Raw genomic sequence first — 162,452 nt, 5'->3', positions numbered from 1 at the left:
ATACTCGGGGCTGGGTACTCAGGCAGATGGCTGATTTGTGCAGCGTTTCCCTAAGAGAAAAGGTAGTAACTGCCAGCATGCTGGATGCGAGGATATCCAGGATACGATCCACCGCATCAGCCCCAACAGTCACCGGCAGCGGGCCCGGCAACAGCTGCTGAACCACAATGGCCAACAGCGCTGCCGCCACCGCCAGGACCGCATAAAGGGACGCGCGCACCCACAGGGTTCGCGTCAACTGCGCCAGCAGCCACTGCCATTTTGAAATCATACGCACCTGCATCCTCTGACTCCGCATTGAGCAGACAGCTTAGCGGAACCGACAGCGAACCATGACGCCACCGCGCGGAAACCCTATAATTGCGCGCTTATCCATTACGCACCGCAGGAACCCTGTCCGATGACCCACGCCACCGGCACGCTGTACATCATCTCCGCCCCCTCCGGCGCAGGCAAAACCAGCCTGGTCAAGGCACTGATCGAACAGACTCCCAACCTGCACGTCTCGGTTTCGCACACCACCCGCCCCATGCGCCCGGGCGAAGCTGATGGGGTGAACTACCACTTCACCGACCGTGACAACTTCCTCAAACTGGTGGAAGCCGGCGACTTCCTTGAGCACGCTGAAGTGTTCGGCAACCTCTACGGCACCTCGCAGACAGCGGTAGAGCAAGCACTGGCACGCGGGCACGACATCATTCTGGAAATTGACTGGCAGGGCGCCGAGCAGGTTCGCCGCAAGCTGCCGCAGGCGCATTCGATCTTCATCCTGCCGCCGTCACTCGAAGCACTGCGCTACCGTCTTGACTCCCGTGGTCAGGATGACGACGACGTGATTGATCGCCGTATGGCCGAAGCCGTTGCCGAGATGAGCCATTACGTCGAGTTCGACAGCCTGGTCATCAACGACACCTTTGAGCACGCCCTCGACGACCTCAAGGCCATCGTGCGCAGCTACCGTCTGCAGACCACCGCGCAGACCGCGCGTCACGCCTCTCTGCTACAAGCGCTCTTGTCAGACTGAAGCCTCAGCCAGTAAACTGTCAGGTCCTGCGCCCGGCCCCGTGCCGTGCGCGTCGATTTGTTCACTTGTTACCTTTCCGGAGTACCCCATGGCTCGCGTCACCGTTGAAGACTGCCTGGAAAATGTAGATAACCGTTTTGAACTGGTCATGCTGGCCTCCAAGCGCGCCCGTCAGCTGGCCACCGGCGGCAAAGACCCCAAGGTAGCCTGGGAAAACGACAAACCTACCGTCGTTGCACTGCGTGAAGTTGCCGAAGGTCTGATTACCAACGAAATCATGGCCGAAGAAGCCCTGCAGGATCAGCAGGAGCCGCTGTACTCGCTGGAAACTACCGAACTGGCCGAGTAAACGGATTGCGCAGGCCGGGCATTCCTGAGGTCATCACCCGTCAGCACGGGTGCGGGAGAGCTGCATGTCTGCGATAGAAGTTTTTGCCGACAACCTTGGCAATTACCTTGAGCCGGATCAGGTCAACCTGGTCCGGCGCGCCTATTTCTACGCCGAGCAAGCCCACGACGGTCAAACCCGTCGCAGCGGCGAGCCCTACGTTACTCATCCCCTTGCTGTAGCCAATATCCTCGCCGACATGCACATGGACCATCAGAGCTTGATGGCGGCCATGCTGCACGACGTGATCGAAGACACCGGCATCCCCAAGGATGCACTGGTCGAGCAGTTTGGCGACACCGTTGCCGAGCTGGTAGACGGGGTCAGCAAGCTGACCCAGATGACCTTCGAGAGCAAAGCCGAAGCGCAGGCCGAGAACTTCCAGAAGATGGCACTGGCCATGGCTCGGGATATCCGAGTGATTCTGGTCAAGCTCGCCGACCGCCTGCACAACATGCGCACACTCGGTGCGCTGGCTCCGGAAAAGCGCCGCCGCATCGCCAAGGAAACCCTCGAGATCTATGCGCCGATCGCCAACCGCCTGGGCATGCACAGCCTGAGCACCGAGTTCGAGGATCTGGGCTTCAAAGCCATGTATCCGATGCGCTCAACCCTGATCGACCGCGCGGTACGCAACGCACGGGGTAATCGCAAGGAACTGCTCAACCGGATTCTCGAGTCGCTGCAGGCCTGCCTGGAGCGCGAGGGCCTGCAGGGCAAGGTGATGGGCCGCGAAAAGCACCTGTACGGCATCTACCAGAAGATGCGCGGCAAGAAGAAGTCGTTCAATGAAATCATGGACGTCTACGCCTTCCGCATCATCGTCGACAAACCGGACACCTGCTATCGCGTGCTCGGGGCGGTACACAGCCTCTACAAGCCGTTCCCCGGCCGCTTCAAAGACTACATCGCGATCCCCAAGGCCAACGGCTATCAATCCCTGCACACCACGCTGTTCGGCATGCACGGGGTACCGATCGAAATTCAGATCCGTACCGACGAGATGGAAGAGCTGGCCAACAACGGCATCGCGGCGCACTGGGTCTACAAATCGAAAGACGAGGTGATCAACGGCAACCACGCCCGCACCCGTCAGTGGCTGAAAAGCGTATTGGAGCTGCAGCAGAACGCCGGCAACTCGCTGGAGTTCATCGAGAACGTCAAGATCGACCTGTTCCCGGACGAGGTCTATATCTTCACCCCCAAGGGCCGCATCATGGAGCTGCCCAAGGGCTCGACCCCGGTCGACTTCGCCTACGCGGTGCATACCGACATCGGCAACAGCTGCATCGCCTGTCGCGTCAACCGACGCCTGGCACCGCTGTCCGAGCCGCTGGAAAGCGGCGAAACCGTCGAAATCATTACCGCACCGGGCGCCCGCCCGAATCCCGCCTGGTTGAGCTTCGTGATTACCGGCAAGGCCCGCAGCAACATCCGTCACTTCCTCAAGCACCAGCGCCATTCCGAGTCGATTGCGCTTGGCGAGCGCCTGCTCGACAAGGTGCTGGCAAGCTTTGGCACCCAGCTCAGCGACATTCCGGAAGCCCGCATTCAGGCGGTACTGACCGACTGCGACATGGAGTTGATGGAAGACCTGCTGGCGGATATCGGCCTCGGTAACCGTATGGCCTACGTGGTCGCGCGCCGCCTGCTCAACAATGAAGGTGGCAACGAGGAAGAACCGCAGAAGCTCAACACCCAAGACGCCGACAGCAGCGAGAAGCCACTGGCGATCCGCGGCACCGAGGGCCTGGTGGTCAGCTTCGCCCGGTGCTGCAACCCGATTCCGGGCGACCCGATCGTCGGCTATCTGTCATCTGGCAAGGGTATGGTCATCCACCAGGAAAACTGCCGCAACCTGGCCGATAGCCGCCACAACAGCGAAAAGACTCTGCACCTGACCTGGGATAAGGACGTCAGCGGCGAGTTTACCGTCGAGCTGCGCGTCGAACTGGAACACCAGCGCGGCATCATTGCCCAGCTCGCGACCGGCATCACCGTGGCCGACGCCAGCATCGACAAAATCAGCGTCGATGAGCGCGATGGCCGCGTCAGCGTCGTCCAACTGGTGGTTCGCGTACGCGACCGTCTGCACCTGTCCCAACTGATCAAGCGTATCCGCAACCTCAAAGGCGTGATGCGCATCACCCGTCTCAAGAACTGAACTCCGTCGGAGAACACATGAACAAGCAAGTCATCACCAGCGAGCACGCTCCTTCCGCGATTGGTCCGTACTCCCAGGCCATCAAGGTCGGCAACACTGTCTACCTGTCCGGCCAGATCCCGCTGGACCCAGCCACCATGGAAGTCGTTGAAGGCTTCGAAGCACAGGTCTGCCGTGTATTCGACAACCTCAGCGCGGTTGCCGAAGCCGCTGGCGGCAAACTGCAGGACATCGTCAAACTGAACATCTTCCTGACCGACCTGGGCAACTTCGCCAAGGTCAACGAGATCATGGAGCGCTATTTCGAGAAGCCCTACCCGGCCCGCGCCGCCATCGGTGTTGCGGCACTGCCCAAGGGCGTGCCGGTCGAGATGGACGGCATCATGGTCGTCGGCTGATCAACTCGATCACCATCAAAAAAGCCCGAGCAATCGGGCTTTTTTGTGCCTGTCAGCTCTCTTTCGCCTCAGCAAGCAACGCGGTATAGCCTTCCCGGTAGCTTGGATATTGCGGCTCCCAACCACTCTCGCGCGCCAGTTCGTTACTGCAGCGCTTGCTGCCAACCCGAGTACTGGTTGGGCCATCGGCATTCGCCTCGGCCCCTAGCTGCTCTCGCAGCCAGTCGACCACCTCGTGCAACGCGGCCGGTTCGTCGTCCACCCCGAGATAACAGGGCGCCAGCAACTCGCGCGCCTCCGCCTGCAGCAGCAGATGCTCTAGCAGGCCCACGGCGTCATCGCGATGAATACGATTGGTGTACTGTGGCGGCTCCGCCGGCACCATCATGCCCGCCCGCGCCTGCTCAATCAGCCGATTGCGGCCCGGCCCGTAGATACCCGCCAAGCGCACCACTGACGCAGGCACACCGCTGCGCAGGGCAACATCTTCAGCAGCCAGCAGCACTTTGCCGGTCGCGCTGTCGGCTTCGGCTCGGCTGTTCTCGCTGACCCACTCGCCATCCTGCTGGGCGTATACACCGGTACTGGAGACCTGCAGCAGATGGCGCAGGCCACGCTTACCCTGCCCCAGCCAACCAAGCACATGCTCCAGCCCCTGCACATACAAGCGCTGATAGAGCTCGGCATCGCGCTTGCCTGCTGCTGGACAGAACACCAGATAATCGATCTGCTCCGGCCAGTCCGCAGGGCGCTCGGCAGTACACAGATCCGCAGCAATCGGCAGCACGCCACCCGGCAGCCTCGCGACATCCCGGCGCAGACCATAGACCTGCCAACCACGCATGACCAAGCGACTGGCCAGCGCCGATCCCACATCCCCACATCCAGCAATCACAACCCGCGGCATCGGTTTCTCCCGTCGCGTTTCATAAAGCGTCACTGTACCAGTTGCCAGCCTGCTGCCGCAGGCCCAGCACAGGCGCTTCGATTGTTTTACTCTATCAATCAACCGGCTATGCTAGAGCCTGTCGTTCAACCTTCGTCCCCGTTGCCAGACAGATTGCCAGCCAATGACCCTGACCGAACTCCGCTATATCGTCACCCTTGCCCAGGAACAGCACTTCGGCCACGCCGCCGAACGCTGCCACGTGTCCCAGCCGACCCTCAGCGTCGGCGTTAAAAAGCTGGAAGAAGAGCTGGGCGTGATGATCTTTGAGCGCAGCAAGAGCGCCGTGCGCGTCACCCCGATTGGCGAGCGCATCGTTGCCCAGGCGCAAAAGGTGCTGGAAGAGGCCCTCGCTATCCGCGAACTGGCTACCGCCGGCAAGAACCAGCTGGCCGCGCCGCTCAAGGTTGGCGCTATCTACACCATCGGGCCGTACCTGTTCCCGCATCTGGTCCCCCAGCTGCACAAGGTGGCGCCGGAGATGCCGCTGTATATCGAGGAAAACTTCACCCACGTGCTGCGCGACAAGCTGCGCAACGGCGAGCTCGATGCAATCATCATCGCGCTGCCATTCCAGGAACCGGACGTGCTGACCAAACCGCTCTACGACGAGCCATTCAGTCTGCTGATGCCGGCCAGCCACGCCTGGGCCAAACGCGACAGCGTGACCCTCGATGAGCTGGACGACAACAAACTGCTGCTGCTCGGCGAAGGTCACTGCTTCCGCGATCAGGTGCTCGAGGCCTGTCCGACCCTGCGCAAGGGCGAAGAACAGCACAAGCACACCACGGTCGAATCCAGCTCGCTGGAAACCATCCGCCACATGGTCGCCTCCGGCATCGGCATGACCGTGCTGCCGATGTCGGCCGCAGATGATCGCTACTACAGCTCCGAACTGCTGGTCACCAAGCCGTTTAAGGCGCCAGCACCGTATCGCACCGTTGCGGTTGCCTGGCGTGCCAGCTTCCCGCGTCCGAAGGCTATCGAGCTGCTCAGCGACTCGATTCGCCTGTGCTCGGTTGGCCAGCCATCACGCTGATTCAGGGCGGAAAAAAGGGTGGGTGAACAGACATCGCTGACGGTCCTCAAGGGAATCGGTCCGGCGCTCGCGGACAAGCTGGACCGGCTCGGCCTGTCATCGGTGCAGGACCTGCTGTTTCACCTGCCGATGCGCTATCAGGACCGCACCCGCGTCACCCCGATCGGCGCCCTGCGGCCCGGACTGGACGCGGTCATCGAGGGCACGGTGCTCGGCGCCGAGGTGGTCATGGGACGGCGCCGCAGCCTGCTCTGCCGCATTCAGGACGGCAGCGGTACCCTGAGCCTGCGCTTCTACTACTTTTCTGCCGCGCTCAAGGCCAACCTCAGCCGCGGCAGCCACTGGCGCTGCTACGGTGAAGTACGCCCCGGCGCCTCGGGGTTGGAGATCTATCATCCCGAGCTGCACAATCTCGACGGCGCCGAGGCGCTGCCCGTCAGCGAGACTCTGACGCCAATCTACCCCGCCACCGAGGGGCTATCACAACAACGCCTGCGCAGCCTCAGCGACGCGGCCCTGGCCTGGTTGGCCAAGGGCAATCACCTGACCGAATGGCTGCCGCCGGAGCTGGCCGAGGCGTATCAGTTGCCTCCGCTGCGCGAAGCGGTACAGCTGCTGCACCGCCCGCCGCCAGATATTGACCTCGAAGCCCTGCAGGACGGCCGTCACTGGGCCCAGCACCGGCTCGCGTTCGAGGAGTTGATGGCCCATCAACTGGCGATGTTGCGACTGCGCGCGCAGATGCGTGCACACCGGGCGCCGCCAATGCGCGCCGCCGGCGAGCTGGCGGATCGTTTTGTCGCCCAGCTCGGCTTCCCGCTGACCGGTGCCCAGCGCCGGGTGGCTGACGAGATACTGCTGGATCTGGCCCAGCCGCGGCCGATGCTGCGCCTGGTGCAGGGAGATGTCGGCGCTGGCAAGACCGCGGTCGCCGCGCTGGCAGCGCTGCAGGCCATCGAGGCGGGCTGGCAGGTGGCGCTGATGGCGCCGACTGAAATTCTGGCCGAGCAGCACTTCAACAACTTCCAGCGCTGGTTTGCCGCACTCGGCCTGTCGGTTGCCTGGGTCGCCGGCAAGCTGAAGGGCAAGGCACGCAGCAATCAGCTGCAGATGATCGCCAGCGGTGAAGCGGTAATGGTTGTTGGCACCCACGCGTTGTTTCAGGACGACGTGCAGTTCCGCAATCTGGGCCTGGCAATTATCGACGAGCAGCATCGCTTTGGCGTCCAGCAGCGCCTCGCCCTGCGCGACAAAGGCGCTGCCGGCGGCGTCTCTCCGCATCAGCTGATCATGACCGCCACGCCGATCCCGCGCACCCTGGCGATGAGCGCCTACGCCGATCTGGATACCTCGATCCTTGACGAGCTGCCGCCGGGACGCACCCCGGTCAACACCGTGCTGATATCCGACAGCCGCCGTGTCGAGGTCATCGAACGCGTCCGCGCCGGCTGCGCCGAAGGGCGTCAGGCTTACTGGGTCTGCACCCTGATCGAAGAATCCGAACAGCTGCAGGCGCAAGCTGCCGAGGCAACCTGGGAGTCGCTCTGCGAGGCCCTGCCGGAACTCTCAATCGGGCTGATCCACGGCCGCATGAAGCCTGCCGAGAAGGCCGAGATCATGGCCGCCTTCAAGGAAGGCGACCTGCACCTGCTGGTCGCCACCACCGTGATCGAGGTTGGCGTTGATGTCCCCAATGCCAGCCTGATGATCATCGAGAACCCCGAACGCTTGGGCCTCGCCCAGCTGCACCAGTTGCGCGGCCGGGTCGGCCGTGGCAGCGCCGCCAGCCACTGCGTGCTGCTTTACCATGCGCCGCTGTCGGCACTTGGCCGTGAACGCCTAGGCATCATGCGTGAAAGTACCGATGGTTTTGTGATTGCCGAAAAAGACCTGGCCCTGCGCGGCCCCGGCGAGGTGCTGGGCACCCGGCAAACAGGTCTGGTGCAGTTCCGCGTTGCCGATCTGGTGCGCGACGCTGACCTGCTGCCAGCGGTTCAGCAGGCCGCCCAGCAACTGGCCAGCAGCCACCCCGAACACGTCCAGCCGCTGCTGGATCGCTGGATAGCCGACGGCCAGCATTTTGCGCAGGTCTGACTGCAGCTATGCTCCAGTGATCCCAACCGCTAGAATCAAGCGGAAACCCGCATTATCGGGGCACCCGCCCGCCTTAACGAGCAAGGAACAGACAATGAGCAACCCGGCCGCTTCCGAGCAATTTGGCGCCAGCCTCCCCGACCTGATTGAAAAGCTCCTGCAGCAGCAGGGCATCGCTTACCAACTGCGCCCGGCCAATGGCGCCTGGCCAGCCTCGCAGCAGATTCAGGCCAGTCTGCTCTGCGACAACGTCGGCACCGTGCTGACGCTGATCCCGAAGGATCACCTGCTCGACCTCAAAACCCTCGGCTCGCTGCTTGGTCGCCAACTGGAACCGGTGCGCAACCGTGAACTGCAGCGCATTCTCAGCAAGCACCAGCTCAACCAGCTGCCAGGCTTGCCAATCCTGTTCAACTCCCCCTGTGTGTGTGAGCGCAGCCTGCTTGAGCACGCCGAACTGGTGCTCGACAGCGGTCTGACCGGCTGGTGTCTGGTACTCAACCAGGCCGACGCTCGCACGCTGATGGCCAAGGTCAGTCTGGCCCAGTTTTCCGTCCCGCTGAGCCGTCTGGAAAAGCCATCTGCTAGCGCCGAACAGGACGACCAGGACCTCAGCGACGCGGTACAAAACTTCACCGCCCTGCGCATGAAACAGCGGCTGGAAGAGACCATCGAAATTCCACCGCTGCCAGAAACAGCGCAGAAGGTAATGAAGCTACGGGTCAACCCGGATGCCGATATAGACGATCTGGCCGATGTGGTCGAAACCGATCCGAGTCTGGCAGCGCAGGTGGTCAGCTGGGCCGCGTCGCCCTATTACGCCGCGCCGGGCAAGATTCGCTCGGTGGAAGACGCCATTGGCCGTGTGCTCGGCTTTGATCTGGTGATCAACCTGGCGGTTGGCCTGGCGCTGGGCAAGACCTTCAAACTGCCGAACGACGCGCCGGACCGCGCCACCCCTTACTGGGAACAGGCCATCTACACCGCCGCCGTGATCGAAGGTCTGGCCAAGGCCATGCCCCGTGAACGCCGGCCGGAGATGGGCCTGAACTACCTCGGCGGCCTGCTGCACAACTTCGGCTATCTGGTACTGGCGTACATCTTCCCGCCCTACTTCAAGTTGATCTGCCGGCATATCGAAGCCAACCCGCACGTGCAGCCGCACCAGATCGAACAGCATCTGATCGGCGTTACCCGCGACCAGATCGGCAGCTGGCTGATGCGCTACTGGGACATGCCCGACGAGGTGTGCACCGCGCTGCGTCAGCAACACAACGCCTATTACCAGGGCCCGGACCACGTCTACGCTAACCTGATCTACCTGGCGCTGGCGCTGCTCAGCGAGCACGGCATCAGCAGCGGCCCGCAGCTGGTCATTCCGGATGCACTGCTGGAGCGCCTGGGGCTGGAGCGGGAAGCCGCGAACAAGGTGGTGCACAAAGTACTGGATGCGCGGGATGCGCTGCGCTCACTGGTGAGCAAATATCAGGGAACGGCGCGAGACTGAAGAAGAGGGAGTCAGTGGCAGGGGCCCGAACGAGCCCCTGTCGCGGAAATCAGGCTTAGTTAACCGCGTCGCGCAGGCTCTTGCCCGGCTTGAAGGAGACGGTGTTGCTGGCCTTGATTTTGACCGGAGCGCCGGTCTGGGGATTTTTGCCGGTACGTGCGCCACGATGACGCTGCAGGAATGTGCCGAAACCGACGAGTGTCACGGAGTCCTTGTTGCTCAGCGCCTGGGTAATTTCGTCCAGTACGGCGTTGAGTACTCGATTTGCCTGATCCTTGCTCAGGTCTGCCTTTTCGGCAATCGCCGCTGCGAGATCTGGTTTGCGCATATAAAGCCTCATTGTCTGTTGTTTTTGTTGTTACCGCCGATTCCTCGCGGCGGGCCTGCCAGACACCTCTGAGCACGCTCGAAGCGCTCTGCCAAGGCCCGCTCAGCATGGCACGACTGAAACGGTTTCGCCAGTCGTCCCAGACCTCAAGCCGGGCAAAATCACGGATTTTCCCGACAAAAGGCCAAACTGTCCCATATTGTCGGCCGGATCACCCCAGCCAGGCGGGCAGCTCACGGGTCAACTGCAGCTTTTCCGCCACCGCCGCGCCTGTCAGCGCATAGCCATGCAGTTGGCCAGAGCCGTCAACAAAGACCGCTCGCACGTCACTGCCTTCACCGCTGCACTGCCAGCTGCCTTCCGCGCTGCTGAGTGGTGGCGTGACCACCAGCGGGCAGGCGGGCGTCTTGACCATGATCGGCATCGCCGGGTAGCTCAGTTCGGTTGGCGTGCCACTGAGGGTTTTGGCCAGCGCCCGAGCCGCCGTCATCAACGGCATCACGTACATCAGATTGAGCCCTGCCACCTCCGCGCAGTCGCCCAGTGCGTAGATATGCGGATCACTGCTGCGCAGCTGCCGATCCACTTGCACACCCCGGCCCACTGCCAAACCTGCAGCCTCCGCCAGCGCCGCCCGCGGTGCCAGACCAATCGCAGACAGTCCCTGGTCGGCAACCAGCTCGGTGCCGGAATCCAGCCGCACGCGTAAACCGTCCGCCTCGAGCGCTATGCTTTCAATTGCGCACCCCAGATAAAAGCGCACGCCCAGCTCTTCCAGTTTACTCTGCACTGCAGCCGCCGCCGCCTCCGGCAGCAGCTGCGGCATCAACCAGGGGTCGGACGCCACCACAGTGACCTCAAAGCCACCAAGGCGCAGGTCATTGGCAAACTCGCAGCCGATCAGGCCGGCACCCACAATCACGACCTTATTACGCCCTTTCAGTGCCGCCCGAAACCGGCCGTAGTCGCCCAGGTCGTTGATCGACAGCAAGCGCTCACCAAGTGCCTCGCGCCACGGCAGGGATCGCACCTCAGCGCCGGTGGCAAGCACCAGATCGCTGTAGGGCTGACTGCGACCCTCTACCGTCAGCGTGCGGCTGGCCGGATCAATAGCTGAGACCTGAACACCGGTCAGCACCTTGGCGTTGAGCTGCTCGGCCATCGTTGCCGCGTCCTGCATCGCCAGCTCGTCGGCGTCCTTACCCTTGGCAAAACCGGTCGACAACAGTGGTTTGGAATAGAAACGGCCGTCATCGGCGCTGATCATCAGCAACGGGCGCTCGGTATCGAGCTTGCGAAACTCCTTGGCCAGGTTATAACCAGCCAGACCTGTGCCAATGATGACCAGGGGTGCATTGTCAGCCACGTGGATTCTCCTGCAGAGGCGTAATTCAGGGCGGGGGGATCAGCCGATTTCGATCATCTCGAAATCTTCCTTGCCAACGCCGCAGTCCGGGCACATCCAGTCGGCGGGCACATCTTCCCAGCGGGTGCCGGGTGCAATACCTTCGTCGGGCCAGCCTTCGGCCTCGTCATAGATGAAACCACAGACAATACACTGCCACTTCTTCATACTTGCTTCTCACGGGGTTCGAAATTTGCTGTCTCGCGACACTACCGCAATTGTTCAGCAACTCCAAGGCCAGCTCCCCTGCGCCCGCCGCAGAGGGGTTTCGTGATACCCTTGGCACCCCTTTCCACGCTGCCTGCACCCCAGTAAATGCCTGATATGCTGCCTGACTGGTACCCCACCGATCGCCACCCTGCTCCCCCGGCCGAGCCACTGTTCGGCTGGCTTTGCCACGAAGGCTCGCTGACTCAGCGTCTCACCGACGCGGGCAATCAGGACTTTCGTGTCGAACTACTGCTGCAGGCTCCGCAGCCAGCCCGTGACGATGAAGCTGCGGCATTGGGTTTGCCGCCGGGGGCCACGGTCTGGGCCAGAGAGGTACTACTGCACACTGACGGGGCAGCTCGGGTCTACGCCCGCTCGGTTGCTCCGACCAGCGCGCTGGGTAACGCTGCGGTCGCACTCGATAGCCTCGGGACGACCAGTCTCGGTCACCTGCTGTTCCGCAACCCGCAGATCAGCCGCGGGCCAATCGAGATCAGCCGCTATCCCGCCGTCTGGCTGCCGGATGCGTGGCGCAGCGAGGGACTCTGGGCACGCCGTTCGCACTTCTCGGATGGCGAGTTGCAGCTGCTGGTGTGTGAAGTATTCTTGCAGGGCTGGCCGGTCGCCGGCACCTGAGTATCTGCCTTCTGACTGGAGAACCGCCTTGCTCGGTCTGCTGATCAAACCCATCGCTCGCCTCAACCCCAAGGTCAACGACTACATCCAGCTGATGCGCCTGGACCGACCGATCGGTACCTACCTGCTGCTGTGGCCAACGCTGTGGGCACTGTGGCTGGCAGCCGAAGGTGTGCCGGATATCGGCACCCTGATCATCTTCGTGTTGGGGGTGATTCTGATGCGCGCAGCTGGCTGCGTGATCAATGACTACGCCGACCGCAACTTCGACGGTCACGTACAACGCACCCGAGAGCGGCCGCTCGCGACCGGCCGCATCAGCGCGCGGCAGGCACTGCTGACCTTCGCCATTCTGGTCGCCCTGAGCGGGCTGCTGGTGTTGTTCACCAACGCGCTGACCATCCAGCTGGCGTTTGTCGGCGTTGCGCTGGCGGCCATCTACCCGTTCTGCAAACGCTTCACCTTTTATCCGCAGGTCATTCTTGGCGCGGCCTTTTCCTGGGCCATCCCGATGGCCTTTGCCGCTCAGGCCGAGGCACTGCCGATGCCCTTGTGGCTGGTATTTCTGGCCAACCTGCTGTGGACCGTGGCCTACGACACCGAGTACGCGATGTGCGACCGTGAAGACGACCTGCGCATCGGTATCAAGTCAACCGCCATCCTGTTCGGTGAGGCAGACAAGCTGATTATCGGCCTGCTGCAGGGGCTTACTCTGGTGTGTCTGCTGCTGGTCGGTCTACGCTTTGATCTGGGGCTGTACTACTACCTCGGCCTGCTGGGGATGACGCTGGGCTTTGCCTGGCAGCACTGGCTGATTCGTGACCGTGACCGCAACGCCTGCCTGAACGCCTTTTTGGCCAACCACTGGGCGGGCATGCTGGTCTTCATCGGGATCGCACTGAACTACTGGCTGGCTTGATCCAGAGCGGTTGCCTTGACATCAGCCTGGCGTGACAACGTCACACAACTGCAATAAAAGTGTTATCTAATCGACAGCATGACTCACAGCTGCAACGAGACGGTAAACCATGTCTGGCAAAAGTATTCTGATCGTCGATGATGAAGCCCCGATCCGCGAAATGATCGCGGTGGCACTGGAAATGGCTGGCTACAACTGCCTGGAAGCAGAGAACACGCAGCAGGCGCACGCCTGTATCGTCGACAGCAAGCCCGACCTGATCCTGCTCGACTGGATGCTCCCCGGCACCACCGGCATCGAACTGGCCCGTCGCCTCAAGCGCGACGAGCTGACCGCAGACGTGCCGATCATCATGCTCACCGCCAAGGGTGAAGAGGACAACAAGATTCAGGGACTGGAAGTCGGTGCAGATGATTACATCACCAAGCCGTTTTCGCCGCGCGAACTGGTAGCCCGCCTGAAAGCCGTCCTGCGCCGCGCCGGCCCGGTCGACAGCGAAGCGCCTATCGAGGTCGCCGGTTTGATGCTCGACCCGGTCAGTCACCGGGTCACCATCGACAATGCCGCGGCCGAAATGGGCCCGACCGAGTACCGCCTACTGCAGTTTTTCATGACCCACCAGGAGCGGGCCTATACCCGCGGCCAACTGCTGGATCAGGTCTGGGGTGGCAACGTCTACGTCGAAGAGCGTACTGTGGACGTGCACATCCGCCGTCTGCGCAAGGCGCTTGGCGAGAAATACGAACACCTGGTTCAGACCGTGCGCGGCACCGGCTACCGGTTCTCTACCAAAGCCTGATAGGCTCCGCGCGCTACCCGCTTTACCCTGAAACAGGACGCCGTCGTTTTGAAGAGGATCTTCAGTGGCCAAAAATAGCTTCAGCCGAGTCCTCGGCCATGTCCTGCTGCTGGTGCTGTTCTGCCTGCTGCTCGGCTGGATTCTGGAGCAAACAGCCTGGGTACTGGTCATCGGGCTTGGCTGCTATCTGGCCTGGACGCTGCGCCAGATGTCGCGCTTCTACGACTGGCTGAGCACCCACCCGAACGAACCGCCACCGGAAGCGCGCGGGGTCTGGGGCGAAATCTTCGACAGCATCTATCATCTGCAACGCCGCGACAGCAAAATGCGTTCGCGCCTGCAGGCCGTCATCGACCGCATCCAGAGCTCCACGTCCGCCCTGCGTGATGCGGTCATCATGATCGACAGCGAAGGCCATCTCGAGTGGTGGAACCACGCCGCCGAGCGCCTGCTCGGCCTGCGTACCCCGGACGACAGCGGTCAGCACGTCGCCAACCTGATTCGCGATCCGCGCTTCATCGAGTACTTCGAGCGTGGCGATTTTCGCGACCCGCTGGAAATCCCGGCGCCGATCGATCTCAACGTCCAGTTGCAGTACGCCATTACCCGCTACGGTCCGGGCGACCGTCTGATGGTCGTCCGCGACGTCACCCGCCTGCATAACCTTGAGCAGATGCGTAAAGACTTCGTCGCCAACGTTTCCCACGAGCTGCGAACCCCCCTCACGGTGGTGGTCGGCTATCTGGAAACACTGCTCGACATGGAAGACGAGATCACCCCGCGCTGGAAACGCCCGCTACAGCAGATGCAGCAGCAGGCCAGTCGCATGCAAGCGCTGCTGCATGACCTGCTGCTGCTCGCCCGACTGGAAACCTCGGACAACCCGGGCGAAGAAGAACTGGTCGATACCGGCCCGCTGCTGGAGCAGATCCGCAAGGATGCCGAGGCGCTGTCAAGCGAACGCGGTCACCGCATCAGTCTGGAAGTGCAAGGCAATACCCGCATGCACGGTATCGAGGGAGAGCTGCGCAGTGCATTCTCGAATCTGGCTTTCAATGCGGTGAAGTACACCCCGGATCAGGGCGAGATCACGCTGCGCTGGTGGAGTGATGAGAAAGGGCAGCATCTGAGCGTCACCGACACCGGTGTCGGCATTGCGCCGCAGCACATCAACCGGCTAACCGAACGTTTCTACCGGGTCGACACCAGCCGCAACAGCACTACTGGTGGCACCGGCCTGGGTCTGGCCATCGTCAAGCACGTCCTGCTGCGCCATCAGGGGAGGCTGGAAATCACCAGCGTGCCCGAGCGTGGCAGCACCTTCAGCTGCCACTTTCCACCAAGCCGCGGCGCCTAGGCGCCCGGCGAATAGTGTGATTGCGCCGTGCCGGAAGCGATCAGGCGCGACAGGTAATCGAGCTTCTCCGGGTCCTGATCAACAAACTTGATCGTCACCTTGATCCACTCGCAGTCCACTTTCGCTTCCAGTGCCGCGACCGCGTGTACATAACCGTTTATCCGCGCGACCGAACGGTCAGAGTCCTGCTCCAGATCCAGCACCACGGTCTCGAAGACCTGCGGCAGGCGCTCACCGCGACGCACTACAACCAGGGCATCACGCAGGCTCAGGGTCTTGATCACACAGGCAAACTGCTCACCGGCCAGCCGCAACTGCCCCTGCCCTCGCACTGACTGTGCCGCCGCCGGTGCTGCGGCGGGTGCCGGAGCGGCTTTCTCCGCAGGGCGAGAAGCGCTGAGCAAGGGTGAACTGACCGGCGCCGCTGCCGGACGCGCGGGCGCTTCCGGGCGACCGGCGGTCAGGTTGGCAACGGATCCGGCAGCTGTTCCGGTGCTCGGTCGCGGCGATTCCCCGACCTGGAACTGGGCCAGCTTGCCGGCGCGATGCAGCGCCTTTTTGACCTTGGTAATCAGTTGCTCGTTACTGAATGGCTTGCCGACGTAGTCGCTGACGCCGGCTTGAATAGCCTCTACGACATTGGCCTTGTCGCCGCGACTGGTCACCATGACGAACGGGACACCCGCGCCTTCGGGCTGCGCACGGAACCACTGCAACAGCTCAAGCCCGCTCATCTCGGGCATTTCCCAGTCACACAGAATGAGGTCGAAGCGCGCCCGCCCCAGCATCTGCTGCGCCTTGCGACCGTTGGTCGCCTCCTCGATCTGCAGGCCCGGGAAATAGCTGCGCAGTGCTTTCTTGACCAGGTCGCGAATGAATGGTGCGTCATCCACCACCAGGACCGATACTTTCGACATAGTGAGATTTCCTGAAGTACTGGCTCTAGCTTAACGCAGACTGGCAAAAAAGCCGCACTTCGTATCGAGCAAAAGGCCACTATCGCCCTCGTCGGCAGCAACGGCTGCGCCGCGGTTTGCCTTCAGGCGGCCAGCAGATACAAAAAAGCCGGGCAGGTGCCCGGCTTTCTCAACCTAGATCGATCACAGCTCGCCGCGCAACGCCTTGAGGAAGATCGCCTGGTATTGCTCGGCGTTGTACCGCTGCGGGTTGGTAGTACCGGCAACGTCCTTGGCCGACATGACGCCGACTGTCTCTGCCTGCGCGTCGTCGATGTTGATCTCGGCCAGGGTATGCGGGATACCCAGCTCAGAGCGCAGCTCCAGCACCCAGTCGAGCATGCCGCCGAAGTCCTGCTTGGGCAGATCAAGGTAGCGAGCCGCACGCGCCATTTCCGCTTCGATTGCCGGACGGTTGGCCTGCAGCATGTAGGGCATGACGATCGCGTTCAGCAGACCGTGGTGAGCGTCGTACAGCGCACCCAGACTATGGGACACCGCGTGAATGCCACCGAGGCCACGCTGGAATGCAACCGCACCCATGCTCGAGGCTACCTGCATCTGCAGACGGGCCTGAATGTCATCGCCCTGAGCGGTTGCGCGTGGCAGGAAGTCCTTGACCAGACGCATACCTTCCAGCGCGATACCTTCGGCCATCGGGTGATAGACCGGCGCGCAGAAGGCTTCGAGGTTGTGTGCCAGCGCATCCATACCGGTAGCGGCGGTCAGCTTGGGCGGCAGACCAACGGTCAGCTCAGGATCAAGCAGGACGATGCCCGGGACCATTTTCTGGTGGAAGATCACCCGCTTTACGTGGCTCTCGTCGTCGGTGATAACCACCGCCTGACCCACTTCAGAGCCGGTGCCGGCGGTCGTCGGCACGGCAACCACAGGCAGCATCTTGCTCGCATCAACCGAGCCGGGGCCGGCTTCCCACAGAGTGCAGTCCTGATGGGCAACCAGTGCGATGGCCTTGGCAGCATCAATCGCGGAGCCGCCACCGAAGGCAATGACGCCGTCATGATTGCCGGCCTTGAGTGCGGCTACACCGTCGGCGACGTTGCCACCGGTGGGGTTGCCCTTGATGGCACTGAACAGGCCCGCTTGCAGGCCGGCATCGCGACACAGCTGCAGCGCCGCCTCAACCATCGGCAGTGCAGCCAGGCCGGGGTCCGTCACCAACAGCGGAGAGGTCATGCCCAACTGGCGGCAGGCTTTCGGCAGCTCGCTGATGCGTCCTGCGCCCACGCGCACCGCGGTGGGGTAATGCCAGTTCATGCTGTAAGACTTGATCTCCATGGTATCTCCGAATATCTCTGGTTTTTATGGGTGCGGGCGTCAGCCACGGGCCCGCCTTTTTTATGTCAATCTTCGGGAGCGGGCGGACGCAAGATACAAAATGCAATTATGTCCCGCAACATACTCAAATGTGCGACTTTCGTCCATGTCTTCCGCGACAAATAGGCACTTGTCAAAGCCACCGTCAGCGTCCATTTTTAGAAGAGCACAACGAGATTCAAACTACACAAGCAGGACCACCTGCAACCCACAGCCCGTGAGGAACACCTGATGAAACGCCTGATGATCACTGCCCTAGGCGCTGCTGCTCTGCTCGGCTCCGGCTCCCTGTTCGCCACCGATGGCGAGACCCTGTACAAATCCAAGGCCTGCGTCGCCTGTCACCAGATCGACACCAAGGTAGTCGGCCCGTCCTACAAGGACGTCGCCGCCAAGTATGCCGGGCAGGAAGGTGCGGTGGAAACCGTCGCCGGCCACATCAAGAACGGCATCTCCGGTTTGTGGGGGCCGATTCCAATGCCCGCCAACCAGGTGACCGACGAGGAAGCCCGTATTCTGGCCGAATGGGTTCTTAGCCAGTAATAACAAAACTCCAACAAAAAACCCGCCAATCGGCGGGTTTTTTGTGGCGTTTCAGCACCGACTCAGTCGTCTGCGCCTTCGCCTTTTACCTCTGCTTCCATGCGCTTGAGACCGATATGACGCACATCGGTACCCTTGACCAGGTAAATGACGTGCTCGGCAATGTTACGCGCGTGGTCGCCTACCCGCTCGAGCGAGCGCAGTACCCAGAGGATGTTCAGCACCCGACCGATAGAGCGCGGGTCTTCCATCATGAAGGTCACCATCTCGCGCATCGCGGTCTTATATTCCTGATCAACCGCCTTGTCCTCGCGAGCAACGGCAAAGGCCTGGTCGGTGTCCATCCGGGCAAACGCGTCCAGCGCTTCCTGCACCATGCGACGAACATGGTGGCCGATATGGCGGCACTCGACATAGCCACGCGGCGCCTGACCTTCCTCAACCAGATCCAGCGCACGCTTGGCGATCTTCGACGATTCGTCACCGATGCGCTCAAGATCGACGATGATCTTGCTGATGCTCACGACCAGACGCAGGTCGCTGGCCGCCGGCTGACGGCGGGCCAGAATGCGCAGGCAATCCTGGTCGATATCCAGCTCCATCTGATTGATGGCATCGTCCTTGTCGCGCACCTGTTGCGCCAGCTTGGCATCACCTTCGACCAGAGCAACGATCGCGTCGTTGATCTGCTTCTCGACCAGACCACCCATCTCCAGCAGGTGGGTACGGATTTCCTCGAGTTCGTCGTTGAACTGCTGGGAAATATGCTGTGTAAACGCTTCTTTATCTGACGGCATGGTGCATGTCTCCCTCGGTTAGCCGTACCGACCGGTGATGTAGTCTTCCGTCTGTTTCTTCGACGGATTGGTGAACAGCGTGTTGGTGTCACCAAACTCGATCAGCTCGCCCATGTACATGAAAGCAGTGTAGTCAGAGACCCGCGCTGCCTGCTGCATGTTGTGGGTAACGATGACGATGGTGAACTTGGACTTCAGCTCGTTGATCAGCTCTTCGATCTTCAGGGTCGAGATCGGGTCCAGCGCCGAGGCCGGTTCGTCGAGCAGCAGCACTTCCGGCTCGACCGCGATGGTGCGAGCGATACACAAGCGCTGCTGCTGACCACCGGACATGCCCAGTGCCGACTCGTTCAGACGATCCTTGACCTCATCCCACAGCGCCGCGCCCTTGAGGGCCCACTCCACCACTTCATCCAGCGTGCGCTTGTTGTTCACGCCCTGAATACGCAGACCGTAGGCGACGTTTTCGTAGATCGACTTGGGGAACGGGTTTGGCTTCTGGAACACCATGCCGACGCGACGACGCAGCTCGGTGACGTTGACGTCCTTGCCGTAGATGTTCTTGCCGTCGAGCAGGATTTCACCGTCCACGCGGCAACTATCGACCAGATCGTTCATCCGGTTGAAGCAGCGCAGCAGGGTTGACTTGCCGCAGCCACTCGGGCCGATGAACGCGGTTACCCGGTTACGCGGAATCTTCATGCTGACGTTATGCAGGGCCTGCTTGGTGTCATAGAACAGGGAGAGGCCCGGTACTTCCAGGGCGATGGACTCATTGTCCATGTTCAGCTCCTGCTGGGAGCGGCCCAGCGCGCTCATATCCATAGCATGGGTCTTGGTAGTGTTAGACATAGTCTTGCGTCCGCCTAGAAAGAGTGATCAGTTTTCCAGCGCCTTGTACTTTTCGCGCAGGTGGTTGCGAATGGAGACCGCAGCGAAGTTGAGCGCGGCAATGACGCCCACCAGCAACAGCGCAGTGGCATATACCAGCGGTCGCGCTGCTTCGACGTTGGGGCTCTGGAAGCCGACGTCATAAATGTGGAAGCCCAGGTGCATGAACTTCTGGTCCAGGTGCAGGTACGGGTAGTTGGCATTCAGCGGCAGGGTCGGCGCCAGCTTCACCACACCAACCAGCATCAGCGGTGCTACCTCACCGGCGGCGCGGGCCACGGCGAGGATCAGGCCGGTCATCATGGCCGGGCTGGACATAGGCAGAATCACCTTCCACAGGGTTTCCGACTTGGTTGCGCCCAGCGCCAGCGAGCCTTCACGCAGTGAGCGCGGAATCCGGGTCAGACCTTCCTCGGTGGCAACAATCACCACCGGCACGGTCAGCAACGCCAGGGTCAGCGAAGCCCACAGCAGACCACCGGTACCCAGGGTCGGCGCCGGCAGCGCTTCCGGGAAGAACAGCTGATCGATGTTGCCACCGAGCAGGTAGATGAAGAAGCCGAGGCCAAATACGCCGTATACGATCGAGGGCACACCCGCGAGGTTGTTCACCGCGATACGGATGATACGCGTCACCGCGCCCTGCTTGGCGTATTCGCGCAGGTAGACCGCGGCCAGCACACCAAACGGGGTAACGATGATCGACATCAGCAGCACCATCATCACGGTACCGAAGATCGCCGGGAACACCCCGCCTTCTGTGTTAGCCTCTCGCGGCTCGTCGCTGACGAACTCCCACAGTTTGCTGAAGTAGTGGCCAATCTTGGCGCCAACGCCCATGGCGTTAGGCTGGAATACGCGCACAACCTTGCCCAGGTTGATGTCGATCTCGCGACCATCCATCGCCCGGACGCGAACGCTGTCGCGGTTGAACTCCTTGTAGAGCCCGACCAGCTGGCCTTCCAGCTCGGCGTACAGGTCGTTCTGTACCTTGCGCTCAGCCTCGAGCTGCGCCTTGCGCTCCTCGGTCAGGGCGTTATCCAGCTCGAAACGGCGCTCGCGCAGACGAATGCGCTCCAGCTCGGCGTTGATCTTGCCGATGGCGCCGGTTTCCAGCGTGTGGATTTCATCGTAAATGCCCAGCGCGCGGTCAACGGCCGGCTGCAGCGCGGTCCAAGCCTGTTCGCCCTCGGCGACCACCTGACCTTCCTGCTTGACCTGCAGCAGATAGCCGTAGAAGTTGCCCCATTCACGACGCTCGATGACGACGATATCTTCCGGTGTACGCTCGTTTTCCAGCCAATCGGCGACGATCCAGCGGAAATCCGCACCGTACAGATCACGGTTGCCGACTTTCAGCAGCTCGCGATCCATGAACTCGGATTTTTCCGGATCAACCGGCAGACCAGCGCCATGCAGGCGCTCGGTTGGCACCTGCTCGCGGGTGGTGACCTCACCGACCAGGGTAATGGTCGGCTGCCCCGGAATGGTGTATTCCGCTTCGATGACATCCGCGGGCCAGAAGTGGCTCAGGCCACGCACCGCAATCAGCATCAGCAGACCCAGGGTCATGATCACCGCGATGGCGACCGCGCCTGCATTCATCCAGACCCAGGGGCTGCCCGATTTGAACCAGGTTGTGAAGTTGCCTTGTTTCACTGTCTAGAGTCCTGTGGTCAGAGAGAGGCGTATTTCTTGCGCAGGCGCTGACGAATCAGCTCCGCCGCCGTGTTCATCAGGAAGGTAAAGCTGAGCAGCACCAGGGCTGCCAGGAACAGCACCCGGTAATGGGTACTGCCGACTTCCGATTCCGGCATTTCGACCGCGATATTGGCCGACAGCGTGCGCATGCCTTCAAAAATGTTCCAGTCCATGATCGGCGTGTTGCCGGTGGCCATCAGGACGATCATGGTTTCACCCACCGCACGGCCCATACCGATCATCACCGCCGAGAAGATACCCGGGCTGGCGGTCAGAATGACCACACGGCTGAGGGTCTGCCACGGGGTGGCACCCAACGCCAGCGAGCCTTGGGTCAGGTGGCGAGGCACGCTGAATACGGCGTCTTCGGCAATCGAGAAGATCGTCGGGATCACCGCAAAGCCCATGGCCAGCCCGACCACCAGCGAGTTGCGCTGGTCGAAGTTGATGCCCATGTCGCGGGTCAGGAACACGCGCATGTCGCCGCCGAAGAACCAGGCTTCAACGTACACGCTCATGGCGAAACAGCCCCAGCCCAGCAGCATCACTACCGGAATCAGCAAGACCGCTTCCCAGCCCTCGGGCACCAGCAGTCGGATGCGCGCCGGCAGGCGGCTCCAGCCGTAGGCAAAGGCGATAAACACGATCGGGGTGAGAATCAGCAGCGAGACAATGCCCGGCAGATTGTCCTCCAGCAGCGGTGCCAGCCAGAGACCGGCGAGGAAGCCGAGAATCACCGTCGGCAGCGCCTCCATCAGCTCGATGATCGGCTTCACCTTGCGGCGCAGGCCCGGTGCCATGAAGTAAGCAGTGTAGACCGCCGCCGCAATGGCCAGCGGGGTGGCCAGCAGCATCGCGTAGAAGGCGGCTTTCAGGGTACCGAAGGTCAGCGGTGCGAGGCTCAGCTTGGGTTCGAATTCAGAGGTAGCCGAGGTCGACTGCCAAACGTAGTCCGGCTCAGGGTAGCTTTCGTACCAGACCTTGCCCCACAGCGAGGTCCAGGAAATCTCCGGGTGCTCGTTGTGCACGTCCCAGTAGCTCAGCTCGCCGTTGCCGTGCTCGACCAGCAGGTGATCCGCGCGCGGCCCGATCGCGAAGGCCTGCACTTGGTCGTCACCCAGCGGCTCGACCAGCAGATTGTTGTGCGCCGTGGAGTTGTAAATGCCCAACTGACCGGCTGCGTCGACCGCGAGGAATACCTTGCGACGCTCCTCCGGCTGAATCAGGGCAATGGACTCGCCCAGCTGCTGATCAAAATCACGCACCTCGGTCAGCAGCGGATGGCCGTTGCCGCGGACCATAAACCACTGTTTCAGGTCTCCGCTGCTATCGCCAACAATCAGCGAGATGCCACCCAGCATCAGGTTGACCGACGTCACCGACTTGCCGAGACCATCAACGACCTTGTAACGGCCGTTCAGCTCACCCTTCTGGCGCAGTGCCAAGACATCAATGTGTTGCTCACCGTTGACCACATACATCCACTGGCGCAGCGGATCGATCAGCAGCTTCTTGACCTCACCGGCGGCGGGGCTCAACGCCAGCTTCGACTCGCTGCGGGTTTCTTCACCGGTGATCATGTTGCGCTTGACGCTGACACTGAGTGCAACCAGTTCACGGCCAATGCTGCCAGCCAGGGTCAGACCGCTGCTGTCGCCACTCATGGCCACCTGGTCCAACGGGCGGCCCTGCTCATCAAGGGTGATGGGGTCCTGACCGTAAGGGAACACCAGGCTCGGGGTGATCAGGCGCACATCATTCGGGTAAGTCACCTTGTAGTTATGCTGAGCAATCAGCACCTGGCCATTGCTCAGGCCCACGACAAAGCGACGGGAATTGGGGGTTTCGACGCTGAAGCTGGTGATCTTCGCATCGGCCGGAACCGGCAACTGTTGCTGCAGCACCGACTTGCCATCAAGGGTGTTGAAAAAGCTCACCTGACCACTTTGGGCCACGCGAATCCCTACTTCGCCCTGCTCTTCCATCGCCAGCAGCAAGGGTGGATCGTCGGCTTGCACCCAGCTTGTGCTGTAACGCTCGCGCTCCTCGATCTCGGCACCGCCGAACAGCGGCAATACCTCGAACAGCAAATAGAGGAAGATCAGCAGAACAGCGACAATGACGCCAAGACCACCGACCGCAACGTACCAGCGGGTAAAGTGGTCCTTGAAATGACGCATGGCCCGATGGCGCTGCATCGCTGGGGTATCGAAGTCGACGCGGGACGTCTTGGATGGGGATTGCGTAGTCATGGCGCACACCCTACAGGGATAATGTGACGAATTGATTACAGCCTGATGACGGCAAAAAGGGGCGTGTCATCGACACACCCCTTCAGACTCAGGCTTCCTTGCCCGACAGTTACGAACTTAGAAGCCCAGTTCCTGGTGGATGTTATCCACGGCACGCTTGGGCATCGGCACATAACCGTCTTTGAAGACCACTTCCTGGCCCTGCTTGGACAGCATCATCTTGACGAACTCACGCTCCAGCGGAGCCAGCTCGCCATTCGGCGCCTTGTTCACGTAGACATAGAGGAAGCGCGACAGCGGGTAGGTACCGGCGATGGCGTTTTCTTCGTTGGCTTCGATGAACGGCTGACCGGCTTCAGCAGCCAGCGGCACAGCGCGAACGCTGGAGGTCTTGTAACCCAGACCGGAGTAACCCACCGCGTTCAGCGACTGGCTGACCGACTGAACAACAGAGGCAGAACCCGGCTGCTCGTTGACGCCGCTGCGGAAGTCGCCTTTGCACAGGGCGTTTTCCTTGAAGTAACCGTAGGTACCGGATACCGAGTTACGACCATACAGCTGAATGTCGCGATCAGCCCAGGCGCCGGTCAGACCCAGCTTGCCCCAAGTGTTCAGGTCTTCGCCACCGCACAGACGGGTAGCAGAGAAGATGCCGTCAACCTGAGCCATGGTCAGGCCTTCGATCGGGTTGTCTTTATGAGCGAAGACAGCCAGGGCATCGATAGCAACCGGAACAGCGGTCGGCTTGTAGCCATAACGCTCTTCGAAAGCCTGGATTTCGCTGTCTTTCATCATGCGGCTCATCGGAGCCAGGTTGGAGGTACCCTCGGTCAGAGCCGGCGGCGCAGTAGAAGAACCGGCAGCCTGGATCTGAATGTTGACGTTGGGGTACATGCGCTTAAACTCTTCGGCCCACAGCGTCATCATGTTGGCCAGAGTGTCAGAGCCGACGCTGGACAGGTTGCCGGATACACCGCCAACACGCTGGTAGTCTTCCAGAGTCTGGTCAACGGCGGCAAAGCTGGAGCTGGCGGCAACGCCGGCGGCAGCGAAGGTCACGGCAGCGAACAAGCGCTTGAGTTTCATGTCATTCTCCTGTTGAGGTAGTGTTTGCAACACGCGACTCAGTATCAGAGCGGGTTGTGACAACTCTATTCACGAATTATGACAATTGCGTGAACCCCCACAGGACAGAGTAGACCGTCGGCGCAATGCCGGCAGACAACGATTGAGAGCCCGCCCCCAATCCCTTACCATAGGCGGCTTGCCGCGCGGTCGGCGTTCTGCCAACGGCCCGGTACAACAAATACAAATAGACCATTACCGAGTCTACCAATGCACGAATTAGATACCGATCCCGTGCCACAGGGCGAATTGGCCCTGAAGATTACGGCGCTACCGCGGGACTGCAACAGCTTTGGCGACATCTACGGTGGCTGGCTGGTTGCCCAAATGGACACCGCCGGTACCAGCATCGCCGCCCGCATCGCTCGCGGCCGTGTTGCCACCGTTGCGATCGACCGCATGGGCTTCATGGTTCCAGTACCGGTTGGCGCGCAACTCGCGTTCCACGGCGAAGTGCTGGATATCGGCCGTAGCTCGATCAAGATTCTGGTCGAAGTCTGGAGCGAAGATCTGGCCCACGATGAGAGCCGCAAGGTGACCGAAGCCACCTTCGTCTTCGTCGCCATCGACGACCGCGGCCGTACCCGGGTCATCCCGTCCTGATCCAGACGGTTACCCGGCGGCCCTGACGGACTGCTGCCACATGTTTCAACGCCTCACTACCGCAGGCCTGCTGCTGGCCTGCGCCATCGACCGTGCCACCAGCTTGCTCGGCCGTGCAGTCTCCTGGCTGACGCTGCTGATGGTGCTGCTGACCTGCGCGGTCGTGCTGCTGCGCTACGGCTTCAATATCGGCGCCACTGCCACTCAGGAAGTCGTCCTCTACGCTCACTCACTGGTGTTTCTGGGTGCCGCCGCCTGGGCGCTGCAGCGTGATGCCCACGTGCGCGTCGACATCTTCTACCGCCGCCTGCAGCACCGCGGCAAGGCACTGATCGACCTCACCGGCAGCCTGCTGTTACTGCTGCCCATGTGCCTGTTTTTGGCGTGGAATTGCTGGGATTACGTAGGCATGTCCTGGCAACGTCAGGAACGCTCGGCCGATGCAGGCGGTTTGCCCTGGGTTTATCTGCACAAGAGTTTCATCCTGCTGCTGGTCGCCAGCCTGCTGCTGCAAGCGCTGGCGCAGATACTCAAGACCCTCGCCGTACTGAGCGGCGTGCAGGCCAGCCATCTGCCGGGCAGCCACGAGGAGCATCTGTGATGGGCGGTGAATTCATGGCCATCGCGCTGTTCGTCTGTCTCTGTCTGGCGTTGATGGCCGGCTACCCTGTGGCCTTTACCCTTGGCGGCATCTCGCTGCTGTTCGCCGGCATCGGCATTCTCTTCAACCTGTTCGAGCCGAGCTTTCTCGGCGCCCTGCCCAGCCGCCTGTATGGCACCATGACCAATCAGACGCTGATGGCGGTGCCGTTGTTCGTGTTCATGGGCGTCATGCTGGAGAAGTCACGCATTGCCGAAGACCTGCTCGACGCCATGGCCCGGCTGTTCGGCGGCCTGCGCGGCGGTCTGGCCTTCTCGGTCTGCATCGTCGGCGCGCTGCTGGCCGCCAGCACCGGCATCGTCGGCGCCACCGTGGTGACCCTCGGCCTGCTGGCGCTGCCAACCATGCTGCGCCGCGGCTATGACCCGGCACTGGCAACCGGCACACTGGCAGCGACCGGCACGCTGGGGCAGATCATTCCGCCGTCGATCATTCTGGTACTGCTCGGTGACGTGCTGTCCAACGCCTACCAGCAGGCGCAACAAAAGCTCGGCATCTTCTCGCCGAAAACCGTAACGGTCAGCGATCTGTTTATCGGTGCGCTGCTGCCGGGGCTGCTGCTGGTGGTGCTGTATCTGCTCTATCTGGCCTTTGTCGCGCTGCGCCAGCCGCACAAGCTGCCGGCGCCCACCACCGAAGAGCAAAGCGCCGTCTCGGTAACGCAACTGTTACGCAGCCTGCTGCCGCCGCTGGTGCTGATCATGGCGGTACTGGGTTCGATTCTGGGAGGCGTCGCGACCCCCACCGAAGCCGCAGCGGTCGGTGCGCTGGGTGCCGGTCTGCTGGCACTGGGCAAGCGTCAGCTGAGCTTCGCCAAGTTGCGTGACGTGGCGCAGGCCACCGCCGAAATCAGCGCCATGGTGTTCATGATCCTGCTCGGCGCCTCGATCTTTTCGCTGGTGTTCCGTGGTTTCGGCGGCGATGACCTGATCCACGATCTGTTCCACTCGCTGCCCGGCGGCGCCTTCACCGCGATGCTGGTGGTGATGCTGGCGATCTTCCTGCTGGGCTTCATCCTCGACTTTATCGAGATCACCTTTGTGGTGGTGCCGATCGTCGGCCCGGTACTGTTGAGCATGGGTATCGACCCGATCTGGCTCGGGGTGATGATCGCGCTGAACCTGCAGACCTCATTCCTGACGCCCCCGTTCGGGCTGTCACTGTTTTACCTGCGCAGCGTTACCCCGGCCAACGTACCGACCTCGGCAATCTATCGCGGGGTACTGCCGTTTATCTTCATTCAGTTGCTGATGCTGCTGATCGCGGCCTGCTGGCCCGGTCTGGTGACCTGGCTGCCGGGGTTACTGGCCGAGTGAGCAGACGGCAACCGGGCGCATACCCGGTTGCCTGCACAGCACTGCCTCAGCGGCCCTTGCCGGCTGCTATCTCAGCGCCCACCTTGTCATCCAACAGCGCGCTGGTGGCGGTCTGCACGTAGGCCTTGAGCTGTTCGCGCAGGTCGGCCGGGACCTCCGCAAGCTGGGTTACCGCGGCATCCCAGCCGAGTTGATAATGGTAGGCACGGGGCGCCTCGCCACGCGGCTGCACCACCAGTTCGTCGCCACGCAACAGCCCCACCGTCTGACCGCCACCGGACGGTTTGATAATCCCGAATCCGGGGTCGTTCGCCGGCAGCGCCAGCAGATCGCGCCCCCAGCACTGGTGCTGCACGTCACCGCCCAGCCGGCCCATGATGGTCGGCACCACGTCGACCTGAGTGCCGACGATGTCGTTGCGCGCGCCAAAGCGCTCGGTGATGCCGGGTGCAATCAGCAGCATGGGCACATTGAAGCGCAGCAGATCCAGATCGGTCAGCTGCCGCCGGGTGCCGAAGCCATGGTCGCCGATCACTACGAACAGGGTGTCCTTGTACCAGGGCTCATTGCGCACCTGATCGAAGAAGCGGCCCAGCGCCCAGTCCGAATAGCGCATGGCGGTCAGGTGTTCATCGTTGGCCCCCTGACCACTGACCGCATCCACCGGCAGCGGGCTCGGCAGCGCGTAAGGCGTGTGGTTGGACAGGGTCTGCAGCAGCGCATAGAACGGGCGCTCATGATCCAGCGCATTCAGCTCGGTTACCGCCCGGTCGAACATGTCCTGATCGGATACGCCCCAAGTCGGGTCAGAGAACACCGGATTGACGTAATCGCTGCGACCGATGAAGTGGCGCATGCCCTGCTTGCCGAAGAAACCCTTCTGGTTATCCCAGGCAAAGTCGCCGTTATAGACATACAGATCGTCGAAACCGCGCTTGCTAAGCAAGTGCGGCAAACCGGAGAACGCGTGACCACCCTCCGGCTCCTGCATCAGGTACTCGAACCCCGGCAGGTTGGGGAAACAGGCCATGGTCGCGAACATGCCCTGATGGGTGTGGGTGCCGTTGGAGAAATAGCGGGTGAACAGCAGGCCTTGCTTGCTCAGTTTGTCGAACTCTGGGGTTATCCCCAGCGGCGAACCCAGCGCACCGGTGTAGTAACCGGAGAAGCTTTCCATCAGCACCACCACCACGTTACGTACCGGCAGCGAGGTATCGGCAGGCGACGTGGAGATGCGTCGCGCCGGTGCCTGCTCTGCATCGATCAACTGGTCGTTGGCGGTCAGCAGCAGATCGCGGGTTATCTCGGTTGCCTTGCCGTCATCCATCAGGCCGAGCCAAGCGTTATCACGATGATCAGAGAACTGCGCCTTGGCGGCGGAGTACAGCGTCAGTGCCGGAGTCAAACCCAGCTGATTGGCAAAGGTGGACTCGGTGGTGAAGGCATCACCCCAGCGCAGCGGCGGGCCCTGCCGCAAGGTGCCGCGGGCCAGCACGGTAGAGCTGATCAGCAACAGCAGCAACACAGACAAGCGCGCGGCCAGTGCACCCAGATGACTACGCTGCTGGTTCGCCGCCGTGGCCGGCAGGCGCGTGCGCCGATCCAGCCAGCGGTAACTGCGGTACATCAGCCAACTGACCAGCGCCAGACCCAGCAGCAGCCGCACTACCGGGAAGCCATACCAGAGCATACTCAGCACCGTGGCCGGGTCTTCCTGCAGATACTGGAACACCAGGGTGTTCAAGCGCTGATGAAACTCCTGATAGAAACTCAGCTCAGTCGTGCCCAGCAGGCACAGCAACACAGTTGCCAAGGTCAGCCACAGACACTGCAAACCGCGCAGCGCCATCAGCCGCGCGCTCAGTACCGTCAGCATCAACGGCGCGCCGACGATCACCACCACCCGCAGGTCAAACCGCAAGCCGTTGAAGAAGGCTTCCAGCAGATCACCGCGGGTTACCTCGGCGGCCAGCTCCCAGTTCCAGGCGAGCAGCGCGCCGCGCAGCAGGGTCAGCATCAGAGTCAGCGCGCCAAGCGAGCCAAGAATGAACAACAGCTGGCCACGCAGGCCAACCACCGGCCGGCTGGCCGAGGCAGTAGACAGGGTCATCAAACGGTTTCCACAGACAGGCCCACTCAGGCAGGCGAGAACAGAATCAGGCTCCAGACGCTGGTAATCAGCAGCAGCGCCAGCATTTGCGCGGCACTGCCCAGATCCTTGGCGCGCTTGGACAGCGGATGCAACTCCAGGGAAATACGATCCACCACCGCCTCGATGGCGGAGTTGAGCAATTCGACGATCAGCGCCAACAACACCACCCCGACCATCAGCGCGCGCTCGACGCCGCTGACCGGCAGCCAGAATGCGAGCGGGATCAGTACCACAGCCAGCAGCAGCAACTGACGAAACGCCGCCTCATGGGTGAACGCAGCGCGCAGACCCGCAAGCGAATAGCCAGCTGCCTTGAATACTCGGATCACGCCGCCCCGACTCTTCAGCTGCAACGCATCCTGTGCGTCGGACATCGACTCAGGCCGCATGCCGGCTATCTCCGTTGCCACTGGTCAGGCTGTGATAACAGGCCAGGAAATACTGCCAGTCACTCTCCGGCATGCCCTCACGACGACGGCGCAGCTGGTCGAGATCATGCCGCACCGCGCGGCTGCGCAGCAGGCGCCGACGGCTCTTCTCCAGATCCAGCAGGGCGATCTCGGCATGCTCGCCGTCAACCCGGACATAGATGTGTTTGGCATACAGACAACCGTGCTGACGCCGGCCGCCATGCAACCGCCGCAGCACCACCGCCAGTTGCTGCAACACGGCACGTCGCTGGGCTGACGGTGCCTCGCTGGCGTACCACTGACCCAAACTGACAAAACCGCTCAGTTCCTCGGTTACCAGCAGCCCCTGCCACTGCCCCTTCTCTCGTCTGGCAGCACAAAACACCAGTTTGGGTACGGGCACCTGCAGCTGCTCGCAGGCACGCAAGGCTTCTTCTTCGCGCAGCACGGTCGGACGGCCAAGCGGATGCAACCAGCTGCGGTAGATATGACCAACCTGCCGTTTGCTGTAGAGCCGCGGCTGGCCGCGGCCCTGAGCGGGGAGCAGCTTCACGCCGCTTTCACCGCCGCGTCGCTGGTTGGGCTCTTCCACCCACTCGCCGCCCATATCCCACCAGCGCTCGAAGCGTGCCTGACCAAACGATGGCAGCCGGCCCTGAGCCGAAATAACGGCGCTCATGCGCCCACCTTGCGCAGCACATAGACCCGCCACATGGCGTAACCGGGCAGGAAGTCGTGATGGCTGACTTCGCTGAAACCGGCCTCGCGGAACTCGGCTTCAATCACCTCGCGCGCCACCACAAAGCGGTTCTGATTCTGACCCGCACGCCCCTTTCTGGCCCGGCGCGCCTCCAGACGGTTACGCTTCCAGGATTTGTAATTGCCATCGACCCAGAGCGAGATGATCAGGGTGTCGCGGGTCACCCGCGCGCACTCGCGCAGCAGCGCAATACGGTGTTCGTGATCGGCAACGTGGTGAATCAGCCGCATGCAGAAGATGCTGTCGACCGCGTTGTCACTCAGGTCGATGTCAAAGGCGGAGGTCTGGAACGCCTTGACCCGCCCCACCACCTCCGGCGGCTGGCCGGCCAGCGCGGTCTGAAGCATGTCCGCCGAATTATCGGCTGCCAGAATTACCCGGTTTGGCGCCTCGGCCAGCAGCGGCCAGAAACGGCCAGCGCCGCAGGGCAAATCCAGTACCAGATTGGGTTCACCGGCGTCTTTCAGTGCACGGCGGGCCAGCTGCATGTCGCGCCAGTTGGACAGCCGGCGGGACAAGCCGGCCTGGTGCTTGCTCAGATACTGCTGGGAATGATCGCGGTCGTACTTGTCGGAGAACGCGAGTGCAATCGGCTTACCTTCGGACATGACAGTGATCCTGATCGGGGTAGTTGCCGCCAGACTAGGCGCCCACGGATCAAGGTCGTGTCAAAGGGATGTCAAAATTTCGTGAAAAGCGGCGATTATGCCGCGGGCGTTGCCGTAACGCAGGCCTGAGCATCAGCTCAGACGCACCTCGAAACAGCTACCGCCCGCAGCCGGCGAATGCATGCTGACCGTCCAACCCTGATGGGCACAGATCCGTTTGACCAGCGATAGCCCCAGACCCAGCCCCTCACCGCGCGCCTCGGTGCCACGCACAAAGGGCTCGAAGATATCGCGCTGCTGATCCTGCGGGACCCCGGGGCCGGTATCTTCCACCCGAAAGCCACTCGCCTCCAGCACCAGCCTTACTCGCCCCTGCTCGGTATAGTGCAGCGCGTTGCGCAGCAGGTTTGAGATGACCGTGCCGAGCAGTCCCGGATGGTACTGCCCCTGATCTTCTCCCTCGAGGATCAGCTCAAAGCCCAATCCCTTCTCGGCGAAGGCGTCCTGCCAGCGCTCGGCCTGCTCCTGCGCAATCGACAGTAACGACGCGCTGCCGGTCATCTGCACCGGCTGCCCCTTCGCCCGCGCCAACAGCAGGAAGGTGCCGACCAGCTCGCGCATCTCCTCGGCCGCACGGGCGATGCGATCCACCTGCCGCTGCTCGCGCTCGCCCAGCCGCGCGGCCTCCAGCAGCTCGGTGGAGGTGGCGATGATCATCAGCGGCGTGCGCAACTCGTGACTGACGTCACCGGTAAACAGGCGCTCACGTTCCAGTGAGCGACGCAGCTGACTCAGCGTCGAGTCAAAAGCCTCAGCCAGATGGCCAACTTCGTCATCGGGGTAGTCCGATGCCAGTGGCGGCGCCAGCGGCAGCAGCTGATCGCGATGACGCACCTGCCCCGCCAGCCGGATGATCGGCGCCAGAATCTTCTGCGCCATCATCCAGCCCAGCAGACAGCCCAGCAGCACGCTGAGCATGAAACCGGCAAACACCACCGCGAACAGCGCCTTCTCGCGCGCTTCAAACTCGGCCTGCTCCTGCACCAGCACATAGCGTTGCTGGCCAATGTCGCGGATGAACACATAGGCCGCGTGCTCGTCATCCACCAGTTCGCTGAAGCCGTCGTCCATCTCCCGCAAGGGCTCGGGAATCTCGTACCCGGGCATGTGCGAGGCGTACAGACGGGTTTTGGCATCCAGCCTGGGCGGCTGACCGCGGGCCAGATCCTGCTCCAGCACGGTCGTCAGCTCTTCGTTCATCTCCTGAGAGACCAGGTGCTCTTCGACAAAGTGCACGATGCCGACAATGCTCAGCGAAAACACCCCACTGACTGCCAGCGTCATCAACGTGAAGGCAATGACGATGCGCCGGCGCAGCGGCTGCTTGCGGATCATTGCGCCGGGTCCGCGAGGCTGTAGCCGACGCCGTGGACGGTATGGATCAACGACGTCTCAAAGGGCTTGTCGACGATCTGCCGCAGCTGATGGATATGGCTGCGCAGGCTGTCGCTGTCTGGGAGATCATCGCCCCACAGCGCCTCCTCCAGAACATTGCGGCGGATCACCGCCGGACTCTTGCGCATCAATACCTCCAGCAACTTGAGCCCGACCGGATTGAGCTTGAGGGGCTTACCGGCGCGACTGACCTGCAGGGTATCCAGGTCATAGCTCAGATCCCCGACCTGCAACCGGTGCCGACCACCGCCGCTGCTGCGACGCAGGATCGCCTCGATGCGTGCCACCAGCTCGGACAGGGCGAAGGGTTTGAGCAGGTAGTCGTCCGCGCCCACCTTAAGCCCCTTGAGCCGATCATCCAGCGCGTCGCGCGCGGTCAGCATGATGATCGGGGTGTCGCGCCCGGCATCTTCACGCAGACGCTGGCACACCTGATAGCCATCCATGCCCGGCAGCATGATGTCGAGCACGATCAGGTCGTAGTGCTCACTGACCGCCAGATGCAACCCGGAAACCCCATCCTGCGCACAGTCCACGGTGTAGCCCTTGAGCTGCAGGTAGTCCATCACATTGGCGAGGATATCGCGGTTATCTTCGATCACCAGAATGCGCATGCAGGGAGAATCTCCGGAGGGATTAAGGACGCAGCTTGACGAAATTTTCACAGCGCGTTGACGCTACGCCGACAGCAAGATCACCACACTGCGACGGTCGATTTCAACCATGGACCGTCACATGCACCTGCTCAAATCCGCTCAGGCCCGCTTTCTTGGTTTGCTCGCAGCCCTGTGGCTCGGGGTTTTCGTTGTTACCCGTTCGATTCTGTTGCTGACCCACCTGAGCGAGGCGCAGCTTAGCGCCGGCGAGGTACTGCGCCTGTACGGCGAGGGCGTGATCTATGATCTCACCTTCCTGCTCTACGCCCTCGCGCCACTGGCGCTCTACCTGCTGCTGTGCCCGGCCTGGCTCTGGCGCAAGCGCTGGCATCTGCGTCTGCTGCAGGTGGCGATGACCATCGGTGTGTTCCTGATGCTGTTCACCGCCGTAGCCGAATGGCTGTTCTGGGATGAGTTCGGCGTACGCTTCAACTTTATCGCGGTCGACTATCTGGTCTATTCCGACGAGGTGATCAACAACATCCTCGAGTCCTATCCGGTCTATCCCTTGTTGGCTGCGCTCACGGTGATCGCAGTAGTCACCACTGCCCTGCTGCAGCCCCGGGTACGACGCATTGCCGCCGCGCCGCTGCTGAGCTGGCCGGAACGCGGCGTCAGCCTGGCTGGCGCAGTAACTGCCGTCGCCCTGAGCATTCTGATCATCGGTCAGGACTTCCCGCGCAGTAGCGGCGGCAATGCCTATCAACACGAACTGGCCAGCAATGGCCCGTACCAGTTCTTCGCGGCCTTCCGGAACAACGAGCTGGACTACAGCCAGTTCTACCCGCAACTGCCCGAGGCCTCTGCGGCCACGACCCTGCATAACGAAGTCAGCGAACCGAATGCCCGCTTTGTCGACAACGACCCGATGGGCATTCGCCGGCAGATCGATAACCCGGGCCAGCCACGCAAGCTGAACCTGATTCTGGTCACCATCGAGAGCCTCAGCGCCAAATACATGGGCAGCGAAGGCGATGCACGCAATCTGACGCCAAATCTCGATGCGCTGCGCCAGCAAAGCCTCTACTTCAACCAGTTCTACGCCACCGGCACCCGCACCACTCGCGGCCTGGAAGCCATCACCCTGTCGATCCCGCCGACCCCGGGCCGCTCGATCGTCAAGCGCATCGGCCGCGAAACCGGCTTTGCCAGCCTCGGCCAGCAACTCAGCGCAGAGGGCTACGACAGCGTGTTTGTCTACGGCGGCCGCGGCTACTTCGACAACATGAACGCCTTCTTCGCCGGCAACGGCTACCGCGTGGTCGATCAGGCCAGCGTGCCCGACGACGAGGTCACCTTCACCAACGCCTGGGGCATGAGCGATGAAGACTTGTACCAGCAGACCCTGAAACTGGCCGACGCCGATGCCGCCGCCGGCAAGCCGTTCCTGCTGCAACTGATGACCACCTCCAACCACCGCCCCTACAGCTATCCGGAAGGCCGCATCGATATCCCCTCCGGCACTGGCCGCGAAGGTGCGGTGAAATATACCGACTACGCCATTGGCCAGTTCCTGGAGCAGGCGCGTCAGAAGCCCTGGTTCAACAACACGGTCTTCGTGTTCGTCGCCGACCACACCGCGGGCAGCGCCGGCAAGGAAGACCTGCCTGTGCACAACTACCATATCCCGCTGTTCGTCTACGCCCCGGGCCTGATCGACGCCCGCGAGGACAGCCGCGTCGCCAGTCAAATCGATCTGGCGCCGACGCTGATGGGCCTGCTGAACATGGACTACACCTCGACCTTCTTCGGCCACAACCTGCTGCGTCCGGAAGCCGCACCGGGGCGCGCACTGATCGGCAACTATCAGCATCTGGGCCTGTTTGACGGTCAGGATCTGGCGATCCTCAGCCCGCGCGGCCTGATCCGCCGGCACGACGATGCCATTGGCCTGAGCGTGGAAAAGACCGCGCCGTCCACTGATCCGCTGGTCCGCCGCGCCATCGCCTACTACGAGGGCGCCAGCTACGATTACGGCCACCAGCTATTGGCGTGGCAACCCTCCAGCAGCCACCCTGTCCGTCAGGTAAGCCAGCGATGAGCAGCCCTGCGCGCGTGTCGCGCCCTTTCCCGGTCGGCCGCTGGCTACTGATCCCCGCGGCAGTGATGGCCCTGATGCTGCTGTTCGACACCAGCACGCTGGACTTCTGGTTCTCCGACCTGTTCTACCAGCCGGGCGACGGCTTCGTCGGTCGCCACAGCTTCTTCCTCGAAGATATCCTCCACGACCGGGTCAAGCAGGCGGTGATCGTGATCGGCGTACTGGCAATCATCGGGTTTGTGCTCAGCCTGCTGCCGACCCGGCTGCGGCGCTGGCGGCCGGAGCTGGGCTATCTGGTGCTGTCGCTGGCACTGGCGACCAGTCTGGTCACCCCACTCAAGCAACTGACCAACGTGCCCTGCCCCTGGAGCCTGGTGCAGTATGGCGGCAGCGAGATTCACACCCCGCTGCTGTCGGCCCGCCCGGACAGCAACAAGCCCGGCCGCTGCTGGCCCGGCGGCCATGCCTCCTCTGGCTTCTCGCTGCTGGCGCTGTTTTTTGCTCTGCGTGACCGCTTCCCCCGGGCGGCACGCGGCGCCCTGATCGGCGCACTGTCACTCGGCACCGTGCTGTCGCTCGGGCGCACCATGCAGGGCGCACATTTTCTCTCGCACAACGTCTGGACCCTGTTATTTGACTGGTGCATCTGCCTGCTCTGCTACCGGCTGCTGCTGTATCGGCCTGCTGTAGCAGCGACTACCGTCAGCCATACTGGAGAGCTCCGCCATGAAGCCGCGTAACCTGTTGCTCGCCACCGGCCTGCCGCTGGCGCTGCTGGGCATCATCGCGCTGGCCCGGCCCGATGTGCTGCGCAGCGACCACGTCGACATGCCGACACCGACTCTCAGCGCCGGGCAGGCGCGCCCGGCCAACTGGGCGACCCCGATTGATCCGCAACTGCGCTTGTATCGCATGGGCCCCAACCTGTATCGCAGCGCCCTGCCCGACAGCGCGGACCTGCCGACCCTGAAGGCGCAAGGTATCCATACAGTGATCAATTTCTACCAGCGTAACGACGACTGGCTGGCCGGCAGCAACCTGATTGCTGTGCACGATCCACTGCATGCCGACCGGGTCACCGACACCGACGTGATCCGCGTGCTGCGCGCGATCCGTGCCAGCCAGAATCAGGGGGGCGTGCTGATCCACTGCAAGCACGGCCAGAACCGCACCGGCCTGATGGCCGCCATGTACCGCATGGTGTTCGACGGCTGGAGCCGCCAACAGGCCATGGCTGAAATGCTCGAAGGCGGCTTTGGTGAGGGCGAGCTGATGACCGATGCGGTCGGCTATCTGAATCGGGTCGATATCGATGCGGTGCGCGCGGCGATCGACGACGGCAGCTGCAGCACCAACGCGCTGGCGCTATGTCAGGTCAGCGACTGGTGGCACCGCCAGAGCGGCGAGCTGGACCAGCGGGTAGCGCAGCTGGACGACTGATGCCTCACGGCCCGGCGGCGGGGCCTGACTTGCTCGCCAGCCAGACCATCTCGCCAACCACGCGCGCCGCCGCGACCGAGCCCCAGTAACGGCTGTCGTTGGAGTTATCGCGGTTGTCGCCCAGGAAAAAGTAATGCCCGTCCGGCACCTTAAAGGTCTGGATTGGCTGTTGCGCTGCGGCGTCCAGCTGCTGAATCTGATAGCGCTTGCCGCCGTTCTGCTCGCGATAAACCCGCACACCATCGGCGTCTGACAACAGCTCCCGTGGCAGCTTTTCGCCGTTGATCACCACCCCGTCCGGCGTCAGTGCAATCACGTCGCCTGGCAGCGCCATCAACCGTTTCACGTACAGCACATCGTGCTCCGGCGGATAGAACACATAGACCTCGCCACGTTGCAGATGTCGGGTATCCAGGGAATCGCTGCCGGGCAAGGTAAAGCCAAACAGGCTGCGATGGGCAAAACCCCACTTCTGCGCCACAAACAGATTGCCCTCAACCAGCGTCGGGTGCATCGAGGCCGACGGCACCTCATAGGGCTCATACAGAAAAGTACGCGCCCCCAGAATCCCGAGCATTACTGCAAGGTAGAGCCCAACCGCCACACTGGCGCGATTGAACCAGCGCCGTGGCGTCTGCGGGTCGTAACGCCGCACGATCAGCACCGCGTGCAACGGACAGATCACGCTGAATACCAGCGTCAGCGCCAGCTCGTAGTACCAGTCGATACCGGCAACCACCAACGCGAGCAGCAGATACAGCCAGAACAGCCGCGGGCGATTGACATAGAGAAACACAAACGGCTGCAGCACGATGCCCAGCAGCACCGTCAGCCAGAGGCGGGGTTTCCAGGATGAAGGCACAACAGCTCCTTGCGTACAGGGCCAACACGGCCCGTCAGAGCGTTATGACCACATTCAGGCGTCCGTGTTGCAGCCGGTTTCAAGGCGGATGATCAAACCACACAACAGCAGCGCTGGCAGATTGGTCGTTACCGGGTTGAATGCCCCGAGCAACAGTGCGGGCGTATACAAGGCGACATAAGCGAGCAGCCCGACTAACCCCAATGCGGCGGCGAGAACCGGCCAGCGGCCGAACCAGCCAAACAGAATCAGCAGCCCGAGCAGCACTTCGCCCACGCCGGCCAGCGGCGAAATGATCTGGGCATCCAGACCCAGGCCGGCCGCCTCGACCATCTGCACTTCGACCGGGCTGAGAAACAGCACCTTGGGTACCAGGCCGTGATAGATGAAGACCAGCGCCAGCATCCAGCGACACCAGCGGGCCAGCTTCAGCGCGTCCGGGCTACTCATCGACAAAGCGCCCCAGGTGATCGGCCGAGGGCAGCTGGCACAGCTCGTAACGGCCGAACAGGCGGTAGCGATTCAGTGCGATACGGTCGTACAGCCAGTCGCGCAGCGGGCGCGGGATCAACCGAAGCACGCACAGAGCGCGCCACGGCCAGCCAAGCCGGTTCATCACGAAGAAGAACGCGGCACTCTTCTCGAAGCCGAGTTGGCCATCAACCACCAGCATGGTTTCAAAGGTATCGGTGGGATAACCGTGCTCCGCCAGCAGCCGCTGCCCCGCCGCGGACTGCACGCTGCACAGCCGAAACCGGCGCTCGGTATCGTGCGCGATGATGAAATTGGCCCAGGCGCTGCAGAGCTTGCAGACGCCGTCGAACAGAATGATCGGGCCAGACTGGGACATGATGTGCTCAGGCCCGGTCGCCGACACGCGCCGTATCGCGCGGCTCGACAATCACCACACTGCCGGCAATCTTGTCGTGCCAGCCCTGCTTGCGCGCATCAAACGCCACCCAGAGAAAACCCAGGCACAGTGGCAACGCGGATACGAAATAGCCGATATAGCGCAGCACACACTGCCCCATCGGCAGCGGCGCGCCGGTCCGCGCATCCACCACCCGCAGACGCAGTGCCATCTTGCCCGGTGTACCGAGATAGCGCTGCCAGAACCAGACAGTCGCAATGAACGGGGCAATATAGGTCAGCAGCACATCCCAGACGCCATGCACCATGGTCTCGTCGATCCAGTAACGCTCGCCGTAGATCAGTGCCAGCGGCACCATCAGCACCAGAGTAAAGATCACGGTGTCGATCAGGCTGGCGACAAATCGCAGCCAGAAACCAGCGTATTGCGGGGCAGTCATGGGGCAGTCCTTTGGCTATGCAGCAGGCATTTTCCGGCTGAGCATAACAGGCCTTTGAGCGCAGATGCTTGAGTTCCGAGTCAATCCGTGACGACCTTGCTATAGTTCAGGAAGGTCGTATCACGTACCCAGCCAGTCGCCTCATACAGCCGCTGGGCAGAGGTATTGCTGATCGCCGTAGCCAACTCCATACGCACCGCCCCAAGCTCCCGTGCCTGCTGTTGCGCGGCCGCCAGCAGCGCGCCGGCAATGCCCTGCTGCCGATACTCGGCTGCCACGAACAGGTCATAGAGGATGCAGATCGGCGCAGCATCCACCGAGCAAAAGCTCGGGTACAACTGACAAAAGCCGGCCAGCACACCCTCGGCCGTCTGTGCCATCAAGACGGTGGAATCGCCTTTCTCCAGCCGCGCGCGCAGGTAGCTGACCGCTCGCGGCAGATCAGCCGGCTGTTGATAGAACTGACGGTACTGATCAAACAGCACGCCAACCCGTTCAGCGTCTGCAATGCTGGCGAGGCGGATATTGAACGATGTCATCGGCTGGAGGCTACCTTGGCGGTTGGGTGGCGGATACGGTCACAGCGTCGAGCCATACAGTCTGGCCCACATCAGCAGCACGGCGAGAAAGTTGATGGTAAACACCAAACCACGCAGACGAATATTACTGGTCAGTATCTGCACCAAACTGTGCACGACCCGACCAGCAATGAATATCCAGGCCAGCAACCACTGAACGCCGTCCAACGGCCCCATCTGCATCAACACCACGCAGCAGACGTAGAACAGCAACGGCCATTCAAACTGGTTGGAGAGATTGGCACTGACCCGCGGCTCGAGTTCAACCCATCTGGCAATCGCGCCGGAGCGGGTATCAAAGCCCCAGATTGCTGGCGCGCGCAATAGGGTGAGCAACACATACAACAGCGCCATCCAGCAGACGTGAAAGATCATCGGGTAGAGCAGCGCGTTCGAATCCATTCGTAGCCTCCCTGTTTAGCGTCGGCTCAGGCCCGTTTCGGCCTGACCGGGGTGTTCCGTCCGAGCAAGCGCTCGCTCGGCACGATCGCGGCCACCTTGCGGTAGTCGTCCAGCATCTGAAGCCAGTCCGACTCGGGCATGGCGCCCCGGTGACGATAGAGCTGGGTCAAGTCGTGTCGCACCGCCGCACGCTTGCGCCAGCGGCGTCGGCTCTTCTCCAGATCAAGCAGTGCAATCTCTACGCCCTGACTGCGCACTCTGATAAAGACGTGCTTTGAGTACAGACAGCCGTGCTGCAGTCCTTGAGCATGGGCCCGCCAGAGCGTCTGCGCCAGTTCGCGCAGCATATGGCGGTGCACGGCCGCGCCGTGCTGAAATTCCCCGTTGCCTGCATACCAGTCATCCAGAGAAATAAAACCCTTCAGCTCCTCGGTCACCAGCAACCCTTGCCATTCACCTTGCCGCCGCGCTCCCGCAAAAACGGTCCGCGGCACGCGTACGCCGGCTGCGCGATAGGCTGCCAACGCGCGCGCCTCACGCACAACCGTGGGGCGCCCCAAGGGGTGGCGAATGGAGCGGCTAAGATGACCTACCTGGCGTTTGAGATACAGAATGGCGTCATTACTGGCGCTCAGGCGCTGCACGCCACTATTGCCGCCACGCCGCTCGTTGGGCGCCTCGACCCATTCACCCTGCTGGTTCCACCAGTACTGAAAATCACCAACCGGTGTTGGTTGTGCTGTGTTCTGCAAAAGATTGCCTCGCTGCCGTTGCCTATTTCAGCGCAGCGTTCTGCAAGGACTACGCCAGCGGCTCGGTAGAATTTATTGTTTTATGGCAAGGTGCCAGTATTCGAGACGTTAGTCGTGCTGCAGGCCTGTGGTCAACCGGCAGCAGATCGGCCAGGCAAAAAAACGCCCCGCTAGGCGGGGCGTTTTGTTCAAGTGCGCAGGTCGTACATGGCCTTTTCGCTGATTGCGTGCCAGGCCTGGATCTTCTCCCGGAACGCCTGCATCGAATCCCAGACCTCACGGTTGATCGGGTCGAGCGAGGCGGTTTCCTCCAGCACATCGGCACTGATGTCACGCAAACGATCCAGCACCCCATCCGGTAGCCGACGCAGCTGCACATTGTGCTCGTCAACCAGGGTATGTAGCGCCTCGGCGTTGCGTCGACCGTACTCATCGAGCATCGCCTGGTTGGTCGAGCGCGCGGCATCAATAACGATACTGCGCAGATCATCCGGCAACTCCGCCAGCTTCTGCTTGTTGATGGTCAGCTCCAGCACCGCACACGGCTCCTGCCAGCCAGGGTAGTAATAGAACTTGGCCGCCTTGTGCAGACCGAACGCCAGGTCGTTGTAGGGGCTGACCCAATCGGTCGCATCGATCACCCCGGTCTGCAGCGAGGTGAAGATTTCGCTGCCAGGCAGGTTGACCGTGGTCGCGCCAGCACGCGACAACACCTCGCCGCCGAAGCCCGGCATACGGATCTTCAGGCCCTGCAGGTCATCCAGGCTGTTGATCTCCTTGTTGAACCAGCCAGCCATCTGCACACCGGTATTGCCGCAGGGCAGCGGCACCACGCCGAGCGGATCGTACGCCCTCTGCCACAGCTCCAACCCGCCGCCTTCGTACAGCCAGGCATTCATCTCCTGTGCGTTCATGCCAAACGGCACGGCGGTGAAGAACGGCGCTGCCGCACTCTTGCCCTTCCAGTAATAGGCCGCGCTATGGCCAAGTTCGGCGGTACCACCGGAAACCGCGTCGAACACTTCCAGTGCGGGAACCAGAGCACCGGCGGCAAACACCTGAATGGTCAAACGGCCATTGGAGAGTCGTGCCACAGTGTCGGCAAAGTGCTGCGCGGTGGTGCCCAGGCCAGGAAAGTTCTCCGGCCAGGAGGTCACCATTTTCCAGCGAAAGCGTTGCTCTGCCGGCGCTGGTGCGCTGCCGACAGGTGCGCTGTCGTCCTTGCAACCCGCCAGCGCCGCGGCCCCCAAACCCAGACCCGCAGCCGTCAACAATTCCCGTCGTTTCATCACTCAGCTCCACCCTGTCTGCGGCAAGCGGCCGATGCCGCGCCGGCGTTAATCTAGTGTTTCGGCGCTTACAGCGCCTGCAGCTTGGCGTAGGCAACCATCAGCCATTTGCTGCCTTCATTATCAAAGTTGACCTGAATCCGCGCCTGCGCACCGTGGCCCTCGTAATTGAGCACCACACCCTCACCGAACAGGGCGTGTTCGACGCGCTGACCAAGAGCAAACCCGGTGCTCTCGGTCGCTTCGCTGGAGAACAGGTTGCCCTTGGCCGGGCCAAAGGGTCGGCTGACCTGACTGCCAAGACGTACTTCGCGAATCAGTTCCGATGGAATCTCGCGGACAAAGCGTGAGACCTTGTTGAACGTTTCGCTGCCGTACAAGCGGCGCGTCTCGGCCCAGGTCATCACCAGCTGCTGCATCGCCCGGGTAATACCCACGTAGGCCAGCCGGCGTTCTTCCTCAAGCCGGCCCGGATCTTCCAGACTCATCTTGTGCGGAAACAACCCCTCTTCGACCCCGGCCATGAATACCAGCGGGAACTCCAGACCCTTGGCACTGTGCAGGGTCATCAGCTGCACACTGTCCTCAAAACGATCGGCCTGGGTTTCGCCCGCTTCCAGCGAGGCGTGGGCGAGGAAGGCCAGCAGCACGTCGCCCTCTTCTTCCTCGTCGGCCATATCGTTCTCGAAACCGCGCGCGGCAGAGACCAGCTCTTCCAGGTTCTCAACGCGCGCCTGGGCCTTGTCGCCCTTTTCCTGTTCGTGAAAGCGCAATAATCCGCTGTGTTCGATCGCCACCTGCGCCTGACTGTAGAGCGGCAACCCTTCGGCGCGCTCAGCCATTTCCTCGATCAGTACCAAGAAGCCCTGCACCGCATTGGCTGCCCGGCCCGGCAGCCCCTTGTTATCAATCAGATCGCAGCCCGCCTGCCACATGGACACATCGCGTTCCCGCGCCTGCTGGCGCAGCAGTTCGACGGTCTTATCGCCGATGCCGCGGGTCGGCAGGTTGATGATGCGCTCCAGCGCGCCGTCATCGCCGCGGTTAGCCATCAGCCGCAGATAAGCCATGGCGTTCTTGATCTCGGCGCGCTCAAAGAAACGCTGGCCGCCGTAGATACGATAGGGAATGCCGCTGCGCAGCAACGCTTCTTCGATCACCCGCGACTGGGCGTTGGAGCGATAGAGGATGGCAATCTCGCTGCGGGCCAGCCCGTCGCGGATACCCTGCTCAATGCGCTCAACGATAAAGCGCGCCTCGTCCTGCTCATTGAAACCAGCGTACAGGGCGATCGGCTCGCCTTCGTTGCCGTCGGTCCAGAGCTCCTTGCCGAGGCGCCCCGAGTTGTTGCCGATCAGCGCGTTGGCAGCCTTGAGGATGGTCGCGGTGGAGCGGTAGTTCTGTTCCAGACGGATCATCTCGGCGTTCGGGTAGTCGGTCTGGAACTGCTGGATGTTCTCGATTCGCGCCCCGCGCCAGCCGTAGATCGACTGGTCGTCGTCACCGACCACCATCAGGCTCGGTGTCTTGCCCGCCAAATGCCGCAGCCAGGCGTACTGCACCGCGTTGGTATCCTGAAACTCGTCGACCAGAATGTGCTTGAAGCGCGCCCGATACTGCTCGCGCAGGGTCTGGTTGTCGCGCCACAACTCCAGCGAGCGCAGCAGCAACTCGGCAAAATCGACCACACCCGCCCGGCTGCAGGCCTGCTCGTAGGCTTCGTAGATGCGCACCATGGTGCTCATATAGAGATCACCGGCCGGCTGTATATGCTGCGGGCGCAGGCCTTCATCCTTTTGCGCATTGATCCACCATTGGGCCTGTTTGGGCGCCCATTGGTTCTCGTCCAGCCCCAGCTCGCGGATCACCCGCTTGACCAGCCGCTGCTGGTCGTCACTGTCGAGGATCTGGAATTGTTCGGCCAGCCCGGCCTCGCGCCAGTGCGCGCGCAGCAACCGGTGCGCCAAGCCGTGGAAGGTGCCAACCCACATGCCCTGCGGCGCGATGCCGAGCAACTGCTCGATCCGCGCACGCATTTCATAGGCGGCCTTGTTGGTAAAGGTGACGGAGAGAATGCTCCAGGGTGAGGCCTGTTCGACCTGGACCAGCCAGGCAATGCGATGAACCAGTACCCGGGTCTTGCCGGAGCCGGCGCCAGCCAGCACCAATTGCTGACCAACCGAGGCAGTGACGGCCTGACGTTGAGCGTCGTTAAGCGAATTGAGAAGGTGGGAGATATCCATCGCGGCATTCTAGCAGCCCGCCGTCCTGCGCCGGAAGTTGCGTGGCTGAGTCGCGCGGCAAACCGCTCTGGTTCAACATTTTGCGGCCCGGGGACTGTGCCGCGCGACAGTGCTGGTGTAAGGTGAAGAGCCTGACATGTCGTCACACCCGAAGTCGTACGCATGATAACAATAACAAACATGGGCAACCGGAGCGCAGCACAGTCATGACTGGCAGCCAAGCCGCGTTCAGCCCGATATCGCACCACGACCTGCGCCTGCAGCAGATGAACCAGCTGTACGCCCAGTCACGCCTGCCTCAGTGGTTGCTGCTGTGTACCGCCCTGCTGGTTACACCGCTGGCCTGGAATCATGCGTCTGCGGTTCACCTGTTCAGTTGGCTGAGTGCCCTTGCGCTACTGGCCGTCCTGCGCCAGATGCTGGTACGCCGCTACTGGCTGGCCCCATCACAGGAGCGCCTGCGTCGCCGCTGGAGTCTGTTTTTCCATCTCGGCAATCTTGCCTCCGGTCTGTGTCTGAGCTGGGTCTATATCGGGCTGACACCACTCAACAATTTTGCCGAACAGTCGGTGATGTACAGCATCGCCGGCGGTGTCAGTCTGTGCGTCGGTGTGCTTTATGCGACTCGCTTCAGCGCCTTCGCATCCTTCCTGCTGCCGGCCTGGCTGCCACCCACGGTCTTCCTGCTGCTCGACGGCAGCCCCAGCAGCCGCAACTGGGCGGCCATGTCGCTATTGATGCTGGTGTTTATCATCCTGACCGCCGCCCTGATTCACCGCACCATGCGTCAGGCCATGATTACCAACCTGCGCAATGAGGCCCTGCTCGGTAACCTCGGCAGTGCCCACCAGCGCACCGAAGAGCTGAACCAACAGCTGACCCGCGAGATCGCTCAACGCCGTCAGGCGGAACAATCGCTGCGCAACAGTCACGTCGAACTGGAAGAGCGGGTACGCCAGCGCACCTCCGAGTTAGAGGCCGCCACCCACAACCTGCAGGCCAGCGAGGCACAACTGAGCCTGGCGATGGAAGCCAGCCAACTCGGCATCTGGGACTGGGATCTGACGAGCGACAAGGTCTACCACTCACGCCTCAAATCGCTGTTCGGCATGCCCGACGAAGCGGTGCCGAGCATGCTGCAGGATCTGCGCCCGCTGGTGCATCCGGCGGACGTGACCATGGTCCGCAAGACCCTGGTGCAGCACATGAAAAACCAGACCCAGGCCTACCGCATGGAGTACCGCGTGCGTCACGCCGATGGCTACTGGCTGTGGGTCGAGGACAGCGGCCGCGCGGTGGAACGCGATGCGAAAGGCCGCGTGCTGCGTATGATCGGCACCCGGCGTGACATCAGCGCACGCAAGCTGCAGGACGAGCAGGCCCAGCTCTCGGCGACGGTGTTCGAGGCCTCCAGCGAAGGTATTTTCATCCTCAGCCCGTCCCTGGATGTTCTGGCCGTCAACCAGGCTTACAGCGTCATCACCGGACTGCAGCAGCATGAAGCCGTGGGGCGCAACATACTCGACCTGGCCGGCTCGGACGATCTGCGTCAGCAAGCCCTGCACCTGCAGAGCCTGCTCAACAGCAAGGACCGCTGGCAGGGCGAGATGACCGGCCGGCGACGCAACGGCGACACCTTCCCGATCTGGCTGCAGATGACCGTGGTGCGCAACGCCGCGGCGCAAATCACCCATTACGTTGGCTTCTTCGCCGATCTGACCACCCACCGGCAGACAGAAGAACAGCTGCAGTACCTGACCAACTACGATCCGTTGACCCAGCTGGCCAATCGCAGCCTGTTCAGTGAAAGCCTGCAGGAAGCCACCGCCCGCGCACGCAAGGGTGACAGTCAACTGGCCCTGCTGCATATCGACCTGGACCGTTTCAAGCAGATCAACGTCACCCTCGGCCACACCGTCGCCGACGGCCTGCTGCAGGAGGTAGCCCGTCGCCTGAGCACCCTACTAGCCGGCCAACACCCGCTGGCTCGCCTGTCGGCAGACGAGTTCGTGGTAATTGTCGAGAACGCCAGCTGCAGCGATACCCTCGGCATGCTGGCCGGACACATGCTTGAGCGTCTGCGTGAGCCGATGCTGATCGCCGACCACGAGCTGGTAATCACTGCCTCGATTGGCATCAGCCTGTTCCCGACCACCGCCCGCGACAGCCTGCAACTGATTACCCAGGCCAACCAGGCAATGCAGCATGCCAAACATCTGGGTGGCAACCGCTGGCAGTTCTATACCCGCCAGCTGCGGGCCTACAGCATCGACCGTCTGCAACTGGAAAACCAACTGCGCAAGGCAATCGACGAGCAGCGACTGGTGGTCCACTTCCAGCCCAAGCTGCATCTGGCCAGCGACCGTATCCGCAGCGCCGAAGCGCTGGTGCGTTGGCCGCATCCGGACCGTGGCACCATCATGCCCAGCGAGTTCATCAGTATTGCCGAGGAAGCCGGCCTGATCGTCACCCTTGGCGAGCAGGTTCTTAATCAGGCCTGCGAGCAGGCCAGCCGCTGGTGTCACAACGGACCGGCGTCGGTGGTTGTGTCAGTCAACCTGTCCGTGCAACAGCTACGCCAGGAAGGCTTTGCCGCTCGTGTCCGACATATTTTGCAGCGCCACAACCTGCCCGCCCGGTTGCTGGAACTGGAGCTGACCGAAAGCATGCTGGCCGAGCACAGCGAGGCCATCGTCGACAATATCAATGCGCTGCGCGCCCTTGGGGTCAGCCTGTCGGTTGACGACTTCGGCACCGGCTACTCGTCACTCGCCTACCTCAAACGCTTCCCGATCAGCACCCTGAAGATCGACCGTGCATTTATCGCCCCGCTCAACGATGGCGCCGGCGACGATGCTATCGTGCGCGCCATCATCGCCATGGCCCACAGTTTGTCACTGCAGGTGGTTGCCGAAGGGGTCGAGAACGAAGGGCAGCTCAACTTCCTCAAGGAACATGGCTGCGACGAAGTACAGGGCTATCTGATCAGTCGAGCAGTCAGCGCCGACGATTTCACTGAACTGCTCAGGCAGAGTCAGCGCACCCCGGATCTGCTCAATACAGCCAGCGACGACTACTCGGCCTAACGTTGGTCCAGCCAGCGGTGGCCGCGGCGCTCAAGCAGACTGTCCGCGGCATCCGGCCCCCAACTGCCAGCCGGATAACGCTTGGGCGAGCGATAGCAGTCGCGCCAGCCATCGATGATCGGATCAACCCAGCGCCAGGCTGCGCCGATCTCGTCACGGCGCATGAACAACGTGGCATCGCCTTCGATGACATCCAGCAGCAGTCGCTCGTAAGCGTCCCAGCGCCGACGGGTGAAGGCCTCATCAAAGTTCAGATCCAGCTCCACTTCCTGCAAGCCCATCCCACGGCCCGGTGATTTGGCCATCAGCGACAGACTAATGCCTTCGTCCGGCTGCAGACTGATGATCAGCCGGTTGTTTTCCGGACTGTCGCCGCGCTGCGGAAACAGCTTGTGCGGCACTGGCTTGAACTGGATAACGATTTCGGACTTGCGCTGCGCCATGCACTTGCCGGTGCGCAGGTAGAACGGCACCCCGGCCCAGCGCCAGTTGTCGATCTCGGCCTGCAGCGCAACGTAGGTTTCGGTGTTGCTGTCGTGGTCGACGCTTTTCTCGAAGTAGTAGGCCGGCAGCCGCTCACCGGCGTGCTCACCGGCTGCGTACTGGCCGCGCACGGTGCGGTCCTGCACGTCCATACCGGTGATCGGTCGCAGCGCCTCGAGAATCTTCAGCTTTTCGTTGCGCACCGCCTCCGGCTCGAAATGCACCGGCGCTTCCATGGCGACCAGACAGAGCAACTGCAGCAGGTGGTTCTGCACCATGTCGCGCATCGCCCCGGCGCGATCGTAGTAGTCACCGCGGTTCTCCACACCCACGCTTTCCAGCACGCTGATCTGCACATGGTCAATGTGCGCGTTGCGCCACAGCGGCTCGAACAGCGCGTTGCCAAAGCGTAGCGCCAGCAGATTCTGTACCGCTTCCTTGCCAAGGTAGTGATCAATCCGGAATACCCGCGACTCGTCGAACACCTGGCCGATCTGTTCGTTGATCCGGGTCGCAGTCTGCAGGCTCTCGCCCAGCGGCTTCTCCAACACAACACGGGCGGACTCGTCGGCCAGGCCAACCGAGGCCAGATGCTGAACCGTGGGGGCAAACAGGTTGGGCAGGGTCGCCAGATAGAACACCCGGACCCGCCCGGTGCCTGGCTTGAGAACCTTGGTCAACCGCGGGAAGGCAACCCGTTGGCTGACATCCAGCGACAGGTAGTCGAGACGCTCGGCGAAGACCTCCCAGACGCTCTGGTCAAAATCGCGGCGCGACACGTGCTGACCGACGTGGCGTTTGACCAGCTTGCGATAGCTTTCGATGCTGTGCTCGGCGCGGGCCAACGCCAGGATGCGGGTGTCGGGATGCAGATGACCGTCACGATGCAGGTAGTAGAGCGCAGGCAAAAGCTTGCGCATGGCCAGATCACCGGTGCCACCGAACACCACCATGTCACAGCTGATTCCCGCCCGAGCCACGTCAAATCCTCCTGCGCGCCACACCTCGGCCGTTTTTGTAGTATAACTACAAGCGCTACTACACCAAGGGTGTTCGAACCATTTCAGATACGGCAGCCGCGCTGCCATCCATTCGCTGCCAGACATGATGCCATCATGAACATGCTCCAGCACATCGCTGCCAACCGTGACCAGCTCAGAAAGTCCGAGCTGAAGGTCGCCGATTTCGTTCTGGCCCAGGCCGCGCAGGTGATGCACTCATCGATGGCCGACCTGTCACAACAGGTCGGTGTCAGCGAGCCCACCATCGTACGCTTCTGCCGGGCGATTGGCTGCAGCGGATTTCAGGATCTCAAGCTGAAGCTGGCCCAGAGCCTCGCCGCTGGCGCCAGCTTCGGGCAGTTCTCGATCAGCGAGGATGACAGCGTTGATGCGCTGTCACACAAAATCTTCGACACCACGCTGGCGACCCTGATGGATGTGCGCGAACGGCTCGACCCGAACGCCATCGAACAGGCCATCACCGCCCTCACCCACGCCCGCCGCGTCGAGTTCTATGGCTTCGGCGCGTCCGGCGCGGTAGCCAGCGATGCCCAGCACAAGTTCTTCCGTTTGTTGGTCTCGACCGCAGCCTACTCCGACCCGCACATGCAGGCGATGTCGGCTGTGACCCTCGGGCCGGAAGATGTGGCGGTAGCGATTTCCCAGACCGGCCGCACCAAGGACCTGCTGCACTCGGCCAGTCTGGTGGTGGAAACCGGCGCGACCTTGATCAGCCTGTGCCCGAGCCGTACGCCACTGGCCGAACTGGGGCAGGTGCACATCCCGATCGACGTGCCGGAAGACACCGACATCTACACGCCGCTGTCCTCACGCATCGCTCACCTGGTGGTCATCGATGTACTGGCGATGGGCATGGCCATGCGCCGCGGCCCCGAGCTGGTCAACCACCTCAAGAGCGTCAAACGCAGCCTGCGCGGCCTGCGCCTGTCGAACAAGGCTAGTCGCAGCGAGCTGGGCGAGTAGCGCCGACCGGCAGCGCCAGCGAGATCAACCCGGCGGCCAGCACCAGCGCCGCCGACAGCCACAGGCAGGCCACCAGCCCGTACTGCTGATACACCCAGCCGGACAACAAGGTGCCCAGTAGCCGCCCCGCCGCGTTGGACATGTAGTAGAACCCCACATCCAGCGACACCGCATCGCGCGCAGCCCAGGAAACGATCAGGTAGCTGTGCAGCGCCGAGTTGAGCGCAAACACCACGCCGAACACCAGCAGCCCGCCAAGCAGCACCCAGCGCGATTGATCATCCAGCATCAAGCCCAGCGCGATTAGCGCCGGCACCACTGCCAGCGCCAACGCCCAGCCGGCCGCCGCGCGACCGCCCGGCTGGCCAGCGCTGCGGCGCCTGGTCAGCGCTGGCGCCCGGGCCTGCACCACCCCGTAGCCAATCACCCAAAGCGCCATAAAGGCGCCCACCGACCAGACATCCCAGCCGAATACCGCCGACAGATAGACCGGCAGGGCGACCACGAACCAGACATCGCGGGAGGCAAACAGGCACAACCGTGCGGCCGACAGCAGGTTGATCGCCCGGCTCTTGGACAGCAGATCACGAAACTTCGGTTTGCCCTTGGCGCGGCCCAGATCCCGGCGCAGCAGGCGCAGGCTGAGCAGCCAGACCAGCGCCAGAACGATGCCCATCGCCAGCACCGCGCCTCGGAACCCGAGCAGCGCCAGCAACCCTGCGCCAAGGAAGAAACCCACACCCTTGAGCGCGTTCTTCGAGCCAGTCAGCAGCGCCACCCAACGGTACAGTGCACCCTGCTGCTCGTCCGGCAGCAGCAGCTTGACCGCGCTCTTGGCGCTCATCTTGTTCAGATCCTTGGCGATGCCCGACAGCGCCTGCGCCGCCATCACCCAGCCCACCGTCAGCCAGCCGGTCGGCACTGCCAGCATGCCGAGCGCCAGCACCTGCAACGCCAGGCCGATATTCATCGTGCGGTTCAGCCCGATGCGCGCACCCAGCCAGCCACCGAGCAGGTTGGTCACCACACCAAAGAACTCGTAGAACAGGAACAACCCGGCGATCTGCAACGGGCTGTAGCCGAGCTGGTGGAAGTGCAACACCACCAGCATGCGCAGCGCGCCGTCGGTGAGGGTGAAACTCCAGTAGTTACCGGTGACCACCAGATACTGCCGAACCTCCGTCGGCAGCTGCGCCAGTCGCTGCATCAATTGCCCGCCTGCCCCACCTTGCGCACCAGTTCCACCAAGCGGTTGCTGTAACCCCACTCGTTGTCGTACCAGCTGTAAATTTTCACCTGAGTGCCATTGATCACCATGGTGCTGAGCGCGTCGATAATCGAGGAGCGCGGATCGGTACGGTAGTCGATCGACACCAGTGGCCGCTCTTCATAGCCGAGAATGCCGGCCAGCGGGCCTGCCGCAGCGGCCTTGAACAGCGCATTGACCTCCTCAACCGTGGTCGCGCGCTCAACCTCGAACACGCAATCGGTCAGCGACGCGTTGGCCAATGGCACCCGGACGGCATGGCCGTTCAGCTTGCCGCGCAGCGCCGGGAAAATCTCGGCAATCGCGGTCGCCGAGCCGGTGCTGGTCGGAATCAGGCTCATGCCGCAGGCGCGGGCGCGGCGCAGGTCCTTGTGCGGCTGATCGAGAATGCTCTGGGTATTGGTCAGGTCGTGAATGGTGGTGATCGAGCCGTGGCGAATGCCCAGCGCCTCGTGGATCACCTTGACCACCGGCGCCAGGCAGTTGGTAGTGCAGGACGCGGCAGTTACGATCGGATGCACTGCCGGGTCGAACAGCTGGTCGTTTACGCCCAGCACCACGTTAAGCACCCCCGGCTCCTTGACCGGCGCGCTGACCACCACCCGGCGTACGCCTTGATCCAGATAGGGCTGCAGCGCGGCGCTGATCTTGTGGACGCCGCTGGCCTCGATGACCAGATCGCAGCCGGACCAGTCAGTGTCGGCAATCGCCCGGTTGCGGGTGAGCGGTACTCGACGGCCGGCAATGACCAGCGCATCGCCATCAGCCTGTGCTTCGTGCTGCCAGCGCCCGTGTACCGAGTCAAAGTTGAGCAAATGCGCGTGGGTTGCCGGATCGCCGCCCGGATCGTTGATCTGTACAAACGCCAGCTCCGGCCAGTCCCACGCGGCGCGCAGTGCCAGTTTGCCGATGCGGCCAAAGCCGTTGATGCCTACCTTGATAGTCATAGTGCGTCCCTCCGATTGACCCGCACTGATTGCGGCGGATCGTTGTTCTCAGAATAGCCGCTGGCGCGGCTCAGCGGCGCGGCTCACAGCAGGCATCTGCAGCGCCCGCCAAACGCGCCCGCTCGGCCTCCAGCCAATGCGGCTGGCTGTGCGCGGCTTGTCTGATCACCTCGCCCGCCCACCCCGGTAGATCCGGGTGCAGCCGGTAATAGACCCACTGCCCGCGCCGCTCATCCATCAACACATTCAGCTTGCGCAGCAACGCCAGATGTCGGGATATCTTCGGTTGCGAGAGCGACAACGCGTCAGTCAGCTCGCACACGCAGAGTTCCAGGTTATCGACCAGCAGCGCGCAGAGGCGGGCCCGGGTGTCATCGGCCAGCGCCTTGAACAGCACCGGCGGCGTCAGAGGTTCGCTCAACATAAAATTCACTTGTGAAACCAGCCTGCGGGCAATATATATGAAATTCCGCATATGCGGAAAAGTGAATATTTTGTTACGCCAGAGAAGGCCTGTCATATGCAAAGCAGCACCGACGACCCCAGCCAGCCCCTGCCCATGGGCCGCTTTGAACGCTACCTGACCCTCTGGGTTGCCCTCTGCATCGCCCTCGGCACTCTGCTCGGCGTGCTGCTGCCGGCGCCCATGCAGGCACTGGGCTCGCTCAGCATCGCCAACGTCAACCTGCCGGTCGGGCTGCTGATCTGGGTGATGATCATTCCGATGCTGATGAAGGTCGACTTTGCCGCGCTCGGCGAAGTGCGCCAGCAAACCCGCGGCATTGCCATCACCCTGCTGGTGAACTGGGCGGTCAAGCCGTTCTCGATGGCGCTGTTTGCCTGGCTGTTCATTCGTCACCTGTTTGCCGGCTGGCTGCCCGCAGAGCAACTGGACTACTACGTCGCCGGCCTGATCCTGCTGGGCGCTGCGCCTTGCACGGCCATGGTGTTTGTCTGGAGCAATCTGTGCCGCGGCAACCCGCAGTTCACCCTCAGTCAGGTGGCACTGAACGACGCGGTGATGGTCATCGCCTTTGCGCCGATTGTCGCGCTGCTGCTCGGCGTCAGCGATATCGTCGTACCCTGGGATACCCTGCTGCTGTCGGTCGGCCTGTATATCGTGCTGCCGCTGGCGATTGCCCAGACCGCACGCTACCTGCTGCTGCGCCGCGGCCCGGCTGCGCTGGAACAGGCGCTGAGCGCCATTGCGCCCTTGTCGATGGGTGCGCTGCTGGCGACGCTGGTGCTGCTGTTCTCATTTCAGGGCGAGGCGCTGGTGCAGCAGCCGCTGGTGATTGCCCTACTGGCCATCCCGATCCTGCTGCAGACGCTGTTTATCGCCGCGCTCGGCTACGGCCTAAACCGCCGCTTCGGGGTACGCCACGATGTGGCTGCACCCTCGACCCTGATCGGCGCCTCGAATTTCTTTGAACTGGCAGTTGCGGTGGCCATCGCGCTGTACGGGTTCAACTCCGGCGCCGCACTGGCAACAGTCGTTGGCGTGCTGATTGAAGTACCATTGATGCTCTGGCTGGTCGGTATGATCAATCGCAGCCGCCCCTGGTACGAATCCCGCTGAACCCGAGAGGAACCCGTCATGCCCGTCGCCATGGCCCGCCACATTCTGGTCAAGACCGAAGCCGAAGCAGCCGCACTGAAGAAACGTATCGCCGCCGGTGAAGCCTTCGATGTGCTGGCAAAGAAGTATTCGACCTGCCCGTCCAAGAAACGCGGTGGCGATCTGGGTGAGGTGCGTCCGGGCCAGATGGTCCGGGCCATCGATCAGATCATCTTCAAGAAACCGCTGAAAGTGGTGCACGGCCCGGTCAAGAGCCAGTTCGGCTACCACCTGGTGCAGGTGTTCTACCGCGATTGAGCGGCGCTGCCCGGCGGGTAGTAAATCAGATTGTGAAACACGGCGGGCACGGCTCCCGGATTGCGGTAGCCGTGCGGCTGGTCCGCCGCAAAACGCACGGCCTCGCCCTCTTTCAGCGGCTGCCAGACGCCCTGCACCAGCAGCTCCATGGCGCCGCGCACCACCACCACATGCTCCACCACCCCCGGTCTGTGGGGTTCTGACAGGCGCTCGTACCCCGGCAGCAGAGTCAGCTCGAACAGCTCGAAGCCGTAGCGCGCATCAAACGGAAACAGTGGCGCAATCAGCATGGCATCGGCTGCGGGGCGCTGGCGCAGGGTGTCGGCGCTGCGCAGGGTTACGCCACGTTGCTCAGCCGGCGGCGGCTCGATAAAGCTCGACAGCGACGTACCAAAGCCCGAGGCAATCTTCCACAGCGTCGCCACCGTCGGACTCGACTCACCGCGCTCGATCTGGCCGAGCATTGCCTTGCTGACGCCGCACTCGCTCGCAGCACGGTCCAGGCTCCAGCCGCGGTCGCTGCGCAGCTGCCTGAGGGTGACGGCAAGGTACTGGCTGATTTCCTGCATCAAAGGTCCGTTAAGTTGAGGGGCGCACAGCATAACAATTTCCTTTTGTGCGTTATAGCGCACGGTGCTAGGATCGGCCAATCGTGCGCTATAGCGCACAAGCCGCCAATCGAGGATAGTCACATGCTGAAGGCCTGGTTCAACCCGTCCCACATTGCCGCCGGTTTTATCGCCGTGCTGGTGGGGTACACCAGCTCGGCGGTGATTATCTTTCAGGCTGCCGCAGCCGCTGGCGCCTCCCCGGACCAGATCAGCTCATGGCTGTGGGCGCTCGGGATTGGCATGGCGGTCACCAGCATCGGTCTCTCACTGCGTTTTCGCGCCCCGGTGCTGATTGCCTGGAGTACCCCGGGCGGCGCACTGCTGGCGACCGGTCTGCCCGGGTTCAGCCTGAACGAAGCCATCGGTGTGTTTCTGTTCAACGCTGCATTGATCACCCTGTGCGGTCTGCTCGGCTGGTTCGACCGCATCATGCGCCTGATTCCAGCCCCGCTGGCCGGCGCCATGCTGGCCGGTGTGCTGCTGCCGTTTGGCCTCAACCTGTTCGGCGCGCTACAGCAGCAGACCCTGCTGGTCGGGCTGATGCTGGCCTGCTATTTGGCCGGCAAGCTGCTGTTTCCCCGTTACGTGATTCCCGTCACCCTGCTGGTTGGTGTGCTGGTTGCCGCCTTCGCCGGGCAGCTGCATCTGGAGCAACTGGAGTGGTCTCTGGCGAAGCCGGTCTGGACTACCCCGGCGCTGTCGGTTCCGGCATTGCTCGGGGTCGGCATCCCGCTGTTCATCGTCACCATGGCGTCGCAGAACGTGCCGGGTATGGCGGTGCTGCGCGCCAATGGCTATCAGTTGCCGGCCTCGCCGCTGATGACCACCACCGGCATCACCGGCCTGCTGCTGGCACCCTTCGGCGGCTATACCTTCAACCTCGCCGCCATCAGCGCGGCGATCTGTGCTGGCAAGGATGCCGATGCCGACCCGAGCCAGCGCTTTCGCGCCAGTGCCTGGGGTGGTTTCTTCTATCTGCTGACCGGATTGTTTGGCGCCACGGTCGCCAGCCTGTTTGCCGCCTTCCCGCAGGCGCTGGTGATGGCGATTGCCGGCCTGGCGTTGCTCGGCACCATCGGCAACGCGCTGGCGTCCGCGCTGCACGACGATCAGCAGCGCGAGGCCGCTTTTCTGACCTTTCTGGTAACCGCGTCCGGGCTGGCGCTGTGGGGTATCGGCAGCGCCTTCTGGGGGCTGCTGTTAGGGCTTCTCGTGCTGCGCCTGCCGCGCCGTCACGGCTGATGTGGCTGCTCGACCCGGTACCCCAAAGACGCCCTAGAGCACACAGAGAATGATCTGCTCCGGGTCGATCCACAGCCTGACCGACTCGCCAACGGTAGGCACGCTCGGCTCATCGTTCAGCGTCGCCACCAGCACTGCACCACCGGACAGTTCGACTTCCAGTGCCAGCTGAGCACCCGCCTGCTCCCGCACCAACACCGTGCCGGTCAGCAGGTTTGGCTGCACGGCGCTGGCCAGCTTGACCCAGGGCGCCTTGATCAGCGCAAACACCTCCGTACCCTCGCGCAATCCCAGCCGTTCGCTGCTACTGCGTGTAACTACCGCGCTCAGAACCTGGCCACCATCCAGGCTCAGTTCCACCCGCTCGCTCAGCCCCTCGGGGTGCAACGCGGCGACTCGGGCAAACAGCTGATTACGCGCGCTGGTGCGCAGCCGCAGCCGGTTCATCACCTGCAGGTAAGGGTCCAGGCTGTCGTCTTCGCTGAGCCGAGCCAGAAAGGTCGCGTGTTCCTGTTGATAACGGCGAAACGCGGCGACCAGTTGCTCGCCAGCGGCAGTCAGCCGGGTGCCGCCACCACCGCGGCCGCCCACCGAGCGCTCCACCAGTGGGCTGCCAGACGCCTTGTTCATTGCATCGACCGCATCCCAGGCAGTCTTGTAGCTCATGCCGACGGCACTGGCGGCCTTGCTGATTGAGCCGGTCTCGGCGATACAGACCAGCAACTCGATGCGGTCCTGCCCTGCCAATGGCCGCCCCTGATGGGAGAACCAGACCTGTCCTTCAAGTTTCATTGCCCACGACCCATTGCCAATCGCTATATAACGAATAATATAACGGGTGTTTCAGCCCCTGACAGCAAGGATATCCATGCGTCTGTCGCTACTACTCACCGCCGCTACCTGCCTCGCTGTCGGCAACCCGCTGCAGGCCGCCGAGGTACAGGTCGCGGTGGCGGCCAACTTCACCGCGCCGATGCGGGAGATCGCCCAGGCATTCGAACAGGACACTGGCCATCGAGCGGTTTCCGCCTTCGGCTCGACTGGCCAGCTGTATGCCCAGATCCGCCATGGCGCGCCCTTCGAGGTATTCCTTGCTGCCGACACCAGCACCCCGGCACGGCTCGAGAGCGAAGGCCTGGGGGTCGCAGGCTCACGCTTTACCTATGCAACCGGCGCGCTGGCGCTGTGGTCGGCTGATGCCGAGCTGATCCGCGACGGTGAGCAGCAGTTGCGCGGCGGCAACTTTCGGCATCTGGCCATCGCCAATCCGAAAACCGCGCCCTACGGCCTGGCCGCCACTCAGGTGATGCAGGGCCTCGGCTTGAGCGAGGCGCTGGCACCCAAGTTGGTCGAGGGCCAGAGCATCGGCCAGGCCTACCAGTTTGTTGCCAGTGGCAACGCCGAACTGGGCTTTGTGGCTCTCGCGCAAATTTCCCGCAATGGTGCCATCACCAGCGGCTCGGCCTGGCCGATCCCGGCAGCGCTGTACCAGCCAATCCGTCAGGATGCCGTACTGCTCGACCGGGGCGCGGACAACCCGGCGGCGCTAGCGCTGCTGACCTACCTCAAGGGTGAACGCGCCACAGCGATTATCAACCGTTACGGCTACGGGAACTGAGCATGAGCCTGCCGCTCGACAGCGCCGACCTCGCCGCGATCTGGCTGACCCTCAAGCTGGCGTCACTGACCACACTGCTGTTGCTGCTGGTCGGCACGCCGCTGGCCTGGTGGCTGGCGCATACCCGCTCGCGGCTGAAAGGACCGATCAGCGCGCTGGTTGCCCTGCCGCTGGTCCTGCCGCCGACGGTAATCGGCTTCTATCTGCTGGTCGCGATGGGCCCGAGCGGCCCGCTTGGCGCACTGACCCAGCAGCTGGGCCTCGGCACCCTCGCCTTCAGTTTCAGTGGACTGGTGATCGGTTCGGTCTGCTACTCCATGCCCTTTGTCGTGCAACCGATCCAGAACGCCTTCGAGGCCATCGGCAAGCGCCCGCTCGAAGTCGCGGCGACCCTTGGCGCCAGCCCGCTGGACCGTTTTTTCAGTGTCGCTCTGCCGCTGGCCCGCCCCGGTATCATCACCGCCAGCGTGCTGGGCTTTGCCCATACCCTCGGCGAGTTCGGCGTGGTGCTGATGATTGGCGGCAACATCCCCGAACGCACCCGGGTGGTCTCGGTGCAGATCTTCAATCACGTCGAGGCGATGGACTACGCCAACGCCCACTGGCTGGCCGGCGGGGTGCTGGTTTGCTCGTTCCTGATTCTGCTGCTGCTCAACCGGCGCGGGAACCTGCGGGTCATGCCGGGGGCACGCGCATGATCAGACTGCAATTGAAACAGCGACAGGCCAACTTCACCCTGGATCTGGACCTGACCCTGCCGGCCCGCGGTGTGAGCGCCATCGTCGGCCCCTCCGGATCCGGCAAAACAACCCTGCTACGCTGCATCGCCGGGCTGGAACGGGCGGCCGAGGCGCTGATCGAGGTCGATGGCGATTGCTGGCATGACAGCCGTCGCGGCGTCTGGCTGCCGCCGCACAAGCGCGCCCTCGGCTATGTGTTTCAGGAAGCCAGCCTGTTTGCCCACCTGAATGTGCAGGGCAACCTCGACTACGGCCGGCGCCGCAGCCGAACGCCGGCAGACCCGGCGCAGGTAGCGCGCATCGTTGAACTGCTGGGCATTGGCCACTTGCTGAAGCGGGGCACCGCCGGGCTGTCCGGCGGCGAGCGCCAGCGCGTTGGTATTGCCCGGGCGCTGCTTGGCAACCCGCGGCTGCTGCTGATGGACGAGCCGCTGACAGCGCTAGACCCGCAGCGCAAGGCCGAGATCCTGCCCTATCTGGAGCGACTGCACACCGAACTGGCGATCCCGCTGCTGTACGTCAGCCACTCACCGGATGAGGTCGCCCGGCTGGCCGATCATCTGGTGCTGCTCGATAACGGTCAACTGCAGGCCAGCGGCCCGCTGCAGGCGCTGCTGCCCCGCCTGGATCTGCCCATGGCACGCAGCGACGATGCCAGAGTGGTACTTGAAGGGATGGTCAGCGACTACCAGCCAGACTACCAGCTGCTCAGCCTGACGTTGGCAGGTGCAGAGCAGCTGCAAATAGTGCACACCGCGTTGCCGCAGGGCACTCGGGTTCGGGTAGCGATTCAGGCAAGGGATGTGAGTCTGGCGCTGGAACGGCCGCAGCACAGCAGCATGCTGAACCTGCTGCCAGCACGGATCAGCGCCATCGAACCGGCTGACGGCGCCGCGCAGATGCTGGTTCAGCTGGATGTGCAGGGCCAACCGCTGCTGGCGCGGGTGACCCGCTTCTCGGCCGATCAGCTGGGCCTGACGGTAGGCCAGCAGCTGTGGGCACAGATCAAGGCGGTTGCGGTACTCAGTTGAGCGTGTTTGCCGGCATGGCGCTGGTTTGCAGCCATTGCTGCAGGTGTCCGCGATCAATCAGGCGAATGCCGTTACGGCGGGCCTGGGTGCGCAGCGCACCGCTGATGCTGCCACTGCAGACCAGAATCAGTTCACCGGCATCCAGCGCTTCTGCCCGCTCGAACGCTTGCTGCATCATCGCCGATTCCAGCTGCGGCCGGCGCCAAAACTCGATGATCAGCAGCGCCCGTTTACCCTCGCGCTGCAGCACCCTGTCGGTGCCCGACACAGGACCAACGCCCGGGCTGTAACCTTCGCCCGCCAGCGCCAGCTCAATCAGATCACGTGCTTCCTGCCAGCTCAGCTCTTCCAACAGACGTTCGGACACCTGCTCGTGCTGCAGCCGATCCATTCGCCGCCGACGGGAAACGCGATTGAACAGGTCGGCGATCCCGGCACACAGCAACGCCAAGGGCACCAACACCTGACCAACCAGGGCAAAGCTGTGCAGCAACGTAGCAGCGTCGTCGCCAGCCTGACTGGAAGGAATAACCCACTGCCCAACGAGGTATAACCCCAGCCAGCAAAGGGCAGCCAGCAACACATAGAGCCACCACGGCACCACATGCCGGGTCAGCAATACTTGCTCAAGGGGGGAAATACTCTGGCGACGAGGCATCCTTGACTCCCAAAGGGTGGCTCCATGCCACCACATACCAACGATAGTCGCAGACAACGACCAGGTAAAGGCCGCTAACTGCGTTGCGCCAGAATCGCATCGAGCAGACCAGGGAAGCGATCATCCAGATCGGCCCGGCGCAGCGAGTTCATATGGGTCGTGCCGACACTCTTGGTCATCACCAGGCCGGCGTCACGCAGCACCCGGAAATGGTGCGACATGCTCGACTTGGGCCGACCACCGTCCAGTTCACCACAGCTGGCCTCGGCTACATCGGCCAAGCGCTGAACGATCTCCAGCCGCACTGGGTCGCTCAACGCGTAAAGCACGCGCTCAAGAATCAGCTCGCTGGCAGGTGGGTGTTTGAAGGGTCTCATGCTGGCCGATGATACACAGAGGTTTACTTCTGATCTATAGTTCCAATATTATCGAACAATTGAATCAGCCGACTATCCCACGCTGCCGGAGGTATCCATGTCAGCCCTGTTCCAACCCTTCACCCTCAAAGACATCACGCTGCGCAACCGCATCGCAGTACCGCCGATGTGCCAATACTTGGCCACCGACGGCCTGATCAACGACTGGCACGTCGCCAACTACACCAGCCAGGCCCGCGGCGGCGCCGGTCTGGTGATCGTCGAAGCGACCGCCGTTTCCCCGGAAGGCCGCATCACCCCCGGCTGCGCCGGTATCTGGAACGACCAATTGGCCGAAGCGTTCGTTCCGGTCGTGCGCGGCATCAAGGCCAATGGTGCCGTGCCCGGCATCCAGATCGCCCACGCCGGCCGCAAGGCCAGCGCCAATCGTCCCTGGGAAGGCGACGACCACATCCCCAACGACGTCGCTAACGGTTGGCAGACCATCGCGCCTTCGGCGATCCCGTTTGGCGCGCACTTGCCGAAAGTCCCCGAGGCGATGACGCTGCAGGACATCGAGCGGGTCAAGGCCGACTTCGTTGCCGCCGCACGCCGTGCTCTGGCCGTTGGCTTTGAATGGCTGGAGTTGCACTTCGCCCACGGCTATCTGGCCCAGAGCTTCTTCTCGCCGCACGCCAACCAGCGCACCGACGCCTACGGCGGCAGCGCCGACAACCGTGGTCGCTTCCTGCTGGAGACCCTGGCCGCCGTGCGCGACGTCTGGCCGGAGCATCTGCCGTTGACTATCCGTTTTGGCGTTATCGAGTTCGACGGCAACGATGAGCAGACCATGAGCGACGCCATCGAGCTGACCCGCCGCTTCAAGGCCAACGGCATGGATATGATGAGCGTCAGCATGGGCTTCAACATCCCGACCGCACAGATTCCGTGGGCACCAGCCTTTATGGGCCCGATTGCCAAGCGCGTGCGCGATGAAGCTGGCGTACCGGTCTCCTCGGCCTGGGGCTTTGGCGAACCGCACATCGCCGAGAAGGCGGTACAGGACGGTCAGTTGGATCTGGTGATGGTCGGCAAGGCGCATCTGGCCAACCCGCACTGGGCCTATCACGCCGCCCGCGAACTGAAAGTGGAGCGCCCGTCCTGGGTCATGCCGGCACCCTACGCCCACTGGCTGGAGCGCTACTGATCCACAGCAACCCCTTGCGCGCGCCGCCACGGCGCGCTGCAATGGCAGGCAGCCAATCAGCTAACCGGATGGGAGCAGCATGCAGGACGACAGCTACTACTACGAACCCGCGCAGGGCCACGGGCTGGCCCACGATCCGTTCAACTCCATCGTCGGTCCACGGCCAATCGGCTGGATCAGCAGCCGCAACACGGACGGCATCCTCAATCTGGCGCCGTACAGTTTTTTCAATGCATTCAATTACATACCACCGATCATCGGCTTTTCCAGCATCGGCCACAAGGACAGCCTGAGCAATATCGAGCAGACCGGCGAGTTCGTCTGGAACCTCGCTACCCTGCCGCTGGCCGAGGCGATGAACCAAAGCTGCGCGGCGGTGGCGCCCGAGGTCGACGAGTTTGCCCTGGCCGGTTTGACCCCCTTGCCGTCACGGCAGATCAACGTGCCGCGGGTGGGCGAAAGCCCAGTCTCCTTCGAGTGCCGCAAGACCCAAATCATCCAGTTGCAGAGCGCAGCAGGCGATGCCCTCAATACCTGGCTGGTACTCGGCGAGGTCATTGGCGTGCATATCGACCGCCGCCTGCTGGTCGACGGCGTTTACCAAACTGCTGCCGCCGAACCGATTCTGCGCGGCGGCGGCCCAGCCGATTATTTCCGCGTCGAGCCCGACGCGCTGTTTCGCATGCACCGCCCCGCCTGATAACCAAGCTACGCCACCGGACCTTCGGTCGGCGCAGCCCTGTCACCCAAGCCGCGCACCCGCTACAATGCGCGGCTTTGCGCAGCCCACAGCTGCCTTTCTTTCCGCTCTCCCTTTGCTCAGGCAGGATTCTTCCGTGATCGCTACCGCCAACATCACCATGCAGTTTGGCCCCAAGCCGCTGTTCGAAAACGTCTCCGTCAAATTCGGCAACGGCAACCGCTACGGCCTGATCGGCGCCAACGGCTGCGGCAAGTCGACCTTCATGAAGATCCTCGGCGGCGAACTGGAACCGTCCGGTGGCCAGGTGATGCTGGAGCAAAACGTACGTCTGGGTAAGCTGCGCCAGAACCAGTTTGCCTATGAAGAGTTCAGCGTGATCGACACCGTGATCATGGGTCACGAGGAGCTGTGGAAGGTCAAGGCCGAGCGCGACCGCATCTACTCCTTGCCGGAAATGAGCGAAGAAGACGGAATGAAAGTCGGCGAACTGGAAGGTGAGTTCGCGGAGATGGACGGCTACACCGCCGAATCCCGCGCCGGCGAACTGCTGCTCGGTCTCGGCATTCCGCTGGAACAACACTTCGGCCCGATGAGCGAAGTCGCTCCCGGCTGGAAGCTGCGCGTGCTGCTGGCCCAAGCGCTGTTCTCCGATCCGGACGTACTGCTGCTGGACGAACCAACCAACCACCTGGATATCAACACCATCCGCTGGCTGGAAGATGTACTCAAGGCGCGCACCAGCACCATGATCATCATTTCCCACGACCGCCACTTCCTCAACAGCGTGTGCACCCACATGGCTGACCTGGATTACGGCGAGCTGCGTCTGTTCCCCGGAAACTACGACGAGTACATGACCGCCGCCACCCAGGCGCGCGAGCGTCTGCTGTCGGACAACGCCAAGAAGAAAGCCCAGATCGCCGAGCTGCAGACCTTTGTCAGCCGCTTCTCGGCCAACGCTTCCAAGGCCAAGCAGGCGACCAGTCGCGCCAAGCAGATCGACAAGATCCAGCTGGAAGAGGTCAAGCCCTCCAGCCGTGTCAGCCCGTTCATCCGTTTCGAGCAGTTCAAGAAGCTGCACCGTCAGGCAGTGACCCTGCTGAACGTCAGCCAGGGCTTCGACGGCGAGGCGCTATTCAAGGGTCTGAACCTGCAGATCGAAGCAGGCGAGCGGGTGGCCATCATCGGCCCCAACGGCATCGGCAAGACCACCCTGCTACGTACCATGGTCGGTGAAATGCCGCCGATGGCCGGTGAGGTGAAGTGGGCAGAAAGCGCCGACATCGGCTACTTCGCGCAGGATCACGCCGACGACTTCAAGGACGACTGCACCCTGTTCGAGTGGATGGCGCAGTGGACCCAGGGCGGCGAGCAGCTGGTGCGCGGCACCCTCGGCCGCATGCTGTTCTCCAACGACGAGATCGGCAAATCGGTGAAGGTGATTTCCGGTGGTGAGCAAGGCCGCATGCTGTTCGGCAAGCTGATCCTCGGCAAGGCCAACGTCATGCTGATGGACGAACCGACCAACCACCTCGACATGGAATCGATCGAAGCGCTCAACCTGGCGCTGGAGAACTACCCCGGCACGCTGATCTTCGTCAGCCACGACCGTGAGTTCGTCAGCTCGCTGGCGACCCGCATCATCGAGCTGTCGGAGTCTGGCGTAACCGACTTCTCCGGCAGCTACGACGACTACCTGCGCAGCCAGGGCGTGCTGGTCTGATTAAAGATTGCTGACCGTCCGTCAGAGCTGAGCGAACGGCAGCAGCGCCAGCAAGCTGCCGTCGAGCACCAGCAGGTCCAGCCAGACCAGTTGGTGCAGCCCGACGATCAACCAGAAAGGAATCTGGAATGACACCTTGCGGGTCTTGTGCCGAAAGACCTGCTGCGCCACCAGCGCCCCCGGCCAGCCGCCCAGCAGCTCGATGATATGCAGGGTGTTTTCCGGCGTGCGCCAGCGGCCGGTCTCGGCGCTGCGCTTGTCGAGCCAGTACTGTACGAAGCTGACTACACTGGCTACCCCATAGACCAGCAGCCACCACGGCTGCCCCTGCTCCAGCCACAGCTGCAGGCTACCGAGCAGCGGCAACAAGCACAGCAGCCCGAGCACCACCAGCTTGGCGCCCATATTGTGAACTCGCCGATGACGGCGACCTGACGTGCGCGGTGCACTTCTTTGTGGCTGCTCGACCGCGCGCTCCCGCGGCTTGCGGCGAATCGCCGGGCGATCTAACGCCAGTGCCTCACCGCGCATGTGCTCAGCCCGCAGCCGGCCCTGATCGTCACGCACCCCGACATACCGCACCGCCATCCCGCTGACCGGTCGCGCATCGCCGCGCATGACCGAGATATGAGCAAAAACCCGTTCGCTGCCGTCATCCGGCTGGATAAAGCCAAAGCCCTTGGCATCGTTCCAATTAATCAGTTTGCCGCCCTGCTCCATCCCTGTCCCTCCCGCGAGTGTGCGCGGGAGTATAGCCCGCACTCAGGGGCGCAGGGCAGCCGTACCGGCAATCTGCCAGAGCCGCGCCAAGTCGGCGGCCCGCGCACTGAGCTGCGGGCCAGCCTCGGCCATCGCCTGCTCCAGACTCAGCGGCCCCGGCGCCAGACTGAATGCCGCACCGATGCCTTCGGCGTAGAGCCGCTGGTATCCCTCGCCGAGACTGCCGGCCAGGGCAATCACTGGCACACCCTCCGCCCGCGCCAGCCGCGCGACGCCCACCGGCGTCTTACCGTGCAGGCTCTGGCCATCCAGCCGCCCCTCACCCGTGATCACCAGGTCCGTGCCCTGCAGCGCCTCGGCCAGGCCGGCCAGTTCGGCAACCAGCTGGATGCCGGGGCGAAACGCCGCCTTTAGCACCGCCTTGGCGGCAAAGCCCAGCCCGCCGGCGGCGCCGACACCCGGTTGATCACGCAGATCCTCACCCAGCGTTGCCGTCATCACGTCGGCGTAATGCCCCAGCGCGGCGTCCAGCTGCGCGACCTGAGCCGGGCTAGCGCCCTTCTGCGGACCGAACACAGCCGAAGCGCCGCGCGGACCGCAGAGCGGGTTGTCCACATCAGCGGCAACCAACACCTCGACCTGCGCCAGCCGAGTATCCAGCCCGGTCAGGTCGATATGGCGCAGGCGCGCCAGCGCCGCACCACCCGCTGGCAGAAGATCCCGACCATCGACATCCAGCATGCGCACCCCGAGCGCACACAGCAGACCAGCGCCTCCGTCGTTGGTGGCACTGCCGCCAAGGCCCAGCACAATACGCCGAACCCCGGCATCCAGCGCCGCGCGAATCAGCTCGCCGGTGCCATAGCTACTCGCGGTCAGCACATCGCGGCGCGCCGGCTCGACCAGATGCAGGCCACTGGCCTCGGCCATCTCGATGACTGCCCGCTGCCCCGGCAGCAGCCCCCAAGTCGCTTGCACCGGGTCGCCTAGCGGCCCGCTGACCTCAGTCTGCTGCCGCTCGCCCCCGGTCGCGGCCAGCACCGCGTCCACCGTGCCCTCGCCGCCGTCAGCCATCGGGCAGAGCAGCAGTTCGGCATCCGGGTAGACCCGCGCCCAACCGGCCGCAATGGCTTCGGCGACGGCGCGGGCACTCAGGCTTTCCTTAAAGGAATCGGGGGCGATCAACACTTTCATCAGAGCAGTACCAGACTCAGCAACCAGACGGTAATGATCCCGGCGATGCCCTGCATCAGGGTGCCGAGGGTTTGCGCACGGTAGGCAGTGCCGACACTCATGCGGCTGAACTGGGTAACCACCCAGAAGAAGCTGTCGTTAGCATGGGACACGGTCATCGCACCGGCACCAATAGCCATGACGCAGAGTACCCGGCCCATTTCACTGTCCAGCCCCAGCTCCGGCAGCAGCGGTGCGACCAACGCCGAGGTGGTGACCAGCGCCACGGTAGTCGAGCCCTGCGCGGACTTCAGCGCCGCAGACACCACGAACGGCATGAACAACCCGATACCCAGCGCCGACAGAGTCGCGCCCAGATAATCACCCAGCGGCGTCACCTTGAGCATCGCACCAAAGGCACCACCGGCACCGGTAATCAGCAGGATCGGCGCAGCAGCCTGAATACCCTCAACCACGCGGTCATGAAATTCCTGCCGCTTATTGTCCGAACGCAGCAGGGTGCAGGCCAGCACCAGCCCCACCGCCAGCGCGACTACCGGCTGACCGAGGAACGCCAGTAGTGTGTAGACGAAGCCCTCGCCCACCGGCTTGGCCGGCAGATTGGCCAGCGTACCCAGGCAGATCAGGACAATCGGCAAGAAGATCGGGGTAAACGCCTTGGTGGCGCTGGGCAGCACGCCGTATTTGGCACGGATCTGCGCGTAGTCTTCGGCATCCATCACGTGGGCGCCATTGTCTTCCAGCGGGATGTCCTTGCCGATAAAGCGATTGGCCCACCACATGCCGGCGAAGGCCGTCACCAGCGACACCACCAAACCGACCAGAATCACCAGACCGAGGTTGTTTTCCAGCCCCAGATTACCGGCCGCGGCAATTGGACCGGGGGTCGGCGGCACGAAGGTGTGGGAGGCGTAGAGGCCGGTCGCCAACGCCACGCTCATGGCGATGACCGAAATCTTCATGCGCGCGGCCAGTGCGTTTTTCAGCGAGTTCAGGATGACGTAGCCCGAGTCACAAAATACCGGGATCGACACAAGATAGCCGATGATCGACATGGTAAGCGTCGGAAAACGCTCGCCGAGCAGCTTGATCACGGTTTCCGCCATGGTGATCGCCGCGCCGCTGCGCTCGAGGATCACGCCAATGATGGTGCCCAGCACGATGACAATGCCGATGTAACCGAGAATGCCGCCAAAGCCACCGGTGATCGTCTTGACGATCTCCATGGTCGGCACCTGATAGGCGAAGCCGGCCAGCAGCGCCGCGGCCAACAGGGCAAGAAAGGGGTGTAGCTTCAACCGAGATGTCGCCAGAACGATGAAGGCAATCAGGGCGACCAGAATCAGTACCAGACCCATGCTGAACTCCTTTTTATTGTGTTTGCCGCAATGGGCGGCGATGAAAGCGGCCATTGTCACCCGGCGCCCGGGGTAAAAGCCTTATGCCCATGCACAACAATAGACAGGAATTAGCAGCCCATTCTTGTTCACTCGCCCAACGGCTAGAGATCTACAACCGGATAGATCCGCTTTGATTGGGGCTGCGGTGGAAGACAGAACGAATCGGACGCTGAGCATCCTGACAAGCGTTCCCACGCAGGAGCGATCAGTACTCGGATGGTGAAGCGTGCACCCGGGGTTAGTCCCGTTTACGCCGGCGAGTAGCGCAGATTTATCGGGAAAAAGAGCCACAGGATGTCTGAGGGGGCAGCGCCCCCGAGTTTTGTGGCTCCCCGATAAATCGAGCAACGCAGCGAACCCGAAGGGCCGCGTAGTCGGGTGCCCCGGGGGATCGCTAAGGGGGGCCGTGAAGGCGAAAAGAGGTTTATCAGGCGAAAAATCGATGCTAAAGACAACAAAGAACCGGACGCAGAGCGTCCATACAGGCATTCCCACGCAGAGCGTGGGAACGATCAGACGTAGCGGCAGCCACCCAACTACTCCGGAAACAACGCCAGCCCGATACTCAGCAAGGTCCGGTCGGTCAGGCGGTCCAGATTCAGCCCGGTAATTTCCGCAATCCGATCCAACCGATAACGCAGCGTATTGCGATGTACCTGCAACTGTTCGGCACAGGCCTGAGTATGGCCGTTGTGCTGCAACCAGCAGCGCAGCGTAGTCAACAGCTGACCACTGCCATCGGCGCGCCGCAGTGGTTGCATCGGTGCCAGCAATTGCTGCACCGTCCAGCTGCCCTGCTGCTGATGCAGCAGCACCGCCAGCCGGTAATCGGCCAGACTGGCCATACGCTCGGACACCCGCATCTCCTGCACATAGTCGCGCAGGTTGATCAGCGCTTCGGTCGCCTCGCGCAGGTCCCCGAGTGAGTCCACTGCCTCGGCCAACAGCATCCGACCCACCGGCCAACCGCGCTGGTCGGCCTGCTCCAGCCAGCTGCGGCGCGGCGGTTGCGGCTTGCCACTGCGCAACCACAGCACCTCGTGCAGGCCCAGCGGCAGAATGATGTCGTTTGGATGACGAGTACGCATCTGGGTCACCAGTTGGCCCTGTGAGTGCTGGTGATCGCTCTCCGCGGCTAGGCACAGCAGGCAGCCCTGCAACGGCCATTTCCAGCGCATGCGCAGGCGCTCGGCGTCTTCAGCCAGATTGGCAACCGGGTAGCCCCGCTCCAGCAGGTTGACCAGCCAGGCTTCCTGCTGCTGTCCACGCCAGTGCTGTTCGGCCTGCAGCACCCGCTGCTCGACCAGCATCTCGGCGGTCATGCGCAGCAGTTCGGCAAACGGCCGCACCTGCTCCGGGTCGCCGGTAATACCGAGCACGCCGACCAGTCGCCCGCCATGCAGTAGCGGCAGGTTGATGCCGGGTTTCACCCCCTGCAGACAGGCGGCCGCCTGCTCGTCCAGCGACACCACCCGCTGATTGGCCAGCACCAGCTGGGCGCCCTCGTGGCGGCTATCGATACGCTCGACATCACCGCTGCCGATGATCACCCCCTGGCGGTCCATCACGTTGACGTTATAGGGCAGGATGGCCATCGCCCGATTGACGATCTCCTGGGCCAGATGACGGTCCAGCTCAAACATGTTCGTGCTCCTCAGCGGCTGTCATCACCGCGTCATGCTCTGTCGGCATGCTGACTCCGTGAAGCCAGAACACCACTGACTCGGGAGCTGCCAACATGGCCTTTGATCCGGATTTTGCAGGTGATTTCAACTCCGCCGCGGACCAGCGCCGCGAACGCCGCCGCAACGAAGACAAGAAGCGCATGGCCTACCGCCGCGCCATCGAGGACTACCGCGAAAGCCAGGCCCTGCAGGCCTCGTTCAGCGACTTCCCGGAATTGCTCGGCCAGACCGATTTTCATCGTTCCCAGCGCCTCTACTGAGCCTCAAACTGCGGCTCGAACGGCTCTGCCAACTGGCGGATCAGCGCTCGCTCCTCACGCAGAAAGGCAAGAAAGGCCTCGGCTACCGGGCTCAGCCGCTTGCCGCGCGCGTGCACCGCACACCAGCTGCGTTTGAGCGGCAGCTCGCTGATATTCAGGCAGACCAGTTCATCGCTGCGCACCCAGGCTGCTGCGGCATGGCCCGGTACCAGAGCCACGCCCAGTCCGGCAATCGCGCCCTGCACCAGCGCCTCGGTCGAACCCAGCTGCATCGTCTGCCCCAAGTGTACTCGCTTGAGCTGCAGAAACTCATCACAGGCCTTGCGAATGCCCGAGCCACTCTCGCGCTGCAGGACCATTTCTTCCTCCAGTCTAGCCAGCGGAATCTGGCTCTGCTGCGCGAGCGGGTGATCCGGTCGCGCCACCGCCACGATCGGATTATTGAGAAAGGGAAAGAACTCCAGCGCCCGGTCCGCCGGCACCAGACCCATGATCACCAGATCGTCGCGGTTGTCGGCCAACCGCTGGATGATCTGCGCACGGCTGGTGACATCGAGACGGAAGGTGATCTGTGGGTAACGCTCGCGAAACGCAGCCAGCAGGTGCGGCAGCACATACTGCACGCTGCTCGCCGCCGCCAGACGCAGCTCACCACGCAAGCTGCCCTCCAGTGTGGAGAGGTTCATATCGAGGCTTTCGAGCCGGTCAAAGATATCGGCCGAGGTTTCCAGCAGCGATTCGGCGGCCTCGGTGAGGTAGAGCTTGCGGCCGACGTACTCGAACAGCGGCAGGCCAACCTGCTCCTCCAGCTGGCGGATCTGCAGGCTAACCGCCGGTTGGGTCAGCGCCATGGTCTCGGCGGCGCGGCTATAGGAGCGGTGCTCACAGACGGCGCGAAACACCTGCAGTTGGCGCAGGGTCATTCGCAGCAGGGATTTACGCATGATGGTCTAGCCTTGATGGACGGGGCCGCTTGGCATGGTCGCAGTATATATAAGTAATAACTTATGCATAAGCCAAGTATTATTCATTTCACAGAATAGAGGCCGCCGCTTTAGGGTATGCAGGACACATTTTGCAATGTGTTCACCGCATCCACTCGATCACCACCACGAGGAACGCGTACGTGATCAAGAAAATTCTGATTGCCAACCGGGGCGAGATTGCCGTTCGCATCGTCCGCGCTTGCGCGGAGATGGGCATCACCTCGGTTGCGGTCTATACCGATCCCGACCGCTATGCCCTGCACGTCAAACGCGCCGACGAGTCCTACAACGTCGGCAGTGACCCGCTGGCGGGTTATCTGAACCCGCGCCAGCTGGTTAACCTGGCGGTAGAAACCGGCTGTGACGCCCTGCACCCCGGCTACGGTTTTCTCTCCGAAAACGCCGAACTGGCGAAGATCTGCGCCGAGCGCGGGATCAAGTTCATTGGTCCGGCCGCCGACGTCATTACCCGCATGGGCGACAAGACCGAAGCCCGCCGCAGCATGATCGCCGCTGGCGTACCGGTGACCCCCGGCACCGAAGGCAATCTGGCGGATCTCGATGAAGCCCTGCGCGAAGCCGAGCGCGTCGGTTACCCGGTGATGCTCAAAGCCACATCCGGTGGTGGTGGTCGCGGTATCCGTCGCTGTAACAACCGCGAAGAGCTGGAATCGGCCTACCCGCGGGTGATCTCCGAAGCCACCAAGGCCTTCGGCAGCGCGGAAGTCTTCCTCGAGAAGTGCATCGTCAACCCGAAGCACATCGAAGCGCAGATTCTCGCCGACAGCTTCGGTAACACCGTGCATCTGTTCGAGCGCGACTGCTCAATCCAGCGCCGCAACCAGAAGCTGATCGAGATCGCACCCAGCCCGCAGCTGACCCCGGAACAGCGCGCCTACATCGGCGACCTGGCGGTAAAGGCGGCGCAGGCCGTTGGCTACGAGAACGCCGGTACCGTCGAGTTCCTGCTGGCCGACGACGAAGTGTATTTCATGGAAATGAATACCCGGGTTCAGGTCGAGCACACCATTACCGAGCAGATCACCGGCGTCGACATCGTCCGCGAACAGATCCGCATCGCCTCGGGCCTGCCGCTGTCGATCAAGCAGGAAGACATTCAGCACCAGGGCTTTGCCATCCAGTTCCGGATCAACGCCGAGGACCCGAAGAACAACTTCTTCCCCTCCTTCGGCAAGGTCACCCGCTACTACGCACCGGGCGGCCCAGGCGTGCGGGTCGATACCGCGATCTATACCGGTTACACCATTCCGCCGAACTTCGACTCCATGTGTCTGAAGCTGATTGTCTGGGCGATGACCTGGGAAGAAGCGCTGGACCGTGGCCTGCGTGCGCTGGACGACATGCGCCTGCAGGGGGTCAAGACCACAACCCCGTACTACCAGGAAATTCTGCGTAATGCCGAGTTCCGCTCCGGCGTGTTCAACACCAGCTTCGTGGAAGCCCATCCCGAGCTGCTGAACTACTCGATCAAACGCAAACCCGAGGAGCTGGCGCTCGCCATCGCTGCTGCGATTGCCGCCCACGCCGGACTATGACACTGGCGGCCAGCTGATGGCTTGCCGCTGACGAGGAACAGAGAATGAGCACTACACGCAAAATCACCGTTACCGATACCATCCTGCGCGACGCCCACCAGTCCCTGCTGGCCACCCGTCTGCGTACCGAAGACATGCTGCCGATCTGCGACAAGCTGGATCAGGTCGGCTACTGGTCACTGGAAGTTTGGGGCGGCGCGACCTTCGACGCCTGCGTCCGCTTCCTGAAAGAAGATCCGTGGGAGCGCCTGCGCACCCTGCGTAAGGCCCTGCCTAATACCCGACTGCAAATGCTCCTGCGCGGTCAGAACCTGCTCGGCTACCGCCACTACAGCGACGACGTGGTTCGCGCCTTCGTCGCCAAGGCCGCCGAGAACGGCATCGACGTGTTCCGCATCTTTGATGCCATGAACGACGTGCGTAACCTCAAGGTCGCCATCGAAGCGGTCAAGGCCGCCGGCAAGCACGCCCAGGGCACCATCGCCTACACCACCAGTCCGGTGCACACGGTTGACACCTTCGTGCAGCAGGCCAAAGACATGGCAGCGATGGGCATCGACTCCATCGCCGTCAAGGACATGGCCGGTCTGCTGACCCCGTTCGCCACCGGCGATCTGGTCAAGGCACTGAAAGCCGAGCTCGACCTGCCGGTGTTCATCCACTCGCACGACACCGCCGGCCTGGCCGCCATGTGTCAGCTCAAGGCAATCGAAAACGGCGCCGATCACATCGACACCGCCATCTCCTCGATGGCCTGGGGCACCAGCCACCCGGGCACCGAATCGATGGTTGCCGCGCTGAAAGGCACCCCGTACGACACCGGTCTGGATCTGGAGCTGCTGCAGGAAATCGGCATGTACTTCCACGCCGTGCGCAAGAAGTACCACCAGTTCGAGAGCGACTTCACCGGCGTCGATACCCGCGTGCAGGTCAACCAGGTCCCGGGCGGCATGATGTCCAACCTGGCCAACCAGCTGAAGGAGCAAGGCGCTCTGGATCGCATCCAGGACGTATTCGCGGAAATCCCGCGCGTGCGTGAAGACCTCGGCTTCCCGCCGCTGGTGACCCCGACCTCGCAGATCGTCGGCACCCAGGCGGTGTTCAACGTGCTGGCCGGCGAGCGCTACAAGACCATCACCAACGAGGTGAAGCTGTGCCTGCAAGGCCGCTACGGTCAGGCACCGGGCACCGTCAACGAGAAGCTGCGTCGTCAGGCGATCGGCGGCGAAGAGGTGATCGACGTGCGTCCGGCCGACTTGATCAAGCCGGAAATGGACCGCCTGCGCGCTGAAGTCGGTGCACTGGCCAAGTCGGAAGAAGACGTGCTGACCTTCGCCATGTTCCCGGACATCGGTCGCAAGTTCCTTGAAGAGCGCGAAGCCGGCACCCTCAAGCCCGAGCAACTGCTGCCGGCACCGGGCGAAGGTGCTCCGGCCGCGGCCAGCGAAGGCGTGCCGACCGAGTTCATCATCGACGTTCACGGCGAGTCCTACCGCGTTGATATCACCGGCGTCGGCGTCAAGGGCGACGGCAAGCGTCACTTCTACCTGAGCCTCGACGGCATGCCGGAAGAAGTCGTGTTCGAGCCGCTGAATGCCTTCATCGGCGAAGGTGGCAGCAAGCGCAAGCAGGCCAGCGAGCCGGGCCACGTCACCACCAGCATGCCGGGCAACGTGGTCGACGTGCTGGTCAAGGTCGGCGATACCGTCAAGGCCGGTCAGGCCGTGCTGGTCAGCGAAGCCATGAAGATGGAGAGCGAGATCCAGGCTGCCATCGCCGGTACCGTCAAGGCGGTCAACGTGGCCAAGGGCGACCGCGTTAACCCGGGCGAGATCCTGATCGAAATCGAAGCCTGAGCCGCAGCAATACAGCGGGTGGAAACACCCGCTGACATTTAACTGCACCGGCGCCTAGGATCTGCTGATGTTTCATTCACCTGCCTGTTGCTGCCTGTAAAGCCGCCAGTCAAGAAGCGAGGAGCGTAGTTTGGCATTCCAAATAAGCGACGAGCGACGCAGAGTGGCGGTTTTACAGGCGCAACCCGCAGGGCCGGGGCCATTTTTCGGCCATGCTGCGTTGTCGGTCGCTTATGTAGAGCGACTACACTGCGCTTCCTCCGTCTTGCCTGGCCGAAAAATGGCCTCCGGCAGGCGGGTGAACGAAACATCAACAGACCCTATCGGCGCCGGTGTCGTAACCGGAAAACTGATCGTCTATCCGTACAGCCCAACTGATGATTGAGACTGCGACATGAATAACGACTCCAGACGCAACGAAAGCGCCGAAGAAGCCCTCAAGCAAATCGTCGACGGCTTCAACCGGTTCCGCAACGAGGTCTACCCCGCACAGCAGGAACTGTTCAAGCAGCTGGCCCACGAACAGATCCCCCGCGCCATGTTTATCACCTGCGCGGATTCGCGTGTGGCACCCGAGCTGATTACCCAAAGTTCGCCCGGCGACCTGTTCGTCTCCCGTAACGTCGGCAACGTGGTACCGCCGTACGGCCAGATGATGGGCGGCGTCTCCACCGCCATCGAGTTCGCGGTACTGGCGCTGAACGTGCAGCACATCATTATCTGCGGTCACTCCGACTGCGGCGCAATGAAAGCGGTACTGGCCCCGGAAACCCTCGACTCACTGCCCACCGTTAAGGCCTGGCTGCGCCACGCCGAGGTCGCCAAGATCGTAGTCGAAGACAACTGCGACTGCTGCGACGATAAGCTGGCGATGATGACCGAGGAAAACGTGATCGCCCAGCTGCAGCACCTGGCGACCCACCCGTCGGTAGCCTCTCGTCTAGCCCGCGGTGAGCTGTTCATCCACGGCTGGGTGTACGACATCGAGACCGCCCGCATCCGCGCCTACGATGCGGAAGCCAACGAGTTCCGCCAGATCGGCGAAGGCCCGGTACCGATGGCTACACCGCGCGCGCGCTACCCCAGCCGCAGCGCCAGCTAACCGACAGGCGCATTACTGTATTTGCATATTTACAGGTATACTGCGCCGTCTGTTTAGCAGCAGGTCGCCATTGACCTGCACTCTCCAAGCAAGCCACGCCAGTCCGCTGCCGTGGCTTGTTGGTTTCTGCCGCCGAGGCGGCCCTGATGAGCGAGGCACTACAGATGACCGCACTGGTTGGCGTGATCATGGGCTCCAAGTCCGACTGGTCCACCCTGAGCCATACGGCCGACATGCTTGAACAGCTTGGCATTCCCTACGAAGTGAAGGTGGTTTCCGCCCATCGCACCCCTGACCTGCTGTTCCAATACGCTGAAGAAGCGGCCGACCGCGGCATCGAAGTCATCATCGCCGGCGCTGGCGGCGCAGCCCACCTGCCGGGCATGTGCGCAGCCAAGACCCACCTGCCGGTGCTCGGTGTGCCGGTGCAGTCCTCCATGCTCTCCGGTGTCGACTCACTGCTCTCCATCGTGCAGATGCCCGCTGGCGTACCGGTCGCCACTCTGGCCATCGGCAAGGCCGGCGCGGTCAACGCCGCGCTGCTGTCGGCCAGTATTCTGGGTGGCAAGCACCCGCAGTTCAGCGAAGCACTGCAGGCATTCCGCACCCAGCAGACCGACAACGTACTGAACAACCCAGACCCGCGTCAGGCTTGAGGAATCGGATATGAAGATCGGCGTCATCGGTGGTGGACAACTGGGTCGCATGCTGGCACTGGCCGGCACCCCGCTCGGCCAGCAGTTCGCGTTTCTCGACCCGGCTCCGGATGCCTGCGCCCAGGCGCTCGGTGAGCACATCCGCGCCGACTACAGCGACACCGATCACCTGCGCCAGCTGGCTGAAGAAGTAGACGTGGTGACCTTCGAGTTCGAAAGCGTCCCCGCCGAAACCGTCGCCTTCCTGTCGCAGTTCGTGCCGGTCTACCCGAACGCCGAATCACTGCGCATCGCCCGCGATCGCTGGTTCGAGAAGTCGATGTTCCAGGACCTCGGCATCCCGACTCCGGAGTTTGCCGACATCCAGTCGCAGGACAACCTCGATGCCGCGGTCAAGCGCATCGGCCTGCCGGCGGTGATGAAGACCCGCACCCTGGGTTATGACGGCAAGGGCCAGAAAGTCCTGCGCCACCCCGAAGACGTGGTTGGCGCCTTTGCCGAGCTGGGCAGCGTGCCCTGCATTCTGGAAGGCTTTGTGCCCTTCACTGGTGAGGTATCACTGGTTGCGGTACGTGCCCGCGACGGTGAAACCCGCTTCTACCCGCTGGTGCACAACACCCACGAGAACGGCATCCTCAAGCTGTCGATCGCCAGTACCGCGCATCCGCTGCAAGCATTGGCCGAAGACTACGTCGGCCGCGTGCTCGACAAGCTGGACTACGTCGGCGTGCTGGCTTTTGAGTTCTTTGAAGTCGACGGCGGCCTGAAAGCCAACGAAATCGCCCCGCGCGTGCACAACTCCGGTCACTGGACCATCGAAGGCGCCGAGTGCAGCCAGTTCGAGAATCACCTGCGCGCCATCGCCGGTCTGCCGCTGGGCTCAACCGCCAAGGTTGGCGAAAGCGCGATGCTGAACTTCATCGGTGAAGTACCGGCCGTCGAGGCCGTTGCAGCCATCGAGCACTGCCATCTGCACCACTATGGCAAGGCCTTCAAGGCCGGTCGCAAGGTCGGCCACGCCACCCTGCGCTGCCCGGATATGACGGCGCTGAAAGCCGGTATCGCCAAGGTTGAGGCGCTCATCGCCAAGTGATGATTTTGGTGTGTTGAACAAGAAAGGCGCGGCACTTGGTGTTGCGCCTTTTTTTGTTTGCCGCGCACAACGGTGCCTACTCAGATATCTCGCCACTCTCAAGTCAGCCTTTCGCCCTCACGGCGAGCCAAGGGGGGCTGCTTGCCCAGCCCCCCTTAGCGATCCCCCGGGGCAACCGGCTACGCGGCCCTTCGGGTTCGCTGCGTTGCTCGGGCTAACGGGGAGTCATAAAACTCGGCTCTTCGAGCCTCAGACATCCTATGACTCTTTTTCCCGTTAGCCCTGCGCTACTCGCCCGCGTAAACGGGGACTAGGTCCGTGCAATTGTCATCATCCATGTAATCCAAGTTCAAACCACCAAACCCCGACAACTCACTCCGACTTCAACTGCTCCCGCAAAAACCCAACGACCCGCTGTTCAACCGACAACTTGCTGAAATCATCCCCCAGACTGACCGCACCCATCGGGTAAAAGTGACCAAAGCCCGGCACCCAGGCCTGTTGCCGACTGGCACCGACGCTGTCCAGAACCCGGGCGACGGCGCCGCTGCCACGGATGACGCCTGACAGGTCTTCCTGACCGACCAACTGCAGCAATGCAGGCGGCTGCGCAGGCAGGTTGCCCTGCAGCAAATAACCCCAGGTACTGCCAGACAGCGACACTACTGCCTTCACCGGTACATGGCGGCCATAGGCTGTGTTAATTGCAGTAATGGCACCTGCCGAAAAGCCGCCCAGCGCTAGCCGCTCAGGGTCAACGCCGTACTGAACCGCGTTACCGCGTACATGGTTGACCGCAGCTTCCATATCCTCACTGGCACTCAACAGCGCCTGCCAGAACTCGGCGCGCGCCGCATCATCCATCGGCGGCAGGCCGATGGCCTGACGGGCGATGTCGATACGGGCGGTGGTCTGCGGGGTGACTGCCAGCGACTCAGGCATCAGCCGGTCCGCGGCAACTGGCTTGGCCAGCACGGGGCGCTCACCCGCCAGACGGTATTCGATAGAGAAACAATTGAAGCCTTGCCGTGCGAACGCCCGGCAGTAGTCGGCCATCGACGAGTCCTGAGCGCCATTTTCAGTAAAGTGCTCATCACCCTTGCTGCCACGAACAAACGACCCGCCAAAGGCGAGAATCACCGCCGGGCGCAGCTCATCCGTCGCAGCCAGCGGCTCATACCAGTCCATCAGCAACGGGCGTTCGGTCGCCTGCTCACCACCTACCAACCCCTGTCCATAAACCAGGTCGGGATGCACGCGGACCTGCTCGTCGGCAGCAACGGGCGCCGCCAGCAACACGCCACATGCAATGGCAGCCAGCGTGCGTTCAATTCGGGTCATCATGACCTCCTGCGTTCTTGTTGTTATGCGTGGGAGACCAATACTGAAACGAAACAGCCCCGCGTGCACCTTTCGATCCACGCGGGGCTGTTGCCGCAATCACAGGAAGCGCTTGAGCTCTGCCTTGGCGATCGCGTTACGGTGTACCTCGTCCGGGCCATCGGCGGTACGCAGGTGACGGGCGTAGACATACAGCTGGGCCAGCGGGAAGTCGGAAGAGAAGCCGCCAGCACCGTGGGCCTGAATCGCCCAGTCGATCACCTGACAGGCCATGTTCGGCGCAGCGACCTTGATCATCGCGATCTGCTTGGCCGCGACCTTGTTGCCGACGGTGTCCATCAGGTACGCGGCGTTCATCACCAGGAAGCGGGCCTGATCAATCATGATCCGCGACTCGGCGATGCGCTCACGCCAGACGCCTTGCTCGGACAACGGCTTGCCGAAGGCAACGCGCTTGCTCAGACGCTCACACATCAGCGCCAGCGCGCGCTCGGCCTGACCGATTACGCGCATGCAATGGTGAATACGGCCCGGGCCGAGGCGACCCTGCGCGATCTCGAAGCCACGGCCTTCGCCCAACAGCATGTTGCTCGCCGGCACGCGCACGTTCTCGAACACAATTTCCGGGTGGCCGTACGGCGGGTCCATATAACCGTAGCAGCCCATATCGCGCAGCACGGTGACACCAGGGGTGTTCATCGGCACCAGAATCATCGACTGCTGCTGATGGCGGTTCGGGTTATCCGGATCGCTCTTGCCCATGACCACCATGATTTCGCAGCGCTCGTTGGCAGCGCCGGAGATGTACCACTTGCGGCCGTTGATCACGTACTCGTCGCCATCACGCTCGATGCGGGTCTCCACGTTGGTTGCATCCGATGACGCCACCAGCGGCTCGGTCATGGCAAAGGCAGAACGGATCTCGCCGTTCAGCAGCGGCGTCAGCCAGCGCTCCTGCTGCTCTTTGGTGCCGTAGCGGGCCAGCACTTCCATGTTGCCGGTATCCGGCGCGCCGCAGTTGAACACCTCGGAGGCCCACATGCCCGGCACCCGGCCCATCAACTCGGCCAGCGGCGCATATTCCATGTTGCTCAGACCCGGGCCGTGCTCGGCTTCCGGCAGAAACAGGTTCCACAGCCCCTCGGCGCGGGCCTTGGCCTTCAGCTCCTCCATCAGCTTGACGGTGGTGTAGGCATTGCCGGCCTTCTCGTTGGCGCGGATCTCTTCTTCGTAACGCTGCTCATTCGGGAAAACATACGCGTCCATAAAGTCGGAAACGCGCTTCTGCAGATCCAGCGAGCGTTCGGTCTGGTGGTACATGGCGAACTCCTGAGGTGTCGATCATGCGGCTGCGATGGCAGTCGTCCTGAGCACAAAATCTCAATACACATGTGTATTGTCAATTGTGTATGGAAATAGATATGACGCAGGCTTCGTCCGACTTATAATGCTCAGCCGAGACATTCACCGGAACAATCACATGACCACCGCCAGCAAACCCGGTCGCCGCGGCCGCCCTACCGGCCGTGCCGTGCTGACCCCCCAAGACTGGTTCAATGCCGCCACCGAGGCGATTCTTGAGGGAGGCTTTGATCAGTTGCGCGTGTTGCCGCTGGCCAAACGCCTGAAGGTGACGCGTGGTAGTTTCTACTGGCACTTCGAAGACCTTCCGCAGTTCATCCACCTGTTTCTCGACCAGTGGCAAGCCCAGCGCATGAAAGGCTTGCGCTACTGGCAACCGGGGCTGGATCCGCAGTTGAGCCCTGAGCAGGAAGTTGAGCGGGTACTGCTGTTGATGTTCGAGGGGCCGGCGGTCGAGTTCAAACGCATGAAGGTCGAATTCGCCATTCGCGACTTCGCCCAGCGCGATTTGTACGCACGCGATATCGTCGCTGCCGTGGATGAAGCCCGGGTCGAGCAAACCGCCCGCCTGCTGGAGCCACTGGTAGCGGACGGCAGCGCCCGCGGTATGGCGATGATCCAGTACGCGACGGTGCTCGGCAGCGTGCTGCTGTTCCGCGGCCAACTCGGCGGCGAACGGGCACTGCAGACTATCCGCCAACAGTGGCAAGCACTGCTGCAAGCGCCTAAAGTTGTCACCAGCCAGGCCGATACTGAGGCAAAGGCGCGCTGATTTTTCCCGGCTGGACGGCCGGAATGAACGCCGCCATGATTCATACGTGCCGTCACACGCCGGATGCGGGATGACTGCGTACCTGCTGATGCCAATCAGGCGTCAGGCATTGTCAGGAGCGAAGCATGCCGATCCATTCCTGGTTCTATCAGGCTGACCTGCATCAGGGTGCCCTGCTGTATGGCCACCATGACCACACCTTGATGCTGGTCTCCATCCTGATGGCCATCGCTGCCTCCTGGCTTGGCTTGCAGGTTGCCGGCCTTGCGCACAAGGCAGCGACGCCGCTGGCCCGACAGGGCGCACTGCTCAGCGGCGCCATTGCGCTTGGCGGTGGTATCTGGGCCATGCACTTTATTGGCATGCTGGCGTTCTCGCTGCCGCTGACCGTCGAGTACGATCTCACCATTACGACGCTTTCCTTGCTACCCGCGATTGCCGCGTCGCTGGTTGCCCTGCTGCTGCTGGCGCGCCCGCAACTCGGCACGCGCGAGCTGATAATCGGCGGCGTGCTGATCGGCTCAGGCATTGGCGTCATGCATTATCTGGGTATGTCAGCAATGCGCATGAATGCGCAGCTGCTGTTCGACCCCCTCTGGTTCGCTGGCTCGATTGTCGTCGCGGTGGTGCTTGCCGCACTGTCACTGTGGATCCGCTTCGGCTTGAACCAGGAGAGCCGCACCAGCCTGCTGGTAGCTGCAGTGGTTATGGGCCTCGCCATATCGACCATGCACTACACCGGCATGGCTGCCGCTCGCTTTGTCGGCACACCGGAAGTCGGATACACCCCCGAACTTAGCCACCAGCAAGACCACGGGCTGCTGATCGCCATTGCCGTTCTGGTGTTTGGCATGCTGGTAGGCGCGATCAACGGCATGGTTCGGTTCAGCCAGCTTTACCAGCGCGTGCAGGCCAGCAAGGAGCAAATCCGCGGCATTGTCGATACCGCCGTCGACGCCATCATCAGTTGGGATACCAGCGGCATCATCCGTGACGTCAACCACGCCGCAGAGAAAATGTTCGGCTGGCAGCGCCATGAACTGATCGGCCAGCACCTGAAGATGGTGCTGGCCGATCAGTCAGCCGAGTTGATGCGCCAGTTTCTTGAAGAGTTCAACGCGGGACAGTATCCGGATCGGATCGCCGTCAACATCGAGCGCTGGTGCCGCCGCCGCGACGGCGAGATATTCCCGGTCAGAGTGGCAATGGGACAATCCAGAATTGCTGGCGAAGACCAGTTCGTCGCCTTTGTCAGCGACATCACCGAGCGCCGGGCGCTGGAGAACTCGCTGCAGGAGCGCGAGGAACAGTACCGCAGCCTGATCAGCAATATCCCCGGGGTGACCTTTCGCTGCCTGCCGCGCGAGGACTGGCGCATGCTGTTCATCAGCGATGCGGTGGAGCAATTGACCGGCTGGCCCACCGAGGGCTTTCTCACCGGCGATCTGAGCTTTGCTGACATCATTCATCCGGCAGACAGCGACTTCACGGTCGAACACGTCATGGCCGCCATTGGCCGTCAGGAAAAATACAATCTCGAATACCGTATCTTCCACCGCGACGGCCGCATACGCTGGGTGACCGAATACGCCAGCGCGATCTTTGACGACAACGGCGAGCCCGAGTGGATCGACGGCGTGATCATCGACATCACCGAAGCCAAACTGCGTAACGCCGAGTTCGAGGGCATCGTCCACGCCATCAGCCAGGCCCAGGGCATGGCTGATCTGGATCTGAACGGTCATATCCGGTTCAGCAATACTCGCCTGCTAGAACTCTGCGGCTACGCTGCAGACAAGCTCGACGGCCACCACTATCAATCCTTGCTCGGGCCCGACCAGTTTACTCAGGCGCAGTGGCAGCGCGTTCGCGAGGGCGAGTATCTAGCTGGCGAGTACAGCCTGCAACACGCCGACGGCAGCAGCATCCATGCGCAGATCTACTTCAACCCGATCATGGACGCCTACGGCAATCCGGCCAAGGTCATCATGCTGGTCACCGACCTGAGCGAGCGCCACCGCATGGAGCTCGATCTGCTTGAAGCCAAGGAGCGCGCTGAGCTCGCGGCCGAATCCAAAGGCGCCTTCCTGGCCAACATGAGTCACGAAATCCGCACCCCGATGAACGCGATTATCGGTTTCAGCGAAGTGCTGCTGAACGAGTCCTTCAGCGGCACCCAGCGCAAATACCTGAAAACCGTAAACCAGTCGGCCCGCTCGCTGCTGGGTCTACTCAACGATATCCTCGACACCGCCAAGCTGGAGAAAGGCGCCGTGCAGCTCGACCTGCAGGATTTCTCCCTGTTTGAGCTATGCCAGCAGTTGATCAACGTGTTCTCGCTGGAGGCGGGCTACAAGGGGCTGCAACTGAACTTCGAGTATCACCTGCAGCAGCAACACTACCGCGGCGACGCTCTGCGGGTTCGGCAGGTGATCACCAACGTGCTCGGCAATGCCATCAAGTTCACTCAGCATGGCAGCGTCAGCCTGCAGATCGACGGCGACCAGGAGCGGGTTCACATACGGATCAGCGATACCGGCATCGGTATCGCGCCAGAACGCGTGCAGCAGATATTCGAACCCTTTGCCCAGGCCGACGCCTCCATGAGCCGACGCTTTGGGGGTACCGGATTGGGTACCACCATCGCCCGTCAGCTAGTCGAATTGATGGGTGGCGAAATTCGCGTCGAAAGCACCCTGAACCAAGGCTCGACCTTTGAAGTTCTACTGCCGCTGGAGCCGCTTGACGAGCAGGCCGCAGGGCGGGCAAGAACTGAGAGTGGCCGTCTCGAGCTGCCACCGCTGCGTATCCTGGTCGCCGATGACGTTCCGGACAATATCCAGTTGATGGAAGTGATGCTGCGTGCCGAGGGTCACCGGGTATACAGCGCCAGCAACGGCCTGAACGCCTTTGAGCGGGTGGTCGACGAGGAGTTCGACCTGATCCTCATGGACATGCAGATGCCTGAAGTAGATGGCGTCGAAGCCGCGCGCATTATTCGCCGCTACGAAGCGAATATGGGCAAACCACCCACCCCGATCATCGCACTCACTGCCAGCGTGTTGGACAAGGATCGCCAGGCCGCCCGTGCAGCCGGAATGGAGGGCTTCGCTTCCAAGCCCGTCGATCGTTCCGCGCTAAAACGCGAGATCGCGCGCGTGCTGGGCCTGCTGGTCGGCAACAACGAACCGAAAGCAATCGCGGAAGACGCGGGCGCCAGATTGATCGACTGGGCCGGAGGCGAACGCCGCTGGGGCAACCGCGACGCGCTGGCACAGGCGATCCAGCGCTTCTTTGCCGAGCTGCCCAGCCGCCTCGCCGAACTGGATCAAGCCCTCGCCCGCCGGGCTTTTGATCAGGCCCGCGCTCAGGCGCATCGGATCAACGGCAGCGCCGGCAACCTGTCGCTGCAGGTCGTGCAACAGGCTGCTGCGGAGCTGGAAAAACAGTTGGCGGAGGATGATCCGCGCCAGCTGTCTGCCTGTCATCAGGCGTTGCTGACGGCGGTAGAGCAGACCCGGGCAGCTCTGCCGGAAGTGGCTCCACGTAGTTCGAGGGAAGTCAGCACGTCACTGGCGACCGCAGAGCGACATGCCCTGATCGACAAGCTGATTACCGTGCTCAATCGCGGTGAGGTAAATGAGCAAGCGCTGCAACAGCTGGCTAAGGCCCTGCAGCCCGAGCAACGCCAAGCCTTGGAGCAGGCACTGGACGATTTTGACTTTGCAACTGCGATCTCGCTGCTGGAAACCGAGCGCAGCCTTGCCACTACAGAAGACTGATTGCATGCCCTTCAAGGATACCCGCCAGACTCTGCTGCTCGTCGACGACGAGCCCGCCAACCTGCATGTGCTCAAGCACATCCTGCAGGATGATTACCGTCTGCTGTTCGCCCGCGACGGCGAACGCGCTCTGGAGCTGGCACGCACCGAACGACCGCATCTGATCCTGCTCGACGTGATGATGCCGGGCATGACCGGCCACGAGGTCTGTGCACAACTCAAGAGCGACCCGCAGACCAGCGACGTTCCGGTGATCTTCGTGACCGCCCTGTCCAACGTTGAGGACGAGATCCACGGCTTCGAGCTGGGTGCCGTCGACTACATCACCAAGCCGGTCAGCGCGCCGATCGTCAAGGCGCGGGTGCGCACTCACCTGTCGCTGGTGCGTGCCGAGGTTCTGCGTCAGACCCGGCTTAACATCGTTCAGGCCCTCGGCATGGCCGCCGAGTACAAGGACAACGAGACCGGTCTGCATGTCATTCGCATGAGCCACTTTTCCCGGGTCATCGCCCTGGAAGCCGGTTTCAGTGCGGATGAAGCAGAAGAACTGCTGCACGCCGCGCCAATGCACGACGTCGGCAAGATCGGCATTCCCGATGCCATCCTGCAAAAACCGGGAAAACTGGATGACGCCGAGTGGCAGATCATGCAGAAACACCCGGAGATCGGCGCGCAGATCATCGGTGAACACGACGCCAGCATGCTGCAGATGGCCCGCCGCATTGCCCTCGGCCACCATGAGAAGTGGGACGGCAGCGGCTACCCGGCTGGCCTGGCAGGCACCGACATTCCGATTGAAGCGCGTATCGTCGCAATCGCAGATGTCTTTGATGCACTGACCAGCGTGCGCCCCTACAAGCAGGCGTGGAGCGTCGAAGACGCCGTCAACCTGATCCGTGAGCAAAGCGGCCGACACTTCGACCCGGCGCTGGTTGACTGCTTCCTGCGCCGGCTCGATGAAATCAACCTGATCCGCGAGCGCTGGGCCGAGTAGCCAGAATGGCATCGCTGTGGAACACTGCGCGCCATCGCCGGTCTGAGATCGGCACCTGATCGGATTGTGGATATCCCCATGCTGCTGCGCTCTGCCCTGTTGCTGCTCGCCATTACCCTGCCCGCTTACGCCAGTCAGCCCCTGACCGTCGACTGGCTCGACCTGCTGCCGGCCGAGGACTATCAGGCGATGCTCGACATGCCGGACTTCGACCACGGTGTCGGGCTGGATGCCGAGGGCAACTTCAGCAACTCGCTGCGTCAGCGCGATAACAGCCTGCCGGCGGTCATGTACTCGACCAAGGTTGTCAGCGAGTATGACGGCAAGACACTGCGCATCGGTGGCTACCCGGTGCCGCTGGAAACCGACGATCAAGGCCGCTACACCAGCTTCTTTCTGGTACCGTACGCCGGCGCGTGCATTCACGTACCACCGCCACCGCCAAACCAGATCATCCTGGTCGACTACCCGACCGGCATCGCCATTGACGATATCTACCAGGCCTTCTGGGTTCAGGGTACGCTGCGGGTCGAGCAGACCAGAAACCAGCTCGCCGATGCCAGCTACCAGCTGCAGGCCTCGCGCGTCTGGCTCTACGACGGGGAATAGCCGCGGTCTTGCCATCCCCCACCCGGGTGGCCCCTTGCCAGCAACGAATCCGCTAAGCTGACGCTTCAACACCCTCCACCTAAAGGGACAGGACAGCATGCAAATTCTGATAGGCCTGATCGGCCTGTTTGTGCTTATCGCCTTCAGTCTGCGCCGCTGGCTGCTACGCCGCGAGGCTCCGCAGATGCAGGCGGTCGACTTCGACGGCGAGCTGTATCAGGTCGGCCAGGCAACCATCGCCCGCAGCGGTCCGCAAGACGCCGAACACAGCGTTATCGTGATGCCGGGGTTTGTCGAAAACTTTCTCTACTTTACCGAGCACTACGCCGATCCGGCGCTGCAACTGATCCTGCTGACCAGCGCCGACTACCATGTCCCGGTCAACCGCCCGCGCTACAGCAAGGCCAGCTGGATCCGCCAGCCCAGCGCGCGCCCCAGTACCATCGCCTACGACGCCGAGGTGCTCAATCAGGCGCTGGAGCACCTGGCCAGCGGCACGCAGGTTCGGGTGCACGGCCACTCTCGCGGCGGTGCCGTCGTGCTGGAAGCCGCCCGTCAGCGTCCCGACCTGTTCACCCAGGTCGAGGTCATTCTTGAAGCGCCGGTCCTGCCGCAGGGCAAGCCCTACCGTGACGTGCCCCGTTTCTTCCGCTGGTTTCTGCCGTACTATCTGTTTCTCTGGCAGCAGCAACCGATTTCGGCCAGCAACCGTAATCTGTTCGGGCCCTTGGACAATCCACGCAAACGCGAGCTGATCATGGCACTGCCCTTCAACCCGAAACACGGCAGTACCTTTGTCAGCAACATGCTTGATCTGGCCGACTGGATGCAGAACAACACCCCGGACATCTACCAGCACGTGCGCCGCGGCGCGATTCTGGTGCCATCACGTGACCGTATCCTTGAGCCACACGCCATGTTGCGCAGTGCCCAGCAGGCGGAGAGTCTGCAGATCATTGAAATCGACGGTTGCAGCCACCTGATCACCGCAGATCGACCCGACTGCATACCGCCGTTGTCCTCCTCCGCAGCATGAGCTGGCAGTTCGAGCCGGTCGGCGTCATCCACTCCTGCTTTGCGGAAAAGTTCGCCATCCCGCGTCAGCCGCAGCTCGCACCGGCGGCCACCGCCAGTCTGGAGCTGCTGCCCCCGTACAACCAGCCGGAAGCACTCGAAGGGCTGGAGGGCGTCAGCCATCTGTGGCTGATCTTCGTCTTCCACGCTGCCGCCAGCGGCCCGCAGCATCTGCGCGTGCGCCCGCCGCGGCTTGGCGGTAACCAGCGTATTGGCGTCTTTGCCAGCCGGGCAACCCATCGGCCTAATCCGATCGGACAATCAGTTGTGCGGCTGGAGGGGATTGATAACGGCCGCCTGTTGCTGTCCGGCGTCGATCTGCTCGACGGCACCCCGGTGCTCGATATCAAGCCCTACGTGCCCTATGCCGACGCCATCAGCGATGCCGTCAACCCGCTGGCACCGCTGCCGCCAGCCCCCATCCCGGTCAGCTGGAGCGATGCTGCGCTGGAGCAGGCTCGCCAGCAGCAGGAGCGCTTGGATCAGCCGCTGATCGCGCTGATTGAGCAGTGCCTCGCCCAGGATCCGAAACCCGCGTACCAGCAGCCGGGGCCGGAACGCGAGTACGGCGTGCAGCTATGGGACGTCAACGTCCGCTGGCATTACCCCGATAGTGGCCAGATTCGCGTGCTAAGCGTCACCCCGACCTAGCATCTGATCACCACAGGGATATACTCAGGGGACTACTTGCCAAAGGAAGGCTGTTTTCGCCATGGCGCAGCTGTACTTCTCCCCAATGCTGCTGGGCATCTGCCTGCTGCTTTCCATCGCCCTGTGCGCTACTGCGCTTTACTGGATGGCTCCAAACGAGTCGGGGCCAGGCTTCTGGATGGCTGGAACCTGGACGCTGATTCTCGGCGTTGCCCTGTTCATCGGCTTCGTCCTTACCCGCAGCCCCGTGCTCAACGTGCTCGGCAACGCCGCCCAACTGGCGGGCGAGGCGCTGTTTTTGCTGGGCATCTTTCATTTCATGCGCCGACCACTACCGTGGTGGCTCATTCCCGTCAGCGTTGGCGCCATGGTGATCGCCAACATCCACTACTGGCTGGTGCACGGTAACTCCAACCTGCTGATGGGTATCTACTCCAGCATCGCCGGCCTGTTACCAATACAGGCGATCTGGGTGTTGTTCCGCGACCGCAGCGATCCCGCCACGCGCCCGGCTCGCCTGCTGGTCGGCTGCAGTCTCGTGCTGTACTGCGCGACTACCCTGTGGCGTGGCGCCCTGGGCTACTACGACTGGTGGGATCAGGCGCTATACAAGCAACCCTACGAATCCTTCAGCTATCTGCTCTCGTATAACTTCGCTATTCCGGCGCTGGTGCTGGGTTTTCTTGGCTGCAGCCTGATGACCACCCAACGGGTTCTTGCCCGCAGCCATCGGTTAGCAGCACAACTTCAGGAGCAGGCCACCCGTGACCCGTTGACCGGCGTGCTCAACCGCCGTGCCTTCCATCAAGCACTGGTAGCAGAGGTCATCCGCAGCCAACGCTACGGCCGGCCTTTATGTCTGGCGATGTTTGATCTTGACCGCTTCAAGCAACTCAACGACGACCTCGGCCATCTCGGTGGCGACGACGCGCTTCAGCACTTCAGCCACCTGTGTCAGCAGCAGGCCAGACGCACCGATACCTTTGCCCGCTTCGGTGGCGAGGAGTTCGTGCTGCTGATGCCCGAGACTGACGCCGACCAGGCGCAGTTGCTGCTGGAACGTATCCGACTGACGCTGGCCGAGCAGCAATTCAGTTATCAGGATCGGCACTACCGAATGGCGGTCAGCATCGGCTTTGCGGAGCTGAGCAGCAATGGCAGCCCTGACCAACTGCTCAGGCAAGCAGACCTGGCGCTGTATCAGGCCAAGGAAGCCGGGCGCAATCAGGTGCGATTGTGGATGGCACCCGCTTCCATGGCATACTGACCACCCTTTTAATCGTCCGAGACACGCGCCGTGTTCACCCTTGGTCATGCCACCCTGCTGATTCTTGGTACCTTTCTCGTCTGGTGGTTGTGGCGAGTATTGGGTCAGCGCGACCGCGCATTGGCGATTGTCCGACGCCACTGCAAACAACACGACCTGCAGTTACTCGACGACAGTGTGGCGCTCAGCGGTGTGCGGTTAGGGCGCACGCGTGGCGGCTGGTTTGGGCTTATCCGGCGCTACGCTTTCGAGTTCACCGTCACCGGCGAGCATCGGTACGCGGGTCACCTCGACTTGTCCGGCAACCACGTGCTGACTATCGAGTTGGCCCCTCACCCGTTCCCGGGCGGCCAGGCAGATGAGCCCGCAGCGACAGTGACCACTCAGAGCAGCGCAAAGATACATAGAATCTATTAGCAATGCCGGATCGATTTTAATCCGTCAGTTGTTCCACGTGGAACCCACCCCATGCTGAAGCAAATCCCCACCCATCTGATCGCCGGCCCACTCGGTGCCGGAAAAACCAGCCTCCTGCACGCATTGCTAGAGCAGCGCCCAGAATCCGAGCGCTGGGCCATCCTGATCAACGAATTCGGTCAGCTGGGTCTGGACCAGGCGCTGCTGACGACAGACAGCAGTGACGGCGTCACCTTGAGCGAAATTCCCGGGGGCTGCCTGTGTTGCGTGAACGGTGTACCGTTTCAGGTCGGCCTGACTCGGCTGCTGCGCAAGGCCAGACCTGATCGACTGTGGATCGAGTGCTCCGGACTTGGCCACCCGGTCAGCCTGCTGCAGCAATTGGCCGATCCTCCGTGGCAGGGCGTGCTCGATCTCAAACCCCTGGTGCTGGTAATCGAAGCAGGCCAATTGCTGAATCCGGACAAGCTGCCCCCCATACAGCAGCAGGCGCTGCCACTGGCCGGACTGGTCATCGCCAACAAGATTGACCAAATTGGCTCCGCTCAACAGCAGACGCTGCAGCAGGTCTGGCCTGACGTACTGGCATGCCAGCAGGCCAAGATCGACCTGCAAGCCATTCCGGGCCTGCAAGATACTGCCACGCTGGACGCGACGGATCTGCCTGAGCCCCCCGCCAGCAGCGCAATTGGCCGGATCTGGCGGCAAGACGGCGACTGGGAATGCCTGAGCCAGCTGCAGAAAGCGCCTTTCAGTATCGGCTGGCGCATACCTGCACAGCAGCAGTTCAGCGCGTCAGCGCTGCGGCTCTGGCTACAACAGCCGTTCCTGCGCGCCAAAGGCGTGCTGAGCACCGACGAAGGCTGGAAGGCAATCAACCTGCTGGGTAATCCAGAGCACGACTGGCAGGACACCAGCTGGCGAAAAGATAACCGGCTGGAGCTGATTCTGGCTGAACAGCCCCAGGCCAGTGCACTTGAGCAAGGCTTGCGGGCCTGCCTGTCCAGCCAATAACCTGAATCCTTTATCCGGAATGACCATGACCCGCACCGCTACCCTGCTGCTTTGCCTGATCAGCCCACAACTGTTTGCCAGCGCGTGCCTGATCGAATCGACCGACCAGGACCTGCCAGTGCGCCTGTGTCAGCAGAACGGCAGCATTCCCCCCGCCCTGTTCGAGCAGCAGTTCTGCCAGCCACAGATTCCGGGCCGGAAATTCAGCATTCAGATGCGGGACAGTTGCCCGACAGGCGCGTATGGCATCTGCCACGGCGCGCACACCGAGGGCGTAGGTTATCAACAGGATATCCACTACTACAGTGCACCTGAGGACGCGCCGGTTCTCCAGGCCTACTGCGAGCAAATCAGCCAGGGACGCTGGGAGCAGCCCTGATTCAGTTGAGCGGTGGCTGCGCAGGCAGCATCGACAGATCGAGGTTATCCCCAACCTTCAAACCGAGTTTATCCACACTGCCGGCAGGTAACTCCAGTACCCAACGCAGGGGCCCGTCAGCCTGGTAGATAGTGCACGGCAAGTCCGCACAGGGCGGCACCTGCGGGAACAGGTGAGCAATGCGACCATCGGCGGCAACAAAAACCAGATCCAGACTGATCACCATGTTGCGCATCCAGATGGCCGGACGCGTGCCTTCAGGAAAGTCGAACAGCATGCCGGTGCCAGCTGGCAGCACCTCGCGGCCCATCAACCCCTGACGGCGACTGTCGGGATCGGCTACAACTTCCATCACGAATTCGGTATCGGCCAACCGAATCGTCTCTGTGGCGCCCAGGACCGGCACCGCAGGGGCCAGCAACAAACTGGCGATAACAGCGTAAGCAATTGATTTCATAGGGTATCTTTAAGCAAATTCTGATAGACCATATTGGTCAGATACAGCCTGTCCTGCTCGCTGATGTCGACAAACTCGATGCCAGTCGCGATCTGTCCGTCAAGCGAATCATCGGCGCTTACCGCCCTGACCAGGGCGTTGAGCGTCATGTAGACATCCAATCCCGCCGGGTTTATCCGAAACGACACCTTGACTGTCTCATTCTTGTTCGCCACCGGGCAAGGCGACAACAGACGGGCACCACCAACGCTGATGTCGGTCATCTTCGCCGAAGCCTGACCTGCGCCCTCGCGAGTAATCGCAGTTACCAGATCGACTTGCACTCGAGCGGAACTGCGTATGCGCATCGACTGGACGCTATCGGGATAGGCCAGATGCAGGTAGGGAAAGGGAGACAGGTTGGACTTGAGCACCCGTGTCTTGTACGCCACGGCATCCTTGCCAACGAAACCGCGGACCAGAAACTGCTGCCCTTCCTTGACGAAAACCAGTTTGCCTTGGCTGGTCGGGGCGGTCACCAGCAGGCTAACCGGGGCGTGAAAGCCGATCATGCGGACCTGATAACGCTCGGCGTTGGTGGTACTCATGGTCTGCAATTGGATCAGATCACCCGGAGCGAGCTGAATCTGCTCAAGTCGCGATACCTGACGCTCAGGCGCCTGAGGCGCTGCGTTATCGCTGTTCTGCTGTGCATTGCGGAACAAACCCAGTTTCAGCAGCTGCTGCAACAGGGGCTTGTTGTCGACCACCTTCGAGTGCGGAAACAGCACCTTGCCGTCGCTATCAACAATATTCCAGGGCAGGGGCTTGCCGAGTGGAATCTCCTCCTCGGTTAGTGGAATAAGCGACACTCGAACGCTCCGCTGTAGTGGGTGTGCTGCTCAATGTAGCAGCCTCAATGAATCACTGCTATCTCTCGCTGAGATCAGCGCCTCTGCCCTTGCTGTAGATGTCCTCGCGTGTCAGAGGCAGGTGGTGGCTGCCGTCTGCAAGCGGCTTCACCGCCAGAATCTGATGAATATCCATCCAGTTTCGTGCAAACCCATAGGCGCAACCGGCAAGGTAGATCCGCCAGATCCGCAGCGCCCGTTCATCTACCAGGACCGCAGCCTGGTCAAGCTTACCCTCAAGATTGTGGCTCCACAGCTCCAGCGTCCGCGCGTAGTGCATTCGCAGGCTCTCGACGTCCACCACTTCCAGGCCCTGATCACTCATTGCCGCCACCGCTGTCGCCAGATGTGGCAGTTCACCGTGCGGAAACACGTAACGACCGATAAAGGCGCCTGCGCCATGGCTGACCGGTCTGCCGTCAGTATGGTGGGCAGTAATGCCATGATTCATGACCAAACCGCCCGGCTTCACCTGCTGGTACAGAATGCGGAAATACTCGGCCAGATTAGCGTGACCCACGTGCTCGAACATGCCGACGCTAACTACCTTGTCGTACTTGTCCTTGCCAGTCAGGTCACGGTAATCCAGTAACTCCAGGTGAATACGGTCACTCAACCCCTGCGCGGCAACCCGCGCTGTTGCGAGCTTGAGTTGCTGTCGACTGAGGGTAATGCCATGGACCTGCACCCCGTACTCCTTTGCCGCATGGCGGGCCAACCCTCCCCAACCGCAACCAACGTCGAGCAGACGCTCGCCGTTATGCAGACGCAGCTTGCGACACAGGTGGTCGAGCTTCTGGATCTGCGCCTTGGCCAGCGAATCGTCCGGATGACGGAAGTAAGCGCAGGAATAGACCATCTCCGGGTCTAGCCAGAGCGCGTAAAACTCGTTGGAAAGGTCGTAATGATAGGAGATCGCCTCGGCATCGGTCTGCCGCTCGTGCGGATCATCAGGTAGCCGAGTTACATCGTCCGGGACCAGTGCGCGACTTAAACTGTCGGCAACCGCTATGGCGTCCATGACACTGCCGCGGATATCGAGCCGCTGCTGAATGAAGGCTTCGCCGAGCCGGTCAAGACTCGGCGCCTGCAACTCTTCCAGCAACGCAGGATCATTTAGCCGCAGTTCGACCCGTGGTGATGGCCCAAGATCAAGTCTGGCCCCATCCGGCAGGCTAAGTCGCAGCGGAAGTTTCAGAGCACCTAAAGAAGCGGCCAGTTGCGCGAGCATTTGGACATCCCCAAGCAGAGCAAAACTCCATTCACTATAGAACAGTCGAGTGAATGCGCTTTGCGCTACCGCTCAAAACCGGGAGTCACCGCCCGCAGGCTGTTAATTTCACTTCTTGGTAGGACGCTTCCAGCCTTCAATATTGCGCTGGCGCGCTCGGCTGACTCCAAGGCTGTCAGCAGGGACGTCTGCGGTAATGGTGGAGCCAGCGGCGGTGGTTGCCCCTGCACCGACAGTCACCGGTGCAACCAGCGCCGTATTGGTGCCAATGAAAGCGCCTTCACCGATCGTCGTCACGTGCTTGTTCACGCCATCGTAGTTGCAGGTGATGGTACCTGCGCCGATGTTCACGTCCGGCCCGACTTCTGCGTCACCGATGTAGGACAGGTGATTCACCTTGGAACCTTCGCCGATGTTGGCCTTCTTGGTTTCCACGAAGTTACCGATCTTGGCCCCGCGCTGCAGGTGTGTGCCGGGCCGCAGACGCGCGTACGGGCCGACATCGCAATCAGCTGCCAAGGTTGCGTCTTCGATGTGGCTGAACGCCTTGATATGGCTGCCCGCGCCGATGCGGCAGTTGCGCAGCACGCAGTTGGCCTCGATGATCACGTCATCCTCAATGAACACTTCACCTTCCAGCACGACATTGATGTCCATGCTGATATCGCGGCCGACGGTCACCTTGCCCCGCACATCAATGCGCGCCGGATCCGCCAGTGTCACACCCTCGGTCATCAGACGCTCGGCCTGCCGACGCCGATACTCGGCTTCCAGCACCGCCAGTTGCACGCGGTTATTGGCGCCCAGCACCTCCGGTTCATCTTCCGGCTGGGCCACTTCGACCGGTACCTGCTGTGCTACCGCCATGGCCACAACATCCGTCAGGTAGTACTCGCCCTGCGCATTCTGGTTGGACAGACTGTTGAGCCAGCGGGCGGCCTGACTGCCGGGGAGCGCCATGATGCCGGTATTGCCTTCGGAGATCAGCAATTGCTCGGCAGAGGCGTCCTTTTGCTCGACGATAGCCTGCACCTGACCTGCCGCGTTGCGCACAATACGGCCGTATCCCGTTGGGTCTGCCATGTTGACCGTCAGCATGCCCAATGCTTGAGCGCCCGCCTGTTTGCTCAGTTTTTGCAGTGTCTCGGCGCGTAGCAAAGGGACATCTCCGTACAGCACCAGAATCTGGTCTGCGCCCTCAATTGCAGGTAGTGCCTGAGCGACAGCGTGGCCAGTGCCCAGCTGTTCGGTCTGCAGTACCCAGTTCAGGTCTGCAGCATCCAGGCGTTCACGCACCAGCTCGGCGCCATGTCCGATAACAACGTGAATCTTGGTCGGCGACAGCGTTCTCGCGCAATCAATCACATGACCCAGCATGGGTTTGCCGGCAACCGGGTGCAACACCTTGGGCAGCTTCGAGCGCATACGGGTGCCCTGTCCGGCGGCGAGAACAACGACGTGCAGATTCATCTTGGAGACATCCTGTTTGATACGGGAAACGACGTGGATGATAGCAAAGCCATCACCGATGGTGCGGATTGGATAACAAGGTTGCAGGTGGGTTCCGACGATATGCGACTCTGCGCCGGAGTTGGGGATATCAGCGAAATTGCGGACAACAAAAAAGGCAGCCTAGGCTGCCTTTTCTGTTTTGGCTTACCGGTTGTTGAGAGCCGGTCCGCCGTACTTCTTGCGAAGTTCCTGCACTGTCCGCAATTGGGCCGCGGCCTCGGCAAGACGGGCAGAAGCCGAACCGTAGTCGAATTCTGCGCCTTTCTCGCTGAGGGCGAGTTCTGCGGCTTTCTTTGCTTCCAGAGCGGCTGCCTCGTCGATGTCACCAGCACGGATTGCCGTGTCAGCGAGCACCTTGACCACTTTCGGCTGAACTTCCAGGAAGCCGCCAGAGATGTAGAACACCTCTTCGCTGCCATCCTGCTTGATCACCCGAATGGGACCCGGTTTGAGATCGGTCAGCAGCGGTGCGTGGCCAGGCATGATGCCCAGGTCACCCAGGTTACCGTGTGCAATGACACTCTCTACCAGGCCCGAGAACAGCTCTTCTTCCGCGCTTACGATATCGCAGTGCACTGTCATAGCCATTGTATCGCCTCGGTCTTGCGCCCCCTTGCGGGGGCACACCCATTACAGTTTCTTCGCTTTCTCGATCGCTTCGTCGATGGTACCAACCATGTAGAAGGCCTGCTCTGGCAGGTGATCGAATTCGCCTTTGAGGATGCCACCGAATGCACGGATGGTCTCTTTCAGCGGAACGTACTTGCCCGGTGCACCGGTAAATACTTCAGCAACGAAGAACGGCTGGGACAGGAAGCGCTGAATCTTACGAGCGCGCGCTACCAGTTGCTTGTCTTCTTCAGACAGCTCGTCCATACCCAGAATCGCGATGATGTCCTTCAGCTCCTTGTAGCGCTGCAGAACATACTGAACGCCACGAGCAACGTCGTAGTGCTCCTGACCGATTACCAGCGGATCCAGCTGACGGGAGGTGGAATCCAGCGGGTCAACGGCCGGGTAGATACCCAGGGACGCGATGTCACGGGACAGTACTACGGTCGCATCAAGGTGAGCGAAGGTAGTTGCCGGAGACGGGTCAGTCAGGTCGTCCGCGGGAACGTATACGGCCTGAATGGAGGTGATGGAACCGGTCTTGGTGGAAGTAATACGCTCCTGCAGAACGCCCATCTCTTCAGCCAGAGTCGGCTGGTAACCTACCGCGGACGGCATACGACCCAGCAGAGCGGATACTTCGGTACCGGCCAGGGTGTAACGGTAGATGTTGTCGATGAACAGCAGAACGTCACGACCTTCGTCACGGAACTTCTCGGCCATGGTCAGGCCGGTCAGTGCAACGCGCAGACGGTTACCCGGCGGCTCGTTCATCTGGCCGTATACCAGGGCTACCTTGTCCAGTACGTTGGAGTCCTTCATCTCGTGATAGAAGTCGTTACCTTCACGAGTACGCTCACCTACACCGGCGAATACAGAGTAACCGCTGTGCTCGATCGCGATGTTACGGATCAGCTCCATCATGTTTACGGTCTTGCCTACACCGGCACCACCGAACAGACCAACCTTACCGCCCTTGGCAAACGGGCAAACCAGGTCGATAACCTTGATGCCGGTTTCCAGCAGCTCGTTAGAGCCAGCTTGCTCGTCGTAGCTGGGAGCAGCGCGGTGGATACCCCAACGCTCTTCTTCACCAATCGGACCAGCTTCGTCGATCGGGTTGCCCAGTACGTCCATGATGCGGCCCAGGGTCTTGACCCCGACCGGCACGGAGATGTTGGCACCGGTGTTGGCAACGGTCAGACCGCGCTTGACACCTTCAGTGGTACCCATGGCGATGGTACGTACAATGCCATCACCCAGCTGCTGCTGAACTTCAAGGGTCAGACCCTTGTCAGTCACTTGCAGCGCGTCATATACCTTCGGCACGTCTTCGCGCGGGAATTCCACGTCGATGACGGCGCCGATGATTTGAACGATACGTCCGCTACTCATTTGTTGGTTCCTCTAAATGGTTGAAACCGTTACCGTTAAACCGCGGCGGCGCCGCCGACGATTTCCGAAATTTCCTGAGTGATCGCTGCCTGACGAGCCTTGTTGTAGATAAGCTGCAGGTTGCTGATAAGGTCACCAGCGTTGTCGGTCGCGTTCTTCATCGCGATCATACGTGCAGCCTGCTCACAGGCATTGTTCTCGACCACCGCCTGATAGACCTGGGACTCAATGTAACGAACCAGCAGTCCATCCAGCAGCTGTCGTGCGTCGGGCTCGTACAGGTAGTCCCAGCTGCCTTTCTGCGCGCCTTCCTCTTCGGAAGCGACCAGCGGGATCATCTGATCCACCTTCGGCTGCTGAACCATCGTGTTGACGAAGCCGTTGCTGACCAGGTACAGACGGTCGATGCGACCTTCGTTGTAGCCATCCAGCATCACCTTGACGCTACCGATCAGATCGTTCAACGCAGGCTGTTCGCCCAGGTTGCTGATCGCTGCGACAACGTTTCCGCCGTAGCTGCGAAAGAAGGAAGCGCCCTTGCTACCGATCACACAGAGCTCGGTTTCAACGTTGCGGTCACGCCACTCTTTCATGCTGTTGACCAGGGCCTTGAACAGGTTAGTGTTCAGACCACCGCAGAGACCACGATCCGAGCTCACCACGATGTAACCCACCCGCTTTACTTCACGCTCTTGCATGAACGGGTGGCGATACTCCGGGTTGGCGTTGGCCAGATGACCAATCACCTGCTGGATACGCTCAGCGTAAGGACGGCTGGCAGCCATGCGCTGTTGTGCTCTGCGCATCTTGCTGACCGCCACCTTTTCCATGGCGCTGGTGATCTTCTGCGTACTTTTAATACTCGCGATCTTACCGCGAATCTCTTTTGCGCCTGCCATGTCACACCCTTTCAGGTTTGCCCTTGGCCGGGTCGCACGATGCGGGGATCAGCTGATGCTGCTCCCCGCTGTCGGCTTACCAGCTCTGGGTTGCCTTGAACTTCTCGATGCCAGCCTTGATGCCAGCTTCGATATCGTCGTTGTAATCGCCCTTCTCGTTGATCTTGGCAAGCAGATCGGCTTGCTCAGACTTGAAGTAGGCGATCATGGCTTTCTCGAAAGCACCGACCTTGTTCTGCTCGACATCGGTCAGGAAGCCTTTCTCGGCAGCAAACAGGCTGACACCCATCTCGGCGATGGACATCGGAGCGTACTGATCCTGCTTCATCAGCTCGGTAACGCGCTGACCGTGCTCCAGCTGCTTACGGGTAGCTTCGTCCAGGTCAGAAGCAAACTGGGCGAATGCAGCCAGTTCACGGTACTGAGCCAGAGCGGTACGGATACCACCAGACAGCTTCTTGATGATCTTGGTCTGAGCCGCGCCACCAACACGAGATACCGACACACCAGCGTTAACAGCCGGACGGATACCCGAGTTGAACAGGTTGGATTCCAGGAAGATCTGACCGTCGGTGATGGAGATCACGTTGGTCGGTACGAACGCAGAAACGTCACCAGCCTGGGTTTCGATGATCGGCAGGGCGGTCAGCGAGCCAGTCTTGCCAGTTACGGCACCGTTGGTGAACTTCTCTACGTACTCTTCGGAAACGCGGGAAGCTCGCTCCAGCAGACGGCTGTGGAGATAGAACACGTCGCCCGGATAGGCTTCACGTCCCGGAGGACGACGCAGCAGCAGGGAGATCTGACGGTAGGCAACAGCTTGCTTGGACAGGTCATCATAGATGATCAGAGCGTCTTCGCCGCGGTCGCGGAAGTATTCACCCATGGTGCAGCCGGCGTAAGGAGCCAAGAACTGCAGGGCAGCCGGATCAGAAGCGGACGCAGCAACGATGACGGTGTGACCCATTGCATCGTGCTCTTCCAGCTTGCGTACCACGTTGGCGATGGTCGACTGCTTCTGACCAACTGCAACGTAGACACACTTAACGCCGGAACCTTTCTGGTTGATGATGGCGTCGATCGCCATAGCGGTCTTACCAGTCTGACGGTCACCGATGATCAGCTCACGCTGGCCACGACCTACCGGAACCATCGCGTCGACGGCCTTGTAGCCAGTCTGGATGGGCTGGTCAACCGACTTACGCCAGATCACGCCCGGAGCAACCTTTTCAACCGCATCGGTGTGCTTGGCGTTGATGTCGCCCTTGCCATCGATCGGTGCACCCAGTGCGTTAACGACGCGACCCAGCAGCTCCGGACCTACCGGAACTTCCAGGATGCGACCGGTGCACTTGACGGTCATGCCTTCGGCCAGACCCAGGTAGTCACCCAGAATTACAGCACCAACGGAGTCTTGCTCCAGGTTCAGTGCCATACCGTATACGCCTTCGGGAAACTCGAGCATTTCCCCGTACATTACATCGGCGAGACCGTGAATCCGCACGATACCGTCAGATACGGAAAGAATCGTACCTTCGTTGCGTGCCTGAGAAGCGATATCGAGCTGCTCGATCCGCTTCTTGATGATGTCACTGATCTCTGATGGATTCAGTTGTTGCATGCCTTTATCCTCAAAACCTTATGCTGAAATCAGGAGCCCAACGACTCGGCCAGTTTGGTCAGTTTTCCGCGCACGGAGGCGTCGATGACCAAGTCGCCGGTGCGAACAACCAGTCCACCAATCAGTGACTTGTCCACAGCCGCGTCGATCTGCACATTGCGATCGAGTTTGCGGGACAGCGCCTCGGCCAGCTTCTGCTGCTGTTCGGCGCTCAGCTCGAAAGCCGAGCTCACGTTGATGTCGATGGTACGCTCAAGATCAGCTCGGAAGCTGTTAAATAGCGTCGCGATCTCGGGAAGCAGGGCAAGCCTGCGATTATCGGCGAGGATCGTCAGAAAGTTGCGTTGCTCTTCGCTCACCGATTTCCCGGTGCAGTCGAGGATGACGTCGGCTTTCTTCTGTTCCGCCAGACCCGGATCGGTCAGCAGCTGGCGAGTTGCCTCGTCTGCGGCCACCTGGCCAGCAGCGTTCAGCACCTCGGCCCATTCGGCCAGGGCCTGTTGGGCTTTTGCCCGCTCAAATGCCGCTTTGGCGTAGGGGCGGGCCAGCGTAATCAGTTCTGCCATGATGACCTCGCTTAGAGTTCGGCTACCAGCTTGTTCAGCATGTCACCGTGCTTGTCAGCGTCGACAGAAGTTTCCAGAATCTTCTCGGCGCCGGCGACTGCGATGGCAGCAATCTCGGCACGCAGAGCGTCTCTGGCCTTGATGCGCTGCTGTTCGATTTCCGCCTGGGCCTGAGCCAGGATCTTCTCACCTTCCTTGCGAGCATCCTCTTTGGAGGCTTCAACAATCTGGTTGGCGCGCTTGTTAGCTTGCTCAATCAGAGCTGCTGCCTGCTCTTTGGCCTGACGCAGTTCCTGGGCCGACTTTTCTTGAGTCAGTTCCAGGTCCTTGGCGGCGCGATCAGAGGCTGCAAGGCCATCTGCGATCTTCTTCTGGCGCTCCTGCAGAGCAGCAATGACCGGAGGCCATACATACTTCATGCAGAACACCACGAAGATGAAGAACGCGATCGCTTGACCGGCTATCGTCAAATTGATGTTCACGTCTTCACCTCTTGCCTGTCGTATTCATTACCTTCAAGTTGAAGTCGCCGTTGCCGGCGACTGCATTACGCAACTTGGGCAAGGAAGGGGTTGGCAAAGGTGAAGAACAGAGCGATACCAACACCGATCATGGTTACGGCGTCGAGCAGACCGGCGACGATGAACATTTTAACCTGCAGAGCGGGGATCATTTCCGGCTGACGCGCAGCGCCTTCCAGGAATTTGCCACCCAGGATACCAAAGCCGATAGCGGTACCCAGTGCGCCCAGGCCAATCAGCAGTGCTACGGCAATCGCGGTCATTCCAACTACAGTTTCCATTTAAAGCTCCCAGTTTTCAGTTAATTGCAAGTTATGGGTTTTCGGGTAGAACTAAATCGTTATCGCCTGATCAGTGACTGTCTTCGTGCGCCATGCTGAGGTACACGATGGTCAGCATCATGAAGATGAATGCCTGCAGCGTGATGATCAGAATGTGGAAGATAGCCCACGGCACGGACAGAGCCCACTGAGCCCAGAAGGGCAGCAGAGCGATCAGGATGAAGATCAGCTCGCCGGCGTACAGGTTACCGAACAGACGCAGGGCGAGAGAGACCGGCTTGGCCAGCAGGCTGACGCCTTCGAGCAGCAGGTTGACCGGAATCAGCAGGATCTTCAGGAAGATGTTGCTGGAGGAGAAGGGATGCAGGGTCAGCTCACCGAGGAAGCCGCCAACACCCTTGACCTTGACACTGTAGAAGATGATCAGCGCGAACACCGACAGGGACATGCCCAGGGTGGCGTTGACGTCAGTCGTCGGTACGACCTTCATGTATTCAACACCGGCCATGTGGAACAGCTGCGGCAGGAAGTCGACGGGGATCAAGTCCATGAAGTTCATCAGGAAGACCCAGCAGAAGATGGTCAGCGCCAGGGGAGCGATCACCTTATTGCGGCCGTGGAAGGTTTCCTTGACGCTCTGATCGACAAACTCGACCATCATTTCAACGAAGTTTTGCAGACCACCGGGGACACCGGAGGTGGCTTTCTTGGCAGCCATGCGGAAGAAGAACAGGAACAGCGCACCGAGGAACAGAGACCAGCCCATGGTGTCGACGTGAATAGCCATGAAGCCCATGTCGGACGCTTCCTGAGCGCCGTGGGCCATGGTCCAGGTGTCCTGGCTCAGAACAGTACCATCGGTACGCTCATAACCGGCCGGGAGTTTCCCATAGGTCAGGTTCTGAAGGTGGTGCTTGATGTAATCTGATGCGGTAGCGCCTGCCATAACGTTCTCTCAGGTCCTTTAGCTATGCTGCGTTTTTCCACCCATTACTGCAGGTGTTAGCCAGTTCGTGACCAGCATGATCGCAAATGTAAGAAACAGTGCCGACTCGTCTATCGGCTTAATACTTTTGAACGCCATCGCAAAGAGGACAGCGCAAAGGATGAGCTTGCCGGCCTCACCCTTGTAAAAAGAACCCATTATCTGCTTCGCAGCGCGCGCGCCGGTGTAACGAAAAGCCTTGAGCGCGAAATACACATTGGGCAGGAGGAAGATGAAGCCTCCCACCAGGGCGGAGTACGCCGCCACGGGGCTTTTAATCCAAAAAAGCGCCCCCATCAAAAACACGACAGCAGCCTGAAACGCGAACCACTTGATCAGCGGGGGACGACGAATGGCATTGGTCTTCACAGTCGTCATCAGTACTCGATACCCCTGCGGGTGGTGCATGCGTGAAACAAATTACCGGGCTGCCCCGTAAAGCGCCGGTGATTATATGTGTTCGACCCCGTAGAGGCAACCAAACCGGTGCGCAGCGAAACGCCGCTAAGGCGCATGCTGCCTGATCTGCACGGCATTCCCGGCACGTTTGGTTGTGCGCCGGAGCCAAGCACTACATCTTGTGGTTCGAATCAGATTTGCGACGCGGCGCGGTCATCTTTTGTAATAATTGACGACCGCCCGCAAGACCAGCAATGACGCCGGATACGCGCTCAAAAGAGCTTAGCGGATGTGTTCAAGAATGCCATCGAGCTCATCAAGTGAGCTGTAGCTGATGACCAGACGGCCTTTGCCTCGGGCGCCGTGCTGAAGCTTCACTTCGGCCCCCAAACGCTCGCCCAAGTCCTGTTGCAGACGCTCGATATCAGGATTGGTGCGCTGTTGTGTCGCATCTCTTTTCGGGCTCAGCCACTGGCGAACCAGCGCTTCGGTCTGACGAACGGTCAACCCCTTGGCCACGACCTGGCGCGCAGCGACCGTTTGCTGCTCTGCAGGCAGGCCGAGCAGCGCCCGAGCATGGCCCATTTCCAGATCGCCGCGCTCGAGCATCAGCTTGACGTCTTCGGGCAGGCTCATCAGGCGCAACAGGTTGGTGATGCTGACTCGCGATTTTCCAACCGCATCAGCGACTTGCTGCTGGGTCAGCTCGAATTCCTGCTGCAGGCGCTGCAGGGCAATCGCTTCCTCGATCGGGTTAAGGTCTTCGCGCTGGATGTTTTCGATCAGCGCCATGGCAATGGCAGCTTCATCCGGCACTTCGCGAATGACCGCCGGGATGCTGTCCAGTCCCGCCAGCTGGCTGGCCCGCCAGCGGCGCTCACCCGCGATGATTTCGTAACGCCCCTCGCCGATCGGACGCACGACGATCGGCTGCATCACGCCCTGAGCACGAATCGACTCAGCCAGCTCTTCCAGTGCCTGCGGGTCCATGTCGCGACGCGGCTGGTATTTGCCACGCTGCACCAGGTCAACCGGCAGCTCCTTGAGAATCTGATCCTGGCTTTCGCCGTCCGCTGTTGGCGCAACACTGGCACCCAGCAATGCGTCCAGTCCCCGTCCCAAGCCGCGCTTCTTGCCCGCCATGCCTGATGTCCTTGTAGTCAATCGTTCAAATCGGTAACGGCAGCGACTTTGGCTGCCTGTTTGCTGCGGCGTACCACTTCACCGGCCAGCGCCAGATAGGCGACGGCGCCACGCGACTGCTTGTCGTACGCCAGCGCCGGCATGCCAAAACTGGGCGCCTCGGCCAATCGCACATTGCGCGGAATCACGGTCTGGTACAGCTTGTCGCCAAAATGGGCGCTGAGCTGCGCCGACACATCCAGCGTCAGGCTGTTACGCGGATCGTACATGGTCCGCAACAGGCCCTCGATCTGCAGGGTCGGGTTCAGCACCGAGCTGATCCGGCTGATGGTGTTCACCAGTGCCGACAACCCTTCCAGCGCGTAGTACTCGCACTGCATGGGAATCACCACACCATCAGCGGCAACCAGGCCGTTGACCGTCAGCATGTTCAGCGAGGGCGGGCAGTCGATCAGGATGAAATCATAATGATCGCGGGCATTGACCAGCGCATAACGCAGCCGGCTTTCCTTCATCTTGATGTTGATCAGCTCGACTTCGGCAGCAGTCAGGTCGCCGTTGGCCGGCAACAAATCATAGCCGCCGTGCTCGGAACGACAGACCGCCTCGGCAAACTCACACTGCCCGGTCAGCAGTTCGTAGACGGAGTTATCGAGGTTGGCCTTGTCGATGCCACTGCCCATGGTCGCATTGCCCTGGGGGTCGAGATCGATCAGCAGCACCTTGCGCTTGGTCGCGGCCAGCGAGGCGGCAAGATTGATCGTGGTGGTGGTCTTGCCCACACCGCCCTTCTGGTTGGCTATTGCCAGCACCTTGCCCACGTTTTGCCCCCTTGATATCAGCCCTGATTCATCCGTCGCAGTATCAACAGATGACGGCTGCCAACGCAACCGGGAACCTGCAATTGTGCACTGCTCTCGAGCTGGAAGTCGACCGGCATGGCGGCCAGTTCTTCATCGGGGTAAACGCCTTTCATCGCCAGCCAGCGGGTTTGCGTAGTACCGAGGTGACGCGTGAGATGGGTGAAGTCGGCCAGTGAGGCAAAGGCGCGTGAGGTTATGCCGTCAAAAGGCTGGCCCGGATCGAAGGCCTCAACCCGGCTGTTGACCACCTGCAGATTGGTCAGCCCCAGCTCATTCTTCACCTGGGTGAGAAACCGGGTTTTCTTGCCATTGCTGTCGAGCAGAGTGAATTCGCGCTCGGGAAACATGATCGCCAGCATCACGCCGGGCATGCCGCCACCGCTGCCAACATCCAGCCAGCGCTGACCTTCGATGAACGAGACAATGCTCAAGCTGTCGAGCAGGTGACGGCTGACCATCTCATTCGGGTCACGCACAGCGGTCAGGTTGTAGGCCTTGTTCCACTTGTTCAGCAGGGCCATGTAGCCCAGCAGTTTTTCCTGTTGCTGCTCGCTCAGCGCGACGCCCAACTGCTTGGCGCCCTGCGCCAGTTCTACCGCGTGTTGACTCATACCGCTTACGCCTCCCGGGCCAGCGAGCTATCGCCGAGGGCGTTGCGTTTTTTCAGATGGATCAGCAGCAGACTGACCGCCGCCGGCGTAACTCCCGGAATGCGCGAGGCCTGGCCGAGGGTCTGCGGACGCACATCGGCCAGCTTGGCGCGAATTTCGTTCGATAGACCGTTGAGGCTGGCGTAATCCAGATCTTCCGGCAGGCGGGTTTGCTCATGCTGACGCAGACGTTCGATTTCTTCCTGCTGACGCTCGATATAACCGGCGTACTTGGCCTGAATTTCGACCTGTTCGGCAGCATCGGCCGGAATGTCGGTAGCACCGGTCAGTTCGACCAGCGCGGCGTAATCCACTTCCGGGCGGCGCAGCAAGTCGAGCAGGCTGTATTCGTGGGTCAACGGCGTACCGTACTGCGCGCTGTAGGCCTTGCCCTGATCGCTGGCGGGCTGCACCCAGGTGCTGCGCAGACGCTGGGTTTCCTGCTCGATGGCTTCGCGCTTGGCGTTAAAGACCGCCCAGCGCTCGTCGTCAACCAGGCCCAGCTCGCGGCCTTTCTCGGTCAGGCGCAGGTCAGCGTTGTCTTCACGCAGCACCAGACGGTACTCGGCGCGCGAGGTGAACATGCGATACGGCTCGCGAGTACCCATGGTGATCAGGTCATCGACCAGTACACCGATGTAGGCCTCGTCACGACGCGGACACCAGGCTTCGCGCTCCTGAGCACGCAGTGCGGCGTTCAACCCGGCCAGCAAACCCTGAGCACCGGCCTCTTCGTAACCGGTGGTGCCGTTGATCTGACCAGCAAAGAACAAACCGTCGATAACCTTGGTTTCCAGCGAGTACTTCAGATCCTGCGGGTTGAAGTAATCGTATTCGATGGCGTAACCCGGGCGCAGGATGTGGGCGTTCTCCATGCCCTTGATCGAGCGCACGATCTGCAGCTGCACGTCAAACGGCAGCGAGGTAGAAATGCCGTTCGGGTAGAGCTCGTGGGTGGTCAGGCCTTCCGGCTCGATGAATACCTGATGCTGATCCTTGTCGGCAAAACGATGAATCTTGTCTTCAATCGATGGGCAGTAGCGTGGGCCGATGCCTTCGATCACCCCGGTGTACATCGGCGAGCGATCCAGGTTCTCGCGGATGATGTCGTGGGTACGTTCGTTGGTGTGGGTGATCCAGCAGTTGACCTGCTCCGGATGCAGGTCGGCATTGCCCATGAACGACATCACCGGAATCGGCGTATCGCCGGGCTGTGGCGTCATCTGGCTGAAATCGACGCTACGGCCGTCGATGCGCGGCGGGGTACCGGTTTTCAGGCGATCAACCCGCAGCGGCAGTTCGCGCAAACGCTGAGCCAGCGCAATCGCTGGCGGATCACCCGCGCGACCGCCGGAGTAGTTGTCCAGACCGATGTGAATCAGACCACCAAGGAACGTACCGGTAGTCAGCACCACGTTGTCAGCGAGGAAACGCAAGCCCATCTGGGTAACCACACCACGGACCTGCTGATTTTCGACAATCAGGTCATCACAGGCCTGCTGAAAGATCCACAGGTTTGGCTGATTTTCCAGGGTGTGACGGATGGCGGCCTTGTACAGCACACGGTCAGCCTGGGCACGGGTGGCACGCACGGCGGGGCCTTTGCGGCTGTTGAGCACGCGAAACTGAATACCTGCCTTGTCGGTAGCCAACGCCATCGCACCGCCAAGGGCATCAATCTCCTTGACCAGATGGCTCTTGCCAATACCACCGATTGCCGGGTTACAGCTCATCTGACCGAGGGTTTCGACGTTATGACTGAGCAGCAGGGTTTTCACCCCCATACGGGCAGCAGCAAGTGCAGCTTCGGTACCGGCATGGCCACCGCCTACCACTATGACGTCAAAACGGCTGGGGAAATCCACCTGTCACCTCGATTGTCAGGCCTGTGCCTGACGCGGAAAAAAGGGGCTGATTATAGGCCCAAGGGGAAAAAATTGCAGCTTTGACTGAACACTTTTTGTACAGCGGGCCAGGTTGGGAAAAACGTCCAGATAGATATAGATAAGAAAAGAAAGATTTATATAAACCTTGAATTAGTTAATGTATATGGTCAGCCGATTTTCTGTGGGTAACTCATAAAAATCCTTAAATATCATTATTTTGCGTAGGTCAAAAGGTTGTGTGAAAGCCGTCGTTGGATGGGGGTAAAAGCAGCGCATAGCCTGTGGGTAAATGTGCCTGTTATCCACAGGGTGGTTTCACCTCAGCCTGTCCCCAGGGTTATCGACTGGGTTGAGGGCGGGTTTTCCACAGACCTTATCCGCCGGTTTTTTTACCCTTGCCGCGCTGTTGAGGTGCACAGTGCTCGCTATCATGTGCAGATTGCACACCTTTTTCAGTTCCTTTCCTGCCACATGGCCGGGAAAGCCACCTGCTGGCACAGCGGTTGCTAAATCACCCTCGATGCACGTCTGCAGGGCTGCAGGCACCCTTTCACCATGCGGAGATACCTTAATGAATCAGTCAGAGCACACCACGGATCCGGATTACCCGTTGAGCGCGGTGCCGGACACAGCACGCAAGAGCATGTGGTCGATGAGCTTCGTGTTGCTGGGTTTCACCTTTTTCAGTGCCACCATGTGGGCGGGCGGTAGCGTTGGCGCTGCCTTCGACTTTTCCACCACGCTATGGATTTTGCTGATCGGCAACCTGCTGCTGGGTGCCTATGCGGCAATCCTTGGCTACATTGCCGCGCGTTCTGGGCTGAATACTGCGCTGATGAGCCGCTACGCCTTTGGCGAGATCGGTAGCAAGTTGTCTGACTTTATTCTTGGTTTCACTCAGATTGGCTGGTACGCCTGGGGCACGGCGACTATGGCGCTGCTGCTGGTGAAAATGACCGGCCTGCCGGAGAACCTGACGCTGCCGTTGATGGTGGTGTTTGGGTTTGGCTTCTGTATCAGCGCCTTTGTTGGCTACCGCGGCCTGGATCTGCTGTCGCGTTTTGCCGTACCGGCAATGCTGATCCTGATTGCGGTGAGCCTCGGGATCGCCACCAAAGACGCCGGTGGGCTCTCGGGGTTGAGCGCTATTGCCCCCAGTGCTGAGCTGAGCGTTGCGGCAGCCATCACGATGGTGTTCGGTACCTTTGTCAGTGGCGGAACGCAGGCCACCAACTGGACCCGCTTTGCCAAATCCGGCAAGGCAGCGGTCATCGCTACCCTGGCCGCGTTCTTTATTGGTAACGGCCTGATGACGCTGGTTGGCGCCTTCGGTGCATTGGTCTATCAGCAGGCCGATATCGTCGACATTCTGGTGGCGCAAGGACTGGCAACACTGGGTGTCTTGATGCTGTTCCTGAATCTGTGGACCACCCAGGACAACACCGTCTACAACTTTGCCGTCGCCGGTTGCAACCTGCTGCGTACCGAGCGCCGCCGGACCATCACCGTTATCGGCGCAGCGATCGGCACCCTGCTGGCAGTACTGGGGATGTACGAGTGGCTGATTCCCTTCCTGATTCTGCTCGGCACCTTTATTCCGCCAGTAGGTGGGGTGATCATGGCCAACTACTTTGTGACCTGGCGTGGCCGTTATGGTGAGCTGGGTAGCACCACCCTGCCCGCGTTTAATCTGGTTGGCCTGGTTGCCTACGCCCTCGGCTCACTGGTGGCCTACAGCTCCAACTGGATTGCGCCAGTGGTTGGTGTACTGGTAGCAGCCGGGTCTTATGCCCTGATCGCACTGCTGGTCAGCGCGGTGAAGGAGCGTCGTGCTACCCAGATGAGCAACCTGTGAGTCCCTTGCTGCGTACCGAGGATGTCCCGTCATTGCCGGGGCTGGGTGCCATCCGCCTGCGTGCCGGTCACGCCGGTGCGCAGCGTATTGTTCGCTGGCCTTATGTCGCGGAGAACCGTTCGTTTACCCCCTGGATCAAGGGGGGCGAACTGGTATTCATTACCGGGATTGGTCGCCACCACAGCGTCGACAACCTGTTTGAACTGCTTTATGAGGGGGCCGCGGCCAAGGTCGCCGGGCTGGTGATTCTGACCGGTGATGCCTATATCGCTCGCTTGCCCACCGCCCTGCTTCGATTGGCTGACCAGCATCAGCTGCCTTTGCTTGAGCAGCCGTATTCGTTGCCGATGGTGACGGTGACCGAAGTCATTGGCCGTGCCATTGTGCAGCGTGAGCAGCTGGCTTGGAGAGAGGCCGAAAGCCGGGCGACCAACCTGCTGGAGAAGCTGCAGCTGCGCGTAGGTGACGCAGGCGCCCGAGCCGAGTTTGTTGCTCCCTGGTTTGCCGAACATCAGATGCTGTTGCAGCAGCTGGCACCGACCCTGGATGCCTGGTTGCGCCATGGTGGGAATGTCAGTGCCGCAGCCGCTGCACTGGGCAGTCATCGCAACTCGGTGCGCAACCGCCTGGATCGGCTGTTTCGCGTCACCGGGCTGAACCCAGCCAACCCCACAGACCTCTACAACCTTATTCTGGCTCATGTGCTGTTGTACGAGCCCGTTATTACACCCGATTTTGGAGATACCCCATGACCCAGACTCTGTCTGCCATCATTAATGCTCGCCTGCCCGGCCAGAGTGGCCTGCATCGGGTCGAGATCAACGCTGGCCGCTTCAGTCAGATCAGCGCGCAGCCAGAAACCATGCTCGTAGCAGAAGGTGAGCTGGATGCCGCCGGCAATCTTCTGCTGCCGCCCTTCGTCGAACCGCATATTCACCTGGATGCCGCGTTGACCGCCGGGCAGCCACGCTGGAACCAGAGCGGTACCCTGTTTGAAGGTATCGAGTGCTGGGGCGAGCGCAAGGCAATGCTGAGCCGCGATGATGTCATCAGTCGCGCCGAGCAGACGCTGAAGCTGTTTGCTGCCCATGGCATTCAGTATGTGCGTACCCACGTTGATGTAACCGATCCGCAACTGACTGCATTGCGCGCCATGGTCGAGGTGCGCGACCGCGTGCGTGAATTTGTTGATCTGCAGATTGTTGCTTTCCCGCAAGAAGGCATTTTGTCCTTTCCGGGCGGCAAAGACCTGATGAAGGAAGCGGTGACCGTGGGTGCCGACGTGATCGGTGGCATCCCCCATTTCGAGTTCACCCGCGACTACGGCGTGGAGTCGGTCAAGCTGTTGATGGATCTGGCGGAAGCCAATGATTGCTTGGTGGATGTGCACTGCGACGAGATTGATGATCCGCAGTCGCGCTTCCTTGAAGTACTGGCCGCCGAAGCATTGAGCCGTGACTACGGCAGCCGGGTCACCGCCAGCCACACTTGCGCCATGCATTCGTATGAAGATGCTTACTGCAGTCGCCTGTTCCGCCTGCTCGGCAAGTCGGGCCTGCGCTTTGTCGCCCTGCCAACCGAAAATCTGCACCTGCAGGGCCGCTTCGACGGTTACCCGAAACGTCGTGGTATTACTCGGGTACCCGAGCTGCTGGATGCTGGCCTCAAGGTCTGCTTCGGTCAGGATTCGATCCGTGACCCGTGGTATCCGATGGGTAACGGCAATCTGCTACGCACCTTGGACGTGGGTTTGCATGCCTGCCATATGCTCGGCATGGAGCGGATCGAAACCGCGCTGGAGATCGTCACCGATAACGGTGCCGCGGCGCTGAACCTGAATGAGTACGGTATCGCGGTCGGTAATCCGGCGCGTTGCATGGTGCTCAATGGCAGCACACCGTATGAGGTGCTGCTGAATCAATCACCGGTACTGGCTTCGGTACGCGATGGTCGCTGTCTGGTGCAGCGTGCCGCGCCGGTGCACGAGGTTAGCGGTTGGGAGTGAGCCGCCCGCGTGTGACGCGGCTCACTTACCGATACAGAAACTGGAGAAGATCCGCCCAAGCAGGTCATCGGCTGAAAACTCGCCGGTGATCTTGCCGAGCGCCTGCTGGGCCATGCGCAAATCCTCGGCCAGCAACTCGCCCGCGCCCATCAGGGTCAGCTGATCATGGCCGTGCTGGAGATAGTCAGCAGCTTCTTCCAGCGCCTCAAGATGTCTGCGGCGCGCACTGAACAGGCTTTCGCCGGTTTGCTCAAACCCCATGCAGGCCTTCAGGTGCTCGCGCAGCAGGTCAATGCCGTCGCCCTGACGTGCAGACAGGTGCAGCACAACCGAACCGTCGTCAGCGGTTTCCACAGAAACCGATTCCCCGGTGACGTCGACCTTGTTGTAGATCAGGGTGACCTTCGCCGGATCAGGCCGTTGCTCAAGGAACTCGGGCCAGAGCAGCTCCGGGTTCTTCGCTTCTGGCTGACTGGCGTCGACCATCAGCAGAATACGGTCCGCTTCGCTGATCGCAGCCATCGCCCGTTGCACGCCGATGCGCTCGACCTGATCTTCGGTATCGCGCAGACCGGCGGTGTCGATAATGTGTAGCGGCATACCGTCGATGTGGATATGTTCGCGCAGAATATCCCGGGTGGTGCCGGCAATGTCGGTGACGATGGCACTCTCGCGTCCGGCCAAGGCGTTGAGCAGACTGGATTTACCCGCGTTCGGGCGACCGGCGATCACCACGGTCATGCCGTCGCGCAGCAGCGCCCCCTGCCCGGCCTGGCGCTGGACCTGCAGCAGATCGGCTTGCACTGTCTGCAACTGACTGAGTACATGGCCGTCGGCCAGAAAGTCGATTTCTTCTTCGGGAAAATCGATAGCTGCTTCGACATAAATGCGCAGGGCAATCAGCGCTTCAGTCAGGCTGTGGACCCGTTGCGAAAAAGCCCCCTGCAGCGAGTTCAAGGCGTTGCGTGCAGCTTGTTCGGAGCTGGCCTCGATCAAGTCCGCGATGGCTTCGGCCTGGGCCAGGTCGAGCTTGTCGTTGAGAAAAGCCCGTTCACTGAACTCACCGGGTCTGGCCTGGCGAGCGCCGGCGGCCAGACAAGCCTTGAGCAGCAGATCCATGACCACCGGCCCACCATGCCCCTGCAGTTCGAGTACATCTTCACCGGTAAAGGAATGCGGAGCCGGAAAGAACAGCGCGATACCTTCGTCCAGGGTCTGCTCGCCAGACCAGAAAGGGCCGTAATGGGCATGGCGCGGTTGGGGATCGCGACGGGCAATACGCTGGGCAATTTCTCGCGCTGCGGGGCCCGAGACCCGAATGATGCCAACACCGCCCTGGCCAGGAGCAGTCGCCAGGGCGGCAATAGTATCGGCGTGATAAGGCTTGCTCATGGCGACTCCGGTGTTTTCAGTGGATAGCAAAACGCCCCGTAAACGGGGCGTTTGACTGGCGGTAAGCCGGACCTTAGTCCTTGCTCGCAGCGCCCTTTTCGATCTGGCGGGTAATGTACCACTGTTGTGCGATCGACAGACAGTTGTTGACCACCCAGTACAGCACCAGACCAGCCGGGAACCACAGGAAGAAGAAGGTGAAGACAATCGGCAGCATCTTCATGACCTTGGCCTGCATCGGGTCCGGCGGCGTCGGGTTCAACTGCTGCTGCAGGAACATAGTCGCGCCCATGATGATCGGCAGGATGAAGTACGGGTCCTTCAGCGACAGGTCAGTGATCCAGCCCAGCCATTCCGCCTGACGGATCTCAACGCTTTCCATCAGCACCCAGTACAGCGCGATGAACACCGGCATCTGCACCAGAATCGGCAGGCAGCCACCGAGCGGGTTGATCTTCTCCTTCTTGTACAGCTCCATCATGCCCTGGGACATTTTCTGACGGTCATCGCCGTACTGTTCACGCAGTGCCTGCAGCTTTGGTGCGACACGACGCATGTTGGCCATGGAACGGTAGCTGGTCGCTGACAGCGGGAAGAAGATCAGCTTGATCAGGCAGGTCAGCAGGATGATGCTCCAACCCCAGTTGCCGACGAAGCCGTGGATCAGGCTCAGTACCCAGAACAGCGGCTGGGCGATCCACCACAGGAAGCCGTAATCGACGGTCAGTTCCAGACCGGGAGAAATGGCTTTCAGGTCATCCTGAATCTTCGGACCGGCATAGAAACCGGCGGAGATGGTGCGCTGTTCGCCAGGCGCAACCTGTACCGACGGGCTGGTGAAACCGACGATGTAATTGCCACCGCGATCCTTCAGGGTACGGTAGGTGTGCTTGGTTTCGGAGTCAGGAACCCAGGCGCTGACAAAATAGTGTTGCAGCCAGGCTACCCAGCCACCAGACACGCTCTCGCTCAGCTGCTTGTCATCCAACTCGGACAACTTCAGCTTGGTGTAGGAACCATCGGCGCTCCAGTAGGCTGCACCCAGGAAGGTTGCCATACCGGTCGCAGTGGAACTGGATGGGTCACCGCTGCCATCACGCTTGATCTGGCCAAACAGGCTGCCACTCCAGGCTTGGCTGCTCTGGTTGTCGATCAGATAGCTGACATCGACCAGGTAGCTGCCACGGGTAAAGGTGAAGCGTTTGGTGAACGCGACGCCATCACTGTTCGCCTTCAGGTCGACCACCAGCTGCTGCTCGCCGTCGGCCAATGTATAGCTGTTCTGCTCAACACTGTAGCGCGCGCGGCCGGTCGATTTGTCCGGACCCTGTTGGCCAGTCAGGCCGCTCTGAGCAACGTAGGTGCGGTTGCTCGACTGTTCCAGCAGTTGGAACGGCAGGTCTGGGCGATCTTTGCGGGTCGGGTATTCAGGCAGAGCCAGCGAGACGATATCGCCACCAACCGGGTTGATGCTCAGCTTGAGGGTATCGGTTTGTACCTGAACCAACTGACCGTTGGCAGCCGGAGTAGTTACCTCGGCTGGAGCCAGGGCTTCGCCGTCGGCGTTGATTGCGGCAGGAACATCGCTGTTCGCTTGAGCGGCTACTGCCGTCGGGTCACCAGGAAGATCGCTGCTGTCCTGCGGCGCCATTTCAGTCTGGGCGGCGGGCGCAAGATCCTGCTGAACAAAATCCTTGTTCCACTGCACCACCATCAGGTAGGTGATAACCAGCAGAGCACCAATGAGGATATTTCGTTGGAGGTTCATGGTTTGTTGGCCATTCGGGTAGGTCGGTTGGCAGAAGCTGGGGGTACCGGATCATATCCACCGGGATTCCATGGGTGGCAACGTCCGAGGCGGCGAGCGCTGAGCAAGCCCCCTTTAAGAAGACCATGCTGTTCGATGGCTTCCTGGGCGTAGCAGGAACAGGAGGGATAGAAACGGCAGTGACTGGCCATCAGGGGACTGATAGCGTAGCGGTAAACCTTGATCAGCCCTAACGCGATGCTACGCATTGGATGATGGGAGTCCAGGGTCACGTGAGCGGTTTTTGGCGGCAGATTTGATCAGCCTGCGCCACATGCTCTGATACAGAGCATGTAACGCAGCATTGTCCAAGTCGCCTACGCCCTTGCGGGCAAGTACGACAATGTCCAGATTGCCCAGTTCAGCACGATGCTGCCTGAACGATTCACGAGCAATACGTTTGACCTTGTTACGGTCTACCGCATGCCGGACATTTTTTTTGGCAATGACCAGACCCAGTCGCGCGTGGCTCAGAGAGTTTTCTCTGGCCAACAGCAGCAGACTGGGTCCTGAGGCTTTGCAGGTGGCTCCATCGAATACAGTCTTGAACTGAGCAGGTTTGAGCAACCTGTGTTCAGGGCCGAATCCGAGATCCACCTGGTTACCGGGTCTTAGGCTGACAGGCGTGCACGGCCTTTGGCGCGACGGCGAGCCAGAACAGCACGGCCGTTCTTGGTAGCCATGCGAGCACGGAAACCGTGGGTGCGCTTGCGCTTCAGTACGCTGGGTTGGAACGTTCTTTTCATCTTCAGATACCTGAGTAAGTTACATCAGAGCAAAGTGCCCCTTCGAGGGACCGGCAATTCTAGAGAAAAAGGGACCCAAGGTCAATTTCCTTTCGACGTCTCTTGGATATAGAAAAATATATGAAAAGAGATTTTTTAAAAGATAAAAGATATAGCTATGTATGAGGACCGGTTTTTCTGTGGGTAACCCGGATTTTCCTTTTTCAGTCAGTAGCTTGGCGAAAGTACAACGTTGTTGAAAAGCGGTTGTTGAAGATGGTGCTCTCCTGTGGCCTGCTTGTGGATAAAGTGGGGTGATATCCACAGGTGGAGTTATCCCCATGAATGCCAGGCCGTTTCCAACAGAGTTGTTGGTGCGTTGTCCACAGCTTCCACGACGCCTTATTTCAGGGGGCGCAGGGATTTATTGAGCACTGGAGGCGAGTTCGTAGGGTTGCCGCCCAGGTACTTTTTTATCGCTGCGGCGAGCACGCGTGTGGATAAGTAGGGGGGGAGCAGATAGAATAGAGCGCTCTGCCAGCGCCGCTTTCCACAGCTGGTAACGGTCCATTTTGTATTCAATAAAAACCGCTGGTTTCAGCGGTCCCGGGGGAATTCAGTGTCTGTTGCACTTTGGCAGCAATGCATCGATTTTTTGCGTGATGAGCTACCATCTCAACAGTTCAATACTTGGATTCGCCCGTTACAGGTTGATGGCGATCAGACTGAAATTCGCCTGTACGCGCCCAACCGCTTCGTGCTCGACTGGGTCAACGACAAGTACCTCAATCGCATTCAGGAGCTGATGGACGATTTGTCCCAGGGCCAGGCGCCGATGGTGTCCTTGATGATTGGCAGTCGTCGTGCGGCACCCGCTGCTGCACCCGCACCAGTGGTTGCGCCGGCCACTCGCCCTGTCGAGGCGTCTGCGCCACCTGCTCCGATCCCTGTGGCGGCCCCTGTGACTCCGGTTGTGGTTGAGTCTCAGCCGCAACCCAGAGTCGATCATAGTGGTACAGCCGAGGCTGCTGCCGAACTGGCTGGCAATACGGCAGAGGCGCCGCAGGCGCCCCCCGCACTGATCAAGCACACCAGCCTGCTGAATCGTAGCTTTACCTTCGAGAACTTCGTTGAGGGTAAATCGAACCAATTGGCGCGCGCAGCTGCCTGGCAGGTCGCTGATAACCCGAAGCATGGCTACAACCCCTTGTTTCTATATGGGGGTGTGGGTCTGGGTAAGACTCACCTTATGCACGCGGTTGGTAATCACCTGCTAAAGAAAAATCCGGCTGCCCGGATCGTCTACCTGCACTCCGAGCGTTTTGTCGCCGACATGGTCAAGGCGTTGCAGATGAACGCGATCAACGATTTCAAGCGCTACTACCGCTCGGTTGATGCGCTGCTGATCGACGACATCCAGTTCTTCGCTAAGAAGGAACGTTCGCAGGAAGAGTTCTTCCATACGTTTAACGCGCTGCTTGAGGGTGGTCAGCAGGTTATTCTTACCAGTGACCGCTATCCGAAAGAAATCGACGGTCTTGAAGAGCGCCTGAAGTCGCGTTTTGGCTGGGGACTCACCGTTGCGGTCGAGCCGCCGGAGCTTGAAACCCGCGTCGCAATTCTGATGAAGAAAGCGGAGCAGTCACGGGTCGACCTGCCCCATGACGCTGCTTTCTTTATTGCCCAACGTATTCGCTCCAACGTCCGTGAGCTCGAAGGCGCCCTCAAGCGAGTAATTGCCAGCGCCCACTTTATGGGGCGTGATATCACGATTGAACTGATTCGCGAATCGCTGAAGGATCTGCTGGCCTTGCAGGATAAATTGGTCAGTATCGATAATATTCAGCGTACTGTTGCCGAGTACTACAAGATCAAGGTGGCCGACGTGTTGTCCAAGCGTCGCTCACGTTCTGTTGCACGGCCGCGTCAGGTTGCGATGGCTCTCGCCAAGGAGCTGACGAACCACAGCTTGCCTGAGATTGGCGATGCCTTTGGCGGCCGCGATCACACAACGGTGTTGCATGCTACGCGCAAGATCGCGGAGTTGCGTGAGACGGACGCGGATATCCGCGAGGACTACAAGAATTTGTTGAGGACGCTGACGACCTGAGTTCGTCAGCCCACATCACTGCCAACCAGCACGAGGTCGAAGGAAGACAATGCAATTCACCATTCAGCGAGAAGCTCTGTTGAAGCCCCTGCAACTGGTTGCGGGTGTTGTGGAACGCCGCCAGACCCTGCCGGTTCTGTCCAACGTATTGCTTGTGGTTGACGGCAATACCCTGTCGTTGACCGGGACAGATCTCGAGGTCGAACTGGTTGGCCGCATCGCACTGGAAGAAGCGAGCGAGGACGGCGAAATCACCGTTCCTGCGCGCAAGTTGATGGATATCTGTAAATCGCTGCCCGATGACGCCACCCTGAATTTCAAGGTCGAAGAGGGTAAGGCGCTGATCAAGGCTGGCCGCAGCCGCTTTACCCTGGCGACACTGCCGGCTGATGATTTCCCCAATGTTGAAGATGGTCCAGGCGCAATGAGTTTTGCCGTCAGCCAGGGCAAGCTGCGTCGACTGATCGATCGCACCAGCTTCGCCATGGCTCAGCAGGACGTTCGTTACTACCTGAACGGCTTGCTGCTGGAAATCAACAACGGTCAGCTGCGTGCGGTTGCTACCGACGGTCACCGCATGGCGATGTGCACCGTTGACGCGAACATCGACTACCAGGAACGTTATCAGTTGATCGTGCCGCGTAAGGGCGTGCTCGAGCTGGCGCGACTGTTGGGCGAAGCGGATGATCTTGTTAACGTAGTGCTCGGCACGCATCACATTCGCGCGACCACCGGCGACTTCACCTTTACGTCCAAGCTGGTCGACGGCAAGTTTCCGGATTATGAGCGTGTTCTTCCGCGTGGCGGCGATAAGGTTGTTGTCGCTGATCGTCACACGCTTCGCGATGCGTTCAGCCGCACAGCGATTCTGTCCAACGAGAAGTACCGCGGTATTCGCCTCACGCTGGAATCTGGCCAGCTGAAGATCCAGGCGAACAACCCGGAGCAGGAAGAGGCTGAAGAAGAAGTGATGGTCGACTACAGCGGTGCACCGCTGGAGATCGGCTTTAACGTCAGTTACCTGCTGGACGTGATGAACGTCCTCGGGCACGAACAGGCCAAGCTGGTTTTGTCTGACGCCAACAGCAGTGCGTTGGTCCAGGAAGCGGAATCAGACGAAAGCCTCTACGTCGTCATGCCGATGCGTCTCTGACGCGCAATGCCGCTATCTCGTTTGTCGGTCACCGCGGTGCGCAATCTCCACCCGGTGACCCTTCTCCCCTCTCCCCGCATCAACCTCATCTCCGGTCCGAACGGCAGCGGTAAAACCAGCCTGCTTGAGGCCATACACATTCTGGGTCTCGCTCGTTCCTTTCGTAGCACCCGTTTGCAGCCGGTTATTCAGTACCAACAGGACAGCTGCACGGTTTTCGCTGAAGTCTTTCACGCCGCTGGCACCAGTACCAAAATTGGTATTGCACGCAATCGTCAGGCTGATTATGAAATTCGAATCAACGGACAGCACGCACGCGGTACTGCCGAGCTTGCAGATATTCTGCCGCTGCAGTTGATCAACCCTGATAGCTTTCGATTGCTCGAAGGCGCGCCCAAGCAACGTCGTCAGTATCTCGATTGGGGTGTGTTCCACGTGGAACATCGTTTTCTCTCGGCGTGGCAGCGCCTGCAAAAGAGCCTCAAACAACGGAATTCGTTGCTACGACGTGGTAGAATCGAACGTTCGCTACTAGCCCCTTGGGAGGCTGAGTTGGTTGCCTCTGGCGAGCAGATTGATGCGTTCCGCCAGGCGTATTTACAGCAACTCAAGCCGGTGTTCGAGGGTGTGTTGGGGGAGCTGTTGGAGATAGACGGGCTTACGCTCAGCTACTTCAGAGGCTGGGACCGTGAGCGCGGGCTTGCTGAGGTCCTCGACTCACAGTTTGATCGTGACCTTTCCCTTGGGCATACCCAGGCTGGACCACAGCGCGCTGACCTTCGTTTGCGTGTTAATGGGATGAATGCAGCAGAGGTGCTCTCCAGGGGGCAGCAGAAGTTGGTAGTGTGTGCGATGAAGATCGCACAAGGCCGTCTGCTCAGTTTGATGCAACGGCAGCGAGATTGTGTTTTTTTGGTCGACGACCTGCCCTCTGAGTTGGATCGTCACCATCGGCAAGCGCTGTGCCGCTTGCTCGAGTCGCTCGATTGCCAGGTATTTATCAGTTGCGTCGATGCGGATTCGTTGAGTGAATGCTGGCAAGCAGACACACCCTTATCCATGTTCCACGTGGAACATGGGCACATTGTGCAGACCGAATGAAGTCTGGAGTTACTTAAGATGACCGATAACAAAGCCTATGATTCATCGAGTATTAAGGTTCTGAAGGGCCTTGATGCGGTGCGTAAGCGTCCCGGTATGTACATCGGTGACACCGATGACGGTACCGGCCTCCACCACATGGTCTTTGAAGTCGTCGATAACTCGATCGATGAAGCCTTGGCTGGTTACTGCAGCGATATCGACATCACTATCCACACTGACGAATCGATCAGTGTTCGCGACAACGGCCGGGGTATTCCGGTTGATGCTCACGAGGAAGGGGTGTCTGCCGCAGAGGTCATCATGACCGTTCTGCATGCCGGCGGTAAGTTCGACGATAACAGCTACAAGGTCTCTGGCGGTCTGCACGGTGTGGGCGTGTCGGTAGTGAACGCCTTGTCTGAGAAGCTGGTGCTGACGATCCGCCGTGAAGGCAAGGTCTGGGAGCAGACCTATGTACACGGCGTACCACAAGCGCCTCTGGAAGCCGTTGGCGATACCGATACCACGGGCACCCAGATTCACTTTAAGCCTTCAGCAGAGACGTTCAGCAGTATTTCCTTCAGCTGGGATATCCTTGCCAAGCGTCTGCGCGAACTGTCTTTCCTCAACTCTGGTGTTGGCATCAATCTGCGCGATGAGCGCACCGGTAAGCACGAGTTGTTCCGCTACGAAGGTGGTCTGCGTGCATTCGTTGAGTATCTGAACCACAACAAGAGCACCATCAACTCGGTATTCCATTTCAACCTGCAGCGTGAGGATGGTATCGGCGTTGAGGTAGCGATGCAGTGGAACGACAGCTTCAACGAAAGCATCCTCTGCTTTACCAACAACATTCCCCAGCGTGACGGTGGTACCCACCTGGCCGGCTTCCGTAGCGCCCTCACCCGCAGCCTCAATAGCTACATCGAGCAGGAAGGTCTGCTGAAAAAGCTCAAGGTCAACACCTCCGGCGACGACGCCCGTGAAGGTCTGACGGCAATCATTTCGGTAAAAGTACCAGACCCCAAGTTCTCCTCGCAGACCAAGGACAAGCTGGTTTCTTCCGAAGTGAAGACGGCGGTCGAGCAGGAAATGAACAAGTTTTTTGCTGACTACCTGCTGGAAAAACCCGGCGAAGCCAAAGCAGTTGTCGGCAAGATGATTGATGCTGCGCGGGCCCGTGAAGCCGCGCGTAAGGCGCGTGAAATGACCCGCCGCAAAGGGGCTCTGGATATCGCCGGTCTGCCGGGCAAGCTGGCCGATTGCCAGGAGAAGGACCCGGGGCTTTCCGAACTCTACATTGTGGAAGGTGACTCCGCGGGCGGTTCTGCGAAGCAGGGCCGTAACCGCCGGACCCAAGCGATTCTGCCCCTCAAGGGCAAGATCCTTAACGTTGAAAAGGCGCGTTTCGACAAGATGCTCTCTTCCGCCGAAGTGGGCACGCTGATCACCGCGCTTGGTTGTGGTATCGGTCGCGAAGAATTCAACATCGAGAAGTTGCGTTACCACAACATTATCATCATGACCGATGCTGACGTCGACGGTTCACACATTCGCACCCTGCTGCTGACGTTCTTCTTCCGTCAAATGCCGGAGCTGATCGAGAACGGCTACATCTATATCGCACAGCCGCCGCTCTACAAGATCAAGAAGGGTAAGCAGGAGCAGTATCTGAAGGATGACGAGGCCCTGGAAGAGTTCCTGACCCAATCGGCTCTGGAAGACTCTTATCTGTACGTTACCGAAGGCGCTCCGGGCATCACCGGTCAGGCCCTCGAACGTCTGGTACAGGAGTTCCGCGGGGTGATGAAGACCCTCAAGCGTCTGGCTCGTCTGTACCCGCAGGAGCTGATGGAGCACTTCATCTACCTGCCCCGCCTCACCGTCGAGAATCTGGCCGATAAAGCCTTTATGGAAAGCTGGATTCAGGGGTTCAGCGCACGGGTCGCGCCTACGGAACGGTCCGGTCAGGAGTTCCGTGTCAGCCTGCGTGAAGACCCCGAGCGCCACCTCTGGCTGCCGGAAGTCGAATCCATTACCCATGGGTTGTCGAACTACGTCACGTTCAATCGCGATCTGTTCGCCAGTAATGACTACCGCACAATGGCGGAACTGGGCGAGAAGCTGCAGACGCTGCTGGAACCCGGTGCCTACATGCAGCGTGGCGAGCGCAAGAAGCCGATCAGCACCTTCAAGGAAGCATTGGAATGGATGATGAACGAAACCGCTCGTCGCCATACCATCCAGCGCTATAAGGGTCTTGGTGAGATGAACCCGGAGCAGCTGTGGGAAACCACCATGGATCCGGAAAGCCGTCGCATGCTGCGGGTAAATATTGAAGACGCGATTGCTGCCGATCAGATCTTCAATACCCTGATGGGCGACCAGGTTGAACCGCGTCGCGAGTTTATTGAAAGCAACGCGCTGGCGGTATCTAACCTGGACGTTTGATCCGGGTATAGAAAAACCCCTTTAACTTTGCGGTTAAAGGGGTTTTCTTTGCCTGTCTTTCAGCGGAAATCGTCTGTTAGGTCGGAATCAGAGAACTCGTTGCCTGGCTCTGCAGGCTGGAATGACAGCTCGGTTTCCGCTTCAGGTTTCTGTTCCATCCCCATCGGCGGTTCGCTGCGGGTGTCGCTGAATTTGGACTTGAGCTTCAGATCGGTTGGCGAGTCGGCGTAGCGCAGCGCCATTTCCATGGTGATCTTGTCGTTGCTGAGCAACTCAAACAGGTGCTGGTCGAAACTCTGCAGGCCCGGCTCCTGGCCGCGGTTCATGGAGTCTTTGATTTCGGACAGCTCATCCCGTGCGATCAGGTTGCGAATATATGGCGTGCGCAGCAGTACTTCGACCGCCGCGACCCGCTTCTGGTGGGCGCCGGGCACCAGGCGCTGGGCGATGATGCCAGCGAGGTTCATCGAAATATCGCTGAGGGTCTGCTTGCGTTCCCCTTCCGGGAACAGGTTAACCACCCGCTCGATGGCCTGAACGCTGTTGGTAGCGTGCAGCGTAGCAACGACCAAGTGGCCAGTTTCGCTGTAATGCAGCGCATGCTGCATGGTGGCCTTGTCGCGGATTTCGCCGATCATAATGACGTCTGGCGACTCCCGCAGCACATTGCGCAGCGCGTGCGCGAAGCTCTGGGTATCGAGGCCCACCTCGCGCTGGTCGATGATCGACTTCTTGTGTCTGTGCAGGAACTCAATCGGATCTTCGATGCAGACGATATGGCCAGCGCGGTTGGTGTTGCGAAAGTCCAGCATGGCTGCCAGCGTGGTTGATTTGCCGGACCCGGTCGCCCCGACCACCAGAATCAGCCCGCGGTCCTTGAGAGCCAGTCGTTCGAGCTGAGCGGGCAGGCCCAGGTCTGCAAACGCGGGAATCTTGTGGCTGATGTGGCGCACCACCATGCCGACTTCGCCACGCTGGTAGAACACGTTGATGCGGAAGCGGCCAAGGTTCGGTAGGCCGACCGCGAGGTTCATTTCCTGCTCGCGCTCGAACTCCTCGATTTGCTTTTCGCTCATCACCTGCCAGGCCAGTTCCTTGACTGCACCGGGAGCCAGTGGCTGGTTGCCGAAGGAAAAGAAATCGCCTTCGCGCTTCAACGTGACGGGCGCGCCGACGCTGAAGAACAGATCGGAGCCGCCCTTTTCGGAAAGCGCACGGAGGTAGCGATTAATATCCATTTCAAGACACCGGTCTAACAGTTGATGAGTCTGCGCAAGTTCGCATAAGAGCCATCATTATGGACCAGTGATGGCTCAGGCGTCTCTCAGGCTTTGCAATTGCTGGTTGATCCAGGCTTCGGCCTGTTTGTTGGCGGCTACAATCGAGCGTGGGTCAGCGCCGTTCGGATAGATCGCCGGCCCAATCATTACCTTCACAGTGCCGGGCTTCTTGCCCCAGCCATGGCGAGGCCAGTGTTCGCCGGCGTTGTGGGCGACCGGGATGATCGGTGCGTTGTTGGCGCAGGCCAATGCGGCACCGCCACGGGAGAATTTAACTGTTTCCCCGGGCGCGATGCGCGTGCCTTCGGGAAAGACCAGAATCCACATGCCGCCTTTCAGGCGTTCGCCGCCGGTGCGGGTCAGTTGTTGCAGGGAATCGCGGGCGTTGCTGCGATCGATGGCAATCGGTTTCGCCAGTGCGAAAGCCCAGCCGAAGAACGGCACATAGAGCAGTTCACGCTTGATCAGCTGAGTTTGCGGGCGGAACAGGCGTGGCAGAAAGAAGGTCTCCCACGTGCTCTGGTGGTTAGCCAAGATTACCCCGGGCTGGTCCGGAATATTCTCGCGGCCAGTTACTTCGTAACGAATACCGACGATATTGCGCGCCAGCCAGACTGCAATGGCCGACCACCATTCGATAATCACCTTGATTCGCCAGCGTGCGCTCAAAAACAACGCGATCGGGGTAACCAGTACGCACCAGACGGCGGCGCTGGCCGACAGCAGCAGATAGAACAGAACGACGCGAAGGCGCATCAGCAGGGACATGTTCAGGATTCCAGAAGGTGGTCAACAACGGCTGCCAGGTCATCGAATACGTGGGTACCGGCGGGCAGCGTCTTGTGCTCGGTACTCGCGCCCTTGCCGGTGCGCACCAGATAGGGAGTACAACCGACGGCGCAGCCGGCTTCCAGGTCACGCAGACTGTCGCCCACGGTAGGTACACCGACGAGCGGCTGGGCAAAGTGCTTGGCAATCTGCTGAAACAGCCCAGGAGCGGGTTTGCGGCACTCGCAGCCGGCTTCCGGTGCGTGCGGACAGTAACGAATCAGGTCAACCTTGCCACCCTGCTCCGCCACCAGCTGGCACAGCCGGTCATGCATGCTTTGCAGGGTCGCTTCGCTGTAATAGCCGCGCCCGACACCGGACTGATTGGTGGCAACGGCGACGGTCCAGCCGGCCTTGCTCAGGCGTGCCATGGCGTCGATTGAGCCCGGCAGCGGAATCCACTCGTCGAGGGTTTTGATATACGCGTCGGAGTCCTGATTGATAACGCCGTCGCGGTCGAGAATGATCAGCTTCAAAACGACAAACCTCTGACTAACGAGTCGCCAGCGACAGACTAGGCTGCCGCTGGCGATCAGGCATCAACCCAGCAGGGAGATGTCGGCAACGCCGAGGAACAGACCGCGCAGACGTGCGAGCAGGGCGTAGCGGTTGGCTTTGACGGCGTCGTCTTCGGCGTTGACCAGTACCTGCTCGAAGAAGGCGTCTACCGGCGCCCGCAGGGCAGCCAGCTGCTCGAGTGTAGGCTGATATTGGCGCTGGGCTGCCAGCGGCGCTACCGCCTGTTCTGCAGCCTCCACGGCGCTTGCCAGTGCTTGCTCGGCGGCTTCGTGCAGGAGTGCAGCGTTGATGTCTTCGCTGACGCTACCTTCAGCCTTGGACAGGATATTGGACACGCGCTTGTTGGCGGCGGCCAGCGTCTCAGCCTCGGGCAAACGGCGGAATGCCTGAACGGCCTGCACGCGCTGATCGAAGTCGAGCGGTGAGGTCGGGCTCACTGCACGAACCGATTGATACACCGCCACATCGATACCTTCGTCCTCGTAGCGGGCGCGCAGGCGGTCGAAGATGAAGTCCTGTACCTGAGCGACCAGACCATCGGCCTTCACGCGGCTGCCGTACTGCTCAACCGCGGCTTGCAGCGCAGCGTTGAGGTCCAGTTCCAGTTGCTTCTCGATCAGGATACGCAGCACGCCAAGGGCGGCGCGGCGCAGGGCGTACGGGTCCTTGGAGCCGGTCGGCAGCATGCCGATACCGAAGATGCCGACCAGGGTGTCGATCTTGTCGGCCAGTGCAACGGCGGCACCGGTCAGGGTGCTCGGCAGTTCGGCACCGGCGCCGCGCGGCATGTACTGCTCGTTCAGCGCCAGCGCAACGTCATCAGCTTCGCCGTCGTGCTTGGCGTAGTAGTAACCGGCGATGCCCTGCAGTTCCGGGAACTCGCCGACCATTTCGGTAGCCAGGTCGCACTTGGACAGCAGGCCAGCGCGGGCGGCGCGCTCGGCGTCACCGCCGATCTTCGCGGCAATGACCCCGGCCAGGCTGGATACACGCTGGGCTTTCTCGAAGACGCTGCCCAGATCAGCCTGGAACACCACATTGGCCAGGCGCTCGTTGCGCGTTTCCAGCGGCTGCTTCTTGTCCTGCTTGAAGAAGAACTCGGCGTCGGTCAGGCGCGGGCGTACGACTTTCTCGTTGCCTTCGATGATCTGCGTCGGGTCCTTGCTCTCCAGGTTGGAGACGGTGATGAAGCGCGGCAGCAGCTTGCCATTGGCATCCAGCAGGCAGAAGTACTTCTGGTTGTCCTGCATGGTCGAGATCAGCGCTTCTTGCGGTACCTCGAGGAAGCGCTCCTCGAAGCTGCAGACCAGCGGCACCGGCCATTCGACCAGTGCGGTCACTTCGTCCAGCAGGTCCGCTGGAACGATTGCTGTGCCCTGTTGCTCGGCAGCCAAGGCATCGACGCGGCTCTTGATGAGCTCGCGGCGCTCGGCAAAGTCGGCAATTACGTGCGCGCTGCGCAGGGTCTCGGCGTAGGCCGCCGGGCTGGTGATGGCGATCTGATCCGGGTGATGGAAGCGGTGACCACGGGACAGGTTACCGGCCTGCTGGGAGAGAATCTCGCAGGGCACAACCTGATCACCGAGCAGCATCACCAGCCACTGGGTCGGGCGCACGAACTCGGTCTTGCGGGCGCCCCAGCGCATGCGCTTGGGGATTGGCAGAGCGGCCAGCGCAGCATCGACGATGCCGGGTAGCAGGTCGGTTGCCGGTTGGCCCGGAATGTTCTGTACGAAGCGCAGTTTCGGGCCGCTCTGGTCGATCTCGGCCAGGCTGACACCGCACTTGCGGGCAAAGCCTTCGGCGGCTTTGGTCGGGTTACCGTCGGCGTTGAACGCCGCCTGCAGCGGCGGGCCATCAAGCTGGGTGGTGCGGTCGGGCTGCTGGGTCGCCAGCGCTTCGACCAGCACCGCCAGGCGGCGCGGCGCAGCATAGTAGCGCGCCTTGCTGTAACCCAGACCAGCGTCTTTCAGGCCGCCTTCAACCCCGGCTAGAAAGGCTTCGGCCAGCTTTTTCAGGGCCTTGGGAGGCAGCTCTTCGGTACCCAGTTCAACGAGAAAATCCTGCGCCTGCATTATTCGGCCTCCTTCAGCTTGGCCAGTACTTCGTCACGCAATTCGGGGGTGGCCATCGGGAAGCCGAGGCGGGCGCGGGCCAGCAGGTAGCTCTGGGCAATCGCGCGGGACAGGGTGCGAACACGGAGAATGTAACGCTGACGCTCGGTTACCGAGATGGCACGGCGGGCGTCCAGCAGGTTGAAGGTGTGCGACGCCTTGATAACCATCTCGTAGGCTGGCAGCGGCAGCTCCAGTTCCATCAGACGGTTGGCTTCACCTTCATAGAAATCGAACAGTTCGAACAGCTTGTCGACGTTGGCGTGCTCGAAGTTGTAGGTCGACTGCTCCACCTCGTTCTGGTGGAACACGTCGCCGTAGCTGACCTTGCCGAACGGGCCGTCGGAGTAGACCAAATCGTAGACCGAGTCGACGCCCTGCAGGTACATCGCCAGACGCTCGAGACCGTAGGTGATCTCGCCAGTGACCGGATAGCACTCGACGCCACCGACCTGCTGGAAGTAAGTGAACTGGGTGACTTCCATGCCGTTCAGCCAGACTTCCCAGCCCAGACCCCAGGCGCCGAGAGTCGGCGATTCCCAGTTGTCTTCGACGAAGCGGATGTCGTGCACCAGCGGGTCGATACCGATGTGGCGCAGCGAGTCCAGATACAGCTCCTGGATGTTGTCCGGGTTCGGCTTGAGTACTACCTGGAACTGGTAGTAATGCTGCAGGCGGTTCGGGTTCTCGCCGTAGCGGCCGTCAGCGGGGCGGCGGCTGGGCTGTACGTAGGCAGCGTTCCAGGTTTCCGGGCCGATGGCGCGCAGGAAGGTAGCAGTGTGGAAGGTGCCGGCACCCATTTCCATGTCGTAGGGCTGCAGTACCACACAACCCCGCTCTGCCCAGTAGCTTTGCAGGGCAAGGATCAGTCCTTGAAAGGTGTGGACGGCTGGATTGGTCTGAGTCACGTGTTTCACCAGGTCGGGCTGTGAAATTGAGAAAGGCCGAAGTATACAGGATTGGAGCCGGGAGCAGCGAAGGCGCCGCGGTTGTGGCGACAAGCCGGTAAAAAGGTTGATCTAAATCATGGGTCAGTATTTTGGCTAAACGACTTCAGAGTTTTTTATATTGTCTATTTTCTGGCTATTTGGCAGGATGTCGCGGTTTGCCATCATTTTAATATTGAACAACGAACCATCGTAGCCAGGGAGATAGCCTTGAATCTGAAAAAAATAATGCTGCCATTCAGCCTGCTGAGTGGTCTGTGCCTACCGCTTGTAAGCTATGCAGCCCCTGAGCCAATGCAGCCGAGCGCTCCGGTAACGGTGCAATATGGCGGTAGCACTTACAGCATTTCATCGGTTTATACCTCCTATACAGCGAACCCCGACATCTTCACCGCACAGCCGTGGTGGGGGAATTCCGATCTGTCCTTCCCGTTGGCTGGTCTAGTAGCTGAAGCTGGTAATTTGGGCGTGTTTCTGCTCTTTGGTTACGGCATCGAGGCTGGCTATGTGTCGATCGACTATTACGATGAATATGATGAGTTGGTGATTCACTGCCCAATCCACTGCCCCCGTGTTGAGGACAGCTATCACTACGCCATAATCAGCGAGCTGGTCACCCTAGCCTCTTTGTCCAGCAGCCTGCAGTCCACTTCGCTCGGGCTGAACTCGCTCAACAGCGGGCTGAATATGATGATCAACGGCGCTCACAGCCGCCCGCTGTCCCGCTTGGTCGCGCCGGGCCAGAGCACCTTCTGGGTTGCTGGTGACTGGGGTACGGATGAACACGGCCAGCGCTCTGGCTCCACCGGTCTGGCTGAAGTGAGCGTTGGGCACAATTACGGTGCTGTGCAAGTTAGTGCTTCTCTGGGCCAGACGTGGGCGCGTCAGAATTTGAGCAACAGCGGCCGTGCCGAAAGTGACGGTCAATACCTGATGATTGAGGGTATCGTTCCCGTCTCGGAACAGCACAAGGTATATGCAACGGTTGGCGCATTTGGTCACTGGGGTGAAGCGGACATTCGTCGCGGCTACATCAGCCTGAGCACTCTTGACTCCTCGAAGGGAAATGCTGACTCCAATACCTGGGGCCTGCGTGCACGTCTTGATTGGGTCGATGCTCTGTCGCTGGGCAATACTGGTATCAGCCCCTACGCTGACCTGAGCTACACCCACTCCAAGCTGGATAGCTACACCGAAGAAGGCGGTGCGAATCCGGCTAGCTTCGATAGCCGCACCGATCGTTTCACCGAAGCGCGACTGGGCTTTGGGACTGAAACACCGCTGAGCTGGCTGGCCGGGTATAACCTGGTAGCTAACCTCGAGGCGGCTCATCGCTTCGAGGATCGCAGCGCCGGTGTCAGTGGCTCTATCGACGGCCTGTTCACGTTCAACCTGCCCGGCGAAGATTATCAGAACGACTGGTTGAAAGCGGGTGTGGGTGTCGAGGGTGCGCTGGGCGATGGTAAAGCTTCTGTGATGCTGAATGGCACCACTGACAGCGATCAGCCCGATATGTGGGTTGCAGCAAGCTACCAACTGGCGTTCTGATCTAGCCTGCTTTCTGGCCTGTAAAACAGCCCCGGTAACCTGCCAAGGTTGCCGGGGCTGTTTTTGTTTCGCATGGCTGCCAACACCATTTGGTGATCCCTGCTGTCCCCGATTTTTTCAATAAGGGTTCTGTGCACTTCTATCGATCACCTGCCCTAGTCGGTCGAAATCGATGTTGGCGCCGGAGTTGATGGCGATCAGGGTCTGGTCGCGGAGGCTCCCGCGGCGCACGTACTCGCGCAAGCCGGCGACAGCCAGTGCGCCAGAGGGTTCGGTGATGGACCGGGTGTCGTCGTAGATGTCGCGCACTGCGGCGCAGATGGCATCGTTGCTGACGGTGATCACCTCGTCGACGTAGCGCCGGCAGAGCTCGAAATTCAGCGCGCCGATCTGGGCGACTGCTACCCCGTCGGCAAAACGTCCAACCTCTGACAACACTACGCGCTGGTTGGCGGCTAATGCTGCCTGCAGGCAAGCTGACTCTGCGGACTCAACCCCGATTACGCGTACTTCTGGCCGCAGATACTTGATGTAGGCAGCTACTCCCGCGATCAGGCCGCCGCCGCCCACCGGCACAAATACTGCGTGCAAGCCACTCTGGTATTGGCGCAACAGCTCAACCGCGACAGTCCCCTGGCCGGCAATTACGTCTGGGTCGTCGAATGGCGGGACGAAGATGTAGCCGTATTTGTCAGCCAGTTGCAGCGCGTGCGCCAGTGCTTCGGGAAAGCTTTCGCCGTGCAATAGAGCGGTAGCGCCGCGTGCGCAGACACCTTCGACTTTGAGTCGCGGCGTGGTGGTGGGCATGACGATGAGCGCGCGTACACCGAGTCGCTGGGCGGCCAATGCCAGACCCTGTGCGTGGTTGCCGGCCGAGGCGGTGATCACGCCTCGCGCTCGCTCATTGGGCGTCAGGCGGGCGACACGGGTGTAAGCACCGCGAATCTTGAACGAGAACACCGGTTGCAGGTCTTCGCGTTTTAACAGGACCTGATTGTTCAGACTTGAGGACAGGCGCGGGGCAAATTGCAGCGGTGTCTCATTGGCAACGTCATAGACCGGCGCGGAGAGGATGCTGCCGACCAGCGCGCGTAATCGGGCAGTAGCGTTGTCATCGCACGGGTCGGTGTCGGTTTCGGGTGAAGAAATGGATAGCGCGGTTGTCATACGGTCTCCTAATGCTTTTTGCCTCGGAGACAGAACGAAAAACCCGCCTCAGAGGCGGGTTTGGGTGCGCACGATGCTAGCCCGCCGTTATGGGAATGGCGGTAATAATCATTCGGCTGGTCAGTACGCGTGTGCAGGTCATGGCCTGAATCTAGCGGCTGTGCCGGTGACGGTCAACTGCTTATTCCTTTGGCGCGAAGGGGTCGAGCAGATCTTCACTGCCGCGGGTGCGCTGATCGGCCGCGATCTGCGCCTCAAGATCGGCCTGGACGCGGGTATCCACCGCTGCGGGTGCCGAATCCTGTACCAGTGTTGCCGGTGCCGCGGTGCCCGGGCTGACTGCACTGCTGCGCTCGCTCAGCTGTACGCGGTAGATCGGTTCGGGCATGTCCATTCCGGCCGCTTCGAGTGCCAGTTTGACCAGGCGAATTCCCTCGCTCTTTACGCTGGCAAAGTCATGACTGCGCTGGTCTACCCAAGCTTGATAGCGAATTTGCACGTTGGAGTCGCCCAGTGCGGTGATATGGGCGCGTGGCGGCGGCGTGCTCAGCACGCCGTCAAGCGTGCGTAGCACGTCAACGCCAATCTGTTGGGCGCGTATCAGGTCCTCGTTGACACCGACACCGACATCAAAGGCAAAACGACGACTGGGGTTGCGGGTGTAGTTGAGCATCACACTGCTGAACACCAGCGCGTTGGGCAGACGTAGGTGATTGCCGTCCAGTGTCATGAGGATGGTTGCCCGCGAGGTCAGGGCGACGACGATGCCTTCATTGCCATCAATGACAACATGGTCCTTTGGCGAAAACGGCTGACGCAGGCTCATGAGAATGCCGGCAAGGTAGTTCTCCATGGTGCTCTTGAAGGCGAAGCCGAGCGCTACCCCCATCACACCGGCGGTGCCCAGCACGGCCCCGACCAGGGCGGTGGCGTCCATGATTTCCAGCGCAACTAGCAAGCCGACCAGGCTGATGATCCAGCGTATTGTGGTGCGGGTCAGCTCGCGAAGGAACGGGTTGCGTCGGGCGAGCCGATCCAGCAGCTGTCGGCGAGCCAGCCAACTGCCCAGCAGCCAAAACACTGCGGCTACCAGCAGTGCCAGCAAGAACAGCGGCAATGCGGCCAGCAGGTTATAACACTCTTCCAGCAGGCGTTGCAGGACGGCGTCCAGGTTGAATGTCAGGGTGTCTGCCATGCTCGCTTCCTTCGCTGGGCCGTGCGCTGCATCGGCGTTGTGGATCAATCGTCGCGGGTCAGCACTTCCAGCAGCTCGATCTCGAAGCGCAGGTTGCTGCCTGGCTTGATATGTTCGCCAACACTGCGCTCGCCATAGGCCAGCTCGGCCGGTACAAACAGCTGCCGGCGGCCGCCAACGCGCATGCCCATCAGGCCCTGATCCCAGCCCTTGATTACCCGGCCGGTGCCGATGACACACTGGAACGGGCGACCGCGCTGGTGCGATGAATCAAACACGGTGCCGTCTTCCAGCCTGCCGGTGTAGTGGGTGGTGATCAGTGCGCCCTTGACGCACTCCTTGCCATCGCCCAAGGTCAGGTCGGTAATTTGCAGCTGGTCGCTCATGTCGGTCTCCTTGGGCGGATGTAAGATGCATTGCAGCTGGCGAGTATAACCCTCAGATCGGAGCGAAGGCATGAACCAGATGGAACCGGTGCGCTGCAGCTGGTGCAGTGATGATCCCTTGTATCAGCGTTACCACGATGAAGAATGGGGTGTGCCCTGCCGGGAGGCGGACAGGCTGTTCGAGATGCTTATGCTGGAGGGCTTTCAGGCCGGTCTGTCGTGGATCACGGTGCTGCGCAAGCGCGAGCACTATCGGCAGGTTTACCGCGGGTTCGATATTGCCTTTATGGCCGATCAGTGCGATGAGGAGCTGCAAGCGCTGCTGCAGGATCCGGGCATCATTCGCAATCGGCTCAAGGTGTATGGCGCGCGGCGCAATGCGCGAGCCTGGCAACGTCTGAGTGCCGAGCGCGATCCGGTCGAGTGGCTCTGGCAGTTTGTCGGCGGGCAACCACTGATCCGTCACGCCGCCACGTTGGGCGAGATTCCGGCGCAGACCGTCGAGGCCAAGGCTATGAGCAAAGCGCTGCAGAAGGCGGACTTTACCTTTGTCGGGCCAACCATCTGCTACGCCTTTATGCAGGCGACCGGGATGGTGATGGACCATACGACGGATTGTCACTGTTACCCGGGGCTCAGTGGCTGACCCCGGTTCTCGCCCTCCCCGCCTGAGCGGCTTACAATGGCGGCTGATTTCTTGTTCGGAGCATTGCCGTGGAGCGGTTGAAAGGCGCCCTCATCGTTGGATTTCTCAAGCTGTTTGCCCTGCTTCCCTTCGGCGTGGCGCAGCGTCTTGGCGCGCTGGTCGGCTGGCTGATGTGGAAGTTGCCGAACCGCTCGCGTGACGTCACCCGGATCAACCTCAGCCACTGCATGCCGGAGCTCAGTGAGAGCGAGCTGAATGATCTGGTGCGTCGTACCCTGCTCGACACCGGACGCAGTTTCGCCGAAAGCGCCTGTGCCTGGATGTGGTCACCACAGAAGACCGTCGGGCTGATCAAGGAAGTCGAAGGCGAGCACCTGCTCACAGAGGCGCTGGCCGCGGGTAAGGGCGTGGTCGGCATCACCAGTCATCTGGGTAACTGGGAAGTGCTCAACCACTGGTACTGCCTGCGCGCCAAGCCGATCATCTTCTACCGGCCACCCAAACAGAAGGCGGTCGATGAGCTGCTGCAGCGTCAGCGCACCCAGCTTGGCAACAAGGTTGCCGCCTCCACCCGCGAAGGCATCATCAGTGTGATGCGTGAAGTGCGGCGCGGCGGCGCGGTGGGCATTCCGGCAGATCCAGAGCCAGCGCTCAAGAGCGGCCTGTTCGTGCCTTTCTTTGCCACCCAGGCGCTGACCAGCAAGTTCGTTCCCAACCTGCTCAAGGGCAGCGAGGCACAGGCACTGTTCTTCCACTGTGTGCGCTTGCCTGACAACAGCGGCTTCAAGGTGATCCTTGAGGCGGCGCCAGACGCGCTTTACAGCAAGGATGAGTACGAAGCGGTGGCCTGCATGAGCAAGGTCATCGAAGACTACGTGCGCCGTTGGCCGAGCCAGTACATGTGGAGCATGAAGCGGTTCAAAAAAAGGCCAGCCGGAGAGAAACGCTGGTATTAAAGTGGTGGCCGGCCTGTGCTACGGTTGGCAGCGGGCCGTCGGTGCAGGCGGCCCCTATTAGACCTCACAGCAGTGTGGCTTTTTGGGGGAAAGGGAGTGACCAACCAGCGACAGCATCCGCGGACGCCAATGAAGGCGCAGATCCGTATCTGGCATGCCGCCTTCGGCGACATTCTTGCGCATACCCGTGATCTTTCCGACGGCGGGGTGTTTGTCGAACACCCGCTGATGGGGGAGCTGAACAACGGTGATGAGGTCACCGGTCAGGTCCAGGGCATGCCCTTCGAAGCGCCGGTACTGCGCATGCAGGTGCAGCGCGCGGTGCCCGGCGTCGGCGCTGGGATGGCCTTTCTCGAAGAAGCCTGATCCCTGCCTCAGCGGCGCCAGAACATCGGCGACAACAGCACGAGCAGTGTGAATACTTCCAGTCGGCCAAGCAGCATGGCGAAGCTCAGTACCCACTTTACGCCACTGTCCAGATTGCCGTAGTGAACGGCAACCTCGCCCAGACCCGGGCCGAGGTTGTTGATGCACGCAGTCAGCGCCGAGAAGGCGGTGACGAAGTCCAGACCGGTGCCCAGCAGGATCAAGAACAGCATCGCGAAGGCGAAGACGTACACCGCACAAAAGCCCCAGACCGCCTCCACCACTCGATCCGGTACCGGACTGTCACCCAGTTTGACCGGGAACACCCCATGCGGGTGCAGCAGTCGTTTGATCTCCCGTGAGCCCTGTTTGTACAGCAGCAGCACCCGAATCACCTTCATGCCGCCGCCGGTTGAACCTGCGCAGGCGCCGATAAAACTGGCGTACAGCAGCAGGTACGGCAACAGGGTTGGCCAGCTGGAGAAGTCGGTAACCCCGAAGCCGGTAGTGGTGGCAATCGATACCGTCTCGAACGCGGCGAAGCGCACCGAGGTCCAGACATCGTGGTGCTGATAGTGCACCAGCACGGCGAAACAGATGATGAACAGCGCCAGCAGGATCAATACGTAGGCGCGGCATTCCGGGTCTTGCCAGTAATTGCGCAGCGAGCGGTAACGCCAGGCGAGAAAATGCAGGGCGAAGTTGATGCCGGAAATCAGCATGAACAGGATACAGATCGACTCGATCAGCGGGCTGTTGTAATAGCCGATACTCGCGTCGTGGGTCGAGAAACCGCCGATGGCGACGGTTGAAAAGCTGTGGCCGATGGCGTTGAACAGATCCATGCCGGCAGCCCAGTAAGCCAGCGCGCAGGCCACGGTCAGACCGGCGTAAATGTACCAGAGCACCTTGGCGGTCTCGGCGATCCGCGGGGTGAGTTTATTTTCCTTCAACGGGCCCGGCATCTCGGCGCGGTACAGCTGCATGCCGCCGACGCCCAGCATCGGCAGAATCGCCACTGCCAGCACGATGATCCCCATGCCACCGAACCATTGCAGTTGCTGGCGGTAGTACAACAGGGCACGTGGCAAGGTATCCAGGCCGGTTATGACCGTGGCGCCGGTGGTGGTCAAGCCAGAAAACGATTCGAATACGGCGTCAGCAACGGTCAGGTCCGGGGTATCCAGCAACCACAACGGCACCGCACCGAACAGACCGAGAACCAGCCAGAACAGAACGGTAATCAGGTAGCCGTCGCGGGTGCGCAGTTCGTTCCGGCGCCCGCGCACCGGCAGCCAGATCAATGCGCCGGCCAGCAGGGTGATCACAAAGCTGCCGAGGAAGGCATGCATCGCCTCCTCGTGGTAATACCAGCCGACCGCCGCCGCCGGCAGCATGCTGGTCGAGAAGAGCATCAGCAAAATGCCGATGATGCGCTGTATCTGTGGATACTGCATGGTGCGGATCGCCTCAGAAGAAGGTCAGGCCGACCTGGAACAGACGCTCCACATCGCGGATGTATTTCTTGTCGATCACGAACAGGATGACATGATCATCGGATTCGATCACGGTCGAGTCGTGGGCAATCAGCACTTCGTCGTCGCGAACGATGGCGCCGATGGTCGTACCCGGTGGCAGATCAATCTGACCAATCGACTTGCCGACGACCTTTGACGAGCGCGCGTCGCCGTGGGCAACCGCCTCAATCGCCTCGGCCGCGCCACGGCGCAGCGAGTAGACGTTGACGATATCGCCGCGCCGAACGTGGGTCAGCAGAGTACCGATGGTGGCCTGTGAGGGTGAAATGGCGATGTCGATCTCGCCACCCTGCACCAGATCGACATAGGCCGGGTTGTTGATCAGTGTCATTACCTTGCGTGCGCCCAAGCGCTTGGCCAGCATCGACGACATGATGTTGGCCTCGTCGTCGTTGGTGATGGCACAGAAGATATCGACGTCTTCGATGTTCTCTTCGATCAGCAGCTCGCGGTCTGACGCGCTGCCGTGCAGCACTACGGTGCGGTCGAGGTTCTGCGACAGGTAGTCTGCGCGGGCCTTGCTGGCTTCGATGATCTTGACTTGGTAGCGGCTCTCGATGGCCTCGGCCAGCCGTTCACCGATGTTGCCACCGCCGGCAATGACCACCCGCTTGTGGGTCTTCTCGACCCGGCGCAGCTCGCTCATCACCGCGCGGATATCGCGGCTGGCGGCGATGAAAAACACCTCGTCGTCGGCCTCGATGATGGTGTCGCCCTTGGGAATGATCGGACGGTCCTTGCGGAAGATCGCCGCCACCCGGGTGTCGACACCGGGCATGTGCTGGCGCAGGAAACGCAGCTCCTGGCCGACCAGCGGGCCGCCGTAGTAGGCGCGCACCGCCACCAGCTGGGCCTTGCCCTCGGCGAAGTCGAGCACCTGCAGCGCGCCTGGGTTTTCGATCAGGCGTTTGACGTAATTGGTGACCACCTGTTCGGGGCTGATCAGCACGTCGATCGGCACCGCTTCGTTGTGGAACAGCCCGCCACGGGTCAGATAGGCCGATTCGCGTACCCGGGCAATCTTGGTCGGGGTACGGAACAGGGTGTAGGCCACCTGGCAGGCGATCATGTTGGTTTCGTCGCTGCTGGTGACCGCAATCAGCATGTCGGCATCATCGGCACCGGCCTGACGCAGCACGGTCGGGAAGGAGCCCTTGCCCTGTACCGTGCGGATATCCAGGCGATCGCCCAGCTCGCGCAGGCGCGCGGTGTCGGTGTCGATCACGGTGATGTCGTTGGCTTCGCTGGCCAGCTGCGCTGCCAGACTGCCGCCGACCTGACCGGCACCAAGGATGATGATCTTCATGCCGCAGACTCCCTGTTCTTCTGTTGCGGGCTGGCACTGAGCTTGATCAGGCGGGCCAGATAAAAGCCGTCGTGGCCATCGGCCTGCGGCAGCAGCTGGCGGCCGCAGGGTTGGGCAATGCCGTAGTCGCCGCTGATGTCCAGCAGGCGTGCGCCCGGCTCGCGGGCGAGGAACGCCTCGATCACGCGGGTATTTTCGTCCGGCAGCACCGAGCAGGTGGCGTAAACCAGAATGCCGCCCACCTCCAGCGTAGGCCAGAGTGCGTCCAGCAGCTCACCCTGCAGCGCTGCCAATGGCGCTATATCGGCTGACTTGCGGGTCAGCTTGATGTCCGGGTGGCGACGTATTACCCCGGTAGCAGAGCACGGAGCGTCCAGCAGGATACGCTGGAAGGGCGTGCCGTCCCACCATTGATCGACAGCGCGGCCGTCGGCGGCGATCAGTCGGGCGTTCAGCTGCAGACGTTGGAGGTTCTCCTCGACGCGCTTCAGCCGCGCCGGTTCCAGGTCCAGCGCCACCACTTCGGCGAGATCCGGCTGCTGCTCAAGAATCTGACAGGTCTTGCCGCCGGGTGCGCAGCAGGCGTCCAGTACCCGCAAGCCCGGTTTGAGGTCCAGCAGCGGGGCGGCCAGCTGTGCTGCTTCGTCCTGCACGCTGACCAGTCCGTCGGCAAAACCGGGCAGCGCGATCACGTCGCAGGGGCTGGTCAGTTGGATGCCGACGGTGCTGAACGGGCAGGCGCTGGCCTGGATACCGGCGTCGGTCAATTGCTGCAGATAGGCGTCGCGGCTCAGTCGCCGTTGATTGACCCGCAGGGTCATCGGCGGATGCAGGTTGTTGGCGCCGGTGATCGCATTGAGCTGATCGGGCCAGGCGCGTTGCAGGCGCTTGTACAGCCAGCCGGGGTGCGCGCATTGCTGAGAGGGAGACTTGTCGACCGTAGCCAGCAGCGTGTCGCCCTCGCGTTGCACGCGGCGCAGTACCGCGTTGAGCAGGCCTTTGGCCCACGGCTTGTCGAGGCTGACGGCGGCGTTGACGGTTTCGGCAATCGCTGCGTGCGCCGGAATGCGCAGGTACAGCAATTGGTAGAGGCCGACCAGCAGCAGTGCGTGCAGATCCTGATCAGTCGGCTTCATCGGCTTATTCAGCAGCTCACGGGCCAGGCCTTCAAGGCGGTTGTACCAACGCGCGGTGCCGAAGGCCAGCTCCTGTACCAGCCCCTGATCCCGCGGTGCGACCGCCTTCAGCTGGGCTGGCAGGCTGCCGCCGAGCGACGCCTTGCCCGCCAGCACGGCTGTCAGAGCGCGGGCCGCTGCCGCGCGGGCATTCACTGACCGTTACCCAGTGTCAGGCCGGGCGCGAACTGGTCGCGACGGGAGTTGTACAGATCGGCAAAGGCCAGCGGCTTGCCACCCGGTAACTGCAGACGGGTCAGACGCAGCGCGCCGGTGCCGCAGGCCACCAGCAGACCCTGTTTCTCGCAAGCCAGCACCTGGCCGGGTGCGCCGTGCCCTTCGCCAACCTCCGCGGCCCAGACCTTGAGCGGCTTACCGTCGAGTTGGGCGTGGGCCAGAGGCCATGGGTTGAAGGCGCGGATCAGGCAGTCCAGCTCGCTGGCCGGGCGCTGCCAGTCAATCGCTGAAACCTGCTTGTTCAGCTTGTGTGCATAGGTGGCCAACGCGTCGTCCTGCACTTCGCCTTGCAGGGTACCGACAGCCAGACCTTCGATTGCCTGGATTACCGCGGGTGGGCCCAGTTCGGCCAGCCGGTCGTGCAAACTGCCGCCCGTGTCTTCGCTGCTGATCGGGGTGGTGACCTTCAGCAGCATCGGGCCGGTGTCCAGTCCGGCCTCCATTTGCATTACCGTCACGCCGGTTTCGTGGTCACCCGCCTCGATGGCGCGCTGAATCGGCGCCGCTCCGCGCCAGCGCGGCAGCAGCGAGGCGTGGCTGTTGATGCAGCCAAGGCGAGGAATATCTAGCACCGCCTGCGGCAGGATCAGACCATAGGCGACCACCACCAGCAGATCGGGCTTGAGCTCGGCCAGCGCCTGCTGATCTGCGGCTTCGCGCAGACGTTCAGGTTGCATTACCGGCAGGCCATGCTCAAGCGCGAGTGTCTTGACCGCACTCATCGTCAGCTTCTGGCCGCGGCCAGCGGGGCGGTCCGGCTGGGTATAGACGGCCACGATATTCAGGCCGGCATCAATCAGCGCCTGTAGATGGGCGGCGGCAAATTCCGGTGTTCCGGCAAAAACGATACGTAGGTCGGTCGGCTTCATGGGAGTCCGTAAAGAAAAGGCTTGCCGAAGCAAGCCTTGTTATTTCGCTGACAAATCAGGCGTTTGCCTGGCTGCGATGGATTTTCTCCAATTTCTTGCGAATGCGGTCACGCTTGAGGTTGGACAGGTAATCCACAAACAGCTTACCGTTCAGGTGGTCGCATTCGTGCTGGATGCAGACGGCCAGCAACCCATCGTAGATCTCGTCAAACGGGTTGCCGTCACGATCCAGTGCCTTGACTCTGACGCGCTCCGGGCGCTCGACGTTTTCATAGAAGCCAGGAACGGACAGACAGCCCTCCTGCATCTGTTCGAGATCCTCGGTCAGCGGTTCCAGCTCGGGATTGATGAAAACGCGCGGCTCGGACTTGTCTTCGGAGATGTCGATAACCACGACCCGTTCGTGCACGTTGACCTGTGTAGCAGCAAGGCCGATGCCGGGTGCGTCGTACATGGTCTCGAACATGTCATCGACAAGTTGCTGGATTCTCGCGTCCACTGCTACCACCGGTTTGGCTACGGTGCGCAGTCGCGGGTCGGGGAATTCCAGAATGTTCAGAATAGCCATAGGGGTTTGTACCGCTTTGTCTGGAACAAATCTAAATTGTGCTGCTAAGATTATGAGCAGCTTGGAAATAAAGCGGGTCTAGCGTGTGGGAGCACGTCGTCAGACCTAGATGCTGGCCTCTATAATAAAGGGATTCGTGTCATGAGGAAAACACTACTCGGCCTCGTGTTGCTCGCGGCGAGCGTATGGGTGCAGGCGCAGGAACCTGTTCTCAGGGAAGACCACCCCGACAGCTACACCGTGGTCAAGGGCGACACCCTCTGGGATATCTCCGGGCGTTTTCTCAATCTGCCCTGGAAATGGCCGGAAATCTGGCACGCCAACCCGCAGATCGCTAACCCCCACCTGATCTATCCGGGCGATATCATTTCTCTGGTTTACATCGACGGTCAGCCGCGGCTGATGGTCAACCGTGGCGCGGGTGGCAACATCAAGCTGTCGCCGCAGGCCCGGGTCAAGCCGATTGCAGAAGCCATTCCGGCGATTCCGCTGGATGCGATCAACTCGTTCCTGCGCGCAGGCCGGGTAGTTGAAGATGAAGCCGCTATCGAGATGGCGCCTTACATCATTGGTGGTGAGGCCGAGAGCGTGGTGCTGGGCGCGGGCAACAAGGTCTATGCGCGCGGCGACTTCTCTCGCAACCTGCCAGCCTATGACATCTACCGTCGCGGCAAGACCTACGTTAATCCCGAAACCGGCGAACTGCTGGGTATCCACCTGCAGGAAATCGGCAACGGCAACGTCGCGGCAGTCGAAGGTGACATCGCCACAGTGCATGTCACTCGCAGCCGCCAGGAAGTGCTGGTCAACGACCGCCTGCTGGAATCGGAGGAGCGTCCGGTCGCATCTACCTTCTTCCCCAGCGAGCCGAGCCAGCAGATCGACGGCCTGATCATGGACGTGCCGAACGGCGTGACCCAGATCGGTCAGTACGATGTGGTGTTGTTGGACAAGGGTGAGCGCGACGGTCTGGCCGTTGGCAACGTGCTGGCGATCTACAAGACCGGCGAAGTCGTCCGTGACCGCGTGCGCAACGAGCGCGTGCAGCTGCCCGCCGAGCGTGCTGGTCTGCTGATGGTGTTCCGCGTCTATAACAAGATGAGCTATGGCATCGTGCTGCAAGCCAGCCGCCAGATGGCGATTCTTGATCAGGTCCGCAATCCCTGAGCAAAAACGCAGTGACAAGGCCGCCTTCGGGCGGCTTTGTTGTTTAAGCTGTTGGCTTTTTGCAGATCAGGGATGATCCATGGTTACCGACCTGTCCGCCGAGCGGCAGGCCTGGTTGGAGTTGATGCTGCTTGACGGCGTCGGCCCCCGCTTTTTCCAGCGCTTGCGCTCGCATGCCCTCTCCCCGCTTGATTTCATGTCCGCCGACCTTGCCGCACTGGCCGGCCTTGGCGTCCCTCCGACGGTGTTGGCCAGCCTGCGCTGCTGGCGCGAGGGTGACCCGCTGCTGCGCGAGCGGTTTGCCCTGGCGCTCGACTGGCAGCAGCAGGAAGGCTGCCGTCTGCTGTATCTGGATGAGGCGGACTACCCACCGCTGCTGGCGGCCATCAGCGATCCGCCGCCGGTGCTGTTTGTGCGAGGTCGGGTCGAGGTACTGCACGATCCGCAGATCGCCATGGTTGGCACCCGTCATCCGAGCCCGCTGGGCGCAGAGACCGCCCGACGCTTTGCCCGCGAGTTCTGCCGCGCCGGTCTGACCGTGACCAGCGGCATGGCGTTGGGGGTCGACGGTGCCTGCCATCAGGGCGCACTGGACGACGGCGGACAGACGGTCGCCGTGTGGGGCACCGGTCTTGAGCGTTGCTATCCGCGTCGCCACCGCAAACTGGCCGAGGCGATTGTCGATACCGGCGGCGCGCTGGTCTCGGAGCTATGGCCGGACAGTGAGCCGCATCCGGCCCAGTTTCCGCGCCGGAATCGGATTATCAGTGGCCTGAGTCTGGGCACGCTGGTAGTCGAGGCCAGCCTCAACAGTGGCTCGCTGATCACCGCGCGCATGGCACTGGAGCAGAACCGCGAGGTGTTTGCCATGCCCGGCTCGATTCATAACGTGCAGGCGCGCGGTTGCCATCGGTTGCTACGCGAGGGGGCGTGTCTGGTCGAGCAGGTGCAGGACGTGCTGGATGCACTGCGGCTGCCGCTGACGGCGGCGCTGGAGGAGCCAGAAGACAGTGTGCAGAGCGCCCCGGATACCCCACTCTGGCGTTGGCTGGGCTGCGACCCGGTCAGCCCTGATTGGCTGGCCCAGCACTCGGGCATCAGCATGCCGGAGGTGTTGCAGCAGTTGCTGGAGCTGGAGTTGGCCGGGCAGGTGCTGGTGGGGCCAGCGGGATATTGTCGCCGTCAGCCTTGAGTGCCGCGCCGGGCTCGGCTACTGTCGCAGGCAATCAATCAAGGTGGAGTTCACATGCTGGCAAACTGGCGCATTACTCGTCTGAATCGCCTGCTGCAGGCAGGCGGCGTGATTGCCTATCCGACTGAAGGCGTCTGGGGGCTGGGCTGCAATCCGTGGAACGGCTCGGCGGTAGAGCGCCTGCTCGACCTCAAGCAGCGCCCGGTCCATAAGGGGCTGATTCTGATCGCCGGCGAGATCGAGCAGTTCGACTTCCTGCTTTGGGACCTGCCGGACGCCCAGCTGGCCAAGCTGCGCCTGTCCTGGCCGGGCCCGAATACCTGGCTAGTGCCGCATCAGGGCCGCCTGCCTGAGTGGATCACCGGTGTGCACGACACCGTGGCGCTGCGGGTGACCACCCACCCGATCGTGCGCCAGTTGTGCGCTGCCGCTGGGCCGCTGGTATCGACGTCGGCCAACCCGGGCGGGCGTCCGGCGGCGCGTTCGCGCCTGCGGGTCGAGCAGTATTTTCATGGCGAACTGGACGCCATCGTCCCCGGTGCGTTGGGTGGCGCGCGTAATCCCAGTATCATTCGCGATCTGCAAACTGACCAAGTCATACGCGGCGCCTGAGCCGCCCGGAGAGAATCCACGTGAAACAGGACCAACCCAGCGCCGCCGATGTTGCCGCGGTAAAAGCCTATCTGATGGATCTGCAGGACCGTATCTGCGCCGCCCTGGCGGCGGCCGACGGCCGTGAGCAGTTCATCGAGGACGCCTGGGAGCGGCCCGGTGGCGGTGGTGGCCGCTCGCGGATCATCACCGAGGGCGCGTTGCTGGAAAAGGGCGGCGTCGGCTTCTCCCACGTGTTTGGCGACGGCATGCCGCCGTCCGCTACCGCGCATCGCCCCGAGCTGGCTGGCCGGCATTTTCAGGCCATGGGCGTGTCGCTGGTGATGCACCCGGAAAACCCTTTCGTGCCGACGTCCCACGCCAACGTGCGGTTCTTTATCGCCGAGAAAGACGGCGCCGATCCGGTCTGGTGGTTCGGCGGCGGCTTCGATCTGACCCCTTACTACGCCAATGAGGAAGACTGCGTGCACTGGCACCGAGTGGCCCGCGACGCCTGCGCGCCCTTTGGTGATGATGTGTACCCGCGCTTCAAGAAATGGTGCGACGAGTATTTCTACCTCAAGCACCGTGGCGAGGCCCGTGGCATTGGTGGCCTGTTCTTCGATGACCTGAACGAATGGGGTTTTGAGCGCAGCTTTGCCTTCTTGCGCGCCATCGGAGACGCCTATCTTGAGGCCTATCTGCCGATTCTCGAGCGCCGCCGTAACAGCGCCTATAGCGCCGAACAGAAGCAGTTCCAGGAATTCCGTCGTGGCCGCTACGTCGAGTTCAACCTGGTTTACGACCGCGGCACCCTGTTCGGTCTGCAGACCGGCGGGCGCACCGAGTCGATCCTGATGTCGCTGCCGCCGACCGTGCGCTGGGGCTACAACTGGCAGCCCGAGCCGGGCAGCCCGGAAGCCGAGCTGACCGAGCGCTACCTCTCCCCGCGTGACTGGCTGGCAGGAGACGCCTGATGGACCGTTACGCCGTTGTCGGCAACCCGATCGAGCACAGCAAGTCGCCGCTGATCCATGCCATGTTCGCCGAGCAGACCGGTCAGCAGCTGGAGTACGGCAAGCTGCTGGCGCCACTCGACAACTTTATCGGCACGGTGCGCGACTTTCTGCGCGAGGGCCGTGGCGTCAATGTGACCGTGCCATTCAAGGAGCAGGCCTGGGCGCTGGTCGATGAACACACCCCGGCGGCCGAGCGCGCCGGTGCAGTCAACACCATCCTGCGTCGCGAGGACGGCAGCCTGCTCGGTGACAACACCGACGGCAAGGGGCTGGTGCGTGACATCGAGGTTAATTCGGGCTTGTCGCTGAAGGGGCTGAGCGTGTTGCTGGTCGGTGCCGGTGGCGCCGCCCGTGGGGTGATTCAACCGCTGTTGGCGGCGGAGCCGGCGCACCTGTGCGTGATCAACCGCACGGTCAGCAAGGCGGAAGAGCTGGCGGCGCTGTTTGTCGATCAGGGGCCGATCGCCGCTGCCGGCCTGCAATGGCTGGTCGAGCCGGTAGACCTGATCATCAATGCGACGTCGGCGAGTCTGGCCGGTGAACTGCCGCCTATTCCCGACAGCCTGATCAAGCCCGGCCACACCTGGTGCTATGACATGATGTACGGCGCCGAAGAGACCCCGTTCAACCGCTGGGCCCGAGAGCGCGGCGCGGCGCGCTGCATCGATGGCCTCGGCATGCTGGTGGAGCAGGCCGCCGAGGCCTTTGCCCTGTGGCGCGGCGTCCGTCCGGACACTGCGCCGGTGCTGGCCGCGTTACGTCAGGCCTGACGCGGCATTGCAGCGGCCAACTCGGCAGTCAGCCCGAGCGCCGCTGCCACGCCGCCCTGCTGCAGCGCCTCGATCAGCGCTGAACCCACCACCACCCCATCGGCGACCTGCGCCAGCGGCGCTGCCTGCTCGGCCCGGCGCACGCCAAAGCCAACGCAGATCGGCACACTGCCCTGCGCGCGAATGCCTTCCAATGCCTGCGCCACCGCGGTGTGATCCGCTGCGCCGACGCCGGTGACGCCGTTGTGCGAGACGTAGTAGAGAAAGCCGCTGGCGTGCTCCAGCACTCTGGGCAGGCGCTGGGCGTCAGTGGTTGGCGTTGCCAGACGAATCATCTGCAGACCGGCGTCGCGCGCTGTCGGGCCCAGTTCGTTGTCGTGCTCGGGCGGCAGGTCGACCACCAGCAGGGCGTCCACACCGGCCTCTGCGGCGTCACGAATAAAGTCCGCACCGCCGTAGCGATGGATCGGGTTGTAGTAACCCATCAGCACCAGCGGCGTGCTCTGGTTCTGTTCGCGGAAACGGCGCACCAGCTCCAGCGTGCGCTGCTGATTCTGCCCACCCTGCAGGGCGCGCAGGGCCGCGGCCTGAATGGTCGGGCCGTCGGCGGTCGGGTCGCTGAACGGCATGCCCAGTTCGATGATATCGGCGCCTGCGGCGGGCAGGCCCTGCAGCAGTTCCAGACTGGTATCGAAGTCCGGATCACCGGCGCAGATGTAGGTCACCAGGGCCGCGCGGTTGTCACGGGCGCAGTCGGCAAAGCGGGTTTCCAGACGGCTCATTTTCCTTCCTCCATCAGACCCAGAATGGTCGGCATATCCTTGTCGCCACGGCCGGACAGGCAGACCACCATCAGGTGATCCTTTGGCAGCGTCGGCGCGCGGCGCGCCACTTCGGCCAGCGCGTGCGAGGTTTCCAGCGCCGGGATAATGCCTTCGGTGCGGCAGCAGTTGTGGAAGGCGTCCAGCGCCTGCTGATCGGTTACCGCGACGTATTCGATGCGGCCCTGCTCGTGCAACCAGGCGTGTTCGGGGCCAATGCCGGGGTAGTCCAGACCGGCGGAGATCGAGTGGGCGTCGGCGATCTGACCGTCACCGTCTTGCAGCAGGTAGGTGCGGTTGCCGTGCAGCACGCCGGGCGTGCCGCCCTTCAGGCTGGCGGCGTGCTTACCGGTGTCGATGCCGTGACCGGCCGCTTCCACGCCGACTATCTGCACCTCGGGGTAATCGAGGAACGGATGGAACAGGCCCATGGCGTTCGAGCCACCGCCGATACAGGCGACCAGGCTATCGGGCAGACGGCCCTCGCGTTCCAGCATCTGCTGATGCGCCTCACGGCCGATGATCGCCTGAAAGTCGCGTACCAGCGTTGGGTAGGGGTGCGGGCCGGCCACGGTGCCGATCATGTAGAAGGTGTTGTCGACGTTGGTCACCCAGTCGCGCAGCGCCTCGTTCATGGCGTCCTTGAGGGTGCCGGTGCCGGAGGTCACGGGGACGATCTCGGCGCCCAGCAGGCGCATGCGGGCGACGTTGTCACGCTGACGGTGGATGTCGGTCGCGCCCATGTAGACCACGCACTGCAGGCCAAAGCGCGCGCAGACGGTGGCGGTGGCCACGCCGTGCATGCCGGCGCCGGTCTCGGCGATGATCCGCTGCTTGCCCATGCGGCGGGCCAGCAGGGCCTGGCCGATGCAGTTGTTGATCTTGTGCGCGCCGGTGTGGTTCAGCTCCTCGCGCTTGAAGAAGATCTTCGCGCCGCCGTACTGCTCGGTCAGCCGTTCGGCGAAATACAGCGGGCTGGGGCGGCCGATGAACTCGGCGTTGAAGCGGTCCAGCTCGGCAATAAAGGCGGGCTCGGCGCGGGCTTCGTTGTAGGCCTGCTCCAGTTGCAGCACCAGCGGCATCAGCGACTCGGCCACAAAGCGGCCGCCAAACTGGCCGAACTGACCGAGCGCGTCGGCTTCACGGCGATAATTATGATTGGGCATGGAATACCTCCTGAACGATGGACGCAGATTAGGGCAGGCAGGGTGCAGAAAAAATCGATAAGATGGCCGCAACCTGTGAGAAAAAGTGACAAGTCCCATGGCCAGAGATCTTCCCTCACTGAATGCCCTGCGTGCCTTTGAAGCAGCAGCTCGGCTGGAAAGCGTGAGTCAGGCGGCAAGCGAACTGCACGTCACCCACGGCGCTGTCAGCCGGCAGATTCGTCAGCTCGAAGACGAACTCGGCGTCGCCCTGTTCAGCAAGGCTGGGCGCGGCATCAGCCTGACCCCGGCCGGCCGTCAGCTGCGCGATGCCTGCCGGGATGCCTTTGGCGGTCTGCGCGAGGCGTGCACGGCGCTGCGTCAGGATCAGCAACAGGCGCCCTTTCTGCTGGCCTGTCCGGGCAGCCTGCTGGCCCGCTGGTTTATCCCGCGGCTGGACCGGTTGAACGCCGAGCTGCCCGAGCTGAACCTGCACCTGTCTGCCTCGGAAGGTGAACTCGACCCGCGCCGCCCCGGTGTCAGCGCCACCCTGCTCTACGCTGAGCCGCCGTGGCCGGCCGACATGCGGGTGTATCCGCTGCGTCAGGAGCGCATCGGCCCGGTGCTCAGCCCGCGTTACGCGGGTGCTGCGCGCCTGCTCGATCAACCGGCCGAGGTGCTGCTTGGTGAAGCCCTGCTGCACACCCGCTCGCGCCCCGGTGCCTGGCGTGACTGGGCCGAGCGGCAGGGGCTGGACGCGGCGCAATTGCGCACCGGTCAGGGCTTTGAGCACCTCTACTATCTGCTGGAAGCGGCGCTCTCCGGCCTTGGCGTGGCCATCGCGCCGCAGCTGCTGGTTGCTGACGACATCGCCGCCGGCCGCCTGCTCGCGCCCTGGGGCTTTGTCGAAACCCGCCACCAGCTTGGCCTCTGGGTACCCGAACGCCAGCCCCAGGGCCCGGCGCAGCAACTGGCAGACTGGCTCGGCAAGGCGCTGCAGCAGGCCGACGCATGAAGCGCCTCGCGACCCTTGGCCTCGGCGCCTGCCTGCTCTGGCTGTCCGGCTGCAGCTCGGTTGGCTATCTGTATCAGAGCTGGCAGGGCCAGCGTGCGCTGATGGCCCGCGCCGAGCCCATTGAGCAGCTGATTGCCGACCCGCAGACCGACTCGCAACTGGCCGAGCGCCTGCGCACCGCCAGCCAGATTCGGCGTTACGCGGTGGCGGCGCTGGCCCTGCCGGACAACACCACCTACACCCGCTACGCCGCGCTGCCGGGCCCCTACCCGCTGTGGAATCTGTTTGTCACCGATGAACTGTCGCTGGCGCCGGTGCAGCACTGTTACCCGTTCTTCGGCTGCATCGCCTACAAGGGCTATTTCGACCAGGCCCGCGCCGAGCAGGCCGCCGATGACTGGCGTGCGCGTGGCAAGGAGGTCTATGTCGCCGGCATCCCCGCCTACTCGACCCTCGGCTGGTACGACGACCCGCTGTTCAGCTCCATGCTGCACTGGAGCGACGACTATCTCGCCGAGATGCTGTTCCACGAGCTGGCGCACCAGCGTTTTTATGTAAAGGACGACACCGCCTTCAACGAGTCCTATGCCAGCTTTGTCGGCCAGCAGGGCCTGCGCGACTGGCTCAGGGTGCATGGCCGAGCCGCGCACGACTCGACAGGCCGCGAGCGCGAGCGGGCGTTTATTCAACTGGTGCTGGCCGCTCGCAGCGAGCTGGAAGCCCTGTATCAGAGCACCCAGCCAGACGACGCCAAGCGCAGCGGCAAGGCCGCGATCCTCGCCCGGCTGCGCAGCGATTACGCCAGCCTGCGCGACAGCGAATGGGGCGGCGACACGCGCTTCGACCACTGGTTTGCCGCTGACCTCAACAACGCCCGCCTGCTACCCTTTGGGCTTTACGATCAATGGGTGCCCGCCTTTGCCGCGCTGTATGCGCAGAGCAGCGGCTGGGCCGACTTTCACCAGCGGGTCGAACAGCTAGGCAGACTCGATCCGCAAGCGCGCCTTGCCGCGCTGCGTGGCCTTTGCCCGCAGTGCGACACCGCAGTACAGGAGCCATAACCATGAAAGCAGTGGGATATTTCACCGCCGGTCCGCTGGACCGCACCGATGCCCTGATCGATCTCGACGTCCCCATGCCCGCCCCCGGCCCGCAGGACCTGCTGGTCAAGGTCGCCGCCATCTCGGTCAACCCGGTCGACACCAAGATCCGCAGTCGTCGCGGCGCGACCGGCGACACGCCCGAAGTGCTCGGCTGGGACGCGGTGGGTGAGGTGGTCAGCTGCGGCAGCGCCGTTTCCGGCTTCGTGGCGGGTGATCGGGTCTACTACGCCGGCGCGCTGGAGCGGCCCGGCAGCAACGCCGAATACCAACTGGTCGACGCCCGCATCGCCGCCCACGCGCCGCTGTCGTTGTCTGCCGCCGAAGCTGCGGCCCTGCCGCTGACTGCAATCACCGCCTGGGAGCTGCTGTTCGACCGGCTCGGTGTCAGCGAAGGCGGCGGAGAAGGTCAGACCCTGCTGGTGGTCGGCGCTGCCGGTGGCGTCGGCTCGATTCTGGTTCAGCTCGCTCGCCAGTTGACCAAACTCACCGTGGTCGCCACCGCCGCCCGCGCCGAGAGCGTGAAGTGGGTGCAGGGCTTGGGCGCGCATCACGTCATCGACCACAGCCAGCCGCTGCTGCCGCAATTGCAGGCGCTGGGCTTAAAAGACGTCGAACTGATTGCCTCGCTGACCCACACCGATCAGCACTACCCGCAATACGGCGACTGCATCGCCCCGCAGGGCCGTCTCGGTGTGATCGACGACTTCGGCCCGCTCGATATGAGCGTGCTCAAGCGCAAGTGCGCCTCCTTCCACTGGGAGTTCATGTTTACCCGCAGCATGTTCGAAACCGCCGACATGGCCGAGCAGGGCAAGTTGCTGCAGCGGGTCGCCGAACTCGTCGATGCCGGCACCCTGCGCAGTACCCTGGGTGAGCATTACGGCGCGATCAACGCGGCCAATCTCAAGCGTGCGCATGCGTTGCTGGAGAGTGGTAAGGCGCGGGGGAAATTAGTGTTGGAGGGGTTTTGAGCGCTAGCGCTTCGGTCAGTTCTTGCTGTCATAGGGGGGCGGCATGCCGCGCCCGTGACTCAGATGGTGATCGTTCCCATGCTTTGCGTGGGAACGCCTGTCAGGACGCTCTGCGTCCCGCCGGTCACTTCGGTACTGTCTGATAACCCGCTTTTCGCCTTCTCGGCGAGCCAAAGGGGACCGCTTGCCCGGCCCCCCTTGGCGATCCCCCCGGGCACCCGACTACGCGGCCCTTCGGGTTCGCTGCGTTGCTCGGGCTGACGGGGAGCCGTAAAACTCGGCGCTTCGCGCCTCAGACATCCTACGGCTCTTTTTCCCGTCAGCCCTGCGCTACTCACCCGCGTAAACGGGGAGTGGGTCCGTGCGGGCTTCACGCTTGGTTCCGTTGCACTTCGGGAGGGCCGAGTTACAACTCGGCCATAGCGCGGCAGGTGAGTCAACTGGTCGAGCGGGAGCTCGACCCTCCCGTCTTGCCCGTGCACCATCACAGTGCTAGTCTCACCGAGTCGTCAAACGGCGACCTTTCGTTTTTACCTGTCCAGAGTGACCGCATGTCCACTGCCCATAGCACCGCTGTTGTAAACCGCCCCGCGCTTGCCGGTGTGGTTGCGCGTGTGCAGGCTGCCGTGGCCTGCCTGCCGGTCACCCCTCCCGGCGTAGCCATCGTGGCTGCCGTGGCTTCACCGCCACCGGCGCACTGATCCCGTTACCCCTTTTCTGCTTTCTGTTCTCCCTGACTGGCGTGATGCCGTGGGGCGAACCTGTGTCCTGACAGGTGACATATGTTTATTCAACGTTTGAACTGGGCCGCCATTGGCCCGACTGCGCTGTTCGTGCTGCTGTGGAGCGCCGGCGCAATCTTCTCCAAATGGGGGCTGGAACACGCCTCGGCCTTTGCCTTTCTGCTGTTGCGCTTTGTACTCGCCTGCGCCGCCCTCGGGTTGCTGGCGCTCACCCGGCGGCGCTGGCTGCCGGCGCGCGGTACCCGCAAGCAGGTGGCGCTAGTCGGGGTGCTGCTGACTGGCGGCTACACCATCTTCTACCTGCTCTCGCTCGACGCTGGGCTCACCCCCGGGGTACTGGCAACGGTATTGGGCGTGCAGCCGATCCTCACCCTGATGCTGGTCGAACGCCGCGCCAACCTGTTGCGGGTATTGGGCTTGCTGCTGGCGCTCGGAGGCCTGACGCTGGTGGTGCTCGACAGCCTGCTGGCGGCGCGCTTCTCGCTGCTGGGTATCGGGCTGTCGCTCGCAGCGCTGATGTGCATCACCCTGGGTTCGATCTTCCAGAAGGGCATTCAGCAATCACCCATGGACGTTCTGCCGCTGCAATACGCCATCGGCCTGCTAATGTGCGCGGTGGTCGCGCCCTTTCAGCCGTTTGAAGTGGAGTGGAGCGTCGGCTTTGTCGTGCCGCTGCTGTACATGGGCGTGCTGATCTCGGTTGGTGCGACCCTGTTGCTGTACCGGCTGATCCGCATGGGCAACCTGGTCAACGTCACCAGCCTGTTCTACCTCATGCCCGGTTGCACCGCGCTGCTGGATTTCCTGTTTCTGGGGAATCGTATGGCGGCGTTGAGTCTGCTGGGGATGGTGGCGATTGTGGCTGGATTGGTGTTGGTGTTCAGGCAGAAGTGATGTTTCGGCACAGCTGACACATCACTTTCGTAGGGGCACGGCATGCCGTGCCCTTGCTCCTGCTTGACGGCGTTGTATCTCAAGGCTTACCTTTACGTTAACGTAAAGCAGTCATCCAAGACACCTATGACCCAGACCTACAGCATTTCCGATCTCGCCCGTGAGCTGGATATCACCACGCGGGCGATTCGTTTTTATGAGGAGCAGAACATGCTCAGCCCCGAGCGTCGTGGGCAGGAGCGGGTTTATAGCCCTCGGGACAAGGTGATTCTCAAGCTGATTCTGCGCGGCAAGCGCATTGGGTTTTCGCTGGCGGAGTGTCGGGAGCTGATTGAGCTGTACGATCCGGGCCACGGCAATCGCAAGCAGCTGGAAACCTTTCTGGACAAGATCACCCAGCGCCGTGCGCAGCTGGCGCAGCAGTTGCTGGATATCGAGCAGATGCAGATCGAGCTGGATACCGCGGAGGAGCGCTGTCGAACGGCGCTGGAACAGACCCGCTAGCCGTCTTTTTCCCCTTAAAAAGCCTAGATAAAAACAAATACAGGTGACCCCATGCATTACCCATCGCTGAACTTCGGTCTTGGCGAGACCATCGACATGCTGCGCGAGCAGACCCGCAATCTGGTTGATGCCGAGCTGGCGCCGCGCGCCGCCGAGATCGACCGGGAGAATCAGTTTCCACAGGAGATGTGGCGGCGTTTTGGTGACATGGGGCTGCTGGGCATTACCGTGCCTGAGGAGTATGGCGGCTCGGGGCTGGGGTATCTGGCGCATGTGGTGGCGATGGAGGAGATCAGCCGCGGGTCGGCGTCGGTAGGCTTGTCCTACGGAGCGCACTCGAACCTGTGCGTGAACCAGATTAACCGCAACGGCACGCCGGAGCAGAAGGCGAAATACCTGCCCAAGCTGATCAGCGGTGAGCATATCGGGGCGCTGGCGATGAGTGAGCCGAACGCCGGTTCCGATGTGGTCAGCATGAAGCTGCGGGCCGAGCGCCGGGGCGATCACTTCGTGCTCAATGGCAGCAAGATGTGGATCACTAACGGCCCGGACGCGCACGTTTACGTCATTTACGCCAAGACCGAACCGGAGCTTGGCCCCCACGGCATCACCGCCTTTATCGTCGAGCGCGACTGGGCCGGTTTCTCCCGCAGCCCCAAGCTGGACAAGCTCGGCATGCGCGGCTCGAACACCTGTGAGCTGGTGTTCGACAACGTCGAGGTGCCGGTCGAGAACATCCTCGGCCAGTACAACGGCGGCGTGAAGGTGCTGATGAGCGGGCTGGATTACGAGCGGGTGGTGCTCTCCGGCGGCCCGACCGGGATCATGCAGAGCTGCATGGACGTGGTGGTGCCCTATATCCACGACCGTCAGCAATTCGGCCAGAGCATCGGCGAGTTCCAGCTGATCCAGGGCAAGGTCGCCGACATGTACACCCAGCTGAACGCCAGCCGCGCTTACCTCTACGCCGTGGCGCAGGCCTGCGACCGTGGCGAGACCACGCGCAAGGACGCCGCCGGGGTAATTCTCTACACCGCCGAGCGTGCGACGCAGATGACGCTGGACGCGATCCAGATTCTCGGCGGCAACGGTTACATCAACGATTACCCCACCGGCCGCCTGCTGCGCGACGCCAAGCTGTACGAGATCGGTGCCGGCACCAGCGAGATTCGACGCATGCTGATCGGTCGGGAGCTGTTCAATGAAACCCGCTGAGCGCCGCGCCAAGGGAGACTTCGCATGGCTGTGCTGACCACTCAACTGAGCGCGGGCAGCCCCGCGTTCCACGCCAATGCCGATGCCATGCGCGCGCTGGTGGATGACCTCAAGACCCTGTTGGCAAGCATCGCCCAGGGCGGTGGCGAGGCGGCCAATGCGCGACATCTGGCGCGTGGCAAGCTGCTGCCGCGTCAGCGCGTGGACGCCCTGCTCGACCCCGGTTCAGCCTTTCTGGAAATTGGTCAGCTGGCCGCCCATGAGGTCTATGGCGAGTCGGTGCCAGCCGCTGGGGTGATCGCCGGTATCGGTCGGATCGAAGGCGTTGAATGCATGATCATCGCCAATGACGCCACGGTGAAGGGGGGGTCCTACTATCCGCTGAGCGTGAAGAAGCACCTGCGGGCGCAAACCATCGCCCGCGAGAACCGCCTGCCCTGCGTCTATCTGGTCGACTCCGGTGGCGCCAACTTGCCACGCCAGGACGAGGTGTTCCCGGACCGTGAGCACTTTGGGCGGATCTTCTTCAATCAGGCCAACATGAGCGCCGCGGGCATTCCGCAGATCGCCGTGGTGATGGGCTCGTGCACCGCCGGCGGCGCCTACGTGCCGGCGATGGCTGACGAGACCATCATGGTGCGCGAGCAGGCGACCATCTTCCTCGCCGGGCCGCCGCTGGTGAAAGCCGCGACCGGCGAGGTGGTCAGCGCCGAGGCGCTGGGCGGTGCCGATGTGCACTGCCGCACCTCCGGGGTGGCCGACCATTACGCCGAGAATGACGAACACGCGCTGGCTCTGGCCCGCCGCTGCATCGCCAATCTGAACTGGCACAAGCAGGGCGAGCTGAACAGACGCCCGGTACTGCCGCCACGCTATCCGGTTGAGGAGCTGTACGGGGTGATTCCGGCTGACAGCAAGCAGCCGTTCGACGTGCGCGAGGTGATTGCGCGGCTGGTCGACGACAGCGCCTTCGATGAGTTCAAGGCGCTGTTCGGCACCACGCTGGTCTGCGGGTTTGCGCACCTGCACGGCTACCCGGTGGCAATTCTGGCCAACAGCGGCATTCTGTTTTCCGAGGCCGCGCAGAAGGGCGCGCACTTTATCGAACTGGCCTGTCAGCGCGGCATCCCGCTGCTGTTCCTGCAGAACATCACCGGTTTTATGGTCGGCAAAAAATACGAGGAAGGCGGCATCGCCAAGCACGGCGCCAAGCTGGTGACCGCGGTGGCCTGTGCCCGGGTGCCCAAGTTCACGGTGATCATCGGCGGCAGTTTTGGCGCCGGTAACTACGGCATGTGCGGCCGCGCCTACGATCCGCGCTTCTTGTGGATGTGGCCGAATGCGCGCATCTCGGTGATGGGCGCCGAACAGGCCGCGGGCGTGCTGGTGCAGGTCAAGCAGGAGCAGGCCGAGCGCAGTGGCGAGCAGTTCAGCGCCGAGCAGGCCGAGGCCCTGCGCCGTCCGATCCTCGATCAGTACGAACGTCAGGGCCACCCCTACTACGCCAGCGCCCGCCTGTGGGACGACGGCGTGATCGACCCGGCGCAGACCCGTGATGTACTCGGACTGGCGATTTCCGCCGCACTCAACGCACCGATCGAAGCGACCCGCTTCGGCGTGTTCCGCATGTAGCCTGCGGGCAAGCGAGATGACGACCATGAGTCAGTACCACACCCTGGAACTGGAATTTTCCGCGCAGGGCATCGCCACCCTTTGGCTGGCGCGCCCTGACAAGAACAACGCCTTCAACGCCCAGATGATCCGCGAGCTGCTGGATGCGCTGGATGCGGTGGCGGCTAACCCGGCGGTGCGCTTCATGCTGCTGCGCGGCCGCGGCAAGCACTTCTCCGCCGGTGCCGATCTGGCCTGGATGCGCGACTGCGCGGCGCTGGATTACAACGCCAATCTGGACGACGCCCGCGAGCTGGCACAGCTGATGGCGTCGCTGGCGCAGCTCAAGGTGCCGACACTGGCGGTGGTGCAGGGCGCGGCCTTTGGTGGCGCGCTCGGGCTGATCAGCTGCTGCGACATGGCGATTGGCGCCGAGGATGCGCTGTTCAGCCTGTCTGAGGTGCGCATCGGCCTGCTGCCAGCGGTGATCAGCCCCTATGTCACCCAGGCCATCGGCGCCCGCGCTACCCGCCGCTATGCGCTGACCGCTGAACGCTTTGATGGTCTGCGCGCCCGCGAACTGGGGCTGCTGGCCGAGTGTTATCCGGCGGCCGAGCTGGACGCGGCGCTGGCGCAGTGGGTCGGCAACCTGCTGCAGAACGGCCCGCAGGCGATGATGGCCACCAAGGCGCTGCTGCAGGAAGTCGGGCTCGGTGAAATGAGCACCCCGCTGCGCCGCTACACCGAGGCAGCGATTGCCCGGGTGCGGATCAGCCCCGAAGGTCAGGAGGGCCTGTCGGCCTTCCTGGAAAAACGCCAACCTGACTGGTGCGCGAGCCATGATTGATTCCCTGCTGATTGCCAACCGCGGCGAGATTGCCTGCCGCATCATGCGCACCGCGCGCGAGCTGGGTATCGCCACCGTGGCGGTACACAGCGATACCGACCGCGACGCCTTGCACGTGCGCTGCGCCGATCAGGCGGTCAACCTGGGTGGCGCGCGGCCGAGCGAGAGTTATCTGCGGGTTGAGGCGATCATCGCCGCGGCCAAGGCCACCGGTGCCAATGCGATTCACCCCGGTTACGGCTTTCTGTCTGAGAACGCCGATTTCGCCCGCGCGGTCGACGCCGCCGGGTTGATCTTCGTCGGCCCGCCCGCCAGCGCGATTGACGCCATGGGCAGCAAGTCGGCGGCCAAGGCGCTGATGGACGCCGCCGGGGTGCCGCTGGTGCCTGGGTATCACGGCGCCGATCAGGCGCTGGAGACCTTCCGCGTCGAAGCCGCCAAGATCGGTTACCCGGTGCTGCTCAAGGCCGCGGCCGGTGGCGGTGGCAAGGGCATGAAGGTGGTCGAGAGCGAGGCACAGCTGGCCGAGGCGCTTTCGTCGGCCCAGCGTGAGGCGCAGGCCGCCTTCGGCGATGCGCGCATGCTGGTGGAGAAATACGTGCTGCAGCCCCGCCACGTCGAGATTCAGGTGTTTGCCGACCAGCACGGCAACGCGGTGTATCTGGCCGAGCGCGACTGCTCGATCCAGCGCCGCCACCAGAAGGTGGTGGAAGAAGCGCCGGCACCGGGCCTGTCGCCCGAATTGCGCCGGGCGATGGGCGAGGCGGCGGTAACCGCCGCACGCGCCATCGGCTACGTGGGCGCCGGTACCGTGGAGTTTCTGCTCGACGCCCGCGGCGAGTTCTTCTTCATGGAGATGAACACCCGTCTGCAGGTCGAGCACCCGGTGACCGAGCTGATCACCGGGCAAGATCTGGTCGCCTGGCAGCTGCGTGTGGCTCAAGGGCAGCCGCTGCCGCTGACCCAGGAGCAGATCGTGCTGCGCGGCCACGCCATTGAAGTGCGGCTGTATGCCGAAGACCCGGAGCAGGACTTTCTGCCCGCCAGTGGCGAGCTGACGCTGTATCGCGAACCGGTGGCGGGCGTTGGGCGGCGGGTCGACAGCGGGGTGGTTGAGGGCGACCGGGTCTCGCCGTTTTACGATCCGATGCTGAGCAAGCTGATTGCCTGGGGTGAAGACCGGGAAACCGCCCGCCGCCGTTTGCTGGCGATGCTGGCCGAGCAGCAGCTGGGCGGGGTACACAGCAACCTCGCCTTCCTGCGTCGGGTGCTGGCGCATCCGGCCTTTGCCGCCGCCGAGCTGGATACCGGCTTTATCGCTCGGCATGCCGACGCCCTGCTGCCCGCGCCTGCCCCGCTGCCCGACGCCTTCTGGGCGCTGGCCGCGCGTGCCTGGCTGCTGACGGCACCCAGCGCTGCGCGCGTCGATGACCCGCACAGCCCCTGGGCTGCCGGTTGCGGCTTGCGCCTTGGGCTGGCGTGCGAGCAGCGCCTGCATCTGCGCTGTGGCGAGGCCGAGGCGCGCGCCCTGCCCGCTACCGGTGTCAGCCTTTTGGGTGATCAGTTGCTGGTCGATGGCCGTCGCCACGCCGTGCAGCGCCGCGGTCAGTGGCTGTTTGTCGAGTGGGACGGGCAGCTGCAGCGGGTCACGTTGGTAGACCCGATCAGCGAGGTGGAAGCGCTGCAACACGGCCACGGCGGGCTGACCGCACCGATGAACGGCAGCGTGGTGCGGGTACTGGTCGAACCGGGTCAGCAGGTGGCTGCCGGCGAGCTGCTGGTGGTGGTCGAGGCGATGAAAATGGAGCACAGTATTCGCGCTGCCGAGGCCGGCGAGGTCACGGCGATTCACTGCGCCGAGGGCGACCTGGTCGAAGAAGGCCGGGTGCTGGTGGCGCTGCAACCGCTTGCTGAGGAGGCAACGGCATGAGCATGCCGCAACAGGTGCGACTGGTCGAAGTGGGCCCGCGCGATGGCCTGCAAAATGAAAAACAGCCGATCAGTGTCGCCGACAAGGTACGTCTGGTCGATGATCTGAGCGCTGCCGGGCTAAGTTATATCGAAGTCGGCAGCTTCGTCTCGCCCAAGTGGGTGCCGCAGATGGCCGGATCGGCCGAAGTATTTTCCGCGATCCAGCAACAGCCCGGCGTGACCTACGCGGCGCTGGCGCCCAACCTCAAGGGGTTTGAGGGCGCGCTGGAAGCCGGTGTGAAGGAAGTAGCGGTGTTTGCCGCGGCCAGCGAGGGGTTTTCCCAGAAGAACATCAACTGCTCAATTGCCGAGAGCCTGCAGCGCTTCGAGCCGATTATGGCGGCGGCCAGGGAGCACGGCGTGCGGGTGCGCGGTTATATCTCCTGCGTGCTCGGTTGCCCGATTGATGGTGACGTGGCGCCGGAGCAGGTCGCCGCGATTGCCCGCGAGCTGCTCGACAGCGGCTGCTACGAAGTGTCGCTGGGTGACACCATCGGTGTTGGCACCGCCGGTGATACCCGGCGGCTGATCGAGGTGGTTGGCCGCGATATCGACCGCAGCTTGCTGGCCGGGCATTTTCACGATACCTATGGGCAGGCGCTGGCGAACATTCACGCCAGCCTGCTGGAAGGCGTGGCGGTGTTCGACAGCTCGGTCGCCGGGCTGGGCGGTTGCCCGTATGCCAAGGGCGCGACCGGCAACGTCGCCACCGAAGACGTGCTCTACCTGCTCAACGGGCTGGGGATCGAGACGGGCGTCGATATGGCCGCGCTGGTGCAGGCCGGTCAGCACATCTGCAACGTGCTCGGCAAAACCAACGGCTCGCGCGTGGCGCGGGCCTTGCTGGCGCGGGAGCAGGCATGAGCGAACCCTTGTGGCGGCCGGCGCCCGAGCGGGTTGCGGCCAGCCGGATGGATGCCTTCCGGCGTTTCGTTAATCAGCGCCACGCTCTGGCGCTGGCCGATTACGCCGCGCTGCATCAGTGGAGTGTCAGCGCGGTAGCCGATTTCTGGCAGGCGGTGGCCGACTTCTTTGCGGTGGACTTCAGCACGCCGCCCAAGCGGGTGCTGGATAACCCGGATGCTATGCCGGGCGCGCAGTGGTTTGCCGGTGCAGAGCTGAATTTTGCCGCTCACCTGCTGCGCCGGCGCGATGAGCATCCGGCGCTGGTGGCGATCAGCGAAGACGGCCAGCGTGAACAGCTGAGCTACGCCGAACTGGCCGCGCGGGTGGCCGGGCTGCAGCAGCATTTGCTGGCGCTCGGCGTGCAGCCCGGCGACCGTGTTGCGGCGCTGATGCCCAATACCTGGCAGACGGTGGTGGGCATGCTGGCGGCGGCCAGTATCGGCGCGGTCTGGTCATCCTGCTCGCCGGACTTTGGTGCGCAGGGCGTGGTCGACCGCTTCGGCCAGATCGAACCGCGGGTGCTGATTGCCTGCAGCGGTTATCGCTACGCCGGCAAGCAACTGGACATGAGCAGCAAGCTGGCGGAAATCCTGCCGCAGCTGGGCGGCCTGCAGCAACTGATCATCGTGCCTTACGGCGGGGTGGAGCCGTGTCTGGCGGAGTTTGCCTCGGTGGTCTCGACCGCCCACTGGGATGACGTCAGCCAGCCGGCCGGCAGCCCGGCGTTCACCGCCCTGCCCTTTGCCCAACCGCTCTACATTCTGTATTCCAGCGGCACCACCGGGGTGCCCAAGTGCATCGTCCATGGCGCTGGCGGCACCCTGCTGCAGCACCTTAAGGAACACGGCCTGCACACCGATCTGGGCAGTGAGGACGTGCTGTTCTACTTCACCACCTGCGGCTGGATGATGTGGAACTGGCTGGTCTCCGGGCTGGCGCTGGGCGCGACGCTGGTGCTGTATGACGGCTCGCCATTTGAGCCCTCTGCCGAGCGACTGATCGACCTGATCGACGCGGAAAACATCAGCGTGTTCGGTACCAGCGCGAAGTATCTCGCCGCGCTGGAAAAGGCCGGGGTCGAGCCCAACCGCAGCCACCTGCTGATCCGCCTGAAGGCGGTGTTGTCGACCGGTTCACCGCTGGCGCACGAAGGCTTCGATTACGTTTACCGCAGCTTCAAACCGGACCTGTGCCTGTCGTCGATTTCCGGCGGCACCGACATCGTCTCCTGCTTTGCTCTCGGCAACCCGACCGCGCCGGTCTGGCGTGGCGAGCTGCAGTGCAAGGGCCTGGGTATGGCGGTTGAGGTGTGGGATGACGACGGTCAGCGGCTTGCCGAGGGTAAGGGCGAGCTGGTCTGCAGCAAACCCTTCCCGTCCATGCCGCTCGGCTTCTGGAAGGACGAAGACGGCAGCCGCTTCCGCGCCGCCTACTTCGAGCGCTTCCCCGGCGTCTGGGCGCACGGCGATTACGCCGAAGAGACCCCGCACGGCGGGTTGATCATCCATGGCCGCTCGGACGCGGTGCTCAACCCGGGCGGGGTGCGTATCGGCACCGCGGAAATTTACCGGCAGGTCGAGAAGGTCGAAGCGGTGCTGGAGTCGCTCGCCATCGGCCAGCAGTGGCAGGGCGACGTGCGGGTGGTGCTGTTTGTGCGCCTGCGTGACGGCGTGACGCTGGATGCGGCGCTGGAGGCCGAGATCCGCCAGGTCATCCGCGCCAACGCCACTCCGCGCCACGTGCCGGCGAAGATCATCGCGGTCAGCGATATCCCGCGCACCCGCAGCGGCAAGATAGTCGAACTGGCGGTGCGCAACGTGGTGCACGGGCTGCCGGTGAAAAACACCGACGCGCTTGCCAACCCCGAGGCGCTGGCGCTGTTCCGGGAGTTGCCTGAGTTGCAGCACTGACCGGGAAGGCCGAGTTCCCACTCGGCCACGTGGTTGCAGCGGAGGTCGCTGGTCGAGCGGGAGCTCGACCCTCCCGGCGTGCTATGGTTTGCGGCGCCACTCACCGCGAAATGGAGCACGCTGGATGAAATTGACCGATCTGCTGGGTACCGAATTGCCATTGATTCAGGCGCCGATGGCGGGGGTGCAGAACAGCGCGCTGGCGCTGGCGGTGTGCCGCGCGGGTGGGCTGGGTTCGTTGCCCTGTGCCATGCTCGGTGCCGATGCCCTGCGCGCGGAGCTGGAGGTGCTGCAGCGCGAGGCGGCCGGTCCGTGGAATCTGAACTTCTTTGCCCACCAGACTCCAGCTGCTGATGAGGCCCGTGAACAGGCCTGGCGCGCCGCACTGGCGCCCTACTACGCCGAGTTCGGGTTGGACATCGACAGCATTCAACCCGGCGCCGGTCGCCGCCCGTTCGATGCCGAAACCCTTGAGCTGATCAGCCCTTACCGTCCCCCAGTGGTGAGCTTTCACTTCGGCCTGCCGCAAGCGGCGATGATCGAGCGGATCAAGGGCTGGGGTGGCAAGGTCCTGTCGAGCGCCACGACCGTGGCTGAAGCGCGCTGGCTGCAGGCCAACGGCGCCGATGCGGTGATCGCTCAGGGGCTAGAGGCGGGTGGTCATCGCGGCCATTTTCTATCGACCGATGTGAGCCGGCAGATGGGGACCTTCGCCCTGCTGCCGCAGTTGGTGGCGGCGCTGGATATCCCGGTGATCGCCGCTGGCGGCATTGCCGACGCCAATGGCGTTGCGGCGGCACTGGCGCTGGGTGCCGCCGGAGTGCAGGTGGGCACCGCCTACCTGCTCTGCCCGGAGGCGACCACCAGCGCGCTGCATCGGGCGGCGCTGCAGAGCGAGGCGGCGCAGCACACCGCGCTTACCAACCTGTTCTCGGGTGGCGCGGCCCGTGGCATCGTCAACCGGGTGATGCGTGAGTTGGGGCCGATGAGTGATGTGCCGCCGCCCTTTCCGCTGGCCGGCACGGCGATCGCGCCGCTGCGCGCGGCGGCAGAGAAAGCCGGAACCGGCGATTTTTCGCCATTGTGGGCTGGACAGAATGTGGCGGGTTGCCGCGCCGAGCCAGCCGAAAGCCTGACTCGCTCGCTGATGGCGGCTAGTTGACGTCGACCCGGTCGCGGCCGATCAGTCTGAGTAACTGTTGCAGCTGAGTCGGGTCGGCTCTGGTGAACCCGGTTTCCAGTGCGGCGATGCGCATCAGGATGCGATCCTTGCGCAGCCCGCTCTGCGGCAGCTGGAACAGTGAACCGGTCAGCTCGCGGAGCAGGAATGGCAGTTGCTGCTGGGCCTTGATCTGGTTGCCGAAGGGCGCGGCGTAATGGTTTACCATCTGTTTGATGGTTTCGTCATCGGCCTGCTGGCCGTAGTTCAGGTAGTGCTGAATGGCGCAGATAACGGCCATTTCGCCCAAGCGGCAGAAGTTTACCGCCGTATCCAGCGGGCCAGCGGCAATCGACTGATGCGCGCTGAGACGTTTCAAGGCTTGGCCGAGGGCTTCGCGTTCGGCAATGAATCCGGCAGCCAGGCGCTGCAGGATTGGGTGTTCGAGTGCTATGCGTGCCCGGGACAGGCGTTTTGCCAGCTCGGTGCAGGTGGCCTGACCGAGCTGGTCAAAGGCTTCTTCGAGGCTGACACAGGCGCCGTCGCGGCCGCGCAGCAGGCCTTCGCGGTTGGCGCGATTGATACTGACCAGCGCCAGCAGGGGTTCATTGCGCGCCAGAGTCAAATAGTCGGATCGGCTTGTCTGCTGTGGCAGCGTCGCGGCATCGTGCTGGCGTTCGGGTGTGGTCCAGGCCAGACGAATCGGTTGCTTGAGGCGGGCCTGCAGAAAGCCGTCCAGGTCGCCGATATTGCCTGCAGCAGCGCTGCCTTCCTGATCCCGCTGCAGCAGCCGAGCCAGCCGCTTGCGCAGATCATCGAGCTTGAACGGTTTGACGATCAGGTCGGCGACGCCCGCGGCCCGTGCGTCCAGTACCAGTTGGCGGTTGATGCTGGCAGTAATCAGCACGCGCACGCTGCGTGGGGCGCGGCGCGCGACGTCACGGGCCAAGTCCAGGCCGCTGCGGTCGCTCAGCTGCTGGTCGGCGATCAGCAGATCAACACGGTCACTGCGCAGGTGATTGAGGGCGCTGACGCCGTTATCAAACAGGCGGGTTTCAATGCCGCCCAGATCGCGCAGTACCGAGCGCAGCAGTTCGGCAATCCAGGGGTCCTGCTCAACGATGATGGCTTTCAATCGCGCTCTTCCCCAGCGGTGCAGATGCGGTTGCGTCCCGCTTTCTTGGCATGGTAGAGCGCGCGATCGGCTTGCTCCAGCAGGGCGCTGGTATCCCACTCAGGAGCACTGCAGGTGCTGATGCCGGCACTGAAGGTGCAGTTGAACTGGCTCTGCTCAGCAGAGAATTGCAGGGCCTCGAAGGCCTGGCGGATGTTGTCGAGGATGTTGACGGCATCCTGCTGGCTGCAGCCGGGAAGCACGGCAACGAATTCTTCGCCACCGTAGCGGCCCAGCCGATCAACCTTGCGCAGGCGTTGGCGCAGCAGGTTGGACAGAGCGCGGATGACGCTGTCGCCGCTGGCGTGGCCGTGCTGGTCATTGACCTGTTTGAAGTGGTCGATGTCGATCATGGCGATCGCCAGCGGCGTTTTGCTGCGCTGTGCCCGCTCGCCTTCCAGTTCGACCTGCTCCTTGATGTCGGCGTGCTTGAGCAGGCCGGTCAGGCTGTCCCGGGCCAGCGCGTCACTGACCATGCGGGCGCGCTGGGCGCGGGCATAGACGGTGGTCAGCAGGGCACTGTCGCTGATCGGTTTGGTGATGAAGTCGTCGCCAGCCTTGAGCAGCGCCGACATCTGCCGCTCGGCGTTGGTCTCCGCCGACAGATAGACAATCGGCACCCGCAGCCAGTCGTCGTTCAGGCGGATCACCTGAGCCAGCTCGGGGCCGCTGTATTCCGGCATGCTCAGGTCCATCAGCACCACTTCCGGGCTGAAGTTATGCATCTTGTCGAGCAGCTGGTTAGGGTCGGACAGGGTATCGATCAACATGCCGGCGTTGCTCAGCACCAGCGCATAGCGGGCGCTCAGTTCGGTGTCGTCATCCACGATCAAAACCCGGAACGGGCCACCCTGCTGGGTGTTGAAGCAGCGTTCAAGGCGGCTTTCCAGCTCTGGCAGATCGACTGGCTTGGTAAAAAAGCCGGTGGCGCCGGCTCGCACCGCCTGCAGTCGGCTATGGAAATTGTCCTGGGAGCTGATGACCAGTAGCGGCAGTGCCTGGGCGCAGGGCTTGTGAAAGATCGTGTCCTCCAGCAGGCGACTGCCGGGCGGACTGGCATCGATGATAACCGCATCCAGCCCCGCACCTTGCATCGTCGCTGGGGTGGCAAAGCAACTGATCTGGTAGCCGAAGCTGCTCAGGGTACGCTCCATCTGTTCACGCATCGCCGGGTCCTGAATCAGCAGGCCAATGTGGCGCTGCTCACCGTCGTCGCTGCTCAGTGGTTCCAGGCGCTGCGGTTCGTCTTGGCTGTTTTCGTTATGTTGCAGCAGCAGGTGCAGGTGCTGGGTGGCGATGCCCAGTGCGTCGAGTGCCTGTGGCGACGGCTGTGGGGCGTCCAGCTCGGCTTGCGCCTGCACTTCCAGTTCGCGGCAGCGCTCGCCCAGCTTCGCATAGCCGAAAGTGCCGGATGAGCCTGCCAGCTTGTGCAGACGGTCGCGCAGATCCTGCAGCGCGGCGGGGTTGGTTTGCAGCTGGTTGGCGAGCTGGTTGAGGGCATCCAGCTCGTCGTTCAGGCGCTGGCGGAA

General features: G+C 61.9%; 154 protein-coding genes and 1 pseudogene (1 of these 155 running past the window's edge). 74 read left to right on the top strand and 81 right to left on the bottom strand.

Annotated features, from left to right (window positions below; translation table 11 throughout):
- Positions 1–271, bottom strand: a 271-nt coding sequence (locus AAFM31_RS05245; protein WP_341706845.1) for a DUF2254 family protein, incomplete at its 3' end; no start/stop codon positions are given.
- Between the two features lie 129 nt (positions 272–400).
- Between AAFM31_RS05245 and gmk the strand changes: the two genes are divergently transcribed.
- The 4 genes from gmk to AAFM31_RS05225 all read left to right on the top strand — a co-directional run bounded on the left by gmk (position 401) and on the right by AAFM31_RS05225 (position 3,974).
- Positions 401–1,024: a guanylate kinase gene (gene gmk, locus AAFM31_RS05240; RefSeq protein ID WP_341706844.1), complete on the top strand. Its 624-nt coding sequence runs from the start codon at positions 401–403 to the stop codon at positions 1,022–1,024.
- An 88-nt stretch (positions 1,025–1,112) separates the two neighbouring features.
- Positions 1,113–1,373 (top strand): DNA-directed RNA polymerase subunit omega, encoded by a 261-nt coding sequence (gene rpoZ / locus AAFM31_RS05235; RefSeq protein WP_341706843.1) that lies wholly within the window; start codon positions 1,113–1,115, stop codon positions 1,371–1,373.
- Between the two features lie 64 nt (positions 1,374–1,437).
- Positions 1,438–3,576 (top strand): bifunctional GTP diphosphokinase/guanosine-3',5'-bis pyrophosphate 3'-pyrophosphohydrolase, encoded by a 2,139-nt coding sequence (gene spoT / locus AAFM31_RS05230; RefSeq protein ID WP_341706842.1) that lies wholly within the window; start codon positions 1,438–1,440, stop codon positions 3,574–3,576.
- Positions 3,577–3,593: 17 nt separating this feature from the next.
- Entirely contained in the window at positions 3,594–3,974 is a 381-nt protein-coding gene (locus AAFM31_RS05225; RefSeq protein WP_088275779.1) for a RidA family protein, read from the top strand.
- Between the two features lie 52 nt (positions 3,975–4,026).
- Here the strand turns inward: AAFM31_RS05225 and AAFM31_RS05220 are convergent, their stop codons facing one another.
- Positions 4,027–4,881, bottom strand: coding sequence for an SDR family oxidoreductase (locus tag AAFM31_RS05220; RefSeq protein ID WP_341706841.1), 855 nt, complete (start codon positions 4,879–4,881; stop codon positions 4,027–4,029).
- A 163-nt stretch (positions 4,882–5,044) separates the two neighbouring features.
- On the opposite strand from AAFM31_RS05220, the gene AAFM31_RS05215 reads away from it, so the two are divergent.
- From AAFM31_RS05215 to AAFM31_RS05205, 3 genes are all read left to right on the top strand, one after another.
- Positions 5,045–5,959, top strand: a complete 915-nt coding sequence (locus tag AAFM31_RS05215; protein ID WP_341706840.1) for a LysR substrate-binding domain-containing protein — start codon at positions 5,045–5,047, stop codon at positions 5,957–5,959.
- A gap of 18 nt (positions 5,960–5,977) precedes the next feature.
- Positions 5,978–8,053 (top strand): ATP-dependent DNA helicase RecG, encoded by a 2,076-nt coding sequence (gene recG / locus AAFM31_RS05210; RefSeq protein WP_341706839.1) that lies wholly within the window; start codon positions 5,978–5,980, stop codon positions 8,051–8,053.
- Positions 8,054–8,147: 94 nt separating this feature from the next.
- Complete coding sequence (locus tag AAFM31_RS05205; protein WP_341706838.1) at positions 8,148–9,560, top strand: HDOD domain-containing protein; 1,413 nt, start codon at positions 8,148–8,150, stop codon at positions 9,558–9,560.
- 55 nt (positions 9,561–9,615) lie between these two features.
- Here the strand turns inward: AAFM31_RS05205 and AAFM31_RS05200 are convergent, their stop codons facing one another.
- The 3 genes from AAFM31_RS05200 to AAFM31_RS05190 form a co-directional block, all read right to left on the bottom strand.
- Entirely contained in the window at positions 9,616–9,888 is a 273-nt protein-coding gene (locus tag AAFM31_RS05200) for an HU family DNA-binding protein (RefSeq protein WP_088275784.1), read from the bottom strand.
- 211 nt (positions 9,889–10,099) lie between these two features.
- Positions 10,100–11,254: an FAD-dependent oxidoreductase gene (locus AAFM31_RS05195; RefSeq protein ID WP_341706837.1), complete on the bottom strand. Its 1,155-nt coding sequence runs from the start codon at positions 11,252–11,254 to the stop codon at positions 10,100–10,102.
- 39 nt (positions 11,255–11,293) lie between these two features.
- The gene (locus tag AAFM31_RS05190) at positions 11,294–11,461 is read right to left on the bottom strand and encodes a rubredoxin (RefSeq protein ID WP_104736613.1); all 168 of its coding nucleotides are present in this window, start codon (positions 11,459–11,461) and stop codon (positions 11,294–11,296) included.
- Between the two features lie 147 nt (positions 11,462–11,608).
- Here AAFM31_RS05190 and AAFM31_RS05185 point away from each other — a divergent pair, with 147 nt between their 5' ends.
- The 4 genes from AAFM31_RS05185 to phoR all read left to right on the top strand — a co-directional run bounded on the left by AAFM31_RS05185 (position 11,609) and on the right by phoR (position 15,214).
- Positions 11,609–12,139 carry a chorismate lyase gene (locus AAFM31_RS05185; protein WP_341706836.1) on the top strand — a complete coding sequence of 177 codons (531 nt, stop codon included), beginning with the start codon at positions 11,609–11,611 and terminating at the stop codon, positions 12,137–12,139.
- 28 nt (positions 12,140–12,167) lie between these two features.
- Complete coding sequence (gene ubiA / locus AAFM31_RS05180) at positions 12,168–13,058, top strand: 4-hydroxybenzoate octaprenyltransferase (RefSeq protein ID WP_341706835.1); 891 nt, start codon at positions 12,168–12,170, stop codon at positions 13,056–13,058.
- 109 nt (positions 13,059–13,167) lie between these two features.
- Complete coding sequence (gene phoB / locus AAFM31_RS05175; RefSeq protein ID WP_341706834.1) at positions 13,168–13,857, top strand: phosphate regulon transcriptional regulator PhoB; 690 nt, start codon at positions 13,168–13,170, stop codon at positions 13,855–13,857.
- Positions 13,858–13,921: 64 nt separating this feature from the next.
- Positions 13,922–15,214, top strand: coding sequence for a phosphate regulon sensor histidine kinase PhoR (gene phoR / locus AAFM31_RS05170; RefSeq protein ID WP_341706833.1), 1,293 nt, complete (start codon positions 13,922–13,924; stop codon positions 15,212–15,214).
- Here the strand turns inward: phoR and AAFM31_RS05165 are convergent.
- Both AAFM31_RS05165 and AAFM31_RS05160 read right to left on the bottom strand, forming a co-directional pair.
- The gene (locus AAFM31_RS05165) at positions 15,211–16,131 is read right to left on the bottom strand and encodes a response regulator (RefSeq protein ID WP_341706832.1); all 921 of its coding nucleotides are present in this window, start codon (positions 16,129–16,131) and stop codon (positions 15,211–15,213) included. The two genes, phoR and AAFM31_RS05165, sit on opposite strands and share 4 nt — an antisense overlap.
- A gap of 183 nt (positions 16,132–16,314) precedes the next feature.
- Entirely contained in the window at positions 16,315–17,469 is a 1,155-nt protein-coding gene (locus AAFM31_RS05160) for an iron-containing alcohol dehydrogenase (RefSeq protein ID WP_341706831.1), read from the bottom strand.
- Between the two features lie 282 nt (positions 17,470–17,751).
- On the opposite strand from AAFM31_RS05160, the gene AAFM31_RS05155 reads away from it, so the two are divergent.
- Positions 17,752–18,051: a c-type cytochrome gene (locus tag AAFM31_RS05155; protein WP_341706852.1), complete on the top strand. Its 300-nt coding sequence runs from the start codon at positions 17,752–17,754 to the stop codon at positions 18,049–18,051.
- Between the two features lie 62 nt (positions 18,052–18,113).
- On the opposite strand, the gene phoU is transcribed toward AAFM31_RS05155, so the two are convergent.
- From phoU to AAFM31_RS05130, 5 genes are all read right to left on the bottom strand, one after another.
- The gene (phoU, locus tag AAFM31_RS05150; protein ID WP_341706830.1) at positions 18,114–18,848 is read right to left on the bottom strand and encodes a phosphate signaling complex protein PhoU; all 735 of its coding nucleotides are present in this window, start codon (positions 18,846–18,848) and stop codon (positions 18,114–18,116) included.
- An 18-nt stretch (positions 18,849–18,866) separates the two neighbouring features.
- Positions 18,867–19,700, bottom strand: coding sequence for a phosphate ABC transporter ATP-binding protein PstB (gene pstB / locus AAFM31_RS05145; protein ID WP_341706829.1), 834 nt, complete (start codon positions 19,698–19,700; stop codon positions 18,867–18,869).
- Positions 19,701–19,727: 27 nt separating this feature from the next.
- Positions 19,728–21,344: a phosphate ABC transporter permease PstA gene (gene pstA / locus AAFM31_RS05140; protein ID WP_341706851.1), complete on the bottom strand. Its 1,617-nt coding sequence runs from the start codon at positions 21,342–21,344 to the stop codon at positions 19,728–19,730.
- Between the two features lie 71 nt (positions 21,345–21,415).
- The gene (locus AAFM31_RS05135) at positions 21,416–23,692 is read right to left on the bottom strand and encodes an ABC transporter permease subunit (protein WP_341706828.1); all 2,277 of its coding nucleotides are present in this window, start codon (positions 23,690–23,692) and stop codon (positions 21,416–21,418) included.
- Positions 23,693–23,809: 117 nt separating this feature from the next.
- Positions 23,810–24,778, bottom strand: coding sequence for a phosphate ABC transporter substrate-binding protein PstS family protein (locus AAFM31_RS05130; protein WP_341706827.1), 969 nt, complete (start codon positions 24,776–24,778; stop codon positions 23,810–23,812).
- A gap of 249 nt (positions 24,779–25,027) precedes the next feature.
- On the opposite strand from AAFM31_RS05130, the gene AAFM31_RS05125 reads away from it, so the two are divergent.
- The 3 genes from AAFM31_RS05125 to AAFM31_RS05115 are packed head-to-tail and all read left to right on the top strand — an operon-like array spanning position 25,028 to position 27,397.
- Positions 25,028–25,420, top strand: coding sequence for an acyl-CoA thioesterase (locus AAFM31_RS05125; RefSeq protein WP_088275800.1), 393 nt, complete (start codon positions 25,028–25,030; stop codon positions 25,418–25,420).
- A 40-nt stretch (positions 25,421–25,460) separates the two neighbouring features.
- On the top strand, positions 25,461–26,021 hold the full coding sequence (locus AAFM31_RS05120) for a TRAP transporter small permease subunit (protein ID WP_341706826.1): 561 nt from the start codon (positions 25,461–25,463) through the stop codon (positions 26,019–26,021).
- Entirely contained in the window at positions 26,021–27,397 is a 1,377-nt protein-coding gene (locus tag AAFM31_RS05115) for a TRAP transporter large permease subunit (protein ID WP_341706825.1), read from the top strand. Before AAFM31_RS05120 ends, AAFM31_RS05115 begins: the two co-directional genes overlap by 1 nt.
- Before the next feature lie 46 nt (positions 27,398–27,443).
- Here the strand turns inward: AAFM31_RS05115 and AAFM31_RS05110 are convergent, their stop codons facing one another.
- The 6 genes from AAFM31_RS05110 to AAFM31_RS05085 form a co-directional block, all read right to left on the bottom strand.
- Positions 27,444–29,507: an LTA synthase family protein gene (locus AAFM31_RS05110; RefSeq protein ID WP_341706824.1), complete on the bottom strand. Its 2,064-nt coding sequence runs from the start codon at positions 29,505–29,507 to the stop codon at positions 27,444–27,446.
- Between the two features lie 26 nt (positions 29,508–29,533).
- Positions 29,534–29,923, bottom strand: a complete 390-nt coding sequence (locus AAFM31_RS05105; protein ID WP_371833013.1) for a diacylglycerol kinase — start codon at positions 29,921–29,923, stop codon at positions 29,534–29,536.
- Positions 29,924–29,927: 4 nt separating this feature from the next.
- Positions 29,928–30,638, bottom strand: coding sequence for a lipopolysaccharide kinase InaA family protein (locus tag AAFM31_RS05100; RefSeq protein ID WP_341706822.1), 711 nt, complete (start codon positions 30,636–30,638; stop codon positions 29,928–29,930).
- The gene (locus AAFM31_RS05095; RefSeq protein ID WP_341706821.1) at positions 30,635–31,327 is read right to left on the bottom strand and encodes a methyltransferase domain-containing protein; all 693 of its coding nucleotides are present in this window, start codon (positions 31,325–31,327) and stop codon (positions 30,635–30,637) included. The genes AAFM31_RS05100 and AAFM31_RS05095 overlap by 4 nt, the downstream gene beginning before the upstream one ends.
- 132 nt (positions 31,328–31,459) lie before the next feature.
- A complete protein-coding gene (locus AAFM31_RS05090) occupies positions 31,460–32,722 on the bottom strand; it encodes a HAMP domain-containing sensor histidine kinase (RefSeq protein ID WP_341706820.1) in 1,263 nt (420 codons plus the stop codon).
- On the bottom strand, positions 32,719–33,396 hold the full coding sequence (locus AAFM31_RS05085) for a response regulator transcription factor (RefSeq protein ID WP_341706819.1): 678 nt from the start codon (positions 33,394–33,396) through the stop codon (positions 32,719–32,721). The genes AAFM31_RS05090 and AAFM31_RS05085 overlap by 4 nt, the downstream gene beginning before the upstream one ends.
- 121 nt (positions 33,397–33,517) lie before the next feature.
- On the opposite strand from AAFM31_RS05085, the gene AAFM31_RS05080 reads away from it, so the two are divergent.
- Genes AAFM31_RS05080 through AAFM31_RS05070 form a run of 3 tightly spaced genes read left to right on the top strand, consistent with a single transcriptional unit; the run spans position 33,518 to position 36,919 of the window.
- Positions 33,518–35,479 (top strand): sulfatase-like hydrolase/transferase, encoded by a 1,962-nt coding sequence (locus AAFM31_RS05080; RefSeq protein ID WP_341706818.1) that lies wholly within the window; start codon positions 33,518–33,520, stop codon positions 35,477–35,479.
- On the top strand, positions 35,476–36,219 hold the full coding sequence (locus tag AAFM31_RS05075; RefSeq protein ID WP_341706817.1) for a phosphatase PAP2 family protein: 744 nt from the start codon (positions 35,476–35,478) through the stop codon (positions 36,217–36,219). Before AAFM31_RS05080 ends, AAFM31_RS05075 begins: the two co-directional genes overlap by 4 nt.
- The gene (locus tag AAFM31_RS05070) at positions 36,206–36,919 is read left to right on the top strand and encodes a dual specificity protein phosphatase family protein (RefSeq protein ID WP_341706816.1); all 714 of its coding nucleotides are present in this window, start codon (positions 36,206–36,208) and stop codon (positions 36,917–36,919) included. Before AAFM31_RS05075 ends, AAFM31_RS05070 begins: the two co-directional genes overlap by 14 nt.
- A 4-nt stretch (positions 36,920–36,923) precedes the next feature.
- On the opposite strand, the gene lepB is transcribed toward AAFM31_RS05070, so the two are convergent.
- The 9 genes from lepB to uvrD all read right to left on the bottom strand — a co-directional run bounded on the left by lepB (position 36,924) and on the right by uvrD (position 44,355).
- Positions 36,924–37,781 (bottom strand): signal peptidase I, encoded by an 858-nt coding sequence (gene lepB / locus AAFM31_RS05065; protein WP_341706815.1) that lies wholly within the window; start codon positions 37,779–37,781, stop codon positions 36,924–36,926.
- A gap of 54 nt (positions 37,782–37,835) precedes the next feature.
- The gene (locus AAFM31_RS05060) at positions 37,836–38,231 is read right to left on the bottom strand and encodes a DoxX-like family protein (RefSeq protein ID WP_341706814.1); all 396 of its coding nucleotides are present in this window, start codon (positions 38,229–38,231) and stop codon (positions 37,836–37,838) included.
- Positions 38,224–38,631, bottom strand: coding sequence for a DCC1-like thiol-disulfide oxidoreductase family protein (locus tag AAFM31_RS05055; RefSeq protein WP_341706813.1), 408 nt, complete (start codon positions 38,629–38,631; stop codon positions 38,224–38,226). The genes AAFM31_RS05060 and AAFM31_RS05055 overlap by 8 nt, the downstream gene beginning before the upstream one ends.
- A 7-nt stretch (positions 38,632–38,638) precedes the next feature.
- A complete protein-coding gene (locus tag AAFM31_RS05050) occupies positions 38,639–39,091 on the bottom strand; it encodes an RDD family protein (protein WP_341706812.1) in 453 nt (150 codons plus the stop codon).
- An 80-nt stretch (positions 39,092–39,171) separates the two neighbouring features.
- Positions 39,172–39,630: a GNAT family N-acetyltransferase gene (locus AAFM31_RS05045; protein WP_341706811.1), complete on the bottom strand. Its 459-nt coding sequence runs from the start codon at positions 39,628–39,630 to the stop codon at positions 39,172–39,174.
- A gap of 39 nt (positions 39,631–39,669) precedes the next feature.
- The gene (locus tag AAFM31_RS05040; RefSeq protein WP_341706810.1) at positions 39,670–40,071 is read right to left on the bottom strand and encodes an MAPEG family protein; all 402 of its coding nucleotides are present in this window, start codon (positions 40,069–40,071) and stop codon (positions 39,670–39,672) included.
- A gap of 26 nt (positions 40,072–40,097) precedes the next feature.
- Positions 40,098–40,823, bottom strand: a complete 726-nt coding sequence (locus AAFM31_RS05035) for a lipopolysaccharide kinase InaA family protein (RefSeq protein ID WP_341706809.1) — start codon at positions 40,821–40,823, stop codon at positions 40,098–40,100.
- A 188-nt stretch (positions 40,824–41,011) separates the two neighbouring features.
- Positions 41,012–42,112, bottom strand: a complete 1,101-nt coding sequence (locus tag AAFM31_RS05030) for a TRAP transporter substrate-binding protein (protein WP_341706808.1) — start codon at positions 42,110–42,112, stop codon at positions 41,012–41,014.
- Positions 42,113–42,180: 68 nt separating this feature from the next.
- Complete coding sequence (uvrD, locus tag AAFM31_RS05025; protein WP_341706807.1) at positions 42,181–44,355, bottom strand: DNA helicase II; 2,175 nt, start codon at positions 44,353–44,355, stop codon at positions 42,181–42,183.
- Between the two features lie 206 nt (positions 44,356–44,561).
- On the opposite strand from uvrD, the gene AAFM31_RS05020 reads away from it, so the two are divergent.
- On the top strand, positions 44,562–47,441 hold the full coding sequence (locus AAFM31_RS05020; RefSeq protein WP_341706806.1) for an EAL domain-containing protein: 2,880 nt from the start codon (positions 44,562–44,564) through the stop codon (positions 47,439–47,441).
- Here AAFM31_RS05020 and zwf read toward each other — a convergent pair.
- On the bottom strand, positions 47,438–48,877 hold the full coding sequence (zwf, locus tag AAFM31_RS05015; RefSeq protein WP_341706850.1) for a glucose-6-phosphate dehydrogenase: 1,440 nt from the start codon (positions 48,875–48,877) through the stop codon (positions 47,438–47,440). The two genes, AAFM31_RS05020 and zwf, sit on opposite strands and share 4 nt — an antisense overlap.
- Before the next feature lie 162 nt (positions 48,878–49,039).
- On the opposite strand from zwf, the gene hexR reads away from it, so the two are divergent.
- Positions 49,040–49,909, top strand: a complete 870-nt coding sequence (gene hexR / locus AAFM31_RS05010; protein ID WP_341706805.1) for a transcriptional regulator HexR — start codon at positions 49,040–49,042, stop codon at positions 49,907–49,909.
- Here hexR and arsJ read toward each other — a convergent pair.
- From arsJ to AAFM31_RS04995, 3 genes are all read right to left on the bottom strand, one after another.
- Complete coding sequence (gene arsJ / locus AAFM31_RS05005; RefSeq protein ID WP_341706804.1) at positions 49,884–51,116, bottom strand: organoarsenical effux MFS transporter ArsJ; 1,233 nt, start codon at positions 51,114–51,116, stop codon at positions 49,884–49,886. The genes hexR and arsJ overlap by 26 nt on opposite strands.
- Positions 51,116–52,123, bottom strand: coding sequence for an ArsJ-associated glyceraldehyde-3-phosphate dehydrogenase (locus AAFM31_RS05000; protein ID WP_341706803.1), 1,008 nt, complete (start codon positions 52,121–52,123; stop codon positions 51,116–51,118). Before AAFM31_RS05000 ends, arsJ begins: the two co-directional genes overlap by 1 nt.
- Positions 52,124–52,193: 70 nt before the next feature.
- Positions 52,194–52,544 carry a metalloregulator ArsR/SmtB family transcription factor gene (locus tag AAFM31_RS04995; protein WP_341706849.1) on the bottom strand — a complete coding sequence of 117 codons (351 nt, stop codon included), beginning with the start codon at positions 52,542–52,544 and terminating at the stop codon, positions 52,194–52,196.
- Positions 52,545–52,643: 99 nt separating this feature from the next.
- Between AAFM31_RS04995 and arsB the strand changes: the two genes are divergently transcribed.
- Positions 52,644–53,702 (top strand): ACR3 family arsenite efflux transporter, encoded by a 1,059-nt coding sequence (gene arsB / locus AAFM31_RS04990; RefSeq protein WP_341706802.1) that lies wholly within the window; start codon positions 52,644–52,646, stop codon positions 53,700–53,702.
- 18 nt (positions 53,703–53,720) lie between these two features.
- Complete coding sequence (locus AAFM31_RS04985) at positions 53,721–53,999, top strand: peptidylprolyl isomerase (protein ID WP_083723822.1); 279 nt, start codon at positions 53,721–53,723, stop codon at positions 53,997–53,999.
- Here AAFM31_RS04985 and AAFM31_RS04980 read toward each other — a convergent pair.
- Entirely contained in the window at positions 53,987–54,568 is a 582-nt protein-coding gene (locus AAFM31_RS04980; protein ID WP_341706801.1) for an XRE family transcriptional regulator, read from the bottom strand. The genes AAFM31_RS04985 and AAFM31_RS04980 overlap by 13 nt on opposite strands.
- A 123-nt stretch (positions 54,569–54,691) precedes the next feature.
- Between AAFM31_RS04980 and AAFM31_RS04975 the strand changes: the two genes are divergently transcribed.
- Positions 54,692–55,852, top strand: a complete 1,161-nt coding sequence (locus tag AAFM31_RS04975) for a benzoate/H(+) symporter BenE family transporter (RefSeq protein ID WP_341706800.1) — start codon at positions 54,692–54,694, stop codon at positions 55,850–55,852.
- Positions 55,853–55,885: 33 nt separating this feature from the next.
- Here the strand turns inward: AAFM31_RS04975 and AAFM31_RS04970 are convergent, their stop codons facing one another.
- The gene (locus AAFM31_RS04970; protein WP_341706799.1) at positions 55,886–56,644 is read right to left on the bottom strand and encodes a TOBE domain-containing protein; all 759 of its coding nucleotides are present in this window, start codon (positions 56,642–56,644) and stop codon (positions 55,886–55,888) included.
- A 70-nt stretch (positions 56,645–56,714) separates the two neighbouring features.
- On the opposite strand from AAFM31_RS04970, the gene modA reads away from it, so the two are divergent.
- The 3 genes from modA to modC are packed head-to-tail and all read left to right on the top strand — an operon-like array spanning position 56,715 to position 59,241.
- Positions 56,715–57,470, top strand: coding sequence for a molybdate ABC transporter substrate-binding protein (gene modA / locus AAFM31_RS04965; RefSeq protein WP_371833012.1), 756 nt, complete (start codon positions 56,715–56,717; stop codon positions 57,468–57,470).
- Between the two features lie 2 nt (positions 57,471–57,472).
- A complete protein-coding gene (gene modB, locus AAFM31_RS04960) occupies positions 57,473–58,168 on the top strand; it encodes a molybdate ABC transporter permease subunit (RefSeq protein ID WP_341706797.1) in 696 nt (231 codons plus the stop codon).
- Positions 58,165–59,241, top strand: coding sequence for a molybdenum ABC transporter ATP-binding protein (modC, locus tag AAFM31_RS04955; RefSeq protein WP_341706796.1), 1,077 nt, complete (start codon positions 58,165–58,167; stop codon positions 59,239–59,241). Before modB ends, modC begins: the two co-directional genes overlap by 4 nt.
- Here the strand turns inward: modC and AAFM31_RS04950 are convergent.
- Together AAFM31_RS04950 and AAFM31_RS04945 are read right to left on the bottom strand one after the other, a co-directional pair.
- Positions 59,234–59,899, bottom strand: a complete 666-nt coding sequence (locus tag AAFM31_RS04950; protein ID WP_341706795.1) for a restriction endonuclease — start codon at positions 59,897–59,899, stop codon at positions 59,234–59,236. The two genes, modC and AAFM31_RS04950, sit on opposite strands and share 8 nt — an antisense overlap.
- A 74-nt stretch (positions 59,900–59,973) precedes the next feature.
- The gene (locus AAFM31_RS04945; RefSeq protein ID WP_341706794.1) at positions 59,974–60,276 is read right to left on the bottom strand and encodes a helix-turn-helix domain-containing protein; all 303 of its coding nucleotides are present in this window, start codon (positions 60,274–60,276) and stop codon (positions 59,974–59,976) included.
- Positions 60,277–60,373: 97 nt separating this feature from the next.
- Here AAFM31_RS04945 and AAFM31_RS04940 point away from each other — a divergent pair, with 97 nt between their 5' ends.
- The 3 genes from AAFM31_RS04940 to AAFM31_RS04930 all read left to right on the top strand — a co-directional run bounded on the left by AAFM31_RS04940 (position 60,374) and on the right by AAFM31_RS04930 (position 63,888).
- On the top strand, positions 60,374–61,462 hold the full coding sequence (locus AAFM31_RS04940) for an NADH:flavin oxidoreductase/NADH oxidase (RefSeq protein ID WP_341706793.1): 1,089 nt from the start codon (positions 60,374–60,376) through the stop codon (positions 61,460–61,462).
- 79 nt (positions 61,463–61,541) lie between these two features.
- Positions 61,542–62,162 (top strand): flavin reductase family protein, encoded by a 621-nt coding sequence (locus AAFM31_RS04935; RefSeq protein WP_341706792.1) that lies wholly within the window; start codon positions 61,542–61,544, stop codon positions 62,160–62,162.
- Between the two features lie 136 nt (positions 62,163–62,298).
- Complete coding sequence (locus AAFM31_RS04930; protein ID WP_341706791.1) at positions 62,299–63,888, top strand: ABC-F family ATPase; 1,590 nt, start codon at positions 62,299–62,301, stop codon at positions 63,886–63,888.
- Between the two features lie 21 nt (positions 63,889–63,909).
- Here the strand turns inward: AAFM31_RS04930 and AAFM31_RS04925 are convergent, their stop codons facing one another.
- From AAFM31_RS04925 to AAFM31_RS04910, 4 genes are all read right to left on the bottom strand, one after another.
- Positions 63,910–64,608 (bottom strand): DUF1294 domain-containing protein, encoded by a 699-nt coding sequence (locus tag AAFM31_RS04925; RefSeq protein ID WP_341706790.1) that lies wholly within the window; start codon positions 64,606–64,608, stop codon positions 63,910–63,912.
- Positions 64,609–64,650: 42 nt separating this feature from the next.
- Positions 64,651–65,802: a glycerate kinase gene (locus tag AAFM31_RS04920; RefSeq protein ID WP_341706789.1), complete on the bottom strand. Its 1,152-nt coding sequence runs from the start codon at positions 65,800–65,802 to the stop codon at positions 64,651–64,653.
- The gene (locus AAFM31_RS04915) at positions 65,802–67,160 is read right to left on the bottom strand and encodes a GntP family permease (protein WP_341706788.1); all 1,359 of its coding nucleotides are present in this window, start codon (positions 67,158–67,160) and stop codon (positions 65,802–65,804) included. The genes AAFM31_RS04920 and AAFM31_RS04915 overlap by 1 nt, the downstream gene beginning before the upstream one ends.
- A gap of 578 nt (positions 67,161–67,738) precedes the next feature.
- Positions 67,739–68,845 carry a sugar diacid recognition domain-containing protein gene (locus AAFM31_RS04910; protein WP_341706787.1) on the bottom strand — a complete coding sequence of 369 codons (1,107 nt, stop codon included), beginning with the start codon at positions 68,843–68,845 and terminating at the stop codon, positions 67,739–67,741.
- Positions 68,846–68,940: 95 nt separating this feature from the next.
- Between AAFM31_RS04910 and AAFM31_RS04905 the strand changes: the two genes are divergently transcribed.
- Positions 68,941–69,147 carry a PA3496 family putative envelope integrity protein gene (locus tag AAFM31_RS04905; protein ID WP_341706786.1) on the top strand — a complete coding sequence of 69 codons (207 nt, stop codon included), beginning with the start codon at positions 68,941–68,943 and terminating at the stop codon, positions 69,145–69,147.
- Here AAFM31_RS04905 and AAFM31_RS04900 read toward each other — a convergent pair.
- Entirely contained in the window at positions 69,141–70,091 is a 951-nt protein-coding gene (locus tag AAFM31_RS04900) for a LysR family transcriptional regulator (RefSeq protein WP_341706785.1), read from the bottom strand. The genes AAFM31_RS04905 and AAFM31_RS04900 overlap by 7 nt on opposite strands.
- A gap of 182 nt (positions 70,092–70,273) precedes the next feature.
- Here AAFM31_RS04900 and AAFM31_RS04895 point away from each other — a divergent pair, with 182 nt between their 5' ends.
- The 5 genes from AAFM31_RS04895 (at position 70,274) to AAFM31_RS04875 (ending at position 76,396) form a co-directional block, all read left to right on the top strand.
- Positions 70,274–71,689, top strand: a complete 1,416-nt coding sequence (locus AAFM31_RS04895) for an acetyl-CoA carboxylase biotin carboxylase subunit (protein ID WP_088275855.1) — start codon at positions 70,274–70,276, stop codon at positions 71,687–71,689.
- Positions 71,690–71,733: 44 nt separating this feature from the next.
- A complete protein-coding gene (gene oadA / locus AAFM31_RS04890; protein WP_341706784.1) occupies positions 71,734–73,545 on the top strand; it encodes a sodium-extruding oxaloacetate decarboxylase subunit alpha in 1,812 nt (603 codons plus the stop codon).
- A 394-nt stretch (positions 73,546–73,939) separates the two neighbouring features.
- Positions 73,940–74,647, top strand: coding sequence for a carbonic anhydrase (locus AAFM31_RS04885; protein ID WP_341706783.1), 708 nt, complete (start codon positions 73,940–73,942; stop codon positions 74,645–74,647).
- 164 nt (positions 74,648–74,811) lie between these two features.
- Entirely contained in the window at positions 74,812–75,303 is a 492-nt protein-coding gene (gene purE, locus AAFM31_RS04880; RefSeq protein WP_341706848.1) for a 5-(carboxyamino)imidazole ribonucleotide mutase, read from the top strand.
- Positions 75,304–75,313: 10 nt separating this feature from the next.
- Complete coding sequence (locus tag AAFM31_RS04875) at positions 75,314–76,396, top strand: 5-(carboxyamino)imidazole ribonucleotide synthase (RefSeq protein ID WP_341706782.1); 1,083 nt, start codon at positions 75,314–75,316, stop codon at positions 76,394–76,396.
- A gap of 372 nt (positions 76,397–76,768) precedes the next feature.
- Here the strand turns inward: AAFM31_RS04875 and AAFM31_RS04870 are convergent, their stop codons facing one another.
- Positions 76,769–77,737 (bottom strand): hypothetical protein, encoded by a 969-nt coding sequence (locus AAFM31_RS04870; RefSeq protein WP_341706781.1) that lies wholly within the window; start codon positions 77,735–77,737, stop codon positions 76,769–76,771.
- A 99-nt stretch (positions 77,738–77,836) separates the two neighbouring features.
- Positions 77,837–79,057, bottom strand: a complete 1,221-nt coding sequence (locus AAFM31_RS04865) for an acyl-CoA dehydrogenase family protein (RefSeq protein WP_341706780.1) — start codon at positions 79,055–79,057, stop codon at positions 77,837–77,839.
- A 160-nt stretch (positions 79,058–79,217) separates the two neighbouring features.
- Between AAFM31_RS04865 and AAFM31_RS04860 the strand changes: the two genes are divergently transcribed.
- The 10 genes from AAFM31_RS04860 (at position 79,218) to AAFM31_RS04815 (ending at position 90,058) form a co-directional block, all read left to right on the top strand.
- Positions 79,218–79,871: a TetR/AcrR family transcriptional regulator gene (locus tag AAFM31_RS04860; protein ID WP_341706779.1), complete on the top strand. Its 654-nt coding sequence runs from the start codon at positions 79,218–79,220 to the stop codon at positions 79,869–79,871.
- A 125-nt stretch (positions 79,872–79,996) separates the two neighbouring features.
- On the top strand, positions 79,997–83,653 hold the full coding sequence (locus tag AAFM31_RS04855; protein WP_341706778.1) for a PAS domain S-box protein: 3,657 nt from the start codon (positions 79,997–79,999) through the stop codon (positions 83,651–83,653).
- A gap of 4 nt (positions 83,654–83,657) precedes the next feature.
- Positions 83,658–84,647: an HD domain-containing phosphohydrolase gene (locus AAFM31_RS04850; protein ID WP_341706777.1), complete on the top strand. Its 990-nt coding sequence runs from the start codon at positions 83,658–83,660 to the stop codon at positions 84,645–84,647.
- Between the two features lie 78 nt (positions 84,648–84,725).
- On the top strand, positions 84,726–85,256 hold the full coding sequence (locus tag AAFM31_RS04845; protein ID WP_341706776.1) for a DUF3299 domain-containing protein: 531 nt from the start codon (positions 84,726–84,728) through the stop codon (positions 85,254–85,256).
- A 97-nt stretch (positions 85,257–85,353) separates the two neighbouring features.
- On the top strand, positions 85,354–86,292 hold the full coding sequence (locus tag AAFM31_RS04840) for an alpha/beta hydrolase (RefSeq protein ID WP_341706775.1): 939 nt from the start codon (positions 85,354–85,356) through the stop codon (positions 86,290–86,292).
- Entirely contained in the window at positions 86,289–86,981 is a 693-nt protein-coding gene (tsaA, locus tag AAFM31_RS04835) for a tRNA (N6-threonylcarbamoyladenosine(37)-N6)-methyltransferase TrmO (protein WP_341706774.1), read from the top strand. Before AAFM31_RS04840 ends, tsaA begins: the two co-directional genes overlap by 4 nt.
- Before the next feature lie 61 nt (positions 86,982–87,042).
- Positions 87,043–88,248 carry a GGDEF domain-containing protein gene (locus AAFM31_RS04830; protein ID WP_341706773.1) on the top strand — a complete coding sequence of 402 codons (1,206 nt, stop codon included), beginning with the start codon at positions 87,043–87,045 and terminating at the stop codon, positions 88,246–88,248.
- A 30-nt stretch (positions 88,249–88,278) separates the two neighbouring features.
- On the top strand, positions 88,279–88,665 hold the full coding sequence (locus tag AAFM31_RS04825) for a DUF3301 domain-containing protein (protein WP_341706772.1): 387 nt from the start codon (positions 88,279–88,281) through the stop codon (positions 88,663–88,665).
- Positions 88,666–88,716: 51 nt separating this feature from the next.
- Entirely contained in the window at positions 88,717–89,679 is a 963-nt protein-coding gene (locus AAFM31_RS04820; RefSeq protein WP_341706771.1) for a CobW family GTP-binding protein, read from the top strand.
- A gap of 25 nt (positions 89,680–89,704) precedes the next feature.
- Positions 89,705–90,058 carry an NADH:ubiquinone oxidoreductase gene (locus AAFM31_RS04815; RefSeq protein WP_341706770.1) on the top strand — a complete coding sequence of 118 codons (354 nt, stop codon included), beginning with the start codon at positions 89,705–89,707 and terminating at the stop codon, positions 90,056–90,058.
- Position 90,059: 1 nt separating this feature from the next.
- Here AAFM31_RS04815 and AAFM31_RS04810 read toward each other — a convergent pair whose 3' ends face one another.
- From AAFM31_RS04810 to mnmG, 17 genes are all read right to left on the bottom strand, one after another.
- Complete coding sequence (locus AAFM31_RS04810; protein ID WP_341706769.1) at positions 90,060–90,515, bottom strand: DUF192 domain-containing protein; 456 nt, start codon at positions 90,513–90,515, stop codon at positions 90,060–90,062.
- Positions 90,512–91,366: a flagellar brake protein gene (locus AAFM31_RS04805; protein WP_341706768.1), complete on the bottom strand. Its 855-nt coding sequence runs from the start codon at positions 91,364–91,366 to the stop codon at positions 90,512–90,514. The genes AAFM31_RS04810 and AAFM31_RS04805 overlap by 4 nt, the downstream gene beginning before the upstream one ends.
- 58 nt (positions 91,367–91,424) lie before the next feature.
- Positions 91,425–92,636 carry a C17 cyclopropane fatty acid synthase CfaB gene (gene cfaB / locus AAFM31_RS04800; RefSeq protein WP_341706767.1) on the bottom strand — a complete coding sequence of 404 codons (1,212 nt, stop codon included), beginning with the start codon at positions 92,634–92,636 and terminating at the stop codon, positions 91,425–91,427.
- A gap of 108 nt (positions 92,637–92,744) precedes the next feature.
- The gene (gene glmU / locus AAFM31_RS04795) at positions 92,745–94,106 is read right to left on the bottom strand and encodes a bifunctional UDP-N-acetylglucosamine diphosphorylase/glucosamine-1-phosphate N-acetyltransferase GlmU (RefSeq protein ID WP_341706766.1); all 1,362 of its coding nucleotides are present in this window, start codon (positions 94,104–94,106) and stop codon (positions 92,745–92,747) included.
- A 186-nt stretch (positions 94,107–94,292) separates the two neighbouring features.
- Positions 94,293–94,736, bottom strand: a complete 444-nt coding sequence (locus AAFM31_RS04790) for a F0F1 ATP synthase subunit epsilon (protein ID WP_285676999.1) — start codon at positions 94,734–94,736, stop codon at positions 94,293–94,295.
- Positions 94,737–94,778: 42 nt separating this feature from the next.
- The gene (gene atpD, locus AAFM31_RS04785) at positions 94,779–96,155 is read right to left on the bottom strand and encodes a F0F1 ATP synthase subunit beta (RefSeq protein ID WP_088275878.1); all 1,377 of its coding nucleotides are present in this window, start codon (positions 96,153–96,155) and stop codon (positions 94,779–94,781) included.
- A 35-nt stretch (positions 96,156–96,190) separates the two neighbouring features.
- Positions 96,191–97,054: a F0F1 ATP synthase subunit gamma gene (gene atpG / locus AAFM31_RS04780; protein WP_088275879.1), complete on the bottom strand. Its 864-nt coding sequence runs from the start codon at positions 97,052–97,054 to the stop codon at positions 96,191–96,193.
- Between the two features lie 76 nt (positions 97,055–97,130).
- On the bottom strand, positions 97,131–98,675 hold the full coding sequence (atpA, locus tag AAFM31_RS04775) for a F0F1 ATP synthase subunit alpha (RefSeq protein ID WP_341706765.1): 1,545 nt from the start codon (positions 98,673–98,675) through the stop codon (positions 97,131–97,133).
- A 29-nt stretch (positions 98,676–98,704) separates the two neighbouring features.
- Positions 98,705–99,241 (bottom strand): F0F1 ATP synthase subunit delta, encoded by a 537-nt coding sequence (locus AAFM31_RS04770; RefSeq protein WP_341706764.1) that lies wholly within the window; start codon positions 99,239–99,241, stop codon positions 98,705–98,707.
- Positions 99,242–99,252: 11 nt separating this feature from the next.
- Entirely contained in the window at positions 99,253–99,723 is a 471-nt protein-coding gene (locus AAFM31_RS04765; RefSeq protein ID WP_088275883.1) for a F0F1 ATP synthase subunit B, read from the bottom strand.
- Between the two features lie 65 nt (positions 99,724–99,788).
- On the bottom strand, positions 99,789–100,043 hold the full coding sequence (gene atpE / locus AAFM31_RS04760) for a F0F1 ATP synthase subunit C (RefSeq protein ID WP_088275884.1): 255 nt from the start codon (positions 100,041–100,043) through the stop codon (positions 99,789–99,791).
- A gap of 70 nt (positions 100,044–100,113) precedes the next feature.
- The gene (atpB, locus tag AAFM31_RS04755; protein WP_341706763.1) at positions 100,114–100,989 is read right to left on the bottom strand and encodes a F0F1 ATP synthase subunit A; all 876 of its coding nucleotides are present in this window, start codon (positions 100,987–100,989) and stop codon (positions 100,114–100,116) included.
- Positions 100,990–101,007: 18 nt separating this feature from the next.
- Positions 101,008–101,406, bottom strand: coding sequence for a F0F1 ATP synthase subunit I (locus AAFM31_RS04750; RefSeq protein WP_341706762.1), 399 nt, complete (start codon positions 101,404–101,406; stop codon positions 101,008–101,010).
- 303 nt (positions 101,407–101,709) lie between these two features.
- Positions 101,710–102,570 carry a ParB/RepB/Spo0J family partition protein gene (locus AAFM31_RS04745; RefSeq protein WP_341706761.1) on the bottom strand — a complete coding sequence of 287 codons (861 nt, stop codon included), beginning with the start codon at positions 102,568–102,570 and terminating at the stop codon, positions 101,710–101,712.
- A gap of 17 nt (positions 102,571–102,587) precedes the next feature.
- Complete coding sequence (locus AAFM31_RS04740) at positions 102,588–103,391, bottom strand: AAA family ATPase (protein WP_341706760.1); 804 nt, start codon at positions 103,389–103,391, stop codon at positions 102,588–102,590.
- A gap of 17 nt (positions 103,392–103,408) precedes the next feature.
- Positions 103,409–104,044 carry a 16S rRNA (guanine(527)-N(7))-methyltransferase RsmG gene (gene rsmG, locus AAFM31_RS04735; RefSeq protein ID WP_341706759.1) on the bottom strand — a complete coding sequence of 212 codons (636 nt, stop codon included), beginning with the start codon at positions 104,042–104,044 and terminating at the stop codon, positions 103,409–103,411.
- A gap of 5 nt (positions 104,045–104,049) precedes the next feature.
- The gene (gene mnmG / locus AAFM31_RS04730; protein ID WP_341706758.1) at positions 104,050–105,948 is read right to left on the bottom strand and encodes a tRNA uridine-5-carboxymethylaminomethyl(34) synthesis enzyme MnmG; all 1,899 of its coding nucleotides are present in this window, start codon (positions 105,946–105,948) and stop codon (positions 104,050–104,052) included.
- Between the two features lie 592 nt (positions 105,949–106,540).
- On the opposite strand from mnmG, the gene codB reads away from it, so the two are divergent.
- From codB to codA, 3 genes are read left to right on the top strand one after another with little or no spacing between them, the layout of a single operon-like run.
- The gene (gene codB / locus AAFM31_RS04725; protein ID WP_341706757.1) at positions 106,541–107,824 is read left to right on the top strand and encodes a cytosine permease; all 1,284 of its coding nucleotides are present in this window, start codon (positions 106,541–106,543) and stop codon (positions 107,822–107,824) included.
- Positions 107,821–108,576 carry a PucR family transcriptional regulator gene (locus AAFM31_RS04720; RefSeq protein ID WP_341706756.1) on the top strand — a complete coding sequence of 252 codons (756 nt, stop codon included), beginning with the start codon at positions 107,821–107,823 and terminating at the stop codon, positions 108,574–108,576. Before codB ends, AAFM31_RS04720 begins: the two co-directional genes overlap by 4 nt.
- Positions 108,573–109,829: a cytosine deaminase gene (gene codA / locus AAFM31_RS04715; protein ID WP_341706755.1), complete on the top strand. Its 1,257-nt coding sequence runs from the start codon at positions 108,573–108,575 to the stop codon at positions 109,827–109,829. Before AAFM31_RS04720 ends, codA begins: the two co-directional genes overlap by 4 nt.
- Before the next feature lie 21 nt (positions 109,830–109,850).
- On the opposite strand, the gene mnmE is transcribed toward codA, so the two are convergent.
- The 5 genes from mnmE to rpmH form a co-directional block, all read right to left on the bottom strand.
- Complete coding sequence (mnmE, locus tag AAFM31_RS04710) at positions 109,851–111,221, bottom strand: tRNA uridine-5-carboxymethylaminomethyl(34) synthesis GTPase MnmE (protein WP_341706754.1); 1,371 nt, start codon at positions 111,219–111,221, stop codon at positions 109,851–109,853.
- Between the two features lie 73 nt (positions 111,222–111,294).
- Positions 111,295–112,989, bottom strand: coding sequence for a membrane protein insertase YidC (gene yidC / locus AAFM31_RS04705; RefSeq protein ID WP_341706753.1), 1,695 nt, complete (start codon positions 112,987–112,989; stop codon positions 111,295–111,297).
- Positions 112,986–113,237 (bottom strand): membrane protein insertion efficiency factor YidD, encoded by a 252-nt coding sequence (gene yidD / locus AAFM31_RS04700; protein ID WP_341706752.1) that lies wholly within the window; start codon positions 113,235–113,237, stop codon positions 112,986–112,988. The genes yidC and yidD overlap by 4 nt, the downstream gene beginning before the upstream one ends.
- On the bottom strand, positions 113,230–113,625 hold the full coding sequence (gene rnpA / locus AAFM31_RS04695; RefSeq protein ID WP_341706751.1) for a ribonuclease P protein component: 396 nt from the start codon (positions 113,623–113,625) through the stop codon (positions 113,230–113,232). Before rnpA ends, yidD begins: the two co-directional genes overlap by 8 nt.
- Before the next feature lie 14 nt (positions 113,626–113,639).
- Positions 113,640–113,774 carry a 50S ribosomal protein L34 gene (rpmH, locus tag AAFM31_RS04690; protein ID WP_083728495.1) on the bottom strand — a complete coding sequence of 45 codons (135 nt, stop codon included), beginning with the start codon at positions 113,772–113,774 and terminating at the stop codon, positions 113,640–113,642.
- A gap of 598 nt (positions 113,775–114,372) precedes the next feature.
- Here rpmH and dnaA point away from each other — a divergent pair.
- Genes dnaA through gyrB form a run of 4 tightly spaced genes read left to right on the top strand, consistent with a single transcriptional unit; the run spans position 114,373 to position 120,550 of the window.
- Positions 114,373–115,863, top strand: coding sequence for a chromosomal replication initiator protein DnaA (gene dnaA / locus AAFM31_RS04685; RefSeq protein WP_341706750.1), 1,491 nt, complete (start codon positions 114,373–114,375; stop codon positions 115,861–115,863).
- A gap of 49 nt (positions 115,864–115,912) precedes the next feature.
- Positions 115,913–117,016 carry a DNA polymerase III subunit beta gene (dnaN, locus tag AAFM31_RS04680; RefSeq protein ID WP_341706749.1) on the top strand — a complete coding sequence of 368 codons (1,104 nt, stop codon included), beginning with the start codon at positions 115,913–115,915 and terminating at the stop codon, positions 117,014–117,016.
- 6 nt (positions 117,017–117,022) lie between these two features.
- Entirely contained in the window at positions 117,023–118,117 is a 1,095-nt protein-coding gene (gene recF, locus AAFM31_RS04675; protein ID WP_341706748.1) for a DNA replication/repair protein RecF, read from the top strand.
- Positions 118,118–118,135: 18 nt separating this feature from the next.
- The gene (gene gyrB / locus AAFM31_RS04670) at positions 118,136–120,550 is read left to right on the top strand and encodes a DNA topoisomerase (ATP-hydrolyzing) subunit B (RefSeq protein ID WP_341706747.1); all 2,415 of its coding nucleotides are present in this window, start codon (positions 118,136–118,138) and stop codon (positions 120,548–120,550) included.
- 59 nt (positions 120,551–120,609) lie between these two features.
- On the opposite strand, the gene AAFM31_RS04665 is transcribed toward gyrB, so the two are convergent.
- The 5 genes from AAFM31_RS04665 to glyQ form a co-directional block, all read right to left on the bottom strand.
- Complete coding sequence (locus AAFM31_RS04665) at positions 120,610–121,788, bottom strand: PilT/PilU family type 4a pilus ATPase (RefSeq protein WP_341706746.1); 1,179 nt, start codon at positions 121,786–121,788, stop codon at positions 120,610–120,612.
- Between the two features lie 75 nt (positions 121,789–121,863).
- The gene (locus AAFM31_RS04660; protein ID WP_341706745.1) at positions 121,864–122,598 is read right to left on the bottom strand and encodes a lysophospholipid acyltransferase family protein; all 735 of its coding nucleotides are present in this window, start codon (positions 122,596–122,598) and stop codon (positions 121,864–121,866) included.
- A gap of 2 nt (positions 122,599–122,600) precedes the next feature.
- Entirely contained in the window at positions 122,601–123,134 is a 534-nt protein-coding gene (gene gmhB / locus AAFM31_RS04655) for a D-glycero-beta-D-manno-heptose 1,7-bisphosphate 7-phosphatase (protein WP_341706744.1), read from the bottom strand.
- 63 nt (positions 123,135–123,197) lie between these two features.
- Positions 123,198–125,252, bottom strand: a complete 2,055-nt coding sequence (gene glyS / locus AAFM31_RS04650) for a glycine--tRNA ligase subunit beta (RefSeq protein WP_341706743.1) — start codon at positions 125,250–125,252, stop codon at positions 123,198–123,200.
- Complete coding sequence (gene glyQ, locus AAFM31_RS04645; protein WP_083728303.1) at positions 125,252–126,199, bottom strand: glycine--tRNA ligase subunit alpha; 948 nt, start codon at positions 126,197–126,199, stop codon at positions 125,252–125,254. The genes glyS and glyQ overlap by 1 nt, the downstream gene beginning before the upstream one ends.
- An 81-nt stretch (positions 126,200–126,280) precedes the next feature.
- On the opposite strand from glyQ, the gene AAFM31_RS04640 reads away from it, so the two are divergent.
- Positions 126,281–127,786, top strand: coding sequence for an autotransporter outer membrane beta-barrel domain-containing protein (locus tag AAFM31_RS04640; RefSeq protein WP_341706742.1), 1,506 nt, complete (start codon positions 126,281–126,283; stop codon positions 127,784–127,786).
- A 135-nt stretch (positions 127,787–127,921) separates the two neighbouring features.
- Here AAFM31_RS04640 and ilvA read toward each other — a convergent pair.
- From ilvA to AAFM31_RS04625, 3 genes and pseudogenes are all read right to left on the bottom strand, one after another.
- Positions 127,922–128,953, bottom strand: a pseudogene (ilvA, locus tag AAFM31_RS04635) (threonine ammonia-lyase, biosynthetic); the annotation flags it as partial.
- A gap of 181 nt (positions 128,954–129,134) precedes the next feature.
- Complete coding sequence (locus AAFM31_RS04630) at positions 129,135–130,148, bottom strand: mechanosensitive ion channel family protein (protein ID WP_341706741.1); 1,014 nt, start codon at positions 130,146–130,148, stop codon at positions 129,135–129,137.
- A 44-nt stretch (positions 130,149–130,192) separates the two neighbouring features.
- Entirely contained in the window at positions 130,193–130,534 is a 342-nt protein-coding gene (locus AAFM31_RS04625; protein ID WP_341706740.1) for an FKBP-type peptidyl-prolyl cis-trans isomerase, read from the bottom strand.
- 79 nt (positions 130,535–130,613) lie between these two features.
- On the opposite strand from AAFM31_RS04625, the gene AAFM31_RS04620 reads away from it, so the two are divergent.
- The 3 genes from AAFM31_RS04620 to AAFM31_RS04610 all read left to right on the top strand — a co-directional run bounded on the left by AAFM31_RS04620 (position 130,614) and on the right by AAFM31_RS04610 (position 132,502).
- Positions 130,614–131,180, top strand: a complete 567-nt coding sequence (locus tag AAFM31_RS04620) for a DNA-3-methyladenine glycosylase I (protein ID WP_341706847.1) — start codon at positions 130,614–130,616, stop codon at positions 131,178–131,180.
- A gap of 68 nt (positions 131,181–131,248) precedes the next feature.
- Positions 131,249–132,136, top strand: a complete 888-nt coding sequence (locus tag AAFM31_RS04615) for a lysophospholipid acyltransferase (protein ID WP_341706739.1) — start codon at positions 131,249–131,251, stop codon at positions 132,134–132,136.
- Between the two features lie 96 nt (positions 132,137–132,232).
- Entirely contained in the window at positions 132,233–132,502 is a 270-nt protein-coding gene (locus tag AAFM31_RS04610) for a PilZ domain-containing protein (protein ID WP_341706738.1), read from the top strand.
- An 8-nt stretch (positions 132,503–132,510) separates the two neighbouring features.
- Here the strand turns inward: AAFM31_RS04610 and AAFM31_RS04605 are convergent, their stop codons facing one another.
- Genes AAFM31_RS04605 through def form a run of 5 tightly spaced genes read right to left on the bottom strand, consistent with a single transcriptional unit; the run spans position 132,511 to position 138,195 of the window.
- On the bottom strand, positions 132,511–133,959 hold the full coding sequence (locus tag AAFM31_RS04605; RefSeq protein WP_341706737.1) for a TrkH family potassium uptake protein: 1,449 nt from the start codon (positions 133,957–133,959) through the stop codon (positions 132,511–132,513).
- A 13-nt stretch (positions 133,960–133,972) separates the two neighbouring features.
- Positions 133,973–135,346 carry a Trk system potassium transporter TrkA gene (gene trkA / locus AAFM31_RS04600; RefSeq protein ID WP_341706736.1) on the bottom strand — a complete coding sequence of 458 codons (1,374 nt, stop codon included), beginning with the start codon at positions 135,344–135,346 and terminating at the stop codon, positions 133,973–133,975.
- Positions 135,343–136,677, bottom strand: coding sequence for a 16S rRNA (cytosine(967)-C(5))-methyltransferase RsmB (gene rsmB / locus AAFM31_RS04595; protein ID WP_341706735.1), 1,335 nt, complete (start codon positions 136,675–136,677; stop codon positions 135,343–135,345). Before rsmB ends, trkA begins: the two co-directional genes overlap by 4 nt.
- The gene (gene fmt / locus AAFM31_RS04590; protein WP_341706734.1) at positions 136,674–137,627 is read right to left on the bottom strand and encodes a methionyl-tRNA formyltransferase; all 954 of its coding nucleotides are present in this window, start codon (positions 137,625–137,627) and stop codon (positions 136,674–136,676) included. Before fmt ends, rsmB begins: the two co-directional genes overlap by 4 nt.
- A 55-nt stretch (positions 137,628–137,682) precedes the next feature.
- Positions 137,683–138,195, bottom strand: coding sequence for a peptide deformylase (def, locus tag AAFM31_RS04585; RefSeq protein ID WP_341706733.1), 513 nt, complete (start codon positions 138,193–138,195; stop codon positions 137,683–137,685).
- A 141-nt stretch (positions 138,196–138,336) separates the two neighbouring features.
- Here def and AAFM31_RS04580 point away from each other — a divergent pair, with 141 nt between their 5' ends.
- The 5 genes from AAFM31_RS04580 to aroE all read left to right on the top strand — a co-directional run bounded on the left by AAFM31_RS04580 (position 138,337) and on the right by aroE (position 142,934).
- Complete coding sequence (locus AAFM31_RS04580; protein ID WP_341706732.1) at positions 138,337–139,362, top strand: LysM peptidoglycan-binding domain-containing protein; 1,026 nt, start codon at positions 138,337–138,339, stop codon at positions 139,360–139,362.
- 79 nt (positions 139,363–139,441) lie between these two features.
- Positions 139,442–140,554 (top strand): DNA-processing protein DprA, encoded by a 1,113-nt coding sequence (gene dprA, locus AAFM31_RS04575; protein ID WP_341706731.1) that lies wholly within the window; start codon positions 139,442–139,444, stop codon positions 140,552–140,554.
- Positions 140,555–140,608: 54 nt separating this feature from the next.
- Complete coding sequence (locus AAFM31_RS04570) at positions 140,609–141,166, top strand: L-threonylcarbamoyladenylate synthase (RefSeq protein ID WP_341706730.1); 558 nt, start codon at positions 140,609–140,611, stop codon at positions 141,164–141,166.
- A gap of 20 nt (positions 141,167–141,186) precedes the next feature.
- Positions 141,187–142,122 carry an oxygen-dependent coproporphyrinogen oxidase gene (gene hemF, locus AAFM31_RS04565; protein ID WP_341706729.1) on the top strand — a complete coding sequence of 312 codons (936 nt, stop codon included), beginning with the start codon at positions 141,187–141,189 and terminating at the stop codon, positions 142,120–142,122.
- On the top strand, positions 142,122–142,934 hold the full coding sequence (aroE, locus tag AAFM31_RS04560; RefSeq protein ID WP_341706728.1) for a shikimate dehydrogenase: 813 nt from the start codon (positions 142,122–142,124) through the stop codon (positions 142,932–142,934). The genes hemF and aroE overlap by 1 nt, the downstream gene beginning before the upstream one ends.
- Here the strand turns inward: aroE and trpA are convergent.
- Both trpA and trpB read right to left on the bottom strand, forming a co-directional pair.
- A complete protein-coding gene (gene trpA, locus AAFM31_RS04555; RefSeq protein ID WP_341706727.1) occupies positions 142,925–143,716 on the bottom strand; it encodes a tryptophan synthase subunit alpha in 792 nt (263 codons plus the stop codon). The genes aroE and trpA overlap by 10 nt on opposite strands.
- Positions 143,713–144,921 (bottom strand): tryptophan synthase subunit beta, encoded by a 1,209-nt coding sequence (trpB, locus tag AAFM31_RS04550; protein ID WP_341706726.1) that lies wholly within the window; start codon positions 144,919–144,921, stop codon positions 143,713–143,715. The genes trpA and trpB overlap by 4 nt, the downstream gene beginning before the upstream one ends.
- A 97-nt stretch (positions 144,922–145,018) precedes the next feature.
- Between trpB and AAFM31_RS04545 the strand changes: the two genes are divergently transcribed.
- The 13 genes from AAFM31_RS04545 to AAFM31_RS04485 all read left to right on the top strand — a co-directional run bounded on the left by AAFM31_RS04545 (position 145,019) and on the right by AAFM31_RS04485 (position 159,752).
- Positions 145,019–145,915 carry a LysR family transcriptional regulator gene (locus AAFM31_RS04545; RefSeq protein ID WP_341706725.1) on the top strand — a complete coding sequence of 299 codons (897 nt, stop codon included), beginning with the start codon at positions 145,019–145,021 and terminating at the stop codon, positions 145,913–145,915.
- Positions 145,912–146,976, top strand: a complete 1,065-nt coding sequence (locus AAFM31_RS04540; protein WP_341706724.1) for an aminopeptidase — start codon at positions 145,912–145,914, stop codon at positions 146,974–146,976. The genes AAFM31_RS04545 and AAFM31_RS04540 overlap by 4 nt, the downstream gene beginning before the upstream one ends.
- A gap of 2 nt (positions 146,977–146,978) precedes the next feature.
- Positions 146,979–147,989 (top strand): zinc-binding alcohol dehydrogenase family protein, encoded by a 1,011-nt coding sequence (locus tag AAFM31_RS04535; RefSeq protein WP_341706723.1) that lies wholly within the window; start codon positions 146,979–146,981, stop codon positions 147,987–147,989.
- 551 nt (positions 147,990–148,540) lie between these two features.
- Positions 148,541–148,690 carry a hypothetical protein gene (locus AAFM31_RS04530; RefSeq protein ID WP_341706722.1) on the top strand — a complete coding sequence of 50 codons (150 nt, stop codon included), beginning with the start codon at positions 148,541–148,543 and terminating at the stop codon, positions 148,688–148,690.
- A gap of 81 nt (positions 148,691–148,771) precedes the next feature.
- Positions 148,772–149,626: a DMT family transporter gene (locus tag AAFM31_RS04525; RefSeq protein WP_341706721.1), complete on the top strand. Its 855-nt coding sequence runs from the start codon at positions 148,772–148,774 to the stop codon at positions 149,624–149,626.
- A 126-nt stretch (positions 149,627–149,752) separates the two neighbouring features.
- Entirely contained in the window at positions 149,753–150,130 is a 378-nt protein-coding gene (locus AAFM31_RS04520) for a MerR family DNA-binding transcriptional regulator (protein WP_083728790.1), read from the top strand.
- A gap of 51 nt (positions 150,131–150,181) precedes the next feature.
- The gene (locus AAFM31_RS04515; protein ID WP_341706720.1) at positions 150,182–151,345 is read left to right on the top strand and encodes an isovaleryl-CoA dehydrogenase; all 1,164 of its coding nucleotides are present in this window, start codon (positions 150,182–150,184) and stop codon (positions 151,343–151,345) included.
- 24 nt (positions 151,346–151,369) lie between these two features.
- The gene (locus AAFM31_RS04510) at positions 151,370–152,977 is read left to right on the top strand and encodes a carboxyl transferase domain-containing protein (protein WP_341706719.1); all 1,608 of its coding nucleotides are present in this window, start codon (positions 151,370–151,372) and stop codon (positions 152,975–152,977) included.
- A gap of 25 nt (positions 152,978–153,002) precedes the next feature.
- Complete coding sequence (locus AAFM31_RS04505) at positions 153,003–153,803, top strand: gamma-carboxygeranoyl-CoA hydratase (protein WP_335615361.1); 801 nt, start codon at positions 153,003–153,005, stop codon at positions 153,801–153,803.
- Positions 153,796–155,733: an acetyl/propionyl/methylcrotonyl-CoA carboxylase subunit alpha gene (locus AAFM31_RS04500; RefSeq protein ID WP_341706718.1), complete on the top strand. Its 1,938-nt coding sequence runs from the start codon at positions 153,796–153,798 to the stop codon at positions 155,731–155,733. The genes AAFM31_RS04505 and AAFM31_RS04500 overlap by 8 nt, the downstream gene beginning before the upstream one ends.
- The gene (locus tag AAFM31_RS04495; RefSeq protein ID WP_341706717.1) at positions 155,730–156,638 is read left to right on the top strand and encodes a hydroxymethylglutaryl-CoA lyase; all 909 of its coding nucleotides are present in this window, start codon (positions 155,730–155,732) and stop codon (positions 156,636–156,638) included. Before AAFM31_RS04500 ends, AAFM31_RS04495 begins: the two co-directional genes overlap by 4 nt.
- Positions 156,635–158,590: an acetoacetate--CoA ligase gene (locus AAFM31_RS04490; RefSeq protein WP_341706716.1), complete on the top strand. Its 1,956-nt coding sequence runs from the start codon at positions 156,635–156,637 to the stop codon at positions 158,588–158,590. Before AAFM31_RS04495 ends, AAFM31_RS04490 begins: the two co-directional genes overlap by 4 nt.
- Positions 158,591–158,714: 124 nt before the next feature.
- Positions 158,715–159,752, top strand: a complete 1,038-nt coding sequence (locus AAFM31_RS04485) for a nitronate monooxygenase (RefSeq protein WP_341706715.1) — start codon at positions 158,715–158,717, stop codon at positions 159,750–159,752.
- Here the strand turns inward: AAFM31_RS04485 and AAFM31_RS04480 are convergent.
- Together AAFM31_RS04480 and AAFM31_RS04475 are read right to left on the bottom strand one after the other, a co-directional pair.
- Positions 159,745–160,884 carry a response regulator gene (locus AAFM31_RS04480; protein WP_341706714.1) on the bottom strand — a complete coding sequence of 380 codons (1,140 nt, stop codon included), beginning with the start codon at positions 160,882–160,884 and terminating at the stop codon, positions 159,745–159,747. The genes AAFM31_RS04485 and AAFM31_RS04480 overlap by 8 nt on opposite strands.
- Positions 160,881–162,452: the 3' portion of a diguanylate cyclase gene (locus tag AAFM31_RS04475; RefSeq protein WP_341706713.1), read on the bottom strand. 51 nt of this gene lie beyond the right edge of the window; 1,572 of the gene's 1,623 nt are visible here — the last part of the coding sequence; its start codon lies off the right edge, out of view — the gene reads right to left on this strand; its stop codon occupies positions 160,881–160,883. The genes AAFM31_RS04480 and AAFM31_RS04475 overlap by 4 nt, the downstream gene beginning before the upstream one ends.

Origin of the sequence: Halopseudomonas sp. (assembly GCF_038130085.1) — a bacterium.
Lineage (GTDB): Bacteria > Pseudomonadota > Gammaproteobacteria > Pseudomonadales > Pseudomonadaceae > Halopseudomonas.
Note: the sequence above shows the minus strand (reverse complement) of the source record. Positions and strands in the feature narration are given on the sequence as shown.

Bases quoted from the DNA above. Each gene is read 5' to 3' on its own strand.
- gmk (WP_341706844.1), top strand. From the start codon at position 401: ATGACCCACGCCACCGGCACGCTGTACATCATCTCCGCCCCCTCCGGC.
- rpoZ (WP_341706843.1), top strand. From the start codon at position 1,113: ATGGCTCGCGTCACCGTTGAAGACTGCCTGGAAAATGTAGATAACCGT.
- spoT (WP_341706842.1), top strand. From the start codon at position 1,438: ATGTCTGCGATAGAAGTTTTTGCCGACAACCTTGGCAATTACCTTGAG.
- AAFM31_RS05225 (WP_088275779.1), top strand. From the start codon at position 3,594: ATGAACAAGCAAGTCATCACCAGCGAGCACGCTCCTTCCGCGATTGGT.
- AAFM31_RS05220 (WP_341706841.1), bottom strand. From the start codon at position 4,881: ATGCCGCGGGTTGTGATTGCTGGATGTGGGGATGTGGGATCGGCGCTG.
- AAFM31_RS05215 (WP_341706840.1), top strand. From the start codon at position 5,045: ATGACCCTGACCGAACTCCGCTATATCGTCACCCTTGCCCAGGAACAG.
- AAFM31_RS05205 (WP_341706838.1), top strand. From the start codon at position 8,148: ATGAGCAACCCGGCCGCTTCCGAGCAATTTGGCGCCAGCCTCCCCGAC.
- AAFM31_RS05200 (WP_088275784.1), bottom strand. From the start codon at position 9,888: ATGCGCAAACCAGATCTCGCAGCGGCGATTGCCGAAAAGGCAGACCTG.
- AAFM31_RS05190 (WP_104736613.1), bottom strand. From the start codon at position 11,461: ATGAAGAAGTGGCAGTGTATTGTCTGTGGTTTCATCTATGACGAGGCC.
- AAFM31_RS05185 (WP_341706836.1), top strand. From the start codon at position 11,609: ATGCCTGATATGCTGCCTGACTGGTACCCCACCGATCGCCACCCTGCT.
- phoB (WP_341706834.1), top strand. From the start codon at position 13,168: ATGTCTGGCAAAAGTATTCTGATCGTCGATGATGAAGCCCCGATCCGC.
- AAFM31_RS05165 (WP_341706832.1), bottom strand. From the start codon at position 16,131: ATGTCGAAAGTATCGGTCCTGGTGGTGGATGACGCACCATTCATTCGC.
- AAFM31_RS05160 (WP_341706831.1), bottom strand. From the start codon at position 17,469: ATGGAGATCAAGTCTTACAGCATGAACTGGCATTACCCCACCGCGGTG.
- AAFM31_RS05155 (WP_341706852.1), top strand. From the start codon at position 17,752: ATGATCACTGCCCTAGGCGCTGCTGCTCTGCTCGGCTCCGGCTCCCTG.
- phoU (WP_341706830.1), bottom strand. From the start codon at position 18,848: ATGCCGTCAGATAAAGAAGCGTTTACACAGCATATTTCCCAGCAGTTC.
- pstB (WP_341706829.1), bottom strand. From the start codon at position 19,700: ATGTCTAACACTACCAAGACCCATGCTATGGATATGAGCGCGCTGGGC.
- pstA (WP_341706851.1), bottom strand. From the start codon at position 21,344: ATGAATGCAGGCGCGGTCGCCATCGCGGTGATCATGACCCTGGGTCTG.
- AAFM31_RS05135 (WP_341706828.1), bottom strand. From the start codon at position 23,692: ATGACTACGCAATCCCCATCCAAGACGTCCCGCGTCGACTTCGATACC.
- AAFM31_RS05130 (WP_341706827.1), bottom strand. From the start codon at position 24,778: ATGAAACTCAAGCGCTTGTTCGCTGCCGTGACCTTCGCTGCCGCCGGC.
- AAFM31_RS05125 (WP_088275800.1), top strand. From the start codon at position 25,028: ATGCACGAATTAGATACCGATCCCGTGCCACAGGGCGAATTGGCCCTG.
- AAFM31_RS05120 (WP_341706826.1), top strand. From the start codon at position 25,461: ATGTTTCAACGCCTCACTACCGCAGGCCTGCTGCTGGCCTGCGCCATC.
- AAFM31_RS05115 (WP_341706825.1), top strand. From the start codon at position 26,021: ATGGGCGGTGAATTCATGGCCATCGCGCTGTTCGTCTGTCTCTGTCTG.
- AAFM31_RS05110 (WP_341706824.1), bottom strand. From the start codon at position 29,507: ATGACCCTGTCTACTGCCTCGGCCAGCCGGCCGGTGGTTGGCCTGCGT.
- AAFM31_RS05105 (WP_371833013.1), bottom strand. From the start codon at position 29,923: ATGTCCGACGCACAGGATGCGTTGCAGCTGAAGAGTCGGGGCGGCGTG.
- AAFM31_RS05100 (WP_341706822.1), bottom strand. From the start codon at position 30,638: ATGAGCGCCGTTATTTCGGCTCAGGGCCGGCTGCCATCGTTTGGTCAG.
- AAFM31_RS05095 (WP_341706821.1), bottom strand. From the start codon at position 31,327: ATGTCCGAAGGTAAGCCGATTGCACTCGCGTTCTCCGACAAGTACGAC.
- AAFM31_RS05090 (WP_341706820.1), bottom strand. From the start codon at position 32,722: ATGATCCGCAAGCAGCCGCTGCGCCGGCGCATCGTCATTGCCTTCACG.
- AAFM31_RS05085 (WP_341706819.1), bottom strand. From the start codon at position 33,396: ATGCGCATTCTGGTGATCGAAGATAACCGCGATATCCTCGCCAATGTG.
- AAFM31_RS05080 (WP_341706818.1), top strand. From the start codon at position 33,518: ATGCACCTGCTCAAATCCGCTCAGGCCCGCTTTCTTGGTTTGCTCGCA.
- AAFM31_RS05075 (WP_341706817.1), top strand. From the start codon at position 35,476: ATGAGCAGCCCTGCGCGCGTGTCGCGCCCTTTCCCGGTCGGCCGCTGG.
- AAFM31_RS05070 (WP_341706816.1), top strand. From the start codon at position 36,206: ATGAAGCCGCGTAACCTGTTGCTCGCCACCGGCCTGCCGCTGGCGCTG.
- AAFM31_RS05060 (WP_341706814.1), bottom strand. From the start codon at position 38,231: ATGAGTAGCCCGGACGCGCTGAAGCTGGCCCGCTGGTGTCGCTGGATG.
- AAFM31_RS05055 (WP_341706813.1), bottom strand. From the start codon at position 38,631: ATGTCCCAGTCTGGCCCGATCATTCTGTTCGACGGCGTCTGCAAGCTC.
- AAFM31_RS05050 (WP_341706812.1), bottom strand. From the start codon at position 39,091: ATGACTGCCCCGCAATACGCTGGTTTCTGGCTGCGATTTGTCGCCAGC.
- AAFM31_RS05045 (WP_341706811.1), bottom strand. From the start codon at position 39,630: ATGACATCGTTCAATATCCGCCTCGCCAGCATTGCAGACGCTGAACGG.
- AAFM31_RS05040 (WP_341706810.1), bottom strand. From the start codon at position 40,071: ATGGATTCGAACGCGCTGCTCTACCCGATGATCTTTCACGTCTGCTGG.
- AAFM31_RS05030 (WP_341706808.1), bottom strand. From the start codon at position 42,112: ATGAAACGACGGGAATTGTTGACGGCTGCGGGTCTGGGTTTGGGGGCC.
- uvrD (WP_341706807.1), bottom strand. From the start codon at position 44,355: ATGGATATCTCCCACCTTCTCAATTCGCTTAACGACGCTCAACGTCAG.
- AAFM31_RS05020 (WP_341706806.1), top strand. From the start codon at position 44,562: ATGACTGGCAGCCAAGCCGCGTTCAGCCCGATATCGCACCACGACCTG.
- zwf (WP_341706850.1), bottom strand. From the start codon at position 48,877: ATGGTGGTGTTCGGTGGCACCGGTGATCTGGCCATGCGCAAGCTTTTG.
- hexR (WP_341706805.1), top strand. From the start codon at position 49,040: ATGAACATGCTCCAGCACATCGCTGCCAACCGTGACCAGCTCAGAAAG.
- arsJ (WP_341706804.1), bottom strand. From the start codon at position 51,116: ATGCAGCGACTGGCGCAGCTGCCGACGGAGGTTCGGCAGTATCTGGTG.
- AAFM31_RS05000 (WP_341706803.1), bottom strand. From the start codon at position 52,123: ATGACTATCAAGGTAGGCATCAACGGCTTTGGCCGCATCGGCAAACTG.
- arsB (WP_341706802.1), top strand. From the start codon at position 52,644: ATGCAAAGCAGCACCGACGACCCCAGCCAGCCCCTGCCCATGGGCCGC.
- AAFM31_RS04985 (WP_083723822.1), top strand. From the start codon at position 53,721: ATGCCCGTCGCCATGGCCCGCCACATTCTGGTCAAGACCGAAGCCGAA.
- AAFM31_RS04980 (WP_341706801.1), bottom strand. From the start codon at position 54,568: ATGCAGGAAATCAGCCAGTACCTTGCCGTCACCCTCAGGCAGCTGCGC.
- AAFM31_RS04975 (WP_341706800.1), top strand. From the start codon at position 54,692: ATGCTGAAGGCCTGGTTCAACCCGTCCCACATTGCCGCCGGTTTTATC.
- AAFM31_RS04970 (WP_341706799.1), bottom strand. From the start codon at position 56,644: ATGAAACTTGAAGGACAGGTCTGGTTCTCCCATCAGGGGCGGCCATTG.
- modB (WP_341706797.1), top strand. From the start codon at position 57,473: ATGAGCCTGCCGCTCGACAGCGCCGACCTCGCCGCGATCTGGCTGACC.
- modC (WP_341706796.1), top strand. From the start codon at position 58,165: ATGATCAGACTGCAATTGAAACAGCGACAGGCCAACTTCACCCTGGAT.
- AAFM31_RS04950 (WP_341706795.1), bottom strand. From the start codon at position 59,899: ATGCCTCGTCGCCAGAGTATTTCCCCCCTTGAGCAAGTATTGCTGACC.
- AAFM31_RS04945 (WP_341706794.1), bottom strand. From the start codon at position 60,276: ATGAGACCCTTCAAACACCCACCTGCCAGCGAGCTGATTCTTGAGCGC.
- AAFM31_RS04940 (WP_341706793.1), top strand. From the start codon at position 60,374: ATGTCAGCCCTGTTCCAACCCTTCACCCTCAAAGACATCACGCTGCGC.
- AAFM31_RS04935 (WP_341706792.1), top strand. From the start codon at position 61,542: ATGCAGGACGACAGCTACTACTACGAACCCGCGCAGGGCCACGGGCTG.
- AAFM31_RS04925 (WP_341706790.1), bottom strand. From the start codon at position 64,608: ATGGAGCAGGGCGGCAAACTGATTAATTGGAACGATGCCAAGGGCTTT.
- AAFM31_RS04920 (WP_341706789.1), bottom strand. From the start codon at position 65,802: ATGAAAGTGTTGATCGCCCCCGATTCCTTTAAGGAAAGCCTGAGTGCC.
- AAFM31_RS04915 (WP_341706788.1), bottom strand. From the start codon at position 67,160: ATGGGTCTGGTACTGATTCTGGTCGCCCTGATTGCCTTCATCGTTCTG.
- AAFM31_RS04910 (WP_341706787.1), bottom strand. From the start codon at position 68,845: ATGTTTGAGCTGGACCGTCATCTGGCCCAGGAGATCGTCAATCGGGCG.
- AAFM31_RS04905 (WP_341706786.1), top strand. From the start codon at position 68,941: ATGGCCTTTGATCCGGATTTTGCAGGTGATTTCAACTCCGCCGCGGAC.
- AAFM31_RS04900 (WP_341706785.1), bottom strand. From the start codon at position 70,091: ATGCGTAAATCCCTGCTGCGAATGACCCTGCGCCAACTGCAGGTGTTT.
- oadA (WP_341706784.1), top strand. From the start codon at position 71,734: ATGAGCACTACACGCAAAATCACCGTTACCGATACCATCCTGCGCGAC.
- AAFM31_RS04885 (WP_341706783.1), top strand. From the start codon at position 73,940: ATGAATAACGACTCCAGACGCAACGAAAGCGCCGAAGAAGCCCTCAAG.
- purE (WP_341706848.1), top strand. From the start codon at position 74,812: ATGACCGCACTGGTTGGCGTGATCATGGGCTCCAAGTCCGACTGGTCC.
- AAFM31_RS04875 (WP_341706782.1), top strand. From the start codon at position 75,314: ATGAAGATCGGCGTCATCGGTGGTGGACAACTGGGTCGCATGCTGGCA.
- AAFM31_RS04870 (WP_341706781.1), bottom strand. From the start codon at position 77,737: ATGACCCGAATTGAACGCACGCTGGCTGCCATTGCATGTGGCGTGTTG.
- AAFM31_RS04865 (WP_341706780.1), bottom strand. From the start codon at position 79,057: ATGTACCACCAGACCGAACGCTCGCTGGATCTGCAGAAGCGCGTTTCC.
- AAFM31_RS04860 (WP_341706779.1), top strand. From the start codon at position 79,218: ATGACCACCGCCAGCAAACCCGGTCGCCGCGGCCGCCCTACCGGCCGT.
- AAFM31_RS04855 (WP_341706778.1), top strand. From the start codon at position 79,997: ATGCCGATCCATTCCTGGTTCTATCAGGCTGACCTGCATCAGGGTGCC.
- AAFM31_RS04850 (WP_341706777.1), top strand. From the start codon at position 83,658: ATGCCCTTCAAGGATACCCGCCAGACTCTGCTGCTCGTCGACGACGAG.
- AAFM31_RS04845 (WP_341706776.1), top strand. From the start codon at position 84,726: ATGCTGCTGCGCTCTGCCCTGTTGCTGCTCGCCATTACCCTGCCCGCT.
- AAFM31_RS04840 (WP_341706775.1), top strand. From the start codon at position 85,354: ATGCAAATTCTGATAGGCCTGATCGGCCTGTTTGTGCTTATCGCCTTC.
- tsaA (WP_341706774.1), top strand. From the start codon at position 86,289: ATGAGCTGGCAGTTCGAGCCGGTCGGCGTCATCCACTCCTGCTTTGCG.
- AAFM31_RS04830 (WP_341706773.1), top strand. From the start codon at position 87,043: ATGGCGCAGCTGTACTTCTCCCCAATGCTGCTGGGCATCTGCCTGCTG.
- AAFM31_RS04820 (WP_341706771.1), top strand. From the start codon at position 88,717: ATGCTGAAGCAAATCCCCACCCATCTGATCGCCGGCCCACTCGGTGCC.
- AAFM31_RS04815 (WP_341706770.1), top strand. From the start codon at position 89,705: ATGACCCGCACCGCTACCCTGCTGCTTTGCCTGATCAGCCCACAACTG.
- AAFM31_RS04810 (WP_341706769.1), bottom strand. From the start codon at position 90,515: ATGAAATCAATTGCTTACGCTGTTATCGCCAGTTTGTTGCTGGCCCCT.
- cfaB (WP_341706767.1), bottom strand. From the start codon at position 92,636: ATGCTCGCGCAACTGGCCGCTTCTTTAGGTGCTCTGAAACTTCCGCTG.
- glmU (WP_341706766.1), bottom strand. From the start codon at position 94,106: ATGAATCTGCACGTCGTTGTTCTCGCCGCCGGACAGGGCACCCGTATG.
- AAFM31_RS04790 (WP_285676999.1), bottom strand. From the start codon at position 94,736: ATGGCTATGACAGTGCACTGCGATATCGTAAGCGCGGAAGAAGAGCTG.
- atpD (WP_088275878.1), bottom strand. From the start codon at position 96,155: ATGAGTAGCGGACGTATCGTTCAAATCATCGGCGCCGTCATCGACGTG.
- atpG (WP_088275879.1), bottom strand. From the start codon at position 97,054: ATGGCAGGCGCAAAAGAGATTCGCGGTAAGATCGCGAGTATTAAAAGT.
- atpA (WP_341706765.1), bottom strand. From the start codon at position 98,675: ATGCAACAACTGAATCCATCAGAGATCAGTGACATCATCAAGAAGCGG.
- AAFM31_RS04770 (WP_341706764.1), bottom strand. From the start codon at position 99,241: ATGGCAGAACTGATTACGCTGGCCCGCCCCTACGCCAAAGCGGCATTT.
- atpE (WP_088275884.1), bottom strand. From the start codon at position 100,043: ATGGAAACTGTAGTTGGAATGACCGCGATTGCCGTAGCACTGCTGATT.
- atpB (WP_341706763.1), bottom strand. From the start codon at position 100,989: ATGGCAGGCGCTACCGCATCAGATTACATCAAGCACCACCTTCAGAAC.
- AAFM31_RS04750 (WP_341706762.1), bottom strand. From the start codon at position 101,406: ATGACGACTGTGAAGACCAATGCCATTCGTCGTCCCCCGCTGATCAAG.
- AAFM31_RS04745 (WP_341706761.1), bottom strand. From the start codon at position 102,570: ATGGCGGGCAAGAAGCGCGGCTTGGGACGGGGACTGGACGCATTGCTG.
- rsmG (WP_341706759.1), bottom strand. From the start codon at position 104,044: ATGAGTCAACACGCGGTAGAACTGGCGCAGGGCGCCAAGCAGTTGGGC.
- codB (WP_341706757.1), top strand. From the start codon at position 106,541: ATGAATCAGTCAGAGCACACCACGGATCCGGATTACCCGTTGAGCGCG.
- codA (WP_341706755.1), top strand. From the start codon at position 108,573: ATGACCCAGACTCTGTCTGCCATCATTAATGCTCGCCTGCCCGGCCAG.
- mnmE (WP_341706754.1), bottom strand. From the start codon at position 111,221: ATGAGCAAGCCTTATCACGCCGATACTATTGCCGCCCTGGCGACTGCT.
- yidC (WP_341706753.1), bottom strand. From the start codon at position 112,989: ATGAACCTCCAACGAAATATCCTCATTGGTGCTCTGCTGGTTATCACC.
- yidD (WP_341706752.1), bottom strand. From the start codon at position 113,237: ATGCGTAGCATCGCGTTAGGGCTGATCAAGGTTTACCGCTACGCTATC.
- rpmH (WP_083728495.1), bottom strand. From the start codon at position 113,774: ATGAAAAGAACGTTCCAACCCAGCGTACTGAAGCGCAAGCGCACCCAC.
- dnaN (WP_341706749.1), top strand. From the start codon at position 115,913: ATGCAATTCACCATTCAGCGAGAAGCTCTGTTGAAGCCCCTGCAACTG.
- recF (WP_341706748.1), top strand. From the start codon at position 117,023: ATGCCGCTATCTCGTTTGTCGGTCACCGCGGTGCGCAATCTCCACCCG.
- gyrB (WP_341706747.1), top strand. From the start codon at position 118,136: ATGACCGATAACAAAGCCTATGATTCATCGAGTATTAAGGTTCTGAAG.
- AAFM31_RS04665 (WP_341706746.1), bottom strand. From the start codon at position 121,788: ATGGATATTAATCGCTACCTCCGTGCGCTTTCCGAAAAGGGCGGCTCC.
- AAFM31_RS04660 (WP_341706745.1), bottom strand. From the start codon at position 122,598: ATGTCCCTGCTGATGCGCCTTCGCGTCGTTCTGTTCTATCTGCTGCTG.
- glyS (WP_341706743.1), bottom strand. From the start codon at position 125,252: ATGCAGGCGCAGGATTTTCTCGTTGAACTGGGTACCGAAGAGCTGCCT.
- AAFM31_RS04630 (WP_341706741.1), bottom strand. From the start codon at position 130,148: ATGGCAGACACCCTGACATTCAACCTGGACGCCGTCCTGCAACGCCTG.
- AAFM31_RS04625 (WP_341706740.1), bottom strand. From the start codon at position 130,534: ATGAGCGACCAGCTGCAAATTACCGACCTGACCTTGGGCGATGGCAAG.
- AAFM31_RS04620 (WP_341706847.1), top strand. From the start codon at position 130,614: ATGGAACCGGTGCGCTGCAGCTGGTGCAGTGATGATCCCTTGTATCAG.
- AAFM31_RS04605 (WP_341706737.1), bottom strand. From the start codon at position 133,959: ATGCAGTATCCACAGATACAGCGCATCATCGGCATTTTGCTGATGCTC.
- trkA (WP_341706736.1), bottom strand. From the start codon at position 135,346: ATGAAGATCATCATCCTTGGTGCCGGTCAGGTCGGCGGCAGTCTGGCA.
- fmt (WP_341706734.1), bottom strand. From the start codon at position 137,627: ATGAAGCCGACCGACCTACGTATCGTTTTTGCCGGAACACCGGAATTT.
- def (WP_341706733.1), bottom strand. From the start codon at position 138,195: ATGGCTATTCTGAACATTCTGGAATTCCCCGACCCGCGACTGCGCACC.
- AAFM31_RS04580 (WP_341706732.1), top strand. From the start codon at position 138,337: ATGAGGAAAACACTACTCGGCCTCGTGTTGCTCGCGGCGAGCGTATGG.
- dprA (WP_341706731.1), top strand. From the start codon at position 139,442: ATGGTTACCGACCTGTCCGCCGAGCGGCAGGCCTGGTTGGAGTTGATG.
- AAFM31_RS04570 (WP_341706730.1), top strand. From the start codon at position 140,609: ATGCTGGCAAACTGGCGCATTACTCGTCTGAATCGCCTGCTGCAGGCA.
- aroE (WP_341706728.1), top strand. From the start codon at position 142,122: ATGGACCGTTACGCCGTTGTCGGCAACCCGATCGAGCACAGCAAGTCG.
- trpA (WP_341706727.1), bottom strand. From the start codon at position 143,716: ATGAGCCGTCTGGAAACCCGCTTTGCCGACTGCGCCCGTGACAACCGC.
- trpB (WP_341706726.1), bottom strand. From the start codon at position 144,921: ATGCCCAATCATAATTATCGCCGTGAAGCCGACGCGCTCGGTCAGTTC.
- AAFM31_RS04545 (WP_341706725.1), top strand. From the start codon at position 145,019: ATGGCCAGAGATCTTCCCTCACTGAATGCCCTGCGTGCCTTTGAAGCA.
- AAFM31_RS04540 (WP_341706724.1), top strand. From the start codon at position 145,912: ATGAAGCGCCTCGCGACCCTTGGCCTCGGCGCCTGCCTGCTCTGGCTG.
- AAFM31_RS04535 (WP_341706723.1), top strand. From the start codon at position 146,979: ATGAAAGCAGTGGGATATTTCACCGCCGGTCCGCTGGACCGCACCGAT.
- AAFM31_RS04530 (WP_341706722.1), top strand. From the start codon at position 148,541: ATGTCCACTGCCCATAGCACCGCTGTTGTAAACCGCCCCGCGCTTGCC.
- AAFM31_RS04525 (WP_341706721.1), top strand. From the start codon at position 148,772: ATGTTTATTCAACGTTTGAACTGGGCCGCCATTGGCCCGACTGCGCTG.
- AAFM31_RS04520 (WP_083728790.1), top strand. From the start codon at position 149,753: ATGACCCAGACCTACAGCATTTCCGATCTCGCCCGTGAGCTGGATATC.
- AAFM31_RS04515 (WP_341706720.1), top strand. From the start codon at position 150,182: ATGCATTACCCATCGCTGAACTTCGGTCTTGGCGAGACCATCGACATG.
- AAFM31_RS04510 (WP_341706719.1), top strand. From the start codon at position 151,370: ATGGCTGTGCTGACCACTCAACTGAGCGCGGGCAGCCCCGCGTTCCAC.
- AAFM31_RS04505 (WP_335615361.1), top strand. From the start codon at position 153,003: ATGAGTCAGTACCACACCCTGGAACTGGAATTTTCCGCGCAGGGCATC.
- AAFM31_RS04500 (WP_341706718.1), top strand. From the start codon at position 153,796: ATGATTGATTCCCTGCTGATTGCCAACCGCGGCGAGATTGCCTGCCGC.
- AAFM31_RS04495 (WP_341706717.1), top strand. From the start codon at position 155,730: ATGAGCATGCCGCAACAGGTGCGACTGGTCGAAGTGGGCCCGCGCGAT.
- AAFM31_RS04490 (WP_341706716.1), top strand. From the start codon at position 156,635: ATGAGCGAACCCTTGTGGCGGCCGGCGCCCGAGCGGGTTGCGGCCAGC.
- AAFM31_RS04485 (WP_341706715.1), top strand. From the start codon at position 158,715: ATGAAATTGACCGATCTGCTGGGTACCGAATTGCCATTGATTCAGGCG.